228 protein-coding genes, 1 tRNA gene and 1 riboswitch (2 of these 230 cut by a window edge) are annotated in these 225,755 nt (G+C 68.0%); of the genes, 163 read left to right on the forward strand and 66 right to left on the reverse strand.

Annotation, left to right across the window (positions count from 1 at the left end; translation table 11 throughout):
* Both DOE79_RS15555 and DOE79_RS15560 read left to right on the forward strand, forming a co-directional pair.
* Positions 1–847 carry the 3' portion of an ABC transporter ATP-binding protein gene (locus DOE79_RS15555; RefSeq protein WP_245976975.1) on the forward strand. It extends 113 nt beyond the left edge of the window, so only the last 847 of its 960 coding nucleotides appear in the window; its start codon lies off the left edge, out of view; its stop codon occupies positions 845–847.
* Entirely contained in the window at positions 844–1,686 is an 843-nt protein-coding gene (locus DOE79_RS15560) for an ABC transporter permease subunit (RefSeq protein ID WP_120339296.1), read from the forward strand. The genes DOE79_RS15555 and DOE79_RS15560 overlap by 4 nt, the downstream gene beginning before the upstream one ends.
* 31 nt (positions 1,687–1,717) lie before the next feature.
* On the opposite strand, the gene DOE79_RS15565 is transcribed toward DOE79_RS15560, so the two are convergent.
* Positions 1,718–2,209: a glutathione peroxidase gene (locus DOE79_RS15565; RefSeq protein WP_120339297.1), complete on the reverse strand. Its 492-nt coding sequence runs from the start codon at positions 2,207–2,209 to the stop codon at positions 1,718–1,720.
* A gap of 121 nt (positions 2,210–2,330) precedes the next feature.
* Between DOE79_RS15565 and DOE79_RS15570 the strand changes: the two genes are divergently transcribed.
* The 3 genes from DOE79_RS15570 to DOE79_RS15580 all read left to right on the forward strand — a co-directional run bounded on the left by DOE79_RS15570 (position 2,331) and on the right by DOE79_RS15580 (position 6,955).
* A complete protein-coding gene (locus tag DOE79_RS15570) occupies positions 2,331–4,085 on the forward strand; it encodes a pyruvate dehydrogenase (protein ID WP_120339298.1) in 1,755 nt (584 codons plus the stop codon).
* A 175-nt stretch (positions 4,086–4,260) separates the two neighbouring features.
* Positions 4,261–5,436: an AI-2E family transporter gene (locus DOE79_RS15575; protein WP_245976976.1), complete on the forward strand. Its 1,176-nt coding sequence runs from the start codon at positions 4,261–4,263 to the stop codon at positions 5,434–5,436.
* Between the two features lie 73 nt (positions 5,437–5,509).
* On the forward strand, positions 5,510–6,955 hold the full coding sequence (locus DOE79_RS15580) for a dihydrolipoyl dehydrogenase family protein (RefSeq protein ID WP_120339300.1): 1,446 nt from the start codon (positions 5,510–5,512) through the stop codon (positions 6,953–6,955).
* A 21-nt stretch (positions 6,956–6,976) separates the two neighbouring features.
* Here DOE79_RS15580 and DOE79_RS15585 read toward each other — a convergent pair whose 3' ends face one another.
* From DOE79_RS15585 to DOE79_RS15595, 3 genes are all read right to left on the reverse strand, one after another.
* Positions 6,977–8,422 carry an MATE family efflux transporter gene (locus DOE79_RS15585; RefSeq protein ID WP_120339301.1) on the reverse strand — a complete coding sequence of 482 codons (1,446 nt, stop codon included), beginning with the start codon at positions 8,420–8,422 and terminating at the stop codon, positions 6,977–6,979.
* A 158-nt stretch (positions 8,423–8,580) separates the two neighbouring features.
* Entirely contained in the window at positions 8,581–9,024 is a 444-nt protein-coding gene (locus DOE79_RS15590; RefSeq protein ID WP_120339302.1) for a MarR family winged helix-turn-helix transcriptional regulator, read from the reverse strand.
* Between the two features lie 25 nt (positions 9,025–9,049).
* Positions 9,050–9,829, reverse strand: a complete 780-nt coding sequence (locus tag DOE79_RS15595; RefSeq protein ID WP_120339303.1) for a dienelactone hydrolase family protein — start codon at positions 9,827–9,829, stop codon at positions 9,050–9,052.
* Positions 9,830–9,934: 105 nt separating this feature from the next.
* On the opposite strand from DOE79_RS15595, the gene DOE79_RS15600 reads away from it, so the two are divergent.
* The gene (locus DOE79_RS15600; protein ID WP_120339304.1) at positions 9,935–10,174 is read left to right on the forward strand and encodes a three-helix bundle dimerization domain-containing protein; all 240 of its coding nucleotides are present in this window, start codon (positions 9,935–9,937) and stop codon (positions 10,172–10,174) included.
* On the opposite strand, the gene ppk2 is transcribed toward DOE79_RS15600, so the two are convergent.
* Entirely contained in the window at positions 10,175–11,032 is an 858-nt protein-coding gene (gene ppk2 / locus DOE79_RS15605; RefSeq protein ID WP_120339305.1) for a polyphosphate kinase 2, read from the reverse strand.
* 150 nt (positions 11,033–11,182) lie between these two features.
* Here ppk2 and DOE79_RS15610 point away from each other — a divergent pair, with 150 nt between their 5' ends.
* The 3 genes from DOE79_RS15610 to DOE79_RS15620 all read left to right on the forward strand — a co-directional run bounded on the left by DOE79_RS15610 (position 11,183) and on the right by DOE79_RS15620 (position 12,875).
* Positions 11,183–11,581: a DUF6855 family protein gene (locus tag DOE79_RS15610; protein ID WP_120339306.1), complete on the forward strand. Its 399-nt coding sequence runs from the start codon at positions 11,183–11,185 to the stop codon at positions 11,579–11,581.
* 47 nt (positions 11,582–11,628) lie between these two features.
* Positions 11,629–11,979, forward strand: a complete 351-nt coding sequence (locus DOE79_RS15615; RefSeq protein WP_120339307.1) for a DUF6412 domain-containing protein — start codon at positions 11,629–11,631, stop codon at positions 11,977–11,979.
* Positions 11,980–12,074: 95 nt separating this feature from the next.
* Entirely contained in the window at positions 12,075–12,875 is an 801-nt protein-coding gene (locus tag DOE79_RS15620) for a YidC/Oxa1 family membrane protein insertase (protein ID WP_120339308.1), read from the forward strand.
* A gap of 92 nt (positions 12,876–12,967) precedes the next feature.
* Here DOE79_RS15620 and DOE79_RS15625 read toward each other — a convergent pair whose 3' ends face one another.
* The 4 genes from DOE79_RS15625 to DOE79_RS20640 all read right to left on the reverse strand — a co-directional run bounded on the left by DOE79_RS15625 (position 12,968) and on the right by DOE79_RS20640 (position 15,818).
* Positions 12,968–13,369 carry an SPW repeat domain-containing protein gene (locus DOE79_RS15625; RefSeq protein ID WP_120339309.1) on the reverse strand — a complete coding sequence of 134 codons (402 nt, stop codon included), beginning with the start codon at positions 13,367–13,369 and terminating at the stop codon, positions 12,968–12,970.
* A 108-nt stretch (positions 13,370–13,477) separates the two neighbouring features.
* The gene (locus DOE79_RS15630) at positions 13,478–14,254 is read right to left on the reverse strand and encodes an endo alpha-1,4 polygalactosaminidase (RefSeq protein ID WP_245976977.1); all 777 of its coding nucleotides are present in this window, start codon (positions 14,252–14,254) and stop codon (positions 13,478–13,480) included.
* 181 nt (positions 14,255–14,435) lie between these two features.
* Complete coding sequence (locus tag DOE79_RS15635) at positions 14,436–14,936, reverse strand: CarD family transcriptional regulator (RefSeq protein ID WP_066597804.1); 501 nt, start codon at positions 14,934–14,936, stop codon at positions 14,436–14,438.
* 201 nt (positions 14,937–15,137) lie between these two features.
* Positions 15,138–15,818 (reverse strand): potassium channel family protein, encoded by a 681-nt coding sequence (locus tag DOE79_RS20640; RefSeq protein WP_162942792.1) that lies wholly within the window; start codon positions 15,816–15,818, stop codon positions 15,138–15,140.
* A gap of 113 nt (positions 15,819–15,931) precedes the next feature.
* Between DOE79_RS20640 and DOE79_RS20645 the strand changes: the two genes are divergently transcribed.
* The 3 genes from DOE79_RS20645 (at position 15,932) to DOE79_RS15655 (ending at position 19,069) form a co-directional block, all read left to right on the forward strand.
* Positions 15,932–17,017 carry a hypothetical protein gene (locus tag DOE79_RS20645; protein WP_162942793.1) on the forward strand — a complete coding sequence of 362 codons (1,086 nt, stop codon included), beginning with the start codon at positions 15,932–15,934 and terminating at the stop codon, positions 17,015–17,017.
* A 73-nt stretch (positions 17,018–17,090) separates the two neighbouring features.
* Positions 17,091–18,104, forward strand: a complete 1,014-nt coding sequence (locus DOE79_RS15650; protein WP_162942794.1) for a hypothetical protein — start codon at positions 17,091–17,093, stop codon at positions 18,102–18,104.
* Complete coding sequence (locus DOE79_RS15655) at positions 18,101–19,069, forward strand: hypothetical protein (RefSeq protein WP_120339314.1); 969 nt, start codon at positions 18,101–18,103, stop codon at positions 19,067–19,069. Before DOE79_RS15650 ends, DOE79_RS15655 begins: the two co-directional genes overlap by 4 nt.
* 19 nt (positions 19,070–19,088) lie before the next feature.
* Here the strand turns inward: DOE79_RS15655 and DOE79_RS15660 are convergent, their stop codons facing one another.
* A complete protein-coding gene (locus DOE79_RS15660; protein WP_120339315.1) occupies positions 19,089–19,730 on the reverse strand; it encodes a TetR/AcrR family transcriptional regulator in 642 nt (213 codons plus the stop codon).
* Between the two features lie 84 nt (positions 19,731–19,814).
* Between DOE79_RS15660 and DOE79_RS15665 the strand changes: the two genes are divergently transcribed.
* The 4 genes from DOE79_RS15665 to DOE79_RS15680 are packed head-to-tail and all read left to right on the forward strand — an operon-like array spanning position 19,815 to position 22,748.
* Positions 19,815–20,810: an ATP-binding cassette domain-containing protein gene (locus DOE79_RS15665; RefSeq protein ID WP_066597792.1), complete on the forward strand. Its 996-nt coding sequence runs from the start codon at positions 19,815–19,817 to the stop codon at positions 20,808–20,810.
* Positions 20,807–21,646 (forward strand): ABC transporter permease, encoded by an 840-nt coding sequence (locus DOE79_RS15670; protein ID WP_120339316.1) that lies wholly within the window; start codon positions 20,807–20,809, stop codon positions 21,644–21,646. Before DOE79_RS15665 ends, DOE79_RS15670 begins: the two co-directional genes overlap by 4 nt.
* A gap of 54 nt (positions 21,647–21,700) precedes the next feature.
* Positions 21,701–22,081: a VOC family protein gene (locus DOE79_RS15675; protein WP_120339317.1), complete on the forward strand. Its 381-nt coding sequence runs from the start codon at positions 21,701–21,703 to the stop codon at positions 22,079–22,081.
* A gap of 7 nt (positions 22,082–22,088) precedes the next feature.
* Entirely contained in the window at positions 22,089–22,748 is a 660-nt protein-coding gene (locus DOE79_RS15680; protein ID WP_245976978.1) for a GyrI-like domain-containing protein, read from the forward strand.
* Positions 22,749–22,785: 37 nt separating this feature from the next.
* On the opposite strand, the gene DOE79_RS15685 is transcribed toward DOE79_RS15680, so the two are convergent.
* Positions 22,786–23,583 carry a LysR family substrate-binding domain-containing protein gene (locus tag DOE79_RS15685; RefSeq protein ID WP_208857351.1) on the reverse strand — a complete coding sequence of 266 codons (798 nt, stop codon included), beginning with the start codon at positions 23,581–23,583 and terminating at the stop codon, positions 22,786–22,788.
* A gap of 135 nt (positions 23,584–23,718) precedes the next feature.
* Here DOE79_RS15685 and DOE79_RS15690 point away from each other — a divergent pair, with 135 nt between their 5' ends.
* Positions 23,719–24,159, forward strand: coding sequence for a DUF5997 family protein (locus tag DOE79_RS15690; protein WP_120339318.1), 441 nt, complete (start codon positions 23,719–23,721; stop codon positions 24,157–24,159).
* Positions 24,160–24,296: 137 nt separating this feature from the next.
* Here DOE79_RS15690 and DOE79_RS15695 read toward each other — a convergent pair whose 3' ends face one another.
* Positions 24,297–24,956 carry an alpha/beta hydrolase gene (locus DOE79_RS15695; RefSeq protein WP_120339319.1) on the reverse strand — a complete coding sequence of 220 codons (660 nt, stop codon included), beginning with the start codon at positions 24,954–24,956 and terminating at the stop codon, positions 24,297–24,299.
* A gap of 209 nt (positions 24,957–25,165) precedes the next feature.
* Here DOE79_RS15695 and DOE79_RS15700 point away from each other — a divergent pair, with 209 nt between their 5' ends.
* Positions 25,166–25,753, forward strand: coding sequence for an NUDIX hydrolase family protein (locus tag DOE79_RS15700; protein WP_120339320.1), 588 nt, complete (start codon positions 25,166–25,168; stop codon positions 25,751–25,753).
* A 108-nt stretch (positions 25,754–25,861) separates the two neighbouring features.
* Here the strand turns inward: DOE79_RS15700 and DOE79_RS15705 are convergent, their stop codons facing one another.
* The 5 genes from DOE79_RS15705 to DOE79_RS15725 all read right to left on the reverse strand — a co-directional run bounded on the left by DOE79_RS15705 (position 25,862) and on the right by DOE79_RS15725 (position 30,799).
* On the reverse strand, positions 25,862–26,824 hold the full coding sequence (locus DOE79_RS15705; protein WP_120339321.1) for a nucleoside hydrolase: 963 nt from the start codon (positions 26,822–26,824) through the stop codon (positions 25,862–25,864).
* Between the two features lie 135 nt (positions 26,825–26,959).
* Complete coding sequence (locus DOE79_RS15710) at positions 26,960–27,451, reverse strand: GNAT family N-acetyltransferase (RefSeq protein ID WP_120339322.1); 492 nt, start codon at positions 27,449–27,451, stop codon at positions 26,960–26,962.
* Between the two features lie 272 nt (positions 27,452–27,723).
* The gene (locus DOE79_RS15715) at positions 27,724–29,265 is read right to left on the reverse strand and encodes a DEAD/DEAH box helicase (protein WP_120339323.1); all 1,542 of its coding nucleotides are present in this window, start codon (positions 29,263–29,265) and stop codon (positions 27,724–27,726) included.
* A gap of 312 nt (positions 29,266–29,577) precedes the next feature.
* The gene (locus DOE79_RS15720) at positions 29,578–30,213 is read right to left on the reverse strand and encodes a DUF1684 domain-containing protein (RefSeq protein WP_120339324.1); all 636 of its coding nucleotides are present in this window, start codon (positions 30,211–30,213) and stop codon (positions 29,578–29,580) included.
* A 4-nt stretch (positions 30,214–30,217) separates the two neighbouring features.
* Positions 30,218–30,799, reverse strand: coding sequence for a hypothetical protein (locus tag DOE79_RS15725; RefSeq protein WP_181445826.1), 582 nt, complete (start codon positions 30,797–30,799; stop codon positions 30,218–30,220).
* 43 nt (positions 30,800–30,842) lie between these two features.
* On the opposite strand from DOE79_RS15725, the gene DOE79_RS15730 reads away from it, so the two are divergent.
* The 4 genes from DOE79_RS15730 (at position 30,843) to DOE79_RS15745 (ending at position 33,864) form a co-directional block, all read left to right on the forward strand.
* Positions 30,843–31,289: an EVE domain-containing protein gene (locus DOE79_RS15730; RefSeq protein WP_245976979.1), complete on the forward strand. Its 447-nt coding sequence runs from the start codon at positions 30,843–30,845 to the stop codon at positions 31,287–31,289.
* Positions 31,290–31,485: 196 nt separating this feature from the next.
* Positions 31,486–32,751 carry a coiled-coil domain-containing protein gene (locus tag DOE79_RS20650; protein ID WP_162942795.1) on the forward strand — a complete coding sequence of 422 codons (1,266 nt, stop codon included), beginning with the start codon at positions 31,486–31,488 and terminating at the stop codon, positions 32,749–32,751.
* 79 nt (positions 32,752–32,830) lie between these two features.
* Positions 32,831–33,382, forward strand: coding sequence for a 2-phosphosulfolactate phosphatase (locus DOE79_RS15740; RefSeq protein WP_162942796.1), 552 nt, complete (start codon positions 32,831–32,833; stop codon positions 33,380–33,382).
* A 179-nt stretch (positions 33,383–33,561) separates the two neighbouring features.
* Complete coding sequence (locus DOE79_RS15745; RefSeq protein ID WP_120339326.1) at positions 33,562–33,864, forward strand: DUF427 domain-containing protein; 303 nt, start codon at positions 33,562–33,564, stop codon at positions 33,862–33,864.
* A 150-nt stretch (positions 33,865–34,014) separates the two neighbouring features.
* Here the strand turns inward: DOE79_RS15745 and mgtA are convergent, their stop codons facing one another.
* The 6 genes from mgtA to DOE79_RS15775 all read right to left on the reverse strand — a co-directional run bounded on the left by mgtA (position 34,015) and on the right by DOE79_RS15775 (position 41,536).
* Complete coding sequence (mgtA, locus tag DOE79_RS15750; protein WP_162942797.1) at positions 34,015–36,534, reverse strand: magnesium-translocating P-type ATPase; 2,520 nt, start codon at positions 36,532–36,534, stop codon at positions 34,015–34,017.
* Positions 36,535–36,765: 231 nt separating this feature from the next.
* Positions 36,766–37,875, reverse strand: a complete 1,110-nt coding sequence (locus DOE79_RS15755; RefSeq protein ID WP_120339328.1) for a lysylphosphatidylglycerol synthase transmembrane domain-containing protein — start codon at positions 37,873–37,875, stop codon at positions 36,766–36,768.
* Between the two features lie 129 nt (positions 37,876–38,004).
* Entirely contained in the window at positions 38,005–38,496 is a 492-nt protein-coding gene (locus DOE79_RS15760; protein WP_066597755.1) for a SprT-like domain-containing protein, read from the reverse strand.
* Positions 38,496–39,638 (reverse strand): PQQ-dependent sugar dehydrogenase, encoded by a 1,143-nt coding sequence (locus DOE79_RS15765; protein WP_120339329.1) that lies wholly within the window; start codon positions 39,636–39,638, stop codon positions 38,496–38,498. The genes DOE79_RS15760 and DOE79_RS15765 overlap by 1 nt, the downstream gene beginning before the upstream one ends.
* Positions 39,639–39,851: 213 nt before the next feature.
* The gene (locus tag DOE79_RS15770; protein ID WP_084021440.1) at positions 39,852–40,280 is read right to left on the reverse strand and encodes a hypothetical protein; all 429 of its coding nucleotides are present in this window, start codon (positions 40,278–40,280) and stop codon (positions 39,852–39,854) included.
* Positions 40,281–40,666: 386 nt separating this feature from the next.
* Positions 40,667–41,536, reverse strand: a complete 870-nt coding sequence (locus DOE79_RS15775) for a spermidine synthase (protein WP_120339330.1) — start codon at positions 41,534–41,536, stop codon at positions 40,667–40,669.
* A 299-nt stretch (positions 41,537–41,835) separates the two neighbouring features.
* Between DOE79_RS15775 and rpoB the strand changes: the two genes are divergently transcribed.
* The 4 genes from rpoB to DOE79_RS15795 all read left to right on the forward strand — a co-directional run bounded on the left by rpoB (position 41,836) and on the right by DOE79_RS15795 (position 51,094).
* Positions 41,836–45,327, forward strand: a complete 3,492-nt coding sequence (gene rpoB, locus DOE79_RS15780) for a DNA-directed RNA polymerase subunit beta (protein ID WP_120339331.1) — start codon at positions 41,836–41,838, stop codon at positions 45,325–45,327.
* Between the two features lie 44 nt (positions 45,328–45,371).
* A complete protein-coding gene (locus DOE79_RS15785) occupies positions 45,372–49,268 on the forward strand; it encodes a DNA-directed RNA polymerase subunit beta' (RefSeq protein WP_120339332.1) in 3,897 nt (1,298 codons plus the stop codon).
* 377 nt (positions 49,269–49,645) lie between these two features.
* Positions 49,646–50,341 carry a hypothetical protein gene (locus tag DOE79_RS15790; RefSeq protein WP_120339333.1) on the forward strand — a complete coding sequence of 232 codons (696 nt, stop codon included), beginning with the start codon at positions 49,646–49,648 and terminating at the stop codon, positions 50,339–50,341.
* 72 nt (positions 50,342–50,413) lie between these two features.
* Positions 50,414–51,094 (forward strand): hypothetical protein, encoded by a 681-nt coding sequence (locus DOE79_RS15795; RefSeq protein WP_120339334.1) that lies wholly within the window; start codon positions 50,414–50,416, stop codon positions 51,092–51,094.
* A gap of 92 nt (positions 51,095–51,186) precedes the next feature.
* Here the strand turns inward: DOE79_RS15795 and DOE79_RS15800 are convergent, their stop codons facing one another.
* Positions 51,187–51,429, reverse strand: a complete 243-nt coding sequence (locus DOE79_RS15800; protein WP_162942798.1) for a hypothetical protein — start codon at positions 51,427–51,429, stop codon at positions 51,187–51,189.
* 180 nt (positions 51,430–51,609) lie between these two features.
* Between DOE79_RS15800 and DOE79_RS15805 the strand changes: the two genes are divergently transcribed.
* The 6 genes from DOE79_RS15805 to DOE79_RS15830 all read left to right on the forward strand — a co-directional run bounded on the left by DOE79_RS15805 (position 51,610) and on the right by DOE79_RS15830 (position 58,037).
* Complete coding sequence (locus tag DOE79_RS15805; RefSeq protein ID WP_120339336.1) at positions 51,610–53,280, forward strand: GspE/PulE family protein; 1,671 nt, start codon at positions 51,610–51,612, stop codon at positions 53,278–53,280.
* 20 nt (positions 53,281–53,300) lie between these two features.
* Positions 53,301–55,055 carry a PilT/PilU family type 4a pilus ATPase gene (locus tag DOE79_RS21065; RefSeq protein WP_281270248.1) on the forward strand — a complete coding sequence of 585 codons (1,755 nt, stop codon included), beginning with the start codon at positions 53,301–53,303 and terminating at the stop codon, positions 55,053–55,055.
* Positions 55,055–56,284 (forward strand): type II secretion system F family protein, encoded by a 1,230-nt coding sequence (locus tag DOE79_RS15815; protein WP_120339337.1) that lies wholly within the window; start codon positions 55,055–55,057, stop codon positions 56,282–56,284. Before DOE79_RS21065 ends, DOE79_RS15815 begins: the two co-directional genes overlap by 1 nt.
* A 145-nt stretch (positions 56,285–56,429) precedes the next feature.
* Positions 56,430–56,876, forward strand: coding sequence for a prepilin-type N-terminal cleavage/methylation domain-containing protein (locus DOE79_RS21100; protein ID WP_120339338.1), 447 nt, complete (start codon positions 56,430–56,432; stop codon positions 56,874–56,876).
* Between the two features lie 163 nt (positions 56,877–57,039).
* Entirely contained in the window at positions 57,040–57,429 is a 390-nt protein-coding gene (locus tag DOE79_RS15825) for a type IV pilus modification PilV family protein (protein WP_162942799.1), read from the forward strand.
* A complete protein-coding gene (locus DOE79_RS15830; RefSeq protein ID WP_220094247.1) occupies positions 57,426–58,037 on the forward strand; it encodes a hypothetical protein in 612 nt (203 codons plus the stop codon). Before DOE79_RS15825 ends, DOE79_RS15830 begins: the two co-directional genes overlap by 4 nt.
* Here DOE79_RS15830 and DOE79_RS20655 read toward each other — a convergent pair.
* Positions 57,988–58,197, reverse strand: coding sequence for a hypothetical protein (locus tag DOE79_RS20655; RefSeq protein ID WP_162942800.1), 210 nt, complete (start codon positions 58,195–58,197; stop codon positions 57,988–57,990). The two genes, DOE79_RS15830 and DOE79_RS20655, sit on opposite strands and share 50 nt — an antisense overlap.
* A gap of 25 nt (positions 58,198–58,222) precedes the next feature.
* On the opposite strand from DOE79_RS20655, the gene DOE79_RS15835 reads away from it, so the two are divergent.
* From DOE79_RS15835 to tuf, 21 genes are all read left to right on the forward strand, one after another.
* Positions 58,223–59,953, forward strand: coding sequence for a hypothetical protein (locus DOE79_RS15835; RefSeq protein ID WP_162942801.1), 1,731 nt, complete (start codon positions 58,223–58,225; stop codon positions 59,951–59,953).
* On the forward strand, positions 59,950–60,783 hold the full coding sequence (locus DOE79_RS15840) for a prepilin peptidase (RefSeq protein WP_342767929.1): 834 nt from the start codon (positions 59,950–59,952) through the stop codon (positions 60,781–60,783). Before DOE79_RS15835 ends, DOE79_RS15840 begins: the two co-directional genes overlap by 4 nt.
* A 74-nt stretch (positions 60,784–60,857) precedes the next feature.
* Entirely contained in the window at positions 60,858–61,907 is a 1,050-nt protein-coding gene (pilM, locus tag DOE79_RS15845; RefSeq protein WP_120339342.1) for a type IV pilus assembly protein PilM, read from the forward strand.
* Positions 61,904–62,575, forward strand: a complete 672-nt coding sequence (locus DOE79_RS15850; protein ID WP_120339343.1) for a hypothetical protein — start codon at positions 61,904–61,906, stop codon at positions 62,573–62,575. The genes pilM and DOE79_RS15850 overlap by 4 nt, the downstream gene beginning before the upstream one ends.
* On the forward strand, positions 62,572–63,351 hold the full coding sequence (locus tag DOE79_RS15855) for a hypothetical protein (protein WP_162942802.1): 780 nt from the start codon (positions 62,572–62,574) through the stop codon (positions 63,349–63,351). The genes DOE79_RS15850 and DOE79_RS15855 overlap by 4 nt, the downstream gene beginning before the upstream one ends.
* Positions 63,352–63,471: 120 nt before the next feature.
* A complete protein-coding gene (locus DOE79_RS15860) occupies positions 63,472–64,500 on the forward strand; it encodes a hypothetical protein (RefSeq protein ID WP_120339345.1) in 1,029 nt (342 codons plus the stop codon).
* Between the two features lie 24 nt (positions 64,501–64,524).
* Entirely contained in the window at positions 64,525–65,013 is a 489-nt protein-coding gene (locus DOE79_RS15865) for a DUF6121 family protein (RefSeq protein ID WP_120339346.1), read from the forward strand.
* 71 nt (positions 65,014–65,084) lie between these two features.
* The gene (locus DOE79_RS15870; protein WP_120339347.1) at positions 65,085–69,557 is read left to right on the forward strand and encodes a type VII secretion EssC family protein; all 4,473 of its coding nucleotides are present in this window, start codon (positions 65,085–65,087) and stop codon (positions 69,555–69,557) included.
* 280 nt (positions 69,558–69,837) lie between these two features.
* Entirely contained in the window at positions 69,838–70,164 is a 327-nt protein-coding gene (locus DOE79_RS15875) for a hypothetical protein (protein ID WP_120339348.1), read from the forward strand.
* Positions 70,161–71,453, forward strand: a complete 1,293-nt coding sequence (locus tag DOE79_RS15880; RefSeq protein ID WP_120339349.1) for a hypothetical protein — start codon at positions 70,161–70,163, stop codon at positions 71,451–71,453. Before DOE79_RS15875 ends, DOE79_RS15880 begins: the two co-directional genes overlap by 4 nt.
* 9 nt (positions 71,454–71,462) lie before the next feature.
* Positions 71,463–72,095 (forward strand): hypothetical protein, encoded by a 633-nt coding sequence (locus DOE79_RS15885; protein WP_120339350.1) that lies wholly within the window; start codon positions 71,463–71,465, stop codon positions 72,093–72,095.
* Positions 72,092–72,697 (forward strand): hypothetical protein, encoded by a 606-nt coding sequence (locus DOE79_RS15890; RefSeq protein WP_120339351.1) that lies wholly within the window; start codon positions 72,092–72,094, stop codon positions 72,695–72,697. Before DOE79_RS15885 ends, DOE79_RS15890 begins: the two co-directional genes overlap by 4 nt.
* Positions 72,694–73,596, forward strand: coding sequence for a hypothetical protein (locus DOE79_RS15895; protein ID WP_162942803.1), 903 nt, complete (start codon positions 72,694–72,696; stop codon positions 73,594–73,596). The genes DOE79_RS15890 and DOE79_RS15895 overlap by 4 nt, the downstream gene beginning before the upstream one ends.
* A gap of 134 nt (positions 73,597–73,730) precedes the next feature.
* A complete protein-coding gene (locus DOE79_RS15900; RefSeq protein ID WP_066597704.1) occupies positions 73,731–74,027 on the forward strand; it encodes a WXG100 family type VII secretion target in 297 nt (98 codons plus the stop codon).
* Positions 74,028–74,226: 199 nt separating this feature from the next.
* The gene (locus tag DOE79_RS15905) at positions 74,227–74,868 is read left to right on the forward strand and encodes a YitT family protein (protein WP_220094248.1); all 642 of its coding nucleotides are present in this window, start codon (positions 74,227–74,229) and stop codon (positions 74,866–74,868) included.
* Positions 74,869–74,965: 97 nt separating this feature from the next.
* Positions 74,966–75,610, forward strand: coding sequence for a spermidine/putrescine ABC transporter substrate-binding protein (locus DOE79_RS15910; protein ID WP_120339353.1), 645 nt, complete (start codon positions 74,966–74,968; stop codon positions 75,608–75,610).
* 245 nt (positions 75,611–75,855) lie between these two features.
* Positions 75,856–76,704, forward strand: coding sequence for an endonuclease domain-containing protein (locus tag DOE79_RS15915; RefSeq protein ID WP_120339354.1), 849 nt, complete (start codon positions 75,856–75,858; stop codon positions 76,702–76,704).
* Between the two features lie 405 nt (positions 76,705–77,109).
* Positions 77,110–77,484: a 30S ribosomal protein S12 gene (gene rpsL, locus DOE79_RS15920; protein ID WP_055811472.1), complete on the forward strand. Its 375-nt coding sequence runs from the start codon at positions 77,110–77,112 to the stop codon at positions 77,482–77,484.
* On the forward strand, positions 77,484–77,954 hold the full coding sequence (rpsG, locus tag DOE79_RS15925) for a 30S ribosomal protein S7 (RefSeq protein WP_066597688.1): 471 nt from the start codon (positions 77,484–77,486) through the stop codon (positions 77,952–77,954). The genes rpsL and rpsG overlap by 1 nt, the downstream gene beginning before the upstream one ends.
* 120 nt (positions 77,955–78,074) lie before the next feature.
* The gene (fusA, locus tag DOE79_RS15930; RefSeq protein WP_120339355.1) at positions 78,075–80,189 is read left to right on the forward strand and encodes an elongation factor G; all 2,115 of its coding nucleotides are present in this window, start codon (positions 78,075–78,077) and stop codon (positions 80,187–80,189) included.
* A 126-nt stretch (positions 80,190–80,315) separates the two neighbouring features.
* Complete coding sequence (tuf, locus tag DOE79_RS15935; RefSeq protein WP_066597682.1) at positions 80,316–81,509, forward strand: elongation factor Tu; 1,194 nt, start codon at positions 80,316–80,318, stop codon at positions 81,507–81,509.
* 533 nt (positions 81,510–82,042) lie between these two features.
* Here the strand turns inward: tuf and DOE79_RS15940 are convergent.
* A complete protein-coding gene (locus tag DOE79_RS15940; RefSeq protein ID WP_120339356.1) occupies positions 82,043–83,347 on the reverse strand; it encodes a hypothetical protein in 1,305 nt (434 codons plus the stop codon).
* Between the two features lie 455 nt (positions 83,348–83,802).
* Here DOE79_RS15940 and DOE79_RS15945 point away from each other — a divergent pair, with 455 nt between their 5' ends.
* From DOE79_RS15945 to DOE79_RS15950, 3 genes are all read left to right on the forward strand, one after another.
* Complete coding sequence (locus DOE79_RS15945) at positions 83,803–85,119, forward strand: excalibur calcium-binding domain-containing protein (protein WP_120339357.1); 1,317 nt, start codon at positions 83,803–83,805, stop codon at positions 85,117–85,119.
* 33 nt (positions 85,120–85,152) lie between these two features.
* Positions 85,153–85,362, forward strand: a complete 210-nt coding sequence (locus DOE79_RS21210; RefSeq protein ID WP_484066189.1) for an Rv1352/Rv1906c domain-containing protein — start codon at positions 85,153–85,155, stop codon at positions 85,360–85,362.
* Positions 85,363–85,471: 109 nt separating this feature from the next.
* Entirely contained in the window at positions 85,472–85,696 is a 225-nt protein-coding gene (locus tag DOE79_RS15950; RefSeq protein WP_120339358.1) for an antitoxin, read from the forward strand.
* Between the two features lie 142 nt (positions 85,697–85,838).
* Here the strand turns inward: DOE79_RS15950 and DOE79_RS20660 are convergent, their stop codons facing one another.
* Complete coding sequence (locus DOE79_RS20660; RefSeq protein WP_162942804.1) at positions 85,839–86,789, reverse strand: M23 family metallopeptidase; 951 nt, start codon at positions 86,787–86,789, stop codon at positions 85,839–85,841.
* Positions 86,790–87,320: 531 nt separating this feature from the next.
* On the opposite strand from DOE79_RS20660, the gene rpsJ reads away from it, so the two are divergent.
* The 23 genes from rpsJ to map all read left to right on the forward strand — a co-directional run bounded on the left by rpsJ (position 87,321) and on the right by map (position 99,855).
* Entirely contained in the window at positions 87,321–87,629 is a 309-nt protein-coding gene (gene rpsJ, locus DOE79_RS15955; RefSeq protein WP_035834607.1) for a 30S ribosomal protein S10, read from the forward strand.
* A gap of 8 nt (positions 87,630–87,637) precedes the next feature.
* Positions 87,638–88,297 (forward strand): 50S ribosomal protein L3, encoded by a 660-nt coding sequence (rplC, locus tag DOE79_RS15960; RefSeq protein ID WP_066597637.1) that lies wholly within the window; start codon positions 87,638–87,640, stop codon positions 88,295–88,297.
* Between the two features lie 5 nt (positions 88,298–88,302).
* Positions 88,303–88,953 (forward strand): 50S ribosomal protein L4, encoded by a 651-nt coding sequence (gene rplD / locus DOE79_RS15965; protein ID WP_120339359.1) that lies wholly within the window; start codon positions 88,303–88,305, stop codon positions 88,951–88,953.
* Positions 88,953–89,255 (forward strand): 50S ribosomal protein L23, encoded by a 303-nt coding sequence (gene rplW, locus DOE79_RS15970; RefSeq protein WP_066597633.1) that lies wholly within the window; start codon positions 88,953–88,955, stop codon positions 89,253–89,255. The genes rplD and rplW overlap by 1 nt, the downstream gene beginning before the upstream one ends.
* Positions 89,256–89,280: 25 nt before the next feature.
* Positions 89,281–90,120 carry a 50S ribosomal protein L2 gene (gene rplB, locus DOE79_RS15975; protein WP_110128309.1) on the forward strand — a complete coding sequence of 280 codons (840 nt, stop codon included), beginning with the start codon at positions 89,281–89,283 and terminating at the stop codon, positions 90,118–90,120.
* Between the two features lie 9 nt (positions 90,121–90,129).
* Positions 90,130–90,411, forward strand: a complete 282-nt coding sequence (gene rpsS, locus DOE79_RS15980) for a 30S ribosomal protein S19 (protein WP_066597628.1) — start codon at positions 90,130–90,132, stop codon at positions 90,409–90,411.
* Between the two features lie 23 nt (positions 90,412–90,434).
* On the forward strand, positions 90,435–90,800 hold the full coding sequence (gene rplV / locus DOE79_RS15985) for a 50S ribosomal protein L22 (RefSeq protein WP_066597626.1): 366 nt from the start codon (positions 90,435–90,437) through the stop codon (positions 90,798–90,800).
* Positions 90,800–91,564, forward strand: a complete 765-nt coding sequence (gene rpsC, locus DOE79_RS15990) for a 30S ribosomal protein S3 (RefSeq protein ID WP_066597624.1) — start codon at positions 90,800–90,802, stop codon at positions 91,562–91,564. The genes rplV and rpsC overlap by 1 nt, the downstream gene beginning before the upstream one ends.
* Positions 91,564–91,983 carry a 50S ribosomal protein L16 gene (rplP, locus tag DOE79_RS15995; protein ID WP_066597622.1) on the forward strand — a complete coding sequence of 140 codons (420 nt, stop codon included), beginning with the start codon at positions 91,564–91,566 and terminating at the stop codon, positions 91,981–91,983. The genes rpsC and rplP overlap by 1 nt, the downstream gene beginning before the upstream one ends.
* Positions 91,983–92,321 (forward strand): 50S ribosomal protein L29, encoded by a 339-nt coding sequence (gene rpmC / locus DOE79_RS21070; protein WP_066597620.1) that lies wholly within the window; start codon positions 91,983–91,985, stop codon positions 92,319–92,321. The genes rplP and rpmC overlap by 1 nt, the downstream gene beginning before the upstream one ends.
* 2 nt (positions 92,322–92,323) lie before the next feature.
* Positions 92,324–92,617, forward strand: coding sequence for a 30S ribosomal protein S17 (rpsQ, locus tag DOE79_RS16005; RefSeq protein WP_066597618.1), 294 nt, complete (start codon positions 92,324–92,326; stop codon positions 92,615–92,617).
* Between the two features lie 34 nt (positions 92,618–92,651).
* On the forward strand, positions 92,652–93,020 hold the full coding sequence (gene rplN / locus DOE79_RS16010) for a 50S ribosomal protein L14 (protein ID WP_066597616.1): 369 nt from the start codon (positions 92,652–92,654) through the stop codon (positions 93,018–93,020).
* Positions 93,021–93,023: 3 nt separating this feature from the next.
* The gene (gene rplX / locus DOE79_RS16015; protein WP_066597614.1) at positions 93,024–93,383 is read left to right on the forward strand and encodes a 50S ribosomal protein L24; all 360 of its coding nucleotides are present in this window, start codon (positions 93,024–93,026) and stop codon (positions 93,381–93,383) included.
* Positions 93,383–93,970, forward strand: a complete 588-nt coding sequence (gene rplE / locus DOE79_RS16020; RefSeq protein ID WP_120339360.1) for a 50S ribosomal protein L5 — start codon at positions 93,383–93,385, stop codon at positions 93,968–93,970. The genes rplX and rplE overlap by 1 nt, the downstream gene beginning before the upstream one ends.
* Positions 93,971–94,075: 105 nt before the next feature.
* On the forward strand, positions 94,076–94,474 hold the full coding sequence (gene rpsH / locus DOE79_RS16025) for a 30S ribosomal protein S8 (RefSeq protein WP_066597609.1): 399 nt from the start codon (positions 94,076–94,078) through the stop codon (positions 94,472–94,474).
* A 6-nt stretch (positions 94,475–94,480) separates the two neighbouring features.
* Positions 94,481–95,017 (forward strand): 50S ribosomal protein L6, encoded by a 537-nt coding sequence (gene rplF / locus DOE79_RS16030; protein WP_066597607.1) that lies wholly within the window; start codon positions 94,481–94,483, stop codon positions 95,015–95,017.
* Positions 95,018–95,019: 2 nt separating this feature from the next.
* Positions 95,020–95,391, forward strand: coding sequence for a 50S ribosomal protein L18 (gene rplR, locus DOE79_RS16035; RefSeq protein ID WP_066597603.1), 372 nt, complete (start codon positions 95,020–95,022; stop codon positions 95,389–95,391).
* Entirely contained in the window at positions 95,388–96,101 is a 714-nt protein-coding gene (rpsE, locus tag DOE79_RS16040) for a 30S ribosomal protein S5 (protein WP_084021204.1), read from the forward strand. The genes rplR and rpsE overlap by 4 nt, the downstream gene beginning before the upstream one ends.
* A complete protein-coding gene (gene rpmD, locus DOE79_RS16045) occupies positions 96,101–96,283 on the forward strand; it encodes a 50S ribosomal protein L30 (RefSeq protein ID WP_066597599.1) in 183 nt (60 codons plus the stop codon). The genes rpsE and rpmD overlap by 1 nt, the downstream gene beginning before the upstream one ends.
* Positions 96,283–96,885 carry a 50S ribosomal protein L15 gene (rplO, locus tag DOE79_RS16050; protein ID WP_084021203.1) on the forward strand — a complete coding sequence of 201 codons (603 nt, stop codon included), beginning with the start codon at positions 96,283–96,285 and terminating at the stop codon, positions 96,883–96,885. The genes rpmD and rplO overlap by 1 nt, the downstream gene beginning before the upstream one ends.
* Positions 96,886–96,987: 102 nt before the next feature.
* Positions 96,988–98,310, forward strand: coding sequence for a preprotein translocase subunit SecY (secY, locus tag DOE79_RS16055; RefSeq protein WP_120339361.1), 1,323 nt, complete (start codon positions 96,988–96,990; stop codon positions 98,308–98,310).
* Positions 98,307–98,921, forward strand: coding sequence for an adenylate kinase (locus tag DOE79_RS16060; RefSeq protein WP_120339362.1), 615 nt, complete (start codon positions 98,307–98,309; stop codon positions 98,919–98,921). The genes secY and DOE79_RS16060 overlap by 4 nt, the downstream gene beginning before the upstream one ends.
* 97 nt (positions 98,922–99,018) lie before the next feature.
* The gene (gene map, locus DOE79_RS16065) at positions 99,019–99,855 is read left to right on the forward strand and encodes a type I methionyl aminopeptidase (protein ID WP_245976980.1); all 837 of its coding nucleotides are present in this window, start codon (positions 99,019–99,021) and stop codon (positions 99,853–99,855) included.
* Positions 99,856–99,916: 61 nt separating this feature from the next.
* Here the strand turns inward: map and DOE79_RS16070 are convergent, their stop codons facing one another.
* Both DOE79_RS16070 and DOE79_RS16075 read right to left on the reverse strand, forming a co-directional pair.
* Positions 99,917–100,525, reverse strand: coding sequence for a TetR/AcrR family transcriptional regulator (locus DOE79_RS16070; protein ID WP_120339363.1), 609 nt, complete (start codon positions 100,523–100,525; stop codon positions 99,917–99,919).
* Positions 100,522–101,070: a DUF1569 domain-containing protein gene (locus DOE79_RS16075; RefSeq protein ID WP_120339364.1), complete on the reverse strand. Its 549-nt coding sequence runs from the start codon at positions 101,068–101,070 to the stop codon at positions 100,522–100,524. The genes DOE79_RS16070 and DOE79_RS16075 overlap by 4 nt, the downstream gene beginning before the upstream one ends.
* 59 nt (positions 101,071–101,129) lie before the next feature.
* Here DOE79_RS16075 and DOE79_RS16080 point away from each other — a divergent pair, with 59 nt between their 5' ends.
* Positions 101,130–102,572, forward strand: a complete 1,443-nt coding sequence (locus DOE79_RS16080) for an aldehyde dehydrogenase family protein (protein WP_120339365.1) — start codon at positions 101,130–101,132, stop codon at positions 102,570–102,572.
* A 41-nt stretch (positions 102,573–102,613) separates the two neighbouring features.
* On the opposite strand, the gene DOE79_RS16085 is transcribed toward DOE79_RS16080, so the two are convergent.
* A complete protein-coding gene (locus tag DOE79_RS16085) occupies positions 102,614–104,545 on the reverse strand; it encodes a BglG family transcription antiterminator (RefSeq protein WP_120339366.1) in 1,932 nt (643 codons plus the stop codon).
* 167 nt (positions 104,546–104,712) lie between these two features.
* Between DOE79_RS16085 and DOE79_RS16090 the strand changes: the two genes are divergently transcribed.
* From DOE79_RS16090 to rplQ, 12 genes are all read left to right on the forward strand, one after another.
* Positions 104,713–105,030: a PTS sugar transporter subunit IIB gene (locus DOE79_RS16090; protein ID WP_120339367.1), complete on the forward strand. Its 318-nt coding sequence runs from the start codon at positions 104,713–104,715 to the stop codon at positions 105,028–105,030.
* 129 nt (positions 105,031–105,159) lie between these two features.
* Positions 105,160–105,426: an HPr family phosphocarrier protein gene (locus DOE79_RS16095; RefSeq protein ID WP_120339368.1), complete on the forward strand. Its 267-nt coding sequence runs from the start codon at positions 105,160–105,162 to the stop codon at positions 105,424–105,426.
* A gap of 15 nt (positions 105,427–105,441) precedes the next feature.
* Complete coding sequence (gene ptsP, locus DOE79_RS16100) at positions 105,442–107,166, forward strand: phosphoenolpyruvate--protein phosphotransferase (RefSeq protein ID WP_120339369.1); 1,725 nt, start codon at positions 105,442–105,444, stop codon at positions 107,164–107,166.
* Entirely contained in the window at positions 107,163–108,620 is a 1,458-nt protein-coding gene (locus DOE79_RS16105) for a PTS mannitol transporter subunit IIBC (RefSeq protein ID WP_120339370.1), read from the forward strand. The genes ptsP and DOE79_RS16105 overlap by 4 nt, the downstream gene beginning before the upstream one ends.
* Complete coding sequence (locus tag DOE79_RS16110; RefSeq protein ID WP_120339371.1) at positions 108,620–109,060, forward strand: PTS mannitol transporter subunit IIA; 441 nt, start codon at positions 108,620–108,622, stop codon at positions 109,058–109,060. Before DOE79_RS16105 ends, DOE79_RS16110 begins: the two co-directional genes overlap by 1 nt.
* On the forward strand, positions 109,057–110,208 hold the full coding sequence (locus tag DOE79_RS16115) for a mannitol-1-phosphate 5-dehydrogenase (protein WP_120339372.1): 1,152 nt from the start codon (positions 109,057–109,059) through the stop codon (positions 110,206–110,208). The genes DOE79_RS16110 and DOE79_RS16115 overlap by 4 nt, the downstream gene beginning before the upstream one ends.
* 176 nt (positions 110,209–110,384) lie before the next feature.
* Entirely contained in the window at positions 110,385–110,606 is a 222-nt protein-coding gene (gene infA / locus DOE79_RS16120) for a translation initiation factor IF-1 (protein WP_022883252.1), read from the forward strand.
* A gap of 68 nt (positions 110,607–110,674) precedes the next feature.
* Entirely contained in the window at positions 110,675–110,788 is a 114-nt protein-coding gene (gene rpmJ, locus DOE79_RS16125; RefSeq protein WP_035834639.1) for a 50S ribosomal protein L36, read from the forward strand.
* A gap of 191 nt (positions 110,789–110,979) precedes the next feature.
* Positions 110,980–111,354, forward strand: a complete 375-nt coding sequence (rpsM, locus tag DOE79_RS16130; protein WP_066597575.1) for a 30S ribosomal protein S13 — start codon at positions 110,980–110,982, stop codon at positions 111,352–111,354.
* 42 nt (positions 111,355–111,396) lie between these two features.
* Positions 111,397–111,795, forward strand: a complete 399-nt coding sequence (rpsK, locus tag DOE79_RS16135) for a 30S ribosomal protein S11 (RefSeq protein ID WP_066597573.1) — start codon at positions 111,397–111,399, stop codon at positions 111,793–111,795.
* A gap of 164 nt (positions 111,796–111,959) precedes the next feature.
* Positions 111,960–112,949 carry a DNA-directed RNA polymerase subunit alpha gene (locus DOE79_RS16140; RefSeq protein WP_066597571.1) on the forward strand — a complete coding sequence of 330 codons (990 nt, stop codon included), beginning with the start codon at positions 111,960–111,962 and terminating at the stop codon, positions 112,947–112,949.
* 51 nt (positions 112,950–113,000) lie between these two features.
* Positions 113,001–113,525, forward strand: coding sequence for a 50S ribosomal protein L17 (gene rplQ, locus DOE79_RS16145; RefSeq protein WP_120339373.1), 525 nt, complete (start codon positions 113,001–113,003; stop codon positions 113,523–113,525).
* Positions 113,526–113,728: 203 nt separating this feature from the next.
* Here rplQ and DOE79_RS16150 read toward each other — a convergent pair whose 3' ends face one another.
* On the reverse strand, positions 113,729–115,825 hold the full coding sequence (locus DOE79_RS16150; RefSeq protein ID WP_120339374.1) for an acyltransferase family protein: 2,097 nt from the start codon (positions 115,823–115,825) through the stop codon (positions 113,729–113,731).
* A gap of 152 nt (positions 115,826–115,977) precedes the next feature.
* Here DOE79_RS16150 and truA point away from each other — a divergent pair, with 152 nt between their 5' ends.
* The 4 genes from truA (at position 115,978) to glmM (ending at position 119,440) form a co-directional block, all read left to right on the forward strand.
* Positions 115,978–116,871 (forward strand): tRNA pseudouridine(38-40) synthase TruA, encoded by an 894-nt coding sequence (gene truA / locus DOE79_RS16155; RefSeq protein WP_120340384.1) that lies wholly within the window; start codon positions 115,978–115,980, stop codon positions 116,869–116,871.
* A gap of 185 nt (positions 116,872–117,056) precedes the next feature.
* The gene (gene rplM, locus DOE79_RS16160; RefSeq protein ID WP_120339375.1) at positions 117,057–117,503 is read left to right on the forward strand and encodes a 50S ribosomal protein L13; all 447 of its coding nucleotides are present in this window, start codon (positions 117,057–117,059) and stop codon (positions 117,501–117,503) included.
* Between the two features lie 50 nt (positions 117,504–117,553).
* A complete protein-coding gene (rpsI, locus tag DOE79_RS16165) occupies positions 117,554–118,039 on the forward strand; it encodes a 30S ribosomal protein S9 (protein WP_066597565.1) in 486 nt (161 codons plus the stop codon).
* 24 nt (positions 118,040–118,063) lie between these two features.
* Positions 118,064–119,440, forward strand: coding sequence for a phosphoglucosamine mutase (gene glmM, locus DOE79_RS16170; RefSeq protein ID WP_120339376.1), 1,377 nt, complete (start codon positions 118,064–118,066; stop codon positions 119,438–119,440).
* A gap of 119 nt (positions 119,441–119,559) precedes the next feature.
* Here glmM and DOE79_RS16175 read toward each other — a convergent pair whose 3' ends face one another.
* From DOE79_RS16175 to coaA, 3 genes are all read right to left on the reverse strand, one after another.
* Complete coding sequence (locus tag DOE79_RS16175) at positions 119,560–120,456, reverse strand: glucose 1-dehydrogenase (RefSeq protein WP_245976981.1); 897 nt, start codon at positions 120,454–120,456, stop codon at positions 119,560–119,562.
* A 132-nt stretch (positions 120,457–120,588) separates the two neighbouring features.
* Entirely contained in the window at positions 120,589–121,146 is a 558-nt protein-coding gene (locus DOE79_RS16180) for a GNAT family N-acetyltransferase (RefSeq protein WP_120339378.1), read from the reverse strand.
* A gap of 117 nt (positions 121,147–121,263) precedes the next feature.
* Positions 121,264–122,220: a type I pantothenate kinase gene (coaA, locus tag DOE79_RS16185; protein WP_181445827.1), complete on the reverse strand. Its 957-nt coding sequence runs from the start codon at positions 122,218–122,220 to the stop codon at positions 121,264–121,266.
* 34 nt (positions 122,221–122,254) lie between these two features.
* On the opposite strand from coaA, the gene glmS reads away from it, so the two are divergent.
* From glmS to DOE79_RS16235, 10 genes are all read left to right on the forward strand, one after another.
* Positions 122,255–124,105, forward strand: coding sequence for a glutamine--fructose-6-phosphate transaminase (isomerizing) (gene glmS / locus DOE79_RS16190; RefSeq protein ID WP_120339379.1), 1,851 nt, complete (start codon positions 122,255–122,257; stop codon positions 124,103–124,105).
* 103 nt (positions 124,106–124,208) lie between these two features.
* Positions 124,209–124,565, forward strand: a complete 357-nt coding sequence (locus DOE79_RS16195) for a holo-ACP synthase (RefSeq protein ID WP_120339380.1) — start codon at positions 124,209–124,211, stop codon at positions 124,563–124,565.
* The gene (alr, locus tag DOE79_RS16200; RefSeq protein WP_120339381.1) at positions 124,562–125,776 is read left to right on the forward strand and encodes an alanine racemase; all 1,215 of its coding nucleotides are present in this window, start codon (positions 124,562–124,564) and stop codon (positions 125,774–125,776) included. Before DOE79_RS16195 ends, alr begins: the two co-directional genes overlap by 4 nt.
* Before the next feature lie 6 nt (positions 125,777–125,782).
* Positions 125,783–126,418: a tRNA (adenosine(37)-N6)-threonylcarbamoyltransferase complex ATPase subunit type 1 TsaE gene (gene tsaE / locus DOE79_RS16205; protein ID WP_120339382.1), complete on the forward strand. Its 636-nt coding sequence runs from the start codon at positions 125,783–125,785 to the stop codon at positions 126,416–126,418.
* Entirely contained in the window at positions 126,415–127,218 is an 804-nt protein-coding gene (locus DOE79_RS16210) for a sulfite exporter TauE/SafE family protein (RefSeq protein WP_120339383.1), read from the forward strand. The genes tsaE and DOE79_RS16210 overlap by 4 nt, the downstream gene beginning before the upstream one ends.
* 83 nt (positions 127,219–127,301) lie before the next feature.
* Positions 127,302–127,937, forward strand: coding sequence for a tRNA (adenosine(37)-N6)-threonylcarbamoyltransferase complex dimerization subunit type 1 TsaB (gene tsaB / locus DOE79_RS16215; RefSeq protein WP_120339384.1), 636 nt, complete (start codon positions 127,302–127,304; stop codon positions 127,935–127,937).
* Positions 127,937–129,598, forward strand: coding sequence for a tRNA (adenosine(37)-N6)-threonylcarbamoyltransferase complex transferase subunit TsaD (gene tsaD / locus DOE79_RS21075; protein ID WP_120339385.1), 1,662 nt, complete (start codon positions 127,937–127,939; stop codon positions 129,596–129,598). The genes tsaB and tsaD overlap by 1 nt, the downstream gene beginning before the upstream one ends.
* 167 nt (positions 129,599–129,765) lie before the next feature.
* On the forward strand, positions 129,766–130,176 hold the full coding sequence (locus DOE79_RS16225; protein WP_120339386.1) for a DUF4190 domain-containing protein: 411 nt from the start codon (positions 129,766–129,768) through the stop codon (positions 130,174–130,176).
* 119 nt (positions 130,177–130,295) lie between these two features.
* On the forward strand, positions 130,296–130,871 hold the full coding sequence (locus DOE79_RS16230; protein WP_120339387.1) for a DUF4190 domain-containing protein: 576 nt from the start codon (positions 130,296–130,298) through the stop codon (positions 130,869–130,871).
* A gap of 74 nt (positions 130,872–130,945) precedes the next feature.
* On the forward strand, positions 130,946–131,470 hold the full coding sequence (locus tag DOE79_RS16235; RefSeq protein WP_120339388.1) for a hypothetical protein: 525 nt from the start codon (positions 130,946–130,948) through the stop codon (positions 131,468–131,470).
* A gap of 11 nt (positions 131,471–131,481) precedes the next feature.
* Here the strand turns inward: DOE79_RS16235 and DOE79_RS16240 are convergent, their stop codons facing one another.
* The gene (locus tag DOE79_RS16240; RefSeq protein WP_120339389.1) at positions 131,482–132,669 is read right to left on the reverse strand and encodes a class I SAM-dependent methyltransferase; all 1,188 of its coding nucleotides are present in this window, start codon (positions 132,667–132,669) and stop codon (positions 131,482–131,484) included.
* A 144-nt stretch (positions 132,670–132,813) separates the two neighbouring features.
* On the opposite strand from DOE79_RS16240, the gene groES reads away from it, so the two are divergent.
* The 3 genes from groES (at position 132,814) to DOE79_RS16255 (ending at position 135,723) form a co-directional block, all read left to right on the forward strand.
* Positions 132,814–133,110 (forward strand): co-chaperone GroES, encoded by a 297-nt coding sequence (gene groES, locus DOE79_RS16245; RefSeq protein ID WP_066597535.1) that lies wholly within the window; start codon positions 132,814–132,816, stop codon positions 133,108–133,110.
* A gap of 102 nt (positions 133,111–133,212) precedes the next feature.
* On the forward strand, positions 133,213–134,157 hold the full coding sequence (rarD, locus tag DOE79_RS16250) for an EamA family transporter RarD (RefSeq protein WP_120339390.1): 945 nt from the start codon (positions 133,213–133,215) through the stop codon (positions 134,155–134,157).
* Between the two features lie 267 nt (positions 134,158–134,424).
* Entirely contained in the window at positions 134,425–135,723 is a 1,299-nt protein-coding gene (locus DOE79_RS16255; protein ID WP_120339391.1) for an ABC transporter substrate-binding protein, read from the forward strand.
* Positions 135,724–136,273: 550 nt separating this feature from the next.
* Here DOE79_RS16255 and DOE79_RS16260 read toward each other — a convergent pair.
* From DOE79_RS16260 to DOE79_RS16275, 4 genes are read right to left on the reverse strand one after another with little or no spacing between them, the layout of a single operon-like run.
* Positions 136,274–137,044: an ABC transporter ATP-binding protein gene (locus tag DOE79_RS16260; RefSeq protein ID WP_066597528.1), complete on the reverse strand. Its 771-nt coding sequence runs from the start codon at positions 137,042–137,044 to the stop codon at positions 136,274–136,276.
* Positions 137,031–137,906, reverse strand: a complete 876-nt coding sequence (locus DOE79_RS16265) for an ABC transporter ATP-binding protein (RefSeq protein ID WP_120340387.1) — start codon at positions 137,904–137,906, stop codon at positions 137,031–137,033. Before DOE79_RS16265 ends, DOE79_RS16260 begins: the two co-directional genes overlap by 14 nt.
* A 37-nt stretch (positions 137,907–137,943) precedes the next feature.
* Complete coding sequence (locus DOE79_RS16270) at positions 137,944–138,924, reverse strand: branched-chain amino acid ABC transporter permease (protein WP_120340386.1); 981 nt, start codon at positions 138,922–138,924, stop codon at positions 137,944–137,946.
* A gap of 12 nt (positions 138,925–138,936) precedes the next feature.
* Positions 138,937–140,196 carry a branched-chain amino acid ABC transporter permease gene (locus DOE79_RS16275; RefSeq protein ID WP_120340388.1) on the reverse strand — a complete coding sequence of 420 codons (1,260 nt, stop codon included), beginning with the start codon at positions 140,194–140,196 and terminating at the stop codon, positions 138,937–138,939.
* A gap of 284 nt (positions 140,197–140,480) precedes the next feature.
* Here DOE79_RS16275 and guaB point away from each other — a divergent pair, with 284 nt between their 5' ends.
* From guaB to DOE79_RS16290, 3 genes are all read left to right on the forward strand, one after another.
* Positions 140,481–141,983 (forward strand): IMP dehydrogenase, encoded by a 1,503-nt coding sequence (guaB, locus tag DOE79_RS16280; RefSeq protein WP_120339392.1) that lies wholly within the window; start codon positions 140,481–140,483, stop codon positions 141,981–141,983.
* 131 nt (positions 141,984–142,114) lie between these two features.
* Positions 142,115–143,224 carry a GuaB3 family IMP dehydrogenase-related protein gene (locus tag DOE79_RS16285; RefSeq protein WP_120339393.1) on the forward strand — a complete coding sequence of 370 codons (1,110 nt, stop codon included), beginning with the start codon at positions 142,115–142,117 and terminating at the stop codon, positions 143,222–143,224.
* 49 nt (positions 143,225–143,273) lie between these two features.
* The gene (locus DOE79_RS16290) at positions 143,274–144,998 is read left to right on the forward strand and encodes a glycerol-3-phosphate dehydrogenase/oxidase (protein ID WP_181445828.1); all 1,725 of its coding nucleotides are present in this window, start codon (positions 143,274–143,276) and stop codon (positions 144,996–144,998) included.
* Positions 144,999–145,323: 325 nt separating this feature from the next.
* On the opposite strand, the gene DOE79_RS16295 is transcribed toward DOE79_RS16290, so the two are convergent.
* Positions 145,324–146,298: a hypothetical protein gene (locus tag DOE79_RS16295; RefSeq protein ID WP_162942805.1), complete on the reverse strand. Its 975-nt coding sequence runs from the start codon at positions 146,296–146,298 to the stop codon at positions 145,324–145,326.
* 390 nt (positions 146,299–146,688) lie between these two features.
* Between DOE79_RS16295 and DOE79_RS16300 the strand changes: the two genes are divergently transcribed.
* The 5 genes from DOE79_RS16300 to guaA are packed head-to-tail and all read left to right on the forward strand — an operon-like array spanning position 146,689 to position 151,561.
* Positions 146,689–147,216 carry a cation:proton antiporter regulatory subunit gene (locus DOE79_RS16300; protein WP_066597514.1) on the forward strand — a complete coding sequence of 176 codons (528 nt, stop codon included), beginning with the start codon at positions 146,689–146,691 and terminating at the stop codon, positions 147,214–147,216.
* 3 nt (positions 147,217–147,219) lie between these two features.
* A complete protein-coding gene (locus tag DOE79_RS16305) occupies positions 147,220–148,587 on the forward strand; it encodes a cation:proton antiporter (protein WP_120339396.1) in 1,368 nt (455 codons plus the stop codon).
* On the forward strand, positions 148,584–149,441 hold the full coding sequence (locus DOE79_RS16310; RefSeq protein ID WP_120339397.1) for an SURF1 family protein: 858 nt from the start codon (positions 148,584–148,586) through the stop codon (positions 149,439–149,441). Before DOE79_RS16305 ends, DOE79_RS16310 begins: the two co-directional genes overlap by 4 nt.
* Positions 149,442–149,450: 9 nt before the next feature.
* Complete coding sequence (locus DOE79_RS16315; protein ID WP_120339398.1) at positions 149,451–149,888, forward strand: DUF3817 domain-containing protein; 438 nt, start codon at positions 149,451–149,453, stop codon at positions 149,886–149,888.
* A complete protein-coding gene (guaA, locus tag DOE79_RS16320; RefSeq protein WP_484066186.1) occupies positions 149,885–151,561 on the forward strand; it encodes a glutamine-hydrolyzing GMP synthase in 1,677 nt (558 codons plus the stop codon). Before DOE79_RS16315 ends, guaA begins: the two co-directional genes overlap by 4 nt.
* Positions 151,562–152,192: 631 nt before the next feature.
* On the opposite strand, the gene DOE79_RS16325 is transcribed toward guaA, so the two are convergent.
* Together DOE79_RS16325 and DOE79_RS16330 are read right to left on the reverse strand one after the other, a co-directional pair.
* Complete coding sequence (locus DOE79_RS16325) at positions 152,193–153,008, reverse strand: Bax inhibitor-1/YccA family protein (RefSeq protein ID WP_066597504.1); 816 nt, start codon at positions 153,006–153,008, stop codon at positions 152,193–152,195.
* Between the two features lie 96 nt (positions 153,009–153,104).
* Entirely contained in the window at positions 153,105–153,848 is a 744-nt protein-coding gene (locus DOE79_RS16330; protein ID WP_120339399.1) for a hypothetical protein, read from the reverse strand.
* A gap of 48 nt (positions 153,849–153,896) precedes the next feature.
* Here DOE79_RS16330 and DOE79_RS16335 point away from each other — a divergent pair, with 48 nt between their 5' ends.
* The 4 genes from DOE79_RS16335 (at position 153,897) to DOE79_RS16350 (ending at position 159,074) form a co-directional block, all read left to right on the forward strand.
* Positions 153,897–154,934 (forward strand): glycerophosphodiester phosphodiesterase family protein, encoded by a 1,038-nt coding sequence (locus tag DOE79_RS16335; protein WP_120339400.1) that lies wholly within the window; start codon positions 153,897–153,899, stop codon positions 154,932–154,934.
* Between the two features lie 54 nt (positions 154,935–154,988).
* Positions 154,989–157,466, forward strand: a complete 2,478-nt coding sequence (locus DOE79_RS16340; protein WP_120339401.1) for an ATP-dependent helicase — start codon at positions 154,989–154,991, stop codon at positions 157,464–157,466.
* Positions 157,463–158,569 (forward strand): FUSC family protein, encoded by a 1,107-nt coding sequence (locus DOE79_RS16345; protein ID WP_245976982.1) that lies wholly within the window; start codon positions 157,463–157,465, stop codon positions 158,567–158,569. The genes DOE79_RS16340 and DOE79_RS16345 overlap by 4 nt, the downstream gene beginning before the upstream one ends.
* A gap of 283 nt (positions 158,570–158,852) precedes the next feature.
* Positions 158,853–159,074 (forward strand): hypothetical protein, encoded by a 222-nt coding sequence (locus tag DOE79_RS16350; RefSeq protein ID WP_120339402.1) that lies wholly within the window; start codon positions 158,853–158,855, stop codon positions 159,072–159,074.
* A 10-nt stretch (positions 159,075–159,084) separates the two neighbouring features.
* On the opposite strand, the gene DOE79_RS16355 is transcribed toward DOE79_RS16350, so the two are convergent.
* The 4 genes from DOE79_RS16355 to DOE79_RS16370 all read right to left on the reverse strand — a co-directional run bounded on the left by DOE79_RS16355 (position 159,085) and on the right by DOE79_RS16370 (position 163,551).
* Positions 159,085–160,299, reverse strand: coding sequence for an IS110 family RNA-guided transposase (locus DOE79_RS16355; protein WP_120339403.1), 1,215 nt, complete (start codon positions 160,297–160,299; stop codon positions 159,085–159,087).
* A gap of 277 nt (positions 160,300–160,576) precedes the next feature.
* On the reverse strand, positions 160,577–161,896 hold the full coding sequence (locus tag DOE79_RS16360; protein ID WP_120339404.1) for a DUF1254 domain-containing protein: 1,320 nt from the start codon (positions 161,894–161,896) through the stop codon (positions 160,577–160,579).
* A gap of 321 nt (positions 161,897–162,217) precedes the next feature.
* On the reverse strand, positions 162,218–162,604 hold the full coding sequence (locus DOE79_RS16365) for a DUF3054 domain-containing protein (RefSeq protein WP_120339405.1): 387 nt from the start codon (positions 162,602–162,604) through the stop codon (positions 162,218–162,220).
* A gap of 182 nt (positions 162,605–162,786) precedes the next feature.
* Complete coding sequence (locus DOE79_RS16370) at positions 162,787–163,551, reverse strand: VIT1/CCC1 transporter family protein (protein WP_120339406.1); 765 nt, start codon at positions 163,549–163,551, stop codon at positions 162,787–162,789.
* Between the two features lie 272 nt (positions 163,552–163,823).
* Here DOE79_RS16370 and sucC point away from each other — a divergent pair, with 272 nt between their 5' ends.
* From sucC to purH, 6 genes are all read left to right on the forward strand, one after another.
* Positions 163,824–164,993: an ADP-forming succinate--CoA ligase subunit beta gene (gene sucC, locus DOE79_RS16375; protein WP_120339407.1), complete on the forward strand. Its 1,170-nt coding sequence runs from the start codon at positions 163,824–163,826 to the stop codon at positions 164,991–164,993.
* 34 nt (positions 164,994–165,027) lie between these two features.
* Positions 165,028–165,915 (forward strand): succinate--CoA ligase subunit alpha, encoded by an 888-nt coding sequence (gene sucD / locus DOE79_RS16380; RefSeq protein ID WP_120339408.1) that lies wholly within the window; start codon positions 165,028–165,030, stop codon positions 165,913–165,915.
* 118 nt (positions 165,916–166,033) lie between these two features.
* Positions 166,034–167,593 (forward strand): APC family permease, encoded by a 1,560-nt coding sequence (locus tag DOE79_RS16385; protein WP_120339409.1) that lies wholly within the window; start codon positions 166,034–166,036, stop codon positions 167,591–167,593.
* 158 nt (positions 167,594–167,751) lie between these two features.
* Positions 167,752–169,011: a cell division protein PerM gene (locus DOE79_RS16390; protein ID WP_120339410.1), complete on the forward strand. Its 1,260-nt coding sequence runs from the start codon at positions 167,752–167,754 to the stop codon at positions 169,009–169,011.
* 9 nt (positions 169,012–169,020) lie between these two features.
* Positions 169,021–169,614, forward strand: coding sequence for a phosphoribosylglycinamide formyltransferase (gene purN / locus DOE79_RS16395; RefSeq protein ID WP_120340391.1), 594 nt, complete (start codon positions 169,021–169,023; stop codon positions 169,612–169,614).
* Entirely contained in the window at positions 169,611–171,290 is a 1,680-nt protein-coding gene (gene purH / locus DOE79_RS16400; protein ID WP_120339411.1) for a bifunctional phosphoribosylaminoimidazolecarboxamide formyltransferase/IMP cyclohydrolase, read from the forward strand. The genes purN and purH overlap by 4 nt, the downstream gene beginning before the upstream one ends.
* Before the next feature lie 74 nt (positions 171,291–171,364).
* Here the strand turns inward: purH and DOE79_RS16405 are convergent, their stop codons facing one another.
* Positions 171,365–172,018: an FMN-dependent NADH-azoreductase gene (locus DOE79_RS16405; protein WP_120339412.1), complete on the reverse strand. Its 654-nt coding sequence runs from the start codon at positions 172,016–172,018 to the stop codon at positions 171,365–171,367.
* Positions 172,019–172,140: 122 nt separating this feature from the next.
* On the opposite strand from DOE79_RS16405, the gene DOE79_RS16410 reads away from it, so the two are divergent.
* From DOE79_RS16410 to DOE79_RS16430, 5 genes are all read left to right on the forward strand, one after another.
* On the forward strand, positions 172,141–172,575 hold the full coding sequence (locus DOE79_RS16410; protein ID WP_120339413.1) for a winged helix-turn-helix transcriptional regulator: 435 nt from the start codon (positions 172,141–172,143) through the stop codon (positions 172,573–172,575).
* Positions 172,576–172,719: 144 nt separating this feature from the next.
* A complete protein-coding gene (locus DOE79_RS16415) occupies positions 172,720–173,940 on the forward strand; it encodes a mechanosensitive ion channel family protein (protein ID WP_245976983.1) in 1,221 nt (406 codons plus the stop codon).
* A gap of 103 nt (positions 173,941–174,043) precedes the next feature.
* Positions 174,044–174,886, forward strand: a complete 843-nt coding sequence (ddaH, locus tag DOE79_RS16420; RefSeq protein ID WP_120339414.1) for a dimethylargininase — start codon at positions 174,044–174,046, stop codon at positions 174,884–174,886.
* Between the two features lie 448 nt (positions 174,887–175,334).
* A complete protein-coding gene (locus DOE79_RS16425; RefSeq protein WP_120339415.1) occupies positions 175,335–177,185 on the forward strand; it encodes an ABC transporter ATP-binding protein in 1,851 nt (616 codons plus the stop codon).
* Entirely contained in the window at positions 177,182–178,987 is a 1,806-nt protein-coding gene (locus tag DOE79_RS16430; protein WP_120339416.1) for an ABC transporter ATP-binding protein, read from the forward strand. Before DOE79_RS16425 ends, DOE79_RS16430 begins: the two co-directional genes overlap by 4 nt.
* Positions 178,988–179,057: 70 nt before the next feature.
* On the opposite strand, the gene DOE79_RS16435 is transcribed toward DOE79_RS16430, so the two are convergent.
* Positions 179,058–179,507 (reverse strand): cupin domain-containing protein, encoded by a 450-nt coding sequence (locus DOE79_RS16435; RefSeq protein ID WP_245976984.1) that lies wholly within the window; start codon positions 179,505–179,507, stop codon positions 179,058–179,060.
* A 296-nt stretch (positions 179,508–179,803) separates the two neighbouring features.
* Between DOE79_RS16435 and DOE79_RS16440 the strand changes: the two genes are divergently transcribed.
* Positions 179,804–180,985 (forward strand): NAD(P)/FAD-dependent oxidoreductase, encoded by a 1,182-nt coding sequence (locus DOE79_RS16440; protein WP_162942806.1) that lies wholly within the window; start codon positions 179,804–179,806, stop codon positions 180,983–180,985.
* On the opposite strand, the gene DOE79_RS16445 is transcribed toward DOE79_RS16440, so the two are convergent.
* Positions 180,960–181,280, reverse strand: coding sequence for an MGMT family protein (locus DOE79_RS16445; protein WP_120339418.1), 321 nt, complete (start codon positions 181,278–181,280; stop codon positions 180,960–180,962). The genes DOE79_RS16440 and DOE79_RS16445 overlap by 26 nt on opposite strands.
* An 18-nt stretch (positions 181,281–181,298) precedes the next feature.
* Positions 181,299–181,751, reverse strand: a complete 453-nt coding sequence (locus DOE79_RS16450; protein ID WP_120339419.1) for a GNAT family N-acetyltransferase — start codon at positions 181,749–181,751, stop codon at positions 181,299–181,301.
* A 164-nt stretch (positions 181,752–181,915) separates the two neighbouring features.
* On the opposite strand from DOE79_RS16450, the gene DOE79_RS16455 reads away from it, so the two are divergent.
* From DOE79_RS16455 to DOE79_RS16475, 6 genes are all read left to right on the forward strand, one after another.
* Positions 181,916–183,130 carry an NADP-dependent isocitrate dehydrogenase gene (locus DOE79_RS16455; protein ID WP_120339420.1) on the forward strand — a complete coding sequence of 405 codons (1,215 nt, stop codon included), beginning with the start codon at positions 181,916–181,918 and terminating at the stop codon, positions 183,128–183,130.
* A gap of 195 nt (positions 183,131–183,325) precedes the next feature.
* On the forward strand, positions 183,326–185,221 hold the full coding sequence (locus DOE79_RS16460) for a heavy metal translocating P-type ATPase (RefSeq protein ID WP_120339421.1): 1,896 nt from the start codon (positions 183,326–183,328) through the stop codon (positions 185,219–185,221).
* A 53-nt stretch (positions 185,222–185,274) separates the two neighbouring features.
* Positions 185,275–186,543, forward strand: coding sequence for an MFS transporter (locus DOE79_RS16465; RefSeq protein WP_120339422.1), 1,269 nt, complete (start codon positions 185,275–185,277; stop codon positions 186,541–186,543).
* A gap of 69 nt (positions 186,544–186,612) precedes the next feature.
* The gene (locus DOE79_RS21180) at positions 186,613–186,849 is read left to right on the forward strand and encodes a DUF6597 domain-containing transcriptional factor (RefSeq protein ID WP_425455654.1); all 237 of its coding nucleotides are present in this window, start codon (positions 186,613–186,615) and stop codon (positions 186,847–186,849) included.
* Entirely contained in the window at positions 186,795–187,373 is a 579-nt protein-coding gene (locus DOE79_RS21185) for a helix-turn-helix domain-containing protein (RefSeq protein ID WP_120339423.1), read from the forward strand. The genes DOE79_RS21180 and DOE79_RS21185 overlap by 55 nt, the downstream gene beginning before the upstream one ends.
* Positions 187,298–187,633 (forward strand): DUF1761 domain-containing protein, encoded by a 336-nt coding sequence (locus DOE79_RS16475; protein WP_425455727.1) that lies wholly within the window; start codon positions 187,298–187,300, stop codon positions 187,631–187,633. The genes DOE79_RS21185 and DOE79_RS16475 overlap by 76 nt, the downstream gene beginning before the upstream one ends.
* Positions 187,634–187,636: 3 nt before the next feature.
* Here the strand turns inward: DOE79_RS16475 and DOE79_RS16480 are convergent, their stop codons facing one another.
* A complete protein-coding gene (locus DOE79_RS16480; protein ID WP_120339425.1) occupies positions 187,637–187,996 on the reverse strand; it encodes a YrdB family protein in 360 nt (119 codons plus the stop codon).
* Between the two features lie 21 nt (positions 187,997–188,017).
* Positions 188,018–188,890: a formyltetrahydrofolate deformylase gene (purU, locus tag DOE79_RS16485; RefSeq protein ID WP_066597457.1), complete on the reverse strand. Its 873-nt coding sequence runs from the start codon at positions 188,888–188,890 to the stop codon at positions 188,018–188,020.
* Between the two features lie 264 nt (positions 188,891–189,154).
* Here purU and DOE79_RS16490 point away from each other — a divergent pair, with 264 nt between their 5' ends.
* Positions 189,155–189,586, forward strand: a complete 432-nt coding sequence (locus DOE79_RS16490) for a riboflavin kinase (protein WP_120339426.1) — start codon at positions 189,155–189,157, stop codon at positions 189,584–189,586.
* A gap of 194 nt (positions 189,587–189,780) precedes the next feature.
* Entirely contained in the window at positions 189,781–191,046 is a 1,266-nt protein-coding gene (locus DOE79_RS16495) for an MFS transporter (RefSeq protein WP_245976985.1), read from the forward strand.
* 75 nt (positions 191,047–191,121) lie between these two features.
* On the opposite strand, the gene DOE79_RS16500 is transcribed toward DOE79_RS16495, so the two are convergent.
* Positions 191,122–192,579: an amino acid permease gene (locus DOE79_RS16500; protein WP_245977339.1), complete on the reverse strand. Its 1,458-nt coding sequence runs from the start codon at positions 192,577–192,579 to the stop codon at positions 191,122–191,124.
* Between the two features lie 235 nt (positions 192,580–192,814).
* On the opposite strand from DOE79_RS16500, the gene DOE79_RS16505 reads away from it, so the two are divergent.
* The 8 genes from DOE79_RS16505 to DOE79_RS16540 all read left to right on the forward strand — a co-directional run bounded on the left by DOE79_RS16505 (position 192,815) and on the right by DOE79_RS16540 (position 201,703).
* Complete coding sequence (locus DOE79_RS16505) at positions 192,815–195,883, forward strand: Na+/H+ antiporter subunit A (RefSeq protein WP_120339428.1); 3,069 nt, start codon at positions 192,815–192,817, stop codon at positions 195,881–195,883.
* Positions 195,880–196,422, forward strand: a complete 543-nt coding sequence (locus DOE79_RS16510) for a sodium:proton antiporter (RefSeq protein ID WP_120339429.1) — start codon at positions 195,880–195,882, stop codon at positions 196,420–196,422. The genes DOE79_RS16505 and DOE79_RS16510 overlap by 4 nt, the downstream gene beginning before the upstream one ends.
* Complete coding sequence (locus DOE79_RS16515; RefSeq protein WP_120339430.1) at positions 196,419–197,978, forward strand: Na+/H+ antiporter subunit D; 1,560 nt, start codon at positions 196,419–196,421, stop codon at positions 197,976–197,978. The genes DOE79_RS16510 and DOE79_RS16515 overlap by 4 nt, the downstream gene beginning before the upstream one ends.
* Positions 197,975–198,628: a Na+/H+ antiporter subunit E gene (locus DOE79_RS16520; RefSeq protein WP_162942807.1), complete on the forward strand. Its 654-nt coding sequence runs from the start codon at positions 197,975–197,977 to the stop codon at positions 198,626–198,628. Before DOE79_RS16515 ends, DOE79_RS16520 begins: the two co-directional genes overlap by 4 nt.
* Positions 198,625–198,897: a monovalent cation/H+ antiporter complex subunit F gene (locus tag DOE79_RS16525; protein ID WP_120339432.1), complete on the forward strand. Its 273-nt coding sequence runs from the start codon at positions 198,625–198,627 to the stop codon at positions 198,895–198,897. Before DOE79_RS16520 ends, DOE79_RS16525 begins: the two co-directional genes overlap by 4 nt.
* On the forward strand, positions 198,894–199,232 hold the full coding sequence (gene mnhG / locus DOE79_RS16530) for a monovalent cation/H(+) antiporter subunit G (RefSeq protein WP_066597443.1): 339 nt from the start codon (positions 198,894–198,896) through the stop codon (positions 199,230–199,232). The genes DOE79_RS16525 and mnhG overlap by 4 nt, the downstream gene beginning before the upstream one ends.
* A 5-nt stretch (positions 199,233–199,237) precedes the next feature.
* Positions 199,238–199,327: riboswitch (ZMP/ZTP riboswitch) on the forward strand.
* A 15-nt stretch (positions 199,328–199,342) separates the two neighbouring features.
* Positions 199,343–200,656, forward strand: a complete 1,314-nt coding sequence (gene glyA / locus DOE79_RS16535; RefSeq protein ID WP_120339433.1) for a serine hydroxymethyltransferase — start codon at positions 199,343–199,345, stop codon at positions 200,654–200,656.
* 162 nt (positions 200,657–200,818) lie between these two features.
* The gene (locus DOE79_RS16540) at positions 200,819–201,703 is read left to right on the forward strand and encodes a bifunctional methylenetetrahydrofolate dehydrogenase/methenyltetrahydrofolate cyclohydrolase (protein WP_120339434.1); all 885 of its coding nucleotides are present in this window, start codon (positions 200,819–200,821) and stop codon (positions 201,701–201,703) included.
* Between the two features lie 75 nt (positions 201,704–201,778).
* On the opposite strand, the gene DOE79_RS16545 is transcribed toward DOE79_RS16540, so the two are convergent.
* Complete coding sequence (locus DOE79_RS16545) at positions 201,779–202,312, reverse strand: gamma carbonic anhydrase family protein (protein ID WP_066597437.1); 534 nt, start codon at positions 202,310–202,312, stop codon at positions 201,779–201,781.
* A 96-nt stretch (positions 202,313–202,408) separates the two neighbouring features.
* Positions 202,409–203,578: an IS30 family transposase gene (locus tag DOE79_RS16550; protein WP_120340204.1), complete on the reverse strand. Its 1,170-nt coding sequence runs from the start codon at positions 203,576–203,578 to the stop codon at positions 202,409–202,411.
* Positions 203,579–203,900: 322 nt separating this feature from the next.
* On the opposite strand from DOE79_RS16550, the gene DOE79_RS16555 reads away from it, so the two are divergent.
* The gene (locus DOE79_RS16555) at positions 203,901–204,383 is read left to right on the forward strand and encodes a YbaK/EbsC family protein (RefSeq protein ID WP_120339435.1); all 483 of its coding nucleotides are present in this window, start codon (positions 203,901–203,903) and stop codon (positions 204,381–204,383) included.
* A gap of 134 nt (positions 204,384–204,517) precedes the next feature.
* Here the strand turns inward: DOE79_RS16555 and galK are convergent, their stop codons facing one another.
* Together galK and galT are read right to left on the reverse strand one after the other, a co-directional pair.
* The gene (gene galK, locus DOE79_RS16560; protein ID WP_120339436.1) at positions 204,518–205,678 is read right to left on the reverse strand and encodes a galactokinase; all 1,161 of its coding nucleotides are present in this window, start codon (positions 205,676–205,678) and stop codon (positions 204,518–204,520) included.
* The gene (galT, locus tag DOE79_RS16565; RefSeq protein ID WP_120339437.1) at positions 205,675–206,892 is read right to left on the reverse strand and encodes a galactose-1-phosphate uridylyltransferase; all 1,218 of its coding nucleotides are present in this window, start codon (positions 206,890–206,892) and stop codon (positions 205,675–205,677) included. The genes galK and galT overlap by 4 nt, the downstream gene beginning before the upstream one ends.
* Positions 206,893–206,977: 85 nt before the next feature.
* Between galT and DOE79_RS16570 the strand changes: the two genes are divergently transcribed.
* The 5 genes from DOE79_RS16570 to DOE79_RS16590 all read left to right on the forward strand — a co-directional run bounded on the left by DOE79_RS16570 (position 206,978) and on the right by DOE79_RS16590 (position 211,901).
* On the forward strand, positions 206,978–207,805 hold the full coding sequence (locus DOE79_RS16570) for a DeoR/GlpR family DNA-binding transcription regulator (protein ID WP_120339438.1): 828 nt from the start codon (positions 206,978–206,980) through the stop codon (positions 207,803–207,805).
* 16 nt (positions 207,806–207,821) lie between these two features.
* Positions 207,822–208,772, forward strand: coding sequence for an aldose 1-epimerase family protein (locus tag DOE79_RS16575; RefSeq protein WP_120339439.1), 951 nt, complete (start codon positions 207,822–207,824; stop codon positions 208,770–208,772).
* Positions 208,773–208,843: 71 nt separating this feature from the next.
* Positions 208,844–210,160 carry a DUF445 domain-containing protein gene (locus DOE79_RS16580; protein ID WP_120339440.1) on the forward strand — a complete coding sequence of 439 codons (1,317 nt, stop codon included), beginning with the start codon at positions 208,844–208,846 and terminating at the stop codon, positions 210,158–210,160.
* Positions 210,161–210,210: 50 nt separating this feature from the next.
* Positions 210,211–210,813, forward strand: coding sequence for a hypothetical protein (locus DOE79_RS16585; protein WP_120339441.1), 603 nt, complete (start codon positions 210,211–210,213; stop codon positions 210,811–210,813).
* Between the two features lie 80 nt (positions 210,814–210,893).
* Positions 210,894–211,901: a serine hydrolase domain-containing protein gene (locus DOE79_RS16590; protein ID WP_120339442.1), complete on the forward strand. Its 1,008-nt coding sequence runs from the start codon at positions 210,894–210,896 to the stop codon at positions 211,899–211,901.
* Positions 211,902–212,060: 159 nt separating this feature from the next.
* Here the strand turns inward: DOE79_RS16590 and DOE79_RS16595 are convergent, their stop codons facing one another.
* Entirely contained in the window at positions 212,061–212,306 is a 246-nt protein-coding gene (locus DOE79_RS16595; protein ID WP_120339443.1) for a hypothetical protein, read from the reverse strand.
* A gap of 69 nt (positions 212,307–212,375) precedes the next feature.
* Between DOE79_RS16595 and DOE79_RS16600 the strand changes: the two genes are divergently transcribed.
* Both DOE79_RS16600 and DOE79_RS16605 read left to right on the forward strand, forming a co-directional pair.
* Complete coding sequence (locus DOE79_RS16600) at positions 212,376–212,825, forward strand: MarR family winged helix-turn-helix transcriptional regulator (protein ID WP_120339444.1); 450 nt, start codon at positions 212,376–212,378, stop codon at positions 212,823–212,825.
* A gap of 60 nt (positions 212,826–212,885) precedes the next feature.
* Positions 212,886–213,218, forward strand: coding sequence for a cupin domain-containing protein (locus DOE79_RS16605; protein WP_120339445.1), 333 nt, complete (start codon positions 212,886–212,888; stop codon positions 213,216–213,218).
* 47 nt (positions 213,219–213,265) lie between these two features.
* On the opposite strand, the gene DOE79_RS16610 is transcribed toward DOE79_RS16605, so the two are convergent.
* Both DOE79_RS16610 and DOE79_RS16615 read right to left on the reverse strand, forming a co-directional pair.
* Entirely contained in the window at positions 213,266–213,541 is a 276-nt protein-coding gene (locus DOE79_RS16610; RefSeq protein WP_120339446.1) for a DUF6457 domain-containing protein, read from the reverse strand.
* A gap of 4 nt (positions 213,542–213,545) precedes the next feature.
* Positions 213,546–214,379: a HesA/MoeB/ThiF family protein gene (locus tag DOE79_RS16615; RefSeq protein WP_120339447.1), complete on the reverse strand. Its 834-nt coding sequence runs from the start codon at positions 214,377–214,379 to the stop codon at positions 213,546–213,548.
* Between the two features lie 219 nt (positions 214,380–214,598).
* Here DOE79_RS16615 and fdhD point away from each other — a divergent pair, with 219 nt between their 5' ends.
* A complete protein-coding gene (fdhD, locus tag DOE79_RS16620) occupies positions 214,599–215,447 on the forward strand; it encodes a formate dehydrogenase accessory sulfurtransferase FdhD (RefSeq protein WP_120339448.1) in 849 nt (282 codons plus the stop codon).
* A 209-nt stretch (positions 215,448–215,656) separates the two neighbouring features.
* On the opposite strand, the gene DOE79_RS16625 is transcribed toward fdhD, so the two are convergent.
* The gene (locus DOE79_RS16625; protein WP_120339449.1) at positions 215,657–217,969 is read right to left on the reverse strand and encodes an FdhF/YdeP family oxidoreductase; all 2,313 of its coding nucleotides are present in this window, start codon (positions 217,967–217,969) and stop codon (positions 215,657–215,659) included.
* Positions 217,970–218,050: 81 nt separating this feature from the next.
* On the reverse strand, positions 218,051–218,473 hold the full coding sequence (locus DOE79_RS16630) for a DapH/DapD/GlmU-related protein (protein ID WP_162942808.1): 423 nt from the start codon (positions 218,471–218,473) through the stop codon (positions 218,051–218,053).
* A gap of 266 nt (positions 218,474–218,739) precedes the next feature.
* Between DOE79_RS16630 and DOE79_RS16635 the strand changes: the two genes are divergently transcribed.
* Positions 218,740–219,063: a hypothetical protein gene (locus tag DOE79_RS16635; protein WP_120339451.1), complete on the forward strand. Its 324-nt coding sequence runs from the start codon at positions 218,740–218,742 to the stop codon at positions 219,061–219,063.
* 13 nt (positions 219,064–219,076) lie between these two features.
* Here DOE79_RS16635 and DOE79_RS16640 read toward each other — a convergent pair.
* Positions 219,077–219,149, reverse strand: a tRNA-Lys gene (locus DOE79_RS16640).
* 146 nt (positions 219,150–219,295) lie between these two features.
* Here DOE79_RS16640 and DOE79_RS16645 point away from each other — a divergent pair.
* The 4 genes from DOE79_RS16645 to DOE79_RS16660 all read left to right on the forward strand — a co-directional run bounded on the left by DOE79_RS16645 (position 219,296) and on the right by DOE79_RS16660 (position 222,852).
* Positions 219,296–219,925, forward strand: coding sequence for a DNA-directed RNA polymerase subunit beta (locus tag DOE79_RS16645; protein WP_066597405.1), 630 nt, complete (start codon positions 219,296–219,298; stop codon positions 219,923–219,925).
* Between the two features lie 280 nt (positions 219,926–220,205).
* Positions 220,206–220,787: a sigma-70 family RNA polymerase sigma factor gene (locus DOE79_RS16650; RefSeq protein WP_245976986.1), complete on the forward strand. Its 582-nt coding sequence runs from the start codon at positions 220,206–220,208 to the stop codon at positions 220,785–220,787.
* Entirely contained in the window at positions 220,784–221,737 is a 954-nt protein-coding gene (locus DOE79_RS16655; protein WP_120339453.1) for an anti-sigma factor, read from the forward strand. The genes DOE79_RS16650 and DOE79_RS16655 overlap by 4 nt, the downstream gene beginning before the upstream one ends.
* A 224-nt stretch (positions 221,738–221,961) precedes the next feature.
* Positions 221,962–222,852, forward strand: coding sequence for an aminodeoxychorismate lyase (locus DOE79_RS16660; RefSeq protein ID WP_120339454.1), 891 nt, complete (start codon positions 221,962–221,964; stop codon positions 222,850–222,852).
* Positions 222,853–223,111: 259 nt separating this feature from the next.
* On the opposite strand, the gene pstB is transcribed toward DOE79_RS16660, so the two are convergent.
* The 3 genes in view from pstB to pstC are tightly spaced (at most 43 nt apart) and all read right to left on the reverse strand, a layout consistent with a single transcriptional unit that may run on beyond the window.
* Positions 223,112–223,891, reverse strand: a complete 780-nt coding sequence (gene pstB, locus DOE79_RS16665; RefSeq protein WP_066597402.1) for a phosphate ABC transporter ATP-binding protein PstB — start codon at positions 223,889–223,891, stop codon at positions 223,112–223,114.
* Between the two features lie 43 nt (positions 223,892–223,934).
* Positions 223,935–225,023, reverse strand: coding sequence for a phosphate ABC transporter permease PstA (pstA, locus tag DOE79_RS16670; protein WP_120339455.1), 1,089 nt, complete (start codon positions 225,021–225,023; stop codon positions 223,935–223,937).
* Positions 225,023–225,755, reverse strand: the 3' portion of a protein-coding gene (gene pstC / locus DOE79_RS16675; protein WP_120339456.1) for a phosphate ABC transporter permease subunit PstC. The gene runs 212 nt beyond the window's last position; the window shows 733 of its 945 coding nt (coding positions 213–945); its start codon lies beyond the right edge, outside the window — the gene reads right to left on this strand; it ends in the stop codon at positions 225,023–225,025. The genes pstA and pstC overlap by 1 nt, the downstream gene beginning before the upstream one ends.

Consider the following 225,755-nt stretch of genomic DNA (forward strand, 5'->3'; position numbering starts at 1 on the left):
CGTGTTCGGGGTGATCGGGCCCAACGGCGCAGGCAAGACCACCATCATGCGTGCGCTGCTCGACCTGATCCGGCTGACCTCAGGCCACGCCACCCTGCTGGGCACCGATTCCCGCAACGCCGGACCGGAGCTGCGGCGTCGGATCGGATTCCTGCCCGGCGAGCTCATCCTCGAGGGACGCATCACGGGCCGGCGGCTGTTGCGGCACTACGCCAACATCTCCGGACCCGTGCCGGCCGGCCGGGTCGACGAACTCGCCGACCGGCTCGGCCTCGACCTGGACCGCACCGTGCGCACCCTGTCGAAGGGCAACAAGCAGAAGCTCGGCATCGTGCAGGCGTTCATGCACCAGCCCGACCTGTTGGTACTCGACGAACCCACCAGCGGCCTGGACCCGCTCATGCAGCAGGTCTTCCTCGGGCTGGTTGACGAGGCCAGGGAGGCCGGCCAGACCGTGTTCCTCTCCTCCCACGTGATCAGCGAGATCCAGCAGGCCGCCGACCAGGTCGCCATCCTGCGGGACGGCCGCATCATCACGGTGGCCGGGGTCGAGGCGCTCCGTGACACCGCGATCCGGCACCTGCGGATGAGCGCGACCGGCATCACGGCCACGGAGCTGTACGACAGATTGTCGCCGCTGGCCGGGCTCGGCGAACTGGACTGCCGGCCGGCCACAGCCGGTGCCGAGGCCACGGCGATCCTCACCGGGGCGATCTCACCGTTCGTCCAGGCCATCTCGCCGCTTCGACTTACGAACCTCGTCGTGGAGGAACCCGATCTCGAGGAATCGGTGTTAGGCCTCTACTCCACACCCGAGGTCGCTCGCACCGAGGCGGTGCGCTCATGAGCGCCGCCACCGCAACCCCGCCGCGCACCGGGACCGAGCGCCGCAGCGCCCTGCCGATCTTCACCAAGGCGCTGACCGACGGCTGGCGTTCGTTGCTGGGCTGGTCGGTCGGTCTCACCGCGGCCCTGTGCCTGTACTTGCCGATCTTCCCGAGCCTGGGCGGCAATCCGCAGATGCAGCAACTCATCGACAGCCTGCCGACCGAGCTGACCCGCACCATCAACTACCAACAGATCGACACGGGTGCCGGGTACACCCAGTCCACCTTCTTCGGGCTGATCGGCTTTCTGCTCATCTGCATCGCCGCGATCAGCTGGGGTGCCGCGGCGATCGGCGGCGACGAGGAATCCGGCCAGCTGGAGCTCACCCTCGCTCACGGCGTCACGCGGGTGCAGGTGGCGGCGCAGCGGTTTGCGGCGCTCGTCGTGAAGGTCCTCGCGCTGGCGCTCGTGGTGTTCCTGGTGGTGCTGTTCTGGAACGGCCCGGCCGGTCTCGACATCGACGTTGCGAACCTGGCCGTCACCTGCCTGCTCTTCGGCGGGCTCGCCCTGGTCTGCGGCAGCGCGGCGCTCGTCTGCGGGGCGCTCACCGGCCGCAAGGTGTGGGGCATCGGCGGCGGGGCGGCCGTGGCCGTGATCGGTTACGTGTTCAACGCGATAGCCAACCAGAGCGCCGACCTCGAGTGGCTGCACCGCCTCTCGCCCTACTACGCGGCGTTCGGCAACAGTCCGCTCGCCAACGGCACGGATGCCTGGACACTTGTGCTGTTCTACCTTGCCGTTCTGGTGCTGGGCGGCCTGTCCGCGCTTGTCCTCCGGCAGAAGGACGTCGGGGCCTGAGCCGCCCGGCCGGCCCGCTCTGCCGGCCCGCTCAGGCGTTGACCGGCAGGCCGGCCTCGATGGCCGCGATGATCTCCGGCGCATCGGGAACCGTCGCCGGGCGGAACCGGTGCACGGCCCCGGCGGGAGTGAGCAGGAACTTCTCGAAGTTCCAGCCGACGTCCCCGGCCGTGCCGTCGGTATCCCTCGTCTGGGTGAGCTCGGCGTAGAGCGGATGCCGGTCGGCCCCGTTGACCTCGACCTTGTCGAACATCGGGAAGGTCACTCCGTACGTGGTGGAGCAGAAGTCGAGAATGGCCTCGATGCTTCCGGGCTCCTGGCCCTTGAACTGATTGCACGGAAAGCCGAGCACCGTGAAGCCGCGCGGCCCATAGGTCTTCTGCAGCTTCTCGAGGGCGCCGTACTGCACGGTGAGGCCGCATTTCGAGGCGACGTTGACGATGAGCACGACCTGGTCGGCGTAGTCGGCGAGGGTCACGGCCTGCCCGGAGGCGAGGGTCAGGGGAATGCTGCGCAGGGTCATCCTCCGAGCTTAGGCACCGGGCTGGACGGTGTGCGAACGCAGGGTTACAGGGGACTGGGAGTTCGCTGACTGTGCCCGGCCGTGCTGGAGGCCCAGGCGCCCTGCGGAGTTAACTGGATCGATGGCTCAGACCGTCGCAGACCAACTCATCGCCCAGCTCGTCGACGCCGGGGTGCACCGCATCTACGGCATCGTGGGGGACAGCCTCAATCCCGTCGTGGATGCCGTGCGCCGCACCGGCGGCTCCGCCAAGGGCGGCATCGACTGGGTGCATGTGCGCAACGAGGAGGCCGCGGCTTTCGCCGCGGGCGCGGAGGCGCAGCTGACCGGGCGGCTGGCCGTCTGCGCGGGCAGTTGCGGGCCGGGCAATCTTCACCTGATCAACGGGCTCTACGACGCCCACCGCAGCGGGGCGCCGGTGCTCGCGATCGCCAGCCACATCCCCACCACCCAGATCGGCAGCAGCTTCTTCCAGGAGACCCACCCGGACCGGCTCTTCGTGGAGTGCTCGCACTACCGCGAGCTGATCTCCTCCGCCGCGCAATCGCCCAAGGTCGTCAACGCGGCCATGCGGCACGCCCTGGCGCTCGGCGGGGTGTCGGTGGTGACGCTGCCCGGTGACGTCGCCGAGCTTCCCGCCGCAGGCTCGGTGCCCAAGCTGGTGCTGCCAGGCCGCCCCACCGTGGTGCCCGACCCTGCCGACGTGCGGGCCCTGGCTGACGCCATCGACAAGGCCAAGACCGTGGCGATCTTCGCCGGCGCCGGGGTGGAGGGCGCGCACGATGAGGTGGTGGCGTTCGCCGACCTCGTGGCCGCCCCCGTCGGGCACAGCCTGCGCGGCAAGCAGTGGATCCAGTACGACAACCCGTTCGACGTGGGCATGACGGGCTTGCTCGGCTACGGAGCCGCCCACGCCGGCATCCACGACGCCGACCTGGTGCTGCTGCTCGGCACCGACTTCCCCTACGAGCAGTTCCTGCCCGACGGCGACAAGGTGGTCATCGCCCAGGTCGACACCGACCCGGCGCACCTGGGCAGGCGGGCCAGCGTGACGCACCCGGTGCACGGCGACGTGACGGCCACACTCGCCGCCCTCACGGCGCTGGTGACGAAGAAGGCCGACCGGTCCTTCCTCGAACGCACCCTCGCCAAGCACGAGAAGCTGCTCAACAGCGTCGTGGGTACCTACACGGATGTCGACCACGGCCGGCCGATCCACCCGGAGTTCGCCGCCGCGACGCTCGACGACCTCGTCGCCGATGACGCCATCGTCACCGCCGACACCGGCATGGGCAACGTCTGGCAGGCCCGCTACCTCACCCCCAACGGCCGCCGCCGGCTGATCGGCTCGTACCTGCACGGCTCCATGGCCAACGCCGTGCCGCAGGCCATCGGCGCACAGAGCGCCTACCCCGACCGCCAGGTGGTCACCATCAGCGGCGACGGCGGGCTGGCCATGCTGCTCGGTGAGCTCATCACGATCGCGGCGCAGAAACTCCCGGTGAAGGTCGTGGTGTTCAACAACTCCACCCTCGGCCTGGTCAAGCTCGAGATGTTCGTCGACGGCTACCCGGACTTCGCGGTCGATGTGCCGGCCGTCGACTACGCCGCTGTGGCCGCCGCGCTCGGTTTCTTCGCCGTGCGGGTGGAGGACCCGGGCCTGTTGCGCAGCGCGCTGACGGATGCGTTCGCCCACGACGGCCCGGCCCTGGTCGACATCGTCACCGACCCGCTGGCGCTGTCGCTGCCGCCGAACGTCACCGCGAGACAGGTCAAGGGGTTCGCCCTGGCCCTATCCAAGACCGTGCTCAACGGCGGGGTCGGGGAAGCGGTGCAGATGGCCAGGTCCAACATCCGGCACCTGCCCGGACTCTGACACCGCATCGACTGACACCGCCACCTCACCCGAACCGGGTGAGGGCACGGGGCGCACCGGGGGTGGACACTGTGGCTGAGACCGGCCGTCACGGCCGGCGCACGCAGTTCCGACCCCGGAGGGAGCCCCCATGTGGCGACGTCGACACCGCAGGGCTCGCGTCGAGGCGCCCACGGTGCCCGGCACGATCGAACCGGAACTGGTCGCCGCCGGCGCGGTCGCCCCGGCGCTGATGCACCGCAGCACGTCGATCCTCCTCGGCCTGGGCGGGGCCACCGTGGCAGTCTTCGGGCTCGCGGCCATCGCGGGCATCGCCGCGCCGATCCTGCTGGCGCTCGTGCTCACGATCTGCGCGCATCCGGTGCGCCGCGGCCTCGAACGCCGCGGCGTGCCCCGGGGGCTGGCCACCGGGTCGGTCGTGGCCACGGTGTTCGTGGTGCTGGCCGCATTCGTCGCCGCGCTCGGCCTGGCGCTGGGCCAATTCGCCGCGCTGCTGCCGCAGTTCGCCAGTCAGATCAGCGACATCGGCGCCTCCATCGCCACCTGGCTGGCGAGCATCGGATTCGGCAGCGCCCAGGTGCAGGCCGTCGAGTCGAGCTTCGACCCGAGCAACCTCGTGCCGCTCGTGTCGGGCCTGTTCGGCAGTATCACCAACGTCACGGTGGCCCTGGTGATCGTGCTGACCATGCTGATCCTGATGGCTGCGGACGCCGGGTATCTGCCCACACTGCTCAGCCAGCTGCGGCCCTCGCGGCCCACCCTGGTGGCCGCCCTCACCGACTTCGCCTCCAGCGTGCGCCGCTACATGGTGGCCACGACCCTGCTCGGCATCGCCCAGGGGGTGCTCAACGCTCTCGCCCTGGTGTTGCTCGGTGTGCCCGGCGCGTTCCTCTGGGGGTTGCTGTCCTTCCTCTGCAGCTTCATCCCCAATGTGGGCTACTTCATCGCCATCATTCCGCCCACGGTGTTCGCTTTCCTCGTCGGCGGCTGGGCGCTGGCGCTGCCGGTGATCGTGATCTACGCGATCATCAACGCCGTCGTGCAGTCGATCGTGCAGCCACGGGTGGTCGGCAACGCGGTGGCGCTGAGCCAGTCGCTCACCTTCGCGTCCGTGCTGTTCTGGGCCATCGTGCTGGGCGCCATCGGCGCCATCCTCGCGATTCCACTCACCCTGCTCATCCGCACGATCCTGGTGGATGCCGACCCCGCCGCCTCGTGGTGGCGCCCGCTGATCGGCGACCTCGACGAAACCCGCACGCTGATGAAATCCGAGGATGCCCGCAACAAGGCGCTGCGGAAGGCCGGCCGGGCGGCCAGCAAGGACGTCAAGCGCAATTCGAGCGCCGGCTGAGAGTCGGGGGTCGGGGCCGATTCCCAGCCCCGACTGGCAGTGTCAGTGTTCCGTTCGCTGCCCGGAGGTCCCGATGTCTGCTGTTCCCCCCACCGCCATCTCGCACTACGACGTGCTCGTCATCGGAGCCGGCCCGGCCGGAACCTCCGCCGCCCTGCGCGCGGCGGAACTCGGCGCGCGCGTCGCCGTGGCCGAATCCGACCGCACCGGCGGCACGTGCGTCAACACCGGCTGCGTGCCCACCCGGGCGCTCGCCAAGGCCGCCCGGCTCATGCGCGAGGTGCGCACCGCCGACACCTACGGCATCGAGGCCGTCATCGAGCGCTTCGACTGGCGCACCACGGCCGCCCGGGTCACCGAATCCGTCGACCGGGTGCGGGCGATCAAGCGGGAGGCCGAACGATTCTCCGACGCCGGGATCGACCTCATTCTCGAGGGCCGCGCCCGGTTCGTCGACCCGCACACCGTCGAGCTCGGCTCGGGGCGCCGCATCAGCGCCGACAACATCCTGGTCTGTGTGGGCGGCCACTCCCGGCGGCTGCCGATCCCGGGCGCCGAGCTGGCGACGGTGCCGGAGCACGTGCTGAGCCTGCCCGCCCTGCCCGAACGACTCGCGGTGATCGGCGGCGGCAACACCGGAGCACAGCTGGTCACCATCTTCAGCTCGTTCGGCTCGCGGGTGACCCTGCTCGACGTGGCGCCGCGCATCCTGATGGCTTCGGACGCCGCTGTCTCGGAAGCCGTGAGCACGGCGTTCCGGGAGCAGGGCACCCGGGTCGAAACGGGCATCAGCACCGTCGAATCGCTCGTGCGTGATGCCGACGGCTCGATCACCCTCACCTGGCAGGCGGGCGGCGAGGCCGTCTCCGACAGCTTCGACGCCGTCATCATGGCCACCGGCTGGCCGGCGGATGTGGACGACCTGGGTCTGGAGAACGCCGGCGTCGCCACCGTGCGCTCGGCCATCCCCGTGGACCAGTACTTCCGCAGCGAGGTGTCGCACATCTTCGCCGTCGGCGACGCGAACGGCCGGGACATGCTCGTGCAGGCAGCCCAGTTCGAAGGCGAGGCCGCCGCCGAGAACGCCGTACTCGGCACCAACCGGCGCACGCCGCACCACCTGCTGCCGGCGGGCGGTTTCACCGACCCCGACTATGCGGGGGTGGGGCTCACCGAGGAGCAGGCTCGCGCCAGGGACCCGCTCTGCGTCGTGGCGACCGTGCCGTACGCGAGCCTGGACCGGGCCGTCATCGACGACCGGGAACGCGGCTTCCTGATGCTCATCTCCGACCGCCGCCGGGATCTGATCCTCGGTGCGCACGCGGTGGGGGAGAACGCCATCGAAGTGGTGCAGTCGGTGACAACGGCCATCGCCGCGGGCGTGGACGTCGCCACCCTCGCCCACGTGCGCTTCGCCTACCCCACCTACAGCGCCATCATCGGCCTCGCCGCCCGCTCCCTCCTGGCCGAGGCCGCCCCCGCCGCCGCGCCCGAAGCGGTGGCCGCCACCCTGGAGTAACACGTCCGCCCAGCGGCCTGTTCAGCCCTGGGCGTGCTCCAGGGCCTCCTCGGCGCGCTCCGGGCTGCCGTCGGCCAAGCCGCGCTCGATCGCGGCCCGGGAGGCGAACCACATGGCGATGCCGACCAGGAACACGGCACCCTCGGTGACGGTGAGCGCCCAGATGATGCCGGGCAGGCCGAACCAGAGGTTGCCGAGAACGACGATCGGGAGGAACAACACACCCTGCGTGACCGACATCACGGTGGCCGCCGCTGCCCGTCCGGTGGCCTGGAACAGCGAGGTGAAGAGCCCGGTGAAGCTGTTCGCGATCATGGCCACGAGCTGGGCCGTGAGGATGGCGACGCCGATGCCGAGCATGTCGGGGTTGGCGACGAACGCGGCGAAGACCTGCTCGCGAAACACGAACACGCCGGACGCGAAGAGCACCGAGATGGCGGCCACAGCGGTGAAGGATGCGCGCAACGCCGCGCTGAGCCGATTCCGGTCGCCCTTGCCGTAGGAGTAGGCGAGCAGCGGCAGCACACCGATGGTCACCCCCATGACCAGGAATTCGGGTACCTGGGCGATGCGCACGGCGACGCCCATGGCCGCAAGGGGACCGTCGCCGTAGGTGGCCGCGAGGTTGTTGAGCACCAGCGCGGTCACGATCAGGAAGGCGGACTGCAACAGGGTTCCCACACCCACGCCGAGCACGGGCCGCAGCACGGCAGGCGAGAGTGTGAACCACCGCGGTGCCAGGCTCGCGTGTTCGCTGTTCCGGGCGAGCCAGAGGCCGAAATAGCCGACGATGCCGAGGTTGGCCAGCCCCATCGACAGGGCCGCTCCAGCGACTCCCCAGTGCAGCACGAGGATGAACAGCAGGTCGAACCCCAGGTTGGCGATCACCGAGGCGATCAGCCCGATCATGACCTGGCGGGCCGCGCCCTCCGCGCGCACGAGCTGCTCGAGGCAGACGGCTGCGGCCAGCACGGGCACGAACGCGAGCATGACACCCACAAAGGCCGTGGTGGCCGGCGCGGCCGCGCCGTCTGCGCCGAGAAGCGACACCACAGGCTTCAGCAGGAGCAGCCCGGCGGAGCCGATGACGGCCCCGGCGATCAGGGAACCCCAGAAGGAGAACGACGATACGTGTTTGATCTGTGCCGCCGCGCCGGGATCGTATTCCGCGGCACCGAGCAGCCGCGAGATCATCGCGCCGCCGCCGACGCCGAACACGTTGCCGACCGCCATGACCAGGCCGAGGATCGGCGAGCCGAGGGTGATCGCGGCGAGCAGCGCGGTGTCGTGAAGCGACCCGACGACGCCCGCGTTGATGAGGTTGTAGAGGGCGCCGACGATCATAGCGGCAGCCATCGGCACGCAGAGGTGGATCAGGGCGCGCACGATCGGTGCCGTGGAGAGGTACCAGCGGTTGGTACCGGTGACGTCGGACGGGCCTGTGGAATCGGGGGTGCTGGGGCTCATGGCTGCTTCTTTCCGGGCAGGTTCGAGCGCGCACCGACAACGGCCGGTGCGGCAAGGAAGGGGAGGAGGGAGAGGGGAGAGGGATTCGGGCGCGCCGAATGACGCCGGCATGGCCGGCTGTGACGAGCCCGGGGCGCCCGGGGCGGGTGGCCCGGGCCCTAGCGGGTGGGTTGTGGCAGTTCTGCGGTGATCTTCAGCAGCAGGGCGTTGAGGGTGGCTCGCTCATGCTCGTCGAGGGGACCGAGGATGGTCTCCCCGGCCGCGGCCATCGCGTCGTCGAACCCCGAGATGAGGTCGGCTCCTGCGGACGTCGCATAGACGCGCTTTCTCCGCTCATCACCGTCCTCGGTGCGCCGTTCCACCAGGCCGCGCCGTTCGAGCCCCTGCAGAAGGCTCGAGACGCTCGCGGCAGTTGTGCGGCTCACCTCGGCGAGGTCGCGCTGGATCGCCCCAGGATTCTGGACCAGGTAGCCGAGCACGAAGCTCTGGGCATGACTGAGCTCGCGTTCCCTGATCCAGTCCTCACCGGCCTTCATCTGCGCCCATCCGATCCAGCGGAAGAGGTGGAGGCTTGAAGTGAGGGAGTGCTCTGCGTCCTGCATGATTAGAACTCTAACTGTTTGATATCTAACTGTCAAGGGATGCCGCGGGGGCATCCGTCGCGAGGTGCTCGGCGAAGAACGCGTCGATTCGCCGCCAGGCGTCCGCGGCCGCGACGGGGTCTGGACCGGCACCGAGGAAGCGTTTGAGGGCGAACCGGAGGGCGACGGGGCCGCTCTCGGCGTCGTTGAGGAACGCGTGCCCGGCGCCGAAATATTCCACCACGTCGTGCGGGACGGCCAGCCGGCTCAGCGACGCATCCAGGCGGCGTGCCGCGCCGCGCAGCGATCTGTCCCGGCCGCCGTAGCTGCCCACGATGGGGCAGGCGCCGGTGAGGGCGTCGTCGAGCTCGGCGTCGGAACCGCCGGGCAGCATGCCGTAGTTGGCCGAGGCCGCATCGAAGCCGCGGGCCGCCGCGGCCAGCGCGAAACCGCCGCCCATGCAGAAGCCGAGCACGCCGACCGCGCCCGTGCAATCGGCGCGGGCGCCGAGCGCGGTGCGGGCCGATTCGATGTCGACGAACGCCCGGCCCTCGCCCGCCGAGAGCGACCGGAAGGTGGCGACCAGGCAGCGGCGGGCGCCGCCCTCGCTGAACAGGTCGGGCATCAGCGCGAGGTAGCCGGCCGCGGCCATCCGCTCGACCTGGCGCCGCATCACGTCGTTCAGCCCGAACGCCTCGTGCACGAGAACCACACCCGGCCACGGCCCGGGCCCGGCCGGGACGCCCAGCACCGCGGCGAGGCCGAAACTGCCGCCCGGCGTTGCGGGGAGGACGATGTCGATCAGAGTGGGGGAGACGGTGGCCATGGTTTCCCTTTCGAAGAACGAGGCGGCTGCACATCGGTGCACGCTGCGGTGCTTCAGCGTAGCCCCGGAGTTGACCGGACCGATCGTGAAGAACAGACTGATCCGGTGGACACTGAAGAGCGCACCGAACACGAAGACCACGCCGTAGCCCAGGTCATCGACCGTCTCGCGGAGCGATATCCGGACCGGCCGCGGGCATTCATCGAAGAGGTCGTCACCGAGGAACGCCACCTGCTCGACGGCAAGCCGATCCGGGACTACGTGCCGGTTCTGATCGAGCACGGCGCGAAGGCAAAGCTGCGGCGTGTCACCGGGCATGGCCCGGCACACCCTGCGCACGGCTAGCTAACCCTTTCCCTTGCCCTTCGACTTGGCCTCCGCGGCCAATTCGGTGATGCGCGCGGCATGGTCGGGCACCGGGCGGTTCAGTTCGCGCGGCGGGCGTTCGTAGTCCGACGCCGGCGGTCGGTGCGGGATGCGCACGAGCGGCGGCTCCATCTGCTCGTAGGGCACCATCGACAGGAAGTGGCTGATCATGTTGAGGCGGGCAGCGCGCTTGTCCTCGCTCTCGACCACCCACCACGGGGCCTCGGCGATGTCGGTGTGCACGAACATCTCGTCCTTGGCCTTGGAGTAGTCCACCCACTTGGTGATTGACAGTACGTCGGTCTCGGAGAGCTTCCACCGCCGCATCGGGTCCTTCAGCCTGGAGCGGAAGCGCAGCTCCTGCTCCTTGTCCGACACCGAGAACCAGTACTTGAGCAGGATGATGCCGTCTTCGACGAGCATCCGTTCGAACAGGGGCGCCTGGTGCAGGAACCGGCGGTATTCGTCGGGGGTGCAGTAGCCCATCACCTTCTCGACGCCGGCTCTGTTGTACCAGGACCGGTCCATCAGCACGATCTCGCCGGCCGTGGGCAGGTTCTTGATGTACCGCTGGAAGTACCACTGGCCGCGCTCGCGGTCGGTGGGCACCGGGAGTGCCACGATGCGGGCGATGCGCGGGTTGAGGTACTCGGTGACCCGCTTGATGGCCGAGCCCTTGCCCGCGGCGTCGCGGCCCTCGAAGATCACCACGATGCGGGCGCCGGATTCGCGAACCCACTCCTGCATGGTCACCAATTCGGCCTGGAGTCGGCGCAGCTCGTCTTCGTAGAGCTTCTTGTTCATGCGGGGTGTGCCGGATGCGTCTTTCTTCGCCATGCGCGGTCCCTCCAGTTCGCGTGGGCTGTCCACGTGGGCTCAGCGTACCCGGTGGTTCGGCCGACGCTCTAGCCACAGCCGGGGATGGTGCCTAGGCTGGCGTCAGGCGGGAGCCGAGCGGCTCGCGCCGGTCCCGGAGCAGGAGACCCGATGACCCAAGGAACTGCTGCCGATCCCTGGCAGCTCACGACAGCACCCGGCTCCTCGACCTACACGATGCACCGCGAGGGCGATGAACTGATCTGCCAGGTCGGCGCCACGACCCTGAAGTACCGGGCCCGCGCCATCGACGACCTGCACGCCTGGCTGGCAGAGCAGGGCGGCTGGGTGCCGCTCGGCGCGAGCGACGAGAAGAAGCCCGCGCCGGAGGGCAGCGTCGAGGCGTGGGGCCGCTCCGCCGACAACCCCGTCGGCGGTTGGTACGGCCTGCGCGCCGGCTACCGCGGCCGGTTCGGCATGTACCTGCCCCCGCTGCTGGAACAGCTCGGCTTGGCCGAACTCACCCATGAGAAGCGCAACAACCAGATGCGCGCGCTTCCCTCCGACTAGAGTGGCCGAACAAGACTGCACGGACGACTGAGCTGGAGGTGACCCGGATGCGCACACGTACGCTGCTGCCCGCCGGAGCATCGCCGGCCGCCCGCCTGTCGGTCGCCCTTGGACTGAGTCTCGGCGCCGGGTTCGGTCTCGGCGCGCTGCTCCTCGGCGGCCGCGGCTTCGGCGAGGTCCTCGCGCTGGCCGCCCTCTTCACCCTGAGTGCCTCGGCCGTGGCCGTCACCGGCGCGGCCCAGCAGGTGCTGGCGATGCTCGTCATGGTGCTCACCGGAGCACCTACGCCCGCCGCCCGACCCTACCCCGAGCTGGCCTCCCAGGTGGGCCAGAGCGTTCCGGATGCGCCGGGCAAGCCCCAGCCGCGAGCCCCGGGCCTGACTCTCTCGGTCGCCTAGGGAACCTTCGTCCGCGCCGCACCCACCGGGTGCCCGCCCTTCCTGTCGCGACCATACGGTTCCGCATTTTCCGTATTCCGACCGGGAGTCTCCCCATGAATTTCTATGCCTTCGGCCCCATCGCGGCCGTGCTCGACGCGGCCTATGCCGTTCTGCACAACCTCACCTTGTTCCTCACCCCGCTCAGCGCGGCCAACGCGGCCGCCCTCGCGATCATCGTGCTCACCCTCGCCCTGCGCCTGGTGCTCATCCCCGTCGGGGTCTCCCAGGCCCGGGCCCAACAACAGCGGCAACGCCTCGCCCCGCGCCTCGCCGAGCTGCGCCGCCAGCACGGCAGCAACCCCGAGCGCCTGCAACGAGAAACCATGGCCCTGTACGCGGCCGAGAACGCGTCGCCCCTGGCCGGATGCCTGCCGCTGCTCGTGCAGGCCCCGATCCTTTCGATCGTGTACGGCCTCTTCGTGCTGGGCACCATCAACGGGCACGACAACGCCCTCCTTGCCGGCGGCCTGTTCGGCAGCCCGCTGGGCAGCAGCATCCTCTCCGGCTGGGGCGCAGGCACCGCTCCGGCGGTGCTCCTGGTCGGCGGGGTTCTCCTCGCCGTGCTGCTCGCCGCCCAGCTGCTCAGCCGGCGACTGATGCTCGCTCAGGCCGCCGCATCCGCCGCCCCGGCCGGCCCGTCATCGCCCGGTGCGGCGGTGCGGCCGGTTCCGGGAGCCCTCTCGCCGGCCGCCCAGGCGACCATGTCCGGTGTCCTGAGCTGGCTGCCGCTGATCAGCGTGGTCTTCGCGGCCTTCGTGCCGCTGGCCGCGGCGATCTACCTCACGGTGAGTGCGCTCTGGGGTGTCACCGAGCGGGCGCTGCTCTGGCGCATCCTGCGTCCGGCCACCCGGTAGCCACCCGCTGCCCGAGGGGCCGCGGGCACGCAGAAGCGGCAAGCGCCCCCAGTGCCGGGAGCGCTTGCCGCAGTCTGTGTGCGTACCGCGTATCAGGCGACGCTGCTGGCGTGCGCCTTCGAGCCGGTGACGCTGGCGCCGGGCTGGCTCTTGGAGCAGAGCACGACGAGGATCACGGCGACACCGACAACGATGTGCGGCAGCCAGGCGTTCGGGGCCTCGTTGATGAAACCGAACAGGAACGGGGAGGCGATCAGGAACACCGACGCGACGATGTCGAAGACCAGGTGAACGGGCATGCCGATGACCTTGACCAGGCCCAGCTCGTAGCGGGTGAAGAGGCTGTAGAGGATGAGGCCGACGCCCAGGATCCGCGGGATGATGACGGCCGCGCCGCCGACCTCTTCGAACATGAAGATCGTGGGGGCGAGGATCAGGGCGATGGCGACGACGTAGTCGAGAACGGCGTGGACCTTGGTGGGAATGAAACGCATGAGGAGCTCCTTGATGACTGGACCGCAAGGCCGGATCGCCTCACGTGTCTAGTTCGCCACCCTCACTCAGACGGATTGGTGTGCCTTCCGCCGAAACGCCCGAACGGGTCAGCAGTGCTCGTACACGTATCCGTCCGAACCCGCCGTGACGAGGTCCCGGTCGCGCAGGATCATCGATTTCGGCCGGTCCGGCACGGCACACGCCGCGGCGAAGTCGACGCGCAGATCGTCGCTGTACTCGATCGCCAGCACGTGGGCGCCGTAGGCGGCGGTGTACAGCTCGCACTCCTCCCAGCGGTCGCACTCCTCGGCCACGGCGAAGTCGAACGTCCCCGCCAGTTCGTCGGCGAGGTCAGCGGCGTTCTTCTGGCCGATCGCGAGTCCCTCGGCGTGGGCGCCGTCCACCAGCAGGGTCGCCAGCGCCACATTGTCATCGACCGTGAGCAGCCCGGCCGAGCGGGTGTACGAGTCGAGGTTGTCGATCTCCACGGCGTCGAAGCCGGCGGATGCGCACCCGGCGATCTGCGGCAGCATCAGCGCGGCGATCCCGGCCCGTTTCGCGGCGGTGCTCGTGTCGAACAGGAGCTCGTCCGGCCAGTTCTCGTCGCGCACCGGCCCACCCCCGGCGGTGAGGATCAGCTCGGGGGAGTCGGCCAGCAGTCGCTCGGTGTCGGACGGCTGGGTCTGGAAACCGTTGAGGTAACAGATCGAGTAGAGGCCCGCGGCGGGCGCCTCTGTGCTGTCCCGGGCCACGATCGTCACCCCGTCCGGCGGATCGTAGGCGCCGCCGAGCTGGTAGTCCAGGCCGCCGCCCACGGGCGGCAGCGCCGGGCCGGGCACGGATGCCGTGGGCTGAGCCCCCGCACAGCCCGCAAGCACCGCCACCAGCAGCACCGCGGGGAGAAGCGCCGGGAGAAGCGCTCGGGAACGGCCGGCATCCGAACGCCGTACTGAGCCTGTCGAAGGGCGCCGGACTGAGCCTGGCGAAGTGCGCCGGTTAATCCACAAACGTCGCCGGAGGGCAACAAAGGGGCTGCTCATCCGGCGACGTTGTAAGGGCTGTGAACTAGGCGACTTCGGCGACGCTTGCGTTCAGGACGTCGTCGAGGGTGACGAAGGCCTCTTCCTCGGTGGACTTCTGCGCGAGCGCGAGCTCGGAGACGAGAACCTGGCGGGCCTTGATGAGCATCCGCTTCTCGCCGGCGGAAACGCCGGAGATGCGGTCGCGGCGCCAGAGGTCGCGAACGACCTCGCTGACGCGGTAGACGCTGCCGCTGCCCATCTTCTCGGTGTTGGCCTTGTAGCGGCGCGACCAGTTGCTGGGCTCTTCCTCGACGTCGCTGCGAAGCACGTCGAAGACCGCCTCAACACCCGCGGCGTCGATGACGTCGCGAACGCCGACGAGCTCGGCGTTGTCGATGGGCAGGTTGATGGCCAGGTCACTCTGGTGCACGGTGAGCGTGATGTAGCGCTTTTCGACACCCTTGATCGTGCGGGTCTCGACCGCGGTGATCGTTGCTGCGCCGTGGTGGGGATAGACGACGGTCTCGCCGACTTCGAAAATCATCTGATGCAGCCTCATAATTCGTTGAGCGTGGTTGACGTATCACCCGGACGACCGCGCGGGGCGCAGACGTGCTCCTCCGCGGTGCTGCGACAGCCGATTCGAGGCACCCAGGGCAGGTCACTGGATACAACACGCGACTGAAAATGGCACAGCGGTTCGTTAAGGGTATTGGGAGAGTGTATCATTCCCGCCTCGCTGGCCCTATTCGGCCCGGTGACGCTCCTCTTCGAGGGTGGCCACGCGCTGCACGATCCAGGACGACAGCGTGGCCGTGAGCACACCGAGCACGGCCACGCCGCCGAGCATCAGGGCCGTGGCGATGGTGCGCCCGCGGATGGTGAGCGGGGTGAAATCCCCGTAGCCCACGGTGGTGATGGTCACCGCCGCCCACCACAGGGAGTCGCCGAACGAGGTGATGTTGGCGTTCGGGTCACTCCGCTCCGCCTCGAGCACCGCCAGTGCGGCGATATAGGTGACCAGCACCGCCGTGCCGGCCAGGTACACCAGAACCCGCGCCCGGAACGCGGTGCCCGCCGAGCGCTGGAACAGGCTGCTGCGCGCCAGCACCCGCAGCAGCCGCAACGGTCGCAGCAGCGGCAACAGCACGAAGAGCAGGTTCACGGGATGCCGCCTCGCCCACTGCCAGGGGTGGTCGGCCAGCACGAGATCGACGAGGTAGCTCGCCGGGAAGAGCGCCCAGCTGACCAGGATCACGATCCGCAGCAGTGTGGAGGTGGGGCCGTCGACGGTGGCGATGACCGAGATCGAATAGGCGACGAGGAACACCAGGGCGGCGAGGGTGAGCGGCCAGTCCACGGCCTGCTGCCAGCGTGCCTGCCGGGGCCCGCCCCACGGGTCCACCGGCTGCTCGGTCGCGGTCATGCGGGCATCCTGCCACCGGGGCGGGGCGGGGCCAATGCCCTCGGGTGAGCACGCGCCCGTGGAGGTTCTTCGGCGGCCCGACCGGTGACAGGATGTGCGCAACGACGGGAGCGATGGTGGCAGAGGCGCGGAACGACGGCGATCCGTATGAACAGGCCCGGCACGATGCGGCCTTCCTGCAGGCGGTGACCGGGGCCCACCGGGGACACTGGGACGTGCTCGACGCGCTGTGGTGGTGGTCGCACCCCGACGAGCCCACTCCCGGAGGCACCCCGTCACCCGTTGGGCGGCTGCGGGACCTCCAGCGCCGGGTCTTCGCGGCCGACGGCGATGCGGCGGGCGACCGGTCCGTCGCGAAGGCCCTGCAGGTGCTGGAAACAGAGATCGCGACCGAACAGGCGGCCATCGCCGCGGCGGTGGTCGCCGCGCGCAGCGGCAGGCGAGTGCCGGCCGCGGGGATGTCCGCGTCCGCGGGTGCGCAGGTCGGGTCGAGTGCCGGGATGGCCGGCGCCGAGTTGCCCGACACCGCGCCTGTCGACACCGCGCCTGTCGACACCGCGGCGGCCGACCCGGCCGCGGGCGCCGCATCCGAGTCGGTGGCGGATGCGCCGGGCGAGCCGGGCGCGCCAGAGCGCTCCGGGCCGCGCCACCGGGTGCTGCTCGGCGTGGCCCTGGCGGGTGCCGTGGTGCTCGGGGCCGTCGTGGGCAGCCAGGTGGACGACCTGGCGCCGTGGGGAGCCGCGTCCCCGCCGGCCAGCGACGGCGCCACCGCCACTCCCGCCCCCACCCAGGAGGTTCCGGTGCTCGCGGCGCAGGTGTTCGCGCGCGCCCAGACGCCGAGGGACGTTCCCCTTGTGCCGATGCCCGCCGCGTTCGACCCCGGGTCGTTCCGGTATCTCGGCTCGGCAGGGTGGACCGACGCCGATGGCAATGGCCTCACCGACTCGCCCTATTACGCGGCCAGGGGCTCGGCGAACATGATCTGTCTCGTGGCCGTGCCCGAGGGCAGCGGCTACCTGTCGACCTGCTCGCTCGAATCCGAGTTCCCCTCGGCGGGCCTCCGCCTCTCCTGGGAGAGCACAGACATGCTGCAGGGTGCCGGCGCCGGCACGACGCCGATGGTGCTGGACATCACGGTGGCCTGGCAACGCGACTCCACCATCGAGACGCGCGGCTCCGGCCGGGTGGTGGCCCCCTGATCGCAGCTTCCGGTGCGGCGCCGTTCCGCCCGGCGCGTGTGGCAGGATGTGCACAACAATGAGGGGGGTTTCATTGGCCGGGAACAGACACGACGACCCGTACGAGCGAGCTCTGGAGAGCCCGGATTTTGCAGCCGCAGTGGCCGCCGCGCACACCGGTGCATGGAGCCTGCCGGACGCGCTCTGGTGGGAGTGGCACCCCGAAGACGCGGCCCCCAGCGGCACCCCGTCGCCCATTGCGACCCTGCGGGCGCTGCAGCGCCGCGCCTTCTCGGCCGATGGCGACGCAGCCGGCGACGCGGACGTGGCCCAGGCCGTGCGGGCTCTCGAGGCCGAGATCGCCGCCGAGCGGGTGGCGATAGCCGAGGCTCTGCGCGCCGCGAATGCGCAGGACGACGGCACGGGGCGCGCTTCTGCTCCCGCAGCCGACGGAGATTCTGCGGCGGGCGCGGATGCGGATGCGGCGGACCCGGATGAGCCGGACGCCACCGATCCCGCCCGCCGGTTCGGCCACCGGCACTGGCTCCTGGCCGGCGGCATCCTGCTGGCGGTGGCCATCGGCGTGATCCTCGGCAGCCAGCTGGGCGCCGCGGGCCTCGTCGCCGGGGCAGGGCCCACGCCGTCCGGTACTCCGCTCCCCTCGCCGACGGCGTCGATCGCCACGGTGTCCTCGGAGTCGCCGAGCATGATCTTCATCCGCGAGCAGACCCCGCTGGACATCCCGCTCGTGTCGACCGGCACGGTGTTCCAGGCCGATTCCTTCCGTTACCTCGGGGCGGCCGACTGGTCGGAGAACCCCGATGAGGTGGGCCTCTCGCCCTATTACGCGGCGCTGTCTTCCAGTCACATGATCTGCCTCGTCGCCATGCCGGAGACCGGTGGCTACGTGTCCACGTGCGCGCTCGAGTCGGGGTTTCCGTCGGCCGGGCTGCGGTTGTATTGGGAGAGCAACACCGTGATGCACAGTGAGACAGGCGTGTCGCGGGTGCTGGGTGACTTCTTTGTGGTCTGGGAGCTCGACGGCGACATCACCGGCCAGTTCTCCGGTCGGCAGCCCCCAGCGGCGGACGTGGTGGCCGAGGGATGACCCCAGGTCATCGCGACGCGTACGAACGGGCCCTGGGAGACGAGGCGTTCCGCTCCGCAGTGCAGGACCACTACCGGGGCAGCCGCGGCGTTCTCGACGCACTCTGGTGGCGGGCGCATCCCGACCAGCCGTCGCCGGAGGGCGAGCCGGCGCCGAGCGGTCGGGTGCGGGCGCTGCAGCGCCGGGTCTTTGCAGCGGATGCCGACGCCGCCGGCGACGATACGGTGCACCGGGCCCTGCGGGAGCTGGAGGCCGAGATCGCGGGCGAGCTGCGCGCGATCGATGATGCGGTGCTCGCCGCTGAGTGGGAACTCGCGGGACCGGATGCGGCCCGGGTCGCAGCGGCACGCCCGGTGGTTCCGCAGGATGACTACGTGGAGCACGACGCGGGGGCGGCGGTGAGTGCCGACGGGCCGCAGTCTGCCCCGGAAAAGCCTGCCGGCGCATCCCGGAACCGGGTTCGTCTGGCGGCCGGACTCATCGTCGCGGCCGTGCTCGGGGGTGTGGCCGGGGCGCAGATCGTGGGAGCGATCGCACGCGGAGCGGAAACCCCGGCTGCGGTGGCCACCGAGGCCAAGGCCTTCGAGGTCTTCGATCGTCCGCAAACCGTGGCCGACGTGCCGGTCCTCTCGCTGCCCGCCTCCTTCCAACCGTTGACCCTGCGCAACATCGGCAGCATTTCCTGGGATTCCGCCGACCCACCCGCCGAAACGCAGTTCTATGTGGTGCGGGCCGATCCGGAGCGCGTCTGCCTGCTCCTAGTGATCGACGACGCGCACTACCTGTCGAGCTGTGTCAGCGAGTCCGAGTTCGCGGCGTCGGGGGTGACCTTGTACTGGACCAATGACCAGGGGCTGGCCAGCGAGGAGCTTGCCCCCACGGCAGGGCAGCGCAATTGGTTTCTGGAATGGACGCCGGATGGCGGCTCTGCCGTCGGCCCGGCGGCGTCCGCCGACGCGCCCTGAGGCGCATCCGGGCAGGGCGCTACAGCCCCTGCTCCACCATGTCGATGACCCGCACGATCAGGGTCTGCTTCACCGGGGCCGGCAGCGCGCGGAGGGGCCCGTCGATGAGTAGTTCGGCGAGCCCGTGCACGGCCGACCAGGCCAGGAACTCTGCCGCCGGGCGCCGCTCGGCCGGCAGCAGCCCCACGGCGACGAGGTCGTCGAGGGCCTGGGTGAGCAACTGGAACGGGGTGAGCCCGCCGGGACCGGCCCGCGCCGCGCTGGTGGCGCTGTCCAAGTCGGACGAGGCCGAGAACGCGGTCTGGAACTGGCCCGGCTGCTCCAGTGCGAAGCGCAGGTAGCCGGTGCCAACGGCCCGGAACCGCAGGCGTGCGCCCTCGACCGGGTCGGTCGTGTCGACCCGGGCCTGATCGGTTTCTATCGCGCCGGCGACGAGGCCCTGGCAGGTCGAGCAGACGGCGTCCAGTAGCGCCTGCCGGTCGGCGAAGTGCCGGTAGACGGCGTTGGGCGTCACCCCCACACGCCGGGTGGCTTCCCGCAGCACCACGGCGGGCGGGCCGCCCTCCCCGGCCAGGTCCACCCCGGCCTCGATGAGCGCCCGGCGCAGGTCGCCGTGCCGGTACGAAGTTCGTACCGGAGAATCTCCCACACCCGTTGTCATGGCGCATCCGTTTCGTTACGATAAAAGCTCAATGTGTACAACGTCCACATACGAGCATACCCACCGATTTGGCAGGGGCGTGGCATGACGATTATCGAAGCCTCCGGGCTCACCAAGACCTACAAATCCAAGACCGGGCCGGTGCACGCGCTCGCCGGGTTGGACCTCACCGTGCCGCGCGGCACGGTCAAGGCGATCCTCGGCCCCAACGGCGCCGGCAAGACCACAGTGGTCAAGATCCTGACCACCCTCATCAAGCCGGATGCCGGCACGGCGATCGTCGACGGCATCAACGTGCTCGACGACCCCAAGGCCGTGCGCAGCATCATCGGCGTGTCCGGCCAGTACGCGGCGGTCGATGAGAACCTCACCGGCTTCGAGAATCTGGAGATGGTCGGCCGCCTCTACCACCTGGGCGGCGCGGCCTCCCGTAAGCGGGCGCAGCAGCTGATCGACCTGTTCGAGCTCACCGCGGCGGGCAACCGGCCGGTCAAGGGGTTCTCCGGCGGCATGCGCCGGCGCATCGACCTGGCCGGCGCGCTGGTGTTCAACCCCAAGATCCTCTTCCTCGACGAACCGACCACCGGGCTCGACCCGCGCAGCCGGATCGCCCTGTGGGGCGTGATCAACCGGCTCGTCGACGACGGCACCACGGTGCTGCTCACCACCCAGTACTTGGAGGAAGCCGACCAGCTGGCCGACAGCATCGCGGTCATCGACGACGGCCGGGTGATCGCTGAGGGTACCTCCGACGAACTCAAGGCCCAGATCGGCGGGCACCGGGTGGTCGTGGCCCTCGTGGACGCCGCCGACAGCGCGGCCGCCCGCGAGGTGCTCGCCCGCTACGGAGCCGGTGAACCGCAGGTCTCCAGCGACGGTCGCGGAATCGACGTGGCCGTCACCGACGGGCCGCCCGCGCTGCAACACGTGCTCGCCGACCTGCGCACGGCCGGCATCGAACTGCACGACGCCGGGATGCGCCGGCCCACACTCGACGACGTGTTCCTCAAACTCACCGGGCACAAGGCCGACCTCGCAGCCGATGACAACGAAGACGAGAAGCAGGAGCTGGTGAAATGACCGCCACAGCCACAAGGCCGGCACCCACGCCCACCTGGAACCCGCTGTCCCTCTGGTATTCGGATGGTTGGACGACCACCAAGCGCAATCTCATCAAGATCAAGCGCACCCCCGACATGCTGGTGTTCGCCGTCATCCAGCCGATCATGTTCGTGCTGCTGTTCAGCCAGGTCTACGGCGGCGCGATCAACGTGCAGGGCACGGACTACACACAGTTCCTCATGGCCGGCATCTTCGCCCAGACCGTGGTCTTCGGTTCCACCTTCTCCGGCTCGGCCATGGCGCAAGACCTCAAGGACGGCATCATCGACCGGTTCCGCAGCCTGCCGATGAGTTCATCCGCTGTGCTGGTGGGCCGCACCAACGGCGACCTGGTGCTCAACACCATCTCGATGATCATCATGATGGCCACCGGGTTCCTGGTCGGCTGGCGGGTCAACTCGTCGGTGGGCGAGTTCTTCGCGGGGCTGGGCCTGCTGCTGTTGTTCAGCTACGCGTTCAGCTGGGTGATGGCGCTGCTGGGCATGAGCGTGCGCTCGCCCGAGGTGATCAACAACGCGTCGTTCATCATCCTGTTCCCCATCACGTTCATCTCCAACGCCTTCGTGCCGATCGAGACCCTGCCGGACCCGTTGCGGGTCTTCGCCGAGCTCAACCCGGTGTCCGCGCTGGTGCAGGCCGCCCGCGAGTTGTTCGGCAACCAGGGCACCGCGCCGGTGCCGGATGTCTGGACGCTGCAGAACCCGGTGGCGACCGTGCTCATCGGTGTTGTTGTGCTGCTCGTGGTGTTCGTGCCATTGTGCATCCGTAAGTTCGCCTCGATCAGCTCCCGCTGACCGGGGGCGTCACATCTCCACGCTCGACCGGAACTCGACCAGAAGGAGCACGCCATGCCCACCATCGACCCGGAGTACCTGCACGGTTTCAGCGGATTCGCGGTGCCCGACATCGAGGCGGCGCGCACCTTCTACGGCGACGTGCTCGGTCTCGAGGTAGCGGACGGCGGCATGGGCCTGCTGCGGCTGACCTTACCCGGCGGCGCCGACGTGATCGTCTACCCCAAGCCGGACCACCAGCCGGCCGGGTTCACCATCCTCAACCTGCAGGTGGCCGACATCAACCAGTCTGTGGACGTGCTCGCAGAGCGCGGAGTGGAGTTCCTCCGCTACGACGGGTTCGAACAGGACGAGCGCGGCATCGCGAACGGCGAGCCGCGGATCGCCTGGTTCACCGACCCGGCCGGCAACATCCTCTCCGTGCTGCAGAACTGACCCGGCCGTGCCGAACCAGACGGTGCCCGACGCGGTGGTGGCGCCCTACGACGTCAAGCGCGAGCTGCGGGCGCTGTACGCCCCGAAGAACCGGGACTGGGAGACCCTCACGGTGCCGACTCAGCGGTTCCTCGCCGTCGATGGGCACGGCGACCCGAACACGTCCCCCGCCTATGCCGAGGCCGTGGAGGCGCTCTACGCGGTGGCGTACACCGTGAAGTTCGCGAGCAAACGGGCGGGCCGCGACCTGGTTGTGGGCCCGCTGGAGGGGCTCTGGTACGCCGAGGAGGCATCCGTTTTCAGCGCCCGCGACAAGGCTGCCTGGAGCTGGACCATGCTGATCAGCCAGCCCGACTGGGTGAGCGATGCCGATATCGGCGAGGCCATCGCCGCGGCTCGCGCGAAGGCGGCCGCGAAGAAGAAGCCGTTGCCCGCGCTGGACGGGGTGCGCATCGAGGTCCTCGACGAGGGGCTCTGCGAGCAGGTGCTACACGTGGGCTCTTACGACGACGAGACGCCCGTGCTGGCCCGGCTGCACGGCGAACTGCTGCCCGCCGCCGGGCTGAGGGAACGCGGCCGGCACCACGAGGTTTACCTCGGTGACCCCCGCCGCACCGCCCCCGACAAGCTCCGCACCGTCCTACGCCAACCCGTGACCCCCGCCTGACACCCCGATGCGTGCGTGACTCACGGCTCGCGGACCGTCAGCGGCCGCCGCGGCGCTTGCCGGCCTGCGGGCTGGGGGAGTTGCGGGTGCGGCCGGCGCTCTGGGTCTTGCGTGCGGTGGCCGGCTTCGCGGCGGCCGCGGCGGCACGCACGGCCTTGGCGGCGGCCTTGGCCTTCGCGGTCTTCTTTTCCTTCTTCACCGGCTCGTCGGTGGGCAGCGCGGCGTTCTTGCGTGAGCTGTCGGGGGTGCGGCCGCGCACGATGCCGATGAATTCCTCCACGTCCGGGGTGGTGTCCACGGTGCGCCAGGCCAGGGCGATGCGGCTCTCGGCGGTGTCCTCGACCGGCTTGGAGACGACATCCTTGCGGCTGTGCAGCCGGGCCACAGAGTGCGGCAGGATGACGATACCCACGCCCGCGGCGACGAGCTCCATGGTCTCGTCCATGTCGCGCATGGGCGGCAGCGCCCGGCGGCTGCCGGTGCGCACCTCCACGGCTGCGTCGCGCCACTCGGGAACCTCGTCGGGATCCTGCAGCAGGTGCTCGTCGACCAGGTCGGCCACGACCACGCTGTCGGCATCGGCGATGAAGTGGTCCTTGGCGGCGACGACCACGGGAATCTCGTTGTAGAGGGCGATCAGGCTCAGACCCTCCTCGTTGATGGGGAGGCGCACCAGGCTCACGTCGGCGCGGCCGTCGCGCAGCACGGTCTCCTGCTCGGCGGAATCGGTGCGGAACACCTCGAGTTCGACGTCCGGGCGGCGCTCGGCCCAGATGCGGGTCCACTTGGTGGGGGTGACCCCGGCGACGAAGGCAATGGAAAAGGTCACCGGCATCCTCTCGTTGTGCATGTGTCAGTGTGTGGGTGATGGCCGCGCGGCGGCCTGCGATGTGCCGGCGCCGGGGGTGTTTCGAGGCGTTCGGGCGCACGACACCGAAACCATAGTGCTCTCAGGCTATACGCTGGAACTATGAGCGAGAAGAAGCCCCAGACCATGAAGCCGGCCACGGCTGCCCAGAAGCTCGGGATTCTGCTCGAAGCAGCACCCGAAGAGTTCCAGTCCACCCCGGTGTCGCGCACCGAGCTGGCCGCCCTCGAGGCGAACCCGCCCGAGTGGCTCAGCGAGTTGCGCGCCAACGGCCCGCACCCCAAGCAGGTTGTCGCCGCCAAGCTCGGCGTCTCGATCTCGGGCCTGGCCCGCGGCGAGGTCACCGAACCACTCACCAGCGCCGAGATCCTCGCGCTGCTCCAGCAGCCGCCGGCCTGGCTCGTCACCGAGCGCGCCACCCAGTTCGAGGTCCGCGAAGAGCAGATCCGGGTGAAGGACCGCGACGCCGAGCGCGCCCGCAAGAAGGCGCACGCCGAGCGCTTCGCCGCCCAGAACGAGCAGGCCGCCCGCAAGCGCGTCTAGCTCGCCGCAGTTATCTCGGATTGCCCCGCCACGGATGCGTTGCTCCGCTGGTCCGGGGCAAGTTGCTCCGCTGGTCCGGGGCAATTCGTGCGTCAAGGGGGTGGCCGGTGGGGTGCACCGGCCGTGCGTGTGAGCGCTCAGGCGGCCGGGGCCGGGTACTGCGCGCGCAGGAACGTGACGATTTCGCCGAGCTCCGCCTGCGAGATGGAGTGGCCGAGCCCCTCGTAGATGCCCTCGGTGAGCGTCGAATGCCCCGGCAACCAGGCCTGGGTGCGCACGACGGCCGCCTCGGGAATGACCGGATCGAGTGTGCCGCGGCCCCAGAACACCGGCGGACGGAGCTCGGCCAGGCGGGCATCGCCCGGATGCGTGCTGCTCGCGATGAACCCGGACAACTGCACCGCGAAGGCGAACCGTTCCGGCGCGTGCCGCATCAGCTGCAGCGTCATGGCACCACCCTGCGAGAACCCGAGCAACCCGATCGAGGTGGGCTGCTCGGGAAGCGCGTCGAGCCAGTCGAGGATCCCGGCCGCAGCGGCGTCGAGTGCGTCGCCGACCGGGTCGCCGGGCACGCCGATCGGGAACCAGGACCAGCCCTGGCCCACCGGCAGCGGGGCGCGCAGGGCCGCGATCGTGGGCTCGAGCGGCAGGTGTGGCGCCAGCGAGAACAGATCTCCTTCGTGCGAGCCGTAGCCGTGCAGCACGAGCAGCAGCGGGCGGTCCACCCGGTCGGCGACGGCAGCCGACCAGAGAACGGCGGCCGGGTCGATGGGCTCGGGGCGAATGCTGTCAGCCATTGTCGGTCCTCACGCTCAGGTCGACGCGTGTGCAGCCCCGACTCCTCCCAATCCTTCCACGCCCCGTGGCCGCCCATCCCTCGCGCGAACTGTGACTTGAGCCCGAAATCGTTCCCAAACTGGGGCTTTGCTCACAGTTCGCGGGCGTGGAACGCGGTCTGCGGGGAGGTTGGTGATGCATCCGCGGCTCTCGTGAGTGAGAATGAACTATGAGCGTGCGCACCCCTGACCCCGACCCGGACTGGACGCCTGGCGGGGACGACGCGCCGCCGCCCAACAACAACCCCGGCTGGCTGACCGACGTGGAGCTCGCCGAGATCCGCCAGCGGCTGCCGCTGCTCTACGTGGAGGCTGTTCCCGTGCGGGTGGACGGCCTGGGCCAGGTCGTCGAGGTGGGCGTGCTGCTGCGCGCCACCCCCGAGGGCAAGATGACCCGCACGCTGGTCTCCGGCCGGGTGCTCTACGGCGAGACCCTGCGCGACGCGCTCTTCCGGCACCTCGAGAAGGACCTCGGCCCGATGGCGTTCCCGCAGCTGCCACCGAGCCCGGTGCCGTACTCGGTCGCCGAATACTTCCCGATGCCCGGCATCACCGCGTTCACGGATGACCGCCAGCACGCCGTCTCACTGGCCTACGTCGTGCCAGTGACCGGCACCTGCGACCCCCGCCAGGATGCCCTCGAGCTCACCTGGATGACCCCCGAGGAGGCCGCGACCGACGCGGTCTCGGCCGAGATGGAGGGCGGCCGCGGCGGCCTGCTTCGCATGGCCCTGGCCTCGGTCGGCGCCCTGCGCTGACCCCGTCCCGCCTCTCCTGCTCCTCCTTCACTCGCGAACTGTGAGCTGAGCCCCTCTCCGGGCGCGTTGTGCGCGCCTCAGTCACAGCTCGCGGAAGGGTCGTGAGGGCTACGGGGTGGACAGGCCCAGGGTGTCGAGGAAGAGGGCGGCGACGCGCGGGGCGTCCAGGTCGAGGGCCACCTCCACGGCAGCCCAGCTGTCGATGCTGCCGTGCAGGGTGTCCTCGCCCACCCGGCTGCGCTGGTCGACGATGGTCTGGCCGCGGCCGTAGCCCGTCAGCTCCACGCGCACGGGCAGCATCCGGGTGCTGAGCGCCTGCGGGTCCACCAGGGCGCAGATCGCACCGGCATCGCCGATCAGGCCGGTGTACTCGGCCACGCTGCTCTCGCCGCGCGCCACCCGGTTGGTCAGCAGCGCGCCCACCACGCGACCCTGGGCGGAGTCCCCGTCCTCCAGCGCGGTGGCGACCTCGCGGTCGATGGCCACCTGGTTGAAGACGTCCAGCCCGTACATGAACGTGGGGATGCCCGCATCCAGCACGATCGCCGCCGCCTCGGGGTCATGCCACACGTTGAACTCGGCCACGGCCGTGGCGTTGCCCACGCTCGCCGAGCCACCCATGAACACGATGCGTTCGATGTTCTCGGCCAGGTCGGGGTACTGGCGCAGCAGCAGCGCCAGGTTGGTCTGCGGAGCCAGCGCCACCAGGGTCACCGGGCGGGCGCTCTCGCTGATCAGCCGGTGCATCAGCTCGACGGCGTTGACCGGCTCGGGCGTGCGTGAGCTCGGCGGCAGGTGCACGGTGCCGAGGCCGCTTTCGCCGTGCACGTGGGAGGCACTGCGGGCCGGGGAGATCAGCGGCCGGCGCGCACCGGCGGCCACGGGGATGTCGGGGGCGTCCGCCACATCGAGGATGCGCAGGGTGTTCTCCACGACCCGCTCGAGCGACGCGTTGCCGGCGACGCAGCTGATGCCGAGCACCTCGATGTCGGGATGCGCGACGGCGAACAGGATAGCGAGGGCGTCATCGACGCCGGTGTCGACGTCGAGAATGACAGGAATCGTGGGCATCCCTCGATTTTACGGTGTGGAAGGGGCGCAGGCCGCTCGTGTCGGTGTCGACCGGAGCGGCCGGAGCGGGCACGCAGAAGCCCGACCCCGCTGGGCGGGATCGGGCTGGTGCCGAGGCCGGATGGCCGAGTGGAGTCAGCGCTCGAGGCGCACTTCGCGGAACGGTTCGCCGAGCACCTCTTCGGTGCGCTCCTGGCCGTCGGGCAGGTAGCCGTTGCGGGTGTAGAACCTGTGGGCGCGAGGGTTGTCGGCGGCCAACCACAGGTAGGTGGGGCCCGGATCGACGACAGCGTCGAAGAGCGCCTGGCCGATGCCGGTGCCCTGGTGGGCCTCGAGCAGGTAGACGAAGTAGAGCTCGTGCTCGGTGGGCTTGCCCGCGTCCCGGCCGGGTCCGCTGCCGGCAAAACCGACGATCTCGCCGTCGAGCTCGGCCACAACATGGCGGTAGGCGGGGCCCTGAGCCGAGAACCGGCGCCACATCTGGGCGAGGCGTTCCGGATGCAGCTGCGAGAGGGCAGCCTGGCTCAGGATGTGGTCATAGGACTCGTGCCAGCAAGCCGCGTGGACGCGGCCCAGGCTGTCGGCATCCGCTTCGGTGACGGGCCGAACAACAACTGTGGTGTTCATACTTCGACCCTAACCCCGGCCGCCGACCTCACCGAACCAACAGCCCCTCCACCGCACCCCGGGCGTCCTCTTCCGTCGTCGGTGACCACAACTCCCGCAATTCTCCCGGATGCCTCGGCGCCACCCCGGAATCACGCGGCGGCGTCGAGGCGGCCTGGAATCCAGCAGGAGTTATGCATAGGGATGGGGGTAAACCGCGAACGGGCCGGCTCCGTGTGGAGCCGGCCCGTTCGGGTCATGCGGTGAAACAGTCAGCGGATGCTGCGGGCTGGCTAGCCCTGCGCGCGGCGCGGAGCCGAGCGGCGGGCGCCGCCGCCGGTGGAACCGGAGCCGCGCACCAGGCCACCGACCTGCAGGCCGCCGGAGCGACCGCCGCCGTTGCCCGAGCCCGAGCCGCCGGTGCGGGGAGCGTGGCTGCGGCCGGAGGACGCGGGGCGCTCGGAGCGCTCGTGACGGGCACCGCCGCCGGCGACGGCATCGCCGCTGCGGCCACCGCGGCCACCGGAGTCGCGCGAGCCGCGGCCGCCGTTGTCGCGGTCGTCACGGTTGACGCGCTTGCGCTGGGCGTTGGCTCCCTGCGAGCGGCCGCCCTGCGACTGGCCGTGCGGCTGCTCCACACGGGGAACCGGCTTGACGTACGCGGCCACGTCGCCGGTGAGGGCGATCACGGCGGGGGAGGCGGCGTTGACGCGCTGCGGGGTCACCGTGATGGCGGCCTTGCGCAGCAGCTGGTCGGTGTCGCGCTTCTGAGCGGGCAGCACGATGGTGACGACGTCACCGGCGCTGCCGGCGCGGGCGGTGCGGCCCGAGCGGTGCAGGTACGCCTTGTGCTCTGCGGGCGGGTCCACGTGGATGACGAGTTCGATGTCGTCCACGTGCACGCCGCGGGCGGCGACGTCGGTGGCGACGAGAACCTTCACATCGCCGGCGCTGAACGCGGCGAGGTTGCGGTCACGGGCCACCTGCGAGAGGTTGCCGTGCAGGTCGACCGAGGGGATGCCGGCATCCGTCAGCGCCTTGGCCAGCTTCTTGGCGTGGTGCTTGGTGCGCATGAAGAGGATACGGCGGCCGCTGCCCGAAGCGAGCTTCTCGATGAGCTCCTTCTTGGACTCGGCGGTGTCGACCTCGAACACGTGGTGGGTCATGGCGGAGACGTGGCTGGTGGCCTCGTCGACCGAGTGCAGTACCTCGTTGTGCAGGAAGCGGCGCACGATCTTGTCCACGCCGTTGTCGAGCGTGGCGGAGAACAGCAGACGCTGGCCGCTGGACGGGGTCTTGTCCAGGATGCGCGTGACGACGGGCAGGAAGCCCAGGTCAGCCATGTGGTCGGCCTCGTCGAGCACGGTGATCTCGACGGAGTCGAGGTTCACGAAGCCCTGCTTCATGAGGTCCTCGAGGCGGCCGGGGCAGGCCACGACGATGTCGACGCCGGCCTTGAGCGCGGCGACCTGACGGTTCTGCGAGACGCCGCCGAAGATGGTGGTGGTGTTCAGGCCGTAGGCCTCGGCGAGCGGGCTGAGCGCGGCGGTGATCTGGGTGGCCAGTTCACGAGTCGGCGCGAGGATCAGGCCGAGCGGGCGACCCGGGCGGCGCTTGCCACCGGCGAGCTTGCCGCCGAGGCGCGACACCATGGGGATGGAGAACGCGAGGGTCTTGCCCGAGCCGGTCTTACCGCGCCCAAGGACGTCGCGGCCCTTGAGGGTGTCGGGCAGGGTGTCGACCTGGATCGGGAACGGGCTGTCGATGCCCTGCGAGGTGAGCACGGCAACGAGGGGAGCGGGCACGCCAAGCGCGCCAAAGGAAGTTTCAGACAAAGTGGTGCCTTTCGGGCATCAGTCTCCTCGCTCGAACCGGTGTCGCATTGAAGCGACGGCCGGAGCCAGGAGGATTCACATGGCGAAGGTGCCGATGGGCACATCCGTTCGCCGTAAGAAAGTTTCATTCGGAAATCGAGCGGGTCGCCGGCATCGAGTCGTACTCGTGCTCGCGCGGCCATCGATAAGAAGAGGGCGTTCTACGACGCAGTGAGCGCAACTACGAACTCACAAGTACGTCTACTCTAGCGGATGCTGTCAAGTAGGCGGCCAAAACGCCCCACAAACGGGTGGTGACCGGGACTTTCGGCCCTAGCCCCTCGAGGTGTAGAGCTCGCCGACCGGAATGTCGACGGTGACGATGTTGCCCGCCTGCGGCAGCGGGCACGCCCACATCGGGTCGTACGCGCAGGACGGGTTGTAGGCGAAGTTGAAGTCGAGGATCAGGCTGTCGTCGCCGACGCCGGGGCCGAGGTCGGCGCCCTTGATGGTGTCGAGCAGGTAGCGGCCGCCGCCGTAGGTTCCGCCGGACTTGCCCGCGAGGCCGTCCTTGAGCGGCAGGAACAGGCCGCCGCCGTAGCTGGCGAGCCGCCAGACGTCGAGGGAGCCTATGTAGGGCAGCCGCACGGTGCCCACCAGGTCGAACGGCACGATGCCGTCGGTGCCGGTCTCCACCTTGATGCGCAGCGGTTCCTCGGTGCGATGCACCTCGACCTCGAACCGCCAGTCGGGGTCGTAGGCGGCGATGGTGAGGCCCGTGAACGCGGCGCGGTCGTCGGGCAGCAGTGGCGAGGCCGGATGCCCGGCGAAGAGTTCGTCACGGCCGGAGCGCCAGAGTTCGTGGCCGGCCGAGGGCTTGCGCACGCTGAGCTGGCGCACCCCTCCGTAGAGCCCGAAGACGCGGCGGCGCCAGTCGGCGATCTGCAGGGCTCCGATGGATGAACTCATGTGCTCAGGCTAACCCGTCGCCCCGCTCGGACGGCCCGGCGGCGCGCTCGGTCGACTCGGCTGGCTCGGCGGCGCCCGCGGCCACGAACGCGGGGTCGTCGGCGCCGAGGTCGTAACGCCAGGTCGGTGCAAGGGCCTTGAGCCGCAGCATCCGCAGCTGCCAGAACGCCCACAGGCCCGGCCACACCGCCAGGGTCGCGGGCCCTGCGGAGAAGATCAGCTGGTCGCGGTAGAGGGTCTTGCCGGTTCCTGCCGGGTCGGGCGAGATGGCCATGCTGTGGTCCCAGTGCGTGACGGCCTTCATGGCGCCGGAGACCCCGTTGCCGGTGTCATGCACGATCCGCACGCCGTTCTTGGTGGTGCGCATGTTCAGCCGGATCATCTGTTCGCCGAGCGGCACGAGGCCCAGGCCGCTCATGGCTACCGGGTGTTCGCCGGGGGACCAGGTGGTGGGGAAGCCATCCGTTTCGAGGGATTCGACGCTCATGAGCGGACCGCTGACCTCGCGGAACACGGCGGGGCTGGCCAGCGCCCGCCAGGCGGCGTCGGGGGTGCAGTCGAGGATCTCTTTGAGCAATACACGCATGCCCTCAGTCTGTGCTGTCGGAGCAATGCACTACAACTAGTACGTGGCGATTCGGTATTGGCTCGGTGTGGTGCAGCAGGAGTATGTGCTGCGCAGTGTCGCCATGGGCCTGGCCCAGGTGAACTTCGCCGCCCGCGAACTGCTCGAAGACATGAACGAGTCCGACGGGCTGGTCTATTACTCGCCGAAGACCCAGTTCGAGGGCGACCGGCTGCGCGAGTTCACCGCCATCGGCTACGTGAGCGACGACGCGGTGGTGCAGGTGGGCGTCTCCGGCAGCGAGTACCGGCCCTGGCGCCGCAAGGTGGCCTACGACGCGGATGCCGAGCCCGCGTCGATCCGGCCCCTGCTCAAGGTGCTCGACCTCACCCGGGGCGACCCGAACTGGGGTCTGAAGCTCCGCCGCGGCCTGTTGGAGATCAGCCGGCACGACTTCGAGCTCATCCGCGCCCAGATGCGCCGCCCCAGCGCAGACGACCGCCGCCGCTAGCGGCCCACGCCCATCCCAATTGTCGATCCTGCCGAGACCCCGCGAGGCTGTCCCCGGTGCGTCCCCGTCTCGTCGGTCGAGCTTGCAGAGACCCCGCGAGCCAATCCCGAAACGCACCATCCGGGCGCCCTGAAAGACCCCCGGGGACCGGCCTGCCACCAGCCATTCCACCAGCTTCGCTCAATAGGATGGCCGCATGACTGATGCTTTGTGGTGGCTCCCGTCCGTCATCGTCCTCGGCGTGGTCGTGGGCGTCATCTGGCTGTTCGTGTCGGCGTCCCGGCGCAAGGGCCGCAGCATCCGTGCCGCCGAGACCGCGGAGATCACCGAGCGGGCGCGCACCGCGGCGATCAGCCTGGTGCGGGCCGATGACCTCATCGAGGCGGCCACCGACGAGCTCGGTTTCGCCCAGGCGCAGTTCGGCGAGCGGGCCACGGCCGACTTCGCCGCCGCGCTCGACGTGTCCAAGCGGCAGCTGCGTGAGGCTTTCGCCCTGCAGCAGAAGCTCGACGACGGTGTGCCCGACACCGACTCCCAGATCCGGCAGTGGACCGAGCAGATCACCCGCCTCGCCGACGAGGCCACCGTTCGTCTGAACGCGCAGACCCGCGAGTTCGACAGCAAGCGCGTGGTGGAACAGAACGCGCCGGTGCAGCTCGAGCAGCTGCGCCGCCGCCTCGACCGTGCCACCGACCGTCTCGCCGGCGGCGCCGCCACCCTCGAGCGCCTCGCCACCACCTATTCCGCGTCCGCGCTGGCCGCCATCAGCGGCAACGTCGAGCGGGCCCGCACCGCCATCGACGAGGGCCGCCGGGCCGCGGATGCCGCCGACGCGCGCCTCGCCACCGGCGCCACCGAGCCCGTCGGCGACCAGGTCAGCGCGGCCGAGCACGGGCTCTTCACCGCGACCACGCTGCTCGACGCCATCGAAACCGGCGAGGACCAGCTGCACGTGGCTTTCGCCAGCCTCGGCACGGCCCTCGCCGGGGCCGAGACCGAACTGGCCGAGGCCCGCGCCCTGCGCGACCGGCACGAGGAATCCGAGGCCAGCACCGAGCTGAACCGGGTGATCGCCGCCGCCGACGCCGTGGTGGCGGAGCTGCGCCGTCCCGGCCGGGTGAGCGACCCTGCCGCGGACCTCGCCCGGTTGCGCGAAGCCCTCGACGGGCTCGACGTCACCCGCTCCGAGGCCCGCAACCGGCAGTTGCGGCTCGACAATGCCCGCGAGGCCTTCGTGGGCGCGCGGCTGGCCGCCCGCAGCCAGATCGGCATCACCCGCGACTTCATCACCGCCAACCGGGGCCGGGTGGGTGCCGACGCCCGCACCCGTCTGGCCGAGGCCGAACGCCAGCTCGCCCTGGCCGAGGCCGAAGCCGACCCGGTCACCGCGCTCGACGCCGCCCGCCGGGCCATGACCCACGCCACCGACGCCGACGCGCTCGCGCACTACGACGCCCGCTGAGCCTGGCCGTTCCGCGTCAGCGTGACCCCCGGTGTCCACGATTCCGGCACCCGAGACCGACGGCCGGTATTCTGAACGGGTGAGCGACGCCCAGCCCCAGATCAAGTACCAGGTCCGATTCGACTGGGGTCTCGCGGGCTTCCAGGCCCTCGCCGCCGAGGCCGACGTGGTCGTGCTCGCCGACGAATTGCCTCCGGTGGATGCCGCGCACGGCTTCCCCACCCCGGTCACGTCCCACACCGTGATTGTGGCCGGGCTGGCTACGAGCGCCCTCGTGGCCGACTGGGCCTTGGCCCGCCAGACCGAGAAGGGCGACCGCTTCTCCGTGGCCGTCATCGCCGTGGGGGAGCGCCGAGCCGACGGCAGCATCCGTTTCGCCATGGAGGACCAGCTAGCCGCCGGCGCCGTGATCGACGCCCTCGCCGAACGCGGCATCGACCATTGCTCCCCGGAGGCCGCGGCCGCCGCGGCGAGTTTCACAGGGCTCAAACGCGCCGTGAAGCACCTCGTGAAGGCGTCCGAGACCGGGCAGGCCCTCGCCGCCGCCGAGGCCACGGCCGCTACGGATCTCCCCGTCGCGACGGCCACTCCCGCCGTCACCGTCGTCACCGACTTCGTCTTCCCCGCCTGACCCGGGCGCTGCGGTGCCCGTCTGCACGCGCATCGCGGGCGGGCCATCCGGCGCACCCCGGCCACGAGGCCTCAGGCGTCGGGAATGCTCGCAGGCTCGTCCGCGTTGGATTCGTCACGCGCGTGCCTGATTGCGCGGCCCCGCAGCATCCGTTGCACAACCCAACGAAGGAGCCCCTCATGAAGGCAGTACTCAACGGCACGGTCGTGGCCGAAGCACCCGAGAACGAACTCATCAAGATCGAGGGCAACTGGTACTTCCCGCCGTCGAGCGTCAAGGACGAGTTCCTGGCGCCGACCGACACGCCGTACACCTGCTCCTGGAAGGGTGAGTGCCAGTATTTCACCGTGACCGACGGTGTCTCCACGGTGGTCGATGGCGCGTTCAGCTACCCCACGCCCACGCCGAGCTCGTTCGACCGGGTCGGCCAGGACTACAGTGGCTACGTCGCCTTCTGGAAAGACCTCAAGGTCGTCGAGTAGCCCCGCCTCACCCGCGCGGCCCATCGCGGCTCCGCGCCCTTTCTGTTCCCCGATCGGACAATTGCGCCTGGTAAGCCGGGCCCAATTGTCCGATCGGGCAACAGTCAGCCTCGGTACACGGATGCCGCGCCCGCCGCCGGGGCGCTGCGCTCAGAACCGCACGAACCGCTTGAGCGCCTCGTTCGCGAGCCCGTAGCCGAGCACCATGCCGAACAGGGCCAGCAGCAGGGCCGGCGGCACCGCCACGAACTGCGCCAGCGCGCCCAGCGGGGTGAAGGTGAGCGTCACCGTGGCGGCTGCCACGAGCAGGCTCACCCAGAAGAACACCCCGTCCGGGCGGCTGCGCCAGGCCGGCCGGCTGGTGCGCAGGGTCATCATCGCCACGAACTGGGTGAGGCCGGACTCGATGAACCAGCCCGTGCGGAAGGTGGCGGCATCGGTGTGGAACACCCAGCGCATCAGCGCGAAGGTGGCCAGGTCGAACACCGTGCTGAGCAGCCCGAACATGATCATGAACCGGGTCACCTGGCGCATGTCCCACACGCCGGCCACCTCGAGCCGTTCGTGGTCGACGTTGTCGCGTGACACCAGGGTATTGGGGATATCGGCCAGGAAGTTCAGCAGCAGGATCTGACCGGGCAACATCGGCAGGAACGGCAGCGTCGCCGCGGCGATGACCATGCTCAGGATGTTGCCGAAGTTGGCGCTGGACGCCACCCGCACGTACTTGAGCGTGTTGGAGAAGGTGTGCCGGCCGAGCCGCACCCCGGTTGCCACCACGGCGAGTTCCTTGGTGAGCAGCACCACAGCGGCGGCCTTCTTCGCCACGCTCGCGGCGGTGTCCACCGAGATGCCCACATCCGCGCCGTGCAGCGCAGTGGCGTCGTTGATGCCGTCGCCGAGGAACCCCACGGTTTCGCCGGCATCGCGAAGCGCCGCCACGATGACCTGCTTCTGGCTGGGCTCGACCTCGGCGAAAATGCTCGTGCGCGACACGAGCTCGTGCACCTGCGCCTGGCCCAGGCCCGCCAAGTCGGCACCCACGGCCACCCGTCCGGCGTCGATGCCCAGCTGCGGAGCGAGCGCCGCGGCCACATACCGGTTGTCGCCGGTGAGGATCTTGGTGCGGATGCCCAGCGCCGCCAGTTCCGCCAGCGAGGCCCGGGCGTCCTCCTTGACCGGGTCGAGGAACGCGAGGAATCCCACGAACACAAGGTCGTGTTCGTTGTCCACCTGCAGCGGCCGGTCCGAGTCGACCGGGGCCGTGGCCAGCCCGATCACCCGATACCCGTCCGCGCTCAACCGGCGAAAGCGGTCGGCGATCTCTGCCCGGATCGGATCGAGCGGGCGGATGCCGTCGGCCGTGTCCACGCGGGAACAGCAGGCCAGCACGCCGTCGAAGGCGCCCTTGGTGATCATGGTGCGTTGCCCGGCGACGTCGGCCACCACCGTGAGGCGTTTGCGGGCGAAGTCGTAAGGCACCTCGTCGAGCACCACCGCGCCGGGCGGCAGCGGCCGGCGGGCCAGCACAGCACGGTCGAGCGGGTTGGGGTACCCGGACTGCAGGCCGGCGTTGAGCGCCGCGAGGTCGAGTATTCGTTCGCTGGGCTGCCCGGCTGCGTCGAGCGCCCGGTCGACGCGCACGCTGCCGGCCGTGATGGTGCCGGTCTTGTCGGTGCAGAGCACGCTCATAGAGCCGAGGTCTTCGATCACGTCGAGGCGCTTGACGATCACGTCCTGCCGGGCCATCCGGCGGGCGCCGGCGGCCAGGCTCACCGACACCACCACGGGCAGCATCTGCGGGGTGATGCCCACCGCCAGAGCCAGGGCGAAGAGCAGCGAGTCGATCAGGGGCCGGCCGAGCACCAGGTTGATCAGGAGGATTGCCGCGACCATCACCACCATGACGCGCAGCAACAGCATGCCGAACGCCCGGATGCCGGTTTCGAAGCTGGTGGGTTCAGCCCGCTTCTCCAGCGCCGTGGAGATGTGCCCGAAGGTGCTGTCGGCACCTACGAGCACCGCGATGGCCACGGCCTTGCCGCTGACCACGCTGGTGCCGTTGAAGAGGATATTGCTGCGTTGCGCCAGCGGGGTATCGACGGGGAGCGGGCCGCCGACTAGTTTGGCAACCGGGAAGGACTCCCCGGTGAGCGAGGATTCGTCGACCTGGAGGTCGTCGGTGTCCACGAGGCGGCAGTCGGCGGGCACGATGTCGCCCGCACCGAGCACCACCCGGTCGCCCGGCCGCACCGCGTCGGTGGGCAGGTCCACCAGGGCATCGCCGTGTTGCACGCGCACCGTGACCGCGACGCTGGCGAGCAGGCTCGCCACGGCGTCCGCGGCCCGGCCCTCCTGCCAGGCGCCGAGCGCGGCGCTGAGCACCACGATGAGCAGGATCACCCCGCCGTCGACGTTGTCGCCGGTTGCGGTGGCGATCAGGGCCGCCACGAGCAGGATCATCGTGATCGGGCTGGACAACTGACGGAGCACGATGCCGGCCCACGACCGCAACCGGGAGTGTCCGCGGGTGCGGGCGAGCGGCGCGGCGGCCGCGTCCGGAGCCGGGAACAGGGCGGCGACCTCGTCGACCGAGAGCGCCCAGAAGCTGGCCGCCGCGGGGTCCGGCGGGGTGTGCCGGGGCGTGCGGATGGGGCGGGTTGTTGTCACTCGAGGCTCCTGACGGATGCGGACATGCTCAGCGTACGCTCGCGCCGACCCGGCCCCGGCCGCCCTGGCGGCTTCTGTTCCCCTTGCGGACTTTTGCGCCCGGTGTGCCGGGTGCAAAAGTCCGATCCGGCACCAGTTGCTTGTGTCGGGGCCGGTGAGCGGATGCGCGCACCCAATCGAGCGGGCTCGGCCGGCGTGCGTGCGCCCGCGAGCATCCGCGTCCGCGCTGGTTCACTCCGGTGGGTGCCCGGGGCTGTCCCTCCGGCGCGAGCTGCCCCGCCGCAGGGACAGCCAGGCGGCCAAGCCCAGAGGCAGCGGCAGCCAGTACTCGAGCAGCCGCCAGCCCAACACCCCCAGCAGCGCGGCCCCGCGCGGGGCACCGAACGCGATGAGGGCCGGCACCATCACGGCCTCGACGATGCCCAGGCCTCCCGGAGTGAGCGGCAGCATCGCGACGATCGTGCCCAGCCCGTAGACCGTGAGCAGGGGGCCGAATGCCAGCGGATACCCGAACGCGGCCAGCAGCACCCACAGGGCGGCCGCATCCAGCAGCCAGTTCGCGGCCGACAGCACCACCACCACGAGCAGCCGGCGCGGATGCGTGGCCAGTAGTCGGATCTGACCGCCCAGCGTGCGCACGAACGACTCCGCTCCGGCCTCGGTCACCAGCGGCAGCCGGCGCGCCACGGCACGGGCCGCCGTGACCGATCGGGCCGGGTGCCGGGTGAGCAGCCACACCGCGAGAGCCGCGGCGGCCAGCAGGGCCAGCACCGCAATGCCGGCGACGCGGTAGTAGAGGTTGTCCGAGAACGTGCGCAACGACAGGGCCACGCCCAGGGCGAAGAGGGCGCCGAGAGCCAGGTTCGACCCGGTGAGCTGGATGGTCGCGGCCGTCAGCGCGTTCTCCGGCCGCACGCCCGCTTGCCGCAGAAACCGGTACCGGGCGGCCGCGGCCGTGGCGCCGCCGCCGGGCACCGCATTCCGGATACCCAGGTCGGTGAGGTCGATGCGCAGCAGCGTGCGGAAACGCGGCGTGGGCGGCCCGATCATCTCCGCCGACAGGGCGCTGTAACACAGCAGCGACGCCAGCTCGAGGGTGAGCGCGGCCAGCACGAGCGACGGCGAGATCGACCCGAACGACTCCAGCGCCCGCACGCCGCTGGCGTACTGCGGCACGAGCACCACCCCCACGATCACGAGCAGCAACAGCACCGACGCGGCGATGACCAGCGGATGCCGGCGCCGAGCCGTGGCCGCCGGGTGGGGCGGCTCGGTGCCGGTGCCGGGCAGACCGGGCTCGGGCGCACCGGGTTCGGGCACCAGGTCCGCGTCGTCGGTCATGGCCCACTCCCACGCACACGTCGGTGGTCGGGATGCGGCTCGCACGCGTGTGCTCACGTCACAGTCTCCACCCGCGCGCGCCCCTCCGCATCCGCCGTACGGGGACCAGTCGCGCCGAGAACGAGCGGCTCAGCGCGCGGCGGCGGCCGCCTTGCGGCGGGCTGCGGGGGTGATCTCCCGCCGCACCCAGGTGATCACATGCGCGGCGGTGAAGCCGCGTCCGCAGAGGCCGCAGGCCAGCGGCCGGGTGGGCTTGCGGTAGCGGTAGTGCGTGTGGCCGGCCGAGCAGGTGCCCACCCAGGGGGCGAGGTCGTCGGCGATCTCCCCGTCGTGGGTGCGCTTGCCGTCATAGCCGAGACCGGCGGCCACGCTGCGCCAGGCCGGACCGTGGCCGGCGCGGGCACCGGCCAGGGCGTGCGCCACCTCGTGCAACAGGATCTGGTGGATCTCGTCGTCGCCGTACCGGGCGGCGAGGTAGCGCGACACCGTGATGCGCTTGAGGGTGAAGTTGCACAGCCCCGCCCGCTTCTTGGCGTTGTCGAAATCGAACGTCCAACTGGGGTCGAGGTGCAGGGCGATCAGCGCGTCGGCCCAACGGCGCACGCGCACGAGGTCGGCCATCAGGGCGCCACCTGCACCTGGTAGAGGCGGTCGTCGCCGGGGGAGGGGGAGCCGCGGCCATCGGTATTGTTCGTCACGAACCACAGTGTGCTGCCGGGACCCGACACCACGTCGCGCAGCCGGCCGAAGCTGTTCACAAACCAGTCGTCCACGGTGCCTGTGGAGGAGTCGACCCGCCACATCCGCTCACCGCCCAGCGCGGCCAGGAACAGGGTGTCGCCGACGCTCGCGAGCCCGCTCGGGCTGGCCTCGTCGGTGGACCACTGCTGCACCGGGTCGGTGAATCCGGGTGTCTGGCCGATGCCCTCTACCTCTGGCCAGCCGTAGTTGGCGCCCGCGGTGATGAGGTTGAGTTCGTCCCAGGTGTTCTGGCCGAACTCGCTGGCCCAGAGCTGCCCGGCGGAATCCCAGGCCAGACCCTGCGGGTTCCGGTGCCCGAAGGAGTACACCAGGGTGCCGAACGGGTTGTCCGCCGGCACCTCGCCGGTGGGCGTCATCCGTAGGATCTTGCCGCCCAGCGAGTCGAGGTTCTGCGCGTTGCCGGTGTTGCCCGCGTCGCCTGCGGTGGCGTAGAGCATGCCGTCGGGTCCGAACTCGAGCCGGCCGCCGTTGTGGTTGCCGGCCGCGGGAATACCGGTCAGCACGCTCTCCGGCTCGCCCAGTCCGAGACTGCCCGCGGCGCCGGTGACCGGCATCCGCACGATGCGGTTGTCGGATGCGGCGGTGAAATACGCGTAGACCCAGCCGGTGTCGTCGTCCCCCGGCAGGTACGCCAGCCCGAGCAGCCCGCCCTCGCCGTTCGGCACCACCCCGGCAACGGTCGCGGCGTCACGCAGACTACCGTCGGGCAGCAGTTCCCGCACGAGTGCGGTGTCGCGTTCGCTGATCAGCGTGGCCCCGCTCGGCAGGCGCAGGATCGACCACGGGACGTCGAGGCCCTCGGCGATCACCACGGGGTCGCCGACCGGATGCACCGGCGCGGGCGCCGAAGCCGTGGCCGGGGCCGTGCTCGTCACCTCGGGAGTCGGCTGCGCCGGGGTGCTCGAGCTGACGCTGAGACGCGGGGCGCTCGCCGCGCAGGCGCAGAGCAGCGCGACCGTACTCGCGGCCACCAGGCCGCCCCAAACTCGTCTGTGATGCATCACCTGAAGAATGCCATGAAAGGCAGGGAAACCACCAAAATCAGGGCGACCTCGGATGCAGAACCTTTCGCTGCACCTCGTGTGGCCGGCTGCGCCCCCTATAGCGGGCGCGGTGGCGCACAGGGGGTGCAGCGAATGTGCGGGCGACGCCATCCGGCGCATCCGGGCAGCAGTGCAGCGAGTGCCGCGCGAGGCCCGGCGCGAAGCCGCGACTCAGCGGTCGGTGCGGCGTTCGCCGATGAAGGACTCCACCACGGCGACCGCGATCAGCGCGCTCTCCAGCTCGTCGGGGGATGCCCCGGCCTTCTCGCGCAGGAACACCGCGGCTGTGAAATCGGTGAGGGCACCCTCGAGCTCGTCCTGCTCGAACTGCACCTTGCCCCGGGTCTCCCGGGCGAAGGCTGCCGTGAGATTCCACTCGTGCGTCTCCGACTCGAGCACGCACTGCGTCAGCTCGGCGGCGGCCTCCTCGAGCTTGCCCTGAAACTGCATCACCTGGGCGCGGCGGATGCGGCAGAGAACGAAGTCCTGCCGGTCGCCGGTGAACCGCGCCTGGCGTAGCGCTTGATTGGCGATCTCGAACGCCTCGTCCAGGCGGTCGAGCAGGCGCAGCAGCGTGACCTTCTCGTTGAGGGCAGACAAGCTGCGGAGTTTGCCAAGGTCGTCGAGTCGTTCGGCGGCGGCGGGGAGATCGACTTTTTCCCGGAGGGTGACGGCGTCGTAGCCAGTGATGATGGTCAGGATGATGTCCTTGACTGGGCGGCCGAGGGGTGCCGCGGGTGAGATCGGGTTCCTCTCAAGGGTAACCCGACCCGGCCGCGCCGGCCCCCGCGGGCGGGGCGTGCCGCGGCGCTCCATCCGCATTCACGCCCCCAGCAGTTGCCCGTGAGGACTTCTGCGCCCGGAGTGCTGTGTAACTGTTGCCCGCGCGGACTTCTGCGCCCGGCGCGCGGGAACCATTTGTCCGAACGGGGAACACTCGCCGATGCGCGGGCCGGGAAGCGCCGGTCCGCGACGGAACAATCGCGCTAGTTGCCGATCTGGAAGACCGTGCGGCCGGGCAGCGGGGACGGCGTGGCCGTCGCATCCGTTGACACCGACGCGGTCGCCATGAATTGAGTGAGCTCGGCGCCCTCGACCACCTTGGCCGGATGCGGGCCGCCGGCCAGCAGGCGGGGCACCCAGTGCAGGTCGAGCGGGGTGTGTGCGGCCACGAAGACGATGTTGCCGAACCGGCGCCCCTTGAGCACCTGCGTCTCGGCCAGGCCGATGACGTGCCCGAACACCGCCGACAGGGTCGCGGCCTGGCCGCGGGCGAAGGCGAGTCCGGGGCCATCGGCCACGTTCACGGCCAGCACGCCGCGCGGCGAGAGCAGCGGAGCGGCCAGTTCGTAGAATTCCCGGCTGGTCACGTGCGCGGGGGTGCGGGCGCCCGAGAAGATGTCGACCACCACGAGGTCGACGGATCCGTGCAGCCCGGCGGGCAGCTTGCCGAGCACCTCGCGGGCGTCGCCGTGCCGCACGCGCAGGTTGGCGCGCTTGTCCCAGGGAAGTTCGGCGCGTACGAAGTCGATGAGGTCGCTCTCGATCTCCACCACCTGCTGCCGGGACCCCGGCCGGGTCGCCTCTACGTAGCGGGGGAGGGTGAGGGCGCCGGCGCCCAGGTGCACGGCCGTGATGGCCTCGCCCGGGTCGCCGATCAGGTCGATGACATGCCCGATGCGCTGGATGTACTCGAAGAACAGCTCATCGGGGTTGTCGATGTTGACGTGCGACTGTGGCGTGCCGTCCACCACGAGCTGGTAGCTGCCCGGCGTGAAGCGATCGGGCTCGATCACGGCCTGGTGCCCGCTCAGTTTCAGCGTGATCGTCGGATGCTCGTGCTCGCCCCTGCTCATTCCCCCAGTCTGACAGCCCCACCAGCCACCCTTAAACCGGGTTATACCTGAGAATTTGACGAAGGTCAACATTCGAGTAGACATGGCGAGTCAGAGCGCATATAGTTGACCTTTGCGCTCCCAGATTTAACTCTGCCTTCATATTGCGGTCGGCTTTGCGTGCTCAAGCCACCTTGCAGCACATTACTGCGCCGGATGTCCTCATATCGCGGATAGACATCCCAGCTGCAGGATCTGTGGAGTCCATACCAAATTACTAACAGTGATTAGACCTGACGGGGTCCACGGAGGTTACTTCCTTGGCTGCTGCGCGCAACGCAACCACCAATTCACCCAAGAACGGACGAGCCGCTGGCCGTCTTTCGTTCGCAAAGATCACCGACAATCTCACGGTTCCCGATCTGCTCGCTTTGCAGACCGAAAGCTTTGACTGGCTCGTTGGCAACGACATCTGGAAGGCTCGCGTCGCCGAGGCACAGGCGGCCGGTCGACAGGACCTGCCCACCCGTACCGGCCTCGACGAGATCTTCGAGGAGATCTCGCCCATCGAGGACCTCAGCGAGACGATGCAGCTGTCCTTCACCAACCCGGAGCTCGAGCCGGAGAAGTACACGATCGACGAGTGCAAGGAAAAGGGCAAGACCTACTCCGCACCGCTGTACGTGAACGCTGAGTTCATGAACCACCTCACCGGTGAGATCAAGACCCAGACCGTGTTCATGGGCGACTTCCCGCTGATGACCCCCAAGGGCACCTTCGTGATCAACGGCACCGAGCGTGTCGTCGTGTCGCAGCTGGTGCGTTCGCCCGGTGTGTACTTCAACCGCGAACAGGAGAAGACCTCCGACAAGGACATCTACTCCGCCCGCGTCATCCCGAGCCGTGGTGCCTGGCTCGAATTCGAGATCGACAAGCGCGACCAGGTCGGCGTTCGCATCGACCGCAAGCGCAAGCAGTCCGTCACGGTGTTCCTCAAGGCTCTCGGCCTCACCTCCGAAGAGATCCTCGAAGAATTCAAGGGCTTCGCGTCCATCGAGCTCACCCTTGAGAAGGACAACATCCTCACCAAGGAAGAAGCCCTCAAGGACATCTACCGCAAGCTGCGTCCGGGCGAACAGGTTGCTGCCGAGGCCGCGCGTGCGCTGCTCGACAACTTCTTCTTCAACTCCAAGCGCTACGACCTGGCCAAGGTTGGTCGTTACAAGATCAACCGCAAGCTGGGCCTCGAGGCGCCGCTGAGCGACTCCGTCCTCACGCTCCAGGACATCCTGGCCACGATCAAGTACCTGGTTGCGCTGCACGACAACCAGACCACGATCCGCGGCACGCGCGACGGCGTCGAGACCGACATCCGCATCGACATCGACGACATCGACCACTTCGGTAACCGTCGTATCCGCGCCGTCGGCGAGCTCATCCAGAACCAGGTCCGCACCGGCCTGTCCCGCATGGAGCGCGTCGTTCGCGAGCGCATGACCACGCAGGACATCGAAGCGATCACCCCGCAGACCCTGATCAACGTGCGCCCCGTCGTCGCCGCGATCAAGGAGTTCTTCGGTACGTCGCAGCTGTCGCAGTTCATGGACCAGAACAACCCGCTCGCAGGCCTGACGCACAAGCGTCGCCTGTCCGCGCTGGGCCCGGGTGGTCTGTCCCGTGACCGCGCAGGCGTCGAGGTGCGAGACGTTCACCCGTCCCACTACGGCCGCATGTGCCCGATTGAAACCCCTGAGGGCCCGAACATCGGCCTGATCGGTTCGCTCGCCTCGTTCGCGCGGATCAACGCTTTCGGTTTCATCGAGACCCCGTACCGTCGCGTCATCGACGGTGTCGTCTCCACGACGATCGACTACCTCACCGCAAGTGAGGAAGACGAGTACATCGTCGCGCAGGCCAACGCCCCGCTGACCAAGGCCGCCCGCTTCGCTGAGGGCCGAGTTCTGGCCCGTAAGAAGGGTGGAGAGGTCGACCTCTTCCCCGCAGAAGACATCGGCTACATGGATGTCTCGCCGCGCCAGATGGTGTCCGTCGCGACCTCGCTCATCCCCTTCCTCGAGCACGACGATGCTAACCGCGCACTCATGGGTGCCAACATGCAGCGTCAGGCTGTGCCGCTGCTGCTCAGCGACAGCCCGCTGGTCGGAACCGGTATGGAGGGCTTCGCGGCCATCGACGCCGGTGACGTGCTCACCGCACAGAAGTCCGGTGTGGTCATGGAGGTGTCGGCTGACGTCGTAACCATCCAGCTCGACGAGGGTGGAACTCAGGACTACTACCTGCGCAAGTTCAGCCGCTCCAACCAGGGCACCAGCTACAACCACCGCGTCATCGTCAACGCCGGCGAGCGTATCGAGGCCGGCGAGGTCATCGCCGATGGTCCCGCTACCGACAACGGTGAGCTCGCACTCGGAAAGAACCTCCTCGTGGCATTCATGTCATGGGAGGGTCACAACTTCGAGGACGCCATCATCCTGAGCCAGAACCTGGTGAAGGACGACGTTCTCTCCTCGATTCACATCGAAGAGTACGAAGTTGACGCGCGCGACACCAAGCTGGGCAAGGAAGAGATCACCCGCGACCTGCCGAACGTCTCCCCGGATCTGCTTGCAGACCTGGACGAGCGCGGCATCATCCGCATCGGTGCCGAGGTTCGCCCCGGCGACATCCTCGTGGGCAAGGTCACGCCGAAGGGCGAGACCGAGCTTTCCGCCGAGGAGCGCCTGCTGCGCGCGATCTTCAACGAGAAGAGCCGCGAAGTTCGCGACACCTCGCTGAAGGTTCCCCACGGTGAGCGTGGCACCATCATCGGTGTCAAGGTCTTCGACTCGCAGGATGGCGACGACGAGCTCGGCTCGGGCGTCAACCAGCGCGTTGTGGTCTTCATCGCCCAGAAGCGCAAGATCACCGAGGGTGACAAGCTCGCCGGTCGTCACGGCAACAAGGGTGTCATCTCCAAGATCCTGCCGGTCGAGGACATGCCGTTCCTCGCCGACGGAACCCCGGTCGACATCATCCTGAACCCGCTGGGCATCCCCGGTCGAATGAACTTCGGACAGGTCCTGGAGACCCACCTCGGCTGGATCGCCAAGCAGGGCTGGCAGGTTGAGGGCAAGCCCAAGTGGGCCGGCCGTCTGCCCGAAGCCGCGCACAGCGCCGCCCCGAACACCAAGGTCGCGACCCCGGTGTTCGACGGCGCGCTCGAGGAGGAAATCGCCGGTCTTCTCGACTCGACGACTCTGACTCGCGACGGCGACCGCCTGATCGACTCCACCGGAAAGACGCAGCTGTTCGATGGCCGCTCCGGCGAGCCGTACCCGATGCCCATCGCGGTCGGATACATGTACATCCTGAAGCTGCACCACCTTGTCGATGACAAGATCCACGCACGCTCCACGGGCCCGTACTCGATGATCACGCAGCAGCCGCTGGGTGGTAAGGCACAGTTCGGTGGACAGCGTTTCGGTGAGATGGAGGTGTGGGCGCTCGAAGCATATGGAGCCGCTTACGCCCTGCAGGAACTCCTGACCATCAAGTCGGACGACATCCTCGGCCGCGTCAAGGTGTACGAAGCCATCGTCAAGGGCGAGAACATTCAGGAACCCGGTATCCCCGAGAGCTTCAAGGTTCTGATCAAGGAAATGCAGTCGCTGTGCCTGAACGTCGAGGTGCTCTCGGCCGATGGAACCGCAGTCAGCCTGCGCGACACGGATGACGAGGTCTTCCGCGCAGCGGAGGAGCTGGGCATCAACATTTCCACCCGGTTTGAGTCGTCCTCAATCGACGACATCTAAGCCTGGCCACTGACGAATACTCGAAAACTTTCCAAGGAGAGAAATTGCTCGACGTAACAACATTTGACGAGCTTCGCATTGGCCTGGCCACCGCTGACGACATCCGTCGTTGGTCGCACGGTGAGGTCAAGAAGCCCGAAACCATCAACTACCGCACGCTCAAGCCCGAAAAGGATGGCCTCTTCGGAGAGCAGATCTTCGGACCGTCCCGCGACTGGGAGTGCTCGTGCGGCAAGTACAAGCGAGTGCGCTTCAAAGGCATCGTCTGTGAGCGCTGTGGCGTAGAGGTCACGAAGTCGTCTGTGCGCCGTGAGCGCATGGGCCACATCGAACTCGCCGCCCCCGTCACGCACATCTGGTACTTCAAGGGTGTGCCCTCGCGTCTCGGTTACCTGCTGGACATGGCTCCGAAGGACCTCGAAAAGGTCATCTACTTCGCCGCCTACATGGTCATCGAGGTCGACGAAGACGGACGCCACCAGGACATGCCTGGGCTGGAGAACGAACTGCGCCTCGAGATCAAGACCCTCGAAGGTTCACGCGACTCCCGCATCGCCGACCGCCTGCAGCGCCTCGAAACCGACCTCGCAGCACTGGAGGCCGAAGGCGCCAAGAGCGACCAGAAGAAGCGCACCAAGGACGCCGCCGAGAAGGAGATGTCCCAGGTCCGCAAGTCGGCCGACGAGCAGATCGCTCACCTCGAGCGTGTGTGGGAAGACTTCCGCACCCTCAAGGTCGGCGACCTGAAGCCGGAAGACTCCGTCTTCCACGAGCTCCAGGACCGCTTCGGCATGTACTTCGAGGCCTACATGGGCGCCGAGGCCATCAAGAAGCGCCTCGAGGCGTTCGACCTGGTCACCGAGAGCGAAAACCTGCACCTGCAGATCGCCGAGGGCAAGGGTCAGAAGAAGATCCGCGCCATCAAGCGTCTGCGCGTCGTCAACGCCTTCATCATGACCGGCAACTCGCCGGCCGCGATGGTGCTCGACGTCGTGCCGGTCATCCCGCCGGAACTGCGCCCGATGGTGCAGCTCGACGGTGGCCGCTTCGCGACCAGCGACCTCAACGACCTCTACCGTCGTGTGATCAACCGCAACAACCGTCTGCGTCGTCTGCTTGACCTCGGTGCTCCCGAGATCATCGTGAACAACGAGAAGCGGATGCTGCAGGAGGCCGTTGACGCGCTCTTCGACAACGGTCGTCGTGGCCGCCCGGTCACGGGTACCGGTAACCGCGCCCTCAAGTCCCTGAGCGACATGCTCAAGGGTAAGCAGGGTCGGTTCCGTCAGAACCTGCTCGGTAAGCGCGTTGACTACTCCGGCCGTTCGGTCATCATCGTCGGCCCGCAGCTGAAGCTGCACCAGTGTGGTCTGCCCAAGCAGATGGCTCTGGAGCTCTTCAAGCCGTTCGTGATCAAGCGCCTGATCGACCTGAGCCACGCTCAGAACATCAAGGCCGCCAAGCGCATGGTCGAGCGCAGCCGCCCGCAGGTTTGGGACGTGCTCGAGGAGATCATCCGTGAGCGCCCGGTTCTGCTGAACCGTGCACCCACGCTGCACCGCCTCGGTATCCAGGCCTTCGAACCTCAGCTCGTGGAGGGTAAGGCCATCCAGCTGCACCCCCTCGTCTGTGCGGCGTTCAACGCCGACTTCGACGGTGACCAGATGGCTGTGCACCTGCCGCTGTCCATGGAGGCCCAGGCCGAAGCGCGCATCCTGATGCTCGCCTCGAACAACATCCTGAAGCCGTCCGACGGCCGTCCGGTGACCCTGCCCACACAGGACATGATCATCGGTCTGCACCACCTGACCACGCTCAAGGACGGCGTCACCGGCGAAGGCCGCGCGTTCACCTCTGTTTCGGAGGCCATCCTGGCCCACGACCAGAAGTCGCTCGACCTCAACGCCAAGGTGCGCATCCGCATCAGCGACCTGTACTTCACCGAGGGCACCCAGCCCGACGGTGTCGAGCTGGTCGACGGTCAGGCCGTCGGAACCGTACTGGTGAACACCACGCTGGGCCGCGCCATCTTCAACGAGGCGCTGCCGGCTGACTACCCGTACTTCGAGAAGGTTGCCGACAAGGGCACCCTCTCGGCCATCGTGAACGACCTGGCAGAGCGGTACCCGAAGGTGGAAGTAGCGGCAACGCTGGACCGCATCAAGGACGCCGGCTTCTACTGGGCCACCCGTTCCGGTGTGACCGTCGCGCTCAGCGACATCCTGACGCCTCCGAACAAGAAGGAGATCGTCGGCACGTACGAGAAGATGGCCGCGAAGGTCCAGACGCAGTTCGAGAAGGGTCTCACGACCGACCTCGAGCGTCGTCAGGAGCTCATCCAGATTTGGACCAAGGCGACCGAAGACGTCGCCGCGGCCATGCAGGCGAACTTCCCGGCTGACAACACGATCAACCGGATGGTCACCTCTGGTGCTCGTGGTAACTGGCTGCAGGTGCGAAACATCGCCGGTATGCGTGGTCTGGTTAATAACCCGAAGGGTGAGATCATCCCTCGCCCGATTATCTCGAGCTACCGCGAAGGCCTGTCCGTCGCCGAGTACTTCATTGCTACTCACGGTGCTCGTAAGGGTCTGGCCGACACCGCTCTGCGTACCGCAGACTCCGGGTACCTCACGCGTCGTCTCGTCGACGTCTCGCAGGATGTCATCATCCGCGAAGACGACTGCGGCACGACCAAGGGTCTCGACCTGCCGATCGCCACGAAGGATGCCGCGGGAGTTCTCTCGCGTCACCCCAACGTGGAGAACGCGGTTTACGCTCGCAGCCTGGCCGCCCCCGCGGTCAACGCCAAGGGCGAGGTCGTCGCTGACGCCGGAGACGACGTCGGTGACGTGATGATCGAGAAGCTGGTTCTGGCCGGCGTCGAGAACATCAAGGTGCGCTCGGTGCTGACCTGCGAGTCTGCCGTCGGTGTGTGTGCGGTCTGCTACGGCCGTTCGCTCGCTACCGGCTTGCTCGTGGACATCGGAGAGGCCGTCGGCATCATCGCCGCACAGTCGATCGGTGAGCCCGGCACGCAGCTGACCATGCGTACCTTCCACACCGGTGGTTCCGCATCCGCAGACGACATCACCCAGGGTCTGCCCCGGGTGCAGGAGCTCTTCGAGGCGCGTACCCCCAAGGGTGCATCGCCGATCGTCGACGTTGCCGGCCGCATCACCATCGAGGACACGGATCGTAGCCGCAAGGTGATCCTGACCCCCGACAACGGTGACGAAGCCATCGCCTACCCGGTGCTCAAGCGTGCGACCCTCCTCGTCGAGGATGGCCAGCACGTGGAGCTCGGCACGCAGATCATCATCGGCGCCGTCGACCCGAAGGAAGTTCTTCGAGTCAAGGGTGTCCGCGCGGTGCAGAAGCACCTCGTCGGTGGCGTGCAGGATGTCTACCGTTCGCAGGGCGTGCCGATTCACGACAAGCACATCGAGGTCATCGTTCGTCAGATGCTTCGCAAGGTGACTGTTGTGGAGCACGGCGACACCGGCCTGCTGCCGGGCGAGCTCGTTGACCGGTTGAAGTACAACGAACTCAACCGCACCGCGCTCACCGAGGGCAAGAAGACGGCTTCGGCTCGTCAGGAAGTCATGGGTATCACCAAGGCTTCGCTGGCTACCGAGTCGTGGCTGTCGGCCGCTTCCTTCCAGGAGACCACCCGGGTTCTGACCCAGGCGGCCATGGAAGGCAAGAGCGACCCGCTGATGGGCCTCAAGGAGAACGTGATCATCGGTAAGTTGATCCCGGCCGGCACCGGTCTTCCCCGCTACCGCGACGTCAACGTCGAGGCAACGGATGAAGCCAAGGCTGAGCGTTACCCGAACCGCATCTTCACCGATGATGCAGCGTTCACCGAGGGTGACCTGAGCTTCGTCGACTTCGACAGCTTCTCGTCGGACGACTTCACCCCCGGTACGTACAACTAACCGAGGTTGATTCTAAGGATGGCCCTCTGCTTCGGCAGGGGGCCATTCCCCGTTAACGAGCACATGACGAACCGCCGTGCGACAGACAGTGCGGACCAGGTCGCGCAACTAGGAGTCATGAACACACGGCGGCTCACCCCCATCATGCTCCGCGCCGAGCCCTCACGCAATCCGCGCACTCCCTTCGAACGCATCAGCCCTTCCGTGCGCCAGCCCTCACTCGCCGTACCTTCCCCGACGTCCGCGAGAGCGGTCAAACGGGTGCTGCGGCGCCCCTGACGCGACCACCTGACCGCTTTCGCGAGCTCTGGCGGGGCGCCCGGACCGGCGCAGCATCGCCACTAGGCTGGGGGAAATTCTTCGAGGGGGATCACTGCATGGGTGCTGCAACGTTGCCGACCGGGTCGCCGTCCCGGCGTCCGCTCTGGTTCGCGCTGGGCGCGGTCGGTGTGCTGCTGGTGGTGGCACTCATCGTGGTGCTCGTGGTGTGGCGCGGCGGAGCGGGCACCCCCGGAGGCAGTGCCGCGGAGGAGACCCGACCCACTCCGACTACCTCGGCCGAGCCGCTTGCCGTGGCCAGCGCCACCCCCTCGCCCAGCACCCCGGCCGGCCCGCATCCCACGACCTGCGACGCGATCTACAGCCCGACCATGCTGGCCACCCTCACCCAGACGGGCGCTCTGAACCCGGACTGGACCGAGTCCGACTCGTCAGGGGTGCTCTTCGGCACCAGCGACGCCGAGCTCAGCTCCCTCATCGACGGCGCGGAGCACCTCACCTGTGTGTGGGCGGACCCCAACGGCGGCTCCGGCAGCGGACTCACCTCCAACGTGGTCTTCGTCACCGCCGAGCAGTCGGAGACGGCGCACCAGCGGCTGCTTGCCCTCGGCGAGAACTGTTACGAGGAACTCGGCGGCATCCGTTGTGTGGTCGAGACGGCACAGGGCGAGGAGGGCATCGCCGGCGAGTCACACTTCCTGCGCGACGGCATTTGGTTGGCTACCCGCTATGTCAACGCCGGGCCGGATGGCTACACCCTCGACATGGTCGGCACCATCTGGGCAGGCGCCTAACCACCAGCCTCCTCTGCCCTGGCCGGGCTATGCTGTGCGCAAAATCCTCCGCGGAGCGCACAGGGAGGCCAGATGCCGTCGCACGCAACGCCCACCATCACCCCGGGCCGCACCTGGGTGCTGCTCATCCTGGGCGGCATCGTCACGGTTTTCGTCGTGATCGTGGCCATCTATGTCGTCAACCTGCCGCGGCCGGCGAACTCGCCCGGGACCGACGCGGGCGCCCGGCCGGCGCCGACGGAGTCGCCCGCCCCCGAACCCGTCGCCTCTCCCACGCCGGTCGTGGCACCGGGTACCCCGCAGCCGACCTCCTGCGCCGAGATCTACAGCCCCGCCATGAAGCAGGCGTTCGGCGATCTCGTGCTCAACCCCCAATGGACCACCGAGCCCGGCGCCGACGTGGGCGACGGCGCCGACGACCCGGAGCTGGTGGGCGTGATCACCGCGTCCCCGCACCTGACATGCCACTGGGCCAGCCCGACCGGGCCGTCCGACAGCGGTGTCGACACCAGCGTGGTGTGGCTGAGCCCAGAGCAGACCACGGCAGTCACCGACCGGCTGGCCGAGCTCGGCTACGGATGCTACGAGGAGCTCAGCGGGCTGCGCTGCCTCACCGAAAGCGACAGCGGCGGTGCGTTGGTGGGGGAATCGCACTTCCTCCGGGGTGAGGTGTGGCTCGCCACCCGCTACACGAACGCGGGGCCCGACGGCTACACCCACGACATCGTCAACACCCTGTGGGCCGGCAGCTAACCCTCCGCGACCTCTGAGCAAGGCCCACAACCCCGCCCGATTGAGGGCTCAGCTCACAGCTCGCGAATGAGGTCGGGTCATGCCCACCAGCGTCACTGTGGTGGATCGAGAGGTGCCAGGCCGTAGCCGAAGTACTGGCCCACCGACGTACGCGGGGACGCCGGCCGATTCTGCTCGATGGTCTGCGGACGATGCTTCTCCATCCACTTCTGGTGATCTCGCAGGCCCCGGCTGACGGCCACGCGCACGACGCCGTAAAGCAGCAGCAGCCCTGATGTGCCGGCAATCACCCAGCCGAGAATTGCGTAGAGGCTGATCAAAGCGAAGGGATTCATGGCTCACAGCGTCACAGCGTGGGACCCTGCCGCGCGATCCCCAGTCCGGGCCGGCGAGGGGGCCCCCCTGTTGCGGGACTGTCGGGCCCAGGACGGGCGGCGATAACGTGAGCTGTCACCAGACACCTCGAGTCGTTCTGCCCGAGTTTGCCCAGCACACGCCGTCAGGGGGAGGGTCGTATGCCCACTCTGACCGAGATCCTGATCCTGCAGGGCCACCTGCCGATCGAGCAGCTTGACGCCGTGATGACCGACGACTCTGCCGACGAGTCCCTGGCCAAGTCCCTCGTGGAGAACGGTGTGATCACCGCCATCCAGCTGGCCAAGGCCCGCGCCGCCCAGGTGGGCCTGCCCTTCGTGGAGCTTCTCGACTACCCCGTCGACCGCGTCGCGGTGTCCCTCGTCACCCCGGCCGTCTGCCGGCGGCACGAGGTGCTGCCCATCAACGTGGCCGACGGCCGCCTGGTGCTGGCCATGGTCGACCCCGGCAACGTCTTCGCCCTGGACGACGTGGGCGGAGCCGCCCGGATGGGCGTGAGCCCGGTGATCGTGGAACGGCAGGACCTGCTTGCCGCCATCGCCCGCTACCACCGCGCCGACGACGAGCTGAGCAACCTCACCACCACCCTCGAAGAGGAGCAGGCGCCCGCAGAGAGCAACGCCTTCGGGGTCAGCGATTCCCTCGACGACGATGCGCCGATCGTACGGTTCGTCAACCTGCTGGTCAGCCAGGCGATCCAGGACCAGGCGTCCGACATCCACATCGAACCCGGCGAGCACAGCCTGGGCGTGCGCTACCGCATCGACGGTGTGCTGCACGAGATGCAACGGGCCCCCAAGAGCATCCAGAACGGCGTGATCTCGAGGCTGAAGATCATGGCCGACATCGACATCGCCGAACGGCGCAAACCGCAGGACGGCCGCATGTCGGTCAGCCACGGCGGCCGCAAGATCGACCTGCGCGTGGCCACCCTGCCCACGGTATGGGGCGAGAAGGTCGTCATGCGGATCCTCGACAACTCGAGCACCTCCATGAGCCTGGGCGACCTCAACCTGCTCGAGGGCAACTTCCAGGCCTACAAGCGGTCCTACTCCAAGCCCTACGGCATGATCCTGGTCACTGGACCGACCGGGTCCGGCAAGTCCACCACGCTCTACACGACCCTGCACACGGTGGCCCGGGCCGAGATCAACGTGATCACTGTCGAAGACCCCGTGGAGTACCGCATGGCGGGGATCAACCAAGTGCAGGTGAACCCCAAGGCCGGCCTCACCTTCGCCAGCGCCCTCCGGTCCATCCTGCGCAGCGACCCGGATGTGGTTCTCATCGGTGAGATCCGCGACCACGAGACCGCGCAGATCGCCATCGAAGCCTCCCTCACGGGCCACCTCGTACTGTCCACCCTGCACACCAACGACGCCCCGAGCGCCGTCACCCGGCTCACTGAGATGGGCATCGAACCGTTCCTGGTGGGCTCCGCGCTCGATTGTGTCGTCGCGCAGCGGCTGGCCCGCCGACTCTGCGACCGGTGCAAGACCTCGGATGTGCGCGACCCCGCCGAGCTGGCGCACCTGCGCTTCAACGCAGGCCTGGACCTCCAGGCGCCGGTGCTCTACAAGCCGGTCGGCTGCTCGAGCTGCTCCAACACCGGGTATCGCGGGCGCATCGCGGTGCACGAGGTGATGACGGTTTCGGAGGAGATCGAGCGCCTCACCGTGCAGCAGGCGTCCAGCGCCGACATCGCCAAGGCGGCCCGGCACCAGGGCATGGTCTCGCTGCGCGACGACGGCTGGGCCAAGGTTCGGATGGGTTTGACCTCCATCGAAGAGATTCTGCGCGTGGTCGCGTAGCGCCGAAGGGACACATCAGCATGAACCAGCCCATTTACGAGATTCCGGTGACCCCGCCCCAGCCGCCGCGGTCCACACAACCGACCACCGACCCGCCGGTCGAGCCGGCCGTCGAGACACCCCCGGCCGCGCCCGCCACTCCGCCCTACCGGTCCATCTACGATCAGCCCGCCGAGACGCCCCCGGCGGTGCCGGCGCCGGCGCCGTACCAGTCCGTCTACGACCTGCCGACGGATGTGCTGCCGGCGTACCCGCAACCCTCCGTGCCCGCCTACCTGCTGCCGGTGGAGCCGCCCACCCAGGCCCTGCCTACGCAGGTACAGCCCGTGTACACGCCGCCGGCCTATGACCCGCCTGCCTACACACCGGCCACGCAGCCGCCGCCGGTGTACGCCGACCCGGCCTACGCCGATCCCGCCTACGACCTGCCGGCTCCCTCCGCGGCCTACGTCGACCCGGAGTACCCGACGCAGGTGCGGCCCGACCTCACCCGCTCGGCGCTGGAAGACTCCACCAGCACCCGGGTACTGCGCCCACGGCTCACTCAGCCGGCCGCCGTGCCGCTCGCCGCGCCCGCTCCGACCATCGCTGTGCCCGGGGGCCGGCCCCGCCGGGCCCAGCGCAGCGCCGAAGAGGCCGGCGGCCCCGACCGCGACCTCATGGACGCCCTGCAGGAGGTGCTGGACCTCGACGGGTCCGATCTGCACATCACCGTCGGCGCGCCGCCGTGCATCCGCGTGAACGGGTCGCTGCGCCCGCTCGACAACACCAGCCGCTGGATGGTCGACAAGGTCTCCTCCGCCCTGCACAGCATCCTCACCCCCGCCCAGCGCGAGGAGTTCGAGCGGGAGCTGGAACTGGACTTCGCGTTCACCGCGAACGGGGCCCGGTTCCGGGTGAACTACTACCAGCAGCGCAGCTCCATCGGCGGGGCGTTCCGTCTGATTCCCCGCGACATCAAACAGCTCAAGGACCTCGGCGTGCCCGAATCGGTGAGCCGGTTCGCCGCCATGCCTCGCGGCTTGGTACTCGTGACCGGGCCCACGGGTTCGGGCAAGTCCACCACGCTCGCCGCCCTCGTCGACGAGGTCAACCGCACGCGCACCGACCACATCGTCACCGTTGAAGACCCCATCGAGTTCCTGCACCGGCACCAGAAGTCGCTGGTCAACCAGCGCGAGGTGGGCAGTGACACGCACAGCTTCGCCGCCGCGCTCAAGCACGTGCTGCGGCAGGACCCCGACGTGATCCTCATCGGCGAACTCCGCGACCTGGAGACCATCTCGGTGGCGCTCACCGCCGCCGAGACCGGGCACCTGGTCTTCGCCACCCTGCACACCCAGAGCGCCCCGCAGACCATCGACCGCATGATCGACGTGTTCCCGCCGCACCAGCAGGCGCAGGTGCGCTCCCAGCTCGCCGCCACCCTGCAGGGCGTGGTCTGCCAGACCCTCGTCAAACGGGTCGACGGCGGCCGGGTGGTCGCCACCGAGGTGATGTTCACCACCTCCGCCATCGCGAACCTGATCCGCGAGGGCAAGACCTACCAAATCTCCTCGGCCATGCAGGCCGGCCGCGAGCAGGGCATGCACTCCATGGACCAGCACCTCGCCGACCTGGTGAACACCGGCCTGATCACCCGGCAGTCCGCCGAAGACAAGGCGCACGACCTGGACAGCCTGGCCCAGCTCATCCGCCGCACCGAAATCGAAGAACCCATCAGCCTGGCCACCAACGGCCCTGACTACGACGCCTACTCGCCGGGAGCGTACTGATGGCCACCGCGCAGGCCTATAGCTACAAGGGCCGCGACGCCAACGGCAAGGTCGTCACGGGTCGAGTGGATGCGCCCTCCGAGATCGCGGTGACCTCGCGTCTGCGCACCATGGGGCTCACTCCCGTCTCGATCACCGAGGCGGGCACGGGCACGGGGCTGCAGCGCGACATCAACATCCCGGGTTTCAGCAAGGCGCCGTCGCTGAAGGACCTCGCCGTGATGAGCCGGCAGATGGCCACCATGACGTCGTCGGGGCTCACGCTGCTGCGCACGCTGAACATCCTCACCGAGCAGACCGAGAACACCCAGCTGGCCGAGATCCTCGGCGCCATCCGAACGGATGTGGAGACCGGGTCGTCGCTGTCGTCGGCGATGGCCAAACACTCCACCGTTCTGCCACCCATCATGATCAACCTCGTGCGGGCCGGCGAGACCGGCGGCTTTCTGGAGAAGTCCCTCAACGCCGTGGCCGGCAACTTCGAGTCCGAGGTGAAGCTGCGCGGCACCATCAAATCGGCCCTGGCCTACCCGGTGATCGTGCTCATCATGGCCGTCGTCGCGGTGATCGGCATGCTGATCTTCATCGTTCCGGTGTTCGAGGGCATGTTCAAAGGTCTCGGCGGCGAACTGCCCATCCCCACCCAGATACTCGTGGTGCTGTCCCGCATCATGATCTGGCTCGGTCCGCTGCTCGTCGTACTCGGCGTGGCGTTCGCCTTCTGGTGGCGAAAGAACAAAAACTCCGAGGCCGTGCGCCGACGGGTCGACCCGCTCAAGCTCAAACTGCCGGTGTTCGGCCCGCTGATGACCAAGCTGGCGATCGCCCGGTTCAGCCGCAACTTCTCCACCATGATCGGTGCCGGCGTGCCGCTGATGAACTCCCTGTCGATCGTGGGGGAGACCTCCGGCAACTGGGTAATCGAAACGGCCCTGAAGAATGTGCAGGAGTCGGTGCGGCAGGGCGAGTCGATTGCCGGCCCGCTGATGAAGGAACCGATCTTCCCCAACATGGTCACCCAGATGATCGCAGTGGGCGAGGATTCCGGCGCTCTGGAGCAGATGCTCGACAAGGTGGCGGACTTCTACGACCAAGAGGTGCAGTCGACCACAGAGCAGCTCACAGCGCTGATAGAGCCCCTCATGATCGCCTTCATCGGTGTGGTGATCGGCGGCATGATCGTCGCGCTGTATCTGCCCATGTTCAGCATTTTTGATTACGTGAAGTAGGCCCTTCGGGGGTGCCCCGCACTGGGGGTGGGATTTCCCAGCAAACCCCCAGAATGAGGGTTATCGGCGGTCAAACCCTCAACCCTAGCCTCAAGGTGGACGGGCAACACCGCTTCCAGTCATCCCTACATGAACAGGACATGCAATGATCCGCACATCAATGGAAGCGCTCTCCAAGAAGCGCGCATCGCTCGACGGAAAGCAGAAGGGCTTCACGCTCATCGAGCTTCTGGTTGTCGTCCTCATCATCGGAATCCTGGCCGCCGTGGCCATTCCGATCTTCCTCGGCCAGCAGGACACCGCGAAAGACAATTCTGTCGCAGCGGCGATTACCAACGCGAAGACCTCTGTAGTCGCCGAACTCGTGAAGGGAACTGACCTCGCAACCGTGGAAACGTCTCTCAACACCGGCCACCTTGCGACCTACACCCCCAGCGCGAGCATCGCCGTCAGCATGGTGGTTTCTGGCACCGCCCCGAACCAACATTTCGTAATCAGCGGCTGGTGGAATGAGCCCACAGTTGCTTTGGCAGCGGCGACCGCGCACGTTTACACCATTAGCGACGCAGGCGCGGCGGTCAAGGTCCACTAACCGCAGAACGGAACGATCGGCGGGGCTGGGCTCGGACGAACACGTCCCCTAGCCTCTCCGGTCGATTCTGAAGACAGCTCCACACGCGGATGAAAGCAATCGAGCTCCTATGCCACTAGTGAAAATTAGACGTGCTTCATGCGGCGAGAACGCTGGATTCGGCATGATCGAAATCGTCATCGCGATGTTCTTGCTCGGCATTTTGGCCATGGCTCTGCTGCCGCTGTTGATCTCCTCGGCACAGCTCTCCTCCAACAATGTGACTCTGGCCACTGCTACTCAGCTGGTCAATGAGCAGATGGACGTCACCCGAAGGCTCGGCAAGAACTGTGCGGTCATCACCGCCCATGCCCACGAGACCGTCGGGCTGCTAGAAACCGACCCCCGCGGCACAAAGTTGGAGATGACCCGCATCGCCGGCTCGTGCCCGGCGACCTACCCCGGCACCATCGACTACACCGCCCAGGTACGGGTTCAGGGTTCGTCGGAGATCCTGGCTCAGGCCACCACTCGTATCTACCTCACCAGCGCAACCCTGGTCGTGGGTCCATGAGAATTCGCGTTCGAGCTGTGTCGGCTGCCGAGCGAGGTGCCGACGGTTACACGCTCGTCGAACTGCTCATCTACTGCCTCTTCTCCGTCGTCATTCTCGCTGTCGTGGGGGGCATGCTCATCAGTTCGCTCACCGTGGAACACGAGGTGCGTGGTCTGACCGAGACATCCAGCCTGGGCCAGCTCATCTCCCAATCAGTGGAGGAGGGCGCGCGGAATGCGTCCGATATTCAGGCGGAGCCCACCGTTGCGGCGGGCCAGCTGCTCCGAGCCAGGGTTGCCGTGGGTACCTCTGCCGGCGTGGTCACCTGGCAATGTCAGGCCTGGTACTACGCCAGCGCCACCAAGAGTTTCTTCTGGGCCAAGAGCGGAACCGCGGCGATCCCCATTCCTCTGGCCGGTACGAACATGCACGCCGCTCCGTGGCTGTTTCTCGGAGACGGGGTCAGCCCGGACGGCGCCGGCGGCGCGTTTTTCGGCTCCGACGGCACCAACGTCATCCTTCGCTTCAAGGTCTCGTCAGACGCTGTGAACCTGGTTCTGATTCCCAACACGGTTGTTAAGCGGCAAGCCGCCGCAGGAGGAACAGGGCCCACGACATGCTTCTGAACCTGATCGAGGCCCGCCTCGGAGAACGCCGGGGCACCACCGAGAATTCGGACTCGGGCTTCGCCCTGATCACTGTGATCGGCATCATGGCGGTGACCGCCATCATCGCCATCGCCATCACGAGTTCGGCGATCAGCGCGGTGTCCTTCACCACGTCCACACGGGCAACTGTGCAGGCTCGTGCCGTGGCCGACGCCGGAGTCGATACCGCCTGGGTCGCGTTGAGCGGCGGCACGTTCTTATGTGCCAGCAGCGGATCCACTCCAACTGGGTCGTACAGCACAACCATCGCCTACTTCGGTGCAACCGGAGCCGCTCTGGCGTGCAGCGGGGCCACGGTCGCCGGGGTTCCTTCCAAGGCAGTGGTCAACTCAACGGGCGTTCCGTCCAGCCCGGGCGTTGCAGGTGGATCCGCGGGCAATCAGCGCACGATCACCGCGCTGTTCGACATCGTGGTGCACCCCAGCACGGTGACTCTCGATAGAGCCGTCTTCAGTGACGGCGACCTGAACCTGACCAACAATCTGAACCTGATGGTCAACCCTGCGGTTCCTGTGCCGGCCAGCCTGTACAGCAACGGAAACGTGTCGTGCGCGGCGAACAACCCCGTGGTTCAAGGTTCGGTATTCGCTCAAGGCGACTTCAGCGGGCCCAACCAGTGCGATATTTCAGGCACGGTGTGGGTGGGCGGAAGCGCCAGCCTCACCTCGCAGTTGAAGATTCGCGGTGACCTGTACTCGGTCGGCGGAAGCGGTTCCCCGGCCACTGGTGTGAACCTGGATACGGGCTTTGTCGGAGGGTCCGTCGTCGCCAACGGGAGCGTCTCCATTGCCGGTATGACGAATGCCCAAGCCTGCCCCCTCAGCGGTTACAACGCCAAAGTGTGCGGTTCAGTGGTGTCCATCGAAAGCGGCATCAGCCTGAGCAACGGTCCGAAGGTAGCTGGAGGTCTCTACGCCAAGGGAAACATCGCCCTCGGTACGACGAATGCAGAGCTGATCGTGGGTGGCAACGTCGTGTCCACCATGGGCTCACTGACCGCCGATAACTTTGGTAGCTCTGGATACCGGGTGGGCGGCTATGCGGCCGTCGGAGCGGGGTCGGCATTGCCGGTGGACCGAATTGGAAACGCCGCCTCCTCCTGCTCCACCTCGTTCATCCACCCCTGTGTTCCCGCCCAGCCGGCCATCCCCATGTCGGCCATCCCAGCGCCGCTCAATTTCCCCACCAACACCCGGGTGGTCGCTCCGCCGCGAGAGAGCCTGCCTCGCATCAACATGTATCCGGATGCGGGCCTGGCAGCGAAGTGGTCCGGCTGGAACATCCAGCACGTCGCCTGCGCAGACGTGCAGACAACGATCGCGGCCGGATGGCTGGGAAAGAAACTTCTCATCGCGGATAGCTGCACGGCTCCGATCTCCTGGAACGGCACCGAAGTCAAGCTGACCGGGGACCTGGCCATCATGAGTCAAGCGGGGTTCGTCACAAGCAACAACGCCAAGGTCAAGTCGTCCGTGGCGGGCACCAGCCATACCCTGATGTTGATCGTGCCGTCCGACTCCAAGAAGACCGCCGGCACCGACCTGGCGACCTGGAACACGCCGATTCCATCGGTTCCGACCTATACGCGACCTAGCTGCGCTGCCGACCCTGCCGATGTCTTCGGCGACATCCGCACGGACAACCTCACCATCACCGACACCAAGTCGTTTTTCTACACCCCCTGCGACATCGTCATGTCGAACGCGATGACCGGGTTCAACGGGCAGATGTACTCCGGAACGACCAGCATGCCCAACAACAGCACGTTCTACATGGCTGAGATCACAGTGCCGGGGGTCACAGCGCCCGCGGGAGCCGGAGCATCCGTCACCGCCACCCAAACGGCCCGGTTTGACGCGAGGGACACACCGTGACGGCCGGTGCCGCTATCGCCATGGTCCTTCTCGCGCTCTTCGGCACACTGATCGGTTCGTTCCTCAACGTTGTGGTGTACCGGGTGCCCAAAGGCCTGTCGATCGTGTCGCCGCCGAGTGCGTGCCCGGAGTGCCGCCACGCGATCCGCCCGCGCGACAACGTGCCGGTGCTGTCCTGGCTGCTCCTGCGCGGCAAGTGCCGGGACTGCCAGGCGCCCATCTCACCGCGGTACCCACTGGTGGAACTGGGGACCGGCGTCTTTTTTGCCCTCGTAACCTGGTGGGCGCTCAGCGGAGTCGCGACCGGCGAGACCATCGTGTCGCCCGGGGTGGGGTTGCTGCTGCTGGCCTTCTTGTATCTGGCCGCGGTCAGCGTGGCCCTGGCTCTCATCGACTTGGACACCCACACCCTGCCCGACAAGATCGTGCTGCCCTCGTATCTGGTCGGCGCAGCGCTGCTGACGCTGTCGTCCGTTCTCTCCGGTGACTACGGCCGGCTGCTGACCGCCGGCATCGGCCTGGTGGCACTCTGGTCGCTCTACTTGGTGCTCGCCCTCGCGTACTCGGGCGGCATGGGGTTCGGCGATGTGAAACTCGCCGGGCTGCTGGGCCTCTACCTGGGCTGGCTCGGCTGGGGACCGCTAGCGGTCGGGGCGTTCGGCGCGTTCCTGCTCGGGGGAATCTTCGCCATCGTGCTGGTGGTCACCAAACGGGTCAGCCGCAAAGGCGGCATTCCGTTCGGTCCCTGGATGCTTGCGGGCACCTGGGTGGGCGTGCTCGCCGGTGAGTTCATCTGGCACGCCTACCTTTCCTCGTTCGGTTTGGCCTAGTCGTGGCAGCCAGCCGGCCACGCGGCGACACCGCGCATCTCCCCGCAAGCTCCGCCAGAAAGGACGTGTGACCGATGGTCGCCAGCGTCGTAGGAATTGATATCGGCAGCACGGCCGTGCGAGCCGTCGAACTGACCGGAGCCAGCCGGGCGCTGCCGACGGTATTGAAGTATCACGCGGTGCCGTTGCCGGCCGGAGCGGTGCTGCGCGGCGAGGTACAGGAGGTCAACACGGTGGCCGAGGCGCTCAAACGGCTGTGGTCCGCCGGCGGTTTCGGGAGCAAGAATGTGGTGCTCGGCATGGGCAACCACCGCGTGCTCGTGCGCGACCTGGCCGTACCCAAGGGGTCGATGGTGCGCATCCGGGAGTCGTTGCCGTTTCACGTCCAAGACATGTTGCCCGTTCCCGTGGCCGACGCGCTGTTGGATTTCTACCCGATCTCCGAAAGCGTCGATGAAAACGGCCCGCAGGTACACGGGCTGCTTGTGGCGGCGGTGAAAGACGCCGTGCAGGCGAACGTGAAAGCCGTGCAACTGGCCGGGCTCATCCCCGTGGAGGTCGACCTGATCCCGTTCGCGCTGAGCCGCGTGGTCTACCGCGGTCAGCCCGACCCCGGCGCCGTGGTGCAGATCGACGTGGGGGCCCGAACCACCAGCGTGGTCGTCACCATTCTGGGGATCCCGCAATTCGTGCGCATCATTCCCGCCGGGGGCGAGGACCTCACCCAGGCGCTCGCCGAGCGGCTGCCCACCGACGTCGATCACGCCGAGGCTCTCAAGGTCTCGCTCGGGCTGGCCCCGACCGGCGTGGCACCCGGCTACGAGAACACGGTCACGATCATTCGCGAGGTCACCACCGAACTCCTCAACAGTCTGCGCAACACCATCACCTACTTCGTCAACACCCGGCCCAACCTGGCCATCGACCGCATTGTGCTCTCGGGCGGCGGCAGCAACCTGATCGGTTTCGGTCAGGCACTCGGCGAGCTCACCCGCCACACTGTCGTGAGACCGGAGCCTTTGGCCTCCGTCACGTTCGGCCGGGGCGTGAGCGCCGACGAGTTCCAACAGGCAGGCGGCGACTTCTACGTGGCGCTCGGCCTGGCCCTGGGTAGTGCGGCATGAGCCGGGCCGAGCCCGACGACGGGCTGATCCTGGGTGGTGAACCGCGCATCAATCTGCTCCCACCCGAGGTTACCCGGCAGGCACGCACGCGAGAGCTGCGCAAGAAGCTGGTGGTGGCCACAGCCGGTGTGCTGGTCGTGGTCGTCCTCGGAATCGGCGGCGCGTTCTGGCACTCCACCATGAGTGCGGCCCGGCTGGCCTCGGCCCAGGCCCACACCGCGGAACTCCTGACCGAGCAAACGAAGTACGTCAAGGTGCGCCAGGTGCAGACCGAGGTCGACACGGCCCTCGCCGCCCGGGGTGTCGGTGGCTGGACCGAGGTGGACTGGAAGACGTACCTGCAAGCCGTGCGAGCCGTGCTCCCGCCCGATGTGGGAATCGACGCCGTGGCGATCGACTCCACCTCACCCTTCGCGGCCTTCGTGCAGCCCACCGCGGCACTGCAGTCTCCCCGGGTGGCCACCCTGTCGATCACCGTCGCGAGTCCCGGCCTGCCGTCGGTGCCGCAATGGCTCGACGCGATGCACACCCTCCCCGGCTTCGCCGACGCGGTCCCCGGATCCATCACGAAGAAAGACGACGGCAGTTATCTCGTCGTCGTCACCATGCACATCAATGCCGGAGCCTTCAGCGGGCGTTTCAGCGACATCACCGGGGGTACCAAATGACCACACGACGTTGGTGGGTGATCGGCTGCGCAGTGGTGATGGCCGTGGCGCTCGGTCTGGGCTGGTTGCTCGGTGCCTCGCCCTTGCTTGAAACGGCGCGGGTGGCCGACGTGGCTCGGGAGGGCGTAGAAGCGCAGAACCTGGCCTACGACCAGGAGCTCACAACCCTCAAGGAACAGTTCGACGGGATCGGCGAGCTCGAAATCCAGCTGGCCGGCCTCCGCACCGAACTTCCCAACGGCACAGCGCTGCCCGCCTATGTGGCCCAGCTCGCGACCAGCGCGCAGCAGCACTCGGTGACTCTCACGACCATCACGGTCGGCGATGCCGTGGCCTACACGCCGCCTGTCACAGACGGGGCAGATCCGGCCGACACCGAGGCGGCTCCGACCGACACGGCCACGGATGCGCCCCCGACCGACACGGCCACCAGCCCACCGGCCACCCCCGCACCCGACGCCGTGCCTGCCACAGCATCCGTCGGTGCAGGAACACCCGTGACAAGCCCGCTCGTCACGGGCGACAACTTCGCGGCTATCCCCATCACGATCGCCCTGGACGGCGGCTACGCCAACGCGCTGGACTTCGTGGAGAGCCTGCAGAAAGGCACCCGGCTCACCACGGTCACCGCCTTCGGCACCACCAAGGTCGACGCCCCGGCGACGGTGGCCGAGGATGAAGATGCACCTGCCCAGGCGCCGGCGCCCACCGATGCGGTCAAGGGCACCATCTCCCTCTATATCTACGTGCTTCTCGGCCCGCCGAGCGCAGGGTAGGTCGCGGCTGGACCCTCAGCCGCCGCGCGCCGCGCGCCCTCGGGTTCCGTCGACTTCGCACCTCGGATTGCTACAGTTGCAGCACAGAGCTACGGCCACGAGGCTCACGAGGAGTGCAGCATGACCGACACGACGCCCCCTGAGGGAAACAAGAACGACAACCCGGATGCGCCCACCACGCCCATCCACGACGACCAGACCCCAGAGCCCACCACCGTGGCCGACCCCAGCACGAGCGTGGACGAGACCGTGAGCGAGCCCTACGTGGAGCCCGCCGCAGAGACGCCCGCGCCCGACGCCGAGACCGCCGCGTACGTTCCCGGCGAGCCGATCGACTACGAGCCGGCCGCCCCGTACACCGCCACCGAGTCCGACGCGCCGACCGAGAAGGTCGAACGCCTCACCGTTGAGCCCGAGGCCACCCCGGCCGAGCTCGCCCGCGACGAAGCCGTCGCCCAGCAGAAGGACTACACCCCGGCGTACGTGCCCACGCCCGCCGCGGCCAACCAGCCGCCCGTGCAGCAGCCGAACGCCCAGCAGCCCGGCGCGCAGCAGTACACGCCCACCCAGCAGTTCGCGCCAACCCCGGTCTACGTCACGGCCCCGACGCCGCCCAAGACCGCGGGCAACCGCGCCGCGGGCATCCTCATCGGCCTGATCGCCACCGCCGTGTTCGCCGTGGTGTACGCGGTTGTCGCGTTCGTCATCTCCGCGTCGAGCGCCCCCACGGTCGCCGAGGCCACCGCACGCTTCACCGATTTCCTGGTGCTGCCGGTGTTCTACGTTCCGGTGATCTTCTTCTTCCTCGCCTTCGCCCTGCTGGTGGCGGTGCTCAACCGCGCCGGCTGGTGGGCCTACGTGCTCGGCGGCTTCCTCGTGGCCGTCGTCGTGTACTTCTCCTACATCGGTGGCGCCCTGCTCGCCGTGCAGGCGTGGACCCTCACCCCCGCCGAGGCCGGCCGGTTCGTGACCACCCAGTGGCTGAACCCCGGCGCCATCGCCGCGGCCATCGTGGCCCGCGAGGTGCCGATCTGGTTCGGTGCCTGGATCGCCCGCCGCGGTCGCAGCGTCACCGCGAAGAATGCCGCCGCCAAGGCCGAGTACGAGCGTCAGCTCGCCGAGGGACCGCAGCTCGCACGACCGGCCTAACCGCCGGCGGTGCGGGGGGAGCACATGCGCGATTATCAGAAGTACGCGACCATCGTCGCCGTTTTCGCGACGGTGCTCTACGCCGCGCTGCTGGTGGCCGCCTTCGGCCTGATCAGTCTGGCGACCAACCTCGACGTCATCGCTGACCGCTCCGCCGGCCCGCTCGTCGGCCCCACCATGGCCGCCGTCTCGGTGCTGCTGGTGCTGCTCATGCTGATCCTCCTCGGCGTCAATACCCCACCCGACAAGCAACGTGTCGTGGTGGGGTTTGCCGTTGCCACGGGCATCGCCGCCTACGGCCTGTTCATCGCCACCGGCGCCATCCTCGTGGCCGCCGGCAACGGTGACCCGTTCGGCGTGATCCTCTTCGCCGGATCCATGCTCGCCAGCCCCTTCTCGCTCAGCGTGGGGGCGCTCGCGTTCATCGTGGCCCTCAGCTATTCGATCCTGCTCGCCTCGCACTACGGCGAACACGGCCGCCCCCTCTGGCCCTGGGAACGCCGCGGCGAGTAACGCCCGGACCCCTCGGCACCCACTGCACCACGCCCCGCACAGCTCTGCCTGCAACGTGAAATAGGTTCCGAATGCGCCTCAAGCTCACCCTGGTTCGCCCCAACGGCGCCGCCAGCGACATCATCGTCACCGCGGATGCCGCCGCCACGATCAGCGAGATCGCCGGCACCATCAGCCGGGTGGATGCGCAGACCGTGCACTCGCCCGACCGGTATCTCACCCTGCGCGCCACGCTGCCCGGGCAGAGTGCACCGCTCACCCTGCCGCCCGACGGCCCGGTGGGGGAGGCGTGGATCGGCTCCGGCGCATCCGTGAGCCTGGCCGACGCCGGCGTGCTCTACCAGGCGCCGTCCACGCTCACCCAGCCGCCCGTCGCGCAACTGCGGGTGCTCACCGGTCCGGATGCCGGCACCGACTTTCCGCTCGCGCCCGGCAGCCTGGTGCTCGGCCGCGACCCCGGCTGCGACATCGTGCTGCACGACAGCCTGGTGTCCAAGAAGCACGCTCGCCTGGAGATCGGCGAGACCGTGGAGGTCATCGACCTCGGCAGCGCCAACGGCGTGGTGGTCGACGGCGGCATCGTGGGCCGGCTGCGCATCGCCAAGACCGAACGGCTGCTGCTCGGCGACTCCGAGGTGGAGATCAGCCTCGTGGCCGGCGCCGCCCCCGAGGCCGCGCCCAAGCCCGGCCCGATCTTCTTCAACCGCTCGCCCAAGGTGGAGAAGCGCTACATCGGCCAGGAGTTCACCGCGCCGGAGGTGCCGGTGGAGAAAGAGCCGCAGCCGTTCCCGCTGCTGGCGATGATCACCCCGCTGCTGCTCGGTGGCGCCATGTTCGCGTTTACGCACAGCCCCATCAGCCTGCTCTTCTGCCTGCTCTCGCCGGTGATGCTGATCGGCAACTTCGCCACGACCAAGTCCCGCGACAAGCGCCGGCTGGCCAAGGCCGTCGCCACGTTCGAGTCGCGCCTCGAGGTACTCACCGCACGCCTGGCCACCGAACGGGTCACCGAGTTCGACCTGCGGCTCAAGGAATCCCCGTCGACGCAGGAGGCGCACGAGCACGCGATGAACCGTGGCCCGCTGCTCTGGACCCGGCGCCCCGAACACTGGTCGTTCCTCAACGTGCGGCTGGGCATCGGCACCATGAACTCCCGCAACACCATCAAGGACTCCAGCCGCGGCGATATGCTGCCCGAGTTCCAGGAGAAGCTCACCGAGGTCGTCGACGCCAACCAGACCCTCGACGGCGTGCCGCTGATCGACAACCTCTACGACTCCGGCGCGCTCGGCATCGCCGGATCCCCCGTGCAGGCGATGGGCTCGATCAACTCGATCCTCGTGCAGCTCACCGCCCTGCACTCCCCGGCCGAGCTCGTCGTGGCGTCGCTGCTCACCCCGCGCTGGTCGCGCGAGCTGGAATGGCTCAAGTGGATGCCGCACACCTCGTCTCCGCACAGCCCGCTCGAGGGCAGCCACCTCGCCGACAGCGCCGCGAGCGCCAGCGCTGTGCTCTCCGGCATCGAGGGCGTCGTCGAGGCCCGCCTCGCCCAGGCCAAAACCCAGCGGCGCGGCGCGATGGGACAAACGGATGCCGCGCTCGAACGCGGCGGCGAGGTCGGCAAGGGTTCCGACCAGGGCACCAAGTCGCCCATCCCCGCGATCGTGCTGCTGATCTCCGACGACGTGGCCATCGACCGGGCCCGCCTCGTGCAGCTCGCCGAGATCGCCGCCGACGCCGGCGTCTACCCCATCTGGATCGGCCCGACCGTCGCGGCCCTGCCCGCCGTCTGCCGCACCTACCTGCATCTGTCCGACGAGGCCGGTTTGGCCACGGTCGGGTTCGTGCGCCTGGGCGAGACCATCGACAACGTCCTCACCGAACAGGTGGACTCGGCCACCGCGCTCGAATTCGCCAAGCGGATGGCCCCGGTCATCGACGCCGGCGCGCTCGTGGCCGACGCCAGCGACCTGCCCCGCACGGTGTCCCTGGTGACCCTGCTCGGCCACGAGATGGTGGAGAGCAGCGCCGCGGTCATCGACCGGTGGCAGCAGAACACCTCCATCCACGACCGCACCGGAGGCACCCCCAAGCCGCGCCGGGCCGGCAAGCTGCGCGCCATCATCGGCTCCGCCGGTGTCGACGCCATGCACCTGGACCTCCGCACCCAGGGCCCGCACGCCCTCGTCGGCGGCACCACCGGCGCCGGCAAGAGCGAGTTCCTGCAGGCCTGGGTGCTCGGCATGGCCGCCGAATACAGCCCCGACCGGGTCACCTTCCTCTTCGTGGACTACAAGGGCGGCTCGGCGTTCGCCGACTGCGTCACCCTGCCGCACTGCGTGGGCCTGGTCACCGACCTCAGCCCGCACCTGGTGCGGCGGGCGCTCACCAGCCTCCGTGCCGAACTGCACCACCGCGAGCACCTGCTCAACCGCAAGAAGGCCAAGGACCTGCTCGAGCTGGAGAAGCGCGGCGACCCCGACAGCCCGCCCGCCCTGGTGCTCGTCATCGACGAGTTCGCGGCGCTGGCCACCGAGGTGCCCGAGTTCGTCGACGGGGTCGTCGACATCGCGCAGCGCGGCCGGTCGCTGGGCATCCACCTGATCATGGCCACCCAACGCCCCGCCGGCGTGATCAAGGACAACCTGCGCGCCAACACGCCGCTCCGCATCGCCTTGCGGATGGCCGACGAGTCCGACAGCACCGACGTGATCGGCACCAAGGACTCCGCGCACTTCGACCCGTCGATCCCCGGCCGCGGCGTGGCCAAGACCGGACCCGGCCGGCTCGCCCAGTTCCAGTCCGCCTATGCGGGCGGCTGGACCAGCCGCGAACCCGAGCGCGCTGGCATCGACGTGCACGAGCTGCGTTTCGGCGCCGAGAGCCGGTGGGAGGAGCCCCGCTCCACCGAGAACGTCGACGAAGACCGCGACCTCGGCCCCACCGATCAGCAGCGCCTGGTCACCACCATCGTCACCGCCAACGCCGGCGCCGGCATCCCCGCGCCCCGCCGCCCGTGGCTCGACGAGCTCGCCGCCGCCTACGACCTCAGCCTGCTGCGGCAGCGCACGGATGCCGAACTCCTGCTCGGCGTCTCCGACGTCGCCGAGCAGCAGCAACAGGTCTCCGCGTACTTCCGCCCCGACATCGACGGCCACCTCTCCGTCTTCGGCACCGGCGGTTCGGGCAAGTCGTCGGTGCTGCGCACCTTGGCCTGCGCCGCGGCAATCACCCCTCGCGGCGGACCCGTGCACGTCTACGGGCTCGACTTCGGTGCAGGCAGCCTGCGCATGCTCGAGCAGCTGCCGCACGTGGGCTCCATCATTATGGGCGACGACACCGAACGCATCGTGCGGTTGTTCCGCACCCTGCAGGGCGAACTCGACCGCCGCAAGGCGCTCTACGCCGAGGCGAACGCGTCGAACATCAGCGAGTACCGGCAGCTGGCCGGCCAGCCGACCGAGCCGCGCATCCTGCTTCTCATCGACGGCTTCCCCAACTTCCGCAACGACTTCGAGATCACCGCGGGCCGCGCCCAGTGGTTCGACGTGTTCAAGGACATTCTTTCCGACGGCCGCCAGCTCGGTCTGCACGTGGCCCTCACCGCCGACCGGGCCGGCGCCGTGCCCGCGTCGATCTCCTCCGCCATCCAGCGGAAGGTCGTGCTCAGGCTCGCCGACGACGGCTACGGCATGCTCGACGTGCCCAGCGACATCCTCAGCGTCAAGTCGCCGGCCGGTCGCGCCATCGTGGACGGCTTCGAAACCCAGATCGCCATCCTCGGCGGGCTCTCCGCCCAGTCGGCGCAGTCCGACGCCACCCGGCGGCTGGCCGAGGCCATGCGCCGCGCGGGCGTGGCGGAGGCGCCTGTCATCGGCTCGCTGCCCAAGGAGTACCCGCAGGAGCAGCTGCCGGCGCGCGTGGGGGAGCGGGTCGTGCTCGGTCTCGGCGACGTCGACCTCGGCCCGGCCGGTTTCGAACCCAGCGGCACCCTATTGCTGGCCGGTCCACCCGCCAGCGGCCGCAGCACCGCGATCGAGTCGATCGCCCGCTCGTTCAAGCGGTTCGAACCGGATGCGCGGCTGTACTACTTCGGCAACGCCCGCTCGCCGATCTCCCGGCTGGGCCTGTGGACAGAGGCCGCCACCACCGTGGATGCCGTCGCGGCGCTGGCCAAGGACCTCGCCGCCGCGGTGGCCGACCCCGACACCGAGGGCCGCATCGCCGTGTTCGTCGAGAGCCTGGGCGACTTCCTGCAGTCCAGCGCCGACGGCCCGATCCTCGAACTCACCCGGGCGGTCAAGCGCAGCGACCACTTCCTGCTCGGCGAGGCCGAGACCAGCGCGTGGAGCTCCTCCTGGCCGCTGTTCGGCGAGATCAAGAACTCCCGACGGGGACTCCTGCTTCAGCCCGAGTCGGTGGAGGGCGACATCCTGCTGAAGACCGCGCTGCCCCGGTTGAACCGTTCCGAGTTCCCACCCGGCCGAGGGGTGCTCATCGCCAAGGGCAACTTCGTGCGGGTGCAGCTGCCCCTCCTCCAGTGACGCCGTCTGGGTCACGGCCCCGTCGTCGGTCGAGCTTGTCGAGACCTCGTGGGCCGCTCCGTCGGAGCTTCGCTGCACCACGTATGTCTGGATGCGCCCGCTATAGCTGGCGCATCCAGCCACAGGGGGTGCACCGAACGTCAGGCACCCACGCGACGGATGGGGACCGCTGCCCATCGAACCCGTTCGGCCGCTTCGGTAATGTTCAGGACAGGCAGCCGACCAGCGCGCATCCGTCGCGAGTGGCCCGGCCCCGCCGCAGACCAAGGGGGAACCGATAGTGAGTGATCTCAACTTCGACTTACAGCTGCTTCACCAGCTGCGTGACGACCTCGACGCGGTCGTCAACGAGTTCACCAACGCCGACGAGTTCAGCAATGACGTGGCGACCGCCACCGGGCACGATGAACTCGGCGGGCACGTTTCCGACTTCGCCTCGAAGTGGAACGACAAGCGCAAGACGATGCTCGAGTCCGTCAAGGCGCTGCAGCAGAAGATCGGCGCCATCACCGACGGTTTCACCGAGGTCGACGACAGCCTGGCGAAGGCTCTCAACGACGCCGCAGCGTCGATGCCGCCCATGACCGCAACGAAGGTGACCCCATGACCGACAGCGAATTCCGCGCCCTCGAGGGCAACCCCGACCTGGTGCGCTCCAAGGCCGACCGCTACGCCGAACTGGCCGACGCCATCACTCGCTCCGTCACCACGCTCAACGCGATCAAGTCGACCGAGGGCATGACCTCCAAGGCCATCGACAAGGTGCGTGAAGAGGCCGGCAAGGTGGCCGATGACATCGGCAAGGCACAGACCCGGTACTCGGGCACCGCGCAGGCCCTCATCACCTACTCGGCGCAGCTGCGCAGTGCACAGGATGCGGCGGACACCGCGATCTCGCACATCAACGACAAGGAGACCGCGGCCGAAACCGCCTCCCGAGCCGCCACCAGCGCCGCGACTAAGGCCGAGAGCGCCACACCCGAAACCGCGACCACCGAGACTGCCGCCGCCACGCGCGCAGAGACCGCCGCCGATGCCGCCGGGCAGGCCCTCGCGGCCGCGTACCAGGAGTGGCACTCCGCGCTCGACGTGAAGAACCAGGCCGCGCAGACCGCGATCGGCGCCATCCTCAACGTGATCGACGGCAAGGCGGGCGAGGCTCTCAACGACACCTGGTGGGACGACTGGGGCAAGGCCGCCCTCGACATCCTCAAGACCGTGTGCGAGTGGGCCGGGGTGCTGGCCATCTTCTTCTCCTGGGTGCCGTTCCTCGGGCAGATCCTGCTCGTGCTCGCGGTGATCGGCGCCGTGATCACCCTGATCGAGGCGACCATCAAGGCCGTCAACGGCGGCAACTGGGGCGACGTTGCGTTCGCTGCCGTGGGCGTCGTGCTGTCGGTCTTCGGCGGCAACATCGCCAAGTACGCCGGCAAGCTGGTGAAGGCGAAGGGACTGACCGCCGCCATGAAGCTTCCTCGCAAGCAGTTCACCACTCTCACCGGTATTCCCCGCAGCCAGAAAGCGGCCCAGCTCAAAGACGTGCAAGCGATGCTCGGCTCGCCGAAGAAGCTGCCGAACGTGATGAAGGAGGTCTTCGGCACAAACCCGCTCAAGATCTCCGAGAAGAACCTCGGCGCGGCTTGGCAGAACTACCGACGCAACCCGCTGGGCATTCAGGGCTTCGACAACCCGGTCTTCACCGGCGCGGCTGCGGCCGGGATTCCCACCGGAGCCTCGGTGTTCCTCGGCGTGATGAACTACCGCTCGCTCGCGGGCAAGGCTGAGACCATCACCAACAACCCGTTCAACCACGATGACCGGGGAATGGCGCTCAAGCCGGAGAGCATCCTCAAGGACCTCTCGCACGGCGACCTCCCCAAACTGACCCCCGGATAGGCTGACCGTATGAGTGACGCTCCACTGAACGAAATCCTCGACCTCAGAATCCAGATCTCGGACGGGTTTCATCCTGTGCGGCTCGACGATGACATCGACTCGGCGACCTGGGCCCGCGAGGTGGTGACCGAGGTGTCCAGCCAGACCGGCAGCGTGGACGACAACGATTCGGTGCTGGCGCAGCTGGAGGAATTGCGCATTCGCCTGCTCGCGCAGCTGAATCCGTTCCTCACCGCTGCCGTGCACATCCGCTCGCAGGATGTCATGAGCCTGGGTCTGCTTCTCACCTTCCAGGTGGTCGAGATGGAGCCCGAGCAGGGCCCCGACTGGTATGAGAAGACCGCGCGGGAGCTGTCTGAGGACAGTGCGCCGGATGCGTTCACGCTCAACTTCGAGACCTGGCAGGGCGAGCTGCCCGCCGGGCGATTCGTCGGCGCCCACCAGGTCACCGAGTACTTCGGTTCGGGCGACGAGATGGGCTGGGTAGAAGCACGCACCATGTTCGGGGTCTTCCCGCCCAACTCCACCGAGATGGTGCAATTCACCTTCACCACCGCAGACCTGGCCACCTTCGGCGACATGCGCGCCGAAACACAGCTCATCGTCAGCTCGCTCGAACTCGACCTGGGGGTAGCGGAATGACCCGTCAGATGAAGTTCGCCGAGGCGAACCTGTCGATCGTGCTGCCCGGTTCCTGGCTCACCCTGCCCCTCGACGACCCCGCGGGCCTGGAGCGCCAGATCGCCTCCGTGGTCAAGCGCCGCATCGGTCGGGACGACCGGCTTGCCCGCCTCCGCCGGGACGCGAAGGAGCAGCTGCGCGGGGTGGCCGCCGCTGCTGCCGCGGCGGGCGCATTCCGGGTGGCCCTGTCACTCGAGATTCTGCCGGGGGTGCCGTTCCCTGCCGCCATGGTTCTGGACTATTCCGAGTGGCCGCCCGCGGCGCCGGGCGCGCCCGACGGTGACCCCGAGGAGCGCCTGCGGCTGGCGTTCCCCGGAGCCGATCTCCTCACCCTCGACAGTGGCCTGGCGGCACGCCGTGCGTTCGCCTCCACCATCCGCGCCGGCGAGGAGACCACCAGCGACGTGAAGATCCAGTACTGGCTGGTCACGCCGGAGGCCGACACGCTGCTGCACATCGTGGTGGATGCGCCCATGGCCAGCGACACCGACCTCTACACCCAACTCTTCGACGCAATTGTGGACTCAGTGCGGTTCACCGACGTCACGGTGGCTGTGTCGTGAGCGGGCCGAAAAAGAGTGCTGCCGGACGCCGCCGGGATCTCGTCGCCAGCCGCTCCAGCACCGCATCTCCAGGCCGATACGACGGTGTGCCCACCCGATTCCGGGCGAGCACGCTGTACCTGGCCGGCGGCATCCTGGTGCTCATCGCCCTGGTGGTGCTGGGCGTCCTGATCGCCGTGACCGCCCAGGGACGCAGCCTCGGCGACTTCGTCGGCGGCGCCAGTTGGGGAACCAATCTCGTTGCGGCGCCGATCATGATCCTCATGCTCGCCGCCGCCCCCCTCTTCCTGGCCGAATTCCACCGTCGTGGCCAGTGGAGCATCCGGGAGCGCGGGTTCATCCAGGGTGGCTCCAACGTGGTCGAGCTGCGGCCGGCCCCGTTGTGGAGTCGTGCGCTCTTCATCCTGCTCAGTGTGGCGGCGTGGGTGGGGCTCATTGCGGTGCCGGTCTACCTCGACGTCACCACGGATGCGTTCGCCGATGCCGACGACAGCCTCTGGGTGCTGCTCGTGCTGTACGGGTTCTTCGCGTCGGGGATGGCCGCTGTGCTGCTGTTCTCCCTGCTCAAGCGGCTCACCTACGAGCCCCTGGCCAACCGGTTCGGCGACCAGATCGTGCCCGGCTCGGTGAGTCAGGTGTTCTGGCGAGCAATGTCGTATCGGTTCCGGTTCGAGCTCTGGTTCGCGTTCGGGTTCGGCGCGATTCTCGGAACCATCCCGCTGGTCTACCAGTCCGCCGCCGACGACTGCTACACCCAGTCGTGCGCCGTCGTGCCCGACCCCGCCTGGCTGGCGTGGATCTTCTGGATCGCCGTGGGCACCGGGCTCTGTGCGCTGATCGGCTGCCTGAACGCGTGGCGCAGCGGCAAGTCGCTCTACAGCGGCGAATCCGTCTCCTAACCAGCACGGGTAGCGCGTGGGGATCGCATGGGGAGTGCTGCCCATTCCGCCCCCCAACCAGGGTTCGTTAGGTTATACATAGTCGGTCGGCCTGAGGGGGTTGGCCCCGAACGAATAAACAAGGAGCTCTTCTCATGGCGAATATGAACGTTACTTACAGCGAAATGCGCGACGCGTCCAAGAACCTGATCTCAGGCAAGGACGACCTCACCGCCAAGCTTTCCCAGCTGCAGAGCCTGGTCAACAACCTCGTCGCCGGCGGCTTCGTCACCGACGCCGCCTCTGGGGCCTTCCACACCTCCTACGAGCAGTTCACCAAGGGAACCACCGAGGCCGTCAACGGCCTCACCGGCATGTCGGAGTTCCTCATCCGCGCCGCGGACGCCATGGAGAACGTCGACAGCGAGCTCGCTCGCGGCATCAGCGGCTAATTCCGCCCGTGCGACCCAAGGCGTGACCGGATATACCGGTCACGCCTTTTGTCTTCCCGGTTCGTCGCGGCGGGTGCCCGCACGGCGCTCTCGCTCCGGCGGGCTCGGTCAGGCACCCGGGCCGGCGGCACTGGGCCTCCCTGGCGGCTCGATACCATGGCGTAATGACCAGTGCCGCATTCCTGCCGAAGCCGCGCGCGTGACGCGCACCGTACCCGCCACCATCGTCGACCCGTCCGAGGGGCCGCAGCGGGTGCCGCACAGCCGTTTCGAGAACGTGGTGGCCCTGTTCATCGGAACCTTCGCCGTCTCCTTCGGGCTCTACCTCCTCAAGGAGGTGGGTGTCGCCACCGGCGGCACCGCGGGAATCGCCCTGCTCGCCAGCTACGCCACCACCTGGTCGTTCGGCGTGTGGTTCGTGCTGGTCAACGTGCCCTTCTTCGCGCTGGCGATCTGGCGTATGGGCTGGCGCTTCACCGTGAAAACGCTCGTCGCGGTGGTACTCGTCTCGCTCTTCTCCGAGGTCCACCCGCTGCTGCTGGAAATCCGGCACATCGAGCCGATCTATGCCACCCTGCTGGGCAGCCTGTTGGCCGGCATCGGCCTCATCGTGCTGTTCCGGCACCAGGCGAGCCTGGGCGGGGTCAACATCCTCGCGCTCTATCTGCAGAAGAGCCGCGGCTGGCGCGCCGGCTACGTGCAGCTCGTCGTGGACGTGCTCATCGTGCTCGCCGCCTTCGCCACCCTGCCGGTGCCCATGGTGCTGCTCTCGGTGGTGGGCGCGGTCATCCTCAACATGATCATCGCCATGAACCATCGCCCCGACCGCTACTTCGGCTGAGACACCCGCTGGTCGAGCGTGCCCGCCGTGCCCTTTGCTGGCTGGGCTTGCTGAATCCTGGTGACTCCGGCGGCCGCACCGACTAAACTCGATAGCCATGGATGCATCCATCGAGTCGCGGGTCGGCCGCGAGGTCGAGGCCTGGCTGCGTTGGGTTCCCAAGTGGCAGCCCGGAACGCACCGGGCACGCTCCAGACTCTGCCAGCACTGCTTCGGCTCCCCGGTGCTGCGCGCCGCCGGCCTCGACACGGATGTGCCGCACGCGGTCCAGCATCCGCTCTCGATGCGCATCAAGACGCTCATCGAAGACGAGGTCGACACGTACACCGCCCTGAACCTGCCGATGCTCAACCGCGAACTCGGGTTGATCGAACTGCGCCGGGAGGCGCAGGCGGCGTATCACCCGTTGGAGGGATTGGGCCCGGAGTTCGACGGCGTCGACATCGACCCGCCCGCCGACCCGAACGAGCCGTACCTGTTCATGTTCGAGGACTTCGCGCCGCCACCCAGCGCGGACGACCCCGAACTCGTGCCGCCGCCGCTGAGCGCGGAGGAGAAAGCGGCACTCCGGGTGGAGATGCGACTGGCCGACGACCATGCTCAGCTGGTGGGTAAGCAGGTCTGCGCAGCGCTCGTGGCGCACCGGCCCGAGCTGCAGCAAGCCATCGCGCGGTTCGTGGAGCCGCAGGTGCAGGCGCTGCTCGCCGACCTGGGCAGCACGCTCGACCCGCACGGCACCTGACTGATCGGCATCCGCGACACGGACTTTGCGGGCGCAGGCTGGAGCCCTCACGCATGATTATGAGGCAAACGGCCGATTAAGAGGATGCCTCCGCCGATTTCGTCCTGGGAATCTCACTTTCTCCTCACAATCGTGCGCCCGGGCGAGAGCCACGGCCCGTTCTGCACACGGGGCGAGCCAAGGGGAGTTTCCACACCCGAGAACACCGCGCTAAATGAGCGGATGCCGGCCGCGACACTGGCCGCATGGACCTCGGCATCTGGCTCACCAAGCACGACGGGATCGCGCACACCCACCAGGCCCTCCGCGCGGGCTTCACCCACTTTGCGATCAGGCAGAACGTTGCCGCAGGTGTGTGCACCCGCATCCGGCGCGATTGGCTGGCCCTGCCGATAGCCCCGCCGGACTTGCGCGCCGCGGCGGCGCTCGGCGGGCGGGTAGCGTGCCTCAGCGTCGCCAGGCGGCTCGAGCTGTGGCACCTTGCCGACGGGAGGAACCACGTCAGCATGCGAAAGAACGGGGCGGCTGCGGCATCCGACACCCTGCGGGTGCATTGGAGCGCCGCACCGGTACCGGTTGCCCGGTTCGCCCTCGTGGAACCGATCGAGAACGCCCTCGTGCATATCGCGGAGTGCCAACCCTTCGAAAATGCCCTCGTCGTGTGGGACTCCGCCCTCAACAAGAACCTCGTGACCCAGCAGTCGCTAGCACGCCTGCAACTTCGCGGTACTGCGGCCCGCGCCGTGCGCGACGTCGCGTCGGGATTGTCAGATTCAGGTCTGGAGACGCTGCCGGTGGCTCGGCTGGCGTTGGCGGGCATCCGGGTCAGCCAGCAAGTGATGTTCGGCGGCCATAAAGTGGACGGGCTCATCGGCGACCGGCTCGTTCTGCAGAGCGAAGGCTTCAGCTTCCACTCCTCGGCCGAGCAGCGTCGGGCGGACATCGCGCACGATCGCCGGCTGGCGTTGCTGGGCTACACAGTCTTGCGCTACGACTACCGGCAGATCCTGTTCGACTGGCCCCGGATCGAGGCCGAGATCCTCCGGGCGATGGCCCAAGGTCTGCACCTGTCGCCGGCGCAAGATAGGAGATAGTGAGATTATGAGGATGCTTTCGGCGATTTCGTCCTAGCAATCTCACTTTTGCCTCTCAAAGCAACCAGCGCCCCGGCGCAGTCCGAACGGGGGAGTAGCAGGGAAGTTGGGCGCGCTTGACCCGCAACCCCAGCGGGGTTAGCATTGACGGGTGTGCGCTTTGTCGTGCGCTTCAGTTATGCCGCTTCGTTGTTCCAACATCGGGTTGCACTTCAGTCGCCCCGACACTCCACGCAAACAGGGTTTGCTCTCCGAGCGGCCCCCACGGCATACCCACCAGAACGATCGAACGCGAGTTCGTGATGTCCGGAGGGTCCAGATGAACTCGATGAGCACTGTGAGGTGCGATTCGAATGCTTTGACATCAGTCAGCTGTCACCGTGCAGCAAAAACAAGGAGTTATTAGTGCCCACCATTCAGCAGTTGGTGCGAAAGGGACGCAGCCCCAAGGTCACCAAGACCAAGGCTCCCGCCCTGAAGTCCAACCCCCAGCAGCGCGGCGTTTGCACGCGCGTGTACACGACCACCCCGAAGAAGCCGAACTCGGCTCTCCGCAAGGTTGCTCGCGTCAAGCTGTCCAACGGTACCGAGGTCACCGCCTACATCCCCGGTGAAGGCCACAACCTGCAGGAGCACTCGATGGTGCTCGTTCGCGGCGGTCGTGTTAAGGACCTCCCCGGTGTTCGTTACAAGATCGTTCGTGGCGCCCTGGACACCCAGGCAGTCAAGAACCGCAAGCAGGCTCGTAGCCGCTACGGCGCCAAGATGGAGAAGAAGTAATGCCTCGTAAAGGCCCAGCGCCCAAGCGTCCCGTTATCGCTGACCCGGTATACGGCGCCCCCATTGTTAGCCAGCTGGTCAACAAGATCCTCCTCGACGGCAAGAAGGGCCTCGCCGAGCGCATCGTTTACGATGCACTCGAAGGCGTTGTTGCCAAGAACGGTGCGGATGCTGTTGTCACGCTGAAGAAGGCCCTCGACAACGTGCGCCCGACCCTCGAGGTGCGTTCGCGTCGCGTCGGTGGTTCCACCTACCAGGTGCCCGTCGAAGTCAAGCCGCACCGTGCGAACACCCTCGCGCTGCGTTGGTTGACCAGCTACGCCAAGGCGCGTCGCGAGAAGACCATGACCGAGCGTCTCACCAACGAGATCCTCGACGCGTCCAACGGCCTCGGCGCCGCAGTGAAGCGTCGTGAGGACACTCACAAGATGGCTGAAGCGAACAAGGCTTTCGCTCACTACCGCTGGTAGTCGCTACTCGCTGGCCGAGCTTGTCGAGACCTCGTCTCAACAAGCTCGGCCGGCGGTGCAGGCTGGTCCTGCAGCAAGCCTGTTCAACCTCATCTTTCACAACACTTCCGGAGGACACCCGTGGCACTTGACGTGCTCACCGACCTGAGCAAGGTCCGCAACATCGGCATCATGGCCCACATTGATGCTGGCAAGACCACCACGACCGAGCGCATCCTGTTCTACACGGGTGTGAACCACAAGATCGGTGAGACGCACGATGGCGCCTCCACGATGGACTGGATGGCACAGGAGCAGGAACGTGGCATCACGATCACGTCCGCTGCAACGACGTGCTTCTGGGCCGGCAACCAGATCAACATCATCGACACCCCCGGCCACGTGGACTTCACCGTCGAGGTGGAGCGTTCGCTCCGCGTTCTCGACGGCGCTGTCGCCGTGTTCGACGGCAAGGAGGGCGTTGAGCCCCAGTCCGAGACCGTCTGGCGCCAGGCCGACAAGTACGACGTGCCCCGCATTTGCTTCGTCAACAAGATGGACAAGCTCGGCGCCGACTTCTACTACACCGTCGACACCATCATCAAGCGCCTCGGCGCGAAGCCGCTGGTCATCCAGCTGCCGATCGGTGAAGAGTCGAACTTCGAAGGCGTCGTCGACCTCGTCGAGATGCGTGCACTGACCTGGCGCGGCGACTCCAAGGGTGACGTCGAGATGGGCTCCAAGTACGCCATCGAAGAGATCCCCGCCGACCTCGTCGAGAAGGCTGCTGAGTACCGCAAGCTGCTCCTCGAGACCGTCGCCGAGACCGACGACGAGCTCATGGAGAAGTACTTCTCCGGCGAAGAGCTCACCGTGTCCGAGATCAAGCACGCGATCCGCAAGCTCACGGTCGCCAGCGAGATCTACCCGGTCCTCTGCGGTTCCGCGTTCAAGAACCGTGGTGTGCAGCCGATGCTGGATGCCGTTGTCGACTACCTGCCGACGCCGCTCGACGTTCCCGCCATCGAGGCGCACGACGCTCGCGACGAAGAAAAGGTCGTCATGCTGCACCCGAACGCTGACGAGCCCTTCGCGGCTCTGGCGTTCAAGGTCGCGGTGCACCCGTTCTTCGGTCGTCTCACCTACATCCGGGTGTACTCCGGTCGTATCGACTCCGGTGCCCAGATCATCAACTCCACCAAGGGCAAGAAGGAGCGCATCGGGAAGATCTTCCAGATGCACGCCAACAAGGAGAACCCGGTCGGTTTCGTTACCGCTGGTCACATCTACGCGGTCATCGGCCTCAAGGACACGACCACCGGCGACACCCTGTGCGACCCTGCTCAGCAGGTCGTACTCGAGTCGATGACGTTCCCTGACCCGGTTATCGAGGTTGCCATCGAGCCGAAGACCAAGCAGGACCAGGAAAAGCTGGGTCTCGCGATCCAGAAGCTGGCCGAAGAAGACCCCACTTTCCGTACCGAGCAGAACCAGGAAACTGGTCAGACGGTCATCAAGGGAATGGGCGAGCTTCACCTGGACATCCTCGTCGACCGCATGAAGCGTGAATTCAACGTTGAGGCGAACGTCGGCAAGCCCCAGGTTGCTTACCGCGAGACGATCAAGAAGGCCGTCGAGCGTCACGACTACACGCACAAGAAGCAGACCGGTGGATCCGGCCAGTTCGCGAAGATTCAGTTCGCGATCGAGCCGCTTGAAATCACTGCCGACCAGTCGTACGAGTTCGTGAACAAGGTCACCGGTGGACGTATCCCGCGTGAGTACATCCCTTCGGTTGACGCCGGAATCCAGGATGCCCTCAACGTGGGTGTGCTCGCCGGGTACCCGATGGTCGGCGTGCGCGCGCTGCTGCTTGATGGCGCCGCTCACGATGTCGACTCTTCGGAGATGGCGTTCAAGATTGCCGGTTCGATGGGCTTCAAGGAAGCCGTTCGTAAGGCAAACCCCGTTCTTCTCGAGCCGTTGATGGCCGTCGAGGTGCGCACCCCTGAGGAATACATGGGTGACGTCATCGGTGACCTCAACTCTCGTCGTGGCCAGATCCAGACCATGGAGGACGCACAGGGCGTGAAGGTTATTCGCGCTCACGTTCCGCTGTCGGAGATGTTCGGTTACATCGGCGACCTGAGGTCCAAGACCTCTGGCCGCGCGGTGTACTCGATGACCTTCGAGAGCTACCAGGAGGTCCCGAAGGCTGTTGCCGACGAGATCATCCAGAAGAACAAGGGCGAATAACCCACCGGCCTTCGGGCCGAATCGCTTAGGCCTCCTGGCCCGAGTAACATAAGTACACAAATCCAGCAGTTCCACCGGGCGTAAACCAACGTCCGGTGGAGCCGAGAGTCCTGAGGAGGACCCACAGTGGCCAAGGCCAAGTTCGAGCGGACCAAGCCGCACGTAAACATCGGAACGATCGGTCACGTTGACCACGGAAAGACCACGCTGACTGCAGCGATCTCCAAGGTCCTTGCCGACACGTACCCGTCCAAGACCAACGTTCAGCGCGACTTCGCGTCGATCGACTCTGCTCCGGAAGAACGCCAGCGCGGCATCACGATCAACATCTCGCATGTTGAGTACGAGACCGAGAAGCGTCACTACGCACACGTTGACGCTCCCGGCCACGCTGACTACATCAAGAACATGATCACCGGTGCTGCTCAGATGGACGGCGCGATCCTCGTGGTTGCCGCTACTGACGGCCCGATGGCTCAGACCCGTGAGCACGTTCTGCTCGCCAAGCAGGTCGGCGTGCCGTCCCTGCTCGTCGCGCTGAACAAGTCCGACGCTGTCGACGACGAAGAGATCCTTGAGCTCGTTGAGCTCGAGGTTCGCGAACTGCTCTCCAGCCAGGGCTTCGATGGCGACAACGCCCCCGTCGTTCAGGTTTCCGCCCTCAAGGCGCTCGAGGGTGACCCCAAGTGGGTTGCAAAGATCCTCGAGCTCATGCAGGCAGTGGACGACTACTTCCCGGAGCCCGTCCGCGACAAGGACAAGCCCTTCCTGATGCCGATCGAGGACGTCTTCACGATCACCGGTCGTGGAACCGTTGTCACCGGCCGCGCCGAGCGTGGAACCCTCAAGATCAACTCCGAGGTCGAGGTTGTCGGCATCCGCCCGACCATCAAGACCACGGTCACTGGTATCGAGATGTTCCACAAGCAGCTCGACGAGGCATGGGCCGGCGAGAACTGTGGTCTTCTTCTTCGTGGCACCAAGCGCGAAGACGTCGAGCGCGGCCAGGTTGTCGTCAAGCCGGGTTCGGTTACGCCGCACACCGACTTCGAGGGCACCGCGTACATCCTGTCAAAGGATGAGGGTGGGCGTCACAACCCGTTCTACGCGAACTACCGCCCGCAGTTCTACTTCCGCACCACCGACGTCACCGGCGTCATCACGCTGCCCGAGGGCACCGAGATGGTCATGCCCGGCGACACGGTTGAAATGACCGTCGCGCTGATCCAGCCGATCGCCATGGAAGAGGGCCTCGGCTTCGCTATCCGTGAAGGTGGCCGCACCGTCGGCGCCGGAACCGTCATCAAGGTTCTCAAGTAATTCAGTAACACCCACGGCATCTTCGTGATCGGGCCTCAAGCCCGCTGATCGAGCTTGTCGAGATCACAGGGTCGGTCCTTCGGGACCGGCCCTGTTGTCGTTAAGCGCCCATCCTCGTTATCCGGAGCCTGGGCCTCCCGGTTCCAGAAGTAGTCATCGACTGCGCGCAGTGACGGGCCCCTCCGCGGTGAACCGCAGCGGACCCGGTGGCCACGAGTGGGGTTTCGCCGTCGGCGCGTTCCGACTATGGCGGGACTGCATATCTTCGGCGTCGGGAGGTGGCCTTGATCTACTTCGGGATCGCGAGCGCAGCGCTGGTGCGGGTGACCTTGCTGTACCCGGTCTTCTTGCCAGTCGTCGTAACGGTGAGCATGGTGCCGGCGTCTGCGGCGGACGCGGTGTAGGCCGACTGGGTCGCGCCGGCGATCGGCTTTCCATTTCGCAGCCATTGGTAGGTCAGCGTGGAGGGTTTGGGCGACCACGCGCCCGCCGTCGCCGTGATCGTCTTGCCGACCTTGGCGGTGCCGCTGATTTTAGGTTGGGGGGGCGGCGGCCCAAGCGTAGGAAGCGCTCAGCGTGTACGCCTGGCCCCAGCTGGGCCTACTGCTGTAGCCGAGAACGCGAATGAAGATGCGGCCCTTGGGAACCGTGATGGTCTGTCCTCTGAGCCAAGTTCCGTTCGCCGCACCCGCGCCATTGCCGATAAGTGTGTAGGAGTAGAGCGCACTCCCAGCAGGGCTGTAGACCTTCACCTCGTAGGCTTTCTCGCTGCCGAGGCCGGCTGGGAAGGTGAAGTTGATGACGAGGTTGGTGGCCGCGGCAACGTTGATGGCGTAGTAGTCGCTGTCGGAAGAGGAACTGCCGAGCAGTGTGGAGGCCGTGACGGTAGTGCCTAGGGGGAGGGTGTCGGCGGTTGCTGTGGAGTCGTTGAATTCGGTCTCGACGATGCCCGGGGTGGCTTTGACGGTGAGCTGGTAGGCCTTGCCCCAGGAGGGGCGGCTGCTGTATCCCTGCACCCGGACGTAGAGCAGTCCCTTGGGCGTGAACGTCGCTTGCGAGTTCAGCCAGGCGCCGTCGTTCTGGTCGCCGGCGATCTGATAGTCGTAGAGGACCTTGCCCGCGGAGGTGTATACCGTGACGTTGTAGGCGGTGTCGGCGCCGAGCCCTGACGGGAATCTGAGGTTGATGCCGAGGCGGCCATCGGACGGGACGTTGATGGCGTAGTAGTCGCCGTCCGCGGAGGTACTGCCCAGCAGTGTGGAGGCCGTGACGGTAGTGCCTAGGGGGAGGGCGTCGGCAGTTGCTGTGGAGTCGTTGAATTCGGTCTCGACGATGCCCGGGGTGGCCTTGACGGTGAGTTGGTAGGCCTTGCCCCAGGAGGGGCGGCCGCTGTATCCCTGCACCCGGACGTAGAGCAGTCCCTTGGGCGTGAACGTCGCTTGCGAGCTCAGCCAGGTGCCGTCGTTCTGGTCACCGGCGATATCGAAGTCGTACAGCACCTTGCCGCCGGAGGTATACACCGTCAGGTTGTAGGCGGTGTCGGCGCCCAGACCCGTCGGGAATCTGAGGTTGACGCCGAGGCGGCTATCGGACGGGACGTTGACGGCGTAGTAGTCGCTATCGCTCGACGAGTTGGCGACCGATGTGGACCCGGTGATGGTTGTGCCGACCGGCACCACGTCGGCACTAGCCGTTGATCCGTTGGATTCGCTCTCGGTCATGGTTGCGGCATGCGCCGACTGGGTGCCCAACGTCACCAGGAAAACCGTGAGTAGAACGGCGGAGAGCATCATCGCAACTGCGCGAGGCCTGACTGCGGTGAAGGTCTGGATGCGCATGCGAGATCTTCCCCATGTTCTCGCGCTTGCCGCGCGGTCTGTCCATGTCTGCACTGGCTATGCGCGACGGATACCCGCAAAGTAGCAGGCGCGCGTTCTCGGGTTCTGCCCCCGAATAGGGGCGATTAGCCGCCGGAGACACAGACGGCTCTCGGGCGAAGAGCCGGGGTATCGAACTGGTACTTGTAGCTGCTCACCCACCCCCCCCGAACTGGGCAGGTCTACTCTCCCCTCCGCCGCCTAGCCTGCAATACGCTGAGGCGCACGCGTTCGGCGCGGGCGGTCCGGAGTCCGTCCGGCTTCCACACTCGTAGAAGAGGTATTCCGTGGGTAAGACAGATTCTCTCCGGCGTCGTCGGCGGTTGAACGTCACAGCGATCACAGCTGCAATTGCGCTCGTACTCGGGTCAGCCCTCGCTGCAGAGCCGGCTTTTGCGTCAGCGGAGACGGCGGATGTGGTGATCACCCATCCCTCCATCGAAACTGTCGGTGGCTACGCGGTGCGATTGTCCTTCGACTACGCGCTCAACGTCGAGAGGCTGGGTGGCCCACCCGCGCAAGGATATGTCGCGCTCAGCAACGATGAATCGACCGGCTTCTACTACATTGACGTGAGCGGCAATGGCCACTTCTCGAAGGTCTTCACGTTCGCGGCGGTCCCCGGAACCTATGACGTCCTGTACTCGCCCTCTATCGACGGTGGTCCCGCCAGCGAGCACGGCATGCTGACCGGACCGTACTTTTTTGGTACGGGCAAGGTAACCCTGCCTGTGGTCTCTCCCATGGACCTCGCTCAGCCTAAGCTCGCCGGCACCGCTGCAGTGGGCAATGTGCTGATCGCATCGGCGCCCTCGAGTATCCCCGGGACGACATTGTCGTATCGGTGGATGCGCAACGGGGTCGTCATCACGCGCGCCACGCTGGCGACGTACACCCTTGTGCCGGCGGACTTGGGGGCCGCCATTACTGTGGCCGTCACCGCTTCGAAGAACGGCTACACGACGGTGACACGGACGTCCGCGAGAACCGCGGCCGTCGCGAAGGGCACCATCACCCCCGGCGCGCCCACTCTTACCGGGAAGCTGCTCGTTGGTTCCACGCTGACAGCAAATCCCGGTTCGTGGTCGCCCGTCCCTGACGGGTTCACGTTTCAATGGGCCCGCGGGGGAGTGGCTATCCCCGGCGCCGTCGGAAGGACATACGCGCTTGCCACCGGTGATCTGGCGAAGTCTCTGACGGTCACCGTCACAGGAAAGAAGTCGGGGTACGCTACGGTTGCGAAAACGTCGGCAGCATCGGCGTTGGTGAGAGGCACATTCACGCAAACGCCGGTGCCCGCTGTGTCCGGGGCGGCAAGAGTCGGCCAGACACTGTCCGTTGCCGTGGGCACCTGGTCGCCTGGACCGACTGGGGTCAGCTACCAATGGAATCGCGCCGGTAGGGCTATTGCAGGTGCCACCGCTCGCACCTACCTGGTGCGACCTACTGACGTTGATGCGTCGCTGACCGTCAGCGTGACCGGTACGAAGCCGTCCTACGCTGCTGTCACCAAGACATCCGCCGGCACGGGCAAGATCGTCGGTGTCGCATATGCCAATTGCGCGCTGTTGAACGCCGCCTATGCGCACGGCTTGGCTAAGGCCGGTGTGACGTATGACCGCGTCGCAGGCGTGAACCGTCCGTTCAAAGGCACCCCGTATTTCTCTTCCGCGGCTTACTTGCTGAACGTCGCTCGGGACGGCGACAAAGACGGCATCGCCTGCGAAAAGTGAATGCTGCCGGGCCGCGAGATGTGATCGCCGCGTATCTGCACGGATGAGAAGCCGGGCACCTACCGGTCGAGCAACGGCGGAAACACGTACTGCTGGTGGTCCACCCTGTCCGGGTTCTCGGGTTCGTATACGCAGACCAGAGCCTCTGGAATCGGTAAGGGCCCGCAGATAGTCACGATCACCTCATCAGCTGCCGGCTTTTCGACGAGCGGATGTGGGACGTGGAAGAGGATCGGCGGGTAGCGGCGTCCTGATCCGACGTTCATCTTCGCCGGAGGCCGCGGCATTGAGCCTGCTCAACGCGCGATCTAGGCTGGGAACACGCTTTTCTTCCCCCAGAACGGAGTCGCCCATGAACCTCAATGACATCACCCGCAAGGCCCAGGAGTTCCTCAAGACGGAAAAGGGCGAGAGCATCTCCGACAAGGTCCTCGACGGGGCAGCCGACGCAGCCAACAAGGTCACCGGCAACAAGCACGCCGACAAGATCCAGAGTGCCCGCGACACCGCCCACAAGCACCTGGGTCGTACCGACGGCGACGCCGGGCGCAGCACCTCGACTCCTGGCGCCAAGTAACCGCGCCGGGACGACCCGCCACGGCTCGAAAGCGCATGAGGAGGTCTGCTCCGCGCGATGCCTGACCGTCACGATGATCGGACAGACGAACGGCCAGGTCTCTGTGGAGACCTGGCCGTTCGTAGGTTGAATTGCAGATGGACTATCCGGTGCGATAAACAACGCCTCCGTGCGACGCAACCTGCACATTCCAACCGAAGTCATCGAGTGAGATGAAATTCGCCGCGTTCGTCGACGACGGTGGTAGTGGCTGCTGGAAATTAGGGTTCTTCTGATTCCACAGGGTCACGATCTCGCGGTGCTTCTCATATACCTGAGCACTGCCGAATATGACGACGCCGCCGCCAAAACGACCAAGAGCACCTGTTACTGAATTTCGATAGTACTGAGCCATTTCTCCTTCTTCCTCAGTGAAACTGGGGCCAGGTGAAGGGATTTCCCCTCCAACGAATTTAAGAAAATCGACGCGAGCGCCGCCCGCGGTGAGGCCGTGGACGTGCAGGTGAGTGTCGCCGCCGTAGTCGTCACCGTTAGCGGACGCTCCTGACTTACCCAGGACCTGGCCCGAGGAGTAGTGGCCGGCGGCGGAGAAGGCAGACATGTGCTGGTAGACGACCGCCACAAGATCTCCGCTCCCTTCCGGGGGATACGGCTCTGGCGAGATGAGACGCGCAACGGGCGTGTCCAGGCGCAGCACTGCACGGCGTCCGGCTGAGCCCACCCATCCTGCAGCGAACTCACCTGATCCACCGCTGATGCTGAGAGTTCCCGCTCCTGGAGCCGGAAGCGACGTGCCGTACGGAAGCGGGTAGTCGATCCCGCCTGCCGAGTATGACCCGTGCTGCCACCATGTGCCGTAGATCGGCCAGCCGTCGAACGGATTGTAAAGCGATCCTGCCGCGGCATTCGCCGGACTCGGCCTGAGAGCCAACGGAATCCCGGCCATCGCCATCGCCAGTGCGAACGCACCACCAGCCATGAAATGTCGCCGTTCGATCACTGGAATCAGTGGTACGTCGTTCGATGAACGTCCGTCGAGCTCTGGCCCGGAGCCAGTGGGCCCTGACGTTTTCGATGCATCAGCTTGTTCCATCTAGTGCCTCCCCCGCATCTTCTGGTTCAGTCAACATATCGGGCGAGCGACGGCGAATACAAGGGTCGGATCGCATCTTGATCGGTTTTCCGTCGACGGTGTGCGGCGGGCTTGTCTCGCGATGCTCAGTGAGGAGATATTCCGCGGAATGACGCGGATCTCAGCGACACGCCCAACGCGACACGCCCGGGTTGCACAATGACCTATTCCTGTGGCAGACTCTTCTAGTTCAACACTTTCGGATCGCGCTGCTCGCGAGACCGGAATCACTACCAGGCAGTGCATAGCTCGCCCCTTGAGGGTCGGAGTTAGGCCGCGGGTAGCAGAACGAAGCTTAAATCAACTTCCAGGATGCGTGGGTAAAACCATGTCATCCGTCAGGCCTGGCCTGAGGGAGTTGGGTCGAGAGAGTCGGATCCCCGGCTGGATCGAAATTGACAGATGAACAGTGGTGCGATAGCAGCAGTGCTACTACGGCGTCCAATGCAACCCTCGGGATGTAAGAAGCCTTGACAAGAAAGAGAGTTCGACATGGCGGGACAGAAGATCCGCATTCGACTTAAGTCGTATGACCACGAGGTCATCGACATCTCGGCGCGCAAGATCGTCGACACCGTGACCCGTGCGGGCGCGACCGTCGTCGGCCCCGTGCCGCTTCCGACCGAGAAGAACGTGGTGTGTGTCATCCGTTCCCCTCACAAGTACAAGGACAGCCGGGAGCACTTTGAAATGCGCACCCACAAGCGTCTGATCGACATCATTGACCCGACGCCGAAGGCCGTCGACTCGCTCATGCGTCTCGACCTCCCGGCCGACGTCAACATCGAGATCAAGCTCTAGGGCCCGCGATGTCGTACGCAGATACCAAGACCACCAAGGGCCTCCTCGGCAAGAAGCTCGGCATGACTCAGGTGTGGGACGAGAACAACAAGCTTGTTCCCGTTACCGTCATCGAGATCGCGCCGAACGTCGTCACCCAGATCCGCACGAAGGACATCGACGGCTACGCCGGCGTCCAGATTGCTTCTGGCGCCATCGACCCCCGCAAGGTGAACAAGCCGTCCGCAGGACACTTCGAGAAGGCCGGCGTCACGCCGCGCCGTCACGTTACCGAGCTCCGCACCGCGGATGCCGCTGACTACACCCTGGGCCAGGAGCTCACCGTTGACGGTGTGTTCGTTGCTGGCACCAAGGTCGACGTCATGGGCACCTCCAAGGGCAAGGGCTTCGCCGGTGTTATGAAGCGTCACAACTTCAAGGGTGTTTCCGCTTCGCACGGTTCACACCGCAACCACCGCAAGCCCGGTTCCATCGGTGCCTCCTCGACCCCCAGCCGTGTCTTCAAGGGCATGCGCATGGCCGGTCGTATGGGTGGCGAGCGCGTGACCGTGCTGAACCTCAAGGTTCACGCGATCGACGCCGACAAGGGCCTCATCCTGGTCAAGGGTGCCGTTCCCGGCGCCAAGGGCCGCCTCGTATTCGTCCGCACCGCAGTGAAGGGAGCGTAGTTCTTATGGCTACCGCACTCGACCTCATCGACGCCACCGGCAAGAAGGCCGGCTCCGTTGAGCTGCCCGCCGAGATCTTCGACGTCCAGACCAACATCCCGCTGATCCACCAGGTCGTTGTCGCGCAGCTCGCTGCCGCTCGTCAGGGTACGCACAAGGTCAAGGGCCGCGGCGAAGTTTCCGGCGCCGGCCGCAAGCCGTTCAAGCAGAAGGGAACCGGTCGCGCTCGTCAGGGCTCGATCCGCGCCCCTCAGATGACCGGTGGTGGCATCGTCCACGGACCGACCCCGCGCAGCTACGACCAGCGCACCCCGAAGAAGATGATTGCCGCCGCGCTCAAGGGTTCACTCTCTGACCGCGCCCGTGGCGACCGTCTGCACGTGGTGACCGCGCTGTTCTCGGCCGAGACGCCCAGCACCAAGGGCGCCATCACGCTGCTCACCCAGATCGCCAGCAGCAAGCACGTGCTGGTCGTTCTCGAGCGCACCGACGAGCTGACTCTCCGCAGCATCCGCAACCTCCCGACGGTGCACGTGCTGTCCTGGGACCAGCTGAATGCCTATGACGTTCTCGTCTCTGACGACATCGTCTTCACCAAGGGCGCGTTTGACGCGTTCGTGGCGCACAAGACCAAGAAGGAAGAGGTGTCCGCATAATGGCTACCCCCACTCAAAAGGACCCCCGCGACGTCATCATCGCTCCGGTCGTCTCTGAGAAGAGCTACGGCCTGATCGACGAAGGCAAGTACACCTTCATCGTGGACCCGCGTTCGAACAAGACCGAAATCAAGCTGGCGATCGAGAAGATCTTCAAGGTTGAGGTTGCTTCGATCAACACCATGAACCGCATCGGCAAGACTCGCCGTACGAAGTTCGGTCTTGGCAAGCGCAAGGACACCAAGCGTGCGATCGTCACGCTCAAGTCCGGTTCCATCGACATCTTCACGGCCGTCGGCTAAGCGGCCAGGACTAGAGGAATAAGAAATGGCTATTCGTAAGTACAAGCCCACGACCCCCGGTCGTCGCGGTTCATCTGTTGCGGACTTCGCAGAGATCACCCGTTCGACGCCCGAGAAGTCGCTGCTTCGTCCGCTGTCCAAGACCGGTGGTCGTAACAACCAGGGTCGCATCACGACGCGTCACATCGGTGGTGGCCACAAGCGCCAGTACCGTGTCATCGACTTCCGTCGTAACGACAAGGACGGCGTCAACGCCAAGGTCGCTCACATCGAGTACGACCCCAACCGCACGGCGCGCATCGCGCTGCTGCACTTCCTGGACGGCTCCAAGCGCTACATCATTGCGCCGAACAAGCTGAACCAGGGCGACATCGTCGAGTCGGGTGCCGGTGCTGACATCAAGCCCGGCAACAACCTGCCGCTGAAGAACATCCCCACCGGTACCATCATTCACGCCATCGAGATCCGTCCGGGTGGTGGCGCCAAGCTGGCCCGCTCCGCCGGAGTGTCGGTTCGCCTGGTCGCGAAGGATGGCATCTACGCCCAGCTGCGCCTGCCGTCCGGAGAAATCCGTAACGTCGACGCCCGCTGCCGCGCCACGATCGGTGAGGTCGGTAACGCCGAGCAGTCGAACATCAACTGGGGCAAGGCCGGCCGGATGCGCTGGAAAGGCGTTCGCCCGACCGTTCGTGGTGTTGCCATGAACCCGGTCGACCACCCGCACGGTGGTGGTGAGGGTAAGACGTCCGGTGGACGTCACCCCGTCAGCCCCTGGGGCCAGAAGGAAGGGCGCACCCGCCACCCGAACAAGGAAAGCGACAAGCTCATTGTTCGTCGCCGTACCGTCGGCAAGAAGCGTAAGTAGGAGTAGACGATGCCAAGAAGTCTTAAGAAGGGCCCCTTCGTTGACGACCACCTGCTTCGCAAGGTTGTCAAGGCGAATGAAGCCTCAAGCAAGAACGTAATCAAGACCTGGTCGCGCCGTTCGATGATCATCCCCGACATGCTCGGGCACACCATCGCGGTTCACGACGGTCGCAAGCACATCCCGGTGTTCGTCACCGAGAGCATGGTGGGACACAAGCTCGGCGAGTTTGCCCCCACCCGCACCTTCCGTGGTCACGTGAAGGATGACAAGAAGGGTCGTCGCCGCTAACGCGGTGACGTGAAGGAGGAGAAATGGTGGAGTCGATCGCACGCGTGCGTCACATCCGCGTTACCGCCCAGAAGGCCCGTCGCGTTGTCAACCTGATTCGTGGCAAGCAGGCGCATGAAGCGCTGGGAATTCTGAAGTTCGCGCCGCAGGGCGCGTCCGACCCCGTGTACAAGCTGGTCGAATCGGCCATCGCGAACGCCCGGGTCAAGGCAGATGCAGCGAACGAGTTCCTGGACGAACAGGATCTGTTCATCTCCCAGGCATTCGTCGATGAGGGCACGACCCTCAAGCGTTTCCAGGCCCGCGCACAGGGTCGCGCATTCCAGATCAAGAAGCGTACGAGCCACATCACTGTTGTGCTCGCCACTCCTGAGGAGGGTACGAAGTAATGGGTCAGAAAGTAAACCCGTATGGCTTCCGTCTGGGAATCACGACCGACCACGTGTCGCGTTGGTTCTCTGACAGCACGAAGCCGGGCCAGCGTTACAGCGACTTCGTCGCTGAAGACGTCAAGATCCGCCGCCTGTTGAGCACCAGCCTCGACCGCGCCGGCGTGTCCCGCATCGAGATCGAGCGCACCCGCGATCGTGTCCGTGTCGACATTCACACCGCCCGTCCGGGCATCGTGATCGGTCGTCGCGGCGCGGAAGCAGAGCGCATCCGGTCCGACCTTGAAAAGCTCACCGCCAAGCAGATCCAGCTGAACATCCTCGAGGTCAAGAACCCCGAGCAGGATGCACAGCTCGTCGCGCAGGGCATCGCAGAGCAGCTCTCCGCTCGTGTGGCTTTCCGCCGCGCGATGCGCAAGGGCCTGCAGGGCGCCCAGCGCGCCGGCGCCAAGGGTGTTCGCATCCAGGTGTCCGGTCGTCTCGGTGGCGCTGAGATGAGCCGTTCGGAGTTCTACCGCGAAGGCCGTGTGCCGCTGCACACCCTGCGCGCGAACATCGACTACGGCTTCTACGAAGCCAAGACCACCTTCGGCCGTATCGGCGTGAAGGTCTGGATCTACAAGGGCGACATCACCAACAAGGAACTCGCTCGTGAGCAGGCCAACGCTAAGTCGTCCCGCCCCGAGCGTCGTGACGACCGTCCCCGCCGTGCGCCTCGCGCAGAAGGCGCGGCTCCGGTTGCAGCAGGAGTTGAGGCTAAATAATGTTGATTCCCCGCAGAGTCAAGCACCGTAAGCAGCACCACCCCGGCCGTACCGGCCACGCAACCGGTGGTACCACTGTTTCGTTCGGCGAGTATGGCATTCAGGCCCTTACCCCCGCTTACGTGACCAACCGTCAGATCGAGTCCGCTCGTATCGCCATGACGCGTCACATCAAGCGTGGCGGCAAGGTCTGGATCAACATCTACCCGGACCGCCCGCTCACCAAGAAGCCGGCCGAAACCCGCATGGGTTCCGGTAAGGGTTCCGTCGAGTGGTGGGTCGCGAACGTCAAGCCGGGCCGCGTGCTCTTCGAGCTTTCCGGTGTCTCTGACACCGTTGCTCGCGAAGCGCTCACCCGCGCAATTCACAAGCTGCCCCTCAAGGCACGCATCATCAAGCGCGAGGAGGGCGACGCATAATGGCGATCGGATCCAAGGAGCTCGCCTCAGTCGAGCTCGACACCTTTGAAAACGAACGACTGTTCGACGAGCTGAAGAAGGCCAAGGAAGAGCTGTTCAACCTGCGCTTCCAGTCGGCCACCGGCCAGCTCGAAAGCCACGGCCGCCTCCGCGCGGTCAAGCGGGACATTGCACGCATCTACACGGTTCTCCGTGAGCGCGAGCTGGGCATTCGTGCCACTCCCGTCGCAGTCGAGGCTCCGGCCAAGGCTGAGAAGAAGACGACCAAGAAGGCCAAGGCCAAGGACGCATCCACGGATGCTCCCGAGGCTGACGCCGTCGAGACGAAGGAGGCCTAATCATGGCGAAGACTGACGAAACGGTCGTCCCCGCCGAGGCTCTCGTGCGCGGCTACCGCAAGACGCTGCGTGGTTACGTGACCAGCGACAAGATGGATAAGACCATCGTTGTCGAGGTCGAAGACCGCGTGAAGCACCCCCTGTACGGCAAGGTCATCCGCCGTACGTCCAAGCTGAAGGTTCACGACGCGGAGAACACCGCCGGCGTCGGCGACCTGGTCCTGATCAGTGAAACTCGCCCGCTGAGCGCCACCAAGCGCTTCCGCCTGGTCGAGATTCTCGAGAAGGCCAAGTAAGCGCTCGCGCTTACTTGATAGAAGGAGTTAGAAAGTGCTTCAGCAAGAATCACGACTCAAAGTTGCCGACAACACCGGTGCCAAGGTCCTGTTGACGATCCGTGTTCTCGGTGGCTCCGGCCGTCGTTACGCCGGACTGGGCGACGTCATCGTCGCCACCGTCAAGGACGCCATCCCGGGCGGCAACGTCAAGAAGGGTGACGTCGTCAAAGCCGTCATCGTTCGCGTCAAAAAGCAGACCCGTCGTCCAGACGGCTCGTACATCAAGTTCGATGAGAACGCCGCAGTGATCTTGAAGGCTGACGGAGACCCCCGTGGTACCCGTATCTTCGGACCGGTCGGTCGCGAACTCCGCGACAAGAAGTTCATGAAGATCATTTCGTTGGCACCGGAGGTTATCTAAATCATGGCCAGAATCAAGAAGGGTGACCTCGTAGAGGTCATCACCGGCCGCACCCAGGCTCGCGGCGGAGACCGTGGCAAGCAGGGTCGTGTGCTCGAGGTACAGGTTGAGAAGAACCGTGTTCTCGTCGAAGGCATCAACTTCGTCAAGAAGCACGTTCGTGTCGGCCAGACCCAGCGCGGCTCCAAGACCGGCGGCATCGAGACCGTGGAAGCATCGATTCACGCTTCCAACGTCGCGCTGGTCGACCCGGAGACCAAGAAGCCGACCAAGGTCGGATTCCGCCTCGAAGAGGTAACGAAGGACGGCGTCACCAAGACGGTCCGCGTTCGTTACGCCAAGAAGTCAGGTAAGGACCTCTAATGACTGACATCGCAACCGACGCAAAGCCCGTCGTCCTGCCGCGTCTGAAGCAGAAGTACCGCGACGAGATCTCCAAGCAGCTCGCCACGGAACTCGGCTTCACCAACGTCCACCAGGTGCCCAACCTGACGAAGATCATCGTCAACATGGGTGTCGGCGAGGCAGCACGCGACGGCAAGATCATGGATGGCGCCGTCGCCGACCTCACCAAGATCACCGGCCAGAAGCCGCAGGTCACCAAGGCACGCAAGTCCATCGCGCAGTTCAAACTGCGTGAAGGACAGCCCATTGGCACGCACGTCACCCTTCGTGGCGACCGCATGTGGGAGTTCCTCGACCGGCTGCTCAGCCTCGCACTGCCCCGAATCCGCGACTTCCGCGGTCTCTCGGACAAGCAGTTCGACGGCGCCGGCAACTACACGTTCGGCCTCACGGAGCAGGTTATGTTCCACGAGATCGACCAGGACCGGATCGACCGTGTTCGCGGTATGGACATCACTGTTGTGACGACCGCCAAGAACAACGACGAGGGTCGCGCGCTGCTCAAGGCGCTCGGCTTCCCGTTCAAGACGGCCGAGAACTCCTAAAAAGTTTCACCCCCGGGGGCCGGACAACCGTTCGGCCCCCTCCACCACCACAGGTCGTCATCCGCGTAACGGGTGAACGAAACCAGGCGAGAAAGGCACCACAAAATGACAATGACAGATCCGGTCGCAGATATGCTGACCAGACTGCGCAACGCTAACTCGGCGTACCACGACACAGTGTCGATGCCGCACAGCAAGCTCAAGGCGCACATCGCAGACATCCTCAAGGCACAGGGTTACATCTCTGCCTGGGATGTCAAGGATGCAGAGGTCGGAAAGACCCTCACGCTGAACCTCAAGTTCGGCCCCAACCGCGAGCGTTCCATCGTCGGCATCAAGCGGGTTTCCAAGCCCGGCCTGCGCGTGTACGCAAAGTCGACTGAGATCCCCACGGTTCTCGGCGGCCTCGGCGTTGCCATCCTGTCCACCTCCAGCGGTCTGCTCACCGACCGCCAGGCTGAGAAGAAGGGCGTAGGCGGAGAAGTTCTCGCCTACGTGTGGTAGCCGACAATGTCACGTATTGGAAGACTTCCGATCGAGATCCCCGCGGGTGTCACGGTCGAAGCTAACGGCCAGGCCGTTAGCGTCAAGGGTCCGAAGGGCGAGCTTGCGCTCACCGTCGCGAACCCGATCGAGGTTCAGATCGTCGATGGCCAGGTTCTGGTCACTCGTCCCGACGACGAGCGCGCTTCGCGTTCGCTGCACGGACTGACCCGTACCCTGATCGCCAACCAGATCATCGGCGTCACCGTGGGTTACACCAAGGGACTCGAGATCGTCGGTACCGGTTACCGCGTCGCGCAGAAGGGCACCTCCGTTGAGTTCGCCCTCGGCTTCTCGCACCCGGTCCTCATCGAGCCGCCCGTTGGTATCTCCCTGACCGTCGAGGGCGTCAACAAGCTCACGGTCAGCGGTATCGACAAGCAGGCCGTCGGCGAGGTTGCCGCAAACATCCGTAAGATTCGCAAGCCTGAGCCCTACAAGGGCAAGGGTGTGCGTTACGCCGGCGAGATTGTTCGCCGCAAGGCCGGAAAGAGTGGTAAGTAACCATGGGTCTCGGAACTAGAGGAAAAAGCAAGTCGGCTGCCCGCGGACGCAGGCACGCACGTCTTCGCAAGAAGATCGAGGGGACCGCGCTTCGTCCGCGTCTCGTCGTCACCCGTTCGGCTCGCCACGTATTCGTGCAGGTCGTTGACGACAGCAAGGGTTTCACCCTCGCGTCGGCGTCGACTCTCGAAACTGACATGCGCACCTTCGATGGTGACAAGACCGCCAAGGCCCTCAAGGTCGGCGAGCTCGTCGCAGAGCGTGCGAAGGCTGCCGGCATTGAAGCAGTCGTATTTGACCGTGGTGGCAGCAAGTACGCAGGACGCGTCGCAGCCATCGCCGAAGGAGCTCGAAAGGGAGGGTTGGACCTGTGAGCACTGAATCCAGCAGCACAGCAGCAGCGAAAGAAGCAGACGTCGTCACTGAAGTTCCGGTGGAGACCGCAGCTTCGACTACGCCGCCGCAGAACGAGCCCCGCGAGGCTCGTCGTGGTGGCCGTGAGCGCAGCCCGAACCGTGAGCGCGGAAGCCGTGACGCCGAGAAGAGCCAGTTCCTCGAGCGCGTCGTCACGATCAACCGTGTTTCCAAGGTGGTCAAGGGTGGTCGTCGCTTCAGCTTCACCGCTCTGGTCGTCGTCGGAGACGGTAACGGCCTGGTAGGCGTTGGTTACGGTAAGGCCCGCGAGGTCCCGACCGCAATCAGCAAGGGCGTCGAGGAAGCGAAGAAGAACTTCTTCCGCGTTCCCCGCGTCGGCCTGACCATCCCGCACCCCGTTCAGGGTGAAGCCGCTGCCGGAGTCGTTCTTCTCCGTCCGGCCGCAGCAGGTACCGGCGTTATCGCCGGTGGCCCGGTGCGCGCCGTACTCGAATGCGCCGGCATCCACGACGTGCTGAGCAAGTCGCTCGGTTCGTCGAACACCATCAACATCGTGCACGCCACGGTGGAGGCCCTGCACCAGCTCGAAGAGCCGCGTGCGGTTGCGGCTCGCCGTGGCCTTTCCTACGAAGACGTGGCTCCGGCCCGTTTTCTGCGTGCCGATGCGGCTGCAGCAGCAGCCGCCGCAAGCGCGAAGGCAGGTGCCTAATGGCTCAGCTGAAGATTACGCAGATCAAGTCCAAAATTAGTGAGAAGCAGAACCAGCGCGACACGCTTCGCAGCCTGGGCCTGCGTCGCATTGGCGCCGTCACGATCCGCGAGGACAACTCGCAGAACCGTGGCTACGTCAACACCGTTGCTCACCTGGTGAAGGTCGAGGAGATTGACTAATGGCTGACGAGAAGGAAGCGACCGAGAAGGTCGCAACCAAGCCCGCCGCTAAGAAGGCCGCCGCCCCCAAGGCGACGACCACGAAGGCTGCTGCAGCCAAGGCTCCGGCCAAGACTGCTGCTGCCAAGAAGGCCGCCGCGCCGACTGAGCCCACTGAGGCCCGTCCGCAGGTGCTGAAGGTTCACCACCTTCGCCCCGCGCCCGGATCGAAGAAGGACAAGCAGCGCGTTGGCCGTGGTGAAGGATCCAAGGGTAAGACCGCGGGTCGTGGCACCAAGGGCACCAAGGCACGCTACACCGTGCGTATCGGCTTCGAGGGTGGGCAGATGCCGCTGCACATGCGCACCCCGAAGCTGCGCGGGTTCAAGAACCCGTTCCGCGTGGAGTACCAGGTTGTAAACCTGGAACGCCTGGCCGAGCTGTACCCGACCGGCGGCGATGTAACCATCGAATCGCTGGTCGCCAAGGGTGCTGTTCGTGACAACGAGAAGGTCAAGGTTCTCGGCAATGGTGACATTGCGGTTAAGCTGACTGTTGCAGTCGATAAGGTCTCCCGCTCAGCTGAGCAGAAGATCGTCGCAGCAGGTGGCTCGATCAAGTAGTAAGACCCGTAGACGAGATCGAGCTTGTCGAGCCTGCTCAGCGACTAATGCGCTGACGCTGTCTCGGCAAGCTCGTTCTTTGTTACTAACTGGAGGCCTTTTTTGTTTAGCGCCATTGCGCGGATATTCCGCACGCCGGACCTTCGTAAGAAGATCGGGTTCACCCTGGGCATCGTCGCCCTGTTCCGTCTGGGCTCGTTCATCCCCGCCCCATTCGTGGACTTCGGCAACGTGCAAGCCTGTCTTGCAGCGAACCAGGGGACGAGCGGCCTCTACGAGCTCGTGAACCTGTTCAGCGGTGGCGCCCTGCTGCAGCTGTCCGTCTTCGCACTGGGGATCATGCCGTACATCACGGCCTCCATCATCGTGCAGCTGCTGCGCGTGGTGATTCCCCACTTCGAGACCCTCTACAAGGAGGGCGCGGCGGGCCAGTCCAAGCTCACCCAGTACACGCGTTACCTCACCATCGCCCTCGGCATCCTGCAGTCGACGACGCTGATCACCGTCGCCCGCAGCGGCGCCCTGTTCGGCACCTCGGCCTCGTCCGAGTGCTCGCAGCTGATCACCAACGACGCCTGGTACGCCATCATGCTGATGGTCATCACCATGACCGCCGGCACCGGCGTCATCATGTGGATGGGTGAGATGATCACCGAGCGCGGCATCGGCAACGGCATGTCCCTCCTCATCTTCACGTCGATCGCCGCCCGCTTCCCGAACTCGCTGTTCGCGATCGGCCAGCAGAACGGCATCGACATCCTGCTCATCGTCCTGGCCATCGGGCTGGTCGTTGTGGCCGCCGTGGTATTCGTCGAGCAGTCGCAACGCCGCATCCCGGTGCAATACGCCAAGCGCATGGTGGGCCGCCGCACGTATGGCGGCAACAACACCTACATTCCGATCAAGGTGAACATGGCCGGCGTTGTGCCCGTCATCTTCGCGTCGTCGCTGCTGTACCTGCCGGCGCTGATCGCCCAGTTCAACCAACCCGCCGCGGGCACCGAACCGCTGGCCTGGGTCACCTGGATCACCAACAACCTCACCAAGGGCGACCACCCGCTCTACATGGCGATGTACTTCCTGCTCATCGTGGGCTTCACCTACTTCTACGTCGCGATCACCTTCAACCCCGAAGAGGTCGCCGACAACATGAAGAAGTACGGCGGGTTCATCCCCGGCATCCGCGCGGGCCGGCCCACCGCCGAGTACCTCGACTACGTGCTCACCCGCGTGACGCTGCCCGGGGCTCTGTACCTCGGCCTGATCGCGCTGATCCCGCTGATAGCTTTCTCGGCCATCGGCGCCGACCAGAACTTCCCGTTCGGTGGCGCCAGCATCCTCATCATCGTGGGTGTCGGCCTGGAGACCGTGAAGCAGATCGACTCTCAGCTGCAGCAACGCCACTACGAAGGGCTCCTGCGATGACCCGACTTCTCGTGATCGGCCCGCCCGGTGCGGGCAAGGGCACCCAGGCCGTGCGCCTGGCCGAGGCCTTCGGTGTTCCCGCCATCTCCACCGGCGACATCTTCCGCCACAACGTGAAGAACGAGACCGAGCTCGGAGTGCAGGTCAAGGCGTTCATTGAGGCCGGCAAGTACGTGCCCGACTCGCTGACCAACGCGATCGTCGCCGACCGGCTCAAGGAGCCGGACGCCCGGCAGGGCTTCCTGCTCGACGGGTACCCGCGAACCACTGAGCAGGTGCTCGAACTCGACCGCCTGCTCGAGGCGGAGGGTACTTCTCTCGACGCCGTGGTGCAGATCGTGGCCGACACCGATGAGGTCGTGGCGCGGTTGCTCAAACGCGCTGCGGAACAGGGTCGTGCCGATGACACGGCAGACGTCATCCGTCACCGTCTCGAGGTCTACGAGGAGCAGACCGCCCCGCTGATCGACCTGTACGACAAGCGCGGCCTGGTCGTCACCATCGACGGCCTCGGCGCTGTCGACCAGGTCACTGACCGCATCGTGGCGGCGCTTGCCGAACGCGGCCTGCACGCCGTCGGGCCCACCGACGCGGTTGCGGCCTCGGCGTAAATTGCTGTGATTGGGCGTCGGCTTCGGTCGGCGCCCTTTCGTTTTCCCCCGGACGCCTCCCGGCGCCCGCTTTCGCACGACGACTTAGTTTGCAGGTATGACCGTGGCCCTTCGCCGCTCCATCTACAAGACTCCGGCGCAGATGCGCCTCATGCTGGCCCCCGGCCTGGCGACCGCCGCGTCGCTCGTGGCAGCCCGCGAAGCGATGCAGGTGGGCGTGACCACGCTGGCCCTGGATGCGGCCGCTGAAGCCGCCATTGTGGCCCGGGGCGGCCGGCCCAACTTCAAGCTCGAGCAGGGCTACTTCCACACCGTGTGCGCCTCGGTGAACGACGACGTGGTGCACGGCATCCCGAACGGCCGGGTTCTCGAACCCGGCGACATCGTCTCGATCGACAGCGGAGCCATCCTCGACGGCTGGAACGGCGACGCGGCGTTCACCTTCGTGCTGCCCGACCCGTCGCGGCCCGAGGTCGTGGCCGAGCGGCAGGAACTCTCCCGCGTGACCGAGCAGTCGCTCTGGCACGGCATCGCCCGGCTCGCCGAGGCACGTCACCTCAACGAGGTGGGCGAGGCCATCGAGGACTACATCGAGTCGCAGGGCAGCTACGGCATCCTCACCGACTACGTGGGCCACGGAATCGGCAAGTCGATGCACGAGGCGCCGCCGGTGTTCAACTACCGGGTGCGCCAGAAGGGCCCGGACGTGAAGCCCGGCCTCGTCGTGGCCATCGAGCCGATGGTGGTGCTCGGTGACATCGAGACCTACACCCGCGACGACGACTGGACCGTCGCCACGAGCGACGGCAAGGCCGCCGCGCACTGGGAGCACAGCGTGGCCGTGCACAAGGATGGCATCTGGGTGCTCACCGCCGAAGACGGGGGCGCAGCGGGCCTGGCCCAGTTCGGCATCACCCCCACGCCCCTGGCCTAGCCCGCCCGGCTGAGCGCGCGTCTCGCCCGCTTCTGGGATCGCAGGGGAAGCGGCTGGGCGCCTAGGGGCGGAGGAGTGCGGCGATCAGCTGGCCCGCGATGCGCTCCGGAACGAGCCGGGCGACCGCGCTGGGGCCGTCGGCGCGCAACAGCAGCGGGGTGGTGACCAGGGCGATGGCGAGGTCCGCGGTGCCTGACACGTCGTAGCCGGCACCGATCTCTCCACGGGCGGTCGCTCGCTCCAGGATGGCCGCGACGTGCGCGGTCGTCACGTCGAGGATCTCCCGCTCGAGGATCGCCGCGATCGCCGGATCGTGCGCGGCCTGGCCCACTAGCGACTTGAGCACCACGCCGAGCAGACCGCTCAGCGCGGTGATCTTGTTTCGCACGAGCACGGTGAGGTCACCGTCGAGCGAGCCGGTGTCGTCGGGGCTGAGATAGTCGGCCACGATCGTGCGGCAGGCGGATGCGACGAGGTCTTCCTTCGACGACCAGCGGCGGTAGAGCGACGCGGTGGACACCCCGGCCCGCCGCGCGATGGCAGCGGTGGTCAGCGCGCCGTAGCCGCGCTCGGCCAGGAGCGCCGTGGTGGCCGCGATGATGGCGTCGTCGACGCGGGCGTCCATAGGGCGGCCGCGCGCACCGGACGTGGCCTGGTCGGGGACGCTCATCTGGTGGGCTCGACGGTGGGGGAGCACGGTGTTGTGGCTGCCCCGGCCCGCTCGGCGCCGGGCAGGTGCTCACGCAGGTGCAGGGTCTGTAGGCTCGCGACCTGGTCCTTGGTGCAGCGCCCGTAGGTGGGGTGCGGCTGTAGGGCGCCGTCGAAGGCGACCAGGCGGTTCACCGCGTCGCGGAGCACCTGCACGGCGCTCAGGTCGGGCATGCCGGGGTCGAGTGCGGGGGCGCCGGAGACTGGGGCGGACAGGTTGTGCCGCATGGCGCCCCGGCGGAGGAAGACATGCTTGACCGCGCGCCCCACCGTGACCCGCAGGGACGCCGGCGCCAGCTTGGGGTACCCGGTCATGGAGTACCCGATGCTCTGCGCGGCGTGCTGTGCGGTCTCCGAGAAGCTGTAGCTGCCGCGCGGGCTCAGCAGCGCTGCGCCGGAGCCGTCCTGGCGCACGCGCGACTCGAGCGTGTCGACGAAGGCAACCAGCGCGGGGAGGGGAGTGGCGGCATCCGTGATGTCGGCGGGAACAGGGCGGAAGGAACTCATGCTCCGAAAATACTCCTTTTCAGAAACGAAAGCGAACTGTTTCGTATTAGGGTGGTGCCATGATCTCTGCTCCCACCCTCACCGACGTGCCGCACCCGAGCGTTCCCGACACTGCGCCGAGCCCCGGTGCGGCCGTGCAGCGGATGCGCGACGGCTTCGATTCCGGTCGCACCCGGCCTCTGGCCTGGCGGCGGGCCCAACTGCGGGCGTTGCGCCGGCTGCTGGTCGACAACCGGGACGACCTGCGGGAAGCGCTGTACACCGACCTGCGAAAGAGCGCGACCGAATCGGACCTGACCGAGATCGGCATCCTGGTGCGGGAGATCGACCACACCCTGCGGCATCTCGGGCGCTGGCTTCGGCCGCGCCGGGTGCCCGTGCCGTTGGTGCTGATGCCGTCCAGCGCCCGGATCGTGCGCGAGCCCCTGGGCGTGGTGACCGTGATCGCGCCGTGGAACTACCCGGTGCAGCTGCTACTCGCTCCATTGATCGGAGCCCTGGCCGCGGGCAACACCGTGGTGCTCAAGCCCAGCGAGTTGGCCGTCGCCACGTCGACGCTGCTGGCCCGACTGGTGCCCGCCTACCTCGACCGGGAGGCCGTGAGCGTTGTCGAGGGCGGCATCCCCGAGACCACCGAGCTGTTGGCGCAACGCGTGGACCACATCTTCTACACGGGCAACGGCGCGGTCGCCCGCATCGTGCTGCAGGCTGCCGCACTACACCTGACACCAGTGACCCTCGAACTCGGCGGCAAATCCCCGGTGTGGGTGGACGCCTCCGCCGACCTGGCCAGCGCGGCCCGCCGGATTGCCTGGGGGCGGTTCGTCAACGCCGGGCAGACCTGCGTGGCGCCGGACTACGTGCTGACCACCCCGGCGGTCGCCGCCCGGCTGGAGCCGCTCCTCGTGGGTGCCATCACCGACCTCTACGGGGCCGACCCGAAATCGAGCCCCGACTACGGCCGCATTGTGAATGAACGGCAGTTCGGCCGGCTGGCTGCCATGCTCGGCCAGGGCCGGCTCGTGGCCGGCGGGGCGACGGATGCGGCAGAGCTGTACATCGCGCCGACCGTGCTCGCCGACGTCGACCCGGCCTCGGCCGTGATGACGGAGGAGATCTTCGGGCCCATCCTGCCGATCGTGACCGTGTCGGGCCTGGACGAGGGCATCCGCTTCATCGGGGCCAGGGAGAAGCCCCTGGCGCTCTACGCGTTCACCCGCAGTCGCACGGCGGAGCAGGCCATCCTGGCCCGCACGTCGTCCGGTGCGGTGGGGCTCGGCGCTCCGATGTCGCACCTCATGGTGCCCGGCCTGCCGTTCGGCGGGGTGGGGGCCAGCGGTATGGGCAGCTACCACGGTGAGGGCTCGGTGGCCCTGTTCAGTCACGACAGGGCGGTGCTGCGCACGCCGGCTCATCCGGATGTGCTCGGCCTTGTGGCCGCGCCCTACGCGCGACGCCGCACCCAACTGGTGCGCCGCCTGGTCTCCACCCTCCGCCGCTGACGGCGGGTATACGAGGGGCGCGGCTCGCGGATGGGGCGGGGCTAGGTGTCCATCACGTGGACGAGCTCGTCGATGAACGACGCGAAGTCCACCGAGCGCTTGATCAGGCGCTGCACCTCGAGGCGGTCGGCGAAGACCTCCACGAACTGGTCGAAGACCGCCTGGAAGGTGCTGCGCCCAGCGGCGCTGAACGCGATGAGCGCCACCACGTTCACCCGGTTGTCGCCCCAGTCCATCGGGGCGTCGTTGATCACGATCGCGATCGACGTCTGCTTGGCACTCATCGACATGGCGTGCGGCACCGCGAGGTTGTCGGTGAACGCAGTCGACGACATCAGCTCGCGTTCGATGGCGCCGTCGACGTAGCTCTGGTCGATGATGCCCTTGGCCGTCATCCGCTCGCCGAGCGCAGTGATCATGGCCACCTCGTCGCGGGCGTAGAAGTTGCGGGAGAACAACGACTCGTCGAAGAACTGCAGCAGATCGTCCTTGAGGCGGGCGCGCCGGCGCATCCGCCGCACTCGACTGGCGTGCTGACGGATGCGGTCCACATCCCCCTGGGTGAGGAACGGCTGGATCACGATGACACCGTCGGAGTGCAACTGGGGGTCGATGGTGGTGAGCACCAGATCGGCGTCCAGCGAGTCCCACGCCACATCGGACCGGGTGATCACCGCGACGACCTCGAGGTCGTCGCCGAGCACCCGTTCGATGCGTTCGCGCAGCAGCACGTGCATGTCGTAGTAGTTGGGGCACACGATCGCGCAGGTCACCAGCTCCACCCGGCGCACCTGCTGCTCGAGGTGCGCGCCGACGTGCATGGCGATGTAGGCGATCTCGTCGTCGTTGATCACGATCTGCTCGGCCCGCTGCAGCTCGCTGGCGATGTACACGGCCAGCTCGTAGATCAGCGGGTAGGAGGTCTTGATCGACCGGGTGAGCGGGTTGCGGGAGTAGGACTTGTCGTGCGCCCGGTTGATCAGGTTGCGCACGTGCAGGGTGAGCCGCACGATGAAGTCGTCGTCGTCGAGGTCGACGAGGTACTCCTGGCTGGCCCGGTCCACGATCGCGCGCATCGCGGCGAGCTCGGCCGGCTGCACGTAGCTCTCAATGAGGGTCTCGGCGGGCTGGTCGTGCCCGGGCGTGATCACCCGGGTGGTGAGCAGGAATGCCAGGTAGGCCAGGTCGCCGCTGCCCAGGCACACGTCGAAGTGCGTCATGATCAATCCCGACAGCGAGGTGGCCAGCTCCGACGGCGGCTCGGTCACGGCCGGCGCGGGGGAGAGGTTCTTGCTCACCCGGTCGATGGCGATCGCCACGTGCAGCAGCACGTTGTTGATGCCGTACTCGTTGACGAAGTAACCCTGGCCGTCGAGCAGGTCGATGAGGTCGGTCTTGAACGCGCTGAGGCTGTCGGCGCCGGCCTGCCCCGAGGTGAACTCGCGCTGGATGGTCTCCAGGTCGATCATGCCGCGGGCGCTTTCCTCCCGGAACATGCGGCTGAGCAGCTTGCGCCGGTCGGTCTCCGAACCGGTGAGGGTGACGACGCTGCCGTGCCGCACGAGGGTGAGCCCGGAGTCGGGCAGCAGCAGCCGCACCCGGGCCAGGTCGGCCTCCACGGTGGAGTCGCTGACGAAGTTCTCGGCGGCCAACTCGTACACGTCGAGGCCGTCGACCTCCTCGGTGAGCCGGCGCACCAGCTGGGAGAGACGCTGCTGCGGGGTGTCGGCTTCCGTGTCGCGGGGCCGGGAACGGTGCTCGGCGGTGAACGCGGAGAACTCGTCGCGGAGGATGCGGTACCCGGCGGTGCCCGATTCGATCACCGTCAACGGATGCGCCGCGGCCTTCACCGCGGTGACGTAACTGCGCACACTGCGCGGGGTGACGCCCAGGCGGTCAGCGAGTTCGCCTGCCGTGATCCAGCCCGACGTCTGGGACAGATAGTCCAGCATCCGTGCCTGTTTATCACTCATAATGCGCAACTCCATTGTCTCAAGAGTAGTCAAGCAGAGAGTAGTGCCCGCAACAGCAGGCATTTTGTTTGTTTCCGCAGGGTGCGGAAAACCCTCTGGTGGTGCGCGAAGAGAGGAAAGAGGAAAGTAAGGGTTGCATTCAGAAGTTCGATGGAAGGAGTGAATCAATGAAGATTCTCGTCGTATGTGGTGCCGGTGCGTCCAGCGCATTCGTGGCACACCGTTTGCGTGTGACCGGCAAACAACGGGGGCTCACCCTCACCGTTGTCGCCGGAAGCGAATCTGACCTGCCGGGCTCGCTCGACACCGTCGATGTTCTTCTGGTCGGCCCGCACCTCGCTCCCCGCTTCGAGCGCCTCAGCACTCAGGCGAAGAAGCTCGGCGTGGGAGTGGCCTTGCTGCCCAAGTCGGTCTTCGCGGCCCGCGACGGCGACCTGGCACTCGACCTGGCCGTGGATGCAGAGCACGAACGGTCGTGGGTCTGACCTGGTCACGCGCCACACCCCACCACCCCTGATTGTTGTGCCGGCGGCTGCCGGCCGCCCGCACGGAGCCGGGACCTCGACTGAGGCCCGGTGACAATCCCGCACGTTGGAAAGGCTTAGGCGTACGAAATGGCTGAACGCACCGTACTGATCGGATCGACCCACGGGCTGCACGCTCGCCCCGCGAAGCTCTTCACCAAGGCCGCTGCGGCCGCCGGCACCCCGGTCACCCTGCAGAAGGGCGACGGCAAGGCCGTCAATGCCGCCAGCATCCTGGGCGTCATCGCGCTCGGCATCAACCACGGCGACAGCGTCACGCTGGCCACCGACGGTGACAACGCCGAGAGCGTTCTCGACGAACTCGCCGCACTCCTCCTCACCGACCACGACGCCTAAGCGGAGTTGCTGACCATGCTGGAACTGCAGGGAATCGGGATCGGCCAGGGGGTGGCCATCGGCCGCGTGCTGCGCATGCCCGAACCGCTGCCCGAACCCGTCGACACCCGCAGCACCCTCGACCCCGAGGCCGAGCTGGCCCGCGCCACCTCGTCGATGCACACCGTGGCCGAAGACCTCGAGGCTCGCGGCGAGCGTGCCGGCGGCACCGCCCAGGAGGTGCTCGAGGCCCAGGCCATGATGGCCGAGGACCCCACCCTCGTCGACGAGGTCACCGCCCGGCTGCACAAGCACCAGACCGCCGAACGCGCCGTCTTCGAAGCCTTCTCCTCCTTCCGCGACCAGCTGCTGGCCCTCGGCGGCTACCTCGGCGAACGCGCCGCCGACCTCGACGACGTGGCCCAGCGGGTCATCGCCGACCTGGGCGGCCTGCCCGCCCCTGGCGTGCCCGACCCGGCCGAACCCTTTGTGCTCGTGGCCCGCGACCTGGCCCCGGCCGACACCGCGCTGCTGGACCTCACCAAGGTGCTCGGCCTCATCACCATCGACGGCGGCCCCACCTCGCACACCGCGATCCTGGCCCGCGAGAAGTCGATCGTGGCGATCGTGGGCACCCACGCCGCCGCGCAGCTCGCCGACGGCGACCAGGTCATCATCGACGCCGCCAACGGCATCGTGCTCGTGGCCCCCACCGACAAGCAGATCGCCGACGCCCGGGCCCGCATTGCCGCCCGCGCTGCGCGCGCCCTGGCCCCGATCGGCCCCGGCAAGCTCGCTGACGGCACCAGCGTGCCGCTGCTGGCCAACCTGGGCTCAGCGGATGGCGCCGAGCGCGCCGTCGCCCTCGGTGCAGAGGGTGTGGGCCTGTTCCGCACCGAGTTCCTCTTCCTCGACTCCACCTCCGCGCCCACCGTGCTGCAGCAGCAGGGTGAATACGAGCGGATGTTGCGCGCCTTCCCCGGCAAGAAGGTCGTGGTGCGGGCGCTCGACGCCGGCGCCGACAAGCCGCTCGCGTTCCTCAACGACGCCGACGAGGAGAACCCCGCCCTGGGCCTGCGCGGACTACGCGCACTCCGCGCCAGCGAGGACATCCTGCGCGAGCAGCTGACCGCCCTCGCCGAGGCCGCCGCGACCACTGAGGCCGATGTCTGGGTGATGGCGCCGATGGTGGCCACCGTGGAAGAGGCCGACTACTTCACTACCCTCGCCCACGACCTGGGCCTGAAGACCGCCGGTGTCATGGTCGAGGTGCCGTCCGCGGCGCTGATGGCCCACCGCATCCTTGCGCACACCGACTTCGCGTCGATCGGCACCAACGACCTCACCCAGTACACCCTCGCGGCCGACCGGATGCTCGGAACCGTCGCCGGGTTCCAGGACCCGTGGCACCCCGCGGTGCTGCGCCTGGTGGGCGAGGTGGGCGCCGCCGGCGCCGCGGCCGGCAAGCCCGTCGGTGTTTGCGGCGAGGCTGCGGCCGACCCGCTGCTCGCCGTGGTGCTCGTGGGTCTCGGCGCCACGACCCTGTCGATGTCGGCTGCCGCCCTCGCCGACGTTCGGGCCTCCCTGGCCGACTTCACTCTTGAGCAGGCGCGGCACCTTGCCGCGGCCGCTCTGTCCGCCGACGGCGCAGCATCCGCTCGCGCCGCGGCAACCGCAATCGCACACAGTTACACCAGCTCCGACCCCAGCAGCACGGCCCCTACCGTGCTTACCCACCCCGAGAGAGGTACACAGAAATGACAACGACGTCTGTCACCGAGAAGAAGGGCGCGAGGGTCCACGTTCAGGCCTTCGGCACCTTCCTGAGCGGCATGATCATGCCCAACATCGCGGCGTTCATCGCGTGGGGCATCATCACCGCCTTCTTCATCCCCACCGGCTGGACCCCCAACGAGACCCTGGTCACGCTCGTCGACCCGATGATCTTGTACCTACTGCCGTTGCTGATCGCCAACACCGGTGGCCGCATGGTCTACGGCACCCGCGGTGGAGTGATCGCCTCGATCGCCACCATGGGCGTCATCGTCGGCAGCTCGATCCCGATGTTCATCGGTGCGATGATCGTCGGACCGCTCTCCGCGTGGATCCTGATGAAGGTCGACAAGATCTGGGCCGGCAAGATCCGGCCCGGCTTCGAGATGCTGGTGGACAACTTCTCCGCCGGTATCCTCGGCTTCGCCCTGGCCCTGGGTGCGTTCTTCGGAATCGCCCCGCTGGTCACCGGACTGAGCGCCTTCCTCGAGTCGGTCGTCGACTGGCTGATCGCCAACGGCCTGCTGCCGATCGCGTCGATCTTCATCGAACCGGGCAAGATCCTCTTCCTCAACAACGCCATCAACCACGGCGTGCTCACCCCCATCGGTGTGCAGCAGGTACAGGAGAGCGGCAAGTCCATCCTGTTCCTCCTCGAGGCGAACCCCGGCCCCGGCCTGGGCATCCTGCTCGCGTTCACGTTCTTCGGCGTGGGCCTGGCCCGTGCGAGTGCACCCGGCGCGATCATCATCCAGTTCCTCGGTGGTATCCACGAGATCTACTTCCCCTACGTACTGATGAAGCCGATGCTCGTCTTCGCCGCCATCGGTGGTGGCATGACCGGTGTTGCCGTGAACGTCGCCTTCCAGACCGGCCTCCGCGCTCCCGCCTCGCCCGGCAGCATCATCGCCGTGCTCGCACAGACGCCCGGAACCGACTACGTCGGCGTGATCCTCTCCGTGATCGCCTCCGCCGGTGTGTCCTTCGCGATCGGTGCGGTCATCCTCCGCGCCAGCCGCAAGAAGGACCTGGCCGCTGAGAACGACAACGAACTGGCCGCCGCCATCGCCAAGACCGAAGCCAACAAGGGCAAGTCCAGCTCCGTGCTGAGCAACCTGGGCGCCTCGGCCGCCACCGGTCACGCTGTGAAGAACATCGTCTTCGCGTGCGACGCTGGTATGGGCTCGAGCGCCATGGGCGCCTCGGTGCTCCGCAACAAGATCAAGAAGGCCGGCATCGAAGGGGTCACGGTGACCAACCAGGCCATCGCGAACCTCGACGGAACCGCCGACCTCGTGATCACCCACCAGGACCTGACGGACCGCGCCCGGGGCAAGAGCCCCAAGTCGGTGCACGTCTCGGTGGACAACTTCATGAACAGCCCGAAGTACGACGAGGTCGTGGAATCTCTCCAGGGCACAAGCGAGGAAGTGACTAAGTAATGACCCAGAGCATTCTGGAACCGCAGAACGTGGTGGCCGCGGGAACGGCCACCACCCGGGACGACGCAATCCGGGAGGCCGGCGCACTGCTGGTCGCCTCCGGAGCGGTCACGCAGGAGTATGTCGACTCGATGTTCGAGCGCGAGAACTCCGTCTCGACCTACATGGGTAACTTCCTGGCGATCCCGCACGGCACGAACGACGCGAAGGAGTCGATCGTGCGGTCGGCTCTCTCGCTCGTGCGCTACGCGGATCCGATCGACTGGGACGGACAGCCCGTCAAGTTTGCGGTCGGCATTGCCGGGCTGAACAACGAACACCTGGAGATCCTCTCCAAGATCGCCGTCGTCTTCTCGGACGAGGACGAAGTACAGAAATTGATCGATGCAGCAACGCAGGAAGACATTTTCGCGTTGCTCGAGGAGGTAAACGCAGAATGAAAGCCATTCACTTCGGCGCGGGCAACATCGGCCGCGGTTTCGTCGGGCTCCTGCTTCACGAGGCCGGTTATGAGGTCGTCTTCGCCGATGTGAATGCTCCTCTTATTGAGGCTCTGCAGGGTGCAACGTCCTACACGGTGCACGAGGCGGGGGAGACGCCCACCGACAAGGTGGTCGACAACTTCCGCGCCATCAACAGTTCCACCCACGAGGCCGATCTCATCAACGAGATCGCCACGGCCGACGCGGTCACCACCGCCGTCGGACCGAACGTGTTGCGTTTCGTGGCTCCGGTCATCGCGGCGGGCCTGGCCCGCCGCGATGCCGGCCGCGCGCCGCTGGCCGTGATGGCCTGCGAGAACGCGATCAACGCCACGGATGTGCTCGCCGAGCAGGTCTGGGCAAACGTGCCCGACGGCGACCGCGACGCCCTCGCCGGCCGGGTGGCCTTCGCGAACACGGCCGTGGACCGCATCGTTCCCGGCCAGGCGGCGGATGCCGGCATCGACGTCACCGTCGAGGCCTTCTACGAGTGGGTCATCGAAAGCCCCGCTTTCGGCGACGCCCCGCCGACGATCCCCGGCGCCACGTTCGTCGAGGACCTCGCCCCGTACATCGAGCGGAAGCTCTTCACGGTGAACACCGGGCACGCCACGGTGGCTTACCTCGGCACCCAGGCCGGTGTCTCCAAGCTCTCCGACGCCCTGCTGGTGCCCTCGGTCGCCGACGGCGCCCGCCGGGTGCTCGAAGAGACCAGCGCCCTCCTGGTGGCCAAGCACGGCCTCGACGAGGCCACCCAGCGCGCCTACCGGGAGAAGATCCTCGGCCGCTTCGCCAACCCGTCGCTGCCCGACACCGTCGAACGTGTCGGCCGCCAGCCGCTGCGCAAGCTCAGCCGGCACGAACGCTTCATCGGCCCGGCGGCCGAGATCGCCGAGCGGGGCACCCGCCCCGTGGCGCTGCTCGAGGCCATCGCCGCGGCGCTGCGCTTCAACGTGGCCGACGACGAGCAGAGCGTCGAGCTGCAGCGGATGCTCGCCACTGACTCGGCCGAGACCATCGTGGCCGACGTGTGCGGGCTCGAGCCCGCGCATCCGCTCTACGCGGACGTGCTCGAGGTCGTTCGCGGAGCCGTCACCGCATCCTGAGTGCTGTCCCACCGTCCCTCGGCCTGGAAACGGGCCGAGGGATTATAGGGATGAATTGCCAAAAGGCAATTGCATAGCATAGGATAAATCCTTGGTGTCTAGCACCGCCTTTATTGGCGTGTCTGGCCGCCACATCCACGCACGACCAGCAACCAATACTTTAGCGATAGTGAGTTATGGCCAAAAAAGACGGTGTCATCGAGATCGAGGGCGCAGTAGTCGAAGCTCTTCCCAATGCGATGTTTCGCGTTGAGTTGACCAACGGCCACAAAGTTCTTGCCCACATTTCGGGCAAGATGCGTCAGCACTACATCCGCATCCTCCCTGAGGACCGCGTGATCGTGGAGCTGAGCCCTTACGACCTGACCCGCGGTCGGATCGTTTACCGCTACAAGTAAAGCGTTGCTGTAAGTAACGGCCCACGGCATCCCGAGGGTACGAAGACAGCGATTACAAGGACACACCCATGAAGGTCAAGCCCAGCGTCAAGAAGATCTGTGACAAGTGCAAGGTCATCCGCCGTAACGGCAACGTGATGGTCATCTGCGAGAACCCGCGTCACAAGCAGCGTCAGGGCTAGTCACCTGGCAAGCCCAGCAGCCTCAGGGCTGGTCGAGCTTGTCGAGACCCGCAGGCCGATCTCACCGCGGCCAGCAGCTTAACAACTAAATACTTAGCAGTGCCGGGAACCCCTCGGGGTGACACCATCGGTTGGAGGCCGATGCACAGGCACTGTTACAGACCTCCACTCATCCCACAGGAGAAGCCACAATGGCACGTCTAGCCGGCGTAGACATTCCGCGCGATAAGCGCGTGGAAGTTGCACTTACTTACATTTTCGGTGTTGGCCGTACGAGGGCCCTCAAGACCCTCGCCGACGTCGAGATCGATGGAAACATTCGCGTCAAGGACCTGACTGACGAGCAGCTCGTCCAGCTCCGCGACTACATCGAAGGAACCTTCAAGATCGAGGGTGACCTTCGACGCGAGATCGCCGCTGACATCCGCCGCAAGGTCGAGATCGGTAGCTACGAAGGTATTCGTCACCGCAAGGGCCTGCCCGTTCGCGGCCAGCGCACCAAGACCAACGCTCGCACCCGCAAGGGCCCGAAGCGCACCGTAGCCGGCAAGAAGAAGGCGCGCTAGGCCTCGCCTAGCCCGTCTCGCCTCTAGGATTCAGGAGAAATCATGGCAGCACCCAAGTCGGCCGTACGGAAGCCGCGTAAGAAAGAAAAGAAGAACATTGTTGTGGGCCAGGCTCACATCAAGTCCACGTTCAACAACACCATCGTCTCGATCACTGACACCACCGGTGCAGTCATCAGCTGGGCGTCCTCAGGTGGAGTCGGCTTCAAGGGTTCGCGCAAGTCGACCCCGTTCGCCGCTCAGCTGGCCGCCGAGTCGGCTGCCCGCCAGGCGCAGGAGCACGGCATGAAGAAGGTTGACGTCTTCGTCAAGGGACCGGGCTCCGGCCGCGAAACGGCTATCCGTTCGCTGCAGGCTGCCGGCCTCGAAGTTGGTTCGATCAACGACGTGACGCCCCAGGCTCACAACGGTTGCCGTCCCCCGAAGCGCCGCCGCGTTTAATTCCTTTCAGTGACTGGCGATTGGGCTTGTCTGGGTCGAAAGATCCGGGCAGGCTCACTCGCCGTTCACCGCGACAGGGTGGCCAGCCACCCCGTCGAGTCTCACAACTTAACAACTCGCCACTAAGTGTCATATAGCGGACACTTCGCCGAAAGGAATCAATAGTGCTTATCGCACAGCGCCCCACGCTCACCGAAGAGAACATCTCGGAGTTCCGGTCCCGGTTCGTCATCGAACCGCTCGAGCCCGGCTTCGGCTACACCCTCGGTAACTCGATGCGCCGCACCCTGCTTTCCTCGATTCCCGGCGCTGCTGTCACCAGCATCCGTATCGATGGAGTGCTTCACGAATTCAGCACCGTTCCCGGGGTCAAGGAAGATGTCACCGAGATCATCCTGAACATCAAGGGACTCGTCATCTCGAGCGAGCACGACGAGCCGATCACCGCGTACTTGCGCAAGCAGGGCTCCGGCCAGGTCACCGCTGCCGACATCTCGGCTCCGGCCGGCGTGGAGGTTCACAACCCCGAGCTCGTCATCGCGACCCTGAACGACAAGGCCAAGTTCGAACTTGAACTGACCATCGAGCGTGGCCGTGGTTACGTGTCGGCTACCCAGAACCGCAACGAGTACTCCGAGGCCGGCCAGATTCCGGTCGACTCGATCTACTCGCCGGTTCTCAAGGTGACCTACCGTGTCGAGGCAACTCGTGCCGGTGAGCGCACCGACTTCGACCGCCTCGTCGTTGACGTGGAGACCAAGTCGGCTATCTCGCCTCGCGACGCCATCGCATCCGCCGGTCGTACGCTGACCGAGCTGTTCGGTCTGGCCCGCGAGCTCAACACGGCCGCTGAGGGCATTGAGATCGGCCCCGCGCCGGTCGACGCCGTTCTCTCGACCGAGCTGTCCGTGCCGATCGAAGACCTCGATCTGTCCGTGCGCTCGTACAACTGCCTCAAGCGCGAAGGCATCAACAACGTCAGCGAACTGGTCGCCCTCTCGGAGACCCAGCTGATGAACATCCGCAACTTCGGTCAGAAGTCGGTGGATGAGGTCAAGGACAAGCTCGTCGAGCTTGGCCTGTCGCTCAAGGATTCTGTGCCCGGCTTTGACGGTGCGCACTTCTACAGCGGCTACGACGAAGAAACCATCTAAGGCTCGTCGTTCCTCGACGCCTTTCGACTTTGATACTGGAGATTACCGATAATGCCTAAGCCCACTAAGGGAGCCCGTCTCGGTGGCGGACCGGCGCACGAGCGCCTCATGCTCGCGAACCTGGCCGCCAGCCTGTTCACCCACAAGTCCATCAAGACGACCGAGACGCGCGCCAAGCGCCTGCGTCCGGTCGCCGAGCGCCTGGTGACTTTCGCCAAGCGTGGCGACCTGCACGCTCGTCGTCGCGTTCTCGCGACGATCGGCGACAAGACCGTCGTGCACGAGCTCTTCACCGAGATCGCGCCCCAGGTTGCGCTGCGCGATGGTGGCTACACCCGCATCACGAAGCTCGGCTTCCGTAAGGGCGACAACGCCTCCATGGTGCAGATGGAGCTCGTTCTCGAGCCCGTTTCGCCCAAGGTGAAGTCGAACAAGGCCTCCGCGAAGGCGTCCGCGCCGGTCGCAGAGGAGACCGTCGTTGAGACCGAAGCACCCGAGGCCGTCGAGGCTGAGGTTGTCGAAGCCGACGCCGTCGAGGCCGACGCTACCGAGGCATCCGCTGAGGAAGCCAAGTAGCATCAGCGTCACCTGCTGAACCTGTAGTACCTGAAAGGGCCCGACTTCGGTCGGGCCCTTTTTGTGTGCCCGGATGCGTCGACCGCACCTCTGGTGGGTGACCGCGCCCGCTGTAGCGGGCGCGGTCACCTACCAGGCGGTGCAGCGAAGGCCCAGAAGCCTCCGGCACGGCGGCGGTCGGGCTTGGGTGCCGTGGCGAGCGGCTAGCGGGGCTGCGGGCGGAAGGCCTGGAGGGTGTCGGCGCCGGGCACCGGGGCCAGCGGCGCATCCGCCAGGCTGTCGAGTGCGGTCGCCACGGCGTCGGCGTAGATCGCACCGCCGGTGGGGCCGGGGTGGATGCCGTCGTCGGCGAGCACGTCCACGTGCGGGGCGATCGCGCCGCTCCAGTCGGCCAGGGCGACGCGGGCGCGGTGCGCCGAGAAGTCCGCCAGCTCGGCGTTGACGCCGGCGGTCCAGTCCCGGTCGGCGAAAGCGTTGACCACGATAAGTTCGCGGCTCGGCCCGATGGATCGCATGATGGCGGCGAGCTCGGCCGGAGTGATCGGGCCGTTGGTGCCCAGTCCTACGACCACGACCGGGCGCAGGGTGCCGGCGTCGCGCTGCGCGGCGAGGATCTCCGGGGCGGCGTCCATGCCGCGGGAGACCTGCGCGTCGATCGCGATGCCGGGGAACTCCGCCTGCAGTTCCGCCGCGGAGGCTAACATGACCGAGTCGCCGACCGCGGTGATGGTGGAGCCGCGGGTGGCTTCAGCGGCCACCCCGGCGGCCTGCGCTGCGGCGACGGCAGCGGCCTGAGCCTCCGCGGCCTCGGCCGCCCGGTCGAGCGCCTGCTGGCCGCGCAGCACCTCGGCCTGCGCCGAGGTCATCGACGGCGCCGTCAGAACGGATGCGGCGGTGCCGGCCAGCAGCAGCACCGTCGCCACGGCGACAATGGCGAGGACATACCGCGGTCGCTGGTGTCGAGGGGCGCCGGGCGCGCTCGATGATCCGGCGGCCCAACCGCGTAGACGGCGGAGCGCGCCGCGCAGGCCGAACCGGCGGATCGGGGTCTCCAGCCAGCGGTGCGAGAGTGCGGCGGCGCTGAGGGCGAGAACCAGGGTGGTGAGTCCGGTGCCCACGATGCTCCAGGGGCCGGTGCCGACGGGATCCCAGAGCTGCACGAGCACCAGCAGCGGCCAGTGCCAGAGGTAGAGGCCGTACGACCGCTCGCCGAGGTAGCGCAGGGGAGCGGTGTCGAGTATGCGCCCGAACCGGCCGTCGGCGATGGCCGCCCAGATGACCACGGCGCTGAACAGCGAGACCAGCAGCAGCCCGCCCCGGTAAGTGACGGCGGAGTTGTCGGGCAGCCAGATCGCGGCGGCGAGGAGGCCCGCCACGGCGCCCGCGCCCCACCACGGGCGGGCGGCGGCGATGGATCGACGGATCGGCGCGCGCTCGGGGTCGACGCCGGCCGGGCCCGAACGAGTCTGCGGAGCGATCTCGGCGTTCTGGCTCGCTTCAGGGTGTTGCGTTCCCCGCGCGACCGGCCGCGGGCGGAGCAGCAGGGCCAGGCAGGCGCCGATGAGCAGGCCGAAGCTGTGCGTGTCGGAGCCGTAGTAGACCCGGGTGGGGTCGCTGCCGGGGTGGAAGCCGATGCCCATCCAGGCCGCCGAGGCGAGCGCGAGAGCCGCTACGAGGGCCAGGCGGAGGCCCGGGCGGCGGAGGCGGAGCAGCAGCAACAGGAGGAGCGGCCAGAGCAGGTAGAACTGTTCCTCGACCGCGAGCGACCAGAAGTTGCGGAAGAGCTCGGGCTGGCCGGAGTCGAAATAGCTGGTGTGCGCGGTCAGCGACACCCAGTTGTAGCTGAACGTGGCGGTGCCGAGAAGCTTCCAGCCGAGGCCCACGAGCACGTCGCCGCCGATCAGCCAGGCCGCCGTGCACGCCACGAGCACCAGGGGCACCAGGGCGGGGATCAACCGTCGGACCCGGTGCAGCCAGAACCGACGGGGCGAGAACCTGCCGGTGCTGTCCTGTTCGGCCACGATCAGCCCGGTGATGAGGAAGCCGCTGATGACGAAGAAGATGTCCACGCCGATGAAACCGCCCCGAAGCGCCGGCGGGAACAGGTGGTAGATCACGACGAGAGCCACGGCGAGCCCCCTCAACCCGTCGAGGCCGCTCAGACGGCGGCGGCCAGGCCCGGTCAGGCCGGCGACCCCGGCGGCGCTGCCGGCACCGGATGCCCCGGCCGGCGTGCTCGACCCGGCCGCGGAGAGGGCTGTGGCGCGGGAGCGGGGATCCGTGCGGAAAGTACTGGTCATAGCGAAGGGGCCGTCGAAGGCCCGTCCAACGATAACCCGGTCGGGCCTCTACACTGACCTCTGTGAGTTTTCCCGAGCCCGTAGACGGCCTTCCGCTGCCGGTGCTGACGGACCTCAACCCGGATGGCGCGCTCGCGGAGCCGTCCGACGCGATGCCCGAACCCGGCTCCACCCGCATCCGCCTGGACGTGGCGTACGACGGCACCGGTTACTTCGGCTGGGCCCGTCAGCCCGGCTACAAGACCATCCAGGGCCAGATCGAGGAGGGCCTGGGCGCCATCCTGAAACGGCACCAGCCCACCCCGGATCTCGTGGTCGCCGGCCGCACCGACTCCGGTGTGCACGCCCTGGGCCAGGTGGCGCACTTCGACCTCAACGCCGACCAGGTCGACAGCCTCGTGCGCGTCAAGAGGGGCCGGGGCGCCCCCAAGTACCCCAACGAGCTGGCCTCGATGGTGCAGCGCCGGCTCGGCGGCATCTTGGTCACCCAGCCCGAGATCGTGATCCGCAGCGCCACCGTCGCACCCGCCGGGTTCGACGCGCGCTTCTCCGCCCTCTGGCGTCGCTACGAATACCGCATCGCCGACCCCCTGGCGCTGCACGATCCGCTGCAGCGGCTGCGTACCACGTGGCACGGCTTCGCCCTCGACCTGGAAGCCATGCAAGAGGCCGCGGCCACCCTGATCGGGCTGCACGACTTCGCCACCTACTGCAAGCCGCGGCCAGGGGCCACGACCATTCGCACCCTGCAGTCCTTCGACTGGCGGCGGGACCCCGACGGGGTGCTCGTGGCCACCGTGCAGGCCGACGCGTTCTGCCACTCGATGGTGCGCGCGCTCGTGGGCGCCTGCGTCTCGGTGGGGGAGGGCAAATTGGTGGGCACCCGTCTGGTGGACCTGCGGATCGAGCGCGCCCGCACCAGCGAGTTCAAGGTGATGCAGGCGCACGGACTCACCCTCATGGAGGTGGGCTACCCCGAGGACGCCGGAATGGCCATCCGTGCCGCTCAGACGCGCGCGCGCCGCGAACTGCCCGAAGACGAGTGAGTGCGCACGGATCTGCCCTGCGGAGTTGTGCCTTAGCCGTCCCGTGAACTAGTGTTGACCTTTGGTGTCTGAGCGTTGCAGCCAGGCCCGCGAACGTGAGCCCTCCATCGATCGTGTTCTCCTCGAGAACACACCCGGAGCGGGATTCACGAACACCTCCGTTCGAACAAGAAAGCAGCACAACAGTGACGCGCACTTATACCCCCAAGGCAAGCGAACTCCAGCACGACTGGGTCGTTATCGATGCCACCGACATCATTCTGGGTCGGCTCGCCAGCCACGCCGCGATTCTCCTTCGCGGCAAGCACAAGGCGACCTTCTCCCCCCACATGGACGGTGGCGACTTCGTCATCATCATCAACGCCGAGAAGATCGCCCTCACGGGCGCCAAGCTCGAGCAGAAGAAGGCCTACCGCCACTCCGGTTACCCGGGCGGCCTGACGGCTACCACCTACGCGGAGATGCTCGAGAAGCACCCCACCCGTGCGGTTGAGAAGGCGATTCGCGGCATGCTGCCGAAGAACTCGCTCGGCCGTGCACAGCTGCTGAAGCTCAAGGTCTACGAAGGCCCGACGCACCCGCACGCTGCGCAGCAGCCCAAGCCGTACACCCTCAGCCAGGTCGCTCAGTAGCGTCGGCCCCCAGACTTCTCGATATCTAAGAAAAAAGGATTCACACCATCGTGGCGAAGATCGCAGACCAGATTGACGCAGCTCCCGAGAGTTACTCCACCGAGACTCCCGCTGAAGCAGCAACCAAGGCGCCCCGCGCCGTCCTCAACGTTCCCGGCGCAGCCGTGGGCCGTCGCAAGCAGGCCATCGCCCGCGTGCGCATCGTCCCCGGCGCCGGCAAGATCGTCGTCAACGGGCGCGAGCTCGACGACTACTTCCCGAACAAGCTCCACCAGCAGCTCATCAACGACCCGTTCAAGGTCCTCGACCTGCTCGGCAGCTACGACGTCATCGCACGCATCACCGGTGGTGGCCCGTCCGGCCAGGCCGGCGCGCTGCGCCTCGGCATCGCCCGCTCGCTGAACCAGATCGATGAAGAGAACAACCGCGCCATCCTGAAGAAGGCCGGCTTCCTCAACCGTGACGCTCGCGTCAAGGAGCGCAAGAAGGCCGGACTCAAGAAGGCCCGCAAGGCGCCGCAGTTCTCGAAGCGCTAACCCGTTAGTCGAGTACACACTCATATGGCTCGACTATTCGGCACGGACGGCGTCCGGGGCCTGGCTAACCGTGATCTCACGGCTGGCCTGGCCCTGGGCCTCGCCCAGGCGAGCGCCGTGGTGCTCACCTCGGGCCGCCGCGCGGAACTCCGCCGCGCAGAGGGCCGCCGCCCTGTCGCCGTGGTCGCTCGCGACCCCCGCATTTCCGGTGAATTCATCACCTCCGCCGTTGCAGCAGGCTTGGCCAGCTCCGGCGTGGACGTGTTGGATGCCGGCGTCATCCCGACGCCCGCCGCCGCGTTCCTCATCGCCGACATCGGCGCAGATTTCGGCGTGATGATCTCCGCCTCGCACAACCCTGCCCCGGACAACGGCATCAAGTTCTTCGCCTTCGGTGGCACCAAGCTTCCCGACGACGTCGAGGACCGCATCGAGGCTGTCCTCGCCGCCGGCGACCAGCTCCTCACCCCGATCGCCGGTGATGTGGGCCGCATCCGCCGCTTCGCCGACGCCGAGGACCGCTACGTCGTTCACCTGCTCGGAACCCTGCCTCACCGGCTCGACGGCATCCACGTGGTTCTCGACTGTGCCCACGGTGCGGCCGCCGGTGTCTCCCCGCAGGTCTTCACGGATGCCGGCGCCCGCGTCACCGTGATCGGCGCTGACCCTGACGGCCTCAACATCAATGACGGCGTGGGCTCCACGCACCTCGACAACCTCGCCCGTGCAGTGCTCGAGCACGGCGCCGACGTGGGAATCGCCCATGACGGCGACGCTGACCGCTGCCTCGCAGTGGACCGCGACGGCAACATCATCGACGGTGACCAGATCATGGCGATCCTGGCCGTCTCGATGGCCGAACGCGGCGTGCTGACGGACCGGACGCTGGTGGCGACGGTGATGAGCAACCTGGGCCTGAAGAAGGCCATGGCGGCCAACGGCATTTCGATGATCGAGTCCAAGGTGGGCGACCGCTACGTGCTCGAGGAACTCGACGCGCACGGTCTGTCGCTCGGCGGCGAACAGAGCGGCCACGTCATCATGACGAAGTTCGCCACCACCGGCGACGGCATCCTCACCGGCCTGCACCTCGTGGCCGAGATGGCCCGCACCGGCAAGACCCTGGCCGAGCTGGCCAGCGTCATGACGGTGTTCCCGCAGATCCTGGTGAACGTGCGCGGCGTGGACCACCACGCTCTCGCCGGCGACGAGGTCATCGCCCAGGCCGTGCGCGACGCAGAGCTCGAACTCGGCGACACCGGCCGCGTACTGTTGCGCCCCTCCGGCACCGAGCCGATGGTGCGGGTCATGGTGGAAGCCGCCGACCAGCCCACCGCCGACCGGCTGGCGCACGCCCTCGCCGACGTCGTGCAGTCCCGTCTGGCCCTGCAGCCCAGCTAACGCGCCCGTCCGGCCGGCGTGCCCTGCCAACTGTTCCCGGTGCGGACGATTGCGCCCGGCGTACCGGGCGCAATCGTCCGCTGTGGCGACAGTTGCTCACTCGCGAGCGCCGTCGTGGGTTACGGCGTGGGCATGCCGCCGTTCACGTTCAGGGTCTCGCCGATGACGTAGCTGGATTCGCCCGACGCCAGGAAGACGTAGGCCGGAGCCAGTTCGGCCGGCTGGCCCGGACGACCCAGCGGGGTCTGCTCGCCGAACTCGGGGAGTTCCTCGGTGGGTTGGCCGCCCGCGGTCTGCAGCGGTGTCCAGATCGGTCCGGGCGCCACGGCGTTGACCCGGATGCCCTTGGGCGCCAGCTGCTGGCCGAGCGCCTTCGTGAACGCGTTGATGGTGGCCTTCGTGGATGCGTAGTCGACAAGGTTCTCGGAGGGGGAGTAGGCCTGGATCGAGGTGGTATTGATGATGCTCGAGCCCGGCGTGAGGTGGGGAAGAGCCGCTTTGGTGAGCCAGAACATCGCGTACACGTTGGTCTTGAAAGTCTCGTCGAACTGTTCGTCGCTGAGTTCGAGGAGGTCCTCCACGTGCTGTTGCTTGCCGGCATTGTTCACCAGGATGTCCAGGCCGCCGAGTCCGTCGACCGCGCTGCTGACGATCTCGCGACAGAAAGCCGAGTCGGTCAGGTCGCCGGGCAGGGCGACGGCGGTGCGGCCGGCTTCCTCGATGAGTGTGACGATCTTCTGGGCGTCTTCCTCCTCCTCGGGGAGATAGGAGATGGCCACATCCGCCCCCTCGCGGGCGAACGCGATGGCGACGGCGGCTCCGATGCCGGAGTCGCCGCCGGTGACGAGTGCCTTACGTCCGGAGAGGCGTCCGGTGCCGCGGTAGGAGGTCTCTCCGCGGTCGGCAGTCTCGTTCAACGTGGCATCCAGCCCTGGCCCCTTCTGCGATTGAGCGGTGGTGTCGATGTCGGCGTACTTCTTGGACGGGTCTTCGAAGGTGTACTGGTCGGAGGACAATGTTGTACCTTTCATCGGTCGTCGGCATGCCGCCGCCGAGAAGAGCGGCGGACACGACAAATAAGCCTAAAACCGTCGGTCTGGGTGCTCCCTGCGCGAATCCTTACGGCCCGGTTACGGCGGTCAGTCGGTTCAGGGAGCGGCGTTGGGGACCGTGCCCGTTGCGGTGAGGACGTAGCGAACGTGGCGCCGGAGGGGCGAGCCGGGAGGCAATCGCGGGTGGTCGAATTCGACGGACGGCCGCATGCCAAGCCGTTCCATCACTCGCCGTGAAGGTGAGTTCACCAGCGCTGTGATCGAGTTCACCTCAGCCAGACCCAGGGCATCGAAGCCGAACCGTAGGGCGGCCGTGGCTGCCTCGGTGGCGAAGCCGTGGCCCCACGCCGACATCGCCAGCCGCCACCCGACCTCGACACCACCGGACCCAGGGACGCCCTCCGGCATTGGCGCCAGACCCGTGAAGCCGATGAACGCACCCGTGTCCAACCGTTCCAGCGCCCACAGCCCGAATCCGTGCTGGTCGAAGAGGGCGTCTGCCCGGGCGGCGAGGGCGTCACTGTCGAACCGGCTCAGAGGAGCGGGGAAGAAGCGCATCACCTCGGCATCCGCGTTCAGCCGCGCGAACGGCTCACGGTCCGTGTCGAGCCAACGCCGCAGCAGGAGCCGGTCGGTGCGGCGCTGGAAGTCCATTCCTCCACCGTAACGGCCGCCTCCAGGGCCGAGCGTTGCGTGGTGACAATATGTGCAGCACCCCCAATAGGAGGTACGCGGGTACCGGCGGTCTGGCCGGGCCGTCTCGGCCGACGCTCAGACTTTGCGGAGCAGCACCTTGTCCACAGTGTGGTCGGAAGCCTTGCGCAGCACGAGGGTCGCGCGGGACCGGGTGGGGCGGATGTTCTGCAGCAGGTTCGGCTCGTTGATCGTGCCCCAGATAGTGCGTGCCCGCGCCCTGGCCTCGTCTTCGCTGAGAGACGCGAACCGGTGGAAGAACGACTTGGGGTTGGTGAAAGCCCCGCGCTGCAGCCCCAGGAAACGCTCCTCGTACCAGCGCGAGATGTCCGACGTGCGCGCGTCCACGTAGATGGTGAAGTCGAACAGGTCGCTCACCGCGAGCCCGTGGCCCGGCGCTGGCGGCTGCAGCACATTGAGGCCCTCGACGATCAGGATGTCAGGCTGACGCACGACCACCTGAGCGTCCGGGACGATGTCGTAGTTGAGGTGCGAGTAGAACGGGGCGCGCACTTCCGCGGCGCCGCTCTTGATGGCGCTGACGAAACGCAGCAGCGCCCGCCGGTCGTAGGACTCGGGGAAGCCTTTGCGCTCCATGAGCCCGCGCCGGGCCAGCTCGGCATTGGGGAAGAGGAACCCGTCGGTGGTGACCAGCTCCACCCGGGGCGTGTCCTCCCACCGGGCCAGCAGTTCGCGCAGCAGCCGCGCAATGGTGGATTTGCCCACCGCCACCGACCCGGCCACACCGATCACGAACGGAGTGGCCTGTGCGCGCTCACCGAGGAAATCGCTCGTGTCGCGATGCAGTTTGCGGGCCCCGGCGGCGTAGAGGTTGAGCAGTCGGCTGAGCGGTAGGTAGACATCCGACACCTCATTGATGTCGAGCGGCTCGCCCAGGCCGCGCAGCTGCACGACCTCTGTCTCGCGCAACGGCAGCGGGGTTGAGGGCGCGAGGGATGCCCACACAGCACGATCGAGCTCCACAAAGGGGGTGCTGTGACCGGTATTACCTTGGCTCACCAGCGGCTCGGACATCGAGACCAAGCATAGTGCGACTAAAATCAGGGCCATGTGCGGAATTGTGGGATATGTAGGAGACAACAAGAGCGTCGAAGTCCTCATGGGCGGGTTGCGCCGACTCGAGTACCGGGGCTACGACTCCGCGGGAATCGCGGTGATCGACGATGCCGGTCAGCTCAGTACGGCCAAGCGTGCCGGCAAGCTCGCGGTACTCGCGGCGGCGCTGGCCGAGACCCCGATCAACAACGGGCGAACCGGCATCGGCCACACCCGTTGGGCCACCCACGGCGGACCGACCGATCAGAATGCGCATCCGCACCTGGGAGACAACGGCAAGCTCGCCCTCATCCACAACGGAATCATCGAGAACTTCTCTCCCCTCAAGGCTGAGCTTCTGGCCGAGGGCTACACGTTCCTCAGCGAGACAGACACCGAGGTGGCCGCGGTGCTGCTGGGACGGGAATACCAGCGCCTGGGCGACCTGGGCGAGGCGTTCCGCACCGTCGTGGCCCGCCTCGACGGCGCCTTCACCCTTCTCGCGGTACACCAGGACCAGCCCGGCGTCGTCGTCGGCGCCCGTCGCAACTCGCCGCTCGTGATCGGCCTGGGCGACGGGGAGAACTTCCTCGGCTCCGACGTCGCCGCTTTCGTGGAATACACCCGTCGTGCCGTCGCTATCGGCCAGGATCAGATCGTGACCATCACTCCTGACCTCGTCACCGTCACCGACTTCTTCGGCAACCCCGTCGAAGTCGAAGAATTCGACATCGCCTGGGATGCCTCCGCCAGCGAAAAGGGCGGCTGGTCCAGCTTCATGGCCAAGGAGATCTCCGAGCAGCCGGATGCCGTCACCAACACCCTGCGCGGCCGGATCCAGGACGGTCAGGCGGTCGTCCCCGAGCTCGTCGCCTTCGGCGATGACGTGCTCGCGAGCATCCGCCGCATCGTGATCGTGGCCTGCGGCACGGCCGCCTACGCAGGCCAGACCGCGAAGTACGCCATCGAGAAGTGGGCGAAGGTGCCGGTCGATGTCGAACTCAGCCACGAGTTCCGTTACCGCGACCCGGTGCTCGACGAGCACACCCTGGTGATCTCGATCAGCCAGTCCGGCGAGACGATGGACACGCTCATGGCCGTCAAGTACGCCCGCGAGTCCGGCGCCAAGGCGATCTCGATCTGCAACACCCAGGGGGCCACCATCCCCCGCGAGTCCGACGCCGTGATCTACACGCACGCCGGGCCAGAGGTCGCGGTCGCGTCCACGAAGGGGTTCACCGGCCAGATCGCCGCGCTGTACCTGTTCGCCCTGCACCTGGCCCGGGTGCGCAACACGCTGCCCCTGGCCGAACTGGCCGAGCAGGTCGTCGAACTGCAGGCCATTCCGGAGAAGATCGCCACCACCCTGCTGCAGGGCGACGCCGTGCGCCAGCTCGCCGTGTGGATGACCGACTCCCGCGCTGTGCTGTTCCTCGGCCGCCACGTCGGATTCCCGATTGCGCTCGAGGGCGCGCTCAAGCTCAAGGAGCTCGCCTACATCCACGCCGAGGGTTTCGCGGCCGGCGAGCTCAAGCACGGCCCGATCGCGTTGATCGAACCCGGCCAGCCCGTCTTCGTCGTGGTGCCGAGCCCCCGCGGCTCCGCGCACCTGCACCCCAAGGTGGTGTCCAACATCCAGGAGATCCGCGCCCGCGGCGCCCGGATCATCGCGATCGCCGAACAGGGCGATGCCGCGGTGCTCCCGTTCGCCGACACCGTGTTCCACATCCCGCTGGCCGCACCGCTGTTCGAACCGCTGCTCGCTGTCGTGCCGCTGCAGCTGTTCGCCATCGAACTGGCCACCGCCAAGGGCCTCGACGTGGACCAGCCGCGCAACCTGGCCAAGTCCGTCACGGTCGAATAGGCCGGTCGGATAAGACACGGATGCCCAGGGCGTGCCGCCTCATCGCTCAGCGGTGCGGCGCGCACCCTGGGCATTCCGCCGCCACCCACGGGATGAGGACACGTTGATCAAGGGCATCGGGGTCGACATCGTCGACCTGGCACGCTTCGACCGGCAGGTCGCCCGCACCCCGGGGCTGATCCCCAGGTTGTTCGCACCCGCCGAACGCGCCCTGCCGCCGCACTCGCTGGCGGCCCGGTTCGCGGCCAAGGAAGCGCTGATCAAGGCGCTCGGCGGTAGCGTGGGCGCAAGCTGGCAGGAGATGGAAGTGGTCTCAGACCCCGACGGCAACCCGTCCTTCGCGCTCACCGGGGTGGCCGCGGCGGCCCTGGCTGCGCGCCGCATCACCGGCGTACACCTCAGCCTCACTCACGATGCCGGCGTCGCCTGCGCGTTCGTGGTGCTGGAGGGCGACAAATGAGCGCTGCATTCCGCGAGGCGCTCATCGACCTCGCCGCCGTGCAGGCCAACGTGGCGCACCTGCGCAGCCTCATCGGCACGCGGCACACCATGGCCGTGGTCAAGGCCAACGGCTACGGCCACGGCGCCGTCCCGGTGGCTCGTGCGGCCCTGGCCGGGGGAGCGGACTGGCTCGGTGTCGCCGACCTCGACGAGGCCCTGGCCCTCCGGGCCGCCGGCATCGATGCACCGCTGCTCGCCTGGTTGCACGGCCCGGACAGCGACTTCACCGCGGGCATCTCCGCGGACATCGACCTCGGCCTGTCGTCGGCCGTGCAGGTGCGCCAGGCGGCGGATGCGGCGCTGAGCGTGGGCCGCACCGCATCCGTGCAGATCAAGATCGAGACCGGCCTCAACCGCAACGGGGTGGACGAAGCGGACTGGGCTGAGGTGTTCCGCCTCGCCGCGGCGTTCGAGCGTGTGGGCCGGCTGCGCGTGCGCGGCGTGTTCAGCCACCTCGCCAACACCTCGCCGGCCGACGATGAGGCAGCGCTGCTGAGCTTCGACCGGGGTCTGGCCGCCGCCGCGGCCGCCGGCCTCACGGTCGACCTGGCGCACCTGGCCTCCACCGCGGCCGCGTTGCGGTTGCCCGCTGCCCGTCACTCGATGGTGCGTCTGGGCATCGGCATCTACGGGCAGTCCCCGTTCGACGACGCCGACTCCGCCGCGCTCGGGTTGATCCCCGCGATGACCCTGCGCGGCCGCGTCGCCGCGGTGCGCCAGGTCGCCGCCGGCGCGGGCGTCTCCTACGACTACCTCTGGCGGGCCGCCGCCGACACCACGCTGGCTCTCATCCCGCTCGGCTACGCCGACGGGGTACCGCGGCAGGCCATGAACGCCGCCTTCGTGGCGATCGGCGGGGTACAGCATCCCGTGGTGGGCCGCATCGCCATGGACCAGTTCCTGGTCGACGTGGGCGCTGCGCCGGTCGCCGTCGGCGACGATGTGGTGCTCTTCGGCGACCCCGCCACCGGAGCCCCCAGCGCCGCAGAGTGGGGCGCGGCGGCCGGCACCATCAACTACGACATCGTCACGCGGGTGGGTGCCCGGGTGCCCCGGCGCTATGTGGGCGGGGCCGTCGACGGCGCGGCACCGGATGCGGCGGCCTCGTCACCTGCAGCCGGCGCGCCGGGCAGCGCTGAGAGCACCGAGGCCGAGAGCGTGGGGGAGTAGCCGCCGATGCGCCGCATCGTCGACGACCCCGACGCCATGCACGCGCTGGGCGTAGAGCTGGCCGGAGCGCTCCGCGCCGGGGACCTCATGGTGCTCACGGGCCCGCTCGGTGCCGGCAAGACCACCTTCACCCGCGGCCTCGGCGAGGGGTTGCAGGTGCGCGGCCCGGTCACCAGCCCCACCTTCGTGCTCGCGCGCACGCATCCGAGCACCGTCGGCGGCCCTTCGCTCGTGCACGTGGATGCCTACCGGCTGAACAGCGCCATGGAACTCGACGACCTCGACATCGACTTCGCCCGCTCGATCGTGGTGGTGGAGTGGGGCCGGGGGCTGCTCGAGGGGATCACCGAGTCCTGGCTCGACGTGGAGATCGTGCGGCCGCTCGGCGCCTCCGAGGCCGTGGCCGGCGCGGGCTCTGATTCCGATGCAGACACGGATGCCGACCTCGACCGGGCCGAGCCGCGCACGGTGACGGTCACCGGCTTCGGTCCCCGCTGGGAGGCCGGGCTCGGTCTGGCCCCCTCGGCCGGCACCGACGGCCACGCGGCCGGATCCACGTCCGCCGTCGCCCCCGACCAACCGGCGACCTCCGTCGGCTCCGATGACGCCGCGGTCCGCCCCGACGGGAGGGTAGGCGAATGAGCGCCACTCCGGCCGTTCCCGCGAGCCCCACCGGCGCCCGGTACTGGATCGCCCTCGTCCTCACCGGCCTGATCGGCGGCCTGCTCTCGGGCGTCTTCGGCGTGGGTGGCGGCATCGTGATGGTGCCCCTGCTCATCTCCCTCGTGCACATGAACCAGCGCCAGGCCGCCACCACCTCGCTCGCGGCGATCGTGCCCACCTCCATCGTGGGCTCGATCACCTACCTGGCCAACGGGCACATCGACCTGGTCGCGGGTGTGATCATCGCCGGCGGCGCCGTGGTGGGGTCGATCATCGGCAGCAACCTGTTGCAACGCATTCCGCTGTTCTGGCTGCGCTGGCTGTTCATCGCGCTCCTCGTGGTCGTCGCCGCGCGCATGGTGGTCGTCGAGCCCGAGCGGGGCGCCGCGCTCGAGCTCAGCGTGCTCGTGGTGCTCGGCTACCTTGCCCTCGGCCTGGCCATGGGCATCGCGTCCGGCCTGTTCGGCATCGGCGGCGGCGTCATCGCGGTGCCGGCGCTGGTGGCGGTCTTCGGTGTGAGCGACCTCATCGCCAAGGGCACCTCCCTACTGGTGCTGGTGCCCACGAGCATCGTCGGCACCATCGCCAACCTGCGGGCCAAGCTCGTGGACCTGCGCGCCGGCCTCGTGGTCGGCGTCGCCGCCACCGTGGCCGCGGTGCCAGGGGTGGCGCTCGCGCTGCTCATCCCGCCGCGTCTGTCGAGCATCCTCTTCGCCGTGCTGCTGGTCCTCGCCGCCGCCCAGCTCACCGTCAAGGCCCTCCGCACTCCGCGCCCCTGACCCCACCCCGTCTCGAGGGCTCGCCCTGCTGTTCCCCGTGGGCCCGGGCGAGCGGATGTGCCGGGGCCGCATAGGCTGGACGGGTGCTCCTCGCCATCGATACCTCCGCCGGCACCGGCGTCGCCGTCGTCGACCTGACCCAGGGTGTGATCGCCGAACGCGGCATCCCCGACACCATGCGCCACGCCGAGGTGGTCGGCCGCCTCATCCAGGAATGCCTCACCGAGGCCGGCATCCCCGTCACGGCGCTTTCCGGCGTGGTCGGCGGCATGGGCCCCGGCCCGTTCACCGGCCTCCGCGTCGGCATCGCCGCCGCCCGGGTCTTCGCGCTCGGCATCGGGCGGCCCCTCGTGCCCGTGATCAGCCACGATGCCATCGCCTACGGCCACTACCGCACCGGCCACACCGGCCCGCTGCTCGTGGTCACCGACGCCCGCCGCCGTGAGGTCTACTGGTCCGCCTACAGCGGGGCGGATGCGGCAACCCTGCCCGTGCGCATCGGTCCGCCCGCCCTCGCCAAACCCGCCGAGCTGCTCGAGGACGACTTCGCCCACGCTGGTATGCCCCGCCTGGACGCCACCACCATCTCCGCCGGTGACCTCGGCATGGTTGCCGAACTGACCTTCGCCGCCGGCCGCCCGTTCGCTGCCGACGACGCGCTCTACCTGCGCTCGCCCGACGTCACGGTGTCCAAAAACGGCCCCAAGCGGGTGAGCTGATGACCTGGCAGCTGCGCCGCGCCACCGCCGAGGACGTCGACAAGATCATGGCCTTGGAGACCTCGATCTTCGAGAACGACGCCTGGTCCACCGAGATGATGGCCCGCGACGTGGCCGACCCCGGCTGCTACTACCTGGTGGCGTTCCCGCCCGACGCGCCAGACCACATCGTCGCCTACGCCGGCCTGCAGGCCGCCCAGCGGTCGCCCGAGAGCGATATCCAGACCATCGCCGTGGCCGAGGAGGCCCGCGGCCGGGGCCTCGGCCGGGTGCTCATGCTCAGCCTGATCACCGAGGCCCGCAAGCGTGGCGCCCGCGAGACCTTCCTCGAGGTGCGCGCCGACAACCCCGGCGCCCAGCACCTCTACCGCTCGCTCGGCTTCGAGGACCTCGGCGTGCGCCGGGGTTACTACCAACCAGACAACGTGGATGCGATCGTCATGCGCCTGCCCATTCCTCCCGCCGAAATGCAGTTCACCGTGGATGCCGCCGCCGCCGACTCGGCTCTCGCCGCCGATTCAGCCGCCGAACCTGTCGCCGCCACAGCTGCCCCCGCCGAACCCGCACCCGCATCCGACCCCCGGCACCGCCCATTCAACCGCACCGACCCGCTCGTGCTCGGCATCGAGACTTCCTGCGACGAGACCGGCATCGGCATCGTGCGCGGCACCACCCTGCTCTCCAACACCATCGCCTCCTCCATGGACGAACACGCCCGCTACGGCGGCGTCGTGCCCGAGGTCGCCGCCCGCGCCCACCTCGAGGAGATGGTGCCCGCCATCCGCGCCGCGCTCGCCGAGGCCGAGATCCAGCTCGACGAGATCGACGCCATCGCCGTCACCAGCGGCCCCGGCCTCGCCGGCGCGCTCATGGTGGGTGTGGGCGCCGCCAAGTCGCTGGCGCTGGCGCTGGACGTGCCCATCTACGCCGTCAACCACCTCGTCGGCCACGTCGGCGCCGACCTGCTCCGCGGTGAGGGTGTCGCGACGGATGCGCCGCTCGAATACCCCACCATCGCCCTGCTGGTCTCCGGCGGCCACACCTCGCTGCTGCTCGTGCGCGACCTTGTCTCCGATGTGGAACTGCTCGGCGAAACCATCGACGACGCCGCCGGCGAGGCCTTCGACAAGGTGGCCAGGGTGCTCGGCCTGCCCTACCCCGGTGGCCCGCAGATCGACCGGGTCGCCGCGACCGGCGACCCCACCGCCATCCGTTTTCCGCGCGGCCTCAGCCACCAGAAGGACATGGCCCAGCACCGCTACGACTTCTCGTTCTCCGGCCTGAAGACCTCGGTGGCCCGCTGGGTGGAGCAGAAGCAGGACGCCGGAGAGCCGGTGCCGATCGACGACGTCGCGGCGAGCTTCCGCGAAGCCGTCGTCGACGTGCTGCTCACCAAGGCCGTCGCGGCGTGCACCGACCTCGGGGTGCCTAGGCTCCTACTCGGCGGCGGCGTGATCGCCAACGCCAGGCTGCGCCAGGTGGCGCAGGAACGCGCGGATGCGGCGGGCATCGCCCTGCGCATCCCGCCGCTGTCGCTGTGCACCGACAACGGCGCCATGATCGCGGCCCTCGGCGCCCAGCTCATCATGGCCGGGCACGCTCCCTCCACCCTCGACTTCGGTGCGGACTCGACCCTTCCGGTGCCCGTCATCCAGGCCTGAAACCGCAGTTCATCCAGCGTTTCAGCGGTGGACGCGGTACTCTGGCCGTGGGGGTTCACCGCAAAGCAAGCACGTTGACACCCCCATGGCGTGGGTGCCACTATGGCACCGCCGCACCCAGCGCCGTCTGCCTGCCTACGCTGCACCCATGTGAAGGAGCCCTCACAATGACCGATCCGAACCAGACTCCCGCATCCAACGAGCCCACCCCGCCGCCCGCGTACACCCCGCCGGCCCCGCCCGCCTACGGCTCCGCGCCCGCTGCCCCCGCCTACGGCTCGGGGCCCGCAGCTCAGGCCTACTCGCCGCAGGGCTACGGCCAGCCGAACGCCGCAGACAAGTGGAACGTTCTCGCGATCATTTCGCTGGTCAGCGCCTTCTTCGTCTCGCTCGCCGCGGTGATCTGCGGGCACATCGCCCTCAGCCAGATCAAGAAGACCGGCGAGAAGGGCCGCGGCCTCGCGATCGCCGGCCTGGTCCTCGGCTACGTAGGCCTGATCGGCTTCATCATCTTCGTCGTCGTCGTGATCGTCGTCACGGTCGCGGGCATCAACAACGGCTCGTACAGCACCTACTAGCCCCGGCTGCACCGGCTCGGCACACTGGCCGGGTCGGTCGACCACCGGCGTCGGCGCGGGCCACGAATGCCGGTCTCGGCTCCGCAGGCAGCTCCGGCAGCACAGGAAAGGAACCAGTCATGACTGATCCGAACACTCCGCACCCCGAGGTTCCCCAGGTACCCGACGTTCCGCAGGTGCCCGACGTGCCCCAGGTCCCGGATTTCCCCCAGGACACCGCCGCGGGGAACCCGTCGGCCTCCGAGCCGTCCGCCGCGGGCACACCCGCCGGCCCGCCGCCCGAGCAGGGACCGCCCGCCCCGCCGCCCTACGGCGCCCCGCAGCCCGGCTACGGACCGCCGCCGCCCGGATACGGCCCGCCCACACCGGGTGCCCCGGCCACCGGCTACGGCCCGCCGCCCTCGTACACGCCCACGAAGCAGCCGATCCTGAGCATCCTGTCGATGGTGGCCGGCGTGATCGGCATCCTCGGCTCTCCCGTCGCCTTCTTCCCGATCTTCGGCGGCATCCTGGCGCTCATCCTGCCGGCTGCCGGCGTGGTGCTCGGCTTCATCGCCCGCAACCGGGAACCCAGCGGCAGGGGCTTCTGGCTCACCGGCATCATCACCGGGTTCGTGGGCGTCGCCCTGGCGCTATTGAGTATTCTGCTGTGGGCACTGATCTTCGCGAGCATGCCCAACAACTACTACTACTGATACCGGATCACCCCCGCGGCCGGTAGCCGCATCGGCTCACCCACGTCGGCCGACTTGAGAAACGAGTCCCACCCATGGCGCAGTCCGGGCAGCCCGACACTCGGGCAGAGTCGCAGGAGACGGCCGGAGCGCAGACCCCCCTCGGGCAGGGCTCCGCCGGCCAGGCCCAAACGCGCGCTGAAGCGCGGGCCAGGCAAGCCGCGCAGGCAGAGGCCGCCACCGACCCGGCCACAGCCCCGCCCGGCCTCACCCGGCCCCCTGTCGCAGGCGAGCTCGCCTACGAGTCCACCATCACCGCGCCCACCGAGTGGGTGCCCTACGTCTACACCACCGCCGAGATCCAGACCCATGCGGCCCGTCGCGGCCTGAGCGTAGCCGCCGTCATGTGCGGCTCGCTGAGCGTCCTGGCCGGCATCTTCGTGGTGTGGGCGGTGCCGCTTGCGGTCGCCGCGGTTGTGCTCGCGCTGGTGGCCCGGGTCGTCGAACGCCGCAGCGGCGGACTCTGGATCCTCGGCCTGGTCACCGGGCTCGCCGGCATCCTGCTCGGCGTGGTCTGGTTCGTCGTGATCACCCAGGTGCTGCCGCCGTACTACGGCTGAGCGATCGTGGGTCAGGCGCGTTCGACGAGCAACGCTACCTTGTGCCCGGCCGCGCGGGTCAGCACCAGGGTGCCCGACTCCGGACCCTTGAGCTTCAACCGCGTGCGCAGCGTGGCGGGGTCCACATCCACCCCGCGCTTCTTGATCTCCAGAGTGCCGATACGCCGTTCGGCCAGGGCGATCCGCAGCTTCTTCTCGTCGGCGGGCAGCACCTCGACCACCCGGAACGCGGTCGCGAACGGGGTCTCGGTGAGCGTGGCGCTGGTCAGGTACGCCAGCCCCTCGCTGAGCATGAGCGCATCCATCGACCGGGCCAGGTCGCCGATCAGCCGGGCACGGATGATGGCACCATCGGGTTCGTAGAGGTACTCGCCGAGCTCGCCGACAGGTACGTCCTCGCTGTCGTCGGGAGCGGTCAGCTCGGCCGCGCCGTCCTTGGTCAGCAGCAGCGCAGCACGGCGGATGCCCGGGCGGGCGAGCGGGCCGAACCACAGACCCATTTCCACCAGCTTGCCGTCCACCGACACCCACTGCGCCTCGGCGGTCTCCGGGATCTGGTCCCGGTCGTGGCCTGGGCCGAGTTTGACGCCCACGGGCATCCGTTCGGCCAGGGCGTACACGTCATCGAGGTGGGGAGAGTAGTCCTCAGAACGGGTGAGCCGACTGGTGTTGCCGTGCCCGGCGGTGCGGCGGGCCGGGTCGAACCAGAGCGCGTCGTACTCGGACGGGTCGACGTCGGCGGCATCGGCGCAGAGCACAGAGGCCGTGGGGAACGGGGCGAGGTTGAAGCTGGCGACGGTAGCGGTGACCTCGTCGATATCGATGGCGGTCACGGTGAGCTCCATCGCGGCCATGGCCATGGCGTCGCCGCCGATGCCGCAGCCCACGTCGGCGACCCGGGCGAGTTTGGCTTCGACGAAACGGCCGGCGTGCAGGGCGGCGACCCGCAGGCGGGTGGCCTGCTCCAGGCCGGCCTCGGTGAACAGCATCCGGCTGGCGAAATCACCGAACTTAGCCGTAGCCTTGGCGCGCAACCGGGACTGGTACAGCACCGCGTTCACGAGGGCGGGGGAGTGCCCGGCCTTCCGCAGCGCGCTGACCGTGCGCACCACGTCGCCGCCGGCCTCGTAGGGCGGCAGGGAGTCCAGCAGGCGCAGGCCTTCGGGTGAGAGCAGCTCAACGAGCTCGGCGCGATCCATCCCGCAAACCTATCAACCGAAACCGGCGTGAGTCTCGAGCGCTCTGGCACTCACGTTGCGTGAGTGCCAGTTGCGCCCTAAACTCGACTTAGCACTCTCGCTGTGAGTCTGCTAACTACGTCTTAGCTAAGAAAGAGGTCAACCGTGTCGGTCTCCATCAAGCCGCTCGAAGATCGCATCGTCATCAAGCAGGTGGATGCAGAACAGACCACCGCTTCCGGACTTGTGATCCCGGACACCGCCAAAGAGAAGCCCCAGGAAGGCGAAGTTGTCGCCGTCGGCCCCGGCCGCATTGACGACAACGGCAACCGCATCCCGCTCGACGTCGCCGTCGGCGACAAGGTGATCTACTCCAAGTACGGTGGAACCGAAGTCAAGTTCGGTGGCGAGGACCTCCTCGTTCTGTCGGCCCGCGACGTTCTCGCGGTCGTCGTTCGCTAGTAACACCCCATATCGTTGAATCCCGGATGGCCTCGGCCATCCGGGATTTTTCGTGTCCGCGCTCGCGGAACGAGACCGCTCCCCAGACAGGATCACCGGCACATGACGCAGGGCCCCACACGACGTAAGCCTGCGGCGCGCAGTGCCGCCAGCACCGGCCTGATCTACGCGATCTGCTCCTACGGCATCTGGGGCTTCCTGCCGCTCTACTTTCTGCTCCTGGCGCCCACCGGCGCCTTCGAGATCGTGGCCTGGCGGGTTCTGTTCTCCCTGGTGTTCTGTGCCGTGCTGATTGTCGCGACTCGGGCCTGGCGCCCCTTCGTGGCGGCCCTGCGCACCCCGAGGGTGGTGTGGACGATGGGGCTGGCCGGCGTGCTGATCTTCATCAACTGGCAGACCTTCATCCTCGCCGCCCTGAGCGGGCACGTCGTCGAGACGGCGTTGGGGTACTTCATCAACCCGATCATCACGGTGCTGCTCGGGGTGCTCGTGCTGCATGAACGGTTACGCGCCGCCCAGTGGGCCGCCGTGGTGATCAGTTTCATCGCCGTGATTGTGCTCAGCGTCGGCTATGGCACCGTGCCGTGGATATCGCTGATCCTGGCGTTCTCCTTCGGCCTCTACGGGCTGATCAAGAAGCGGGTGGGCGGGCGTCTCGACGCCCTCACCGGCCTGACTCTGGAGACGATGTGGCTCGCGCCCATCGCGATCGTGCAACTCGTGGTGGTGTCGCTGCTCACCGGGCTGACCTTCGGCTCGGTCTCACCGCTGCACACCATCGCGCTGGTCGGATCCGGGGTGCTCACCGCGGTGCCGCTGCTGTTCTTTGCCGCCGCCTCCCGCCGCCTGCCGCTGTCCACTCTCGGCCTGGTGCAGTACGTTGCGCCGGTGCTGCAGCTGATCGTTGGCGTGGTGGTGCTGCAGGAGCCGATGCCGCCCGAACGCTGGCTCGGCTTCGGCCTGGTCTGGCTGGCGCTGATCGTGCTCACCGTCGACATGATCGTCGCCGGACGCTCGCAGCGCCGGTTGTTGACCGATCTCGTCTGACCCGGCCGGCCCACGGCCTCCGGAGCCCGGTCGCGTTACCGTTTCTTACGCCCGCGCCATGGCCCCTGTTCGGGGGGAAATCGTTAGCGCCCGCTGAACGACTGCTGAAGGCATCCTGATCAGAAGCCCGTTTCGTAACGATTTGGTCGCGTTACACGCCTGTAACACGACCGCCTTGTTTGATGTCGTTCCGATGAATACCTTTGCAACACGGCAACGATCGTTTGCCGTGCTCGACCTCTCGATTCCCCTTACCCTAGGAGCAACATGAGCGTATTCGCGAAGGCCTCGGCCTCCCGCTCGGCCCGCGCCGTAGTCACCGGCGTCGCCATCTTCGGCGTCAGCGCACTTCTGCTCACCGGATGCAGCACGGCGGAGAGCACGCCCGCAGCATCTGAAGAGCCCGCCGCGACCAGCAGCGATGTCAGCCCCGTTGAGGCCGGCGACCGCGATCTGGCCCTCAAGGTCGGAACGATCCTCCCGCAGAGTGGTGGACTCGCCTTCCTCGGCCCGCCCGAAGAGGCCGGCGTCAACCTGGCCATCGAAGAGGTCAACGCTGCCGGTCTCGGCATCGACATCGAAGCCATCCTCCGCGACTCCGGCGACACCACGACCGACACCGCCACGGTCTCCGTGACCGACCTGCTCTCGCAGAAGGTCTCCGCGATCATCGGTGCGGCATCCTCGGGTGTCTCCAAGACCGTGATCGACCAGATCACCGGTGCCGGCGTCGTGCAGTTCTCCCCGGCCAACACCTCGGCGGACTTCACGAAGTACGAGGACAACGGCCTCTTCTGGCGCACGGCCCCGTCCGACATCCTGCAGGGTGAAGTCCTCGGCAACCTGATCGCCGAAGACGGCAACAGCACCCTGGGCCTGATCGTGCTCAACGACTCCTACGGAACCGGCCTGGCCCAGTACACCACCGAGGCGTTCGAAGCGGCCGGCGGAGAGGTCGTCGCCAGCGCGAGCTTCAACGAAGGCGACGCGAACTTCTCGGCGCAGATCGCTGAGGTCACCGCGGCCAACCCCGACGCGATCGCTCTGATCACGTTCGACCAGGCCAAGGTCATCACCCCGGACCTGGTCGCCAGCGGCTTCCCCGGAGACAAGCTCTACTTCGTCGACGGCAACCTCGCCGACTACAGCAAGGACTTCGCTCCCGGGCTGATCGAGGGCTCCAAGGGCACGCTGCCCGGCCTCGACACCGCCACCCTGGGCGACTTCACCGACCGTCTGCTCGAGGTCGACCCGACCCTGACCGACTTCAGCTACGCAGCTGAGTCGTACGACGCCGTCATCCTGATCGCCCTGGCCGCTTACGCGGGCAACGACGTGTCGGGTGAGTCCATCGCCAAGTACCTGCAGCAGGTCTCGGGCGGTACCGGCGAGGGCACCAAGGTCACCGACTTCAAGTCGGGCGCCGAGGCGCTCGCCAAGGGTGACCAGATCGACTACGACGGCTACTCCGGCCCGATCACGTTCGACGAGAACGGCGACCCGACGGACGCGACCATCGGTATCTACCAGTTCGATGCAGAGAACAAGTACACCCGCATCAACTAGTCATCACCGCTGACCCGGTACACCCACAGCAGACGTACCGCACAGCACCAGAAGGGCCCCGGCTTCGGCCGGGGCCCTTCTGCGTGCCCGCATACCCGTGTCCGCCCTTCGTGTCCGCCGCCCTCGTGGTCACTGCACTCGCGTCCGCTGCATTCGTGCCTGCTGTGCCCTGTCCTTCGTGCCTGCTGTGCCCTGTCCTTCGTGCCCTGTTCGCCGTGCCCGTGCCCGCTGTGCCCTGCCAGTCGAACCCCGTGCCCGCTTGTTCCCGCCCGTGACCGTGCATCCGTCGCCGGGAGAAACTGCAGGAGTCACGCACTCGAGGCGCATCGAAGCCTCCGCGGGCGGGTCAGCGACGGCGCACAGGAGGCCGCTGGGAGGCCTGGGGCGAGCGATGCGCCCGGAAGGGCGCCCGGCGAGATCTGCGTCTCCAGAGGGCCGCAGCGGCCGCGCGGTTAAACACCGCGTGCCCCGGGCGGACCGGCTGCTCCGTGGGAACGGGCAGCACGTCCGCGCCGGGGCACGAAGGTGTTACGGGGTGATGCGGCCGGGACTAGTCGTCCTGGCCCAGGGTGCCGAGATAGAGGCCGATCACCTTGGGGTCATTCAGCAGTTCACGGCCGGTGCCGGTGTAGGCATCCCGACCCTGGTCGAGCACGTAGCCGCGGTCGCAGATCTGCAGGCAGCGGCGGGCGTTCTGCTCCACCATGATCGTGGTCACGCCGGCCTTGTTGATCTCCTTCACGCGCAGGAACGCCTCGTCCTGACGCACGGGGGAGAGCCCGGCGCTCGGCTCGTCGAGCAGCAGCACGTGCGGGCCCATCATGAGCGCCCGCGACATGGCCACCATCTGGCGTTCGCCGCCCGAGAGCGACCCGGCCCGCTGGCCGAGGCGCTTGCGCAGCTCCGGGAAGATCTCGGTGACGAACTCGAGCCGTTCGGCCAGGCCCTTGGGCTTCTGGTACATGCCCATCTCCAGGTTCTCCTGGATCGTGAGCGTGGGGAACACATTGTTCGTCTGCGGCACGAACCCGACGCCCTTGGAGACCAGCTTGTTGGCCTTGAGGTTGGTGATGTTGTCACCGCGAAGCCGGATCTCGCCCTCGCGCACCTTGACCAGGCCGAAGATCGACTTGAGCAGCGTGGACTTGCCGGCGCCGTTCGGGCCGATGATGCCGATCAGTTCGCCGTCATAGGCGGTCAGTGAGCACTCGTTGAGGATGTTGACCCCGGGCACATACCCGGCGGTCACGTTCTTGACCTCGACGACGGCAGAGCGCACCGGCGGCGGTGTCGCGTCGATCAGCGGGCTAGAGTTCGTCATCGAGCAGCTCCTTAATGGCTCCGACATGTTCCTTCTCGGCGTCAGGATCTTCGCCGAGGTCTTCATCGTGGTGCTGCCCCAGGTAGGCGTCGATGACGGCCTGGTTGCGCATGACCTCGTGCGGGTCGCCCTCTGCCACGACCTTGCCCTCGGCCATCACGATCACCCAGTCGGCGATGTGGCGCACCATGTGCATGTCGTGCTCGACGAACAGCACGCTCATGCCCTCCGCCTTCAGGTTGAGGATGTGGTCGAGCAGGGATTGGGTCAGCGCCGGGTTGACACCGGCCATGGGTTCGTCGAGCATCACCAGCGACGGGTCGCTCATGAGCGCCCGCGCCATCTCGAGGAGCTTGCGCTGCCCGCCGGAGAGGCTGGCGGCGTAGTCGTCCTTCTTGGCGTCGAGCTTGAACTTGGCGAGCAGGTCGAGGGCCTTGACCTTGTTGGCCGCCTCCTGCTGACGCCACAGGAACGGCAGGATGGCGCGGAACAGATTCTCGCCGATCTGAGCCTTGGCGCCGAGCAGCATGTTGTCCATCACGGTGAGCAGGCCCAGGGCCTTGGTGAGCTGGAAGGTGCGCACCTGGCCCATCCGCGCCACCTTGAACGCGGGGACCCCACCGATCGGGGTGCCCTCGAACGTCCACGAGCCGGTGTCGGGCTTGTCGAACCCGGTGAGCAGGTTGAACAGGGTGGTCTTGCCGGCGCCGTTGGGGCCGATCAGGGCGGTGATCGCCCCGCGCGGAATCTCCAGGTGCTCGACATCCACGGCCTTGAGGCCGCCGAAGGTGCGGCTGACGCCGTCGACCACGAGGATCGGGTCCTTCTTCTTGCACCCGGGAACGGCCTCGCCGATGTGCATGTCGACGGTCTTGACGGGCTTGGCGGTGGGAACGGTGTTATTTGACAAAAGCCAGCTCCTTCTTGTTTCCGAAGATGCCCTGCGGTCTGTAGATGACTATGAGCATGATCGCCACACCCACGAGGATGAAGCGCAGCTGCCCGGCCTGGATGCTCGACATGAACGGCAGCCAACCGGCTTCCACCGCACGGGCGATGAAACCGGAGAAGAACGACAGGAGCACCCAGAAGATCATCGAACCGATGACGGGGCCCAGGATCGTCGCGGCGCCACCGAGCAGCAGGATGGCGTAGACGAAGAAGGTGAGCGACGTCTGGTAGTTGGACGGCACCACGGCCCGGGGCAGCACGAAGATCATTCCGGCGATCGTGCCGAACACGCCACCGAGGATGAGCGACTGCATCTTGTAGGCGTAGACGTTCTTACCGAGCGCACGCACGGCATCCTCGTCTTCACGGATGCCCTTGATCACGCGGCCCCAGGGGCTCCGCATGATCTGCCAGGTGAACAGGCAGGCCAGGATCACGATGGTCCAGGCCACGATGCGTAGCCACCAGTCGTAGGCGTTGTACTCGAACGGACCGAACCCGTAGGTGCCGTCGGGGATCGGGTTGAGGTCGGCGAAGCCGCCCTTGTAGCCGCTGAGCCCGTTGGCCGAACCCGTGACGGGTTCGAAGGTGTTCGTCGTGAACAGCAACCGAACGATTTCCGCGGCCGCGATCGTCACGATGGCCAGATAGTCCGCCCGCAAGCGCAGAGTCGGGATGCCCAGGACCAGCGCGAAGACCACGGATGCGCCGATGCCGACGAGTACCGATGCCCAGACCGGGAACCCGAAGGTCAGGGTCGAGATCGCGTACCCGTAGGCGCCGAGGGCCATGAAGCCCGCCTGGCCGAAGTTGAGCAGGCCGGTGTAGCCGAAGTGCACGGCCAGGCCCAGCGCCGCGAGGGCGTAGGCGGCGGTAGTCGGGCTGATCAGCTCGACGGCCGCGTTGCTAAAGATTGCTCCCCAGTCGATCATCGTCAGCCCCTAGCCAATTCTCTCTTTGCGACCCAAGATGCCTTGCGGCCGAAGCAGCAGCACCAGGATCAAAACGACAAGTGCACCGACGTACTTCAGGTCGGACGGAATCCAGAGCGTCGACAGCTCGACGAACAGGCCCACGATGATCGAGCCCACCAGGGCGCCGAACGCGGTACCGAGACCACCCAGGGTGGTGGCGGCGAAGACCAGCAGCAGGATCTGGAAGCCCATGTCCCAGCTGACCCCGGGACGGAAATACGCCCAGAGGACACCGGACAGGCCGGCCAGCGACCCGCCGACGATCCAGACGATGCGGATGACGCCGTCGACGTCGATGCCGCTCGCGGACGCCAGGCTCGGGTTGTCCGAGACGGCGCGGGTGGCCTTGCCGATGCGGGTACGCAGCAGGAAGTAGGACACCGCCAGGAGCACGACGATGCTGATGCCCATGCTGGCCAAGTCGATCGGCGAGAGGGAGATCGGCCCGAACTTGAGGTCGGTCATTCCAGAGCCGGGCAGCTGGCTGGTGCCGCCGCCGTAGAACAGCTGGAAGGTGTACCGCAGTGCGAGCGACAGGCCGATGCTGACGATCATCAGCGGGATCAACCCGACGCCCTTCTTCCGCAAGGGTTTCCAGATCGCCGCGTCCAAACCGAAGCCGAGGACACCGCTGAGCGCGATGGCGACGATGATCGCCAGCCAGATCGGCACGCCAAAGGTGACGGACAGGGTGAGGGTGGCCAGGGCGCCGAAGGTGATCATCTCGGCGTGGGCGAAGTTGCTCAGCCCGGTGGTGCCGAAGATCAGCGACATCCCGATGGCGGCCAGCGCCAGCAACAGCCCGAAGTTCAGCCCGTTGACGAACCGGTTCACGAACTGGTCGAAGAAACTGACGGTGGTGCGTTCTCCCTCACCGAGGAAGAAGTTCACTGACTTCACCTTTGTGAGGCCGAACTCGGCATCGATGGTCGACCCACCCTTGGCCACGACGACGCCCTTGGGCAGGGTGTCTTCGTCGAGGCTGACCGTATAGGTCTCCTTCTCTGGGACACCGATGCGCCACTTGCCGTCGGCGTCGGTGACGACCTCGGCCTTGTAGCCGGAGCCCTCGACGGAGATGAGCACGTCTTCGATGGGTTCGCCGTCGAATTGCACGTTGCCGGCGATGACGTAGTCGTACTGGTCCGTATTGATCTCGTCCGCCTGAGCAGCTCCCGCGCCAAGCGTGGAAAAGGTCAGGGCGGTGAGGAGTAGGCCGAGTAACAGCACCACCCTCCGGGGTGTGAATTTGCGAACTGCGTGTGTATTACTCACTGCACCTCCAGGGCGGCACCGTCGGTGCGGATTCGAGCCGGCACGGACTTGCCTGCCAGCGACGTTGCTGACAGTACGTGCCGATTATGTCGCATATGTTTCGTACGCAGAATTTAGTGGTTTCGATTCTGGTTCGCGGAATGCCTGGGGCGCAACGTCGCTTAACATTGATTACCGGTTGCATCCCTCGAGATTTCCGGACTTTTTTCCATATCCGCGAATGCAAAAGGGGTTTCATGGATCAGCCAGATCCGTTCGGTTTCACCGGGCTCACCTACGACGACGTCCTTCTCCTGCCGGGACACACCGACGTAATACCGAGTGAGGCCGAGACAAAGTCCCGGCTAACCCGCAGAATCAGCGTCGCGACGCCGCTTCTCTCGAGCGCCATGGACACCGTCACCGAGACGCGCATGGCCATCGCCATGGCACGTGAAGGCGGCCTGGGAATCCTGCACCGCAACCTGTCGATCGCCGACCAGTCCGAGCAGGTCGACCTCGTCAAGCGCAGCGAATCCGGCATGATTACCAATCCGGTAACGACTTCGCCCGATGCCACCGTCGCCGAGGTTGATGCGCTGTGCGGCCAGTTCCGCATCAGCGGCCTGCCGGTCGTCGACAACGACGGCGTGCTCGTGGGCATCATCACCAACCGCGACATGCGTTTCGTCTCCAACGTGAAGAAGCACACCACCAAGGTGCGCGAGGTCATGACCACGTCCCCGCTCATCACGGGCAAGGTCGGCATGGCGCCCATGGACGCCGTGGCCATCTTCGCCACCCACAAGATCGAGAAGCTGCCGCTCGTCGACGACGCCGGCCGGCTCACCGGCCTCATCACCGTCAAGGACTTCGACAAGAGCGAGGAATACCCCAACGCGACGAAGGACGACGCGGGGCGTCTGCGCGTGGGCGCGGCCATCGGCTTCTTCGGTGACGCCTGGCAGCGCGCCACCAGCCTGCTCGACGCCGGCGTGGACGTTCTTGTCGTCGACACCGCCAACGGCGACAGCGCCGGGGTGCTGGAGATCATCCGCCGGCTCAAGAGTGACAAGGCCTTCGCCGACGTCGACGTGATCGGCGGCAATGTCGCCACCCGCTCGGGCGCTCAGGCGCTCATCGACGCGGGCGCGGATGCCATCAAGGTGGGCGTGGGCCCCGGCTCGATCTGCACCACCCGCATCGTCGCCGGTGTGGGCGTTCCCCAGATCACCGCGGTCTACCAGGCCTCGCTGGCCGCTCGGGAAACCGGCGTGCCGGTCATCGCCGACGGCGGGCTGCAGTACTCCGGCGACATCGCCAAGGCGCTCGTCGCCGGCGCCGACACCGTGATGCTCGGTTCCCTTCTCGCCGGCTGTGACGAGAGCCCGGGCGAGCTGGTCTTCACCAACGGCAAGCAGTTCAAGACCTACCGCGGCATGGGTTCGCTCGGCGCGCTGCAGACCCGCGGCTCGAAGACGTCCTACTCCAAGGACCGCTACTTCCAGTCGGATGTGCCCAGCGACGACAAGCTCATCCCCGAGGGCATCGAGGGCCAGGTGCCCTACCGCGGCCCGGTGTCGAACGTGGCGTACCAGCTCATCGGCGGCCTGCGCCAGTCGATGTTCTACGTGGGCGCGCGCACTATCGAGGAACTCAAGCAGAAGGGCAAGTTCGTGCGCATCACGGCAGCCGGCCTGAAGGAGAGTCACCCCCACGACGTGCAGATCATGGTGGAGGCGCCCAACTACCGCCGCTGACCATACGCGAACTGTGAGCAGAGCCCCGAAACCCAAAAGTTTTCGGGGCTCTTCTCACACGGCGGCGCAGGTCGGCGGCCGGAGGTATGGACTGGCTGAGTATGGCCTGCGACTAAACTGGGCGGGTGAGTATGGAAATTGAGATCGGCCGGTCCAAGCGCGCTCGGCGTGTGTACGCCTTCGACGACATCGCGGTGGTGCCCTCGCGGCGCACCCGTGACCCCGAGGATGTGTCCGTCGGCTGGTCCATCGACGCGTACCAGTTCGACATCCCCTTCCTGGCCGCCCCGATGGACTCCGTCGTCTCCCCGACGACCGCGATCATGATGGGCCAGCTCGGCGGACTGGGCGTGCTCGACCTCGAGGGCCTCTGGACCCGCTACGAGAACCCCGAGCCGCTGCTCGCCGAGATTCGCGAACTGCCTGCTGACAAGGCCACGGCCCGCATGCAGGAGATCTACGCCGAGCCGATCAAGCCGGCCCTCGTCACCGAGCGCCTCGCCGAGATCCGCGCCGCCGGCGTCACCGTCGCCGGCGCCCTGTCACCGCAGCGCACGCAGGAACTCTACGAAACCGTCGTCGCGGCCGGCGTCGACCTCTTCGTCATCCGCGGCACCACGGTCTCGGCCGAGCACGTCTCCCGCAACCAGGAGCCGCTGAACCTCAAGAAGTTCATCTACGACCTCGACGTGCCCGTCATCGTCGGCGGCGCCGCCACCTACACCGCGGCCCTGCACCTGATGCGCACCGGCGCGGCCGGCGTGCTCGTCGGCTTCGGCGGCGGCGCGGCATCCACCACCCGCACCAGCCTCGGCATCCACGCCCCCATGGCCACGGCCGTGGCCGACGTCGCCGGTGCCCGCCGGGACTACATGGACGAATCCGGCGGCCGGTACGTGCACGTCATCGCCGACGGCGGACTCAGCACCTCCGGCGACATCGTCAAGGCCATCGCCTGCGGTGCGGATGCCGTGATGCTCGGCACCGCCCTCGCGCGCGCCACCGACGCGCCGGGCGGCGGTTTCCACTGGGGCGCCGAGGCGCACCACTCTCAGCTGCCGCGCGGCAAGCGCGTCGAGGTGGGTTCCGTCGCCCCGCTCGAGGCGATCCTGTATGGACCGTCCACAGTGGCTGACGGCACCGCCAACCTGGTCGGCGCGCTGCGCCGCTCGATGGCCACCACCGGATACAGCGGAATCAAAGAATTTCAGCGGGTTGAGGTAGTTGTCGCGCCGTACTGAGTGAACTAGCGTCGAAGCAAGCACCACCGATGGCGATGGGAGTTTGCAGATGACGCACGATAATTCGGTGACCAGGTCCACAAAGCTCGGACCAGAGGAACGCGCGGCCGCGATCGAACGCCTCAAGGGCAAGGAGCTCGACATCCTCGTCGTCGGCGGGGGCATCGTGGGCACCGGCTGCGCGCTGGACGCGGTGACCCGCGGCCTGAGCGTGGGCATGCTCGAGGCCAGGGACTGGGCGTCGGGCACCTCCAGCCGGTCGTCGAAGCTGGTGCACGGCGGCATCCGCTACCTCGAACAGCTCGACTTCCGCCTGGTGCGGGAGGCCCTGACCGAACGCGGACTGCTGCTCAAGCGCATCGCCCCGCACCTGGTGAAGCCCGTGCGTTTCCTCTACCCGCTCAAGAAGCGGGTGGTCGAACGCGCGTATGTGGGCGCGGGCATGCTGCTCTACGACGTGCTCTCCTACCTCGGCGGGCGACCTGGTGTGCCGCACCACCGCCACCTCACCCGCGGCCAGGTCGCCAAGCTGGTGCCCAGCCTCAACCACAACGCACTCGTCGGCGGGATCACCTACTACGACGCTCAGGTCGACGACGCGCTCTACGTCGCATCGCTGGCCCGCACCGCCTCAGCCTACGGCGCCCACGTGGCCAGCCGGGTGCGCGTGGAGGGGTTCATCAAGGTGGGCGAACGGGTCGTCGGCGTGCACGCGCACGACCTGCAGACCGGGGAGCGCTTCGACGTGCGCGCCAAGCAGGTGGTCAACGCCACCGGCGTCTGGACCGACGACACCCAACGGATGGTGGGGGAGCGCGGCACGTTCAAGGTGCGCGCGTCCAAGGGCATCCACCTGGTTGTGCCGCGCGACAGGTTCCAGTCCGCGATGGGGCTGCTGCTGCGCACCGAGAAGAGCGTGCTCTTCGTGATCCCGTGGGGCCGCCACTGGCTGATCGGCACCACCGACACCGACTGGCACCTCGACAAGGCGCACCCCGCGGCCACCGCCGCCGACATCGACTACCTGCTCGAGCACGTCAACGCCGTGCTGCAGGTTGCGCTCACCCGAGAAGACGTGGAGGGGGTCTACGCGGGCCTGCGGCCCCTGCTGGCGGGGGAGAGCGAGCAGACCTCGAAGCTCTCCCGCGAGCACCTGGTGGGGCATTCGGTGCCCGGCCTGGTCGTGATCGCCGGCGGCAAGTGGACCACCTACCGGGTGATGGCCAAGGACGCCATCGACGCGGCCGTGGATGCGCTGGACGACCTGGTGCCGCCGTCCACGACCAAGGAGATCCCGTTGCTCGGCGCCGAGGGGTACCGGGCCGCGTGGAACAAGCGAGCCAAGATCGCCCACGCGTTCAACCTGCACACGGTGCGGGTGGAGCACCTGCTCAACCGCTACGGCACCCTCACCGATGAGCTCCTCGACCTGATCAAGGAACATCCGGAGCTGGCCGAGCCGTTGCCCGGCGCGGACGACTATATCCAGGCCGAGGTGGTCTACGCCGCCACCCACATGGGCGCCCTGCACCTCGAGGACGTGCTCGCCCGCCGTACCCGCATCTCCATCGAGGCCTGGGACCGCGGGGTGTCGGCGGCGCCGGTCGCCGCGCGGCTGCTCGCCGGGGTGCTTGGCTGGGATACCGAACGTGAGGAGCGCGAGGTGTCGATCTACCTCAAGCGGGTCGCCGCCGAACGGGCCTCGCAAACCCAGCCCGACGACGAGTCCGCGGACCGGGTGCGCCTGGAGGCCCCCGACATCGTCACGACCTGACCTGTTGGCGCGGGGCCCGGCGCGCTGCGCCCCCGCCCGCCGCGCCGTGCCCCGTCGCCGCACCCCATGTGGCCGGATGCGCCCCCTATAGCGGGATCATCCAGCCATCTGGGGTGCGGCGACCGGTTTTCTCGTGGGTGGCGCATCCGTGCATGGTCGCGTGCTCCGGGTGCGCCTCGTGTGGCTGGATGAGCCTCCTAGAGCGGCATCATCCAGCCACCGGGGGTGCGGTAACGCTCGTGGATGGCGGTGGAAGACCAGGCGCGCGGTCAGCCACCCCTGCTTCAGCCCGATCACCCTGGACGCACCGGGCTACCCCCCCCACCTACCGGGCTCGGGGGATTCCGTTTCGGGCGAGGAGGTCGCCGAGCGCTGAGAGGTCGCGCGCGACCGGCCAGTCCCAGCGGATGACGCCGAACCCCAAGGCACGAAGCCGGTCTTCCCGGATCTTCTCGGCGATAACCACGTCGGCGGTGGAACGTCCACCGGTGAACTCTTCCCGCAGGTACTTGCCGAGCCCGTCGAACTCGCCGACAGATCCCACACCGCGCCAGAAGAAGTCCGTGAATCCGATCAGGCCGTCGCGATCCCAGTGCGGCACTTGCAGCTCGGGCAGGAGAAAGCCCAGCATGAAGATTCCCGCCCGGCTGATCGACTCTCCAGGTGACCCGGACAGCGGCGACGCGAATTCCAGCACTCGTCGGGCTGCAGTGCGGCCAGGAATTCGGCCGAGTTGGGCGAGGGCGCGGTCGAGCTCCGCCCTGGTGGTCAACGACTGGCCGTCGCGCGGCTCGTGAATCGCCTTGTCCATCACCGCCACCGCCTGGCCGAACCGGAGCACCCGGGCCAGAGTCACCGCGGTGGCGGCGACGGACGTCACGCGGAGTCCGTCGTGCACGGTCACATCGAGGTCGTGGTCCTGCGTATGGCGCACCACGCCGTGGCGGGAGCGGCCCCCGGCTGCGGCCGCGACCGACACATGGATCTCCGCCGGCCACGCGCCTACGATCGGCAGGCCCCAGAGCGCGGCAGCCGACACGTGCGAGTACACCACAGGCTGCTCCGCCATCGCAGCGTGGGCGTGGATGCGCCGGAGGTAGCGCTCATCCGCGCCGAGGGCTTCCCACTCAGCGGCAAGCACATACACGCCGCGGCGCAGACGGACGAGGGTCTGATGGTTGAACTCCCGGCGGAGTTCGTGCTGGAGGCCGACCCGGGCTGCGTCGCTGGCCAGGACAAGCCCGTTGTGATCAGACATGGCGGTGAGAACCTGCAAGGTGGTCGATGATGTGGCGTCCATGCCGAGAGGGTCGCAGAACACGAGAGGCCCGACAGCGGGACAGGTGTATCTGTGTACTTCTGAGAAGGGTTTGCCGCCTGTGGAATGACTCCCTCGAGCTCAGCGCACCCGCTCTGGCTGGGCCAGTCCGCTCTGGCTGAATGCGCCCCCTCTCGCTGACCCTGAACGGCGGATGCACCCACTTTGGCTGGATGTGCTCCCTATCGCGGTGTCATCTAGCCAGAGGGGGCGCACCGAGCAGGGGCGGGGCATCCGCGGGTGCGCCGGATCGCCGCGGAGCGGGCGGATGCGTCCCGCCGCGGCTCGGTCACCCGGCCCGGCGGCCCGGCCAACCGGCCGAAAGCCTCCGGTAGAATAGTCACACCGCCCACAAGCCTCAGGAGTCGCACCATGGTTGACGTTCGACGGGTCAAGCTCCCCGGTGTGGGTGTGCTGCACACCTTCATCACCGATGACGGCGGCAAGGTCGGCGTGATCGCCCACCGGTCAGGGCACAGCGACCTGATCACCTTCGCCGACGACGAGGGCGGACCCGACGCCAGCAAGGTGTCCCTCCGGCTCAGCGAGGACGAAGCGCACACCCTCGCCGAACTCCTCGGCGGCACCCAGATCACCGAGTCGCTCACCGCGCTCGACCAGATCCCCGGCCTCAGCATCGACTGGTTCACCGTGGACTACGAGGACCATATCGCCGGCCAGCCCCTGGGCAACCCCGCCGAGCGTGGCATCGCCGGGCTCACCGTCGTGGCCGTGGTACGCGGCGAATCCGCCAACCCGGCCCCCGCGGCCGACTTCAAGGTCTTTCCCGGCGACACCCTGGTCGTGGCCGGCTCGCCAGAAAAGGTGGCGAAGGCGTTCGCGTTCTTCCGCACCGGCGAGATCAAGGCGAAGCCCGTCGACTCGCCGCCCGGAGGCTAGCCGATGAACCTCGGTGAAGATCTACTCACCCTGGGCATCCTCCTCGTGGTTGCCTACGTCCTGGGCCGCCTGGGCAAGCTGATCGGCCTGCCGTCGATTCCGATCTACATGATCGTGGGTCTCTTGGCGAGCCCGTACAGCGGATGGTTCCCCCTCGACTTCCACTCCGCCGACATCGAACTCATCGCCGTCTTCGGGTTGATCCTGCTCCTGTTCAGCCTGGGCCTGGAGTTCGACCAGGAGGCGTTCTTCGGCGACGCCGGAAAATTGTTGATCTCCGGCGGCTCCTACATCCTGATCAACATGGGCGCCGGTTTCGCGTTCGGCCTGATGACCGGCTGGGGCACCCGCGAGGCCCTTGTGATCGCGGGCATGACCGGCACCTCCTCGAGCGCCATCATCACGAAACTGCTCATCGAACTGCGCCGGCTGGCGAACAAGGAAACCCCGATGATCCTCGGGGTGACCGTGGTGGGCGACATCTTCATCGCCGTGTACCTGGCCATCGTGTCCGTCGTGCTCAGCGGCAAGACCGAGATCTGGCCCATCGTGCTGCAACTGTTCATCGCGTTCCTGTTCCTCGTGGTGATGTTCTCCGTCGCCCGGTGGGGCGGCCGGGTGGTGTCGCGGCTGATGCGCACCAAGGACGACGAGCTGTTCACCATCCTCTTCTTCGGCCTCGCCGTGCTCTTCGCCGGCATCGGCGAGATCATCGGCGTCACCGACGCGATCGGCGCGTTCCTCATCGGCGTGGTGCTGGGCGCCAGCACCTACCGCGGCCGCATCGAACGGGTCGCCGTGCCGCTCCGTGACGTGTTCGGCGCGTTCTTCTTCCTCAACTTCGGGTTGGCCCTCAACGTGGCCGAGTTCGGTTCGGTCATCTCCCTGGTGGCCATCGCCATCCTGATGACCTTCGTGCTCAGCCTGGGTTCGGGCATGCTGCTGGCGCGGATGCACCAAATGGGCATGCGGGAAGGCCTCAACACCGCGGCGATCTTCGTCAACCGCGGGGAGTTCACCCTGATCCTGGCGACCCTCTCGGTGGGCGCCGGACTCGACCAACGGCTGCAGCCTTTCGCCGGTCTCTACGTGCTCTCCATGGCGATCCTCGGCCCGCTGTTCACCGCCAACTCCGAGAAGATCGGCGCCGCCCTCGGCCGCCGCTCCCGCACCCCCCAGCCGCCCACCCGCACCCCCGAGCGTGACGCCATGCGCGCCGAGGAGATCGCGCTGGTCGAGGCGGCCACCCACGACCAGAAATCCGGCGACCCGATGGTGGACTTCATTTCCGAGACATACCCGACCCCCGACAAGAAGCCCGACAAGGCCGGCCAGTCCGGTAAGGACGACGGGGCGGGGGACTACTCATGATCGGCATGATGCTGCGCCCGCGCTGGATCGCCGCGCTGCTGTTGGCCCTGGCGATCGCCGCGGCGTTCGCGTTGCTGGGACAATGGCAGCTGGACCGCGCCATCAGCTCGGGCCAGGTTGTGGAGCGCAGCACCGAGATCGTGCAGCCGCTGCGCGACACTGTGTCACCGGACGGCCCGCCGCCGCAGATCGCGGAGGGCCAGCGGGTCGAGACCAGCGGCTCCTTCGTTCCCGGGGATGACCAGATCATCAGCGGCCGGCACAACGGCGGCGAAACCGGCTATTGGGTGGTCAGCCACTTCGTCACCGACGACGGCATCAGCATCCCCGTCGCCCGCGGCTGGACCGCCGACGCCGACCAGGCGGCCACGGTGCGTGACCGGCTCGCCACCGAGATGAGCATCGCGTCGCTGCAGCCGCTCACCGGCCGGTTCGTGCCCGACGAGGCGCCGCAGGTGCCCGCAGAGGGCGTCGACCCGCACACCATGACCACGGTGTCCACGGCCGCGCTGATCAACCTCTGGGCCAACTGGGACGACCAGTCGGTCTACCAGGGGTACATCGTCGACAGCGCCGCGGCCGACGGCCTCGACGTGATCGACTCGCCCGAGCCGGTCGTCGAGGTGCCGCTGAACTGGCTGAACATCTTCTACGCCCTCGAGTGGGCCGTGTTCGCCGGGTTCGCCGTGTTCCTCTGGTACCGCCTGGTGCGGGATGCGTGGGAGCGCGAAGTCGAGGAAGCCGAGCTCGCCGCCAACGGCGGCGGCACCGACGCCGGGGGCTCAGCCGGCGACGGGCCCGACGCATCCGCGCCGCACGGCGGTCCCGACCGGAGCCACGCGAAGGCCCCGTAGAATTAGCCCATGCCACTTGCACCCAAGCCTGCCGACCTGCCCAGAATCCCGGGGGCGCTCAAGCTGTACCAGGTCTCATCGATCATCACCGGTGTCTTCCTCCTGCTGCTCTGCGCCGAGGTGGTGGCCAAGTACTTCTTCGGCACCGAGCTCGAGGGCGGCGGCCCCAACGGTTTCCTGGCCCTCGTGCCCGAGGGCACCGTGACGGCCGCGAACCTGAGCACCGGGCTGCTGATCGTGCACGGCTGGTTCTACGTTCTCTACCTGTTCGCCGACTTCCGCCTCTGGAGCCTCATGCGCTGGCCGTTCCCCATGTTCCTGCTGATCGCCCTGGGAGGCATCATCCCGTTCCTGTCCTTCTTCCTGGAGGTGAAGGTCGGCCAGCGGGTCAAGGCCTACCTCGCCGCCCACCCGACTCCAGCCGTACAGGCCGGAGCAAACGCATGAGCGCCGTGAACCCGATGGATGTCGTGGGCGCCGACGGCGCCGAGGGCGCCGAGGGCCTCGAGAACCAGCTCGCCACAGAGGAGGGCACCGCGCCCACGGCCTCCGGCATCAGCCGCCCCGTGCTCGTGGTCGACTTCGGCGCGCAGTACGCGCAGCTGATCGCCCGCCGCGTGCGTGAGGCATCCGTGTACTCGGAGATCGTGGCGCACTCGATCACCGCCGCCGAGGTCGCAGCCAAGAACCCCATCGGCATCGTGCTCTCCGGCGGGCCGTCCAGCGTCTACGCCGAGGGCGCCCCCACCTTCGACCCGGCGATCTTCGACCTCGGCATCCCGGTGCTGGGCATCTGCTACGGCTTCCAGGTGATGGCCACCGCTCTCGGCGGCGAGGTCTCGCACACCGGCCAGCGCGAGTACGGCTCCACCCCGGTGGTCGTCGCCGACAGCAGCAACGCTCTGCTCGCCGACCAGCCGGTGGAGCAGACCGTGTGGATGAGCCACGGCGACTCCGTCTCCAAGGCCCCCGACGGTTTCACCGTTCTGGCCTCCACGGTGTCGACCCCGGTCGCCGCGTTCGCCAACGACGAGCGCCGGCTCTACGGCGTGCAGTGGCACCCCGAGGTCAAGCACTCCGCGCACGGCCAGCACGTGCTGGAGAACTTCCTGCACCGCGCCGCCGGCATCCCCGCCGACTGGAACAGCGGCAACGTCATCGCCGAGCAGGTCGCCCTGATCCAGGCCCAGGTGGGCACGGGCAAGGTCATCTGCGGCCTCTCCGGTGGAGTCGACTCCGCTGTTGCCGCGGCCCTCGTGCACAAGGCCATCGGCGACCAGCTCGTCTGCGTGTTCGTCGACCACGGCCTGCTGCGCGAGGACGAGCGCCGCCAGGTCGAAGAGGACTACGTCAAGGCCACCGGCATCCGCCTGGTCACGGTGGATGTGCGTGAGCAGTTCATCAACGCCCTCGCCGGGGTCAGCGACCCGGAGACCAAGCGCAAGATCATCGGCCGCGAGTTCATTCGCACCTTCGAGCAGGCCCAGGCCGAGCTCATCAAGGAGTCCGCCGAGATCGACGGCGACCCGATCCGCTTCCTCGTGCAGGGCACCCTGTACCCCGACGTGGTCGAGTCCGGCGGCGGCAGCGGCACCGCAAACATCAAGAGCCACCACAACGTGGGCGGCCTGCCCGAAGACCTGCAGTTCGAGCTCGTCGAGCCGCTGCGCGCCCTGTTCAAGGACGAGGTCCGCGCGATCGGCGCCGAGCTGGGCCTGCCGGCCGAGATCGTGCAACGCCAGCCGTTCCCCGGACCCGGCTTGGGCATCCGCATCGTCGGCGAGGTCACCCAGGAGCGTCTGGACCTGCTGCGCCAGGCGGATGCGATCGTGCGGTTCGAGCTGACCGCCGCGGGCCTGGACCGGGAGATCTGGCAGTGCCCCGTGGTGCTGCTCGCCGATGTGCGCTCGGTGGGTGTGCAGGGCGACGGCCGCACCTACGGTCACCCGATCGTGCTGCGTCCGGTGTCCAGCGAGGACGCCATGACGGCCGACTGGACCCGCCTGCCGTACGACCTGCTCGCGAAGATCTCCAACCGCATCACCAACGAGGTCGACGGGGTCAACCGCGTGGTGCTCGACGTCACGTCGAAGCCGCCGGGGACCATCGAATGGGAGTAGGCGTTTCGCCGCTCCCGTAGTCGTTCCGGAAGCACCCCCGCCCGCGCGGGGGTGCTTCCGTCGTTGACCCCGATGCAGAGGAGTCCTCGCGCCGGCGGCAGTGCGTGTTGCGCGGGTGGGGCGCCGGTTCGCGGGTGGCGTGCCACGGGCGGAGCGGCGCGGTGCCCGCGCAGCTCGGGATGTGGGCGCGGGCCGGGCTGGTGCGCGGGTCAGGCGCCGCTTCGCGGGAGCGGCGCCTGAGTCGGAGACCATCCTGCCGAGGACGACGGGGAGTTCCGTTCTCGGACCGCCCGCGCCCGTCCGCGCCACACGGCCGGGGGCATCCGCTCAGGGCGGGCACGGTGGCGGATGAGGTGCGCGGGTGGGGCGCCGGTTCGCGGGTGGCGTGCCACGGGCGGAGCGGCGCGGTGCCCGCGTAGCTCGGGATGTGGGCGCGGGCCGGGCTGGTGCGCGGGTCAGGCGCCCCTTCGCGGGAGGGGCGCCTGGGTAGGCCCCGCCGAGGCCCGAGCCAGCCGAACGCATCCACCTGATCAGCGGGGGAGACGACGAGAGGGCCGGCCCGTGGTGGGCCGGCCCTCTCGGGTGGTGCGGATGCCGCGACTGCGGCGGGTGGCGGGGGGCGCCGAGTGCGCTACTCGCGGGCGATCGCGAAGATGCGCAGCAGCTCCACGTAGAGCCACACGACGGTGACCATGATGCCGAAGGCGCCGCTCCAGCCGTACTTGCGCGGGGCGCGGTTGTTCACGCCCTTCTGGATGAAGTCGAAGTCGAGCACGAGCGAGTACGCGGCCATGAGCACGGCCAGGATGCCGATGACCAGGCCCAGCTTGATCTCGAAGCCGGCGATCTCGATGCTGCCGCTGCGCATGCCGAACGCACCGTCGGTGGCGCCGAAGATCATCATGCCGACGTTGACCAGCGAGAACACCGCGTAGCCGACCATCGCGATGAGGAAGACCTTGGTGGCCTTCTTCGAGGCGCGGATCTTGCCGCTGGAGAACAGCGCGAGGGTCACACCGACCACGACGAGGGTGGCCAGGACGGCCTGGGTGACGACGCCTGCGTAGATCTGCTCGAAGACGCGGGAGATGCCACCGACGAACAGGCCCTCCATCGCGGCGTAGGCCAGGATCAGGGGCGGCGACGGCTCCTTCTTGAAGGCGTTGACCAGGCCGAGCACGAGGCCGCCGATGGCGCCCAGGATCAGCAGGAACGGGGCGACCGGGGTGAGCACCCACGCGGTGGCCGCGGCGGCCAACAGGATGGCGAACGCGAGCACGGTCTTGCCGATGGTGTCTTCGTAGGTCATCCGGTCGGTGTCCTGCGAGCCGGCGGACGGCGAGTTGTACAGCGCCTGCAGGTCGTTGTCGGAAAGCACCTTGGTCGTTGCAACGGCGCCGGGAGCGCCGAACGCGGCGTTTCGGAATGCGGGGTTGGAGGTTGCCATGGTTTTCTGCCTAACAATCAGCTGGATGCGGGTGCGCCGGGACCCGGCGCGAGTGTGCAACAAATCTACTGGAACAACCCGAAGTTTGCTGAGAGACTACTCAGGGTTGACAGGGCGAGCATCACCCCGGAGCGCCGGCTGCGCCTCCGCCGGCGGCGGCACCGGTGACTGCCCGAACACCGCTCGGGATCGCGGCGCGTCAGGGGCCGGCCGCATCTCGGGCACCTGCGGCGCCTGCGCCACCTCCGGATCCTCCGGATCCTTCGGCGAATCCGGCGAATCCGGCGAATCCGGCGAATCCGGCCCCGCCGACCTCGCCGGCCCCGCTCGCCGGAGCCACCGCCGGGCCCGCCGGACATCGAGCGTCCGCCGGCGCCACAGCATCAGCGCCCAGGCCAGCCAGGCGCACGCCACCGTGGTGAGAGCGCCGCTGAGCAGCGCGACCCAGTTCTGTCCGTACTCGTTCAGCAGGTCCTTGAGCACGAAGCTCAGCACGATCACCGGCAGCAGCGCCAGGTAGCTCAGCACCGGCCGGTGCCGGGCGAATAACCATCCGGCCAGGAGTACGGCGAAGGCCCCAGCAAAGTCCGGCCCGGCCACGAGCACGAGCGCCGCCACCAGGCACGGCAGCAGAACCAGCAGCCGGCGCCACAAGGGCCCCGGCAGGATCAGCCAGCCGAGCAGCTGCACGGCCGGCCCGATGGCCAGGAACCACAGGCTGTAGGTGCTGATGAGGTTGGTCGCGGCCGCGCCGAGCACGATCGTGACCAGGCCGAATCCGTACCGCCACCGGGGGTCGCCCCAGCGCACGCGGGCGGCCGGATCGATCCGAGTGGTCATAACTCCAGATTCTCGCAGCCCACAGCGACGCGCAGCTAACCTTGTGTCATGAAACCCCTTGTGATCGGCCATCGCGGAGCCAGCGGCTACCGGCCGGAGCACACCGAGGCCGCCTACCGCCTCGCGTTCGCTCTCGGTGCCGACGCCGTCGAACCCGACATCGTGGCCACCAAGGACGGGGTTCTGGTGTTGCGGCACGAGAACGAGATCTCCGGCACGACGGATGTGGCCGCCCACCCCGAATTCGCCGACCGACGCACCTCGAAGGTCATCGATGGCGCCGCCCTGACCGGCTGGTTCACCGAGGACTTCACCTGGGCCGAGCTGACCACACTCCGTGCCAGGGAACGGCTGCCCGCCCTGCGCACCCTGAGCGCCAGCTTCGACGGGCTCTTCCCGATCCTGCGGCTCCGCGACCTGTTCCGCCTCGTCGACCTGGCCGAGGCCCCGCTCGACCGGGAACTCGGCATCGTCGCCGAGCTCAAGCACGCCAGCTACTTCGAGTCCATCGGACTGCCGCTGGACGAACTCTTCGCCGCCGAGGTGAACGAGGCCGGCTGGAACACCGGCGAGGGCCGCCTCACCATCGAGAGCTTCGAACGCACCGTGCTCGCCCAGGTGCACGCCAGGGGCGTATTCGGCCGCCGGGTGTTCCTGCTCGAGGCCACCGGAGCCCCCGCCGACCTCGTGGCCCGGTTCGGCGACCGCGCCACGAGCTACGCCGACTACCTCAGCGACCTCGCGCTCTACCAGCTCGGCCACCAGGTCGACGGCATCAGCGTGCCCAAGTCCCTGATCCTCAACACCGATGAGCACGGCATCGTCGACGGCGCCTCCGACCTCGTCGACTCCGCCCACGCCGCCGGCCTGCAGATCTACACCTGGACGCTGCGCCCGGAGAACCGCTTCCTCGCCCCCGGCAACCGGGTGGGCACCCGCAAGGCCGACGTGGGCAACTGGCAGGCAGAGTTCCGCACGATCATGGACACCGGCATCGACGGGGTCTTCGCCGACCACCCCGACCTCGCGGTGTTCGTGCGGGACGGCCTGCACACCCGGATGCCGCATCCGCTCTCGCAGTACTGACCCGCGCCAGGCGCCGGGTGCGGTGTCAGCCGCTGCGCCTAGAATTGAGCGGCCATGACTTTGTCTTCAGACCTGCCCAACACCCCGGCCACGCGGCCTTCGGCGACCCCGATCATCCTCGACGGACGGGCGGGCCCGAACGACGGGTCGCACGGTAGCTCCGAGCAGCAGAACCCGCTGTTCGACGGCCTCAACCCGCAGCAGCTCGAGGCCGTGCAATACCGCGGCCCGGCCCTGCTCATCGTCGCCGGCGCCGGCTCCGGCAAGACCAGTGTGCTCACCCGCCGGGTCGCCGGGCTGATCGAGAGCCGCGAGGCCTGGCCCAGCCAGATCCTCGCGATCACGTTCACCAACAAGGCCGCCGCCGAGATGCGCGAACGTGTGAGGGGCCTCCTCGGCCAGGCCTCCGACGGCATGTGGATCAGCACCTTCCACTCCTCCTGTGTGCGCATCCTGCGTCGAGAGGCCGAGAGCGCGGGCCTGTCGACCAACTTCAGCATCTACGACTCGGCCGACTCCAAGGTCACCATCAAGCGCATCATCAAGCAGCTCGACGCCGACACCCTCGGCTTCACCCCCGGCAATGTCGCCTCCAAGATCTCGAAGCTCAAGAACGAGCTGGCGGATGTCGACTCGTACGCCCGCAACGCGAACATGAGCGACCCGCAGGAGGTCATGTTCGTCGAGATCTTCCGCCAGTACACGAGAAGGCTCCGCGCGGCCAGCGCCCTCGACTTCGACGACCTGATCGGCGAGACGGTGTTCCTGTTCCGCGCCTTCCCCAAGGTCGCGGCGCTGTACCGTCGCCGGTTCCGGCACATCCTGGTCGACGAATACCAGGACACCAACCACGCCCAGTACGCGCTCGTGCGCGAGCTCACCCGCCCCGTCGAGCCGGAGCTGGCCGACGACATGGAGGACCAGGGCCTGCACATCAAGAACCTGCAGGATGCTTCCGGGCAGATCCCCGGCGCCTCGCTCACCGTGGTGGGCGACTCCGACCAGTCGATCTACGCCTTCCGCGGCGCCTCCAGCCGCAACATCACCGAGTTCGAGCGGGACTTCCCGGGCACCAAGGTGATCCTGCTCGAGCAGAACTACCGCTCCACCCAGAACATCCTCTCGGCCGCGAACGCCGTGATCGGCAACAACTTCGACCGCCGCGAGAAGCGGCTCTGGAGCGCCGGTGGCGACGGCGAGAAGATCGTGGGCTACACCGCGTACAACGGGCACGATGAGGCCCAGTTCGTGGCCGACGAGATCGAGGTGCTGCACCGAGCCGGCATGGCCTACCGCGACATGGCCGTGTTCTACCGCACCAACGCGCAGACCCGAGCGCTGGAGGAGATCCTGGTGCGCGCCGCGGTGCCGTACCGGGTCGTCGGCGGCACCAAGTTCTACGAACGCGCCGAGATCAAGGATGCGCTGGCGTACCTCATCGCGGTCGCCAACCCGCAAGACGAACTCGCGCTCCGCCGCATCCTGAACACCCCCAAGCGCGGCATCGGCCCGGCCACCGAAACCCAGCTGGCCAGCTTCGCCGAGACCAACGGCATCTCCTTCCGCCAGGCCATGCGCGATTCCGGCGGACTGGGCCTCGGCCCCAAGGTGACCGGCGCCATCCTGCAGCTGGCCACCCTGCTCGACTCGGCCGCGTTGATGATGGACCCGGAGAACCCGGCCGGCGCCGCGAACGTCAGCGACCTGCTCACCTTCCTGCTCGACGGCAGCGGCCTGCTCGCCGTGCTGCGGGCCAGCCGCGACGCGCAGGACGAGGTGCGGGCGGAGAACATCGAGGAGCTCGTCGCCCAGACCAAGGACTTCAACCGGGAGAACCCCGACGCGGGCCTGGTCGACTTCCTCACCCAGGTGTCGCTCGTCGCCGCCGCGGACGACCTCGACGACGCCTCGGGCACAGTGTCGCTGATGACGCTGCACACCGCCAAGGGCCTCGAATACGAGGCCGTGTTCCTTACCGGCGTGGAGGAGGGGCTGCTGCCGCACCAGATGTCGGCCGGCGAGCCCGGCGGCCCCGCGGAGGAGCGCCGCCTGTTCTACGTGGGCATCACCCGTGCCCGGCAGCGGCTGTACCTGTCGCTGGCGATGACCCGCGCGCAGTTCGGCGAGGTCAACGTGGCCATGCCCAGCCGCTACCTGCAGGAGATCCCGGCGGCGCTGATCGACTGGAAGCAGTCGCCCGGCATGGCCAATTCCCGTGGCGGCACCCAGCCGCGCGCCCTCAACGCCAGGCGAGACGGAGGCGGCTTCGGCAGCCGCTCCGGTACCCCAGGGCAGCTGCCGCCGGCGCCCAAACCGAAGACCGAGTGGGCCAACCGGGTCACCGCGCAGGTGCGTGACAACGGTGACCTCACGCTCAACGCGGGCGACCGCATCCGGCACGTGGACTTCGGCGACGGCAAGGTCAACCAGGTCACCGGCGAGGGCACCAAGCGCATCGCGCACGTGCAGTTCGACACCGCCGGGGCGAAGAAACTGCTGATCAAGATCGCGCCGATCGAGAAGATCGAGTGACGACCCCGCACCACAACGATTCGACGGATGCGTCCTCCCGGCCGGAATCCCTGCGGCAGTGGGCGCGCTCGCTCCGCGCCCTCGACCTGGAGGTCGCCGTGCGGGCGACACTCGCGATGGTGGTTCCGCTCGTCGTGCTGGCGCTCCTGGGCCGCATCGACTGGGCGGTGTACGCCACCTTCGGCGGCATGACGGCCCTATTCGGCCGCGGCGAACCGTACAAACTGCGCGCCCGGTCGGTGAGCATCGCCGCCGTCGGGATGCTGGGCAGTATCGCCTTCGGGGTGGGGATGGCCGCCATCGGTGCGCCGCTGGCGCTGCTCACGCTCGGGCTGGTGTTCGTGATCGTGCTCGGGGTGCTGCTGATCAGCACGGCCGGCCTGTTCCCGGGCACTCCGCTGTTCTTCGTCTTCGCGTACACGGTGTGCGCGCAGGTGCCCACCGACCCCGCCGACGTTCTGCCGAGCCTGGTCGTCGGCGTGGCCGGCGCCGCCTTCGCGTGGACCGTGACCATGTCGGGCTGGGCCGTGCGCCGCGCGGCGGCCGACCGCTCGGCGGCCCTCTTCAAGGAACTGCCGCGGCATCCCCGGATCAACCCGGCGGCGTACCGCGACAAGCTGGTCTGGCTGTCGATCGGGCAGATGCTGGTGGGTGTGCTCGTGGCCGGCGGACTGGCGATTCTGGTGGGCATCGGGCATCCGTACTGGGCCGTGGTGAGCGTGGTGGCGGTGCTGCCGCCGCCTGGTGCCCGGCACTCCACCGCGCGGGCGTTCCACCGTATCTTCGGCACCGTGGCCGGGGTGCTGCTCACCGCGCTGATCCTGCTGCCCGGCCCGCCGGTGTGGGTGCTCATCCTCACCATCGCGATCGGCCAGTTCGGCGCGGAGATCCTGATCGGACGGCACTACGGTGCCGCCCTGCTCTTCATCACCCCGCTGGCCCTCTCGGTGTCGCACCTGGCCAGCCCGGCGCCGGTCTCGGAGCTGCTCGTCGACCGGGTCGTCGAGACCGCGCTGGGCGGGGCGGTGGCACTGGTGGTCGTGCTCGTCAGCCGAGCCGTCCTGGCCCGCGCGGCGGCCCGGCGCCCGGCCCCGTCCGCCTGAGTGACGACCGTTTATCAGGACAGCGGCCGATTGTGAGGACCTGTCGCCATCGCGTCCTCGTAACCTCACTTTTTGCTCTTCAAGTCGTCGCTCTCATGGGCTGATTCGAACCTGTCCGTGGCCACGCCGGCGGCCTGAGAAATCTGCCGAATCGGATGCCCGCACCCTTGCCGCTGACCGACGGCGCAGGTACGGTGTCACGCACTGGCACGTCGCACAGTCGGCGTGGCAGACATCCGTTTCGTTTCCCGCTGTACACCCGTGTGTCCGAAGGAGGCTCGCAATGACCCATGACTCAGACGGCCTGTGGCCGCACGACCCCGAGGCTCTCGACGATAATCGCAGCGTCGACGATCTGGAGATCCCCAACGACCTGCTTCCCGACGAGGACGACACGGCCGAGAACGAACTCGACGAAGACGAGTGGGGCGACGACGCCGACAACCGCCTCGTCGAACTCGGCGACGACGACATCGACGACGAAGACGACGACCTGGCCCGCTGACCCGGGCGGCTCATTGGTCGAGCTTGTCGAAACCCGGTGAGCCGGCCTGCGGCGCGTTCCCGATCGTCGGTTGAGCTTGTCGAAACCGGGTGGGCCGTTCCTTGCCCGTTGGTCGGCTTGACCTGTCGTCTCGTAGGGTCTCGATGCTCCTATTGATGTCAAGCGGCGATTTGGGTGGTCGCGTGGCGTTCTTGGACGGCGATGAGGATGGGGAAGATCTCTCGGGCGAGGTAGCGCTTGAGTAGTCGCATGGTGTCGCGTTTGGTCTTGCCGCGGGCGAGGGTTTCTCGACGTAGGCGCGGGTTTCGGGGTGGCGTTTCATGCGGACCAAGACAATGCGGTGGAACGCGGCGTTGCCTTGCCGGTTGCCGCCACGGTTGAGCCGGTGCCGGTTCGTTTTCCCTGACGACGCCGGGATGGGTGCGGTCCCGGCTAAGTGAGCGAGGGCGGATTCGGTGCCGATCCGGTCAACGTTCTCGCCCGCGACGGTCAGCAGCGTCGCGGCAACATCCGGTCCAACCCCATAAACCGCGAGCAGTTCCGGGGCGTAAGCGGTAACGAGGGCGCGGATGCTCTCCTCGAACCGGTCAGCCTCAAGGCTCAACTCAACGTGACGGCGGCCCAAGGACTTCGCGGCGTCCTTGGTTGCGGCGGTGACGACGTCATCTCCGGCCAGGTCCCGTAGCCTGGCGCAGGCCTTCGCGAGGTCTTTGGCCTTGAGGCCGGTCAGCTTCGCGCGGAGGGTTTCCGGGGCGCTGACGAGCAGGCTGTGCAGTTGGTTCATGATCTCGGTGCGCTGCTTGACGACCAGCCGGCGAGACGTGCGGAGGATCCGCATCGCTTCGACTTCACCGTCGCGAAGCTTCGGCACCGTCGTCGCCCGCTTGGATAGGACAGCGCGGGCGGCGGAGTACGCGTCGATCTGGTCGGTCTTACCGCGCAGCCGGCGTTCCTGCTTGTCCGGCGCCAGGACGTCAATCACATCGATGCCCGCGGTGCGCAGCCGCGCGGTGAGGCCGGCACCGTAGGAGCCGGTGCCCTCAACGCCGGCGCGGAGCACGGCGCCTTGCTCGGTGACCCAGCGGATCAGGTCGGCGTAACCGTCCGGGGTGGCATCGAATTTACGATCCGTGAGGGACTCGCCCAGCGCGCTGATCACAGCGACGTGGTGGAAATCCTTGTGCGTATCGACGCCGATGATGATCTTTTGCTGATTGTCGGTCATTCTGGTTACAGCCCTTCTTCGTAAGGGTCAGCGTTCAGGGTGCCGGCAGACAGGTCAGTGAAGAGACTTTAGCCAGGCTCCTATCAGGTCATGATCGGCATCCTGAACGCGACTAATAGACGCCAGAGCCAGGCCAGTCGACGCATCGAGACAAAGACAGCCACAGCGTCGGACAAGCTCTGAGTCAGACCAACCCGACCCCGCCTCAATCATCACTGACAAGCTCGACCGACGAGATGGTGACGTACCCGGGAACGGCGCGACCCACCCGAGGCGCTCAGTCAGGGGTGGTCTCGCGAGTGACCGCCGGGGGTACCCAGGCGCCGTCGAGTACCTCCCGGCGCGGCCCGTACAGGCGCATCGTGACCCCGAGCGGTCCCAGCGGTGCGGGCAGCCAGTTGGCCACCAGCTCCGGCGCCGGGCGGTCGTGCTGCAGGTACAGGTCGAGCGACCCGTCACCGTTGAACCGCAGGTCGTCCCTGTCGCCGATCGCATACCGGTCGATCTCGTTCGCGGTCTGGAAACCGTCGGAGTCGTACATCGTCACTGACCAGAACGCCTCCACCGGCGGCAACTCGGCCTTCTCGAAGTGCATCCGATACCGGTTCTCGCCGGTGAGCGGGCGCCCGTCGGCATCCGCCATCAGGATCGGGTACACGGCATCCTCCGGCGGGTTGGCGCCCAGCCCCACCAGCGCCACCACGGCGCGTTTGAGGTAGTCGTTGCCGTAGTTGCCCATGGTCTCCACGTTCAGCAGCCAGCCGTTCACCCGCCGTCCCATCAGGGGGAGGGTGGCCAGCAGGGTCGCCCGGGCCTCGGCCACGCCGGCTTCGAGTTCTTCGACGGTGTCGTCGGTGAGCCGGTCGCCGTCGAACGGGGTGCCAGGCACCAGGCCGAGATGGGCAAGCCGTGCGAGAACGGAGAAATCGGTGGAATGCGGCGGCACGGCCCGCAGCAGTGAGGACGCCCGGCGGAAGAACTCCACGCCGCTCATCTGCGCCACCGTGCGTAGCGGCGGAGTGGTCGAGTCCACCGTGGGATCCAGTGGGAACGGCTCATACCCATCCGGCAGGGTGAGCGAAAGCTGGTCTTGCAGGGCGCGCACCGCGGGGTAGTCGTCGACGCCGTTGGTCTGGAACCGGCCCACGATCCACACGTACGGGGTGGGCGCGTGGATGAGGATCTGTCCGGCGGGCACCTCGCCCGACCAGCCCGGTGGGGCGACGAACAGGTCCGTCGCCGCGGTTCCGGTGGTCCGTTTGCCCGGGTTGGCGAACACCTCGGTCCACATGTCGATCAGCGGCAGCATGTAGTACCGGTCGGCGGTGTCCGGCACGTGCACCACGACCGGCCCCGCCCCGAGGTCGAGCCAGGCGATCGAGTAGAGCGTGTCGAAGTTGGGCCGCACCACATCGCGGAACTCGGCCGTGGGGAAAGTCCGGGTGTGCACGAACGTGTTGGCCGGCCCGCGGCCGAAGACCCGCCCCGGCGCGGTGTTGATGCTCTGCTGCCGGGTCACGTCCATGAGCACCAGCGGGTAGAGGTAGACATAGGCCTCTTCGGCCAGGGTCTTGGGGTCGATCGACAGGGTGCTCATCGGGCTCCTCGGCGTGGGCGGGCGCCCGGGTGGGCACGGACCGTTCACGGGCATTGTGCCCCAGCCCGGCAGCGAGGCACAGGGCCCGCTCGGTTCTGTCGAGTGAGCGTTCCGCGGGACGGGCGCCGGTGCGCGCCTGGCACGCCATCAGCGAACCGGCGCTCCACCCGCGGAACTCGTCAACGGCCAGGGCGGCCCTCTCGAACGCTGGGCAAGCGCCGATTCGCGGGGCAAACGCCGGTACGCGGCCGGGCCGAGCGCTGCGCGGGGCAGGCGGTAGGAGATACGCGGATGGCGCGAGCGGCCGGTTGCGCCCCCGGCTCAGCCGATGCGCGCGGAGCGCCGACGCTGCACGAGCAACGCGATCGCGCGCCAGCCCAGCAGGAACACGCCGAGCACGATGACCGTGACGATGACGAAGCTGAGCTGCACGCCCTGGCCGCTGGCGACGCGCAGGAACATGCCCACGACGACGGTGACCAGCCACACGATCACGCCGGTCCAGACGAGGCGGAGCGGGTGCCGCCAGGCGCGGGAGACCAGCCAGCCCACCGCGAGCCCGGCCAGGAACGGCCACCAGGTGAGCAGCACGCCCCAGAGCCCTTCGCCGTGGCTGGCCCGGCCGATCAGCACAAAGAGCAGTACCAGGGCCGCGTCCGCTCCGGCGGCCAGGGGAACGAGCGAAGGGCCGGCGGGGCGAGAAGGCATGATTCCAGACTACGTCGATACCGCGCCGCCCAGACCCTGACGGGAGTTCCAGACCGTGTGGCCCAGACTCTGACGGGAGGTCCGGGCTGTGTGGCCTAGACCCTGACGGAGAGCCGTGTGGCGCTGTCCCTGAGGGAGGTCCGGACCTGGTCGGCCTGACCGAGCCGGCCGGACCGGCGCCGCTAGACCGTCGTGCCGAGCAACCCGCCGATCAGGTAGGTCACACCGAGGGCGAGCAGTCCGCCGATGAGCACCCGCGCGATCGCGCGCATCCGTGGGCTGTCGCCGAGGAACGCGCTCAGCCAGCCGGTGATGATCAGCGCGACGGCCACCGAGACGAACGTCGCCGGCACGCGCCACTCCGGCGGCGGCAGCAGCACCGCAAGCAGTGGCAGGATGGCGCCCACCGTGAACGCCACCGCTGATGCCAAGGCGGCATGCCAGGGGTTGGTGAGCTCGTCGGCGCCGATGTGCAGCTCCACCTCGAGGTGCGCGCCGAGCGCGTCGTGCGCGGTCAGCTCGTCGGCCACAAGGCGGGCGGTCTCGGCGGAGAGCCCCTTGGCCTGGTACAGCCCGGCGAGCTCGGCCAGCTCCTGCTCGGGCATCGTGGCCAGCTCGCTTCGTTCCTTGTTGATCAGGGCCCGCTCGGTGTCTCGCTGGCTGCTCACCGACACGTATTCGCCGAGCGCCATGGAGATCGCCCCGGCGAGCAGGCTCGCGACCCCGGCGATGAGGATCGCCGCGGAGTCGGAGGTGGCCGCGGCGACGCCCACGACCAGGGCCGCGACCGAGACGATGCCGTCGTTGGCGCCGAGCACCCCGGCGCGCAGCCAGTTGAGCCGGGAGGCGTGCCCGGGGGAGTGTGGCTCGGTGGCGTGGTCGGGTTCAGCGGCGGGGGAGGAGGGTGCGGGACCGGTGGGCTGGCGCGCCGGGTCTGATTCGCTCATGAGGCCAGCCAAGCACTGTGGGGGCGCCCTGACCAGCGGTACCGCACGTTCGGTGCGCCCCTTCTGGGCCGGCACGCCCGCCACGGCGGACGCATCCAGCCATACGCGGTGCAGCGAAGCGCCCCGCGGTACCAGCGGGCATGGCGCCCGATCTGAGAAGGTAGAGTTTGAGATGGTCAGTATCTCTCGACGTCGAGCTAGTTTTCGCGCCGGGGCATCAGGCCACACCTACCCCATGCACGGAACGCTATGACGCGGATTGGAAGAGCAGCGTGGATCTTTACGAATACCAGGCCAGAGACCTGTTTGAGCAGTATGGAGTCCCGGTTCTGCCCGGGATCATCGCAGACACGCCCGAGGAGGTGCGCGCCGCGGCCGAGAAGCTGGGCGGTGTCGTCGTCGTCAAGGCGCAGGTCAAGGTCGGAGGCCGCGGCAAGGCCGGCGGCGTCAAGGTCGCAAAGACCCCGGATGAGGCCGAAGCCGCCGGGCGCGCCATCCTGGGCCTGGACATCAAGGGCCACACCGTGCACCGCGTGATGGTCGCCGGGGGAGCCCGCATCAAGCAGGAGTTCTACTTCTCCGTGCTGCTGGACCGGTCCAACCGCTCCTACCTCTCGCTCGCCAGCTACGAGGGCGGCGTGGAGATCGAGGTCCTCGCGGTGGAGAAGCCCGACGCCCTGGCCTACGTGGCCATCGACCCGAACGCCGGCATCGACCTGGCCACGGCCAAGGGGATCGCCGTCCAGGCGAAGTTCCCGGCTGAACTGGTCGACAAGGTCGCTCCCGTCTTCGTGCAGCTGTACAGCGTCTTCGCCGGCGAGGACGCCACCCTCGTCGAGGTCAACCCGCTGGTTCTCACCGAGGAGGGCGACATCATCGCCCTCGACGGCAAGGTCACCATCGACGAGAACGCCGACTTCCGCCACCCGGGCCACGCCGCCCTGGAGGACAAGGCCGCGGCCGACCCGCTCGAGGCCAAGGCCAAGCAGAACGACCTCAACTACGTCAAGCTCGACGGCGAGGTCGGTATCATCGGCAACGGTGCCGGGCTGGTCATGTCGACCCTCGACGTGGTCGCCTACGCCGGTGAGAACTTCGGCGGCGTCAAGCCGGCCAACTTCCTCGACATCGGCGGCGGAGCATCCGCTGCCGTCATGGCCGCCGGCCTCGACGTCATCCTCGGCGACCCGCAGGTCAAGAGCGTCTTCGTCAACGTCTTCGGCGGCATCACCGCCTGCGACGCCGTGGCCCACGGCATCGTCGGCGCGCTCGCCACTCTCGGCGACGCCGCGAACAAGCCCCTGGTCGTGCGCCTCGACGGCAACAACGTCGAGGAAGGCCGCCGCATCCTCAACGAGGCCAACCACCCGCTGGTCACCCTGGCCGCCACCATGGACGAGGGTGCCGCCAAGGCCGCCGAACTCGCCCACGCCGCCCGCTGATCCGCACGCGTCGAGATCAAGGAATAGGAACAACATGTCAATCTTCCTCAACAAGGACTCCAAGGTCATCGTCCAGGGCATCACCGGCGGCGAGGGCACCAAGCACACCGCTCTGATGCTCAAGGCCGGCACCCAGATCGTCGGCGGCGTCAACGCCCGCAAGGCCGGCACCACCGTCACCCACGGCGACGTCGAGCTGCCCGTCTTCGGCACGGTCGCCGAGGCCATGGAGAAGACCGGCGCGGACGTCTCCATCGCGTTCGTGCCGCCGGCCTTCACCAAGGACGCCGTGATCGAAGCGATCGACGCCGAAATCGGCCTGCTCGTCATCATCACCGAGGGCGTGCCCGTGCAGGACTCCGCCGAGTTCTGGGCCTACGCCCAATTGAAGGGCAACAAGACCCGCATCATCGGGCCGAACTGCCCCGGCATCATCACGCCCGGTGAGGCGCTCGTGGGCATCACGCCGGCGAACATCACCGGCAAGGGCCCGGTCGGCCTGGTCTCCAAGTCGGGCACCCTGACCTACCAGATGATGTACGAACTGCGCGACCTGGGCTTCTCCACCGCCATCGGCATCGGCGGCGACCCCATCATCGGCACCACCCACATCGACGCGCTCGCCGCGTTCGAGGCCGACCCCGAGACCCTCGCGATCGTCATGATCGGGGAGATCGGCGGCGACGCCGAGGAGAAGGCCGCCGAGTACATCAAGGCACACGTCACCAAGCCCGTCGTGGGCTACGTGGCCGGCTTCACCGCTCCAGAGGGCAAGACCATGGGCCACGCCGGCGCCATCGTCTCCGACGGGGCCGGAACCGCGCAGGGCAAGAAGGAGGCCCTCGAGGCCGCCGGGGTCAAGGTCGGCAAGACGCCGAGCGAGACCGCCACCCTGCTGCGCGAGGTTCTCGCCGCGCTGTAAACCGTTCGACGAAGGGCCCGCCGATTCGGCGGGCCCTTTCTCGTGCCCGGGGCGACGAGTAGCATGCCGGTCAGACCCGTCGCCCGCCGACGGATGCCCGGCCCGCGATCGGAGGACCATGTCCCGCAATGACGCCACGGTTCCCGCGCGACCGGAACCAGCCCGCTCCGAGGGCAAGGGCCTGGCCACCGGCACCCTGAGCCTGTTCGGCTCCACCGTGATCGGGTTGGCGTCCACCGCCCCGGTGTATTCGCTGGCGGCGACGCTCGGCTTCGTCGTCCTCGCCGTGGGCACCCAGGCTCCCGTCGTATTCGTGATCGCGTTCATCCCCATGCTGCTGGTGGCCTTCGCCTACCGGGAACTGAACCGGGACATCCCGGACTGCGGCACCACCTTCACCTGGGCGACCAAGGCGTTCGGCCCGTGGGTGGGCTGGATGGGCGGGTGGGGCGTGGCCGTGGCCGGCATCGTGGTGCTCGGCAACCTCGCCCAGATCGGCGGCATCTACTTCTGGCTGCTCGCAGCCCCCGACCTGGCCGAGAATGAACTCGTCGTCACCCTCACCGGGGTGGTTTTCATCGTGCTGATGGTGTGGGTGAGTTACCGCGGCATCGAGATCGGCGAACGGCTGCAGAACGTGCTGCTCGGCTTCCAGTACCTGGCCCTCGTGCTGTTCACGGTGTTCACCCTCTGGTCGGTGTTCGACGGCAGCGCCCCGGCCGGCTCCACGGTTCCGCAGGCGGACTGGTTCAACCCGTTCGCGCTCACCTCGTTCAACGGGCTCGTCGAGGGCGTGCTGCTGGCCCTGTTCATCTACTGGGGCTGGGACACCTGCCTGGCCCTGAACGAGGAGACCCGCGACCCGAAGCGCATCCCGGGCCGCGCCGCGGTGCTCACCACGATCATCCTGCTGGTCACCTACGTGGGCGTCACGGTCGCGGCGATGGCCTACGCCGGGCTCGGCACCAGCGGCCTCGGCCTGGGTAACGAGGGCAACGCCGACGACGTGTTCTTCGCCCTGAAGGACGCCGTCTTCGGCCCCTGGGCGTGGTTGCTCGTGGCGGCCGTGATGATCTCCGCCGTCTCCTCCACCCAGACCACCATCCTGCCCACCGCCCGCGGCACCCTCGCCATGGCCGTGTACAAGGCGCTGCCGCGCCGGTTCGCGCAGGTGCACCCGCGGTTCCAGACGCCGTCGTTCTCCACCCTGATCATGGGCGTCGTGGCGGTGGCGTTCTACGTGGGGATGACCCTGGTCAGCTCCAACATCCTCAACGACACCATCCTCTCGCTCGGCCTGGCGATAGCGTTCTACTACGCCATCACCGGGTACGCCTGCGTCTGGTACTTCCGGCACGATCTGTTCACCAGCTGGCGCAACGCCTGGATGCGCTTCGTCTTCCCGCTGGTCGGGGCGCTGCTGCTGACCGGAGCGTTTGTGTTCTCCGTGATCGACATGCTCGACCCCGACTACGGCTACACGGTGCTGTTCGGCATCGGCGGGGTGTTCGTGGTGGGGGTGGGCTCGCTGCTGGCCGGGGTGGTGCTCATGGTGATCTGGTCGTTCTTCGCCGGCGCCAAACCGTTCTTCCGGGGCGAGTCGCTCAACGCGGCCACCCCGGTGCTGGTGCCCGACGAGGATGTGCCCCTCACCCGGTCGGTCGACGGCGGCGTCTGATCGACGCGAGTTCATGAGGACTTCGGAGGAGTAGAAGGACCTGAGGCTCAATTTCATCCTCCTGAAGTCACTTTTGCCCCATAACCGTTCACGGTTCTGCACTGCCCGGCGGGGTACGGCGAACCTGCGGCCGGCCCACGGTAGGCTCCCTTTCGGATATGAACCGTATAACGACTGCCCTGCTCGCCGCCCTCGAGGCGCTCATCGTCGTCGCCATCGGCGTGGGCATCGCATTGGTGCCGCTCACCGTGCTCTGGGGCACCCACTACGGTCTGGGCATCGACTGGTTCGTGTTCTGGCGGGCCGCCGTGGATGTCTGGCTGCTCGGCAACGGCGTGGACCTGGCGGTACAACTGCCCGTCGATGTCACCACCGCCTTGGGGCTAGCCGGGGCCGAGGCCCCGTTCAGCCTCACCATCGCGCTGCTCGGCTTCGCCGTGCTCGCGGTGCTGCTCGGCGTGCGAACCGGGCGCCGTGCCGCCAGCACCGACTACCGCCTCACCGCGGCCGGCGCGGCCGTGCTCACTTATGCGCTGCTCGCCGCGCTGCTCACTCTCTCCGCCGGCACCGCTGTGGTGACCCCGGCGCCAGTGCAGGGCATTCTGCTGCCCACCCTGGTCTTCGCGCTCGGCGTGCTGATCGGCGCGTGGGCCCCGGGCCGGGCCGCCGGCACCGTGTGGCCCGGCTGGCTGGCCCGCCCGGTCACCGACCAGCTCAACCGCATCCCGCCCGAGGTGCGCAGCCAGTTGGCCGCCGCGCTCCGCGGCGGAACGGCCGCCGTCGCAGGCATCCTCGTCGTAGCGGGCGTGGCCGTGTTCGTGTCGGTGCTGGCCAACTTCGCCACCGTGATCGGCCTCTACGAGACCCTGCAGGCCGATGTGATGGGCGGCATCAGCCTCACCATCGGCCAGCTCGCCTTTATCCCCAACATCGTGATCTGGGCCGCCAGCTGGTTCGCCGGCCCCGGCATCGCGCTGGGCACCGGCAGCAGCATTACCCCGCTCGGCACCTCCGTCTCGGCCGTACCCGGGCTGCCGCTGTTCGGCGTGCTGCCGCACGGCACCCTGGACTTCGGCTTCCTTGGCCTGCTCGTGCCCGTGCTGATCGGCTTCGTCGTGGCCGTACTCGTGCGGCAGGGCTTGGACAAGCGCGCCAACTCCCCGCACGGCACCGCACGGATGCTGATCACCGGCGGCCTGATGGGCCTGGTCGCGGGCATCCTGCTCGGCCTGCTCGCCTGGTGGTCGGCCGGCGCGATGGGCCCGGGCCGGCTCGTCGACGTGGGACCGAACCCGCTGCTGGTCGGAGCCCTCACCGTCGTGGAGGTGGGCATCGCCGCCGCACTCGGTATGCTCGTCGGTGGCCGTCGGGCCCGGAGCACGGATACGCGCGCCGAGGAAGTCTCAACGAAACGGTAGGCTCGGATGGTGCTGTCACTGGTCGTATTGATCTCCGGCGGAGGCTCGAACCTGCGCGCGCTTCTGGAGGCGTCCGGCGACGCCGAGTTCCCCGCCCGGGTGGTCGCCATCGGCGCCGACCGGGACGCCGAGGGGCTCGACCTGGGTGAGGAGTTCGGCATCCCCACCTTCACGGTGCCGTTCTCGTCGTACCCCGACCGGGACGCCTGGGGCGACGCCCTGCTGGAGCAGGTGCAGCAGTGGCAGCCCGACCTCACGGTGCTCAGCGGCTTCATGCGCCTGCTGCCGCCACGAGTGGTGTCGGCGCTGTCGCCGCACCTGATCAACACGCATCCCGCCTACCTGCCCGAGTTCCCCGGCGCCCACGGGGTGCGCGACGCTCTCGCCGCCGGCGTGACTCAGACGGGCGCCAGCATCATCGTCGTCGACAACGGAGTGGACGACGGACCGATCGTGAGCCAGGAACGGGTGCCGGTACTCCCGGACGACACCCAGGACTCGCTGCACGACCGCATCAAACTCGTCGAACGCCGGCTGCTTGTGCAGGCCGTGCTCGACATCGCCAACGGACACGTCGATCTCAAGGAGCATTCCCCCATATGAGCGGTCACACCAACGCCCGGAGCCTGTACCGCGACCGGGACGTCATCCCCGTGCAGCGCGCGCTGATCTCCGTCTCAGACAAGACCGGCCTGGTCGAACTGGCCAACGCGCTCGCCGCCGCCGGCGTCGAGATGATCTCCACAGGCTCCACCGCCGCCACCATTCGCGCGGCCGGCCACGACGTGACGGATGTCGCCGCCGTCACTGGATTCCCGGAGTCGCTCGACGGCCGGGTGAAGACCCTGCACCCGAGCGTGCACGCCGGCATCCTCGCCGACCTCCGCCTCGAGGCGCACGAGAACCAGCTTGCCGACCTGTCCATCGCGCCGTTCCAGCTCGTGGTCGTGAACCTGTACCCGTTCGTGGAGACCGTCGAGTCGGGCGCGGAGCCCGCCGACGTGATCGAGCAGATCGACATCGGCGGACCCGCGCTGGTGCGCGCATCCGCCAAGAACCACCCCAACGTGGCCATCGTGGTCGACCCGGAGAACTACCCGGAGATCATCGCGGCCGTCGCGGCCGGCGGCAGCACCCTGCGCCTGCGCCAGAAGCTGGCCTCGCTCGCGTTCGAGCACACCGCCAACTACGACCTGAGCGTGTCCGCCTGGTTCACCGAGAACGTCTACGACCAGTGGCAGGACGACACGGAGGCGCTCGGCGAAGAGATCCTCGACGCGTTCGACGCGATTGTCGCCGCCGAGGACCCTGAGGCGGACGCGCTGTTCCCCGAGACCCTCGCGATCGAGGCCACCCGCGGCACCGTGCTGCGCTACGGCGAGAACTCGCACCAGGCCGCGGCCCTCTACCTCGGCGAGGGCGGCCAGGGCATCGCCCAGGCCACGCAGCTGCACGGCAAGGAGATGTCGTACAACAACTACGTCGACGCTGATGCCGCGGTGCGCGCCGCCTTCGACTTCGCCGAACCGGCCGTGGCCATCATCAAGCACGCCAACCCGTGCGGCATCGCCGTGGCCAACCCCAAGGCACCCGACGCCATCGCCTCCGCGCACCACCGCGCACACGACTGCGACCCGGTGTCGGCGTTCGGTGGGGTCATCGCCGCCAACCGCGTAGTCACGCTGGGCATGGCCGAGACGGTCAGCCAGATCTTCACCGAGGTTCTCGTGGCGCCCGGCTTCGAGCCGGCCGCGTTCGAGCTGCTCAGTGCCAAGAAGAACATCCGCTTGCTGGAGCTGCCGGCCGACTACCGTCGTTCATCGCTGGAGCTGCGCCAGATCTCCGGCGGCCTGCTCGTGCAGGAGACCGACACCTTCGACACCCTCGACACTGCCGAGTGGCGCCTGGTGTCCGGCCCCGAGGTGGATGCGGCGACCCGCTCCGACCTCGAGTTCGCCTGGAAGGCCTGCCGGGCCGTGAAGTCCAACGCGATCCTGCTCGCGCACGCCGGCGCATCCGTGGGTGTGGGCATGGGCCAGGTCAACCGGGTCGACTCCTGCCACCTGGCCGTCAGCCGTGCCGGCGAGCGGGCCGAGGGCGCTGTGGCCGCGTCCGACGCGTTCTTCCCCTTCGCCGACGGCCTCGAGGTGCTGCTGGAGGCCGGCGTCACCGCCGTCGTGCAGCCCGGCGGATCGGTGCGCGACGAGGAGGTCATCGCCGCGGCGACGGCCGCCGGAGTGTCGATGTACTTCACCGGGGAGCGTCACTTCTTCCACTAGGCCTCCGCCGAGCATTTGACACGCCGGGCACGGCATCCGACTCACGGATGCGGCGCCCGGCGCGTGTTTAACGGCTACGCCGCCCGCGGCAAGGACGCGAGGTGGCGTCCGTGGCCGACGGCCAGGTCCTCTGCGTTCGATTTGAGTTCAGCCGCGAGCTGCGTGAACTGGTCCAGAGCCGGATTCACACCCACGAGGGTGAATTCGCGAGTCACGACCGCGAGGTCGAGCTGCCAGACGTCTTCGAGGATGCGCCGCATCCAACCGGTCGCGTGGTCCCACCCCTCCCTCGGCGTGCCGGCGGTGTAGTTGCCGCCCTGGACCGTGACGAGCACCGCGGGCTTTCCCGCGAGGATCGGCGGCTGCCCCGGCGCTAGGCGCGGGTCGGTCAGCACGAGGTCGACATAGGACTTGAAATGCTGCGACACACCGAAGTTGTACAGCGGCACGGCGAAGAGCAACGCCTCGGCATCGGCCAATTCGTCGGTGAGGATGCGCGCCAGATCGGCGGCTGCATTCTGCTCTGGGGTCCGTTCGGCGTGCGGGAGCGCCGATCCGTTCACGATATTCGACCACGCGCCGGCCGGGACGGGGTCGGTGCCGACCTGACGGCGCACGACAGTGTGGTGCGGGTGGATGGTGCGCCACTCGACCTCGACAATGTCGGCCAGGGCGCGGCTGGTCGAGCCCTCGACGCGGATGCTGGCGTCCAAACGGAACAGGGACATGGAACTCCCTCGGTCTGTCCTGGCTGTGCGCCAGGGTTGGTTACGTTCAGTAACTCTGTACGATGAGATTCGGTTACCGCAACCGATCCCCTGTTACCTCGCGGTAACCGATGGAGGGCGAGATGAACCAGAAAACAGCTGCTGCCGCGTTGCACGAACGACTCAACGAGTCCATGCCCACCATGGCCGAGCTCTGCACGAGCCAGGACCCCTCGCTCTTCCGGTCCTTGCTGTCGCGGATCGGTGACAAATGGACCCTGCTGGTGATCGGAGTCCTCGGCGATGAGAGGAAGCGATTCACCGAACTGGCCGAGATCATTCCCGGGATCTCCCGGCGGATGCTCACGGTGACCCTGCGTGCCCTGGAGCGCGACGGCCTCGTGGCGAGAACCGTCTACGCCGAGGTTCCCCCGCGAGTGGAATACGAGCTCACGGCGCTGGGCCAGTCGCTGCAGCTGGTGGCTCTGTCGATGGGGGACTGGGTGAGCGAGCACCAGCACACGATCGCGCTCCACCGTCACCAATTCGACGACCGGGCTGCGGTGGAGCCGACCTGAGACGACGGCGAAACCGCCTGGTTGGTATCACGCGGCCCTGGAACGCCGTTGTGAGGTCGTTCTCAGTTGCACCTGCGATGATGGTGGGTCCACGTGACACCGCCGTTGCAGACCTCTCATAGACCTGACACGGAAAGGCCACTTGTGATCGATGTTCTCGGGCTGTCCCTGCCCGCTTTCCCCGTTGCCGCGCTCGCGGCAATCGTTCTCGCCCTCGCGATCACCGCGATCGCCGCGTTCGCGTTCCGCCTGGTCGGCAAGCGCAAGGGGTGGGCGCGCGTGCTCGTGCAGCTCATCCGGGTGCCGTTCCGCATGACTGTGCTGATCGGACTGCTGTGGCTTGCGGTGTCGGGATACCTCGACGTGCCCGCGGGCTGGGATACCACGGTGGGCTTCGTCTTCCGGGCCCTGTTCATCGGAAGCGCCACCTGGCTGCTCTGCGCGCTGCTCTACTACGCCGAGGAGATGGCCGCCAACCGGTACCGCATCGACGTGCGCGACAACCGCGTGGCCCGCCGGGTGCGCACCCAGCTGCGGATGATGCGGCGCATCGGCATCGTGATCCTCATCATCTGCGCCATCGGCACCGTGCTGCTCAGCATCCCCGGCGCCGCCACGGTCGGGGCCAGCCTGTTCGCCTCCGCCGGCCTGCTCAGCGTCGTGGCGGGTCTCGCCGCCCAGTCCACCCTGGCGAACATCTTCGCCGGCATGCAGCTCGCGTTCAACAACGCCCTGCGCGTGGATGACGTCGTCATCGTCGAGGGGGAGTGGGGCAAGATCGAGGAGATCACCCTCACCTACATCGTCGTGCACATCTGGGACGACCGCCGCATGGTGCTGCCGTCCACCTACTTCACCACGACCCCGTTCCAGAACTGGACCCGGCACAACAGCGAACTGCTCGGCGCCATCGAGTTCGACCTGGACTGGCGCGTGAACCCGGCCGCGATGCGGGAGGAGCTCAACCGCATCGTCGCGCAGACCGACCTCTGGGACGAACGTGCCGTCGTGCTCCAGGTGACGGATGCCGTGGGCGGCTACGTGCGTGTGCGCGTGCTCGTGACGGCGCAGGACGCGCCGACCCTGTTCGACCTGCGCTGCTTCGTACGGGAGAACCTGATCGACTGGGTCAACGCCGAGAACCCCGACGCCCTGCCGATGAGCCGCGTCGAGGTGCGCCACGAGCCAGAGGCCCCGCCCGCGCGCCCGTCGTCCCGCGGCCGCAAGCCCGCCCGCCCCGTCATCGAGGCGCCCGGCCTGTTCTCCGGCGACGAGGGCGGCAAGGAGCGCGCCCAGCACTTCACCGAGTCCATCACCGTGCAGGACTGGGAAGACGCCCCCGAGTCCCTCCCCGCGCCCCGCTAGTCCGGCCCGCGCCCGCACAGTGCTCGCTGACGTGCCACTTCGCGCCCATTGCGCGGGCGGGCGCAGCGGCACGCGCGGCGCGGAGGTGTTTTAGGCTGTGCGCATGACTACCTCCGGTGACTCCGGCCTCCCCACCGACACGACGCCCGCCGACGCGACGCCCGCCGACGCGACGCCCGCGGGCGCCGGGAAGCGCGCCCTGGTGCGCCGGCCCGTCGACATCCTCGCCGAGGGGCAGATCACCCACATCGACCGCGTGCCCATCGACCTCCAGCTGGCCCGCTCCCAGTGGGAGGGCTATGTCGCGGCTCTGCGGGTCGAGGGGTGGACCACTACCGAGGTAGCACCGGCGCCCGACCAGCCCGACTCGGTGTTCATCGAGGACGCCGTGATCCTCTTCGGGCGAACCGCCGTGATCGCCAGCCCGGGAGCGCCCAGCCGGCGTGGCGAGACCGCTGCCGCTGAAGCCGCCGTACGCGACCTCGGCCTCACCGTGCACCGGGTCGAATCGCCCGGCACCCTCGACGGCGGCGACGTGCTCAAGGTTGGCCGCACCGTGTACGTCGGCCAGAGCCTCCGCACCAACGCCGAAGGCGCCGCGCAGCTCGCCGCCATCGTGGAACCGCTCCGCTACACCGTCGTGCCGGTCCCCGTGACCCGCGCCCTGCACCTCAAGACCGCGATCACCGCGCTGCCGGACGGCACCATCATCGGCTACCCGCCGCTCGTGGACGACTCGGGTCTGTTCGCGAAGTTCCTGCCGGTGCCGGAGGCAGAGGGCACCGCCGTCGTGATCCTCGACGAGAACACCCTGCTGATGTCCGCGGCGGCCCCACAGACCGCCGAGCTGCTCACCGGGCTCGGATACCGCACGGTGACCGTCGACATCACCGAGTTCGAGAAGCTCGAGGGCTGCGTCACCTGCCTGAGCGTGCGGGTGCGCTGACCCGGTCCGGCACGGATGCGCCCGGCCTCGCGCCCGCATCCGCGGTCGAACCAGGCGCCGGCCGAAATTCACTCTTGCGCCCGGCGCGCCCGGGGCCCTATCCTGAAAGGCTGCCTGAACAGGGGGGCACAAGACGATGAACAGACGCGCTCAGGAGGCCGACATGACCAAGACCGCCCGCACCACGCTCGCAACGATTGCGACCGGCGCTGCCTTCGTCCCGGCGCTCCGACTCGCCTCCGCCTAGGAGTCCGGCCGCACCGAAGCTGCCCGCCTCCGCGGGCACTCATCTATCGCGGGCTTCACCGCCCGCTTCTCCTCTCGGACGCGGCACCCCCGCGCCAGCACGGGCACCACCGTCGGCTTCGCCACGGCCCCCGCACCGACTCAGCACGCATCATCCACCCCGCTCGACGCCAGAATCGCGCGGGTTTAGCAGGAACGACTCATGACCTCCACTGCAGAACAGCATCCGCCCCACGTCGTGCCCACGCCGGCCGCCCGACGCAACACCCTCCGCACGCTGCTGCGGCTGTACCCGTTCGCCAAGCCCGCGCTGCCGCGCATCGGGCTGGGCATGCTGTCTGCGCTGCTCGCCTCGCTCGTGGCCCTGGCCATCCCGCAGGTGCTGCAGCAGCTCGTCGACGGCGCTCTCAGCCAGGGCGACACCGCCCCGATCTGGCCCGCCGTGCTCACGGTGCTGGCTCTCGGCGTGCTCGAGGCCGTGATGATCGCGCTGCGCCGCTGGTTTGTGCTGGTGCCCGGCACCCACATCGAATCCCGGATGCGCAACGCCCTCTACGCCCGGCTGCAGGACCTGCCCGTGACCTTCCACGACCGCTGGCCGAGCGGGCAGCTGCTCTCGCGCGCCATCAGCGACCTCAACATGATCCGCCGCTGGATCTCGTTCGGCCTGGTGCTGCTCGTGGTGAACTTCCTCACCATCCTCGCCGGCGTCGTGATCCTCGTCTCGATGAATTGGATCCTCGGCCTGATCTTCCTGGTCTGTTCGATCCCGATCTGGATCTACGGCTACGTCTTCGAGGAGAAGTACTCCGTGATCGCCCGGCGCAGCCAGGACCAGTCCGGCGACCTCGCGACCGCCGTGGAGGAGTCGGTGCACGGCATCCGGGTGCTGAAGGCGTTCGGCCGCGGCAGCTTCGCGCTCAAGAGCTTCGCCAACCAGGCGGAGGAACTGCGCGGCACCGAGATCGAGAAGGCCCGTGCCATCGCCGGTATCTGGCTGTGGTTGCTGCTCGTTCCCGATGTGGCGTTCGCGCTCTGCCTGGTCTCCGGCGTCTGGCTCACCAGCCAGGGCCAGCTCAGCGTCGGTGAACTGGTGGCCTTCTTCGCCACCGCCACCGTGCTGCGCTTCCCCGTGGAGTCGATCGGGTTCCTGCTGTCGATGACGTTCGACACCCGCACCGCCACCGACCGGTTCTTCGACATCCTCGACACCCCGAACACCATCACCGACCCGCCCCGCCCGGTCACCATCACCGCCCCGCGCGGCCGGCTGGCGTTCGAGAACGTGCACTTCCGCTACGCCGACTCCCCGGAGCGCTTCCCCGACCTGCTCGACGGGGTCGACCTGGTGCTCGAACCCGGCGAGACCATGGCGTTGGTCGGGCTCACCGGTTCCGGCAAGTCCACCCTGACGGCGCTCACCACCCGGCTGTACGACGTGACGGATGGCTCGGTGACACTCGACGGGGTCGACGTGCGCGCCCTTCGCCGGGAGGAGCTGCGCCGGCACATCGCGATGGCATTCGAGGACGCGACGCTGTTCTCGGCATCCGTGCGGGAGAACGTGCTGCTTGGGCGCCCGGAGTTCGCGGAGCGGAGCCCGGAGGCCGACGCTGTGCTCGCCGAGGCGCTGGACATCGCCCAGGCCGGTTTTGTGCACGACCTGCCCGACGGGGTCGACACCCTCGTCGGCGAGGAGGGCATGAGCCTGTCCGGCGGGCAGCGGCAGCGCGTGGCGCTGGCCCGCGCCGTCGCCGCGGCGCCCGCCGTGCTCGTGCTCGACGACCCGCTCTCGGCCCTCGACGTGAACACCGAGTCGCTCGTGGAAGCCGCCCTGCGCCGGGTACTGGTGAAGACCACGGCGCTGATCGTGGCGCACCGCCCGTCCACTGTGATGCTCGCCGACCGGGTGGCGCTGCTGGAGGACGGCCGGGTCACCGCGGTCGGCCGGCACTCCGAACTGCTGGCCTCGAGCCCGCACTACAAGTTCGTCATCTCCAGCCTGGAAGACGAGGAACGACGAGAGTCCAACCGAACGGGAGAATCGCTGTGAGCGTCACCGGCGTCGAAGGCGAAGAACGCCTCGACTACACCAAAGCGGAAAGCGGCCAGATCCGCCGTCGTTCGCTGCGCCTGCTCGGCTCGCTGCTGTTCCCGGTGCGCTGGTCGGTGGTCGTGGCGATGTTCGTCGTGGTCGTCTCCACGGCCGCGCAGGTCGCCGGCCCGGCCCTGATCGCCTACGGCATCGACAAGGGCCTGCCCGCGCTGATCAACCAGGACTGGATGCCGCTGGCGGCGACCGGCGCGGTCTACCTGGTCACCGGCGTCACCGGCGCCCTGCTGATCGCCTGGTACACCGTGCTCTCCGCGCGCATCAGCCAGGCCGTGCTCATCGACCTGCGCAAGCGCGTCTTCCTGCAGACCCAACGGCTCAGCCTCGAGTTCCACGAGTCGTACACCTCCGGGCGCATCATCTCCCGGCAGACCAGCGACCTGGACGCGATCCGCGAACTCCTCGACTCCGGCATCAACCAGCTCGTGCAGGGCCTGCTCTACATGGTGTTCACCGCCATCGCGCTGGTCACCCTCGACGGTGTGAGCGGGCTCGTGCTGCTCGTCGCGCTGGTGCCGCTGCTCGCGCTCACCCGCTGGTTCCAGGTGCGCTCGCAGCACCTGTTCCGCCGGTCGCGCACCGCGTCGGCGAGCCTGATCGTGCAGTTCGTCGAGACAATGACGGGCATCCGTGCCGTCAAGGCGTTTCGTACCGAACCGCGGAACGAACGGGTCTTCGGCAAGCTCGTCGAGGCATACCGGCTGGTCAACGCCCGGGTGATCCAGCTGTTCGGGGTGTTCGACCCCGGGCTGATCCTGATCGGCAACGTCACCGTCGCCGTGGTGCTGCTGGTCGGCGGCTTCCGCGTCGCCGACGGGCAGCTGGCCATCGGAGCGCTGCTGGCCGCGCTGCTGTACACCCGCCGGTTCTTCGACCCGATGGAGGAGATGGCGATGTTCTACAACTCCTACCAGTCGGCCGCCGCGGCGCTGGAGAAGATCTCCGGGGTGCTCGAAGAGCAGCCCGGGGTGCCCGACCCGATCAAGCCGGTGGACCTGTGGACGTCAACCGGAGCCGTGCAGTTCGAGAACGTGCAGTTCGAGTACCAAGCGGACCGGGTCATCCTGCCGCACTTCGACCTCACCCTGGAGCCGGGGCAGACCATCGCTCTCGTCGGCTCCACAGGTGCGGGCAAGTCGACGCTGGCCAAACTGATCTCCCGGTTCTACGACCCGTCCGACGGCCGGGTGCTGCTGGACGGCGTGGACCTGCGCGACCTGCACCCCAAGGATCTGCGCCGGGCCATCGTGATGGTGACCCAGGAGGCGTACCTGTTCAGCGGGAGCGTCGCCGACAACATCGCGATCGGCAAGCCAGGGGCCACCCGGGCGGAGATCGAGGCGGCGGCGCAGGCCGTGGGCGCGCACGACTTCATCGTGGGCCTGCCCGGCGGGTACGACACCGACGTCAACAAGCGCGGTGGCCGGGTCTCGGCCGGGCAGCGTCAGCTGATCTCGTTCGCGCGGGCGTTCCTGGCCGACCCGGCGGTGCTGATCCTCGACGAGGCCACCTCGTCGCTGGACATCCCCAGCGAACGGCTCGTGCAGGAGGCCCTGCAGACGCTGCTCAGCGACCGCACTGCGGTGATCATCGCGCACCGGCTGTCGACGGTGGCGATCGCCGACCGGGTGCTCGTCATGGAGAACGGCATCATCGTGGAGGACGGCACCCCCGACATGCTCATCTCGGGCACCGGCCGGTTCTCCAAGCTGCACGCCGCCTGGCGCGAGTCCCTCGTCTGACCCTCCCGCGAACTGTGACTCAGGCACCGAAAACCCGAGGTTTCTTGGGGCTTGGGTCACGGTTCGCGGGCTAGGACGGGCCCAGCGGAGGCGGGGCGGTGGGGTCCGCGAGAGGATCGCCCTTCAGCTCGACGAAGATCGCATGGGTGGGCGATGCGCCGGTGTTCTCGCCCGAGTGCACCTGGGCGGGTAGCCAGCGCGCCTCGCCGGCATCCAGAACCGTATCGAAGACCCGGTCGCCCAGCGAGAGCCGGCGGCTGAAGTCGCTCAGGGTGACCATGACGCTGTCCGGATGCCGGTGCGGCGTGGTCTTCGCGCCCGGGTCGTCGCGGTACTCGAGCACCCGCACCCGGTCGTTCTCGAACAGCACCTGGTAGTGCTCCGGGTTGGAGGTCACCGGGTCGGCGGGTTCGGCGCCGGCCGGCCGGGGTCGCGGCGGCGTGTCGGCCCCGCGGCCCACCGCGGCTCCTTCCGGGGCCTCCAGCGGGTGTGCCTGGGCGTGATCGTCGGCCGCATTCATGCAGGCACGATACACCCGCCGCGACCTGCGAGCTAAGCCCCGAGAATCCCGGATTTTCAGGCTGGAGTCCCAGTTCGCGGGGGGTGTGGGCGGGGGTTTGAGTCGGCCGTGTTTCGGGCATGTCAAAGCCTTCGAACCACTGGCCGAGAACCCGCCCGACACGCTTGACACGCCTAGGCGGGGCCGCGAATCTGAACCCAGAGAACACCACACAACCGCCCAGGACCGAGTCAGCTCGGTCCTCGAGCCGTCACCCCAGCCGGTGGCGCGCCTGTCTGATCGGGGGATCACCCAGCATGCAGTCAGTCACCATCGTGGGCGCGGGGGTGGTGGGGCACGCAAGCGCAGCCGCCTTGCGCGCCCACGGCTACACCGGACACCTCACGATCGTCGGCGCCGAACGCCACCGCCCCTACGACCGCCCGCCGTTGGGCCGGGGCTTCCTCACCGGAGAGACCACCATCGGGGAGCTGGCTCTCGAGGCCCCCAGCGAAGACCTCGGCGCCGAATGGCGACTCGGCGTGCCCGCCGTGGCCCTCGACGCGGCCGCGCACCGGGTGACCCTGGCCAACGGCCGTACCCTCGAGTCGGATGCCGTGGTGATCGCCACGGGGTCCTCCGCGCGCCGCTTCCACCCGATGCCCCGCGGAGTGCACACCCTCCGCACCGTCGAGGACGCCCTCGCGCTCCGCGAGGAACTCCTGCCCGGCGCCCGCATGATCGTGGTCGGCTCCGGCATCGTCGGCCTCGAGGTGGCATCCACCGCCCGCGACCTGGGCCTGCAGGTCACGGTGCTCGGCAGTACCACGGATGCGCTGTGCACAGCATTCGGCGGAGCCGTCGCCGACGCCGTCTACCGGCTGCACTCCCGGCGGGGCATCACCGTGCGCACCGACCTGCGGGTGGCCGAGCTGATCGGACCCGGCTGGGTGTCCGGGGTGCGGCTGACCACGGGAGAGGAGATCGGCGCCGACGTGGTGCTGCTCGACATCGGTTCGGTTCCGCTCGCGGGGTGGCTCGGCGAGGCCGGGCTCGACCTGCGCGGCGGCGTGGTCTGCGACGAGGCGGGCGCCACCGCCGTGCCCGGCGTCGTTGCCGTCGGGGACTGCGCGGCCTGGTTCGACCCTGTCACCGGTCTGCACCGGCGCATCCCGCACTGGAGCGACACCCGCGACCGGCCGGGCATCGCCATGGCCGCGCTCCTCGGGGTCGACCCGGCGGAGGCGCTGACGCCCGCCCGGGTGACCTCGGAACAGGGCGGCGCTCAGGTGCAGTTCGCCGGCCGGCTGCGCGGCGGCGAGGACGTCACCGTCGAAGCGGGCAGCCCGTCCACCGGCGACCTGGTCGCGGTCTACCGGCGCGGTTCAGTTCCTGTCGCGGTGCTCGGTATCGACCAGCCGCTGCAGGTCGCCGACTGGCAGGCCCGACTGGAGCTGGCCCCGGTCGACCCGGTCACGGGCGCCAGCGGGCTCGGCTGAGATCCACCCGGTAGGCCGCATCCGGTGCGGTCGCGGTGAGCAATGGGGTGTGCTCGGCCCGGTAGTGCTCCAAGGCCCGGTCCTCGTGCCCGACCGGCGGATGCCCGCTCGCGCGGATCACCCGCCACCACGGCGCATCCGCCCCGAACTGCGCCATCGTCTGACCCACCACCCGGGCGGCGCGGGAACCGAGGGTGGCGGCCACATCGCCGTAGGTCATCACATGGCCGGGCGGGATGGAGTCCACGATCTCGAGCACGGCCGCCACGAACGGGGTGGCTGGATTCAGGCGCACTGGCTGAGGTGTGCAGGCTTAGAGCGTGAGGGCGCCGATGACCTCGCCGAACTGGGTCTCGCCGATGTCGACGAAGCCGATGCGGTGGAAGAAGGCCTCCGGGCCTTCCTCGCCGGGTTCCCAGATCACCGTGATGCGGTCGAAGCCGCGGTGGCGGGCTTCTTCGGCGAGGGCTTCGGCGGCGAACTTACCCACGCCCATGCCCTGCGCCTCTGCGTCGACGTTGATGCGCCAGATGCAGGCGCGGAATTCTTCCTGGGGCGATTCGGGGTCGAAGTTGCCGTGGATGAAGCCGGCGACCTCGCCGTCGAGCAACACCACCCGCTGCCACGCCGTATTGGGGTTGATCACGGATGCCGCCACCGAGTAGGAGACGGGCGCGATGAATTGCTCCTGACCGGGCTTGAGGCTCAGGTTGTTGGCCGCGACGATGTTGCGTGCGGACAGTTCTTCCAGTCGGAGTTCAGGCATGCACCTAGGGTATCGTCCGGTCGCGAAGGCTGATAGTCGGGTTTGTGGGGGACCTGCTTCCCGGGCCGTTTCCGACCGGTCAACTCTCTCGATGTCAAGATAGTTACCGCCCTCGGCTAGGATTGTTCACGGCCACCACGCCCCGACTCACTGAGGAGAATCCATTGTCGAAGATCAAGGTTGCAGGTACAGTCGTCGAACTCGACGGGGACGAGATGACCCGCATCATCTGGCAGGCCATCAAGGACTCCCTCATCCACCCGTACCTCGACATCGACCTCGAGTATTACGACCTGTCGATCCAGAAGCGTGACGAGACCGACGACCAGATCACGGTCGACGCGGCCCACGCCATCCAGAAGCACGGTGTCGGTGTCAAGTGCGCCACCATCACCCCCGACGAGGCACGCGTCGAGGAGTTCGGCCTGAAGAAGATGTGGGCCTCGCCCAACGGCACGATCCGCAACATTCTCGGCGGCACGATCTTCCGCGAGCCGATCATCATCTCCAACATCCCGCGCCTGGTGCCGGGCTGGAACAAGCCCATCATCATCGGCCGCCACGCGTTCGGCGACCAGTACCGCGCCACGAACTTCCGCTTCGAGGGCGAAGGCACCCTCACCATGACCTTCACCCCGAAGGACGGCGGCACGCCGCAGGAGTTCGAGGTCTTCCAGGCGCCCGGCAGCGGCGTGGCCATGGGCATGTACAACCTCGACAAGTCGATCATCGACTTCGCCCGCGCGTCGCTCAACTACGGCCTCGAGCGCAACTACCCGGTCTACCTGTCGACCAAGAACACCATCCTCAAGGCGTACGACGGCCGCTTCAAGGACATCTTCCAGGAGATCTTCGACACCGAGTTCAAGGACCGCTTCGAGGCCGCAGGCCTCACCTACGAGCACCGTCTGATCGACGACATGGTCGCCTCCGCCATGAAGTGGGAGGGCGGCTACGTCTGGGCCTGCAAGAACTACGACGGCGACGTGCAGTCCGACACCGTGGCACAGGGCTTCGGCTCGCTCGGGCTGATGACCAGCGTGCTCTCCACCCCCGACGGCAGCGTCGTCGAGGCCGAGGCCGCGCACGGTACCGTTACCCGGCACTACCGCCAGCACCAGCAGGGCAAGCCCACCTCGACCAACCCGATCGCGTCGATCTACGCCTGGACCCGTGGCCTGTCGCACCGCGCCAAGCTCGACGAGAACCCGGCGCTGGCCGAGTTCGCGCACACCCTCGAGGATGTTGTCGTGAAGACCGTCGAGAGCGGCAAGATGACCAAGGACCTCGCCCTGCTCGTGGGCCCGGACCAGGGCTACCTCACCACCGAGGAATTCCTCGCCGCGATCAGCGACAACCTGCAGACCCGCCTGGCGTAACCCGCCACCATTGCATGACGAAGGCCCCGCCCATCCGGCGGGGCCTTCTCTGCGCCTAACTGTTGCCCGCGCGGACGTCTGCGTCCGGTGCGCCGGACGCAGATGTCCGTTTCGGGAACAGTTGGGAAGGGATGTGGCCACAAGGGCAGCCTCTCCTTGCTGGTGCGCACGCGCATCCGAGACGACAATGGAGCCATGTCCACGCTCGCTGGAGCATTCCGCCGGTACCCGGTTGTCGCGGCAGCCATCCTTGTCGGCCTGCTCGGGCTGCCGCTCTGGGCCCTCGGCCTGCCCGTGGCCGTGCAATGGCTGTACTCAGGTCTCGGCCTCGTCGTGGCCGGCATCGAGGCCGTCGGCATGATCCGGCGGATGCGCCAGGGCGCGTTCGGTGTGGACCTCCTGGCGATCATGGCCATCATCGCCACCATTCTGGTGGGCGAGTACGTGGCCACCCTGGTGATCGTGCTGATGCTCTCCGGCGGCGCCGCCCTCGAGGAGTACGCGGCCGGCCGGGCCCAGCGGGAGCTCAACGCCCTGCTCGAACGGGCCCCGCAGATCGCGCACCTGCTGCGCGACGGCTCCTCCGACGTGGAGGACGTGCCCGCCACCCTGGTGCAGATCGGCGACGTGCTGCTGGTGCGGCCCGCCGAGATCGTGCCGGTGGACGCCGAACTGGTCTCCGCATCCGCCGCGTTCGACGAGTCGTCGCTCACCGGGGAGAGCCTGCCCGTTGAGCGCCGCACCGGCGACCCGGTGCTCAGCGGCTCGATCAACGGGCAGGCCGCCGCCACCGTGCGGGCCACGGCGCTCGCCGCGGACAGCCAGTACCAGCAGATCGTGGCGCTGGTAGCCGAGGCCGCGGCGAGCAAGGCCCCAGTGGTGCGGCTCGCCGACCGCTACGCGGTGCCGTTCACGGCCGTGTCGTTGCTCATCGGTGGGATCGCCTGGGTAGTCTCCGGTGACCCGGTGCGGTTCGCCGAGGTGCTCGTGGTCGCCACCCCCTGCCCGCTGCTGCTCGCGGCGCCGGTGGCGTTCATGGGCGGCATGAGCCGCGCGGCCCGCAACGGCATCATCGTCAAGGGCGGGGGAGTGCTCGAGAAGCTCGCCCGCGCCCGCACGGTGGTGTTCGACAAGACCGGCACCCTCACCTACGGCGCGCCCACCATCGCCCGGGTGGCCCCAGAAGCCCCGTTCAGCGCCGACCAGCTGCTCACCCTGGCGGCATCGGCCGAGCAGTACTCGTCGCACGTGCTCGCCGCCTCCGTGATCGCGGCCGCCGACAAGCGCGACCTCACCCTGCTCCGCACCGACTCCGCCACCGAGGTGCCCGCGCACGGTGTGACCGCCCGATTCGACGGCCGCGAGGTCGTCGTGGGCAAGCTGTCGTTCGTGGCCGAGCACGCCCCCGACGCCTACCCGGCCGACCTCGCCGGCGGCGAACTGGCCATCTACGTCGCCGTCGACGGCCGGTTCGCCGGCAGCGTGGTCGCCAGCGACCAGGTGCGCGACAACGCTCGGGCCACCGTGCAGGCCCTCGACCGGCTCGGCGTGCACGAGTCGGTCATGCTCACCGGCGACGCCCGCCCCACGGCCAACCACATCGCCCGGCTCGTGGGCATCACCCGGGTGCGCGCGGATTGCCTGCCGGTCGACAAGGTCGACGCGGTGCGCGCCATCCGTGAGCGGCCCGTGATCATGGTGGGCGACGGCGTCAACGACGCCCCGGTGCTGGCCGTGGCCGATGTGGGCATTGCGATGGGTGCCAAGGGGTCCACCGCGGCGAGCGAGTCGGCGGATGCGGTGATCCTGCTCGACGACCTGTCCCGCGCCGCGCGGGCGGTCAGCATCGGCCGGGACACTGTGCGCATCGCCCTGCAGAGCATCTGGCTGGGCATGGCGATGAGCCTCGGACTCATGGTGGTGGCCGCGTTCGGGCTGATCCCCGCCACCATCGGGGCGCTGCTGCAGGAGCTGGTCGACCTCGCCACGATCCTCAACGCCCTGCGCGCCATCGGCGGGCGCCGGGACGTGCGCGCCCGCCGTGCGGCCGCGCGGGTGCAGACGGCAGCCCAGCCGGTGCCCACCCGCTGAGCCGCCGCCGCCCGGCGGCCGGGGCCGGGCCGCTGACGGCCTAATCTGGAGGGATGCGACGCATCCGTTTTCCGTTCGGCTCCACCCCCAGCCGCACGGCGAACGAACCCCGGCTCGGCCGTGACGTGTACGTGCTCGGCGTCATCGCGTTCTTCGTGATGGTGGGCTTCGGCGTGGTCGTGCCGGTGCTGCCGGTCTACGTGAAGAGCTTCGGCGTGGGCAACCTCGAGATCGGCGCCGTGGTGTCGGCGTTCGCCCTGATGCGCTTCGTCGCCAGCCCCGTCTGCGGCAAGCTCATCGACTGGGCCGGGGAACGCACCATCCTGGCCGTGGGCATCGGCATCGTCGCCGTATCCAGCGGCCTGGTCGGCATCGCCGGCAGCTACCCGCAGCTGTTGCTGCTGCGCGGCGCTGGCGGCATCGGTTCGGCGATGTTCACCGTCGCCGCCATGACGCTGCTGCTGCGCACCACCGCCCCGGGCATCCGTGGCCGCGCCGTCGGCTTCTACCAGGGCGGCTTCCTCATCGGCGGCATGGCCGGGCCCGCCCTCGGTGGCCTGCTCGCCACCATCTCGCTCACCGCCCCGTTCTTCTTCTACGCCGGCACCCTCGCCGTCGCCGGCGTGATCGGCCTCGTGCTGTTGCAGCCGGCCACTCGCGTCGCCGCCGGCGGCACCGGTGCTGCCGCGCCCTTGCTGCCGCTGCGCACAGTGCTGCGCGACCCCCGCTTCCGGGCCGCCTGCCTGGCCAACTTCTCCCAGGGCTGGTCGTCGTTCGGCGTGCGCGGCGCGCTCGTGCCGGTTCTCGTCGTGGAGGTGCTCAAGGGCCCCAGCGCTTGGACCGGCATCGCCTTCGCGATCGCGGCCGTCGCGCAGACCCTCGCGTTGGCGCCGGCGTCCCGGTTCGTCGACACCGTGGGCCGCAAACCCGCCATCATCGGGGCGTTCCTCGTGGCGGCTGTGACGATCACGGCCATCCCGTTCGCCCCGAACATCGTGCTGCTCACCGTGCTGCTCTGCGTCTACGGGGTCGCCGCGGCGTTCATGGGCACCGCGCCGGCCGCATCCGTCGGCGACGCCGCCGGCAGCGCGGGCGGGCGCCCGGTCGCGATCTTCTCGATGTTCTCCGACTTCGGCGCCATCGTCGGCCCACTCGTGGCCGGCCTGCTCGCCGACACAGTGTCGTACCCGGCCGCGTTCCTGCTCGGTGGCCTGCTGTTCGTCGCCACGTCGCTCTATGCGCTGCGGATGCCCGGCGGCCTGCCCGCGCAGCCCGCCCCGGAGCCGCCCGCGCCAGCGGCCGCCGATCCCCTCGACCGCTAAGCCGCCTGGCGCCCCGGTTCGGACGGGGGAGGAGTGGTCCTCGGCCCCGGTCGGTCCTACGGTGGGGGCATGGCCTACCTCGAGGTGCCCGTCCCGGCCGACCTGGCGCCCGATGTGCAGCGGCTCTGGTACCTCGAGCAGCCGGCCGAGGAGCGCTACGAGCGGATTTTCCCCCAGCCTGCTCTGCATCTGATCGTGAACCTCTCTGACCCCTGCGGGCAGAGACGCGAAACCGGGCGGCGCCGCCGGCGGTGCTGCGGGCCTGGGCCGGCATCCAGAAGGACCCGGATGCGCCCATCCCGCTGATTGCGGCGGCCGCCGGCACCAGCCACCACCGGCTGATCGACGAGTTCCGCACCTGGTGCGGGGTGACACCCAAGACCTACGCCGATATCGTGCGGTTCCGCCAGTTCATCGATACCCTGCCGCTGCAGGGGCCGATGCCGAGCTGGGCCGAGCTGGTGGCCACCTCCGGATACTACGACCAGCCCCACTTCATTCGGGTGTTCCGCGCGTTCACGGGTCTTTCGCCCACCCGGTACCTCGACATCGTCGCCCGCTACGGTCCCGAGTACGCCGCCTTCGTGCCGCTGGCGGAGCTGGACGGAGTGCCGGAATTCTCCAAGACCCCGCGAGCCGTGAGGCCTAGCGTGACAGTGTCCCGGACCGGCCGGGACGACCACTCCCGGGAGCTCTCATGGATGTCTCACTCAACTGGCTGGCGGTCGCGCTGGCCGCGATCTCGTCCTTCGTCATCGGCGGGCTCTGGTACTCGCTGCTGTTCGCCCGGCCCTGGCAGCGGGCCGCGGGTGTCACGGACGACCAGCTGAAGACCGGCACCGCCCGGGTGTTCCTCGGGTCGCTGATCCTGGCGCTCGTGATGGCGCTCAGCCTGGCCGCGTTCATCGGCTCGAACGGGCTGGCCTTCGGCGTGTTCGCCGGGTTCGCCGCCGGCGCGACGTTCGTGGCTGCCGCCTTCGGCGTGAACTACCTCTTCGAGCGGAGGAGCCCGGTGCTGTTCTTGATCAACGGGTCGTACAACGTGGTGTCCTTCACCACGATGGGCGCCATCATCGGCGCGCTGCAATAACGCTCAGGCGCCGAGTTCCTTGCGGCCTGAGATGACGCCGCTGACGGTGGCGACGACGGCGAAAACGCCGGCCACGATCGGCTGGCCGAGGTCCCACCAGGCGAGGGCGGCGGCACCGAACACGAAGATCTCCACGATCGCCTTGCCGAACGGGTCGAGCCGGAACACGGCTTTCGGCGACCGGAACAACGCCCAGACCAGGATCGCGAACGCCGGCGCGAGAATGCCGAACAGGATGCCCGGCCACGGCAACGGCCAGGCCAGGAACCCCCAGAGCGCCAGGCTCACGAAGGCAAAGAGTTCGAGCACAAAACGCAGGACGTCGTTGACGCCGACGGCGGGGGTGGGGCGGGTGTCGTTCACCCGCCAATCCTACCGGCGAGGCTACTTGAAGATGATGGTGCGCACTCCGTCGAGCAGCACCCGGTTCTCGGCGAACCACTTCACGGCCTGGGTGAGCGTGCGACTCTCCTCGTCCTGCCCGATCGCGACGAGCTCGGCGGGCGTGCGGGAGTGGTCCACCCGCACGACGTTCTGCTCGACGATCGGGCCCTCGTCGAGCTCGCTCGTGACGAAGTGCGCCGTGGCGCCGATGAGCTTCACCCCGCGGGCGTGCGCCTGCTTGTACGGGTTGGCGCCCTTGAAGCCGGGCAGGAACGAGTGGTGGATGTTGATGGCGCGGCCCTCGAGGTAGGCGCAGAGTTCGGGGGAGAGGATCTGCATGTAGCGGGCCAGCACCACCAGTTCGATGTCGAACTCCTCGACGGCCTCGACGACGCGGGCCTCGAAGGCGGCCTTGCTCGCCGCATCCGTGATCGGCAGCGACTCGAACGGCACCCCGTAGAAGCCGACCAGGTCGCGCAGGGTGCCGTGGTTGCTGAGCACCAGGGGCACCTCCACGGGCAGCTGGCCGCCGCGCTGACGGAAGAGCAGGTCGTTGACGCAGTGCCCGGCGGTGGACGCGAGCACCAGGGTGCGCAGCGGCCGGCCGACGACGTCGATCACCGACGCCATGCCGTACTTCTCCACCACGGGCGCGAGTGCGGCCTGCATCTCGGCGCGGTCCGCCGGGGATTCCACCTGCAGGCGGATGAAGAACCGGCCGGTGTCGGCGCTGGAGAACTGCTGGCTCTCGGTGATGTTGCCGCGGGCGCCCACGATGGCGCCGCTGACGTCGTGCACGATGCCCGGCTGGTCGGGGCAGACGAGGGTGACGACCAGGTGGTGATGGTGCGCGGGCGGCAGGCTGGGGTTCATCGCACCAGATTACCCGGCGCGGCGAGCGTGCTCGGCGGCGCATCCCGCGGCGATCCGGGTGCGGCGCTCGGGAATGCGACGGATGCCAGCGCGTTATCCCCGAGTGCAGGCCGGAATTCAGCGGCCGGGAGAGCACGTAAAGCGGCGCAATAATCCGGCAACGTGGTGGTTGCAGCGACGAAACTCCCGGATGCTGAGATAGACACCAGGCAGCCACACTGCCGAGGTACCCAGGAATGACGCGAAGCGGAAGGTAGACACACGATGACCGAAGGAACCCTGCGGGCGCTCGATACTCGGCCGACGACCATCACCGGAACCGTCATCCACGGCAACGCCTGGGGCCGGGTGATCGGCTTCCCCACCGCGAACATCGAGGTGCCCGACTTGATGGCGCACACCGGCATCTGGGCCGCCATCGTGCACGGCGCGGGGCTGCCGGCCGCCGGCGTGCTCGCCGCCGTGTCGGTGGGCACGCGGCCCACGTATTACGGCGACGCCGGGCATCCGCTGCTCGAAGCGCACCTGCTCGACTTCGCCGGCGACCTCTATGGGCAGGAACTGTCCGTTGAGCTGCGGCTGTTCCTGCGCGCCGAGGTGGCCTTCGTCGACACGCCCGCCCTCGTCGACCAGCTCGCCGTCGACGTGCAGAACACCCGGGACTGGTACGCCGCCGGGGCCCGCGCCGCCGCCTGAGGTCACCGAGCCACACCGTGCACCGGAAACAACGCGCCGACGAGATATCCGGCTAGGCTGGTTCACGGCCGGCGGAACACGCTTGGCCCCGGGCGCGCACGTCGGCGCGCACCGCTTGAAGAACCCGCTCAGCCCGGCCGTGACAGCCGCCGGAGCCGAGGGCAAGCGGAACCTGTCTGTGAGCCACAGCACCCATGTCATTTACTGCGCCCATCTCGCTGCCGTCCACCGGTATGCCCCGCCCCGACCAGAAGGCCCCCACCGGAGCCTTCCCGTGGATCGGCCTGATCGCCCTCTCCGCCGCCGTCTTCCTCTCGGTCACCTCCGAGATGCTGCCCACCGGCCTGCTGCCCGAAATGAGCACCTCGCTCGGGGTCAGCCAGTCCGACGTGGGCCTGCTCGTGTCCTGGTTCGCGTTCACGGTCGTGCTCACCAGCACGCCGCTGGCACTCCTGACCCGACGGATGCCCCGGCACGGCCTGATCGTTCTCGTGCTCATCGTGTTCGCGTTGAGCAACGTGCTCACCGCCATCGCGCCCGACTACACCTTCGTCGTCATCTCCCGGGTGATCGGCGGACTGGCGCACGGCCTGTTCTGGGGCGTCGTGGGCGCCTACTCCGCGCACCTCGTGCCCAAGGATCAGATCGCCAGGGCCGTGTCGATCACCATCGCCGGCGGCACCCTCGCGTTCGTGTTCGGTGTGCCGCTGGGCACCTTCCTCGGCCACCTGCTCGGCTGGCGGCTCTCGTTCATCGTGCTCGCCGGGCTGATGCTCGTGGGCGCCGTGGTGATCTGGCGGTTCCTGCCCAAGGTCGAGCACTACACCGGCAAGCGCACCGAGTCCGTCACGACGGCGACCGGAACCATCACGGTGGCCAAGCTGCCCCGCGACCCCACCATCGGCCCGGTCGCGCTGGTCTGCGTGATCACCGCGCTCACGATGATCGGCCACTACACCTTCTACACCTACATCGCGCCGTTCCTCAGCGACACCCTCGGTGTGGGCAGCGACGCCGTCGCCCCGCTCCTGTTCGCGTACGGCATCGCCGGCGCGCTCGGCCTGTTCATCAGCGGCGTCGTATTCAGCAAGCGCCCGCAGCTGGGCCTGGTGCTCGGGATGTCGGTGACGGTCGTCAGCGTCACCGTGTTGGCGCTGTTCACCCAGACGCTGCCCGTGGCGATCGGCGCCTTCCTGGTCTGGGGCCTCGCGTTCGGCACCTTCCCGCCGCTGCTGCAGACCCGGTTGCTGCACACCGCGTCGGTGCGCATCCGCGACACCGCCAGCGCCGTCTACACCACCGCGTTCAACGTCGGCATCGGCCTGGGCGCGTTCGTGGGCGCCTTCCTGCTCGATCAGGTGGGCCTGGGCTCCGTGCCGTTCGTCTACGTGGGCATCATCGTGCTCGCCCTGGCGCTCGTGCTGGCCAGCGACGTCGTCATCCGCCGCCGCGCGCTCTGACCCCGCCCCACGACTGTTGCCGAATCGGACCACTGCGTCCGGCGTGCCGGGCGCAGCTGTCCGGACGGGGACCAGTTAGGGGCGTGAGGATGCCCCGCGAGCCGGCAGCGGGGGACGGGACGCCGCGATCTCGAGGATGCGGCCGCGGCAGGCGTACCAGCCCAGCACCAGCGCCGGGATGATCAGGCCCAGCGAACTGATCGTGAGCGTGCCGACCGGCCAGTCGAAGGCCATCAGCACGAGAACCGTGGCCAGGAACGCCAGGGTGAGGTAGCCGGTGAACGGGGCGCCGGGCATCCGGAACGCCGGCCGGGTGAGGATGCCCGCCTTGGCCCAGGCCTGCAGCCGCATCTGGCAGAGCACGATCATGCCCCACGCGCTGATGATGCCGATCGCGGCCATGTTCAGCACGATCTCGAACGCCTCGTCAGGTACGACAGCATTCAGTGCCACCCCGAGCAGCGTGACCACACCGGTGAGCAGGATGCCGCCGAACGGTACCCCGTTACGGCTCACCTTGCCGGCGAAGCGCGGCGCCGACCCGGCCAGCGACATGGACCGGAGGATGCGCCCGGTGGAATACAGTCCGGCATTCAGCGACGAGAGTGCCGCGGTGAGCACTACAAGGTTCATGATCACATCGACCCCGTCGATGCCGATCGAGCCGAAGAACGTCACGAACGGGCTCACTCCGGCCTCATATGCCGTATACGGCAACAACAGTGAGAGCAGCAGGATCGAGCCGACGTAGAACACCGCGATGCGCACGATGACCGTGTTGATGGCCTTGGGCATCACCTTTTCCGGGTTCTCGGTCTCGCCGGCGGTGGTACCGATCAGCTCGATCGACGCGTAGGCGAAGACCACGCCCTGCACCACGAGCACCGAGGCCAGCAAACCGTTGGGTAGCCAGCCGCCGTTGTCGGAAATGAGCGAGAAGCCAACGGCGGCTCCTTCCACCGGGGTGCCGAAGATGACCATCCAGGTGCCGACCAGCAGGAACACCACGATCGCGACGACCTTGATCAGCGCGAACCAGAACTCCAGCTCGCCGAACACCGTGACGGAGAGCAGGTTGAGGCTCATCACCACGGCCAGCGCGATCAGCGCGAACAACCACTGCGGCACCTCGCCGAACGGCGCCCAGTAGCGGCCGAAGAAGTCCATGTACAGCGCCACCGCCGTCACGTCCACGATGGCCGTCATCGCCCAGTTGAGCCAGTACAGCCACCCGGTGACGAACGCGGTCTTCTCACCGAAGAACTCCCGCGCGTACGAGACGAAGGAGCCAGAGGTGGGCCGGTGCAGCACCAGCTCGCCAAGCGCCCGCAGGATGAGGAACGCGAAGAAACCGCAGATGGCATACACGAACACCAGGGCGGGACCTGCGCTGGCGAGCCGTCCGCCTGCACCGAGGAACAGCCCGGTGCCGATGGCGCCACCGATCGCGATCATCTGTACATGCCGGGCCTTGAGCCCCTTATGCAGGCCCTGGTCCTCGTGCACACTCAACGCGTCGTCGATGTGCTCCAGCGGCGTTTCGTCGTGCCCGGAGTGGTGCGCGGGGCGGTCGGTGGGGGTGACGTCGTTCTCCGGCCGATCCGGCCCGGTGGTGCTGGTGCTCACGTGACGCATCCGTTCTGGGGGTTGCGGCAACCCTAGCCGACGGCTAATGCATGGTCAGGGTCGAAAGGCCTACTCCTGTACACTGGATACCGACACTCTGACCGTAGAGACGACACTCTTTTATAGAGAGCCGGGAGGCCGCATGGCGACAATCCTCCTGGTTTTCCTGCTCGTTTCCGTGCTGACTCCCACGCTCACCCGCCTGCTCGGGTTGCGCGTTTTTTATGTGGTCGCCGTTCTGCCCGCGATCGCGTTCGGCTACACCCTCACCCAGACCAGCACCGTCGCCGCCGGCGGAGCCGCCACCGAGAGCATCCCGTGGATCCCGTCGCTGGGCATCAGCCTGTCCTTCCGGGTGGATGCGCTCGCCTGGCTGCTCGCTCTCGTCGTGACCGGTGTCGGCGCCCTGGTGCTCATCTACTGCGCCCGCTACTTCGACGCCGACGAGCCGAGCCTTGGCCGGTTCGCCGCGCTGCTGCTGGCCTTCGCCGGCACCATGTACGGGCTCGTCACCGCCGACGACATCCTGGTCATGTTCATGTTCTGGGAAATCACCAGCGTGCTCTCGTACCTTCTGATCGGGCACTACACCGCCAAGCGGGAGAGCCGCGGTGCCGCCCTGCAGGCTCTTCTGGTGACCACCTTCGGCGGCCTGGTCATGCTGATCGGCGTCGTGATGATCTCCGTCGACGCCGGAACCACCTCGCTGGCCGCGATCGTGGCGAACCCCACCGGCACGCCGGTCGCCATCTGGGCGGTGCTGCTGATCCTCGTCGGCGCCCTGTCGAAGTCCGCGCTCATCCCGTTCCACTTCTGGCTGCCCGCCGCAATGGCCGCACCCACCCCGGTGAGCGCCTACCTGCACGCCGCCGCCATGGTGAAGGCCGGTATCTACCTCACCGCCCGCTTCGCGCCCGGCTACGCCGACTCACCCGGCTGGCTTCCGGTCCTGGTGACCATCGGCGTGTGGACCATGCTCGTGGGGGCCTGGCGGTCGCTGCGCCAGCACGACATCAAGCTGATGCTCGCCTACGGCACCGTCAGCCAACTCGGCTTCCTCATGGTTGTCGTGGGCTTCGGCACCCGTGATGCCGCCCTCGCCGGAGTGGCGTTGCTGCTCGCGCATGCGCTGTACAAGGCCACCCTCTTCCTCGTGGTGGGCATCATCGACCATCGCGCCGGCACCCGCGACTGGCGCAAGCTCTCCGGCATCGGCCGACGCGAACCGGCGCTGGCCGCAATCGCGCTCATCGCCGTCGCGTCGATGGCCGGGCTGCCGCCGCTGCTCGGCTTCGTGGCCAAGGAATCCGTCTTCACCGCGTTCCTCGAAGCCGGCCAGGCCGGCGACGGCTGGGGCTGGATCGCCCTGGCCGGCACCGCGATCGGGTCCGTGCTCACGGTCGCCTACAGCGCCAAGTTCTTCTGGGGCGCGTTCGGCACCCGCCCGTCGATCAGCGATACCCCGATGCACTCCAGCCGGTGGGATTTCATGCTGGCCCCCGGCATCCTCACCGTCGCCACGATCGTGCTCGGCCCGTTCGTCTTCCTGCTCGACCCGGTGCTCGCCCAATACGCCGACACCATGCCCGGCGAGGGTGAGGCGCACCTCATGCTCTGGCACGGTTTCGAACCGGCGCTGTTCCTCAGCATCGTGGTCGTGGCGCTCGGCCTCGTCATCTTCTGGCAGCGCAAGCGCGTGGCCCGGTGGCAGGCCACGGTGCCCGCCTGGGTCGACGCCGGCCACGGCTACGGCCACACCGTGCGCTTCGTCGACAGAATCGCCGCCCGCACCACCCACCTCGCCCAGAGGGGCGGCCTGCCGCAGTACCTCTCGACCATCCTCGTGGTGTTCGTGCTGGCCCTCGGCGCGGTCTCCTTCGTCAACCGCACCTGGCCCGACGCCGTGGTGCTCTGGGACTACCCGGCCCAGGTCATCATCGGCCTGGTCATGATCATCGCCGCCGTGATGGCCGCCCGGGTCGGGCAGCGGATGACCGCGGTGCTGCTGGCCGGCGTCACCGGGTACGGGCTGGTCGCCCTGTTCGCCTTCCACGGCGCCCCCGACCTGGCGCTCACCCAGGCCCTCGTCGAGTCGATCACCCTCGTGGTGGTGGTGCTCGTGCTGCGCCGCCTGCCCAGCCGCATCGCGCAGCACAACCGGCCCATGCACCGCCGCCGGCGCGCCCTCATCGGCATCCTGGTGGGCCTGACCATGGGCACCATCGCCGTCATCGCGCTCGGCTCCCGCCAATGGCCCGACATGGCCAAGGACCTGGCCCGGTTGTCCGTCGTGGAGGGCCACGGCAACAACATCGTGAACGTCATGCTCGTCGACATCCGTGCCTGGGACACCATGGGCGAGATCTCGGTGCTCATCGTCGTGGCCACCGGCGTCGCCAGCCTGCTGTTCGTCTCCGGCCGCAGCGAGCAGATGCCGCGCCTGCGGGAATCCCGCAAGCGTCGCGAGCCGAAGAACCGCCGCCGCATCGTGGCCGACCCGCACGCGAGTTCCGCCGGGCATGCCGTGACCCGGCAGTCCTGGCTGCTCGGTGGGCGCACGCAGTCCGCCCAGAACCGGTCGATCCTCATCGAGGTGCTCGTCCGGCTCCTGTTCCACCCCGCGATCGTCGTGTCGATCTACCTGCTCTTCGCCGGCCACAACCTGCCCGGCGGAGGGTTCGCCGGCGGTCTCCTGGCCGGCCTGGCCCTCGTGGCCCGGTACCTGGCCGGCGGCCGGTACGAACTGGGCGAAGCCGTGCCCATCGACCCGGGCAAGATCCTCGGGCTCGGCGTGTTGCTCGCCGTCGGAACCGCCGTCGGGTCGATCTTCATCTCGGGCACCCCGCTCGAGTCCGCGTACTTCCAGGCCGACGTGCCGCTGCTCGGGCACCTCTCCTTCGGCACCTCCAGCATCTTCGACATCGGGGTCTACCTCGTCGTGATCGGCCTGAGCCTGGACATCCTGCGCAGCCTCGGCAGCGAGATCGACCGGCAGAGCGAGCTGGACGAGCCCGGCGACGACGACCCGGACCAGCCCGTTCCCGCCATCGGCAACGCCTCCAGCGACGCCGGTGACGCGATGGGGTTCGACGCCTCGTCCGAGTGGACATCCGCAGAGGCCCCGGCACCGGGCACCGGACCTGAGACCTCCCCGATCACCCAGCCCGCCGACACGGCGACCGACGGCACACCGGCAGGAGGCACCCGATGAGCGCCTCTCTGACCCTCGTGATCGTCATGGCCGCGATGTACGCCGCGGGCATCTACATCATGCTCGAACGCAGCCTCACCCGGGTGCTGATCGGGTTCCTGCTGGTGGGCAACGCCACCAACCTGCTGATCTTCATCATGAGCGGCCGGCCCGGCAGTTCGCCGATCGTCACGGGCACGTCCCTGGACGACACCATGGTCGACCCGCTGCCGCAGGTGCTGATGCTCACCGCCATCGTGATCAACTTCGGTATCACGGCCCTGCTGCTCGCCCTGATCTACCGATCCTGGTGGCTGGCCCAGCTCGGCGACGAGGGCGACACCCTCACCGACGAGCACGCGGCGGACACCACCGAGGACTCCGAACTCACCTTCCGATCGTCGAGCGACGACGAGGCCGCCGTGCAGGCGTCGCTCGACGCCAGCGAGGACGGCAGCGACGACGACAGCTCGGCCCCCGACGCCACCGACCGCTCCGACGAACGCGCACCCGCCGCCGGCGACGCCGCGCACACCGACCGCGAGGGCGGCACCCGATGAACGTACTCGTGCCCCTCGTCGTCGCCATCCCGCTTCTCGGTGCCGCCCTCGCCATCGCGCTCGGCCGCCGCTCCCGCTACCAGGTGGCCGTGAGCGTGCTCACGCTCTCCGCGGTCGTCGTGATCAGCAGCATCCTGTTGGTGCTCGTCGACCAGCACGGCCCGGCCGTGGTGAACGTGGGCGGCTGGCAGCCACCGTTCGGCATCGTGCTCGTCGTGGACCGTCTGTCGGCCATCATGCTGCTCGTGTCGGCCCTGATGCTGCTCGGCGTGCTGCTCTTCGCCGTGGGCCAGGGCATCGTCGACAGCAACCGGGAGACCCCGGTGTCGATCTTCCACCCCACCTATCTGGTGCTGTCGGCGGGTCTGTTCAACGCGTTCATCGCCGGCGACCTGTTCAACATGTACGTGGGCTTCGAGATGCTGCTCTCGGCCAGTTACGTGCTGCTCACCCTCGGCGGCACGGGGGCGCGAATCCGGGCCGGCGTCACGTACATCGTCGTCAGCCTGATCTCGTCGATCCTGTTCCTGTCGGCCATCGCGCTCATCTACGGCGCGACCGGAACAGTGACGCTGGCGCTGCTGGCCGAGCGCATCCCGCAGCTGCCCGGGGACGTGCAGATGATCCTCGGGCTGATGCTGCTCATCGCGTTCAGCGTGAAGGCGGCCGTGTTCCCGCTGTCGTTCTGGCTGCCGGATTCGTACCCGACCGCGCCGGCCCCGGTCACGGCGGTATTCGCGGGCCTGCTCACCAAGGTGGGCGTGTACGCCATCCTGCGCACCCAGACGTTGTTGTTCCCCGACAACCAGTTCTCGCTGCCGCTGATGATCGTGGCGCTGCTCACCATGGTGATCGGCATCTTCGGCGCGCTCGCCCAGGCCGACATCAAACGGTTGCTGTCGTTCACCCTGGTGAGCCACATCGGTTACATGATCTTCGGTATCGCCCTTGGCACCGAGGCGGCGATCGCGGCCACCATCTTCTACGTCGTGCACCACATCATGATCCAGACCACGCTGTTCCTCTGCGCGGGCCTGATCGAACGTATCGGCGGCACCACCTCTCTGGCCCGCTTGGGCGGGATGCTCAAGGCCGCGCCGCTGGTCGCCGTCCTGTTCTTCATCGGAGCGCTCAACCTCGGCGGCATCCCGCCGTTCTCCGGGTTCCTCGGCAAGGTGGCCCTGTTCGACGCGGGTGTGCAGGTGGGCGGCGCCCTCAGCTACGTGCTGCTCGCCGGGGGAGCGGCCACCTCGCTGCTCACCCTGTACGCGCTGGCCCGCGCCTGGAACATGGCGTTCTGGCGACCGCGACGGGACGTGGAGAACTACGACTCCGCCGTGCTCGACGCCCTGCAGGACGACCCGCACGACGAGGGCACGGTCACCACCAAGACCACCTCCGCGCTGATGACCGCGGCGACCGCCACCATGCTCGCCCTCACCGTGAGCCTGACCGTCTTCGCCGGCCCTGCATTCGACCTGGCCACCCGCGCCGCGGAGAACATCTCCGACCCGTCGGTCTACATCGACGCCGTCTTCCCGGGAGGCACCCCGTGAGCAGCGTACGCGAACGCCTCGGCGGACTGATCAGCCAGCTGCCCCTGTTCCTCGGCCTGGTGCTGCTCTGGTCGTTGCTCTGGGGCAAGTTCTCCTGGCTGAACCTCGTCACCGGCGCGGTCTTCGCGGCCGTGGTCTCCGTCGTGTTCTACCTGCCTGCGGTGCAGCTCAGCGGCCGGATCAACCTGTGGCGCAGCGTCTGGCTGTTCGTCAAACTGATCTGGGACATCGTGCGGGCATCCGTGGATGTGTCCTGGCTCGCCCTCGGACCGGGCTACACGCCGAGCAACGCGATCCTGGCCGTGCACCTGCGCACCCGGAGTGACCTGATCCTCACCTGGACCGCCGTGGCCACCTCGATCGTGCCGGGCTCCATCGTGGTGGACATCGAGCGGGTCGACTCGACCCTGTACCTGCACGTCATCAACATGCACGACGAGGTGGAGGCCGACGCCTTCCGCGCCCGGGTGCTCGCGACCGAACGTCGTATCGTGATGGCCTTCGGTTCGCGCGAAGATGTGGAGCGGGTCTGCCAGGTGCGCGCCGACGAGGAACGCAGCGACGGTGCCCCCGGCGCCCCTGGCCCGCACGCCCCGCACGGCCCCGGCACGCCCTCCTCCACCGGTCCCGAGAACGGAGCCACCGTATGACCCCCATGGACATCGTTGCCGTCGTCGCCGGAATCCTGTTCGGCGCCGGCGCCCTGGCCGCCGTCTACCGCATCATCCGTGGACCGAGCGTGCTCGACCGGGTGATCGCCTCCGACGTGCTCGTGGCCACCATCATCTGCGCCCTGGGCGCCGAGATGGCGTTCAACCGGCACACCGACAACCTGCCGGTGCTGCTCGTGCTGGCCCTCTTCGCGGTGCTCGGCTCGCTCAGCGTGGCCCGGTTCCTGCCCGGACGGGACCGCGCATGAGCGCCGTCTGGAGCGACGTGGTCACCGCCGTCCTGGTGCTGCTCGCCGCCGTGATGTGCCTGGCCGCCGGCGTCGGCCTGCTCCGCTTCCCCGACGTGCTCACCCGGCTGCACTCGGCCACGAAGCCCCAGATCCTCGGCCTGATGGCGGTCACCCTCGACATCGCGGTGACGAACTTCAGCGTCGGCACCGTCACCCTCGTCGTCGCGATCGTGCTGTTCCAGTCGCTCACCGCGCCGATGGCGGCGCACCTGGTGGCCCGTGCCGCGTACCAGACCGACCACCTGCGGCCGGATTTGCTGGTGCTCGACGAGCTCCGGGACGCACGCGGCTGATAGTATGGCCGAGTCGCAACTGGCGTAGCACGAAAGATGGGTCACCATCGGGGAGCGACTGACACGGTTAGTGGCCGCACGCCTGGGCCACGACACATCCATCTATATGTATGAGGAGTTCTCCCGTGTCCGACACTGTGCTGACTAGTTCCGTACCCTCCACCTTCAACGACTCCCTCGAGGTCGTCGACCCCGAGATCGCCGCGATCCTCGAGCTCGAGCTCGGTCGCCAGCGCGACTACCTCGAGATGATCGCCAGCGAGAACTTCGTGCCCCGCGCCATCCTGCAGTCGCAGGGGTCGGTGCTCACCAACAAGTACGCCGAGGGCTACCCGGGCCGCCGCTACTACGGCGGCTGCGAGTACGTCGACGTGGCCGAGCAGCTCGCCATCGACCGTGCCAAGAGCCTCTTCGGCGCCGAGTACGCGAACGTGCAGCCGCACTCCGGTGCCACCGCCAACGCCGCGGTGCTCTCCGCGATCGCCACGCCAGGCGACACCATCCTGGGCCTGGAGCTCGCGCACGGCGGCCACCTCACCCACGGGATGAAGCTCAACTTCTCCGGCAAGCTCTACAACCCGGTCGCCTACGGCGTCGACCCGGAGACCTTCCGCGTCGACATGGACGTGGTGCGCGATAAGGCCCTCGAGCACAAGCCGCAGGTCATCATCGCCGGCTGGTCGGCGTACCCCCGCCAGCTCGACTTCGCCGCGTTCCGCGCCATCGCCGACGAGGTGGGCGCCAAGCTCTGGGTCGACATGGCCCACTTCGCCGGCCTCGTCGCCGCAGGCCTCCACCCGTCACCGGTGCCCTACGCCGACGTCGTGTCCAGCACCGTGCACAAGACCCTCGCGGGCCCGCGCTCGGGCTTCATCCTCTCCCGCGACACCGCGCTGGCAAAGAAGCTCAACTCCAACGTCTTCCCCGGCCAGCAGGGCGGCCCGCTCATGCACGTGATCGCCGCCAAGGCAACCGCGTTCAAGCTCGCCGCAACCCCCGAGTTCAAGGAACGCCAGGAGCGCACCCTCCGCGGCGCCCGGATCCTCGCCGACCGCCTCACCGCCGACGACTCCCGCGCCGCAGGCATCGACGTGCTCACCGGCGGCACCGACGTGCACCTGGTGCTCGCCGACCTGCGCCACTCTGAGATCAACGGCCAGCAGGCCGAAGACGCGCTGCACGAGGTGGGCATCACCGTCAACCGCAACTCGGTGCCGTTCGACCCGCGCCCGCCGATGGTCACCTCTGGCCTCCGCATCGGCACGCCCGCCCTGGCCACCCGTGGTTTCGGCGACGCCGAGTTCACCGTGGTCTCCGACGTCATCGCCGAGGCCCTCAAGCCCGGCGCCGACATCCCCGCGCTCCGCGCCCGGGTGAAGGGCCTCACCGACGCGTTCCCGCTCTACCCCGGCCTCTCCCAGTAGGCCTTCTCGGGCGGTGACGGATGCTGAGCCTCGCGTGAGCGCATCCGTCACCACCCGCACCGGCCATCGCCCGCGCCCCGGAGGCGCCGGACCGATGCGCGTTCGGCGTGGTCCTGCCGCCCTGCGGCAGCCGCGCAGCACCACCGACAGATCGGATTTCGCATGACCGCACTCACCCTCGACGGCGTCGCCACCGCGACCCAGGTCAAGCTCGAACTCGCCGAGCGCGTGCGCGCGCTGGCCGCGCACGGCATCGTGCCGGGCCTCGGCACCCTGCTCGTCGGCGACGATCCGGGCAGCCGCTCCTACGTGGCCGGCAAGCACCGCGACTGCGCCGAGGTGGGTATCGAGTCCATCCGCATCGACCTGCCCGGCTCCGCCACCTCGGCGGATGTGCGCGCCGCGATCACGGACCTCAACGCCGCCCGCGAGGTCACCGGTTACATCATCCAGCTGCCGTTGCCCGTGGGCCACAACGAGAACGCCATGCTCGAGCTGATGGACCCGGCCAAGGACGCCGACGGCCTGCACCCCACCAACCTGGGCCGCCTGGTGCTGGGCATCGAGGGCGAGCTCGACTCGCCGCTGCCGTGCACCCCCGCCGGCATCGTGGAACTGCTGCGCCGCTACGAGGTGCCCATCGCCGGCAAGAACGTGGTCGTCATCGGCCGCGGCCTCACCGTGGGCCGCCCGCTGGGCCTGCTCTTCACCCGCAAGGGCCTGGACGCCACCGTCACCCTCACCCACTCCCGCACGGTCGACCTGGCCGGCGAGGTGCGCCGCGCCGACATCGTCGTGGCCGCTGTGGGCGTGCCGCACCTCGTGCAGGCCGACTGGATCAAGCCCGGCGCCGCCGTGCTCGACGTGGGCATCACCCGCGTGGAGGACCCGGAGACCGGCAAGGGCGTGCTTACCGGAGACGTGCACCCCGACGTCGCCTCGGTGGCCGGACACCTCTCGCCGAACCCCCGCGGAGTGGGCCCGATGACCCGCGCCATGCTCCTCGCCAACGTGGTCAAGGCCTCCGAGCGCCTCCTCAAGCCCTAGCCCCCTGTCCCCGCGAACTGTGGCCCCAAAATCGGCACGATTCTGGGGCCCAAGTCACGGGTCGCGGGGGGTGGGTCAGGTCGCGAGGCGGTGCAGGGCTGCGTGGCCGAGGTAGTTCTCGGCGTTGTGACGGATGCCGTCGATCTCGTCGGCGGTGAGCTCCCGTCGCACCTTGGCCGGTACGCCGGCCACGAGCGAGCCGGGCGGCACGATGGTGCCCTCGAGCACCACGGCCCCGGCGGCCACGAGCGACCCGGCGCCGATCACGGCCCCATTGAGCACCGTGGCGGCCATGCCGATCAGGGCGCCGTCCTCGACCGTGCAACCGTGTAGCACCGCGCCGTGACCCACCGAGACGTCGCGGCCGACGATGAGCGGGAAGCCGCCGTCGACGTGGCAGGAGACGTTGTCCTGCAGGTTGGAGCCCGCGCCGATGCGGATCGGTTCGGCCTCGGCACGTAGCACCGCGTTGTACCAGACGCTCGCGTGCTCGGCCAGGCTCACGTTGCCCACCAGCACGGCACCGGCGGCGACGAACGCGCTCTCGGCCACGTGCGGCCCCGGACGGTCGGGCAGGGTGATGAGGCGGGCGGCGTTGTCGGCGGTCATGGCTCCACCCTAGTTGCGCATCCACGCCCCGCGAACTGTGAGATATGCCCCGAAAATCTCGGGCGGTTTCCAGTGGTCGTTGCAACACCGGATGGTTTAGGTACTGAAAAGTAGATCACGTAAGCGCTCGGCTGGGGTATCCCAGTCGAGCGTTTTGCGTGGGCGGGCGTTGAGTTCTTGGGCGACGTGTTCGAGGTCTTCGGGGCCGTAGATGTTCAGGTCTGTGCCTTTGGGGAAGTATTGGCGCAGGAGCCCGTTGGTGTTCTCGTTCGTTCCGCGCTGCCAGGGGCTGGCGGGGTCGCAGAAGTAGACGTTCATACCGGTGTCCGTCTTGACCGTCCTGTGGGCGGCCATTTCTGATCCTTGGTCCCAGGTCAGTGATCCGCGCAGGTGCTCGGGCAGGGTGCCGATCGTGCTGATCAGGGCGTCGCGGACGGACTCGGCGGTGTGGTCGTGGGGCAGGTGGAGCAGCATGACGTAGCGGGTGGTGCGTTCGACCAGAGTGCCGATCGCGCTCTGGTTGAGGGTGCCGGTGATGAGGTCCCCTTCCCAGTGCCCGGGAACGGCCCGGTCCTCGACTTCGGGAGGACGCTCGGAGATCATGACCATGGGGTCCACGAAACGAGGCCGGCGGGCGTCGCCGGTGTTCTGCGTTTTGCGGCGGGCCCGGCCGGTGCGTAACGCCGCAGTAAGTTCCCGGCGTAATCCACCGCGGCCTTGGAGATACAAGGCTTGGTAGATCGTCTCGTGGGTCACGCGCATCTCCTGATCATCGGGATAAGTCTTGATCAGAGTGTGGCTGATTTGTTCTGGTGACCAGTGGAATTGCAGTCCCGTCGTGACGAACGCGCGCAGTCGGGGTGACGTTTCCAGCTTCCGGGGCTTGGGTCGGGGCCGTCGGGTGGCAGCGGCGCGGTGCGCCGCATAAGGCAGGTAGCCGCGCTCAGGCACGGTATTGCGCGCGATTTCCCGACTGATCGTGGATGGCGACCGGCGCAACACCGCCGCGATCGACCGCAGCGACGCACCTGCCACGGTCATGTCGCGGATCTTCTCCCGTTCGAGCAATGACAAGTAACGAGCATGGATCGGGTCAGCCAGCGCCGCCGGCACCGAAGGAACAATCGTGGTCACACCACTTGTGTAGTCGATCACCCGTCCGTCAGGGTGAATTCTCTTGTGCCCCGACTGTCGGATCCCACGGTCCCAGTCATGGGCGGTGCGAACATGCACGCCGACCTGCCGTGCCGCTTCTGAACGACGGATACCCGCAGCACGCAACTGGAGGTACTCGTCCTTGCACGGGTGTGGCCCACGACCAGGGACGCCTTTGGTCGGATTCCAGCCATAACAGGTGCGCTCGTTGAAGCCGAGCTCAGCTGCCGCTGCAGCCCGGGTTCCGAGCCTGGCGACAGCGGAAAAGAACGCATCTCTATCCGCCTGCGAGTACCTACGATTCTTCGAAACTCTCTTGCCCCAAGACACGGTCGTTGCAACTCCCAGATATGCGGGGTGTTGCAACGACCGCTAGAACCCAAGTCGGATTTTGGGTGCTGTGCTCACGCTTCGCGGACTCTAGGATTCAGGGATGGTGAACACAGCGCATCCCGCCGTTGACAGAGTGCGTCTGGCACTGAATGCCCAGGGGGTGGACCCCGAGATCCGCTGGTTCGACGATGCGACCACGACCGCGGTCGCCGCGGCCGCTGCGTTGGGCATCGAGGTGGGTGCGATCGCTAACTCGCTGGTCTTCACCCTCGATGGTGACCCGCTACTCGTGCTCACCTCTGGCGCACACCGGGTGGACACCGCCTGGCTGGGGGAGCGCCTCGGCGGCACCATCGGCCGCGCGTCAAAAGACCTCGTGAAGGAGGCCACCGGGCAGGTAATCGGCGGAGTCGCGCCCGTCGGGCATCCGTCGCCGATCCGCACCCTGGTCGACGAGGATCTCGCCGGCTATCCCGTGGTCTGGGCCGCTGCCGGGCACGCCCACACGGTGTTTCCCACCACGTTCGCCGAGCTGCTGCGCCTCACCGGAGGCGAGGCGACCCCGGTGGTTCCGACCGCTTAGGCGTCCAGGTCGGGCCCGTCTCAGACTCACGTGCGGACTTCCCGCCTTCGTGGGCACAACGAAGGCGGGAAGTCCGCAACTCAGGATCCGATAATGCGGCGCGCGCCGACGACGGGGCGTGATCCGCAGAATTCCTACGACTCGCGGGCGGCCCCGGCGGCTGCGCGCACCACGAACATGTCGGGGGCCGTGAAGCCCGCGGCCGCGAAGGCCGCGGACACGGCCTGCTGCACCGCGGGGATCAACGCGTGCGGGGTGAGCGCGATGGCCGAGCCGCCGAAGCCGCCGCCGGTCATCCGGGCGCCGAGGGCGCCTGCGGCGCGGGCCGTGTCGACCGCGAGGTCGAGCTCGGCGACCGAGATCTCGAAGTCGTCGCGCATCGAAGCGTGTGACGCGTCGAGCAGCGCGCCGATGGCGCCGGGGCCCTCCTCGCGCAGCACCCGCACGGTGTCGAGCACGCGCTGGTTCTCGGTGAGGATGTGCCGCACCCGGCGGAAGGTCTCGTCGTCGAGGGTCGTGGCGGCGCGGGGCAGGTCGTCCACCGTGAGGTCGCGCAGCGACGAGACCCCCATCAGCCGGGCACCGGTCTCGCAGGACGCGCGGCGTGAGGCGTAGCCGCCCGTCGCGTGCGCGTGGCTGACCTTGGTGTCGATCACGAGGAGCTCGAGGCCGGCGTCGTCGAAGCCGAGCGGGATGACCTCGGACTCGAAGCTGCGGCAGTCCAGGAACACGGCCGAGTCGGTCTCGCCCAGCAGCGACGCCGACTGGTCGAGGATGCCCGTGGGCGCGCCGACGACCTCGTTCTCGGCCAGCTGGCCCACCCGCACGAGCACCTGCTTGTCGAAGCCGAGGTTCCAGACCTCGTCGAGGGCCACGGCGGTGGCGCACTCGATCGCGGCGGAGGACGACAGCCCGGCGCCGATCGGCACATCCGAGTCGATGAAGATATCGAAGCCGGTCACGGCAGACAGGTCGGCGCCCTTCTGGCCGAGCGCCCACGCCACGCCCAGCGGATACGCCGACCAGCCCGACACAGTCTCGGGGGAGAGATCGTCGAGCGAGATCTCGACGATCTCCTCGGTGAAGGAGCTGGCGACCCGCAGCATCCGGTCGTCGCGGAGTGCGAGGGCGACGACGGCGCGGCGGTTGATGGCGAACGGGAACACAAACCCGTCGTTGTAGTCGGTGTGCTCGCCGATCAGGTTGACCCGGCCGGGGCCGAACCACAGGCCGGCCGGTTCGCGGTCGAACCGGTCGCGGAAACCGCTCGTGGTGCTCGGGGTGGTGTCGTTCACGAGTGGGCCTTTCCGGTGCTGCTGTCGGTGGATTCTGCGGAGGCGGAGGCGGCGTCGGCTGACGCATCCGCGGCATCCGAGCGCGCGATCGCCGCGCGGATGTTGTCGGCGGCCTGCTCCGGCGTGACGTCGCCGATCCAGGCGCCCATGGCGGCCTCGGAGCCGGCCAGGAACTTCAGTTTGTCCTCGGCCCGGCGCGGGCTGGTGAGCTGCAGCATCAGGCGGATGTCGTCACGGTGCACGTTGACCGGCGCCTGGTGCCACGCGCCGATGTACGGCGTGGGCGTGGAGTAGAGCTGGTCGATACCGCGCAGCAGGCGACGGTAGAGCACCGCGAGCTCGTCGCGCTCGGCCAGGGTGGTGCCGGCGAAGTCGGCGACGTGGCGGTGCGGCAGCATGTGCACCTCGACGGGCCAGCGGGCGGCGAACGGCACGAACGCGGTCCAGTGCTCGCCCCGCAGGATGACCCGGTCGCCGGCCTGCTCGCTGGCCAGGATGTCGGCGAACAGGGTGGGGCCGTAGCTCTCGATCGAGTCGATCAGACGCTGGGTGCGCGGGGTGACGTACGGGTATGAGTAGATCTGGCCGTGCGGATGGTGCAGGGTGACGCCGATGGCCTCGCCACGGTTCTCGAACGGGAACACCTGCTCGATGCCGGGCATCTGCGAGAGCTTGTGGGTGCGCTCGGCCCAGGCCTCGATCACGGTGCGGGCGCGGGTGACCGACAGGCTGCCGAACGAACCCTCGGTGGCGGGGCTGAAGCAGACGACCTCGCAGCGGCCGACCGAGGTGCGGATGCGCCCCAGCCCGATCGTGCGCAGGTCGTCGAGTCCGGTGGGTGCGTCGTCGTCGGTGAGCAGCGGCCCGAACGAGGGCGACTTGTTCTCGAACACGGCCACGTCGTAGTTGCTGGGCACCTCTGAGGGGTTCTCCGGCGTGGACGGCGCGAGCGGGTCGAGGTGCGCCGGCGGCAGGAACACCCGGTTCTGCCGGGCCGCGGCGACGGAGATCCACTCGCCGGTGAGCGGGTCCTGGCGCATGCGCGCGTTCGCCGGGCGCGGGGCGAGGTCGCGCAGGTCGGGTGCCCGGTCTGGCGAGAGGGTGGTGTCGGGGTCATCGAAGTAGATGAGCTCGCGACCGTCTGCGAGGGTGTGCGGGTGACGCGCGATGCCGGCGTCGGCGACGAAGTCTGGGGTGTTGGTGAGGTCAGTCATGGCGGGATCAACGCTAGTCGATTTGCGCAACCGAAACCAGTACTTGCGTATTGAAAAGCGAGGGAAACTAAGTGAAGATGAGGGTATGGCCTCAGTCGAACATCCGCCCGACCGCGACGCCCTGCCCGCGCACCAGCGCCGGGAGCAGATCCAGCGGCTTGTCGACGCCCGCGGCTTCGTGCGTGTCAGCGAACTCAGTGACACCTTCGGCGTCTCCGGGGTCACCGCCCGCGCCGACCTCGACCAGCTCGAGAGCGCCGGTGCCCTCATGCGCATCCACGGCGGGGCGGTGCCGGTCGGCATCTCCACCACCAGCCGGCCCGACCGGGAGTTCTCCTTCGAGGAGGCCCTGGCGTCGTCGGTGGTCCCCAAGCAGCAGGTCGGCGGGCTTGCCGCCTCCCTGGTCTCGAGTGGGCAGAGCGTGATCCTCGACGTGGGCACCACCACTCTCGCCGTGGCCCGGGCGCTCGTGGCCCGCACCGACCTCACCGATGTCGTCGTCATCACCAACGGCCTGAGCATCGCCCTCGCCCTTGAACCGGCCATCCCGCGGTTCACCGTGATCGTCACCGGCGGCTCGCTCCGGCCGCTGCAGCACTCGCTCGTCGACCCGCTCGCGGCCACCGTGCTCAGCCAGGTGCACGCCGACCTGGCTTTCATCGGCTGCAACGGCGTCGACGTGGACGGCGGAGTCACCAACATCAACCTGCCGGAGGCCGGCGTGAAGACGCTCATGCTCGCCGCCGCGGCGCGTGCGATCATCGTGGCCGACGGTGCCAAACTAGGGCAGGTGCACCTGGGCCGGATCGGCCCGCTTGCCGCCTTCGACACCCTGGTGACGGATGCGGCCGCCGACCCGCTCACCCTGGCCCCGCTCCGCGAGGCCGGCCTCGCCGTGCTCCAGCCCACCTGATCCGAGAAAGTCACCCATGCCGCTTGCCGCCGCCACCGGAACCCAGTACGCCCTCGTCTGCGACACCCCGCAGGGCCCGGCGACCGCAACGATCACCGAGGTCGCCGCTGGCCTCCGCGAATACGCGCTGAACGGCATCGACCTGGTGGAGGGCTTCGGCCCGGACTCGGTGCCGCCGCTCGGCGCCGGCACTGTGCTCACGCCCTGGCCCAACCGCATCCGCGATGCCGTCTGGAGCCACGGCGGTATCCGGCACCAGCTGGTCATCACCGAGCCCGAGCTCGGCAACGCGATCCACGGCCTCCTCGCAGTGACGGCCTACCGGTTGGTCGCGCAGACCGCGAACGAGGTGACCCTGGCCGCCACGGTCTACCCGCAGGCCGGTTACCCGTACCAGCTCGACACCACGGTCACCTACACGCTCACGGCCGACGGCCTGGCCGTGACCCACAGCATCCGCAACGTCGGCACAGCGGATGCCCCGGTGGCCCTCGGCACCCACCCCTACCTGAAGATCGGCGACGTGCCCACCGGCGACCTCGTGCTACGGCTCGCCGCCACCAGCCACATCGACGTGGATGCCCGGCTCAACCCGGTGGGCGTCAGCGACGTGGCCGGCACCCGCTTCGACCTGCGCGACGGCGCCCGCGTGGACGACCTCGACCTCGACGACGGCTTCGGCGGCGTGCTCGTGCAGAACGGCCGCGGCGAGCACTCGCTGACCGCCCCCGACGGTCGCCGCGTCATCCTGTGGGGCGACGAGAACATGGCCTACGTGCAGGCGTTCACGCCGCGCAACTTCCCCGTGCGCACCGGCGACTCCGTGCGGATCGGCCAGGCCGTCGCGATCGAGCCGATGACCGCGCCGGCGGATGCGTTCAACTCCGGCCAGGGCCTCAACTGGCTGGCCCCCGGCGAGGACTGGGTCGTTCGCTGGGGAATCACCCCGACGGGTTTCGCGTACTGAGAAACCCGGCCTAGGGTGGCGGGAGCGCCGCGCTTCGGGCGGCCCCGGATCGACGAGGAACGACCAGACCCATGGCAACACCGTCCCTGACCTCACCCACCCTGACCGGGCCCGGCCCCCGGGCGCCCCTGAGCGCACCGGACGAGGCGCGCCGGGTGGCGCTCGTGGGCATGAAACGACTGGCCCTCGGCCTGCTGCTGGCGATGACGTTGATCTTCGCAGTGTCGTTCGCCCTCGAAGAGCGCTATCCGTGGCTGGAGTATGTGCGCGCCGCCGCCGAGGGCGGCATGGTGGGCGCCATCGCGGACTGGTTCGCGGTCACGGCGCTGTTCCGGTATCCGCTCGGGCTGCGCATCCCGCACACCAACATCATCGCCAACCGCAAGGACGAGATCGGTGCGAGCCTGGGCGAGTTCGTCGAGTCCAACTTCCTCTCTGATGCCGTCGTGCGCGGCAAGCTCGAGTCCATCGGGGTGTCCAGGCGGCTCGGCGCCTGGCTGGTGCAGCCGGCGAACGCGCAGCGGCTCACCGACGAGATCGCGCATGCCGGGTCGGGGCTGCTCGACCTGCTCAGCGACGACGAGATCAAGAACCTGCTCGAGGGCGTCGCGCGGGAGCACCTGCTGCGGCCGGAGTGGGGACCGAGCCTCGGCCGGCTGGGCGAGCACCTGGTGGCCTCCGGCCGGCACCACGCCGCCGTGGACCTGCTGCTCGACAAGGCGCACAGCTGGCTGACCGCGCACCCCGAGGCGTTCGGCCAGTCCGTCTCCACCCGGCTGCCGCGCTGGCTGCCCGGCTTCGTGGGTGAGATGGTCGACGACAAGGCCTACCGTGAGGTGCTCGCGTTCGTGTCGACGGTGCAGCGGGAGCCGGAGCATCCGTTGCGCGGAGCCATCGACCGGTACCTGGCCGAGCTGATGGCCGACCTGCAGTTCGACGACACCATGATCGAGCGCGTCGAGGTGCTCAAGCTCGAACTGGTCGACAACGCCAAGCTGCGTGAGTTCGCCGGGGATGCCTGGGAGTCGCTGAAGGCGTCGCTGCTGGCGGCGCTGGCCGACCCGGACAGCGCCGTGCGCGCCGGCGTGCAGTCGACGGTGCTCGACGTGGGCGCCAGGCTCGTCGCAGACCGGTCGCTCGGCGCGCGCATCGACCGGTGGCTCGCCGACACCGCCGGGTACGTGCTGCAGAAGTACCGGCACGAGATCGCCGGTGTGATCACCGAAACCGTCGAGCGCTGGGACCCGGCCGAGACCACCGAGAAGATCGAGCTGCAGGTGGGCAAGGACCTGCAGTTCATCCGCATCAACGGCACCGTCGTGGGCGCGCTGGCCGGCCTGCTGATCTTCGCGCTGGCCCAGGGCGCCCTGGTGTTGTTCGGCGGCTGACGGGAGCCGCCACCCGCGACACGGTCTGACCGGTGAGCCATACTTAACCCGTGAACACCGGCTCGAATGGTCCCGGGGGTGGCACGGCCCCGGCTTCCGGTGCGCCCTCCACCGCACGCATCGTCGACGAGGGCATGCTGATCGCCCTCTCCGCGGTGCGGATGGCCGTGAAGAACGGCATCATCGTGGGCGCCCTGCGCGACCACAGCGACTACGACCCCGAGCGCTACGCCGCGCTGGCCCGGCACGAACTCGAACACGTGGCGCAGGAGAACGACGAGGACTCCACCCGGGTCGAGCGGCTCGGCTCCTACCTGGCGCGCACGACCGGGGCGGGCAAGAGCCGCGAGCTGGAGAACAAACGCCGCGACGTGGTACGCCTCGGCCGCCGCCGCACCCTGCACGACCACGTCGCCGAGCGGCTGCGGGAGTTCGCCGCGGACGAGAGCCGGGTGACCGACCTCGTCGCGAAGGCCCGCGCGGATGCCCTGCAGGAGATCAACGACGCTCTCTCCACCCGGCTCCTTGCCCAGCGCATCGATCCCCGCCAGCCCGGCTACCAGGCGGTGCGGGCCGAACGGATGCGCGCCGTCGCGGCCATCGACCTCGCCAAGCTGGCGAAGACCGCCCGGCACCCCGGCCCGACCGGCTGAGTGCGGCACGGGTTGCACGTGCTTCCCGGCATCCGTCGCAGCGGCACTGGGGCCCGCCGCCCGTTCGCTACGCTCGAAGGGTGGATACCCAGGCGATACAGACTTTTCTCGACGACAGCGATTTCTCCGGTGTGGTGTTGGTGCGTGACGGCGACCGCACCATCTTCGAGGCGGCCCGCGGCTTCGCCACCCCGCGCTGGCAGGTGCCCAACACCCTGGACACCCGCTTCGACACCGCCTCGATCACCAAGCTCTTCACCAGCGTCGCCGTGTTGCAGCAGGTCGACGCCGGCAGGCTCGACCTCGAGGCCTCGATCCACGAGTACGTGGACCTCGCCGGCAGCACCATCGGCACCGACGTCACCCTGTTGCACCTGCTCACGCACACGAGCGGCATCGCCGACGACGTCGACGAGGAGGCGGGCGAGAGCTACGCCGACTTCTGGGCTCAGACGCCCAACTATTCGCTCGTCGAGACCCGCGACTACCTGCCGCTGTTCACCCAGAAGCCGCCGCTGGCCCCGCCGGGCGTGGAGTGCGTGGACTGCAACGTCGGCTACATCCTCGCCGGCCTCGCCGTGGAGAAGGCCTCTGGACTCGGCTACCGCGACTACGTGCGCGAGGAGATCTTCGCCCGCTCGGGCATGACCGACTCCGGATTCTTCGACCGCCGCGACGGCGTCGAACGGGTCGCAGAGGGCTGGGACCGTCGCGAGGACGGCAGTTGGGTCTCGAACATCTACAGCTCGCCGGCGATTGGCTCGCCCGACAGCGGTGCCCACGCCACCGCCGGCGACCTGATGAACTTCCTCAACGCCGTGCGCGGCGGGCAACTGCTTTCCAAGGAGTACACCGACGAGTTCTTCACCCCGCAGGTGGCCTACGACGACGACGTGAAGTACGGTTTCGGCTTGGAGTTCGACCTCAACGAGAACGGCTCGGTGCGCTCGTACTACAAGGACGGCGTCAACGCCGGCGCCAGCGGCATCCTGCGGCACTACCCCACCTCTGGCCTGGACGTCGTGGTGCTCAGCAACGCCGAAGAGGGCGCCTGGGACCTCGTGGTCGAGCTCGACGCCCAGTTCTAGCGCACGGCCCCTCACCGCGCGCGGCTGTGACGCCGGTGCGCGGGTCAGGCGCCGGTTCGCGGGTGGCGTGCCGCGGGCGTAGCGGCGTGGTGCCCGCGGATCTCGTCTGCGCGGTGGTGCGCGGGTCGGGCGCCGCTGCGCGGGTCTCGGGCCATAGGTTCAGGCCGCGGGCGTTGGCAGGGGGCAGCGCAGCTGGGTGCGCTCGCCGCTGCGGTCGATGTCGTGCTCGGTCATCGGGGCCCCGCAGAGCGGACACCGGGCGACCGGACGCTCCTGCACCGGCACCTCGTCGTCGTAGGGACCGAGCGGCGGCGGGCCGATGATGGGCAGCAGCCGAGCGTTCAGCCACGCGGTGAAGCCCCCGGCCTCCTTGATGGTCGGTTTGCGTTTCTTGGCTGACGTCATAATAGTTAGTGTACTAAGTAAATCTTGGCGGGCGCCGGATGCCTGCCGATTCATGATCTCGGAGACCCGATGACGCAACCCAACGTGCTTGCCCTGGAGAACCAGGTCTGCTTCGCACTCACGGTCGCGGCGCGCACCACGGTGGCCCTGTACAAGCCGATCCTGGAGCCGCTCGGGCTCACGCACCCGCAGTATCTGGTCATGCTGGCCCTGTGGGAGCAGGACCCGCGCACGCTCCGCAGCCTGGCCGACGTGCTGCGCCTCGAGCCGGCCACCCTGTCGCCGCTGCTCAAGCGGTTGGAGGCGGTGGGGTATCTCCGCCGCGAACGGTCGACGGCCGACGAGCGCGCGCTGCAGGTGACCCTGACCGAGCACGGGCACGAGCTGCGTCGAATCGCCGAGACCATCCCTGAGCGGGTGGCCCGCACCCTGGAGATGTCGCCAGAGAGCCTGATCGCGCTTCGAGACAGCCTCACCGAGGTCATTCGCGCCACGACGGTCGCCACGCCGGAGCCGTAGCCGGGAGATTTGCCGGACGGAAGCCGCCCGCGGCGGGCTCGGGCGTCGTACGCTGGCGCCATGAAGAAGATCTCGATCGAGGCCCTCGCCCGCCAGCAGCTCGCCGCCGCCACCTCCGGCAGCAGCGGGCGCGCCGCCGCCACGGTCTTCGGCGGCCACGAGAAGGTGCTGCGCCAGACCGTGATGGGCATGGCCAAGGGCACGGTGATGGCCGAGCACGAGAGCCCCGGCGACGCCACCGTCTACGTGCTCAGTGGCAGGGTGCGACTGATCGTGGGGGACGATGCCTGGCAGGCCCGCACCGGTGACCTGCTCATCATGCCCAAGGCGCGGCACAGCCTCGAAGCTGAAGAAGACGCCACCATCCTGCTCACGGTGGCCAAACTGCCCTGACCCAGCGCGGGATGCTCCGAGCGACGGATGCGCCGCCCGGCGGCCGGCTACTCGGCCGTCGCCGGCCAGCCCAGGGCGAGTTCGGTCGCGGCGGCGCTCGCCGCGGTGATGTCCTCGGCCGTGCCGCCTGCGCGCGCCGCCGCCAGGCCCACGAGGAACAGGCTCAGCGGGGCCGCGGGACGGGCCACGTTGTGCGCCACGTCTCTGGCCACGTCGAGCAGCAGCCCGGTGGGGATGATGTCCGCATCCAGGCCCAGGTGCGCCGCGAGGGCGGTGAGCCACTCGTCGAGAGCCTCGGGCGGCAGGGGGGTGTTCGTGCTCATGGTGTCACTCCTCGGTGGATGCAACGGTGGATGAAGTAGAGACTGAGTCGGCTTCGGGGCTGGTGTCGCCGGTGGGCGCGGAGGCGCCGGGCTGGCCGGGCTGCAGCACGGGCAGGGGAGCGGCATCGAAGCGTCCGGTGTCGGCGTCGATGGTGAGCACCCGGCCGATCAGGGGTTCGCCCGTGCCCGTGATCAGGCGGATCGCCTCGGCGGCCAGCAGGGCCCCGGCCTGGCCGCGGAGGGCGCCGAGCACGCCAGGGTCGACGGATGCGGCGTCACCGGGCGCATCCGTGCCGAAGAAGTCACGCAACCGGGTGGAACGCTGGCCGCTGCGCCGGGGCGGGCTGGACCAGAACACCGACAGTTCGGCGTTGCCGCGCGCCACCGAGCCCCAGACCAGCGGCAGCCCGAGGGCGGCGCAGGTGTCGCCCACCAGGAACGGCTGCGGGGTGAGGTCGCTGCCGTCGAGCACGAGGTCGTAGCCGCCCAGGATGCGGGCCGCCGACTCGGCGGTGATCTCCTCGTCGTGTGCTGTGACGGCGGTGTCCGGCGAGAGCGTGAGGATGGTGGTGGTCGCCAGCACCAGGGAGTCCACGTCGAGCGGGCCCACGTCGGCCAGCCCGATGGTGCCCACGCCGGCCGCGGCGAGGGTGCGGAGGGCGGGGGCGCTGAGCCCGGAGGTGCCGAGCACCAGCACCCGGGCCGCGGCGAGCCGCCGGTGCCCGAGGTCATCGATCGCGGGCAGCCGCAGCTGCGGGAGGCTCCGCACCTGCGCGAGGCGCGCGGTTTCGGTGGGGCTGAGCGGACCGGTGGGTTCGACGAGGGGAGGAAGTGCCATGACACCACGGTACGCGGCATTCGCCCGTAGCCGGCCCACGCCGCCCCGGGCATCCGTCGACAGCCAGGAGGGGCCGACGGGTCGGCGGTCTCCGGCGGGGAACCTGGGGGTTGGCCGCAGCTCGTCCGTGCGCCTCCCCGAGGGGCGGCTGGAGGTTTAGGCTCGAATCAGGTCCCCCGCCCCGCAACGCCGTGGGGCGGCATCTCGAGGAGGGCACCCATGGGCAGAGTCACGGCACGGCGCAAGATCACCCGGCTGACGGTGGGCCAGCCTCCCATTCGTCGGGAAGACGTGCTCGCGGTCGAAGAACCGCTGGAGATGCGGGTGAACGGACGGTCGCTGGCCGTCACCATGCGCACGCCCGGCCACGACGTCGATCTCGCCGCCGGTTTTCTGGTGTCTGAGGGCATCATCAGCGCCGGCGAACACCTCGCCACCGCCCGCTACTGCGCCGGCGCCACCGCCGAGGGCGTGAACACCTACAACGTGCTCGACCTGCGCCTGGCCCCCGGCGTCGCCGCGCCAGACCCGAGCACGCAGCGCAACTTCCTCACCACCAGTTCCTGCGGCCTGTGCGGCAAGGAGAGCATCGACGCCGTGCGCACCAAGTCCACCTGGGACGTTCGGCAGGATGCGGCGCGGGTCGACGCGGAACTGCTCACGACATTCCCCGACAAGCTGCGGGAGGCGCAGGCCGTGTTCGAGAAGACCGGCGGGCTGCACGCCGCGGCCCTGTTCGACGCCGCCAGCGGCGAGATGCTCGTGCTGCGCGAAGACGTAGGCCGGCACAACGCCGTGGACAAGGTGATCGGCTGGGCGGTGAAGGAGAACCTGCTGCCGTTGCGGGGCACCGTGCTGATGGTCTCCAGCCGGGCCAGCTTCGAGCTCGCCCAGAAGGCCCTGATGGCGGGCATCCCGGTGCTCGCCGCGGTCTCGGCGCCGTCCTCGCTCTCCGCCGAGTTCGCCCACGAGGTGGGCCTGACCCTGATCGGGTTCCTTCGCGGCGACTCGATGGTGATCTACGCCGGCGAAGAACGGGTCACGGAGGGCGCGCTCGCCACGGTCTAGCTCCCCGCCCGCCCGGACTGGCCCATTTTCGCTAGTCCGACACCCTCCCGCACTAGCAAAACTGGGCGAGTCATCATCACGCGGCGGCGGCTGAGCTGGGGACCGGCCTCCCCGGGTCAGGGGTGGCCCATTTTCGCTAGTCCAAGGCCCACGCGCACTAGCGAAAATGGGCGACCCATCGCCGTGACTGCGGCGGGACGCGGTGTGGGTCAGCTGAGAACGGGCACGGATGCCTCGTGCTTGATGAACCGCACGCTCATGGCCTTGTAGCCGGGCGTGTTCGATTCCCGGGCCACGAGCTCCCGGTGCATCAGCTGGTTGGCCTCGGGGAAGTACGCCGCCGCACAGCCGCGTGGCGTGGGGTACACCACGAGCCGGAACTTGTCCGCCCGGCGCTCCTGCCCGCCGAAGGTGCTGATCACGTCGACGAGGTCGCGGTCGTGAAAACCCAGCTCGGTGACGTCGTCGGCGTGGATGAGGATCACCCGGCGGCCGTCCTTGATGCCGCGGTAGCGGTCATCCAGGCCGTAGAAGGTGGTGTTGTACTGGTCATGGCTGCGCATGGTCTGCAAGATGAGGTGCCCGGGCGGCGGGGTGAGGTACTCCAGCGGGCTCACCGTGAAGCGGGCCCGGCCGATGTCGGTGGCGAAGCTTCGGGTGTCGCGCGGCGGGTTGGGCAGCACGAAGCCGTTCTTGTCGCGCAACCGCTTGTTGAAGTCCTCGAAGCCGGGCAGCACCCGGGAGATGTGGTCGCGGATGACGTCGTAGTCCTCCGCCATCGCCTTCCAGTCCACCGGGTGGTCGTCGCCGAGCGTGGCCCGAGCCATCCGTGCCACGATCACCGGTTCGGCCAGCAGGTGCTCCGACACCGGGTCGAGCCGGCCCTGGGTGGAGTGCACCATCGACATCGAGTCCTCCACCGACAAAACCTGCCGGCCCGACGGATGCTTGTCATCGGTGTCGGTGCGGCCGAGCGTCGGCAGGATCAGGGAGGTGACCCCGTGCATTACGTGCGACCGGTTGGGCTTGGTGGAGATGTGCACCGTCAGGCCCACCCGCTGCATCGCGGCCTCGAGAGCGTCGGTGTCGCTGCAGGCGAGGGCGAAGTTGCCGCCCATCGACACGAACACGTCCACGTCGTCGTTCTCGAACGCCTCGACGGTGTTGACCGAGTCGAGGCCGTGCTCGCGCGGGGAGACGATGCCGAACTCGGCGTCGAGCGCGGCGAGCATCGGCTCCTTGGGCTTCTCCCACACCCCCATGGTGCGGTCGCCCTGCACGTTGGAGTGCCCGCGCACCGGGCAGGCGCCGGCGCCCGGCTTGCCGAAGTTGCCCTGCAGCAGGAGCAGGTTGATGATTTCCTTGAGCGTGTTCACCGAGTGCGGCTGCTGGGTGAGGCCCAGCGCCCAGCAGATGATCGTGGCGTTGGAAGCGGCCATCATCTTGGCGACCACGCTGATGTCGAGGCGGGAGAGCCCGGTGGCCTTCTCCGTCTCGACCCAATCGATCTCGGTGCGCGCGGCGCGGTAAGCCTCGATGCCGTCGGTATTGGCGTCGATGAACTCCTGGTCCACGACGGAACCGGGTACCCGGGCTTCTTCCTCGAGCAGCAAGTGGCCCAGCGCCTGGAACAGGGCGAGGTCGCCGCCGACCTTGATCTGCAGGAACTCGTCGGCCAGTGGCACCCCGTGGCCGACCAGTCCGGTGGGCGTTTGCGGGTCCTTGAAGTTGAACAGCCCGGCCTCGGGCAGAGGGTTCACGGCGACGACCTTGCCGCCGTTGGCCTTGCACTCGGCCAGGGCCGACAGCATCCTCGGGTGGTTGGTGCCCGGGTTCTGTCCCACGACCAGGATCAGCTCGGCCACGTGGATGTCTTCGAGCGAGACGGTGCCCTTGCCGATGCCGATGGTGGGGTTCAGCGCCGACCCGGAAGATTCGTGGCACATGTTCGAGCAGTCGGGCAGGTTGTTCGTGCCGATCGAGCGGGCGAACAGCTGGTACAGAAACGCGGTCTCATTGGCGGTGCGGCCCGAGGTGTAGAACACGGTACGGTCGGGGGTGGTGGCGCGGATCTTCTCGCCGATCAGCGCGAACGCGTCTTCCCAGGCGATGGGGGAGTAGTGGGTGTCGCCGGGGCGCACCACCATGGGCTGGGAGATGCGGCCCTGATTGCCCAGCCAGTACTCGGTCTTGCCGGCCAGCTCGGCGAGCGAATGCTCGGCCCAGAATTCCGGGCCGACGGTGCGGAGCGTATTCTCCTCGGCCACGGCCTTGGCGCCGTTCTCGCAGAACTCCGCGGTCTTGCGGTGCCCGGTCGATTCCGGCCAGGCGCAGCCGGGGCAGTCGGTGCCGTTTCGCTGGTTGAGCCGCAGCAGCGCCCGCGCGGTGCGGCTCACGCCCGCCTGGGCGATGCCCCGGTCCAGCGCAACCACCACCGCCTCAAGGCCGGCGGCAGCCTTCTTCGGAGTGCCGACGACGAGGTCGTCTTCGTTGATGTCCTTGACCGGTGCGCGACGTGTCATGTGTCCATCCTGCTCCTCTCGGAGCCGGATGCTGACATGCGCCCGAGCGGGTTTTTCAGTTCTACCGGGTCAAACGGATGCTCACGCCGCCAGTCCGTGCGACCGGCGGCCGTCCGCGCCCACGTTGCCGGTGGCCACATCGGTGCCGTCGGACACCCGGGTGTCCCGGTCCAGGCGCACGCCGGCGGCGATGCGCACATTGCGGCCGATGCGCACGTGGCTGCCCAGGTGGGCGCCGCCGCTGACGAGGCTGCCCTCGCCGATGTGCACGTTCTGGCCGATGAAGACCTTGTCTCCCACGACGACGCCGTGGTCGATCCAGCTGCCCGGGCCGATCCAGGCCTCACGGCCCACGGTGGCACCGGACTCGATGTACGCGGACTCGGAGATGAACGCGCTCGGTTGCACGGTGGATTTGCCCGATACCCAGCCGTTGCCGTTCGGGTGCCTGCGGTACTTCTCGATGACTCCGGTGTCGACTTCGACGTCAATGTTCTTGCGCACTGGTTCTCCTCCCGTGGCGCTCGCTGTGTGCGTCACTCTGCTGCTGCACGCACGATATGCGACTGCGGCCGTACCCCAGCACAACAGACCATGCGTCAACAGTGAGAGAAACACCGGGTTCTCGCAGCACATTCCGTGCGGGCGCCCAGTCCCAGCGAACTGTCGGGTTCGGCCGGCGGCGGGCCTGCGCCGGGCCGGTGCGTTTTCGGGGCTGCGCCGATTGCGCCTCGGCCTTATGCTGCCCGTATCGACGGAATGAGGCGGGTATGTCGCTGGACGCAGGCACCCTGACGGCCGAGCAGCGCACCGAGCTACTCAACTACGAAGTCGCCCGGTTCGCGGTCGAGGGCTGGACGGTCAGCAGCGTGGCCGGCAATCAGGCCGTGCTGCAGCGAAAGAAGCGCATCAGGTTCTGGCTGAACGTGTTCCTGGCCTTCGTCACCTGGGGTCTGTGGCTGTTCGTCGTCGCCCTGAGCATCCTCAACCGCAAGATCGAATCGCTCATCCTCACCGTGGACCACTACGGCAAGGTCGAGCGGCAGTTTCCCCGCACCCGGCGTCCGTGGGCCAGGGAAACCTGGACACACTGAATGACACAGAATGTGGGCCCCGTCGGGCTCGAACCGACGACCCAAGGATTAAAAGTCCTTTGCTCTACCAACTGAGCTAGAGGCCCGCGGTTAATAACTTAGCGTGGATTGCCGGACGGTTTTTGTGACTAGCGTGGATGCATCCGCCACAGACGCCGGCACGACCACCCCACCCACGATTTACCCGGCGGCATCACCGACGCCGCCGGCCGAGACAGCCAGGAGGAGCGCGATGGCCGACGATTTCCACAAGCCCACCAAATTCTCGGGCGCCAAGTTCGAGTCGATGATGGGCGGAGAGGATCCCGCCCAGATCAGCCGGATCGCGCATGAGACGGCGCAGGCCCTGATCGCACGGGTGCGCGACAGCCCAGACCCCGAGGTCGTCGAACGCCTCGTGGCGTACACCGACGAGCACGGCATCGACGCCGTCGCCGAGCTCTGGTCCCGGGCCACACCGCGCAGCCTGCCCGGTGCGCTCTGGCGCATCTACCTGGTGCGGCTGCTGATCCGGCAGGACGCCGACGGCACATCGTACCTGTACCAGCGCGGCATCGACGTGGCTGTCACCATCGACCCGATCGTGGCCGGGGCCATCGTGCCGACCGGCCCCGCCGAGATCATCCAGCTGGCCGACGAGATCCTCCGTGGCGTGTTCACCGGCGACTTCGCCATCGCGCTTGACCGGGCGGCGGCATTCTGCCGGGTGATCGGCGCCGGCTGCGCCAGCGTGGCCGACGACCTCGACGCCACCGAACCGGGCCGCTCCACTGAGCTCACCACGCGCGCCCTGCGATTCTCGACAACCGCACAGGAATTCGCCTCCTGCGCCCGGCTCTGGCGCAGCGACTCGCTCGAGTAGGTGCGTGGAGGCATCCGGGAATGAAGTCTGGGCCCAAGTCGTTTACACTTGATGCTGGCCGGACCGCAGTAACCCCGGGCTCCAATATTCGCCGTCTAGAACGGCCTCGCGCCGAGAGGCGTTCTGCGGTCCGGCCTTCACTCTGCTCCCACGGATGCCGTTCACCGGCTCCGGCGGGCGTCACAGACACACAACATTCTTTGATTCCACACCAATCCATGCAGGACTCGGCACCGAACCCTCTGCATGGAAGGGGACTGGACCTGACATGCTGGATCTCATGACTGCTGAATTCAACCTCGACTCCTCGTCGACGGCGCCTTCGAAAGAAGAGCTGCTCGCCCGCGTAGCCGAAGGGGACGAGTCGGCGTTCGGAGAGCTCTACGACCAGATCGCCCCGCGGGTGCTTGGCCTTGTCAAGCGCGTGCTGATCGATCACGCACAGTCCGAAGAAGTGACCCAGGAGATTTTCCTGGAGATCTGGCAGACGGCTGCGCGGTACGAGTCACAGCGTGGCGGGGCCTCGACCTGGATCATGACCATGGCGCACCGACGTGCGATCGACCGAATCCGGTCGTCGCAGGCCGGCCGCGACAGGGATACCAAAGTGGGCATCCGCGACCTCGCGGTGCCGTATGACCACGTCGCGGAAACCGTTGAGGTACGCATCGAGCACGAAAGGGTGGAAAAAGCGATGTCCAGACTGACCGAACTGCAACGTCAGGCCGTGAGCCTGTCGTATTTCAGCGGGTACAGTCACCGAGAAGTCGCTGATTTCCTGCATATCCCGCTCGGCACGGTGAAGACCCGCCTCCGCGACGGGTTAATCCGCTTGCGAGATGAATTGGGGGTGACCTCGTGAACGACCGCGACAAGTCCATCGGCGACCTGACCGGCAACGGCAACGTCGAGAACCCGGCCGATCTGGCCGGTGCCTACGCTTTGCATGCGCTCAGCCCCGACGAGGCCGCCGTGTACGAGCGATACCTCGCACAGTCGGAGCAGGCCCGCACTGAGGCCGCCGAGCTGGGCGACACCGCCGTGGCCCTCGGCCTGTCCGTCGCCCCGGTGCAGCCGTCCAGCGCTCTCAAGGCCAGCCTGATGGCCAAACTCGCCAGCACCCCCCAGCTTGCTCCACGGGGCGCCGCCGAGCCGCCTGCCCCCACCGACACGACCACGGATGCGCCGCCCGCGGCCATCCCGATCGGCTCCGCCCCCTCGCACGCTGCGGCCACCGCACCGGGCGCTGCGGGTCAGGACCCGGCAGCGCCGGGCTCGGACGTTTCCGGTGCCGGCGACGGCCGGGGCTCAGGCTCCGCCGCCGACCGTGCCCAGCGTCGCTGGTTCCAACGTCCCGCCGGGTACCTCGTGGCCGCCGCCGCGGCCGTGGCCCTGTTTGTGACTGGTACCGTCGCCGGGCAGGCCATCTACGGCAACCCGAACGACGACTTCGCTCAGCAGCAGGCCTCGAGCCTGGCCGAGATCGAGGCGTCGCCCGACAGCCAGCGGGCCGCGGCGCAGACCGCGACCGGCCAAGACGCCACCCTGGTGTGGTCGGGCGAGCTCGGCCTGTCGGCGATCATCGTCGAAGACCTGCCCGCCCTCGGCGACGACGAGGACTACCAGCTCTGGTACATCGGCGCAGCCGGACCCATCTCGGCCGGTACCTTCGACTCCGACGGCTCCGGCACGGTCTGGCGGGTCCTGGACGGAACCATGACCGCCGGTGACACCGTGGGCGTCACCGTCGAACCCAAGGGCGGCTCCGAGCAGCCCACCACCGATCCGATCGTGGCCATTCAGAGCTCCTAGGCGCCCGCCCCTGCCCACTGCCCTCGCGGGCGCTGCTGGCCTCGGCAGCCCCGGCGGTGGGCTGCCAGTTGGGGCCCCTTCGGCCCGCCCCGGACGGCCCCAACTGGCACCTCACGGGCGTACCTTCCTCCGAACGTCCCGGGTGCTGAGCATGCCTTGCCGGTGAGCTGTCCCTCTCCCGAGCGTCGAGGGGGTGTTTTGGAGCAACTCGGTAGGCTCGGTACATGACCCTGCCCTTCACGTTGCTCATCGACCCGGAGCCCGCAGACTCCACCCGCACCGACTTCGTCGACACGTTCCACGAGATCGATTCCGGCGCCCCGGCGTTGCGCGTGGCGGAGCTGAGCACGCAGCGCGGCGACGGCATCTTCGAGACCCTCAGTGTGGTCAACGGGCATCCGCAGGAGGTGGAGCCGCACATCAGCCGGCTCATCAATTCGGCGCAGATCTGTGACCTGCCGGTGCCCAACCCTGCGCAGTGGCGCGCGGCGATCGCCTACGCCGTCGACCGTATCCCCGGTGAGGGGGAACTGGCGCTCAAGTTCGTGCTCAGCCGCGGTGTCGAGCACGGCCCGGCGCCCACGGCCTGGCTGCACGCCACCCGCGCCGCGGACTTCAGCGCGGTGCGTGAACACGGCGTCAAGGTGATCACCCTCGACCGCGGGTACCCGCGCGGCGTCGCCGAGGAGGCGCCCTGGCTGCTGATGGGCGCCAAGACCCTCAGCTACGCCATCAACATGGCCGCCCTGCGCGAGGCCAAGCGACGGGGAGCCGACGACACGATCTTCCTCACCCACGATGGGTACGTCATGGAAGGCCCCACCTCCAGCGTGATCCTCCGCACCGGCGGACGCTACGTCACCCCGGCGCCGAGCGGCGCCATCCTGCACGGCACCACGCAGCAGAGCGTGTTCGAGTACCTCACCGCGCACGGCGAGAGCGTCGAGTACCGCGACGTCACGGTCGACGAGCTTCGGGCGGCGGATGCGGCGTGGCTGGTCTCCAGCGTGCGCCTTGCGGTCGCCGTGACCGCCCTGGACGGCGTGGAGTTCCCCCGCGACGACGAGCTCACCCGAACCCTGAACGCGTCCCTGCTGGCCCGCACCGGCTCCTAGGGCCTCCGCCGGCGCCGCTGTCCCCGCCCGGTCCCGCTCCCCGCCCGGTCCCGCGAGAGCGGGCGTGTGGCTGCTTCGCGGGTGCTGAAGCGACCGTTTCCCCGCTTTCGCGAGATCCCCTATCTGCGAATGCGGGCGTGTGGCTGCTTCGCGGATGCCGAGGTGACCGTTTCCCCGCTTTCGCGAAACGCGACGGGGAACGACAAACCGCCCGGGCGACCGTGGGGTCGACCGGGCGGTGAGAGGAACGAGTGCGGGTTTAGCCGAAGCGGCCGGAGACGTAGTCCTCGGTGGCCTGCACGGTGGGGTTGGAGAAGATCGTGGTGGTGTCGTCGTACTCGATGAGCTTGCCGGGCTTGCCGGTGCCCGCGATGTTGAAGAACGCGGTGCGGTCGGAGACGCGGGAGGCCTGCTGCATGTTGTGCGTCACGATGACGATCGTGTAGTCCGTCTTCATCTCTTCGATGAGGTCCTCGATCGCGAGAGTGGAGATCGGGTCGAGGGCCGAGCATGGCTCGTCCATCAGGATCACGTCGGGCTGCACCGCGATGGCACGGGCGATGCAGAGACGCTGCTGCTGGCCGCCGGAGAGGCTCGAGCCGGGCTTGTCCAAGCGGTCCTTCACCTCGTTCCAGAGGTTCGCGCCCTGCAGCGACTTCTCGATCAGCGCGTCGGCGTCGCTCTTGGGCATCCGGCGGTTGTTGAGCTTGACGCCGGCGAGCACGTTGTCGCCGATCGACATGGTGGGGAACGGGTTGGGCCGCTGGAAGACCATGCCCACCTGACGGCGCACCAGCACCGGATCCACGCCGGGGCCGTAGAGGTTGTTGCCGTCGATCAGCACCTCACCGTCCACGTGGGCGCCGGGAATGACCTCGTGCATGCGGTTGAGGGTGCGCAGGAACGTCGATTTGCCGCAGCCGCTGGGACCGATCAGAGCGGTCACGGTGCGCGGCTCGATGGTGAGCGTCACGCCCTCGACGGCGAGGAATTTGCTGTAGTAGACGTCGAGGTCGTTGACTTCAATGCGCTTGGACATGTATTCCTTCGAATCTGGGTGAACTGTACGTGTGGTGGCGGCGTCAGCGGCCGAGTTTGGGGGAGAAGGTGCGGGCGACGAGGCGGGCGATGAGGTTGAGCAGCATCACGATCACGATGAGGGTGAGCGCGCCGGCCCAGGCCCGGTCGATGTACGCCTGCGAGTCGGCACCCTGGCTGGCGTACTGGTTGTAGACGAATACCGGCAGGGTCATCATCCGTTCGCTGAACATGTCGTAGTTCATGCTGGCCGTGAAGCCCGCGATGATCAGCAGCGGTGCGGTCTCGCCGATCACGCGGGAGATCGAGATCATCACACCGGTGACGATGCCCGCCAGCGAGGTGGGCAGCACAACCTTCACGATCGTGAGCCACTTGGGCACACCGAGCGCGTACGCGGCCTCGCGCAGTTCGTTGGGCACGAGCTTGAGCATTTCCTCGCTCGAGCGCACAACCACGGGGATCATCAGCACCGACAGCGCCACCGACCCGCCGAAGCCGAACCGGATGCCCGGGTCGTTGAACAGGAGCGAGAACAGTGCGTAGGCGAACAGGCCGGCCACGATCGAGGGGATGCCGGTCATCACGTCGACGAAGAACGTGATTCCGCGGGCCAGGCGGCCGCGGCCGTACTCGGTGAGGTAGATGGCGGTGAGCAGCCCGATCGGCACCGAGATGAGGGTGGCGAGCCCGGTGACGAAGAGCGTGCCGACGATCGCGTGCAGGGCGCCACCGCCGGCACCGACGACGTTCCGCTGCGACTCCGTGAAGAAGGTGGGGGTGAGGAAGGCGGGGAGGCCGTTGACCACGGTGGTGCCCACGAGGGAGATCAGCGGGATCAACGCCACCACGAAGGCGATGGCGACGACCGCGGTCACCAGGCGGTCCTTGGCCCGGCGCACGCCCTCGACGAAGTAGGAGAACAGGAACAGGGCGATGCAGTAGAGCACGGTGCCGAAGAACAGCGTGCCGGCCCAGTTGAAGCTCTCCGTGGCGCCGGAGAGGAAGATCACCGTGAAGAACGCGCCGACCACGATCCAGCTGGCGGCGAGCACCATCACAGGCGTGTTCTTGGGCAGTTTGCCCGCGGTGAGAGAGTTGCTGACGGGAGACGAGACGGTCATGGTGCTCATCAATTCGCTCCAGAGAAGGCCTTGCGGCGGTTGATGATCACGCGGGCGATCATGTTGACGACCAGCGTGATGATGAAGAGCATGAGGCCCGTGGCGAGCAGGATGTTGACCCCCACGCCGTGTGCCTCGGGGAAGTTGAGCGCGATGTTCGCGGCGATCGTGGTGGAGTTCTGCGACGTGAGCAGCTGGAAGATCACCTGCGGGCTGGGGGAGAGCACCATGGCCACGGCCATGGTCTCGCCGAGCGCGCGGCCCAGGCCGAGCATGGCGGCGGAGATGATGCCGGCGCGGCCGAAGGGCAGCACGGCCATGGTGATCATTTCCCACCGGGTGGCTCCGAGGGCCAGCGAGGCTTCCTCGTAGAGCACCGGGGTCTGCAGGAAGATCTCACGGCAGATGGCGGTGATGATCGGCAGCACCATCACGGCCAGCACAATGGCGACGGTGAAGATGGTGCGACCGGTTCCGGAGACCGGACCGGCGAAGAGCGGGAACCAGCCGAACCAGTCGACCAGGTTGGCGTAGAACGGCTGCACGAGCGGGGCCAGCACGCCGATGCCCCAGAGGCCGAAGACCACTGAGGGAACGGCGGCGAGCAGGTCGATGAGGTAGCCCAGGCCCTGCGCGAGTTTGCGCGGCGCGAAGTGCGAGATGAAGAGGGCCACGGCGATGGCCACGGGCACGGCCATCAGCAGCGCCAGGAACGCCGACCAGACGGTGCCGAAGGCCAGC

The organism is Cryobacterium soli (genome assembly GCF_003611035.1).
Lineage (GTDB): Bacteria > Actinomycetota > Actinomycetes > Actinomycetales > Microbacteriaceae > Cryobacterium > Cryobacterium soli.

Bases quoted from the DNA above. Each gene is read 5' to 3' on its own strand.
- DOE79_RS15560 (WP_120339296.1), top strand. From the start codon at position 844: ATGAGCGCCGCCACCGCAACCCCGCCGCGCACCGGGACCGAGCGCCGC.
- DOE79_RS15565 (WP_120339297.1), bottom strand. From the start codon at position 2,209: ATGACCCTGCGCAGCATTCCCCTGACCCTCGCCTCCGGGCAGGCCGTG.
- DOE79_RS15570 (WP_120339298.1), top strand. From the start codon at position 2,331: ATGGCTCAGACCGTCGCAGACCAACTCATCGCCCAGCTCGTCGACGCC.
- DOE79_RS15580 (WP_120339300.1), top strand. From the start codon at position 5,510: ATGTCTGCTGTTCCCCCCACCGCCATCTCGCACTACGACGTGCTCGTC.
- DOE79_RS15585 (WP_120339301.1), bottom strand. From the start codon at position 8,422: ATGAGCCCCAGCACCCCCGATTCCACAGGCCCGTCCGACGTCACCGGT.
- DOE79_RS15590 (WP_120339302.1), bottom strand. From the start codon at position 9,024: ATGCAGGACGCAGAGCACTCCCTCACTTCAAGCCTCCACCTCTTCCGC.
- DOE79_RS15595 (WP_120339303.1), bottom strand. From the start codon at position 9,829: ATGGCCACCGTCTCCCCCACTCTGATCGACATCGTCCTCCCCGCAACG.
- ppk2 (WP_120339305.1), bottom strand. From the start codon at position 11,032: ATGGCGAAGAAAGACGCATCCGGCACACCCCGCATGAACAAGAAGCTC.
- DOE79_RS15610 (WP_120339306.1), top strand. From the start codon at position 11,183: ATGACCCAAGGAACTGCTGCCGATCCCTGGCAGCTCACGACAGCACCC.
- DOE79_RS15615 (WP_120339307.1), top strand. From the start codon at position 11,629: ATGCGCACACGTACGCTGCTGCCCGCCGGAGCATCGCCGGCCGCCCGC.
- DOE79_RS15620 (WP_120339308.1), top strand. From the start codon at position 12,075: ATGAATTTCTATGCCTTCGGCCCCATCGCGGCCGTGCTCGACGCGGCC.
- DOE79_RS15625 (WP_120339309.1), bottom strand. From the start codon at position 13,369: ATGCGTTTCATTCCCACCAAGGTCCACGCCGTTCTCGACTACGTCGTC.
- DOE79_RS15635 (WP_066597804.1), bottom strand. From the start codon at position 14,936: ATGATTTTCGAAGTCGGCGAGACCGTCGTCTATCCCCACCACGGCGCA.
- DOE79_RS20640 (WP_162942792.1), bottom strand. From the start codon at position 15,818: ATGACCGCGACCGAGCAGCCGGTGGACCCGTGGGGCGGGCCCCGGCAG.
- DOE79_RS20645 (WP_162942793.1), top strand. From the start codon at position 15,932: ATGGTGGCAGAGGCGCGGAACGACGGCGATCCGTATGAACAGGCCCGG.
- DOE79_RS15655 (WP_120339314.1), top strand. From the start codon at position 18,101: ATGACCCCAGGTCATCGCGACGCGTACGAACGGGCCCTGGGAGACGAG.
- DOE79_RS15660 (WP_120339315.1), bottom strand. From the start codon at position 19,730: ATGACAACGGGTGTGGGAGATTCTCCGGTACGAACTTCGTACCGGCAC.
- DOE79_RS15665 (WP_066597792.1), top strand. From the start codon at position 19,815: ATGACGATTATCGAAGCCTCCGGGCTCACCAAGACCTACAAATCCAAG.
- DOE79_RS15670 (WP_120339316.1), top strand. From the start codon at position 20,807: ATGACCGCCACAGCCACAAGGCCGGCACCCACGCCCACCTGGAACCCG.
- DOE79_RS15675 (WP_120339317.1), top strand. From the start codon at position 21,701: ATGCCCACCATCGACCCGGAGTACCTGCACGGTTTCAGCGGATTCGCG.
- DOE79_RS15685 (WP_208857351.1), bottom strand. From the start codon at position 23,583: ATGCCGGTGACCTTTTCCATTGCCTTCGTCGCCGGGGTCACCCCCACC.
- DOE79_RS15690 (WP_120339318.1), top strand. From the start codon at position 23,719: ATGAGCGAGAAGAAGCCCCAGACCATGAAGCCGGCCACGGCTGCCCAG.
- DOE79_RS15695 (WP_120339319.1), bottom strand. From the start codon at position 24,956: ATGGCTGACAGCATTCGCCCCGAGCCCATCGACCCGGCCGCCGTTCTC.
- DOE79_RS15700 (WP_120339320.1), top strand. From the start codon at position 25,166: ATGAGCGTGCGCACCCCTGACCCCGACCCGGACTGGACGCCTGGCGGG.
- DOE79_RS15705 (WP_120339321.1), bottom strand. From the start codon at position 26,824: ATGCCCACGATTCCTGTCATTCTCGACGTCGACACCGGCGTCGATGAC.
- DOE79_RS15710 (WP_120339322.1), bottom strand. From the start codon at position 27,451: ATGAACACCACAGTTGTTGTTCGGCCCGTCACCGAAGCGGATGCCGAC.
- DOE79_RS15720 (WP_120339324.1), bottom strand. From the start codon at position 30,213: ATGAGTTCATCCATCGGAGCCCTGCAGATCGCCGACTGGCGCCGCCGC.
- DOE79_RS15725 (WP_181445826.1), bottom strand. From the start codon at position 30,799: ATGCGTGTATTGCTCAAAGAGATCCTCGACTGCACCCCCGACGCCGCC.
- DOE79_RS20650 (WP_162942795.1), top strand. From the start codon at position 31,486: ATGACTGATGCTTTGTGGTGGCTCCCGTCCGTCATCGTCCTCGGCGTG.
- DOE79_RS15745 (WP_120339326.1), top strand. From the start codon at position 33,562: ATGAAGGCAGTACTCAACGGCACGGTCGTGGCCGAAGCACCCGAGAAC.
- DOE79_RS15755 (WP_120339328.1), bottom strand. From the start codon at position 37,875: ATGACCGACGACGCGGACCTGGTGCCCGAACCCGGTGCGCCCGAGCCC.
- DOE79_RS15760 (WP_066597755.1), bottom strand. From the start codon at position 38,496: ATGGCCGACCTCGTGCGCGTGCGCCGTTGGGCCGACGCGCTGATCGCC.
- DOE79_RS15765 (WP_120339329.1), bottom strand. From the start codon at position 39,638: ATGCATCACAGACGAGTTTGGGGCGGCCTGGTGGCCGCGAGTACGGTC.
- DOE79_RS15775 (WP_120339330.1), bottom strand. From the start codon at position 41,536: ATGAGCAGGGGCGAGCACGAGCATCCGACGATCACGCTGAAACTGAGC.
- DOE79_RS15790 (WP_120339333.1), top strand. From the start codon at position 49,646: ATGGGTGCTGCAACGTTGCCGACCGGGTCGCCGTCCCGGCGTCCGCTC.
- DOE79_RS15795 (WP_120339334.1), top strand. From the start codon at position 50,414: ATGCCGTCGCACGCAACGCCCACCATCACCCCGGGCCGCACCTGGGTG.
- DOE79_RS15800 (WP_162942798.1), bottom strand. From the start codon at position 51,429: ATGAATCCCTTCGCTTTGATCAGCCTCTACGCAATTCTCGGCTGGGTG.
- DOE79_RS15805 (WP_120339336.1), top strand. From the start codon at position 51,610: ATGCCCACTCTGACCGAGATCCTGATCCTGCAGGGCCACCTGCCGATC.
- DOE79_RS21065 (WP_281270248.1), top strand. From the start codon at position 53,301: ATGAACCAGCCCATTTACGAGATTCCGGTGACCCCGCCCCAGCCGCCG.
- DOE79_RS15815 (WP_120339337.1), top strand. From the start codon at position 55,055: ATGGCCACCGCGCAGGCCTATAGCTACAAGGGCCGCGACGCCAACGGC.
- DOE79_RS21100 (WP_120339338.1), top strand. From the start codon at position 56,430: ATGATCCGCACATCAATGGAAGCGCTCTCCAAGAAGCGCGCATCGCTC.
- DOE79_RS15825 (WP_162942799.1), top strand. From the start codon at position 57,040: ATGATCGAAATCGTCATCGCGATGTTCTTGCTCGGCATTTTGGCCATG.
- DOE79_RS15830 (WP_220094247.1), top strand. From the start codon at position 57,426: ATGAGAATTCGCGTTCGAGCTGTGTCGGCTGCCGAGCGAGGTGCCGAC.
- pilM (WP_120339342.1), top strand. From the start codon at position 60,858: ATGGTCGCCAGCGTCGTAGGAATTGATATCGGCAGCACGGCCGTGCGA.
- DOE79_RS15850 (WP_120339343.1), top strand. From the start codon at position 61,904: ATGAGCCGGGCCGAGCCCGACGACGGGCTGATCCTGGGTGGTGAACCG.
- DOE79_RS15855 (WP_162942802.1), top strand. From the start codon at position 62,572: ATGACCACACGACGTTGGTGGGTGATCGGCTGCGCAGTGGTGATGGCC.
- DOE79_RS15860 (WP_120339345.1), top strand. From the start codon at position 63,472: ATGACCGACACGACGCCCCCTGAGGGAAACAAGAACGACAACCCGGAT.
- DOE79_RS15865 (WP_120339346.1), top strand. From the start codon at position 64,525: ATGCGCGATTATCAGAAGTACGCGACCATCGTCGCCGTTTTCGCGACG.
- DOE79_RS15870 (WP_120339347.1), top strand. From the start codon at position 65,085: ATGCGCCTCAAGCTCACCCTGGTTCGCCCCAACGGCGCCGCCAGCGAC.
- DOE79_RS15880 (WP_120339349.1), top strand. From the start codon at position 70,161: ATGACCGACAGCGAATTCCGCGCCCTCGAGGGCAACCCCGACCTGGTG.
- DOE79_RS15885 (WP_120339350.1), top strand. From the start codon at position 71,463: ATGAGTGACGCTCCACTGAACGAAATCCTCGACCTCAGAATCCAGATC.
- DOE79_RS15890 (WP_120339351.1), top strand. From the start codon at position 72,092: ATGACCCGTCAGATGAAGTTCGCCGAGGCGAACCTGTCGATCGTGCTG.
- DOE79_RS15900 (WP_066597704.1), top strand. From the start codon at position 73,731: ATGGCGAATATGAACGTTACTTACAGCGAAATGCGCGACGCGTCCAAG.
- DOE79_RS15910 (WP_120339353.1), top strand. From the start codon at position 74,966: ATGGATGCATCCATCGAGTCGCGGGTCGGCCGCGAGGTCGAGGCCTGG.
- DOE79_RS15915 (WP_120339354.1), top strand. From the start codon at position 75,856: ATGGACCTCGGCATCTGGCTCACCAAGCACGACGGGATCGCGCACACC.
- rpsG (WP_066597688.1), top strand. From the start codon at position 77,484: ATGCCTCGTAAAGGCCCAGCGCCCAAGCGTCCCGTTATCGCTGACCCG.
- DOE79_RS15940 (WP_120339356.1), bottom strand. From the start codon at position 83,347: ATGCGCATCCAGACCTTCACCGCAGTCAGGCCTCGCGCAGTTGCGATG.
- DOE79_RS15950 (WP_120339358.1), top strand. From the start codon at position 85,472: ATGAACCTCAATGACATCACCCGCAAGGCCCAGGAGTTCCTCAAGACG.
- DOE79_RS20660 (WP_162942804.1), bottom strand. From the start codon at position 86,789: ATGGAACAAGCTGATGCATCGAAAACGTCAGGGCCCACTGGCTCCGGG.
- rpsJ (WP_035834607.1), top strand. From the start codon at position 87,321: ATGGCGGGACAGAAGATCCGCATTCGACTTAAGTCGTATGACCACGAG.
- rplC (WP_066597637.1), top strand. From the start codon at position 87,638: ATGTCGTACGCAGATACCAAGACCACCAAGGGCCTCCTCGGCAAGAAG.
- rplD (WP_120339359.1), top strand. From the start codon at position 88,303: ATGGCTACCGCACTCGACCTCATCGACGCCACCGGCAAGAAGGCCGGC.
- rplW (WP_066597633.1), top strand. From the start codon at position 88,953: ATGGCTACCCCCACTCAAAAGGACCCCCGCGACGTCATCATCGCTCCG.
- rplB (WP_110128309.1), top strand. From the start codon at position 89,281: ATGGCTATTCGTAAGTACAAGCCCACGACCCCCGGTCGTCGCGGTTCA.
- rpsS (WP_066597628.1), top strand. From the start codon at position 90,130: ATGCCAAGAAGTCTTAAGAAGGGCCCCTTCGTTGACGACCACCTGCTT.
- rplV (WP_066597626.1), top strand. From the start codon at position 90,435: ATGGTGGAGTCGATCGCACGCGTGCGTCACATCCGCGTTACCGCCCAG.
- rpsC (WP_066597624.1), top strand. From the start codon at position 90,800: ATGGGTCAGAAAGTAAACCCGTATGGCTTCCGTCTGGGAATCACGACC.
- rplP (WP_066597622.1), top strand. From the start codon at position 91,564: ATGTTGATTCCCCGCAGAGTCAAGCACCGTAAGCAGCACCACCCCGGC.
- rpmC (WP_066597620.1), top strand. From the start codon at position 91,983: ATGGCGATCGGATCCAAGGAGCTCGCCTCAGTCGAGCTCGACACCTTT.
- rpsQ (WP_066597618.1), top strand. From the start codon at position 92,324: ATGGCGAAGACTGACGAAACGGTCGTCCCCGCCGAGGCTCTCGTGCGC.
- rplX (WP_066597614.1), top strand. From the start codon at position 93,024: ATGGCCAGAATCAAGAAGGGTGACCTCGTAGAGGTCATCACCGGCCGC.
- rplE (WP_120339360.1), top strand. From the start codon at position 93,383: ATGACTGACATCGCAACCGACGCAAAGCCCGTCGTCCTGCCGCGTCTG.
- rpsH (WP_066597609.1), top strand. From the start codon at position 94,076: ATGACAATGACAGATCCGGTCGCAGATATGCTGACCAGACTGCGCAAC.
- rplF (WP_066597607.1), top strand. From the start codon at position 94,481: ATGTCACGTATTGGAAGACTTCCGATCGAGATCCCCGCGGGTGTCACG.
- rplR (WP_066597603.1), top strand. From the start codon at position 95,020: ATGGGTCTCGGAACTAGAGGAAAAAGCAAGTCGGCTGCCCGCGGACGC.
- rpmD (WP_066597599.1), top strand. From the start codon at position 96,101: ATGGCTCAGCTGAAGATTACGCAGATCAAGTCCAAAATTAGTGAGAAG.
- rplO (WP_084021203.1), top strand. From the start codon at position 96,283: ATGGCTGACGAGAAGGAAGCGACCGAGAAGGTCGCAACCAAGCCCGCC.
- DOE79_RS16060 (WP_120339362.1), top strand. From the start codon at position 98,307: ATGACCCGACTTCTCGTGATCGGCCCGCCCGGTGCGGGCAAGGGCACC.
- map (WP_245976980.1), top strand. From the start codon at position 99,019: ATGACCGTGGCCCTTCGCCGCTCCATCTACAAGACTCCGGCGCAGATG.
- DOE79_RS16070 (WP_120339363.1), bottom strand. From the start codon at position 100,525: ATGAGCGTCCCCGACCAGGCCACGTCCGGTGCGCGCGGCCGCCCTATG.
- DOE79_RS16075 (WP_120339364.1), bottom strand. From the start codon at position 101,070: ATGAGTTCCTTCCGCCCTGTTCCCGCCGACATCACGGATGCCGCCACT.
- DOE79_RS16080 (WP_120339365.1), top strand. From the start codon at position 101,130: ATGATCTCTGCTCCCACCCTCACCGACGTGCCGCACCCGAGCGTTCCC.
- DOE79_RS16085 (WP_120339366.1), bottom strand. From the start codon at position 104,545: ATGAGTGATAAACAGGCACGGATGCTGGACTATCTGTCCCAGACGTCG.
- DOE79_RS16090 (WP_120339367.1), top strand. From the start codon at position 104,713: ATGAAGATTCTCGTCGTATGTGGTGCCGGTGCGTCCAGCGCATTCGTG.
- DOE79_RS16095 (WP_120339368.1), top strand. From the start codon at position 105,160: ATGGCTGAACGCACCGTACTGATCGGATCGACCCACGGGCTGCACGCT.
- ptsP (WP_120339369.1), top strand. From the start codon at position 105,442: ATGCTGGAACTGCAGGGAATCGGGATCGGCCAGGGGGTGGCCATCGGC.
- DOE79_RS16105 (WP_120339370.1), top strand. From the start codon at position 107,163: ATGACAACGACGTCTGTCACCGAGAAGAAGGGCGCGAGGGTCCACGTT.
- DOE79_RS16110 (WP_120339371.1), top strand. From the start codon at position 108,620: ATGACCCAGAGCATTCTGGAACCGCAGAACGTGGTGGCCGCGGGAACG.
- DOE79_RS16115 (WP_120339372.1), top strand. From the start codon at position 109,057: ATGAAAGCCATTCACTTCGGCGCGGGCAACATCGGCCGCGGTTTCGTC.
- infA (WP_022883252.1), top strand. From the start codon at position 110,385: ATGGCCAAAAAAGACGGTGTCATCGAGATCGAGGGCGCAGTAGTCGAA.
- rpmJ (WP_035834639.1), top strand. From the start codon at position 110,675: ATGAAGGTCAAGCCCAGCGTCAAGAAGATCTGTGACAAGTGCAAGGTC.
- rpsM (WP_066597575.1), top strand. From the start codon at position 110,980: ATGGCACGTCTAGCCGGCGTAGACATTCCGCGCGATAAGCGCGTGGAA.
- rpsK (WP_066597573.1), top strand. From the start codon at position 111,397: ATGGCAGCACCCAAGTCGGCCGTACGGAAGCCGCGTAAGAAAGAAAAG.
- rplQ (WP_120339373.1), top strand. From the start codon at position 113,001: ATGCCTAAGCCCACTAAGGGAGCCCGTCTCGGTGGCGGACCGGCGCAC.
- DOE79_RS16150 (WP_120339374.1), bottom strand. From the start codon at position 115,825: ATGACCAGTACTTTCCGCACGGATCCCCGCTCCCGCGCCACAGCCCTC.
- truA (WP_120340384.1), top strand. From the start codon at position 115,978: ATGCCCGAACCCGGCTCCACCCGCATCCGCCTGGACGTGGCGTACGAC.
- glmM (WP_120339376.1), top strand. From the start codon at position 118,064: ATGGCTCGACTATTCGGCACGGACGGCGTCCGGGGCCTGGCTAACCGT.
- DOE79_RS16180 (WP_120339378.1), bottom strand. From the start codon at position 121,146: ATGGACTTCCAGCGCCGCACCGACCGGCTCCTGCTGCGGCGTTGGCTC.
- coaA (WP_181445827.1), bottom strand. From the start codon at position 122,220: ATGTCCGAGCCGCTGGTGAGCCAAGGTAATACCGGTCACAGCACCCCC.
- glmS (WP_120339379.1), top strand. From the start codon at position 122,255: ATGTGCGGAATTGTGGGATATGTAGGAGACAACAAGAGCGTCGAAGTC.
- alr (WP_120339381.1), top strand. From the start codon at position 124,562: ATGAGCGCTGCATTCCGCGAGGCGCTCATCGACCTCGCCGCCGTGCAG.
- tsaE (WP_120339382.1), top strand. From the start codon at position 125,783: ATGCGCCGCATCGTCGACGACCCCGACGCCATGCACGCGCTGGGCGTA.
- DOE79_RS16210 (WP_120339383.1), top strand. From the start codon at position 126,415: ATGAGCGCCACTCCGGCCGTTCCCGCGAGCCCCACCGGCGCCCGGTAC.
- tsaD (WP_120339385.1), top strand. From the start codon at position 127,937: ATGACCTGGCAGCTGCGCCGCGCCACCGCCGAGGACGTCGACAAGATC.
- DOE79_RS16225 (WP_120339386.1), top strand. From the start codon at position 129,766: ATGACCGATCCGAACCAGACTCCCGCATCCAACGAGCCCACCCCGCCG.
- DOE79_RS16230 (WP_120339387.1), top strand. From the start codon at position 130,296: ATGACTGATCCGAACACTCCGCACCCCGAGGTTCCCCAGGTACCCGAC.
- DOE79_RS16235 (WP_120339388.1), top strand. From the start codon at position 130,946: ATGGCGCAGTCCGGGCAGCCCGACACTCGGGCAGAGTCGCAGGAGACG.
- DOE79_RS16240 (WP_120339389.1), bottom strand. From the start codon at position 132,669: ATGGATCGCGCCGAGCTCGTTGAGCTGCTCTCACCCGAAGGCCTGCGC.
- rarD (WP_120339390.1), top strand. From the start codon at position 133,213: ATGACGCAGGGCCCCACACGACGTAAGCCTGCGGCGCGCAGTGCCGCC.
- DOE79_RS16255 (WP_120339391.1), top strand. From the start codon at position 134,425: ATGAGCGTATTCGCGAAGGCCTCGGCCTCCCGCTCGGCCCGCGCCGTA.
- DOE79_RS16260 (WP_066597528.1), bottom strand. From the start codon at position 137,044: ATGACGAACTCTAGCCCGCTGATCGACGCGACACCGCCGCCGGTGCGC.
- DOE79_RS16265 (WP_120340387.1), bottom strand. From the start codon at position 137,906: ATGCACATCGGCGAGGCCGTTCCCGGGTGCAAGAAGAAGGACCCGATC.
- guaB (WP_120339392.1), top strand. From the start codon at position 140,481: ATGGATCAGCCAGATCCGTTCGGTTTCACCGGGCTCACCTACGACGAC.
- DOE79_RS16285 (WP_120339393.1), top strand. From the start codon at position 142,115: ATGGAAATTGAGATCGGCCGGTCCAAGCGCGCTCGGCGTGTGTACGCC.
- DOE79_RS16290 (WP_181445828.1), top strand. From the start codon at position 143,274: ATGACGCACGATAATTCGGTGACCAGGTCCACAAAGCTCGGACCAGAG.
- DOE79_RS16295 (WP_162942805.1), bottom strand. From the start codon at position 146,298: ATGGACGCCACATCATCGACCACCTTGCAGGTTCTCACCGCCATGTCT.
- DOE79_RS16300 (WP_066597514.1), top strand. From the start codon at position 146,689: ATGGTTGACGTTCGACGGGTCAAGCTCCCCGGTGTGGGTGTGCTGCAC.
- DOE79_RS16305 (WP_120339396.1), top strand. From the start codon at position 147,220: ATGAACCTCGGTGAAGATCTACTCACCCTGGGCATCCTCCTCGTGGTT.
- DOE79_RS16310 (WP_120339397.1), top strand. From the start codon at position 148,584: ATGATCGGCATGATGCTGCGCCCGCGCTGGATCGCCGCGCTGCTGTTG.
- DOE79_RS16315 (WP_120339398.1), top strand. From the start codon at position 149,451: ATGCCACTTGCACCCAAGCCTGCCGACCTGCCCAGAATCCCGGGGGCG.
- guaA (WP_484066186.1), top strand. From the start codon at position 149,885: ATGAGCGCCGTGAACCCGATGGATGTCGTGGGCGCCGACGGCGCCGAG.
- DOE79_RS16325 (WP_066597504.1), bottom strand. From the start codon at position 153,008: ATGGCAACCTCCAACCCCGCATTCCGAAACGCCGCGTTCGGCGCTCCC.
- DOE79_RS16330 (WP_120339399.1), bottom strand. From the start codon at position 153,848: ATGACCACTCGGATCGATCCGGCCGCCCGCGTGCGCTGGGGCGACCCC.
- DOE79_RS16335 (WP_120339400.1), top strand. From the start codon at position 153,897: ATGAAACCCCTTGTGATCGGCCATCGCGGAGCCAGCGGCTACCGGCCG.
- DOE79_RS16340 (WP_120339401.1), top strand. From the start codon at position 154,989: ATGACTTTGTCTTCAGACCTGCCCAACACCCCGGCCACGCGGCCTTCG.
- DOE79_RS16350 (WP_120339402.1), top strand. From the start codon at position 158,853: ATGACCCATGACTCAGACGGCCTGTGGCCGCACGACCCCGAGGCTCTC.
- DOE79_RS16355 (WP_120339403.1), bottom strand. From the start codon at position 160,299: ATGACCGACAATCAGCAAAAGATCATCATCGGCGTCGATACGCACAAG.
- DOE79_RS16360 (WP_120339404.1), bottom strand. From the start codon at position 161,896: ATGAGCACCCTGTCGATCGACCCCAAGACCCTGGCCGAAGAGGCCTAT.
- DOE79_RS16365 (WP_120339405.1), bottom strand. From the start codon at position 162,604: ATGCCTTCTCGCCCCGCCGGCCCTTCGCTCGTTCCCCTGGCCGCCGGA.
- DOE79_RS16370 (WP_120339406.1), bottom strand. From the start codon at position 163,551: ATGAGCGAATCAGACCCGGCGCGCCAGCCCACCGGTCCCGCACCCTCC.
- sucD (WP_120339408.1), top strand. From the start codon at position 165,028: ATGTCAATCTTCCTCAACAAGGACTCCAAGGTCATCGTCCAGGGCATC.
- DOE79_RS16385 (WP_120339409.1), top strand. From the start codon at position 166,034: ATGTCCCGCAATGACGCCACGGTTCCCGCGCGACCGGAACCAGCCCGC.
- DOE79_RS16390 (WP_120339410.1), top strand. From the start codon at position 167,752: ATGAACCGTATAACGACTGCCCTGCTCGCCGCCCTCGAGGCGCTCATC.
- purH (WP_120339411.1), top strand. From the start codon at position 169,611: ATGAGCGGTCACACCAACGCCCGGAGCCTGTACCGCGACCGGGACGTC.
- DOE79_RS16405 (WP_120339412.1), bottom strand. From the start codon at position 172,018: ATGTCCCTGTTCCGTTTGGACGCCAGCATCCGCGTCGAGGGCTCGACC.
- DOE79_RS16410 (WP_120339413.1), top strand. From the start codon at position 172,141: ATGAACCAGAAAACAGCTGCTGCCGCGTTGCACGAACGACTCAACGAG.
- ddaH (WP_120339414.1), top strand. From the start codon at position 174,044: ATGACTACCTCCGGTGACTCCGGCCTCCCCACCGACACGACGCCCGCC.
- DOE79_RS16425 (WP_120339415.1), top strand. From the start codon at position 175,335: ATGACCTCCACTGCAGAACAGCATCCGCCCCACGTCGTGCCCACGCCG.
- DOE79_RS16435 (WP_245976984.1), bottom strand. From the start codon at position 179,507: ATGAATGCGGCCGACGATCACGCCCAGGCACACCCGCTGGAGGCCCCG.
- DOE79_RS16440 (WP_162942806.1), top strand. From the start codon at position 179,804: ATGCAGTCAGTCACCATCGTGGGCGCGGGGGTGGTGGGGCACGCAAGC.
- DOE79_RS16450 (WP_120339419.1), bottom strand. From the start codon at position 181,751: ATGCCTGAACTCCGACTGGAAGAACTGTCCGCACGCAACATCGTCGCG.
- DOE79_RS16460 (WP_120339421.1), top strand. From the start codon at position 183,326: ATGTCCACGCTCGCTGGAGCATTCCGCCGGTACCCGGTTGTCGCGGCA.
- DOE79_RS16465 (WP_120339422.1), top strand. From the start codon at position 185,275: ATGCGACGCATCCGTTTTCCGTTCGGCTCCACCCCCAGCCGCACGGCG.
- DOE79_RS21180 (WP_425455654.1), top strand. From the start codon at position 186,613: ATGGCCTACCTCGAGGTGCCCGTCCCGGCCGACCTGGCGCCCGATGTG.
- purU (WP_066597457.1), bottom strand. From the start codon at position 188,890: ATGAACCCCAGCCTGCCGCCCGCGCACCATCACCACCTGGTCGTCACC.
- DOE79_RS16490 (WP_120339426.1), top strand. From the start codon at position 189,155: ATGACCGAAGGAACCCTGCGGGCGCTCGATACTCGGCCGACGACCATC.
- DOE79_RS16495 (WP_245976985.1), top strand. From the start codon at position 189,781: ATGTCATTTACTGCGCCCATCTCGCTGCCGTCCACCGGTATGCCCCGC.
- DOE79_RS16505 (WP_120339428.1), top strand. From the start codon at position 192,815: ATGGCGACAATCCTCCTGGTTTTCCTGCTCGTTTCCGTGCTGACTCCC.
- DOE79_RS16510 (WP_120339429.1), top strand. From the start codon at position 195,880: ATGAGCGCCTCTCTGACCCTCGTGATCGTCATGGCCGCGATGTACGCC.
- DOE79_RS16515 (WP_120339430.1), top strand. From the start codon at position 196,419: ATGAACGTACTCGTGCCCCTCGTCGTCGCCATCCCGCTTCTCGGTGCC.
- DOE79_RS16525 (WP_120339432.1), top strand. From the start codon at position 198,625: ATGACCCCCATGGACATCGTTGCCGTCGTCGCCGGAATCCTGTTCGGC.
- mnhG (WP_066597443.1), top strand. From the start codon at position 198,894: ATGAGCGCCGTCTGGAGCGACGTGGTCACCGCCGTCCTGGTGCTGCTC.
- glyA (WP_120339433.1), top strand. From the start codon at position 199,343: ATGAGGAGTTCTCCCGTGTCCGACACTGTGCTGACTAGTTCCGTACCC.
- DOE79_RS16540 (WP_120339434.1), top strand. From the start codon at position 200,819: ATGACCGCACTCACCCTCGACGGCGTCGCCACCGCGACCCAGGTCAAG.
- DOE79_RS16545 (WP_066597437.1), bottom strand. From the start codon at position 202,312: ATGACCGCCGACAACGCCGCCCGCCTCATCACCCTGCCCGACCGTCCG.
- DOE79_RS16555 (WP_120339435.1), top strand. From the start codon at position 203,901: ATGGTGAACACAGCGCATCCCGCCGTTGACAGAGTGCGTCTGGCACTG.
- galT (WP_120339437.1), bottom strand. From the start codon at position 206,892: ATGACTGACCTCACCAACACCCCAGACTTCGTCGCCGACGCCGGCATC.
- DOE79_RS16570 (WP_120339438.1), top strand. From the start codon at position 206,978: ATGGCCTCAGTCGAACATCCGCCCGACCGCGACGCCCTGCCCGCGCAC.
- DOE79_RS16575 (WP_120339439.1), top strand. From the start codon at position 207,822: ATGCCGCTTGCCGCCGCCACCGGAACCCAGTACGCCCTCGTCTGCGAC.
- DOE79_RS16580 (WP_120339440.1), top strand. From the start codon at position 208,844: ATGGCAACACCGTCCCTGACCTCACCCACCCTGACCGGGCCCGGCCCC.
- DOE79_RS16595 (WP_120339443.1), bottom strand. From the start codon at position 212,306: ATGACGTCAGCCAAGAAACGCAAACCGACCATCAAGGAGGCCGGGGGC.
- DOE79_RS16600 (WP_120339444.1), top strand. From the start codon at position 212,376: ATGACGCAACCCAACGTGCTTGCCCTGGAGAACCAGGTCTGCTTCGCA.
- DOE79_RS16605 (WP_120339445.1), top strand. From the start codon at position 212,886: ATGAAGAAGATCTCGATCGAGGCCCTCGCCCGCCAGCAGCTCGCCGCC.
- DOE79_RS16610 (WP_120339446.1), bottom strand. From the start codon at position 213,541: ATGAGCACGAACACCCCCCTGCCGCCCGAGGCTCTCGACGAGTGGCTC.
- DOE79_RS16615 (WP_120339447.1), bottom strand. From the start codon at position 214,379: ATGGCACTTCCTCCCCTCGTCGAACCCACCGGTCCGCTCAGCCCCACC.
- fdhD (WP_120339448.1), top strand. From the start codon at position 214,599: ATGGGCAGAGTCACGGCACGGCGCAAGATCACCCGGCTGACGGTGGGC.
- DOE79_RS16625 (WP_120339449.1), bottom strand. From the start codon at position 217,969: ATGACACGTCGCGCACCGGTCAAGGACATCAACGAAGACGACCTCGTC.
- DOE79_RS16635 (WP_120339451.1), top strand. From the start codon at position 218,740: ATGTCGCTGGACGCAGGCACCCTGACGGCCGAGCAGCGCACCGAGCTA.
- DOE79_RS16645 (WP_066597405.1), top strand. From the start codon at position 219,296: ATGGCCGACGATTTCCACAAGCCCACCAAATTCTCGGGCGCCAAGTTC.
- DOE79_RS16650 (WP_245976986.1), top strand. From the start codon at position 220,206: ATGACTGCTGAATTCAACCTCGACTCCTCGTCGACGGCGCCTTCGAAA.
- DOE79_RS16660 (WP_120339454.1), top strand. From the start codon at position 221,962: ATGACCCTGCCCTTCACGTTGCTCATCGACCCGGAGCCCGCAGACTCC.
- pstB (WP_066597402.1), bottom strand. From the start codon at position 223,891: ATGTCCAAGCGCATTGAAGTCAACGACCTCGACGTCTACTACAGCAAA.
- pstA (WP_120339455.1), bottom strand. From the start codon at position 225,023: ATGAGCACCATGACCGTCTCGTCTCCCGTCAGCAACTCTCTCACCGCG.